General features: G+C 37.0%; 235 protein-coding genes, 1 other RNA gene, 4 pseudogenes and 6 riboswitches (2 of these 246 only partly in view). Of the genes and pseudogenes, 64 read left to right on the top strand and 176 right to left on the bottom strand.

The window, feature by feature from the left end:
• The 7 genes from BM012_RS06120 to BM012_RS06090 all read right to left on the bottom strand — a co-directional run.
• Window positions 1-1,183: the 5' portion of a type IA DNA topoisomerase gene (locus BM012_RS06120; RefSeq protein ID WP_061803686.1), read on the bottom strand. The gene continues 971 nt to the left of window position 1, outside the view; only the first 1,183 of its 2,154 coding nucleotides appear in the window; the start codon lies at window positions 1,181-1,183; its stop codon lies beyond the left edge, outside the window.
• Between the two features lie 397 nt (window positions 1,184-1,580).
• Window positions 1,581-2,552 carry an arabinan endo-1,5-alpha-L-arabinosidase AbnA gene (locus tag BM012_RS06115; protein WP_061803685.1) on the bottom strand — a complete coding sequence of 324 codons (972 nt, stop codon included), beginning with the start codon at window positions 2,550-2,552 and terminating at the stop codon, window positions 1,581-1,583.
• A gap of 162 nt (window positions 2,553-2,714) precedes the next feature.
• Window positions 2,715-3,962 (bottom strand): MFS transporter, encoded by a 1,248-nt coding sequence (locus BM012_RS06110; RefSeq protein ID WP_061803684.1) that lies wholly within the window; start codon window positions 3,960-3,962, stop codon window positions 2,715-2,717.
• A gap of 102 nt (window positions 3,963-4,064) precedes the next feature.
• A complete protein-coding gene (locus BM012_RS06105; RefSeq protein ID WP_139210308.1) occupies window positions 4,065-5,045 on the bottom strand; it encodes a glycoside hydrolase family 43 protein in 981 nt (326 codons plus the stop codon).
• Between the two features lie 524 nt (window positions 5,046-5,569).
• Entirely contained in the window at window positions 5,570-6,463 is an 894-nt protein-coding gene (locus BM012_RS06100; RefSeq protein WP_061803682.1) for an AEC family transporter, read from the bottom strand.
• Between the two features lie 131 nt (window positions 6,464-6,594).
• On the bottom strand, window positions 6,595-7,443 hold the full coding sequence (locus BM012_RS06095) for an MBL fold metallo-hydrolase (protein WP_061803681.1): 849 nt from the start codon (window positions 7,441-7,443) through the stop codon (window positions 6,595-6,597).
• 14 nt (window positions 7,444-7,457) lie between these two features.
• Window positions 7,458-8,312, bottom strand: a complete 855-nt coding sequence (locus tag BM012_RS06090) for a manganese catalase family protein (protein ID WP_061803680.1) — start codon at window positions 8,310-8,312, stop codon at window positions 7,458-7,460.
• Between the two features lie 199 nt (window positions 8,313-8,511).
• Between BM012_RS06090 and BM012_RS06085 the strand changes: the two genes are divergently transcribed.
• Together BM012_RS06085 and katA are read left to right on the top strand one after the other, a co-directional pair.
• Entirely contained in the window at window positions 8,512-9,645 is a 1,134-nt protein-coding gene (locus BM012_RS06085; RefSeq protein WP_061803679.1) for a zinc-dependent alcohol dehydrogenase, read from the top strand.
• A 238-nt stretch (window positions 9,646-9,883) separates the two neighbouring features.
• Window positions 9,884-11,344 carry a catalase KatA gene (katA, locus tag BM012_RS06080; RefSeq protein ID WP_061803678.1) on the top strand — a complete coding sequence of 487 codons (1,461 nt, stop codon included), beginning with the start codon at window positions 9,884-9,886 and terminating at the stop codon, window positions 11,342-11,344.
• A 34-nt stretch (window positions 11,345-11,378) separates the two neighbouring features.
• Here the strand turns inward: katA and egtD are convergent, their stop codons facing one another.
• Entirely contained in the window at window positions 11,379-12,320 is a 942-nt protein-coding gene (gene egtD, locus BM012_RS06075; protein ID WP_061803677.1) for an L-histidine N(alpha)-methyltransferase, read from the bottom strand.
• Window positions 12,321-13,586: an ergothioneine biosynthesis protein EgtB gene (gene egtB, locus BM012_RS06070; protein WP_061803676.1), complete on the bottom strand. Its 1,266-nt coding sequence runs from the start codon at window positions 13,584-13,586 to the stop codon at window positions 12,321-12,323. It lies immediately after the preceding gene.
• Between the two features lie 180 nt (window positions 13,587-13,766).
• Between egtB and pbp4b the strand changes: the two genes are divergently transcribed.
• Window positions 13,767-14,906, top strand: a complete 1,140-nt coding sequence (gene pbp4b / locus BM012_RS06065) for a penicillin binding protein PBP4B (RefSeq protein ID WP_082802540.1) — start codon at window positions 13,767-13,769, stop codon at window positions 14,904-14,906.
• Between the two features lie 17 nt (window positions 14,907-14,923).
• Here the strand turns inward: pbp4b and BM012_RS06060 are convergent, their stop codons facing one another.
• The gene (locus tag BM012_RS06060) at window positions 14,924-15,067 is read right to left on the bottom strand and encodes a DUF4025 domain-containing protein (RefSeq protein ID WP_082023622.1); all 144 of its coding nucleotides are present in this window, start codon (window positions 15,065-15,067) and stop codon (window positions 14,924-14,926) included.
• 352 nt (window positions 15,068-15,419) lie between these two features.
• Between BM012_RS06060 and BM012_RS06055 the strand changes: the two genes are divergently transcribed.
• The 3 genes from BM012_RS06055 to BM012_RS06045 all read left to right on the top strand — a co-directional run bounded on the left by BM012_RS06055 (window position 15,420) and on the right by BM012_RS06045 (window position 16,880).
• Window positions 15,420-15,629: a hypothetical protein gene (locus BM012_RS06055; protein ID WP_061803675.1), complete on the top strand. Its 210-nt coding sequence runs from the start codon at window positions 15,420-15,422 to the stop codon at window positions 15,627-15,629.
• Between the two features lie 123 nt (window positions 15,630-15,752).
• Window positions 15,753-16,526, top strand: a complete 774-nt coding sequence (locus BM012_RS06050; RefSeq protein ID WP_061803674.1) for an alpha/beta hydrolase — start codon at window positions 15,753-15,755, stop codon at window positions 16,524-16,526.
• Between the two features lie 81 nt (window positions 16,527-16,607).
• A complete protein-coding gene (locus BM012_RS06045) occupies window positions 16,608-16,880 on the top strand; it encodes a DUF2564 family protein (RefSeq protein ID WP_061803673.1) in 273 nt (90 codons plus the stop codon).
• Between the two features lie 38 nt (window positions 16,881-16,918).
• On the opposite strand, the gene BM012_RS06040 is transcribed toward BM012_RS06045, so the two are convergent.
• Both BM012_RS06040 and BM012_RS06035 read right to left on the bottom strand, forming a co-directional pair.
• Window positions 16,919-17,119: a zinc-finger domain-containing protein gene (locus BM012_RS06040; protein ID WP_019393143.1), complete on the bottom strand. Its 201-nt coding sequence runs from the start codon at window positions 17,117-17,119 to the stop codon at window positions 16,919-16,921.
• A gap of 17 nt (window positions 17,120-17,136) precedes the next feature.
• Entirely contained in the window at window positions 17,137-17,790 is a 654-nt protein-coding gene (locus BM012_RS06035; RefSeq protein WP_061803672.1) for a reverse transcriptase-like protein, read from the bottom strand.
• Window positions 17,791-18,017: 227 nt separating this feature from the next.
• On the opposite strand from BM012_RS06035, the gene BM012_RS06030 reads away from it, so the two are divergent.
• On the top strand, window positions 18,018-18,404 hold the full coding sequence (locus BM012_RS06030; RefSeq protein ID WP_061803671.1) for a reverse transcriptase-like protein: 387 nt from the start codon (window positions 18,018-18,020) through the stop codon (window positions 18,402-18,404).
• 31 nt (window positions 18,405-18,435) lie between these two features.
• On the opposite strand, the gene BM012_RS06025 is transcribed toward BM012_RS06030, so the two are convergent.
• From BM012_RS06025 to BM012_RS05985, 9 genes are all read right to left on the bottom strand, one after another.
• Entirely contained in the window at window positions 18,436-18,759 is a 324-nt protein-coding gene (locus BM012_RS06025; protein WP_061803670.1) for a hypothetical protein, read from the bottom strand.
• Window positions 18,760-18,867: 108 nt separating this feature from the next.
• Entirely contained in the window at window positions 18,868-19,128 is a 261-nt protein-coding gene (locus BM012_RS06020) for a YpbS family protein (RefSeq protein WP_061803669.1), read from the bottom strand.
• Window positions 19,129-19,158: 30 nt separating this feature from the next.
• Window positions 19,159-22,794 carry a dynamin family protein gene (locus tag BM012_RS06015; protein WP_061803668.1) on the bottom strand — a complete coding sequence of 1,212 codons (3,636 nt, stop codon included), beginning with the start codon at window positions 22,792-22,794 and terminating at the stop codon, window positions 19,159-19,161.
• Window positions 22,795-23,132: 338 nt separating this feature from the next.
• Window positions 23,133-23,693, bottom strand: coding sequence for an isoprenylcysteine carboxyl methyltransferase family protein (locus BM012_RS06010; RefSeq protein WP_061803667.1), 561 nt, complete (start codon window positions 23,691-23,693; stop codon window positions 23,133-23,135).
• A 3-nt stretch (window positions 23,694-23,696) separates the two neighbouring features.
• Window positions 23,697-24,785 carry a type III polyketide synthase gene (locus BM012_RS06005; protein ID WP_061803666.1) on the bottom strand — a complete coding sequence of 363 codons (1,089 nt, stop codon included), beginning with the start codon at window positions 24,783-24,785 and terminating at the stop codon, window positions 23,697-23,699.
• Window positions 24,786-24,910: 125 nt separating this feature from the next.
• Complete coding sequence (locus BM012_RS06000; RefSeq protein WP_061803665.1) at window positions 24,911-26,215, bottom strand: nucleobase:cation symporter-2 family protein; 1,305 nt, start codon at window positions 26,213-26,215, stop codon at window positions 24,911-24,913.
• Complete coding sequence (locus BM012_RS05995) at window positions 26,212-26,802, bottom strand: xanthine phosphoribosyltransferase (RefSeq protein WP_061803664.1); 591 nt, start codon at window positions 26,800-26,802, stop codon at window positions 26,212-26,214. Before BM012_RS05995 ends, BM012_RS06000 begins: the two co-directional genes overlap by 4 nt.
• 151 nt (window positions 26,803-26,953) lie before the next feature.
• A riboswitch (purine riboswitch) is annotated at window positions 26,954-27,056 on the bottom strand.
• A 138-nt stretch (window positions 27,057-27,194) separates the two neighbouring features.
• Complete coding sequence (locus BM012_RS05990; RefSeq protein ID WP_061803663.1) at window positions 27,195-28,703, bottom strand: carboxypeptidase M32; 1,509 nt, start codon at window positions 28,701-28,703, stop codon at window positions 27,195-27,197.
• A gap of 78 nt (window positions 28,704-28,781) precedes the next feature.
• Entirely contained in the window at window positions 28,782-28,973 is a 192-nt protein-coding gene (locus tag BM012_RS05985) for a DUF3921 family protein (RefSeq protein WP_061803662.1), read from the bottom strand.
• A gap of 132 nt (window positions 28,974-29,105) precedes the next feature.
• Between BM012_RS05985 and BM012_RS05980 the strand changes: the two genes are divergently transcribed.
• Window positions 29,106-30,089: a Gfo/Idh/MocA family protein gene (locus tag BM012_RS05980; protein WP_061803661.1), complete on the top strand. Its 984-nt coding sequence runs from the start codon at window positions 29,106-29,108 to the stop codon at window positions 30,087-30,089.
• 43 nt (window positions 30,090-30,132) lie between these two features.
• Here the strand turns inward: BM012_RS05980 and BM012_RS05975 are convergent, their stop codons facing one another.
• The 8 genes from BM012_RS05975 to BM012_RS05940 all read right to left on the bottom strand — a co-directional run bounded on the left by BM012_RS05975 (window position 30,133) and on the right by BM012_RS05940 (window position 37,398).
• Window positions 30,133-31,284 carry a THUMP domain-containing class I SAM-dependent RNA methyltransferase gene (locus BM012_RS05975; RefSeq protein WP_061803660.1) on the bottom strand — a complete coding sequence of 384 codons (1,152 nt, stop codon included), beginning with the start codon at window positions 31,282-31,284 and terminating at the stop codon, window positions 30,133-30,135.
• A 140-nt stretch (window positions 31,285-31,424) separates the two neighbouring features.
• Window positions 31,425-31,812: RNase P RNA component class B (gene rnpB, locus BM012_RS05970), an RNA gene on the bottom strand.
• 78 nt (window positions 31,813-31,890) lie between these two features.
• Window positions 31,891-32,220, bottom strand: coding sequence for a cell division regulator GpsB (gpsB, locus tag BM012_RS05965; RefSeq protein WP_061803659.1), 330 nt, complete (start codon window positions 32,218-32,220; stop codon window positions 31,891-31,893).
• A 168-nt stretch (window positions 32,221-32,388) separates the two neighbouring features.
• Window positions 32,389-32,934: an SLOG family protein gene (locus BM012_RS05960; protein ID WP_061803658.1), complete on the bottom strand. Its 546-nt coding sequence runs from the start codon at window positions 32,932-32,934 to the stop codon at window positions 32,389-32,391.
• A gap of 57 nt (window positions 32,935-32,991) precedes the next feature.
• Window positions 32,992-33,255, bottom strand: a complete 264-nt coding sequence (locus BM012_RS05955) for a spore coat protein (RefSeq protein ID WP_061803657.1) — start codon at window positions 33,253-33,255, stop codon at window positions 32,992-32,994.
• A gap of 311 nt (window positions 33,256-33,566) precedes the next feature.
• Window positions 33,567-34,790 (bottom strand): ribonuclease H-like domain-containing protein, encoded by a 1,224-nt coding sequence (locus BM012_RS05950; RefSeq protein ID WP_061803656.1) that lies wholly within the window; start codon window positions 34,788-34,790, stop codon window positions 33,567-33,569.
• A gap of 26 nt (window positions 34,791-34,816) precedes the next feature.
• Window positions 34,817-37,063, bottom strand: coding sequence for a DEAD/DEAH box helicase (locus BM012_RS05945; protein ID WP_061803655.1), 2,247 nt, complete (start codon window positions 37,061-37,063; stop codon window positions 34,817-34,819).
• Window positions 37,064-37,194: 131 nt separating this feature from the next.
• Entirely contained in the window at window positions 37,195-37,398 is a 204-nt protein-coding gene (locus BM012_RS05940) for a hypothetical protein (protein WP_061803654.1), read from the bottom strand.
• A 165-nt stretch (window positions 37,399-37,563) separates the two neighbouring features.
• Between BM012_RS05940 and BM012_RS05935 the strand changes: the two genes are divergently transcribed.
• Window positions 37,564-38,652, top strand: coding sequence for a GntR family transcriptional regulator (locus tag BM012_RS05935; protein WP_061803653.1), 1,089 nt, complete (start codon window positions 37,564-37,566; stop codon window positions 38,650-38,652).
• A 136-nt stretch (window positions 38,653-38,788) separates the two neighbouring features.
• Window positions 38,789-40,186: pseudogene (locus BM012_RS05930) on the top strand (sugar porter family MFS transporter).
• Between the two features lie 62 nt (window positions 40,187-40,248).
• Here BM012_RS05930 and BM012_RS05925 read toward each other — a convergent pair.
• From BM012_RS05925 to BM012_RS05905, 5 genes are all read right to left on the bottom strand, one after another.
• Complete coding sequence (locus BM012_RS05925; RefSeq protein WP_061803651.1) at window positions 40,249-41,076, bottom strand: sugar phosphate isomerase/epimerase family protein; 828 nt, start codon at window positions 41,074-41,076, stop codon at window positions 40,249-40,251.
• A 31-nt stretch (window positions 41,077-41,107) separates the two neighbouring features.
• Window positions 41,108-42,511 carry a sugar porter family MFS transporter gene (locus BM012_RS05920; RefSeq protein ID WP_074842786.1) on the bottom strand — a complete coding sequence of 468 codons (1,404 nt, stop codon included), beginning with the start codon at window positions 42,509-42,511 and terminating at the stop codon, window positions 41,108-41,110.
• A gap of 34 nt (window positions 42,512-42,545) precedes the next feature.
• Window positions 42,546-43,550 (bottom strand): LacI family DNA-binding transcriptional regulator, encoded by a 1,005-nt coding sequence (locus BM012_RS05915; protein ID WP_061803649.1) that lies wholly within the window; start codon window positions 43,548-43,550, stop codon window positions 42,546-42,548.
• Between the two features lie 77 nt (window positions 43,551-43,627).
• Window positions 43,628-44,653, bottom strand: coding sequence for a Gfo/Idh/MocA family oxidoreductase (locus BM012_RS05910; RefSeq protein WP_061803648.1), 1,026 nt, complete (start codon window positions 44,651-44,653; stop codon window positions 43,628-43,630).
• Between the two features lie 165 nt (window positions 44,654-44,818).
• On the bottom strand, window positions 44,819-45,277 hold the full coding sequence (locus tag BM012_RS05905; RefSeq protein WP_061803647.1) for a GNAT family N-acetyltransferase: 459 nt from the start codon (window positions 45,275-45,277) through the stop codon (window positions 44,819-44,821).
• A gap of 154 nt (window positions 45,278-45,431) precedes the next feature.
• On the opposite strand from BM012_RS05905, the gene BM012_RS05900 reads away from it, so the two are divergent.
• Together BM012_RS05900 and yyaC are read left to right on the top strand one after the other, a co-directional pair.
• Entirely contained in the window at window positions 45,432-45,677 is a 246-nt protein-coding gene (locus BM012_RS05900) for a hypothetical protein (RefSeq protein ID WP_019393115.1), read from the top strand.
• A gap of 123 nt (window positions 45,678-45,800) precedes the next feature.
• The gene (gene yyaC / locus BM012_RS05895) at window positions 45,801-46,334 is read left to right on the top strand and encodes a spore protease YyaC (protein ID WP_061803646.1); all 534 of its coding nucleotides are present in this window, start codon (window positions 45,801-45,803) and stop codon (window positions 46,332-46,334) included.
• Between the two features lie 44 nt (window positions 46,335-46,378).
• Here the strand turns inward: yyaC and BM012_RS05890 are convergent, their stop codons facing one another.
• Window positions 46,379-47,689: a CitMHS family transporter gene (locus BM012_RS05890; RefSeq protein ID WP_061803645.1), complete on the bottom strand. Its 1,311-nt coding sequence runs from the start codon at window positions 47,687-47,689 to the stop codon at window positions 46,379-46,381.
• 199 nt (window positions 47,690-47,888) lie between these two features.
• Window positions 47,889-48,749, bottom strand: coding sequence for a LysR family transcriptional regulator (locus BM012_RS05885; RefSeq protein WP_061803644.1), 861 nt, complete (start codon window positions 48,747-48,749; stop codon window positions 47,889-47,891).
• A 145-nt stretch (window positions 48,750-48,894) separates the two neighbouring features.
• Between BM012_RS05885 and BM012_RS05880 the strand changes: the two genes are divergently transcribed.
• On the top strand, window positions 48,895-50,022 hold the full coding sequence (locus tag BM012_RS05880) for a 2-methylaconitate cis-trans isomerase PrpF family protein (protein ID WP_061803643.1): 1,128 nt from the start codon (window positions 48,895-48,897) through the stop codon (window positions 50,020-50,022).
• Window positions 50,023-50,110: 88 nt separating this feature from the next.
• Here BM012_RS05880 and BM012_RS26300 read toward each other — a convergent pair whose 3' ends face one another.
• A complete protein-coding gene (locus BM012_RS26300; protein WP_161939293.1) occupies window positions 50,111-50,263 on the bottom strand; it encodes a hypothetical protein in 153 nt (50 codons plus the stop codon).
• A 113-nt stretch (window positions 50,264-50,376) separates the two neighbouring features.
• Between BM012_RS26300 and BM012_RS05875 the strand changes: the two genes are divergently transcribed.
• A complete protein-coding gene (locus tag BM012_RS05875) occupies window positions 50,377-51,576 on the top strand; it encodes an AGE family epimerase/isomerase (protein WP_061803642.1) in 1,200 nt (399 codons plus the stop codon).
• Window positions 51,577-51,701: 125 nt separating this feature from the next.
• On the opposite strand, the gene BM012_RS05870 is transcribed toward BM012_RS05875, so the two are convergent.
• Window positions 51,702-52,187, bottom strand: a complete 486-nt coding sequence (locus BM012_RS05870) for a spore coat protein (RefSeq protein ID WP_061803641.1) — start codon at window positions 52,185-52,187, stop codon at window positions 51,702-51,704.
• A gap of 178 nt (window positions 52,188-52,365) precedes the next feature.
• Between BM012_RS05870 and BM012_RS05865 the strand changes: the two genes are divergently transcribed.
• Window positions 52,366-53,127: an SDR family oxidoreductase gene (locus tag BM012_RS05865; protein WP_061803640.1), complete on the top strand. Its 762-nt coding sequence runs from the start codon at window positions 52,366-52,368 to the stop codon at window positions 53,125-53,127.
• 37 nt (window positions 53,128-53,164) lie between these two features.
• On the opposite strand, the gene BM012_RS05860 is transcribed toward BM012_RS05865, so the two are convergent.
• On the bottom strand, window positions 53,165-53,689 hold the full coding sequence (locus tag BM012_RS05860; protein ID WP_061803639.1) for an NAD(P)H-dependent oxidoreductase: 525 nt from the start codon (window positions 53,687-53,689) through the stop codon (window positions 53,165-53,167).
• Between the two features lie 155 nt (window positions 53,690-53,844).
• Between BM012_RS05860 and psiE the strand changes: the two genes are divergently transcribed.
• The 4 genes from psiE to BM012_RS05840 all read left to right on the top strand — a co-directional run bounded on the left by psiE (window position 53,845) and on the right by BM012_RS05840 (window position 56,787).
• Window positions 53,845-54,249: a phosphate-starvation-inducible protein PsiE gene (psiE, locus tag BM012_RS05855; protein ID WP_061803638.1), complete on the top strand. Its 405-nt coding sequence runs from the start codon at window positions 53,845-53,847 to the stop codon at window positions 54,247-54,249.
• A gap of 80 nt (window positions 54,250-54,329) precedes the next feature.
• On the top strand, window positions 54,330-54,977 hold the full coding sequence (locus BM012_RS05850) for a DUF421 domain-containing protein (protein WP_061803637.1): 648 nt from the start codon (window positions 54,330-54,332) through the stop codon (window positions 54,975-54,977).
• A gap of 133 nt (window positions 54,978-55,110) precedes the next feature.
• Entirely contained in the window at window positions 55,111-56,331 is a 1,221-nt protein-coding gene (locus tag BM012_RS05845; protein ID WP_061803636.1) for a DUF819 family protein, read from the top strand.
• Between the two features lie 63 nt (window positions 56,332-56,394).
• Window positions 56,395-56,787 carry a YxiJ family protein gene (locus BM012_RS05840; protein WP_061803635.1) on the top strand — a complete coding sequence of 131 codons (393 nt, stop codon included), beginning with the start codon at window positions 56,395-56,397 and terminating at the stop codon, window positions 56,785-56,787.
• Between the two features lie 64 nt (window positions 56,788-56,851).
• On the opposite strand, the gene BM012_RS05835 is transcribed toward BM012_RS05840, so the two are convergent.
• From BM012_RS05835 to BM012_RS05820, 4 genes and pseudogenes are all read right to left on the bottom strand, one after another.
• On the bottom strand, window positions 56,852-57,070 hold the full coding sequence (locus BM012_RS05835; protein WP_061803634.1) for a hypothetical protein: 219 nt from the start codon (window positions 57,068-57,070) through the stop codon (window positions 56,852-56,854).
• Between the two features lie 115 nt (window positions 57,071-57,185).
• Window positions 57,186-57,919: pseudogene (locus BM012_RS05830) on the bottom strand (alpha/beta fold hydrolase).
• A 57-nt stretch (window positions 57,920-57,976) separates the two neighbouring features.
• Complete coding sequence (locus tag BM012_RS05825; protein ID WP_061803633.1) at window positions 57,977-60,193, bottom strand: MMPL family transporter; 2,217 nt, start codon at window positions 60,191-60,193, stop codon at window positions 57,977-57,979.
• Between the two features lie 256 nt (window positions 60,194-60,449).
• Entirely contained in the window at window positions 60,450-61,046 is a 597-nt protein-coding gene (locus BM012_RS05820; protein ID WP_061803632.1) for a TetR/AcrR family transcriptional regulator, read from the bottom strand.
• Window positions 61,047-61,379: 333 nt separating this feature from the next.
• On the opposite strand from BM012_RS05820, the gene BM012_RS05815 reads away from it, so the two are divergent.
• Genes BM012_RS05815 through kduD form a run of 3 tightly spaced genes read left to right on the top strand, consistent with a single transcriptional unit; the run spans window position 61,380 to window position 63,687 of the window.
• Complete coding sequence (locus tag BM012_RS05815; protein WP_061803631.1) at window positions 61,380-62,033, top strand: bifunctional 4-hydroxy-2-oxoglutarate aldolase/2-dehydro-3-deoxy-phosphogluconate aldolase; 654 nt, start codon at window positions 61,380-61,382, stop codon at window positions 62,031-62,033.
• Between the two features lie 26 nt (window positions 62,034-62,059).
• The gene (kduI, locus tag BM012_RS05810) at window positions 62,060-62,890 is read left to right on the top strand and encodes a 5-dehydro-4-deoxy-D-glucuronate isomerase (protein WP_061803630.1); all 831 of its coding nucleotides are present in this window, start codon (window positions 62,060-62,062) and stop codon (window positions 62,888-62,890) included.
• 14 nt (window positions 62,891-62,904) lie between these two features.
• The gene (kduD, locus tag BM012_RS05805; RefSeq protein ID WP_061803629.1) at window positions 62,905-63,687 is read left to right on the top strand and encodes a 2-dehydro-3-deoxy-D-gluconate 5-dehydrogenase KduD; all 783 of its coding nucleotides are present in this window, start codon (window positions 62,905-62,907) and stop codon (window positions 63,685-63,687) included.
• Between the two features lie 124 nt (window positions 63,688-63,811).
• On the opposite strand, the gene BM012_RS05800 is transcribed toward kduD, so the two are convergent.
• The 14 genes from BM012_RS05800 to BM012_RS05735 all read right to left on the bottom strand — a co-directional run bounded on the left by BM012_RS05800 (window position 63,812) and on the right by BM012_RS05735 (window position 81,457).
• A complete protein-coding gene (locus BM012_RS05800) occupies window positions 63,812-64,939 on the bottom strand; it encodes a glycoside hydrolase family 88/105 protein (protein WP_082802538.1) in 1,128 nt (375 codons plus the stop codon).
• A 43-nt stretch (window positions 64,940-64,982) separates the two neighbouring features.
• Window positions 64,983-66,497 carry an MFS transporter gene (locus BM012_RS05795; protein ID WP_061803628.1) on the bottom strand — a complete coding sequence of 505 codons (1,515 nt, stop codon included), beginning with the start codon at window positions 66,495-66,497 and terminating at the stop codon, window positions 64,983-64,985.
• Between the two features lie 462 nt (window positions 66,498-66,959).
• The gene (locus BM012_RS05790) at window positions 66,960-68,258 is read right to left on the bottom strand and encodes a Gfo/Idh/MocA family protein (protein WP_074842785.1); all 1,299 of its coding nucleotides are present in this window, start codon (window positions 68,256-68,258) and stop codon (window positions 66,960-66,962) included.
• A gap of 18 nt (window positions 68,259-68,276) precedes the next feature.
• Entirely contained in the window at window positions 68,277-69,767 is a 1,491-nt protein-coding gene (locus BM012_RS05785; protein ID WP_061803627.1) for a UxaA family hydrolase, read from the bottom strand.
• Window positions 69,768-69,781: 14 nt separating this feature from the next.
• A complete protein-coding gene (locus BM012_RS05780) occupies window positions 69,782-71,242 on the bottom strand; it encodes a tagaturonate reductase (protein WP_061803626.1) in 1,461 nt (486 codons plus the stop codon).
• A gap of 67 nt (window positions 71,243-71,309) precedes the next feature.
• Window positions 71,310-72,308 carry a LacI family DNA-binding transcriptional regulator gene (locus BM012_RS05775; RefSeq protein ID WP_061803625.1) on the bottom strand — a complete coding sequence of 333 codons (999 nt, stop codon included), beginning with the start codon at window positions 72,306-72,308 and terminating at the stop codon, window positions 71,310-71,312.
• Window positions 72,309-72,409: 101 nt separating this feature from the next.
• Window positions 72,410-73,786, bottom strand: a complete 1,377-nt coding sequence (locus tag BM012_RS05770) for a glycoside-pentoside-hexuronide (GPH):cation symporter (protein ID WP_061803624.1) — start codon at window positions 73,784-73,786, stop codon at window positions 72,410-72,412.
• Window positions 73,787-73,823: 37 nt separating this feature from the next.
• The gene (uxaC, locus tag BM012_RS05765) at window positions 73,824-75,251 is read right to left on the bottom strand and encodes a glucuronate isomerase (RefSeq protein WP_061803623.1); all 1,428 of its coding nucleotides are present in this window, start codon (window positions 75,249-75,251) and stop codon (window positions 73,824-73,826) included.
• Between the two features lie 198 nt (window positions 75,252-75,449).
• On the bottom strand, window positions 75,450-76,064 hold the full coding sequence (locus tag BM012_RS05760) for a malonate decarboxylase holo-ACP synthase (protein ID WP_061803622.1): 615 nt from the start codon (window positions 76,062-76,064) through the stop codon (window positions 75,450-75,452).
• The gene (gene mdcD, locus BM012_RS05755) at window positions 76,055-77,740 is read right to left on the bottom strand and encodes a biotin-independent malonate decarboxylase subunit beta (RefSeq protein ID WP_061803621.1); all 1,686 of its coding nucleotides are present in this window, start codon (window positions 77,738-77,740) and stop codon (window positions 76,055-76,057) included. Before mdcD ends, BM012_RS05760 begins: the two co-directional genes overlap by 10 nt.
• On the bottom strand, window positions 77,733-78,029 hold the full coding sequence (locus tag BM012_RS05750; RefSeq protein ID WP_061803620.1) for a malonate decarboxylase subunit delta: 297 nt from the start codon (window positions 78,027-78,029) through the stop codon (window positions 77,733-77,735). The genes mdcD and BM012_RS05750 overlap by 8 nt, the downstream gene beginning before the upstream one ends.
• Window positions 78,004-78,867, bottom strand: coding sequence for a triphosphoribosyl-dephospho-CoA synthase (locus BM012_RS05745; RefSeq protein ID WP_061803619.1), 864 nt, complete (start codon window positions 78,865-78,867; stop codon window positions 78,004-78,006). Before BM012_RS05745 ends, BM012_RS05750 begins: the two co-directional genes overlap by 26 nt.
• A 4-nt stretch (window positions 78,868-78,871) precedes the next feature.
• Window positions 78,872-80,509 (bottom strand): malonate decarboxylase subunit alpha, encoded by a 1,638-nt coding sequence (gene mdcA / locus BM012_RS05740; RefSeq protein ID WP_372439909.1) that lies wholly within the window; start codon window positions 80,507-80,509, stop codon window positions 78,872-78,874.
• A 15-nt stretch (window positions 80,510-80,524) separates the two neighbouring features.
• On the bottom strand, window positions 80,525-81,457 hold the full coding sequence (locus BM012_RS05735; RefSeq protein WP_061803617.1) for an ACP S-malonyltransferase: 933 nt from the start codon (window positions 81,455-81,457) through the stop codon (window positions 80,525-80,527).
• Between the two features lie 185 nt (window positions 81,458-81,642).
• Between BM012_RS05735 and BM012_RS05730 the strand changes: the two genes are divergently transcribed.
• A complete protein-coding gene (locus tag BM012_RS05730) occupies window positions 81,643-82,539 on the top strand; it encodes a LysR family transcriptional regulator (RefSeq protein WP_061803616.1) in 897 nt (298 codons plus the stop codon).
• An 83-nt stretch (window positions 82,540-82,622) separates the two neighbouring features.
• On the opposite strand, the gene BM012_RS05725 is transcribed toward BM012_RS05730, so the two are convergent.
• From BM012_RS05725 to BM012_RS05690, 7 genes and pseudogenes are all read right to left on the bottom strand, one after another.
• On the bottom strand, window positions 82,623-83,090 hold the full coding sequence (locus BM012_RS05725; protein ID WP_061803615.1) for a FixH family protein: 468 nt from the start codon (window positions 83,088-83,090) through the stop codon (window positions 82,623-82,625).
• 35 nt (window positions 83,091-83,125) lie between these two features.
• A complete protein-coding gene (locus tag BM012_RS05720; RefSeq protein WP_061803614.1) occupies window positions 83,126-84,511 on the bottom strand; it encodes a PepSY-associated TM helix domain-containing protein in 1,386 nt (461 codons plus the stop codon).
• 171 nt (window positions 84,512-84,682) lie between these two features.
• Entirely contained in the window at window positions 84,683-85,870 is a 1,188-nt protein-coding gene (locus BM012_RS05715) for an MFS transporter (protein ID WP_061803613.1), read from the bottom strand.
• A gap of 254 nt (window positions 85,871-86,124) precedes the next feature.
• Window positions 86,125-86,475, bottom strand: a pseudogene (locus BM012_RS27210) (GGDEF domain-containing protein); the annotation flags it as partial.
• 41 nt (window positions 86,476-86,516) lie between these two features.
• Window positions 86,517-86,795, bottom strand: a complete 279-nt coding sequence (locus BM012_RS05705; RefSeq protein ID WP_061803612.1) for a GGDEF domain-containing protein — start codon at window positions 86,793-86,795, stop codon at window positions 86,517-86,519.
• Window positions 86,792-87,678 (bottom strand): annotated as a pseudogene (locus BM012_RS26730) (histidine kinase N-terminal 7TM domain-containing protein). The gene BM012_RS05705 and the pseudogene BM012_RS26730 overlap by 4 nt, the downstream one beginning before the upstream one ends.
• A gap of 106 nt (window positions 87,679-87,784) precedes the next feature.
• Entirely contained in the window at window positions 87,785-88,342 is a 558-nt protein-coding gene (locus tag BM012_RS05690) for a YdhK family protein (RefSeq protein ID WP_061803609.1), read from the bottom strand.
• A 254-nt stretch (window positions 88,343-88,596) separates the two neighbouring features.
• Window positions 88,597-88,740, top strand: a riboswitch (cyclic di-AMP (ydaO/yuaA leader).
• 116 nt (window positions 88,741-88,856) lie between these two features.
• Between BM012_RS05690 and BM012_RS05685 the strand changes: the two genes are divergently transcribed.
• The gene (locus BM012_RS05685) at window positions 88,857-90,686 is read left to right on the top strand and encodes an APC family permease (protein ID WP_061803608.1); all 1,830 of its coding nucleotides are present in this window, start codon (window positions 88,857-88,859) and stop codon (window positions 90,684-90,686) included.
• Between the two features lie 319 nt (window positions 90,687-91,005).
• Window positions 91,006-91,467 (top strand): hypothetical protein, encoded by a 462-nt coding sequence (locus tag BM012_RS05675; protein ID WP_061803606.1) that lies wholly within the window; start codon window positions 91,006-91,008, stop codon window positions 91,465-91,467.
• A gap of 14 nt (window positions 91,468-91,481) precedes the next feature.
• On the opposite strand, the gene BM012_RS05670 is transcribed toward BM012_RS05675, so the two are convergent.
• The 11 genes from BM012_RS05670 to BM012_RS05620 all read right to left on the bottom strand — a co-directional run bounded on the left by BM012_RS05670 (window position 91,482) and on the right by BM012_RS05620 (window position 100,404).
• Window positions 91,482-92,030, bottom strand: coding sequence for a hypothetical protein (locus BM012_RS05670; RefSeq protein WP_061803605.1), 549 nt, complete (start codon window positions 92,028-92,030; stop codon window positions 91,482-91,484).
• A 97-nt stretch (window positions 92,031-92,127) separates the two neighbouring features.
• Window positions 92,128-92,856: an exonuclease domain-containing protein gene (locus BM012_RS05665; RefSeq protein WP_061803604.1), complete on the bottom strand. Its 729-nt coding sequence runs from the start codon at window positions 92,854-92,856 to the stop codon at window positions 92,128-92,130.
• A gap of 3 nt (window positions 92,857-92,859) precedes the next feature.
• Entirely contained in the window at window positions 92,860-93,837 is a 978-nt protein-coding gene (locus BM012_RS05660) for a DUF294 nucleotidyltransferase-like domain-containing protein (protein WP_061803603.1), read from the bottom strand.
• A 116-nt stretch (window positions 93,838-93,953) separates the two neighbouring features.
• Entirely contained in the window at window positions 93,954-95,225 is a 1,272-nt protein-coding gene (locus BM012_RS05655) for an ammonium transporter (protein WP_061803602.1), read from the bottom strand.
• A 227-nt stretch (window positions 95,226-95,452) separates the two neighbouring features.
• Entirely contained in the window at window positions 95,453-96,199 is a 747-nt protein-coding gene (locus BM012_RS05650; protein WP_111923431.1) for an ABC transporter ATP-binding protein, read from the bottom strand.
• Window positions 96,172-97,323, bottom strand: coding sequence for an ABC transporter permease (locus BM012_RS05645; RefSeq protein ID WP_061803601.1), 1,152 nt, complete (start codon window positions 97,321-97,323; stop codon window positions 96,172-96,174). Before BM012_RS05645 ends, BM012_RS05650 begins: the two co-directional genes overlap by 28 nt.
• A gap of 1 nt (window position 97,324) precedes the next feature.
• Window positions 97,325-98,545 carry an ABC transporter permease gene (locus tag BM012_RS05640; protein WP_061803600.1) on the bottom strand — a complete coding sequence of 407 codons (1,221 nt, stop codon included), beginning with the start codon at window positions 98,543-98,545 and terminating at the stop codon, window positions 97,325-97,327.
• A 5-nt stretch (window positions 98,546-98,550) separates the two neighbouring features.
• A complete protein-coding gene (moaD, locus tag BM012_RS05635; protein ID WP_061803599.1) occupies window positions 98,551-98,781 on the bottom strand; it encodes a molybdopterin converting factor subunit 1 in 231 nt (76 codons plus the stop codon).
• Window positions 98,774-99,250 carry a molybdenum cofactor biosynthesis protein MoaE gene (locus BM012_RS05630; RefSeq protein WP_061803598.1) on the bottom strand — a complete coding sequence of 159 codons (477 nt, stop codon included), beginning with the start codon at window positions 99,248-99,250 and terminating at the stop codon, window positions 98,774-98,776. The genes moaD and BM012_RS05630 overlap by 8 nt, the downstream gene beginning before the upstream one ends.
• Window positions 99,231-99,746, bottom strand: coding sequence for a molybdopterin-guanine dinucleotide biosynthesis protein B (gene mobB / locus BM012_RS05625; RefSeq protein WP_061803597.1), 516 nt, complete (start codon window positions 99,744-99,746; stop codon window positions 99,231-99,233). Before mobB ends, BM012_RS05630 begins: the two co-directional genes overlap by 20 nt.
• 79 nt (window positions 99,747-99,825) lie before the next feature.
• Entirely contained in the window at window positions 99,826-100,404 is a 579-nt protein-coding gene (locus BM012_RS05620; RefSeq protein ID WP_061803596.1) for a molybdenum cofactor guanylyltransferase, read from the bottom strand.
• 198 nt (window positions 100,405-100,602) lie between these two features.
• Between BM012_RS05620 and BM012_RS05615 the strand changes: the two genes are divergently transcribed.
• On the top strand, window positions 100,603-100,683 hold the full coding sequence (locus BM012_RS05615; protein WP_074842781.1) for a YjcZ family sporulation protein: 81 nt from the start codon (window positions 100,603-100,605) through the stop codon (window positions 100,681-100,683).
• 46 nt (window positions 100,684-100,729) lie between these two features.
• Here the strand turns inward: BM012_RS05615 and BM012_RS05610 are convergent, their stop codons facing one another.
• The gene (locus BM012_RS05610; protein WP_019393062.1) at window positions 100,730-100,966 is read right to left on the bottom strand and encodes a hypothetical protein; all 237 of its coding nucleotides are present in this window, start codon (window positions 100,964-100,966) and stop codon (window positions 100,730-100,732) included.
• 577 nt (window positions 100,967-101,543) lie between these two features.
• Here BM012_RS05610 and BM012_RS05605 point away from each other — a divergent pair.
• Together BM012_RS05605 and BM012_RS05600 are read left to right on the top strand one after the other, a co-directional pair.
• Window positions 101,544-103,151, top strand: coding sequence for an APC family permease (locus tag BM012_RS05605; protein WP_061803595.1), 1,608 nt, complete (start codon window positions 101,544-101,546; stop codon window positions 103,149-103,151).
• 81 nt (window positions 103,152-103,232) lie between these two features.
• The gene (locus BM012_RS05600; protein ID WP_061803594.1) at window positions 103,233-103,493 is read left to right on the top strand and encodes a hypothetical protein; all 261 of its coding nucleotides are present in this window, start codon (window positions 103,233-103,235) and stop codon (window positions 103,491-103,493) included.
• A gap of 33 nt (window positions 103,494-103,526) precedes the next feature.
• Here the strand turns inward: BM012_RS05600 and BM012_RS05595 are convergent, their stop codons facing one another.
• The 5 genes from BM012_RS05595 to BM012_RS05575 form a co-directional block, all read right to left on the bottom strand.
• On the bottom strand, window positions 103,527-104,693 hold the full coding sequence (locus BM012_RS05595; RefSeq protein ID WP_061803593.1) for a trans-sulfuration enzyme family protein: 1,167 nt from the start codon (window positions 104,691-104,693) through the stop codon (window positions 103,527-103,529).
• Window positions 104,647-105,822 (bottom strand): trans-sulfuration enzyme family protein, encoded by a 1,176-nt coding sequence (locus BM012_RS05590; RefSeq protein WP_061803592.1) that lies wholly within the window; start codon window positions 105,820-105,822, stop codon window positions 104,647-104,649. Before BM012_RS05590 ends, BM012_RS05595 begins: the two co-directional genes overlap by 47 nt.
• Window positions 105,823-105,892: 70 nt before the next feature.
• A riboswitch (SAM riboswitch) is annotated at window positions 105,893-106,002 on the bottom strand.
• Between the two features lie 491 nt (window positions 106,003-106,493).
• Window positions 106,494-107,129, bottom strand: coding sequence for an RIO1 family regulatory kinase/ATPase domain-containing protein (locus BM012_RS05585; RefSeq protein WP_061803591.1), 636 nt, complete (start codon window positions 107,127-107,129; stop codon window positions 106,494-106,496).
• A gap of 118 nt (window positions 107,130-107,247) precedes the next feature.
• Window positions 107,248-107,541: a DUF3817 domain-containing protein gene (locus BM012_RS05580; protein WP_061803590.1), complete on the bottom strand. Its 294-nt coding sequence runs from the start codon at window positions 107,539-107,541 to the stop codon at window positions 107,248-107,250.
• Window positions 107,542-107,695: 154 nt separating this feature from the next.
• Window positions 107,696-108,067 carry a YppG family protein gene (locus BM012_RS05575; protein ID WP_061803589.1) on the bottom strand — a complete coding sequence of 124 codons (372 nt, stop codon included), beginning with the start codon at window positions 108,065-108,067 and terminating at the stop codon, window positions 107,696-107,698.
• Between the two features lie 173 nt (window positions 108,068-108,240).
• Between BM012_RS05575 and yppF the strand changes: the two genes are divergently transcribed.
• Window positions 108,241-108,423 (top strand): YppF family protein, encoded by a 183-nt coding sequence (yppF, locus tag BM012_RS05570; protein WP_061803588.1) that lies wholly within the window; start codon window positions 108,241-108,243, stop codon window positions 108,421-108,423.
• Between the two features lie 67 nt (window positions 108,424-108,490).
• Here the strand turns inward: yppF and BM012_RS05565 are convergent, their stop codons facing one another.
• Together BM012_RS05565 and BM012_RS05560 are read right to left on the bottom strand one after the other, a co-directional pair.
• Window positions 108,491-108,850, bottom strand: a complete 360-nt coding sequence (locus tag BM012_RS05565; protein ID WP_019393051.1) for a DUF1798 family protein — start codon at window positions 108,848-108,850, stop codon at window positions 108,491-108,493.
• 50 nt (window positions 108,851-108,900) lie between these two features.
• Window positions 108,901-109,146, bottom strand: a complete 246-nt coding sequence (locus tag BM012_RS05560) for a hypothetical protein (RefSeq protein WP_061803587.1) — start codon at window positions 109,144-109,146, stop codon at window positions 108,901-108,903.
• A 182-nt stretch (window positions 109,147-109,328) separates the two neighbouring features.
• Here BM012_RS05560 and BM012_RS26295 point away from each other — a divergent pair, with 182 nt between their 5' ends.
• Entirely contained in the window at window positions 109,329-109,487 is a 159-nt protein-coding gene (locus tag BM012_RS26295; RefSeq protein WP_161939292.1) for a hypothetical protein, read from the top strand.
• Window positions 109,488-109,529: 42 nt separating this feature from the next.
• Here BM012_RS26295 and BM012_RS05555 read toward each other — a convergent pair whose 3' ends face one another.
• Window positions 109,530-110,492 (bottom strand): DUF2515 family protein, encoded by a 963-nt coding sequence (locus BM012_RS05555; RefSeq protein ID WP_061803586.1) that lies wholly within the window; start codon window positions 110,490-110,492, stop codon window positions 109,530-109,532.
• Between the two features lie 125 nt (window positions 110,493-110,617).
• Here BM012_RS05555 and recU point away from each other — a divergent pair, with 125 nt between their 5' ends.
• Both recU and BM012_RS05545 read left to right on the top strand, forming a co-directional pair.
• Window positions 110,618-111,214, top strand: a complete 597-nt coding sequence (recU, locus tag BM012_RS05550; RefSeq protein ID WP_061803585.1) for a Holliday junction resolvase RecU — start codon at window positions 110,618-110,620, stop codon at window positions 111,212-111,214.
• 116 nt (window positions 111,215-111,330) lie between these two features.
• Window positions 111,331-114,123, top strand: a complete 2,793-nt coding sequence (locus tag BM012_RS05545) for a transglycosylase domain-containing protein (RefSeq protein WP_064504967.1) — start codon at window positions 111,331-111,333, stop codon at window positions 114,121-114,123.
• A gap of 28 nt (window positions 114,124-114,151) precedes the next feature.
• On the opposite strand, the gene BM012_RS05540 is transcribed toward BM012_RS05545, so the two are convergent.
• The 16 genes from BM012_RS05540 to BM012_RS05460 form a co-directional block, all read right to left on the bottom strand.
• Window positions 114,152-114,628, bottom strand: coding sequence for a YpoC family protein (locus BM012_RS05540; RefSeq protein WP_061803584.1), 477 nt, complete (start codon window positions 114,626-114,628; stop codon window positions 114,152-114,154).
• Window positions 114,625-115,278 carry an endonuclease III gene (gene nth / locus BM012_RS05535; RefSeq protein ID WP_061803583.1) on the bottom strand — a complete coding sequence of 218 codons (654 nt, stop codon included), beginning with the start codon at window positions 115,276-115,278 and terminating at the stop codon, window positions 114,625-114,627. The genes BM012_RS05540 and nth overlap by 4 nt, the downstream gene beginning before the upstream one ends.
• A gap of 66 nt (window positions 115,279-115,344) precedes the next feature.
• Window positions 115,345-116,049 (bottom strand): DnaD domain-containing protein, encoded by a 705-nt coding sequence (locus BM012_RS05530; protein WP_061803582.1) that lies wholly within the window; start codon window positions 116,047-116,049, stop codon window positions 115,345-115,347.
• Between the two features lie 135 nt (window positions 116,050-116,184).
• The gene (gene asnS / locus BM012_RS05525; protein ID WP_040058505.1) at window positions 116,185-117,477 is read right to left on the bottom strand and encodes an asparagine--tRNA ligase; all 1,293 of its coding nucleotides are present in this window, start codon (window positions 117,475-117,477) and stop codon (window positions 116,185-116,187) included.
• 152 nt (window positions 117,478-117,629) lie between these two features.
• The gene (locus tag BM012_RS05520) at window positions 117,630-118,814 is read right to left on the bottom strand and encodes a pyridoxal phosphate-dependent aminotransferase (protein WP_061803581.1); all 1,185 of its coding nucleotides are present in this window, start codon (window positions 118,812-118,814) and stop codon (window positions 117,630-117,632) included.
• Between the two features lie 33 nt (window positions 118,815-118,847).
• Entirely contained in the window at window positions 118,848-119,339 is a 492-nt protein-coding gene (locus BM012_RS05515) for a cell wall elongation regulator TseB-like domain-containing protein (protein WP_061803580.1), read from the bottom strand.
• A gap of 10 nt (window positions 119,340-119,349) precedes the next feature.
• Complete coding sequence (locus BM012_RS05510) at window positions 119,350-119,520, bottom strand: YpmA family protein (protein ID WP_019393039.1); 171 nt, start codon at window positions 119,518-119,520, stop codon at window positions 119,350-119,352.
• A gap of 187 nt (window positions 119,521-119,707) precedes the next feature.
• Window positions 119,708-122,488, bottom strand: coding sequence for an ATP-dependent DNA helicase DinG (dinG, locus tag BM012_RS05505; protein WP_061803579.1), 2,781 nt, complete (start codon window positions 122,486-122,488; stop codon window positions 119,708-119,710).
• A 346-nt stretch (window positions 122,489-122,834) separates the two neighbouring features.
• A complete protein-coding gene (panC, locus tag BM012_RS05495) occupies window positions 122,835-123,692 on the bottom strand; it encodes a pantoate--beta-alanine ligase (RefSeq protein WP_061803835.1) in 858 nt (285 codons plus the stop codon).
• 20 nt (window positions 123,693-123,712) lie between these two features.
• Window positions 123,713-124,546 (bottom strand): 3-methyl-2-oxobutanoate hydroxymethyltransferase, encoded by an 834-nt coding sequence (panB, locus tag BM012_RS05490; RefSeq protein ID WP_061803577.1) that lies wholly within the window; start codon window positions 124,544-124,546, stop codon window positions 123,713-123,715.
• 184 nt (window positions 124,547-124,730) lie between these two features.
• Window positions 124,731-125,720, bottom strand: a complete 990-nt coding sequence (locus BM012_RS05485) for a biotin--[acetyl-CoA-carboxylase] ligase (RefSeq protein WP_061803576.1) — start codon at window positions 125,718-125,720, stop codon at window positions 124,731-124,733.
• Entirely contained in the window at window positions 125,690-126,874 is a 1,185-nt protein-coding gene (locus tag BM012_RS05480; protein ID WP_061803575.1) for a CCA tRNA nucleotidyltransferase, read from the bottom strand. Before BM012_RS05480 ends, BM012_RS05485 begins: the two co-directional genes overlap by 31 nt.
• A 5-nt stretch (window positions 126,875-126,879) precedes the next feature.
• On the bottom strand, window positions 126,880-128,013 hold the full coding sequence (gene bshA, locus BM012_RS05475) for an N-acetyl-alpha-D-glucosaminyl L-malate synthase BshA (RefSeq protein ID WP_061803574.1): 1,134 nt from the start codon (window positions 128,011-128,013) through the stop codon (window positions 126,880-126,882).
• Window positions 128,013-128,429, bottom strand: coding sequence for a methylglyoxal synthase (gene mgsA, locus BM012_RS05470; RefSeq protein WP_061803573.1), 417 nt, complete (start codon window positions 128,427-128,429; stop codon window positions 128,013-128,015). The genes bshA and mgsA overlap by 1 nt, the downstream gene beginning before the upstream one ends.
• Window positions 128,430-128,444: 15 nt before the next feature.
• Complete coding sequence (dapB, locus tag BM012_RS05465; RefSeq protein WP_061803572.1) at window positions 128,445-129,245, bottom strand: 4-hydroxy-tetrahydrodipicolinate reductase; 801 nt, start codon at window positions 129,243-129,245, stop codon at window positions 128,445-128,447.
• 1 nt (window position 129,246) lies between these two features.
• Complete coding sequence (locus BM012_RS05460) at window positions 129,247-129,582, bottom strand: nucleotide pyrophosphohydrolase (RefSeq protein ID WP_019393030.1); 336 nt, start codon at window positions 129,580-129,582, stop codon at window positions 129,247-129,249.
• Window positions 129,583-129,756: 174 nt separating this feature from the next.
• Here BM012_RS05460 and BM012_RS05455 point away from each other — a divergent pair, with 174 nt between their 5' ends.
• On the top strand, window positions 129,757-130,629 hold the full coding sequence (locus tag BM012_RS05455; protein ID WP_061803571.1) for a YitT family protein: 873 nt from the start codon (window positions 129,757-129,759) through the stop codon (window positions 130,627-130,629).
• 28 nt (window positions 130,630-130,657) lie between these two features.
• Here the strand turns inward: BM012_RS05455 and BM012_RS05450 are convergent, their stop codons facing one another.
• The 4 genes from BM012_RS05450 to BM012_RS05435 all read right to left on the bottom strand — a co-directional run bounded on the left by BM012_RS05450 (window position 130,658) and on the right by BM012_RS05435 (window position 133,908).
• A complete protein-coding gene (locus BM012_RS05450) occupies window positions 130,658-131,338 on the bottom strand; it encodes a zinc metallopeptidase (RefSeq protein WP_061803570.1) in 681 nt (226 codons plus the stop codon).
• A gap of 80 nt (window positions 131,339-131,418) precedes the next feature.
• Entirely contained in the window at window positions 131,419-132,183 is a 765-nt protein-coding gene (locus tag BM012_RS05445) for a sporulation protein YpjB (protein ID WP_061803569.1), read from the bottom strand.
• A 56-nt stretch (window positions 132,184-132,239) separates the two neighbouring features.
• Window positions 132,240-133,268, bottom strand: a complete 1,029-nt coding sequence (locus BM012_RS05440; RefSeq protein ID WP_082802535.1) for a CAP domain-containing protein — start codon at window positions 133,266-133,268, stop codon at window positions 132,240-132,242.
• Window positions 133,269-133,485: 217 nt separating this feature from the next.
• Window positions 133,486-133,908, bottom strand: a complete 423-nt coding sequence (locus BM012_RS05435; RefSeq protein WP_061803568.1) for a CBS domain-containing protein — start codon at window positions 133,906-133,908, stop codon at window positions 133,486-133,488.
• A gap of 219 nt (window positions 133,909-134,127) precedes the next feature.
• Between BM012_RS05435 and BM012_RS05430 the strand changes: the two genes are divergently transcribed.
• Window positions 134,128-134,508 carry a YugN family protein gene (locus BM012_RS05430; protein WP_019393024.1) on the top strand — a complete coding sequence of 127 codons (381 nt, stop codon included), beginning with the start codon at window positions 134,128-134,130 and terminating at the stop codon, window positions 134,506-134,508.
• 20 nt (window positions 134,509-134,528) lie between these two features.
• Here the strand turns inward: BM012_RS05430 and BM012_RS05425 are convergent, their stop codons facing one another.
• The 7 genes from BM012_RS05425 to cyoE all read right to left on the bottom strand — a co-directional run bounded on the left by BM012_RS05425 (window position 134,529) and on the right by cyoE (window position 141,681).
• On the bottom strand, window positions 134,529-135,683 hold the full coding sequence (locus tag BM012_RS05425; protein ID WP_061803567.1) for a GNAT family N-acetyltransferase: 1,155 nt from the start codon (window positions 135,681-135,683) through the stop codon (window positions 134,529-134,531).
• Between the two features lie 64 nt (window positions 135,684-135,747).
• Window positions 135,748-136,662: a cytochrome c oxidase assembly factor CtaG gene (gene ctaG, locus BM012_RS05420; RefSeq protein WP_061803566.1), complete on the bottom strand. Its 915-nt coding sequence runs from the start codon at window positions 136,660-136,662 to the stop codon at window positions 135,748-135,750.
• Between the two features lie 67 nt (window positions 136,663-136,729).
• Window positions 136,730-137,056 (bottom strand): cytochrome c oxidase subunit IVB, encoded by a 327-nt coding sequence (gene ctaF, locus BM012_RS05415; RefSeq protein ID WP_061803565.1) that lies wholly within the window; start codon window positions 137,054-137,056, stop codon window positions 136,730-136,732.
• A gap of 3 nt (window positions 137,057-137,059) precedes the next feature.
• On the bottom strand, window positions 137,060-137,683 hold the full coding sequence (locus BM012_RS05410; protein WP_061803564.1) for a cytochrome (ubi)quinol oxidase subunit III: 624 nt from the start codon (window positions 137,681-137,683) through the stop codon (window positions 137,060-137,062).
• On the bottom strand, window positions 137,684-139,546 hold the full coding sequence (ctaD, locus tag BM012_RS05405; protein ID WP_061803563.1) for a cytochrome c oxidase subunit I: 1,863 nt from the start codon (window positions 139,544-139,546) through the stop codon (window positions 137,684-137,686).
• Window positions 139,547-139,578: 32 nt separating this feature from the next.
• Window positions 139,579-140,634: a cytochrome c oxidase subunit II gene (gene coxB, locus BM012_RS05400; protein ID WP_061803562.1), complete on the bottom strand. Its 1,056-nt coding sequence runs from the start codon at window positions 140,632-140,634 to the stop codon at window positions 139,579-139,581.
• A 126-nt stretch (window positions 140,635-140,760) separates the two neighbouring features.
• Window positions 140,761-141,681, bottom strand: coding sequence for a heme o synthase (gene cyoE, locus BM012_RS05395; RefSeq protein ID WP_061803561.1), 921 nt, complete (start codon window positions 141,679-141,681; stop codon window positions 140,761-140,763).
• A 516-nt stretch (window positions 141,682-142,197) separates the two neighbouring features.
• On the opposite strand from cyoE, the gene BM012_RS05390 reads away from it, so the two are divergent.
• A complete protein-coding gene (locus BM012_RS05390; RefSeq protein WP_061803560.1) occupies window positions 142,198-143,106 on the top strand; it encodes a COX15/CtaA family protein in 909 nt (302 codons plus the stop codon).
• Window positions 143,107-143,136: 30 nt separating this feature from the next.
• Here the strand turns inward: BM012_RS05390 and pyc are convergent, their stop codons facing one another.
• The 3 genes from pyc to BM012_RS05375 all read right to left on the bottom strand — a co-directional run bounded on the left by pyc (window position 143,137) and on the right by BM012_RS05375 (window position 148,557).
• The gene (gene pyc / locus BM012_RS05385) at window positions 143,137-146,586 is read right to left on the bottom strand and encodes a pyruvate carboxylase (RefSeq protein ID WP_061803559.1); all 3,450 of its coding nucleotides are present in this window, start codon (window positions 146,584-146,586) and stop codon (window positions 143,137-143,139) included.
• Window positions 146,587-146,769: 183 nt separating this feature from the next.
• Complete coding sequence (locus BM012_RS05380; protein WP_061803558.1) at window positions 146,770-147,960, bottom strand: FtsW/RodA/SpoVE family cell cycle protein; 1,191 nt, start codon at window positions 147,958-147,960, stop codon at window positions 146,770-146,772.
• A 315-nt stretch (window positions 147,961-148,275) separates the two neighbouring features.
• A complete protein-coding gene (locus BM012_RS05375) occupies window positions 148,276-148,557 on the bottom strand; it encodes an Fpa/YlaN family protein (protein WP_019393013.1) in 282 nt (93 codons plus the stop codon).
• A 270-nt stretch (window positions 148,558-148,827) separates the two neighbouring features.
• Between BM012_RS05375 and BM012_RS05370 the strand changes: the two genes are divergently transcribed.
• The gene (locus BM012_RS05370) at window positions 148,828-149,301 is read left to right on the top strand and encodes a hypothetical protein (protein ID WP_061803557.1); all 474 of its coding nucleotides are present in this window, start codon (window positions 148,828-148,830) and stop codon (window positions 149,299-149,301) included.
• A gap of 39 nt (window positions 149,302-149,340) precedes the next feature.
• Here the strand turns inward: BM012_RS05370 and BM012_RS05365 are convergent, their stop codons facing one another.
• Complete coding sequence (locus BM012_RS05365; RefSeq protein ID WP_061803556.1) at window positions 149,341-150,669, bottom strand: PhoH family protein; 1,329 nt, start codon at window positions 150,667-150,669, stop codon at window positions 149,341-149,343.
• Between the two features lie 238 nt (window positions 150,670-150,907).
• On the opposite strand from BM012_RS05365, the gene BM012_RS05360 reads away from it, so the two are divergent.
• Window positions 150,908-151,507, top strand: coding sequence for a YhcN/YlaJ family sporulation lipoprotein (locus BM012_RS05360; protein ID WP_061803555.1), 600 nt, complete (start codon window positions 150,908-150,910; stop codon window positions 151,505-151,507).
• A gap of 266 nt (window positions 151,508-151,773) precedes the next feature.
• Here BM012_RS05360 and BM012_RS05355 read toward each other — a convergent pair whose 3' ends face one another.
• The 3 genes from BM012_RS05355 to typA form a co-directional block, all read right to left on the bottom strand.
• Complete coding sequence (locus BM012_RS05355; protein ID WP_061803554.1) at window positions 151,774-151,974, bottom strand: YlaI family protein; 201 nt, start codon at window positions 151,972-151,974, stop codon at window positions 151,774-151,776.
• Between the two features lie 67 nt (window positions 151,975-152,041).
• Complete coding sequence (locus tag BM012_RS05350; protein WP_061803833.1) at window positions 152,042-152,350, bottom strand: YlaH-like family protein; 309 nt, start codon at window positions 152,348-152,350, stop codon at window positions 152,042-152,044.
• Between the two features lie 48 nt (window positions 152,351-152,398).
• Entirely contained in the window at window positions 152,399-154,234 is a 1,836-nt protein-coding gene (typA, locus tag BM012_RS05345) for a translational GTPase TypA (protein WP_061803553.1), read from the bottom strand.
• A 171-nt stretch (window positions 154,235-154,405) separates the two neighbouring features.
• On the opposite strand from typA, the gene BM012_RS05340 reads away from it, so the two are divergent.
• Window positions 154,406-154,591: a YlaF family protein gene (locus BM012_RS05340; RefSeq protein WP_019393006.1), complete on the top strand. Its 186-nt coding sequence runs from the start codon at window positions 154,406-154,408 to the stop codon at window positions 154,589-154,591.
• A gap of 31 nt (window positions 154,592-154,622) precedes the next feature.
• Here the strand turns inward: BM012_RS05340 and BM012_RS05335 are convergent, their stop codons facing one another.
• The 3 genes from BM012_RS05335 to BM012_RS05325 all read right to left on the bottom strand — a co-directional run bounded on the left by BM012_RS05335 (window position 154,623) and on the right by BM012_RS05325 (window position 156,258).
• Entirely contained in the window at window positions 154,623-155,081 is a 459-nt protein-coding gene (locus BM012_RS05335) for a GNAT family N-acetyltransferase (protein ID WP_064504966.1), read from the bottom strand.
• A gap of 2 nt (window positions 155,082-155,083) precedes the next feature.
• On the bottom strand, window positions 155,084-155,884 hold the full coding sequence (locus tag BM012_RS05330; protein ID WP_061803552.1) for an inositol monophosphatase family protein: 801 nt from the start codon (window positions 155,882-155,884) through the stop codon (window positions 155,084-155,086).
• A 176-nt stretch (window positions 155,885-156,060) separates the two neighbouring features.
• Window positions 156,061-156,258, bottom strand: coding sequence for a hypothetical protein (locus BM012_RS05325; RefSeq protein ID WP_061803551.1), 198 nt, complete (start codon window positions 156,256-156,258; stop codon window positions 156,061-156,063).
• A 232-nt stretch (window positions 156,259-156,490) separates the two neighbouring features.
• Between BM012_RS05325 and BM012_RS05320 the strand changes: the two genes are divergently transcribed.
• A complete protein-coding gene (locus tag BM012_RS05320) occupies window positions 156,491-157,120 on the top strand; it encodes a YktB family protein (protein WP_061803550.1) in 630 nt (209 codons plus the stop codon).
• Between the two features lie 29 nt (window positions 157,121-157,149).
• Here the strand turns inward: BM012_RS05320 and BM012_RS05315 are convergent, their stop codons facing one another.
• Window positions 157,150-157,422, bottom strand: a complete 273-nt coding sequence (locus tag BM012_RS05315; protein ID WP_019393001.1) for a UPF0223 family protein — start codon at window positions 157,420-157,422, stop codon at window positions 157,150-157,152.
• Window positions 157,423-157,626: 204 nt separating this feature from the next.
• On the opposite strand from BM012_RS05315, the gene BM012_RS05310 reads away from it, so the two are divergent.
• Window positions 157,627-159,102, top strand: a complete 1,476-nt coding sequence (locus BM012_RS05310) for an aminotransferase class I/II-fold pyridoxal phosphate-dependent enzyme (RefSeq protein ID WP_061803549.1) — start codon at window positions 157,627-157,629, stop codon at window positions 159,100-159,102.
• A 49-nt stretch (window positions 159,103-159,151) separates the two neighbouring features.
• Here BM012_RS05310 and BM012_RS05305 read toward each other — a convergent pair whose 3' ends face one another.
• The 5 genes from BM012_RS05305 to pdhA all read right to left on the bottom strand — a co-directional run bounded on the left by BM012_RS05305 (window position 159,152) and on the right by pdhA (window position 164,690).
• Window positions 159,152-159,262: a GapA-binding peptide SR1P gene (locus BM012_RS05305; protein WP_074842780.1), complete on the bottom strand. Its 111-nt coding sequence runs from the start codon at window positions 159,260-159,262 to the stop codon at window positions 159,152-159,154.
• Between the two features lie 506 nt (window positions 159,263-159,768).
• The gene (gene lpdA / locus BM012_RS05295; protein WP_061803547.1) at window positions 159,769-161,178 is read right to left on the bottom strand and encodes a dihydrolipoyl dehydrogenase; all 1,410 of its coding nucleotides are present in this window, start codon (window positions 161,176-161,178) and stop codon (window positions 159,769-159,771) included.
• Between the two features lie 4 nt (window positions 161,179-161,182).
• Complete coding sequence (locus BM012_RS05290; protein WP_061803831.1) at window positions 161,183-162,466, bottom strand: dihydrolipoamide acetyltransferase family protein; 1,284 nt, start codon at window positions 162,464-162,466, stop codon at window positions 161,183-161,185.
• A 127-nt stretch (window positions 162,467-162,593) separates the two neighbouring features.
• A complete protein-coding gene (locus BM012_RS05285) occupies window positions 162,594-163,571 on the bottom strand; it encodes an alpha-ketoacid dehydrogenase subunit beta (RefSeq protein ID WP_019392995.1) in 978 nt (325 codons plus the stop codon).
• Window positions 163,572-163,574: 3 nt separating this feature from the next.
• A complete protein-coding gene (gene pdhA / locus BM012_RS05280) occupies window positions 163,575-164,690 on the bottom strand; it encodes a pyruvate dehydrogenase (acetyl-transferring) E1 component subunit alpha (RefSeq protein ID WP_061803546.1) in 1,116 nt (371 codons plus the stop codon).
• Between the two features lie 720 nt (window positions 164,691-165,410).
• On the opposite strand from pdhA, the gene BM012_RS26675 reads away from it, so the two are divergent.
• Window positions 165,411-165,551 (top strand): YjcZ family sporulation protein, encoded by a 141-nt coding sequence (locus BM012_RS26675; protein ID WP_061803545.1) that lies wholly within the window; start codon window positions 165,411-165,413, stop codon window positions 165,549-165,551.
• 134 nt (window positions 165,552-165,685) lie between these two features.
• Entirely contained in the window at window positions 165,686-166,237 is a 552-nt protein-coding gene (gene def / locus BM012_RS05270) for a peptide deformylase (protein WP_061803544.1), read from the top strand.
• A gap of 33 nt (window positions 166,238-166,270) precedes the next feature.
• On the opposite strand, the gene BM012_RS05265 is transcribed toward def, so the two are convergent.
• Complete coding sequence (locus tag BM012_RS05265; protein WP_061803543.1) at window positions 166,271-167,044, bottom strand: Cof-type HAD-IIB family hydrolase; 774 nt, start codon at window positions 167,042-167,044, stop codon at window positions 166,271-166,273.
• A gap of 751 nt (window positions 167,045-167,795) precedes the next feature.
• Between BM012_RS05265 and BM012_RS05260 the strand changes: the two genes are divergently transcribed.
• Both BM012_RS05260 and rnjA read left to right on the top strand, forming a co-directional pair.
• Window positions 167,796-168,005 (top strand): DNA-dependent RNA polymerase subunit epsilon, encoded by a 210-nt coding sequence (locus BM012_RS05260; protein WP_061803542.1) that lies wholly within the window; start codon window positions 167,796-167,798, stop codon window positions 168,003-168,005.
• 5 nt (window positions 168,006-168,010) lie between these two features.
• Window positions 168,011-169,678 carry a ribonuclease J1 gene (gene rnjA / locus BM012_RS05255; RefSeq protein ID WP_061803541.1) on the top strand — a complete coding sequence of 556 codons (1,668 nt, stop codon included), beginning with the start codon at window positions 168,011-168,013 and terminating at the stop codon, window positions 169,676-169,678.
• Between the two features lie 32 nt (window positions 169,679-169,710).
• On the opposite strand, the gene BM012_RS05250 is transcribed toward rnjA, so the two are convergent.
• From BM012_RS05250 to BM012_RS05240, 3 genes are all read right to left on the bottom strand, one after another.
• Window positions 169,711-170,376 carry a potassium channel family protein gene (locus BM012_RS05250; protein WP_061803540.1) on the bottom strand — a complete coding sequence of 222 codons (666 nt, stop codon included), beginning with the start codon at window positions 170,374-170,376 and terminating at the stop codon, window positions 169,711-169,713.
• A gap of 134 nt (window positions 170,377-170,510) precedes the next feature.
• On the bottom strand, window positions 170,511-170,966 hold the full coding sequence (locus BM012_RS05245) for a TlpA family protein disulfide reductase (protein ID WP_061803539.1): 456 nt from the start codon (window positions 170,964-170,966) through the stop codon (window positions 170,511-170,513).
• A gap of 96 nt (window positions 170,967-171,062) precedes the next feature.
• Window positions 171,063-171,605: a peroxiredoxin gene (locus BM012_RS05240; RefSeq protein ID WP_061803538.1), complete on the bottom strand. Its 543-nt coding sequence runs from the start codon at window positions 171,603-171,605 to the stop codon at window positions 171,063-171,065.
• Between the two features lie 398 nt (window positions 171,606-172,003).
• On the opposite strand from BM012_RS05240, the gene BM012_RS05235 reads away from it, so the two are divergent.
• Entirely contained in the window at window positions 172,004-172,861 is an 858-nt protein-coding gene (locus BM012_RS05235) for a mechanosensitive ion channel family protein (protein WP_061803537.1), read from the top strand.
• A 44-nt stretch (window positions 172,862-172,905) separates the two neighbouring features.
• Here BM012_RS05235 and BM012_RS05230 read toward each other — a convergent pair whose 3' ends face one another.
• The 8 genes from BM012_RS05230 to BM012_RS05195 form a co-directional block, all read right to left on the bottom strand.
• Window positions 172,906-173,154 (bottom strand): YkuS family protein, encoded by a 249-nt coding sequence (locus BM012_RS05230; protein WP_061803536.1) that lies wholly within the window; start codon window positions 173,152-173,154, stop codon window positions 172,906-172,908.
• 61 nt (window positions 173,155-173,215) lie between these two features.
• Entirely contained in the window at window positions 173,216-174,343 is a 1,128-nt protein-coding gene (locus BM012_RS05225; protein WP_061803535.1) for an N-acetyldiaminopimelate deacetylase, read from the bottom strand.
• A gap of 110 nt (window positions 174,344-174,453) precedes the next feature.
• Window positions 174,454-175,173: a 2,3,4,5-tetrahydropyridine-2,6-dicarboxylate N-acetyltransferase gene (gene dapD, locus BM012_RS05220; RefSeq protein ID WP_019392982.1), complete on the bottom strand. Its 720-nt coding sequence runs from the start codon at window positions 175,171-175,173 to the stop codon at window positions 174,454-174,456.
• A gap of 123 nt (window positions 175,174-175,296) precedes the next feature.
• Window positions 175,297-176,190 (bottom strand): WD40/YVTN/BNR-like repeat-containing protein, encoded by an 894-nt coding sequence (locus BM012_RS05215; RefSeq protein WP_061803534.1) that lies wholly within the window; start codon window positions 176,188-176,190, stop codon window positions 175,297-175,299.
• A complete protein-coding gene (locus tag BM012_RS05210; RefSeq protein ID WP_061803533.1) occupies window positions 176,180-176,653 on the bottom strand; it encodes a flavodoxin in 474 nt (157 codons plus the stop codon). Before BM012_RS05210 ends, BM012_RS05215 begins: the two co-directional genes overlap by 11 nt.
• Before the next feature lie 128 nt (window positions 176,654-176,781).
• Window positions 176,782-177,654, bottom strand: a complete 873-nt coding sequence (locus tag BM012_RS05205; RefSeq protein ID WP_061803532.1) for a transcriptional regulator CcpC — start codon at window positions 177,652-177,654, stop codon at window positions 176,782-176,784.
• A 137-nt stretch (window positions 177,655-177,791) separates the two neighbouring features.
• Entirely contained in the window at window positions 177,792-177,980 is a 189-nt protein-coding gene (gene abbA / locus BM012_RS05200) for an antirepressor AbbA (protein WP_019392978.1), read from the bottom strand.
• A 222-nt stretch (window positions 177,981-178,202) separates the two neighbouring features.
• Entirely contained in the window at window positions 178,203-178,445 is a 243-nt protein-coding gene (locus BM012_RS05195) for a DUF1797 family protein (protein WP_019392977.1), read from the bottom strand.
• 145 nt (window positions 178,446-178,590) lie between these two features.
• Here BM012_RS05195 and BM012_RS05190 point away from each other — a divergent pair, with 145 nt between their 5' ends.
• Window positions 178,591-178,821, top strand: a complete 231-nt coding sequence (locus BM012_RS05190; RefSeq protein ID WP_061803531.1) for a glutaredoxin domain-containing protein — start codon at window positions 178,591-178,593, stop codon at window positions 178,819-178,821.
• A gap of 76 nt (window positions 178,822-178,897) precedes the next feature.
• On the opposite strand, the gene BM012_RS05185 is transcribed toward BM012_RS05190, so the two are convergent.
• A complete protein-coding gene (locus BM012_RS05185) occupies window positions 178,898-180,115 on the bottom strand; it encodes an EAL domain-containing protein (RefSeq protein ID WP_026009604.1) in 1,218 nt (405 codons plus the stop codon).
• 183 nt (window positions 180,116-180,298) lie between these two features.
• Between BM012_RS05185 and BM012_RS05180 the strand changes: the two genes are divergently transcribed.
• Together BM012_RS05180 and BM012_RS05175 are read left to right on the top strand one after the other, a co-directional pair.
• Window positions 180,299-181,162: a metallophosphoesterase gene (locus BM012_RS05180; RefSeq protein ID WP_061803530.1), complete on the top strand. Its 864-nt coding sequence runs from the start codon at window positions 180,299-180,301 to the stop codon at window positions 181,160-181,162.
• Window positions 181,163-181,233: 71 nt separating this feature from the next.
• A complete protein-coding gene (locus BM012_RS05175) occupies window positions 181,234-181,452 on the top strand; it encodes a hypothetical protein (protein ID WP_061803529.1) in 219 nt (72 codons plus the stop codon).
• Window positions 181,453-181,509: 57 nt separating this feature from the next.
• On the opposite strand, the gene BM012_RS05170 is transcribed toward BM012_RS05175, so the two are convergent.
• The 4 genes from BM012_RS05170 to BM012_RS05155 all read right to left on the bottom strand — a co-directional run bounded on the left by BM012_RS05170 (window position 181,510) and on the right by BM012_RS05155 (window position 187,259).
• Complete coding sequence (locus tag BM012_RS05170) at window positions 181,510-183,639, bottom strand: RNA degradosome polyphosphate kinase (protein ID WP_061803528.1); 2,130 nt, start codon at window positions 183,637-183,639, stop codon at window positions 181,510-181,512.
• A gap of 282 nt (window positions 183,640-183,921) precedes the next feature.
• Window positions 183,922-185,484: a Ppx/GppA family phosphatase gene (locus tag BM012_RS05165; RefSeq protein ID WP_061803527.1), complete on the bottom strand. Its 1,563-nt coding sequence runs from the start codon at window positions 185,482-185,484 to the stop codon at window positions 183,922-183,924.
• A gap of 116 nt (window positions 185,485-185,600) precedes the next feature.
• Complete coding sequence (locus tag BM012_RS05160; RefSeq protein WP_061803526.1) at window positions 185,601-186,386, bottom strand: glucose-1-dehydrogenase; 786 nt, start codon at window positions 186,384-186,386, stop codon at window positions 185,601-185,603.
• 15 nt (window positions 186,387-186,401) lie between these two features.
• Window positions 186,402-187,259, bottom strand: a complete 858-nt coding sequence (locus tag BM012_RS05155) for a GRP family sugar transporter (RefSeq protein WP_061803830.1) — start codon at window positions 187,257-187,259, stop codon at window positions 186,402-186,404.
• A 145-nt stretch (window positions 187,260-187,404) separates the two neighbouring features.
• On the opposite strand from BM012_RS05155, the gene BM012_RS05150 reads away from it, so the two are divergent.
• On the top strand, window positions 187,405-187,857 hold the full coding sequence (locus BM012_RS05150) for a YkyB family protein (protein WP_061803525.1): 453 nt from the start codon (window positions 187,405-187,407) through the stop codon (window positions 187,855-187,857).
• 32 nt (window positions 187,858-187,889) lie between these two features.
• On the opposite strand, the gene BM012_RS05145 is transcribed toward BM012_RS05150, so the two are convergent.
• Entirely contained in the window at window positions 187,890-188,294 is a 405-nt protein-coding gene (locus tag BM012_RS05145) for a chemotaxis protein CheW (protein WP_061803524.1), read from the bottom strand.
• A 183-nt stretch (window positions 188,295-188,477) separates the two neighbouring features.
• Between BM012_RS05145 and BM012_RS05140 the strand changes: the two genes are divergently transcribed.
• Complete coding sequence (locus BM012_RS05140) at window positions 188,478-188,672, top strand: hypothetical protein (RefSeq protein WP_061803523.1); 195 nt, start codon at window positions 188,478-188,480, stop codon at window positions 188,670-188,672.
• 38 nt (window positions 188,673-188,710) lie between these two features.
• Here the strand turns inward: BM012_RS05140 and corA are convergent, their stop codons facing one another.
• Complete coding sequence (corA, locus tag BM012_RS05135) at window positions 188,711-189,658, bottom strand: magnesium/cobalt transporter CorA (protein WP_061803522.1); 948 nt, start codon at window positions 189,656-189,658, stop codon at window positions 188,711-188,713.
• 139 nt (window positions 189,659-189,797) lie between these two features.
• On the opposite strand from corA, the gene BM012_RS05130 reads away from it, so the two are divergent.
• The gene (locus BM012_RS05130) at window positions 189,798-190,946 is read left to right on the top strand and encodes an aminotransferase A (RefSeq protein WP_061803521.1); all 1,149 of its coding nucleotides are present in this window, start codon (window positions 189,798-189,800) and stop codon (window positions 190,944-190,946) included.
• 34 nt (window positions 190,947-190,980) lie between these two features.
• Here the strand turns inward: BM012_RS05130 and BM012_RS05125 are convergent, their stop codons facing one another.
• On the bottom strand, window positions 190,981-191,163 hold the full coding sequence (locus BM012_RS05125) for a hypothetical protein (protein ID WP_061803520.1): 183 nt from the start codon (window positions 191,161-191,163) through the stop codon (window positions 190,981-190,983).
• Window positions 191,164-191,219: 56 nt separating this feature from the next.
• Window positions 191,220-192,086 (bottom strand): NAD(P)-dependent oxidoreductase, encoded by an 867-nt coding sequence (locus BM012_RS05120; protein WP_061803519.1) that lies wholly within the window; start codon window positions 192,084-192,086, stop codon window positions 191,220-191,222.
• A gap of 121 nt (window positions 192,087-192,207) precedes the next feature.
• On the opposite strand from BM012_RS05120, the gene BM012_RS05115 reads away from it, so the two are divergent.
• The gene (locus BM012_RS05115; RefSeq protein WP_061803518.1) at window positions 192,208-192,819 is read left to right on the top strand and encodes a nitroreductase family protein; all 612 of its coding nucleotides are present in this window, start codon (window positions 192,208-192,210) and stop codon (window positions 192,817-192,819) included.
• A gap of 32 nt (window positions 192,820-192,851) precedes the next feature.
• On the opposite strand, the gene BM012_RS05110 is transcribed toward BM012_RS05115, so the two are convergent.
• Window positions 192,852-193,637, bottom strand: coding sequence for an SDR family oxidoreductase (locus tag BM012_RS05110; protein ID WP_061803517.1), 786 nt, complete (start codon window positions 193,635-193,637; stop codon window positions 192,852-192,854).
• Between the two features lie 109 nt (window positions 193,638-193,746).
• Between BM012_RS05110 and BM012_RS05105 the strand changes: the two genes are divergently transcribed.
• Window positions 193,747-194,442 carry a GNAT family N-acetyltransferase gene (locus BM012_RS05105; RefSeq protein WP_061803516.1) on the top strand — a complete coding sequence of 232 codons (696 nt, stop codon included), beginning with the start codon at window positions 193,747-193,749 and terminating at the stop codon, window positions 194,440-194,442.
• On the opposite strand, the gene BM012_RS05100 is transcribed toward BM012_RS05105, so the two are convergent.
• Window positions 194,439-195,209, bottom strand: a complete 771-nt coding sequence (locus BM012_RS05100) for a hypothetical protein (protein WP_019392958.1) — start codon at window positions 195,207-195,209, stop codon at window positions 194,439-194,441. The two genes, BM012_RS05105 and BM012_RS05100, sit on opposite strands and share 4 nt — an antisense overlap.
• Window positions 195,210-195,502: 293 nt before the next feature.
• On the opposite strand from BM012_RS05100, the gene BM012_RS05095 reads away from it, so the two are divergent.
• The 3 genes from BM012_RS05095 to BM012_RS05085 all read left to right on the top strand — a co-directional run bounded on the left by BM012_RS05095 (window position 195,503) and on the right by BM012_RS05085 (window position 197,682).
• Complete coding sequence (locus tag BM012_RS05095; protein WP_061803515.1) at window positions 195,503-196,393, top strand: LysR family transcriptional regulator; 891 nt, start codon at window positions 195,503-195,505, stop codon at window positions 196,391-196,393.
• 240 nt (window positions 196,394-196,633) lie between these two features.
• A complete protein-coding gene (locus tag BM012_RS05090) occupies window positions 196,634-196,999 on the top strand; it encodes a CidA/LrgA family protein (protein ID WP_019392956.1) in 366 nt (121 codons plus the stop codon).
• Complete coding sequence (locus BM012_RS05085) at window positions 196,996-197,682, top strand: LrgB family protein (RefSeq protein ID WP_061803514.1); 687 nt, start codon at window positions 196,996-196,998, stop codon at window positions 197,680-197,682. The genes BM012_RS05090 and BM012_RS05085 overlap by 4 nt, the downstream gene beginning before the upstream one ends.
• A gap of 32 nt (window positions 197,683-197,714) precedes the next feature.
• Here the strand turns inward: BM012_RS05085 and ptsP are convergent, their stop codons facing one another.
• The 9 genes from ptsP to ribD all read right to left on the bottom strand — a co-directional run bounded on the left by ptsP (window position 197,715) and on the right by ribD (window position 207,348).
• The gene (gene ptsP / locus BM012_RS05080; RefSeq protein WP_061803513.1) at window positions 197,715-199,439 is read right to left on the bottom strand and encodes a phosphoenolpyruvate--protein phosphotransferase; all 1,725 of its coding nucleotides are present in this window, start codon (window positions 199,437-199,439) and stop codon (window positions 197,715-197,717) included.
• Entirely contained in the window at window positions 199,439-199,705 is a 267-nt protein-coding gene (locus tag BM012_RS05075; protein ID WP_019392953.1) for a phosphocarrier protein HPr, read from the bottom strand. The genes ptsP and BM012_RS05075 overlap by 1 nt, the downstream gene beginning before the upstream one ends.
• Before the next feature lie 24 nt (window positions 199,706-199,729).
• Window positions 199,730-201,790: a glucose-specific PTS transporter subunit IIBC gene (gene ptsG / locus BM012_RS05070; RefSeq protein ID WP_061803512.1), complete on the bottom strand. Its 2,061-nt coding sequence runs from the start codon at window positions 201,788-201,790 to the stop codon at window positions 199,730-199,732.
• A gap of 223 nt (window positions 201,791-202,013) precedes the next feature.
• On the bottom strand, window positions 202,014-202,856 hold the full coding sequence (glcT, locus tag BM012_RS05065) for a glucose PTS transporter transcription antiterminator GlcT (protein WP_061803511.1): 843 nt from the start codon (window positions 202,854-202,856) through the stop codon (window positions 202,014-202,016).
• 129 nt (window positions 202,857-202,985) lie between these two features.
• Complete coding sequence (locus tag BM012_RS05060) at window positions 202,986-203,816, bottom strand: hypothetical protein (RefSeq protein WP_061803510.1); 831 nt, start codon at window positions 203,814-203,816, stop codon at window positions 202,986-202,988.
• A gap of 107 nt (window positions 203,817-203,923) precedes the next feature.
• A complete protein-coding gene (gene ribH / locus BM012_RS05055; RefSeq protein WP_061803509.1) occupies window positions 203,924-204,391 on the bottom strand; it encodes a 6,7-dimethyl-8-ribityllumazine synthase in 468 nt (155 codons plus the stop codon).
• A 19-nt stretch (window positions 204,392-204,410) separates the two neighbouring features.
• Window positions 204,411-205,604 (bottom strand): bifunctional 3,4-dihydroxy-2-butanone-4-phosphate synthase/GTP cyclohydrolase II, encoded by a 1,194-nt coding sequence (locus BM012_RS05050; protein WP_061803508.1) that lies wholly within the window; start codon window positions 205,602-205,604, stop codon window positions 204,411-204,413.
• Window positions 205,605-205,619: 15 nt separating this feature from the next.
• Window positions 205,620-206,264 (bottom strand): riboflavin synthase, encoded by a 645-nt coding sequence (gene ribE / locus BM012_RS05045; protein ID WP_061803507.1) that lies wholly within the window; start codon window positions 206,262-206,264, stop codon window positions 205,620-205,622.
• 1 nt (window position 206,265) lies between these two features.
• Window positions 206,266-207,348: a bifunctional diaminohydroxyphosphoribosylaminopyrimidine deaminase/5-amino-6-(5-phosphoribosylamino)uracil reductase RibD gene (gene ribD / locus BM012_RS05040; RefSeq protein ID WP_061803506.1), complete on the bottom strand. Its 1,083-nt coding sequence runs from the start codon at window positions 207,346-207,348 to the stop codon at window positions 206,266-206,268.
• A gap of 180 nt (window positions 207,349-207,528) precedes the next feature.
• Window positions 207,529-207,676: riboswitch (FMN riboswitch) on the bottom strand.
• Window positions 207,677-207,986: 310 nt separating this feature from the next.
• A riboswitch (SAM riboswitch) is annotated at window positions 207,987-208,093 on the top strand.
• 78 nt (window positions 208,094-208,171) lie between these two features.
• On the opposite strand from ribD, the gene BM012_RS05035 reads away from it, so the two are divergent.
• The 3 genes from BM012_RS05035 (at window position 208,172) to BM012_RS05025 (ending at window position 214,369) form a co-directional block, all read left to right on the top strand.
• Entirely contained in the window at window positions 208,172-210,010 is a 1,839-nt protein-coding gene (locus BM012_RS05035; protein WP_061803505.1) for a bifunctional homocysteine S-methyltransferase/methylenetetrahydrofolate reductase, read from the top strand.
• The gene (gene metH, locus BM012_RS05030) at window positions 210,011-213,454 is read left to right on the top strand and encodes a methionine synthase (RefSeq protein ID WP_061803504.1); all 3,444 of its coding nucleotides are present in this window, start codon (window positions 210,011-210,013) and stop codon (window positions 213,452-213,454) included.
• Between the two features lie 111 nt (window positions 213,455-213,565).
• A complete protein-coding gene (locus tag BM012_RS05025; protein WP_061803503.1) occupies window positions 213,566-214,369 on the top strand; it encodes a Cof-type HAD-IIB family hydrolase in 804 nt (267 codons plus the stop codon).
• A 32-nt stretch (window positions 214,370-214,401) separates the two neighbouring features.
• Here BM012_RS05025 and BM012_RS05020 read toward each other — a convergent pair whose 3' ends face one another.
• The 4 genes from BM012_RS05020 to BM012_RS05005 all read right to left on the bottom strand — a co-directional run bounded on the left by BM012_RS05020 (window position 214,402) and on the right by BM012_RS05005 (window position 216,656).
• Window positions 214,402-214,662, bottom strand: a complete 261-nt coding sequence (locus BM012_RS05020) for a hypothetical protein (protein ID WP_019392942.1) — start codon at window positions 214,660-214,662, stop codon at window positions 214,402-214,404.
• Window positions 214,663-214,782: 120 nt separating this feature from the next.
• Window positions 214,783-216,102 (bottom strand): short-chain fatty acid transporter, encoded by a 1,320-nt coding sequence (locus tag BM012_RS05015; protein WP_061803502.1) that lies wholly within the window; start codon window positions 216,100-216,102, stop codon window positions 214,783-214,785.
• The gene (locus BM012_RS05010; RefSeq protein WP_061803501.1) at window positions 216,099-216,305 is read right to left on the bottom strand and encodes a hypothetical protein; all 207 of its coding nucleotides are present in this window, start codon (window positions 216,303-216,305) and stop codon (window positions 216,099-216,101) included. The genes BM012_RS05015 and BM012_RS05010 overlap by 4 nt, the downstream gene beginning before the upstream one ends.
• A gap of 135 nt (window positions 216,306-216,440) precedes the next feature.
• Window positions 216,441-216,656 (bottom strand): hypothetical protein, encoded by a 216-nt coding sequence (locus tag BM012_RS05005; RefSeq protein ID WP_372439910.1) that lies wholly within the window; start codon window positions 216,654-216,656, stop codon window positions 216,441-216,443.
• Window positions 216,657-216,908: 252 nt separating this feature from the next.
• On the opposite strand from BM012_RS05005, the gene BM012_RS05000 reads away from it, so the two are divergent.
• Window positions 216,909-217,685 carry a 3-hydroxybutyrate dehydrogenase gene (locus tag BM012_RS05000; protein WP_061803499.1) on the top strand — a complete coding sequence of 259 codons (777 nt, stop codon included), beginning with the start codon at window positions 216,909-216,911 and terminating at the stop codon, window positions 217,683-217,685.
• 32 nt (window positions 217,686-217,717) lie between these two features.
• Here the strand turns inward: BM012_RS05000 and BM012_RS04995 are convergent, their stop codons facing one another.
• Window positions 217,718-219,163, bottom strand: a complete 1,446-nt coding sequence (locus BM012_RS04995) for a bifunctional metallophosphatase/5'-nucleotidase (protein ID WP_061803498.1) — start codon at window positions 219,161-219,163, stop codon at window positions 217,718-217,720.
• A gap of 195 nt (window positions 219,164-219,358) precedes the next feature.
• Between BM012_RS04995 and BM012_RS04990 the strand changes: the two genes are divergently transcribed.
• Together BM012_RS04990 and BM012_RS04985 are read left to right on the top strand one after the other, a co-directional pair.
• Window positions 219,359-220,426, top strand: a complete 1,068-nt coding sequence (locus BM012_RS04990; RefSeq protein ID WP_061803497.1) for an iron-containing alcohol dehydrogenase family protein — start codon at window positions 219,359-219,361, stop codon at window positions 220,424-220,426.
• Window positions 220,427-220,482: 56 nt separating this feature from the next.
• Window positions 220,483-220,851, top strand: a complete 369-nt coding sequence (locus BM012_RS04985) for a YueI family protein (RefSeq protein WP_167360133.1) — start codon at window positions 220,483-220,485, stop codon at window positions 220,849-220,851.
• Between the two features lie 44 nt (window positions 220,852-220,895).
• On the opposite strand, the gene BM012_RS04980 is transcribed toward BM012_RS04985, so the two are convergent.
• From BM012_RS04980 to BM012_RS04965, 4 genes are all read right to left on the bottom strand, one after another.
• A complete protein-coding gene (locus tag BM012_RS04980) occupies window positions 220,896-221,753 on the bottom strand; it encodes a cell wall hydrolase (RefSeq protein WP_061803495.1) in 858 nt (285 codons plus the stop codon).
• 191 nt (window positions 221,754-221,944) lie between these two features.
• Entirely contained in the window at window positions 221,945-222,259 is a 315-nt protein-coding gene (locus BM012_RS04975; RefSeq protein WP_061803494.1) for a hypothetical protein, read from the bottom strand.
• Window positions 222,260-222,325: 66 nt separating this feature from the next.
• A complete protein-coding gene (locus tag BM012_RS04970; protein WP_061803493.1) occupies window positions 222,326-222,520 on the bottom strand; it encodes a hypothetical protein in 195 nt (64 codons plus the stop codon).
• Window positions 222,521-222,534: 14 nt separating this feature from the next.
• Window positions 222,535-223,350 carry an EcsC family protein gene (locus tag BM012_RS04965; RefSeq protein ID WP_061803492.1) on the bottom strand — a complete coding sequence of 272 codons (816 nt, stop codon included), beginning with the start codon at window positions 223,348-223,350 and terminating at the stop codon, window positions 222,535-222,537.
• Between the two features lie 285 nt (window positions 223,351-223,635).
• Between BM012_RS04965 and BM012_RS04960 the strand changes: the two genes are divergently transcribed.
• Window positions 223,636-223,821 carry a YkvS family protein gene (locus BM012_RS04960; RefSeq protein WP_019392930.1) on the top strand — a complete coding sequence of 62 codons (186 nt, stop codon included), beginning with the start codon at window positions 223,636-223,638 and terminating at the stop codon, window positions 223,819-223,821.
• Window positions 223,822-224,067: 246 nt separating this feature from the next.
• Here BM012_RS04960 and BM012_RS04955 read toward each other — a convergent pair whose 3' ends face one another.
• The 6 genes from BM012_RS04955 to BM012_RS26290 form a co-directional block, all read right to left on the bottom strand.
• The gene (locus tag BM012_RS04955) at window positions 224,068-224,766 is read right to left on the bottom strand and encodes an NAD-dependent epimerase/dehydratase family protein (RefSeq protein ID WP_061803491.1); all 699 of its coding nucleotides are present in this window, start codon (window positions 224,764-224,766) and stop codon (window positions 224,068-224,070) included.
• A gap of 73 nt (window positions 224,767-224,839) precedes the next feature.
• The gene (gene queF, locus BM012_RS04950; protein WP_019392927.1) at window positions 224,840-225,337 is read right to left on the bottom strand and encodes a preQ(1) synthase; all 498 of its coding nucleotides are present in this window, start codon (window positions 225,335-225,337) and stop codon (window positions 224,840-224,842) included.
• A gap of 96 nt (window positions 225,338-225,433) precedes the next feature.
• On the bottom strand, window positions 225,434-226,165 hold the full coding sequence (queE, locus tag BM012_RS04945; RefSeq protein WP_061803490.1) for a 7-carboxy-7-deazaguanine synthase QueE: 732 nt from the start codon (window positions 226,163-226,165) through the stop codon (window positions 225,434-225,436).
• On the bottom strand, window positions 226,155-226,598 hold the full coding sequence (gene queD / locus BM012_RS04940) for a 6-carboxytetrahydropterin synthase QueD (protein ID WP_061803489.1): 444 nt from the start codon (window positions 226,596-226,598) through the stop codon (window positions 226,155-226,157). Before queD ends, queE begins: the two co-directional genes overlap by 11 nt.
• Entirely contained in the window at window positions 226,564-227,259 is a 696-nt protein-coding gene (queC, locus tag BM012_RS04935) for a 7-cyano-7-deazaguanine synthase QueC (RefSeq protein ID WP_172460246.1), read from the bottom strand. The genes queD and queC overlap by 35 nt, the downstream gene beginning before the upstream one ends.
• Before the next feature lie 151 nt (window positions 227,260-227,410).
• Window positions 227,411-227,454: riboswitch (PreQ1 riboswitch) on the bottom strand.
• A 122-nt stretch (window positions 227,455-227,576) separates the two neighbouring features.
• Window positions 227,577-227,714 carry a DUF6254 family protein gene (locus BM012_RS26290; protein ID WP_167360132.1) on the bottom strand — a complete coding sequence of 46 codons (138 nt, stop codon included), beginning with the start codon at window positions 227,712-227,714 and terminating at the stop codon, window positions 227,577-227,579.
• A 190-nt stretch (window positions 227,715-227,904) separates the two neighbouring features.
• Between BM012_RS26290 and BM012_RS04930 the strand changes: the two genes are divergently transcribed.
• Window positions 227,905-228,327, top strand: a complete 423-nt coding sequence (locus tag BM012_RS04930; protein ID WP_061803487.1) for a YkvA family protein — start codon at window positions 227,905-227,907, stop codon at window positions 228,325-228,327.
• Window positions 228,328-228,350: 23 nt separating this feature from the next.
• Here the strand turns inward: BM012_RS04930 and BM012_RS04925 are convergent, their stop codons facing one another.
• Window positions 228,351-229,226: an alpha/beta hydrolase family protein gene (locus BM012_RS04925; RefSeq protein WP_061803486.1), complete on the bottom strand. Its 876-nt coding sequence runs from the start codon at window positions 229,224-229,226 to the stop codon at window positions 228,351-228,353.
• Window positions 229,227-229,378: 152 nt separating this feature from the next.
• Window positions 229,379-230,686, bottom strand: partial view of a Na+/H+ antiporter NhaC gene (gene nhaC / locus BM012_RS04920; RefSeq protein WP_061803485.1) — the 3' portion only. Its footprint extends 72 nt past the window's final position; 1,308 of the gene's 1,380 nt are visible here — the last part of the coding sequence; its start codon lies beyond the right edge, outside the window — the gene reads right to left on this strand; the stop codon is at window positions 229,379-229,381.

The following is a 230,686-nucleotide window of genomic DNA, read 5'->3' as shown; positions in this document are numbered from 1 at the left end:
CTTTTTCTTCATCACCTGTTAACTTTTTCGGCTTCATATATGTTGGAATGATTGCGCTATGACTTTCTACTTTTGCATTATTGAAAACGCGTTTTGATTTTACAAACTTCACTTCGTCTTTATACGGAAGATCTGCTGCTAGTGTTTCAAGCACTTTTGCTGTTTTCCCAACAAGACTTTCTTCAAGGGCGATACTTGATGTACGTGGATACGTAATAAACTTTTTTTCGTATAGAGACTGCGCAACTTTTAATACTTTATCAGATGTCCACCCTTTAAATTTACTTGTGATATAACCTTGTAAATTAGAAAGATTGAATAAAAACGGTGGATACTCTTTTTTCTTTTGGACGTCTTTTTTATGAACAAGTCCCTTTTTATTCTCAAGCTTTCTCTCGATTTCTTCTAATGCTTCTTTGCTTTTAAACTTCTCTTCTTTTCCTTCAAAATAGGTTCCATCATACTTATCGCCTTTTTCAGTTCCGAACGTTGCCTGAAGTTTATAGTAGTTTTCGGGAACAAAGTTTTCAATTTCTTTATCTCTATCGTAAATAATTTTCAAAGTTGGTAAAAGAACGCGTCCAATATTAAGCGCTTTTCCTTTTCCTTTTTGATATTTAAGTGTTGCAACAGACGTTAAATTAATTCCGATTGCCCAGTCTGCCCATTGTCTGCTTACCCCTGCGTCTTGAAGGGGCTTTAACTCTTCATTTCGCTTTACATTTGCTAGTCCATTTAAAACTTCAGCAGGTGTCCACTCATTTAAAAGAAGACGATAAACAGGCTTTGTTGGCTTTAAGTTATAAATGATACTATCTCCAATTACTTGGCCTTCACGATCATAATCACATGCTGAAATAATAGCTTCAACGTCTTGTCTTCTCATCAAACTTTTAATAATCTTCAGCTGTTTATTTGCCCCACTATCCGGCTTATCGCGGTTCTTTGGACTACTTTTCACTTTATACTTAAAAACGCTTGGAATGAACGGAAAGTTATCCATCTTCCATGTTGCCATTTTATCATCGTAGTCTTTTGCATCATAAAGTTGAAGCAAATGACCGAATGCCCATGTGACAATATAGCCATTTCCTTCAAAATATCCGTCCCCACGTCCTTTTATTTTAAGCGCGTCTGCAATGTTTTTAGAGACAGACGGCTTCTCTGCTAATATTAATTTCATTTGAATAATCACCTTACATTTTATTTTTCCTATTTCATTACTTGCTAATTGCAAATGATTAGGGAGATGCGTTGTAAACTTAGAAACTAATGAGTATTGTACTCTAGCATCATTTATAATCAATCATTTATTCTTTAAAACAATGATGTAAGTCACATAAGAATTTAATTTTATCACATTAACATGACAAGAAGCATTGGGTTTCTTCCTTATTAGAAGATATTTGTTTCCATGAGTTAGTTATTTGTTATATCTATATTTAAACTTAAATAGCAATAAAAATAGGCCTTTGTTCTATAAAGACAAAGACCTTGTAACATCTAATATTAAACTGTATCATTTATTTTCTTAAAACTAAGGCATACATGCTTATTATTCTTATATCTCGAAGTGATTTTTAATAAGTAGGCCACCCTTTTGAATCCCAATAAAGATCATTAATCAACATTGTAGGTGAACCATTTGCTAAGGAGTCATACGAATGCCGAACAATAAGATTATTATTTAAAATATCCGAATGTCCAGGTCCTTTCCATCGTTCATTTCCCGCATCAAAAATAGTGCCGCCACCCTTCATCATATCAACGCCATTTTTATCGTAATATGGACCAGTAATATTTTTAGATCTTCCGACAGCCATTTTATATGTGCTATTTACACCTTGACAACATCTATCGAAAGAGACAAACAAATAATAGTAGCCATTTCGATAAATAATATTAGGAGCTTCTATAGCTCCACCGTTCTCAGGTCTAGAAGCAATAGAATAAAGAGAACCTACAGGTTTCATTGTCGTTTTATCAAGACGAGTTAACTTAATTCCACTCCAGAAAGAACCAAATGATAGCCATGGGTTCCCATCTTTATCAATTATCAAATCACCATCTATAGCATTATAGTTATCAGCTGATGTAGATCGAATGACTAATCCATCATCACGCCATTGTCCAGATGTAATACTAGATGTAGAAAGTAAACCGATTAACGAAGTGTTAGAACCGAAAGAAGAAACAGAATAGTAAAGCCAATAACGTCCATTATAGTAACTAATATCAGGAGCCCATTGATTACTCTCGTAATTTGGCACATAGTTTTTCCACCAAGATGGACTTGTTGGAAAGACACTAGGGGCCTTATACCAATGTATACCATTATCAGAACGTAATACTCTTATCCCGTTCTCTCCTACTAGCCCAGTACCAAAAGTATACCAAGTATTTCCTTCTTTAATGATAGATGGGTCATGAATAAGTGTATCCCCTGTAAGGGACCAATTACTAGCTGAGGCCGGCATACATATTGAGAAAGTTAGCAACAACGATAGAGCTAAAATAAATAGTTTCTTCCCCGCTCTTGAGTAGTTTTTCATGAAAACACCCCTTAAAGTGGATTATTATCATTTAAAATACAGCACCCTAAAGAAAACGCATACATTTCCTTGCGCATTATACAGTCAATAATCCTATTATGTTTCACAAAAAACATCTATTTCCACCTTACTCTCTTTGAAAGAGAGTTCATGAGTATCCGGCTATTTTGTTGACGTGTAGAGAGGCTCTTGGACTTGGACTTGTATTCTCTTATCGTCTGTTAAAGTGAAATAAGAAATTGCCGTGATTATTAACACAATAGCACTTAAGAAAAAATACGTGTTTTGGAATCCCATAGACGAATACATATTTCCAGCGATAGAAGAGAAAATACCAACAGCACTTTGTTTAGCAAAATTAAAAGCTAGTAAATAGATGGTTGCTGAAAAACGAACATCAAATACTCCTGTAATATACTTAAAAATGGAAACTAACAATAGTGGCATTTCAAAAGCGGCAATTAGCCGACATACAGATAACAATATAGGCTCCGAAGCTACAGCACTTCCAAAAATCCGAACAAAAGTTAAGATTCCAAAGAGAATCAATCCTTTCTTAGCGCCTATCTTATTAACTATTACAGGAGCGAAAATCATTAGAATAGCTTCAAGGCCGACCTGAACGGATACTAGTTTACTAAAAATATCTGTACCTATCTCTTTAGAGGAGAAAAATTGAACGTAGTAGTTAGGAAATTGTTGATCGAATACATCGTATATAGCTGCAGTCCCAACAATAAGGAGCGAAAGGAACCAAAAGTTTTTTAATTTAAATATAGAAACGATAGCTCTCTTGTTTATTTCACTACTTTTAGGATTTGTCGGTTTTATTAAATCTTTCCCTTTGACTTTTGCAGTGAAAAGTAGGATGGCAAGAAAAACTGCTGCTCCTGACGCAAACCAGAAGATAGAATTAGGATTTCTTACAAACATAATACCGCCAATCAGTGAAGCTGTAGCTCCGGCAATTGACCCAAATAATCTTACACGACCATACTCAAACCCATTATTGCGGCTAACTCTCTCTATATAGGATTCTACAACCCCTACTCCTGCATAAAAGACAGCACTAAGGTAGGCACTTCCTATAATAGCTCCCACAAATATATTCATTTGCAGCAATGGTACATATAAAAAGCTAAAAAATGGACCCATAAACATCAAAAGGACAACAACAACCCAAAACAGGTTCTTTTTAAAACCTAATTTATCTGAAATAATACCAAAAAACGGTTGATAACATAAGGCTATTAATGACATAGATGAAAAAACAATACCTGTCTCACTTGTATTGAGTCCTGCTACATCTTCCAACCATAAAGGTAAGAACCCTAAAACAATGGCCCAAATAATAAAATAGAAAAAGAATAAACCCCCAAAGTTCCAAAAGCCTCGATTAGGAATATTCATCATAAAATCTCCTCTACATTCTATAGAAATACATACAGTTATTCAAAAAAGTTCGTAGCTATGAGAAATCTTTTAACACTTATAGAAAACTCACTATCTTGTTTAGCGTTCAGATTTCACTTCTTCTGCGTCTGGAACAGGTACTCCGAAATTAGGAAACCCTTCTTCTGTCCATTTAATAATCTGGGCACGTGTATGTCTGTTAGGATCATATAGTGGGTCACCTTTAATATCTGTATAATTCCGGCCATGATAAATCAGGACATCTTCTTTATTATCCTCAGAAACTGTAAAACTATTGTGACCAGGCCCATATTGTCCATTCTGTGGAGAACTCTTAAATACTGGATTTTGAGACTTAACCCATGACTTAGGGTCTAGCAAATTACTCTCTTCATCAGCTGTTAATAATCCCATACAATAGTTGTGGTCTGTAGCACTTCCTGAGTACGTCATAAAAATTTTCCCATTACGTTTAAGGATAGCCGGACCTTCATTTACCCAAAAACCTATTGTTTCCCATGGTAATTCAGGCTTTGAAAGCATCACTTGAGGACCTTTAATTGTCCATGGATTCTCCATTTCTGCAATGTATAGATTAGAATTCCCTTTAATATCCACATCTCTTTGAGCCCATACATAATACAGAACATCTCTATGAGTGAATGTTGTAGCATCTAGGGAAAATGACTCCCAATCTGTCTTAACTTGCCCTTTTTCCGTCCAATTTCCCTCCATTGGATTGGCGTTTTCATTCTCAATGACAAACATACGATGATTGAATGTACCATTTACAGGTTGGTCTGTATTTGCTGCTGCGAAGTAGATATACCATTTTCCTTTAATGTAATGAAGTTCTGGTGCCCAAATCAGTGCGCTCATTGGTCCCTCTGCGTGTTTCTTCCATACAGTCACTCCCTTAACTGCCCCTAATTCCTCGATAGACTTTGCACGTCTAATTTCAAGTCGATCATATTCAGGAACTGATGCAGTGAAATAATAATATCCATCCCAATGCTTATATACCCAAGGATCTGCTCGTTGCTCTACAATTGGATTTTTATAAGTTTTACATGTATTCATCATGCCATCTCCTCTATATTTAGATATCAAACAATAAAAAACATAATATTCAGACTAATAAGTTTTTAAGTTTCTCAATTCTTTAATAAATAAGTTTCGTACTATCTGTAATTTCTGTCCACTGTTAAAAATAAGAAGGTTATATACAACTAAAGGTAGCTTATTAACTCCTTTCTATAAAATGCAAACGCTTTCTTAAGAACAAATATATTATTTATACGTATAAATGTCAACGTAATTATTTTTATAAGTATGTATTTTTTATCTTTCATCATTTTTAAAATGGCTGTCTAGGAGGTATTTTATGACCCTTATAAATTCTTTTATACGCTCCCTAAGCATTGCTTTATTTGAGAAATTGGCCATAAAAAACAAAGGCATACGAAGAGGAAATCCTCATTAGTATGCCTTTGTTACTTACCTTTATAAATTAAGAAGTCACGATAAATCCAAAATAGATTCGTACCCCTATTCAGCTAATCCACTTTACTTAGCTCATATTCTACATAAGACATCTCTCTTTTCTAATGCAAAATACTCAGTAAAAACGTCAGCGTTCCGAAACTAAGCACTGTTGTAATCAACGTTCCGCTTGAAACAAACTGTGGCTTTGTATTAAATTGAATAGCATACATTGCGGTTGTTGCAGCTGATGGCATTGCAGCCATGATGACAATCACGTTTCGTAAAAGCGGTTCAATCGGGAACATGAGACAAATGAGATAAGCTAAAATGGGAGAAGCAATAAGACGAATGCCGCTTGCAATACTAATATTCCCCCATTCAAGCTTTTTAGCATTTACGTCTGCAAGCTGCATCCCTAAAATAATCATCACAACTGGAATACAGCAGTTGCCTACAAGCTCGATGCTTGCATAAAAGTTATCAGGAATTGAAATATGGAATTCTTGCAGCAAAACAGCTGGAAGAATAGCATAGTTTGTTGGCTGTTTTAGAACTGTTCTCACGGCAAGTTTTATTCCACCTTGACTTCTAGCTGCAAAATATACGCCAAAAACGCTCATCAAAATGGAGTGAAACACCATAAGTGGAACAGCATAGTTCATACCAGCCTGCCCAAAAGCAAAAAGAACAATCGGTGCTCCGTAGTTCCCGCTATTTGCAAAAGCAGATGTTAAAATAAGAGCACTTTCCTGTTCTGTATCTTGTTTACATAAGCGAGAGGTTACAATGCTTACAACAACTAATGCTGCAAAAATAAGCGTTGATGTAATCACAATATAAAATAAATTACTATCAAGCGGCGTTGTGTAAAAGGTTTGAAATACAAGCGCAGGCATTAAAATATAAATGGATATGGTTGAAATTGGTTTAATATCAACCTTAAAAATTTTTTGAATCATATAGCCACTAAAGAAAATGAGAATAACAGGTAAAATTACTTCAAAAAAAATCATTCTTCCACTCTTTTCTTAAAAATTATGTATACAAAGATTATATCATTGTATACGGTTGTTCATTAGGACTATAATGAAATTTCTCAAAAGAAAAAGCACAATCTTTTAACAAAAGATTGTGCTTACAATACTTACTCATCAACATATTTCCCATAGTCAGGGATAGCTATTCGATCGAAATCCCGTGCTAATACAGCTAAATGTTCAGCTAACCATTTGCCTTCTACAGGTTTGCCGTGACCTGTTATGGCTACTTCAGGATGAAGAGAAGCAAGATGTTCAACAGATTTTTTCGCCGCTTTCCAGTCTGTTGTTAAATATCTCGGTGGTCCGCTTATTTCTAGCTTTTGCGTAATCACGTCAAATAAGTTTTCTTGCTTTGTTGTAATAAACGCATCTCCTACAATAAGAGCTCTATCTCGTTTTCTGAAGAACGAAACATGCCCTTCTGTATGACCTGGCGTATGAATCCATTCCCACTCAGGCAGTTCTGGAATAGACCCGTCATCATGAAGAGGAGAAACGCGGGAACTTATGTTAATGCTCTCTGTTGGAAACAGCGGAGACATTTTAACAACCATTCCACCTTCAACTGTTTGATCTGGGCGTTCATAGTCTTTTTCTCCTTGAAGATATGGAAGCTCAGCTTTATGAGCATAAACAGGAACATCCCAATGGCGAAGCAGCTCAAGAAGTGCTCCAACATGATCAAAATGAGCATGTGTTAACAGAATAGCTTTTGGACGGGCATTGGAGCCAAAACGATTTTCTATTTCTGAAATAATACTTTGAGCTGACTTCGGCATTCCTGCGTCAACAAGGACAAATTCGTCTCCTCTTCCTCCGATAAAGCAAACGTTCACAATTTGTGTTGTGTAGCTGTAAAGGTCAGGGGTAACTTCAATTCCTTCTCCACTTTGAACAGATGTAACAGGAATAAACCGTTCTGTTGAAGAACTTCCGTGCAGTTCATTTTCCATTTCCGAAGATTTCCTTACGCATTCATATCGCCTAAACCAGGGCTATGCTCATTTGGCATCTCTGGAAGCATTGGTGCTGGGAATGCTTGTGGTGGATCTGTAACTGTCATTTCTCCACCGTTACGACTTGGCACTTGACCTTGTAAAATCTCACCGATTCTCGTTGGATCAAGGCGGAAGTTGAACTGTGTATTATGATAGCCCATCTCAACAAACTTACGACATTCTGGATACTTATTAATATCATAGTTCGGAATAGGAAAAACCTTTCCCCAATTTACGCCTAGCGTCTCAAGAGCTTTTGCAAATGCGTTTTGATGAGCGTTATCCCGCACAATTAAAAACCCAAGTGTTTCACGAAACGTTTGATTTGAGCTCATTTCATAAATACGAGTTTTTTGTAAAACCCCCGTTGATTCCAATACAACGTTATTAAGAAGATCAGATATTAAATTTCCGTGGCTGTATACCCAAGATCCGTTCCAAGGGTTTCCACCTGCATCAACAGGAAGAGAGCTTTGTGCTCCCATAATATAGTGATGAGGGTTAGCGTGTTTGACTGCTTCATCAAGAGGGGCACGATCCGCTCCTTGTGCTCCAACTCCTTCACCGCCCGATTCATCAAGAAGAGCATTGATTGTATTTTGTACAAGCTCAACGTGAGCAATCTCCTCTAAAAAAACACCGCGCATTAAATCTCTAAACTGTGTTTCTTTTCCCCGAAAATTTGAACTTTGAAAGAAATACTGCATCATTGTTCTCATTTCGCCATAATGACCACCAAGAATTTCTTGCAACACTTTTGCTGCTGCTGGATCTGGCTTATCCGGTTTAATTTCATTAATTAATCCTTCTTTGTAATAGTACAAACAAAGCACCCCTTTTTTATTTTTAAAAGCAGTTTAAAAATTCCCCTTTTCAATATGCCCGAACAATAAAAAGTTTATGTGAAGTCTTCATTTTTTCTTTCTTCCTAAAAGTAAAAAGTCCGATGTAAAAGTATGCTTATATTTTATGCAGGCCAAGAGAACGATAAATAAGACAATAAGAGAACTGTGGAGGTTATATATGAAAGCTGTCACATATCAAGGAAAAAAAGAAATTGCCGTAAAAGAAGTGGAAGCACCCAAAATTCAAGATGCACAAGATGTTATTGTTAAAATTACGTCAACAGCGATTTGCGGGTCTGATTTGCACCTTTATCAAGGAAATTTCCCGCTTCCAATTGGTTATATTATCGGGCATGAACCAATGGGGATTGTTGAGGACATTGGACCAGAGGTGACGAAAGTAAAAAAAGGGGACAGAGTTGTCATTCCTTTTACAGTTGCGTGTGGAAGCTGTCCATACTGTGATAATCACCTTGAAAGTCAGTGTGATAATTCAAATCCTCACTATGATTCTGGAGGCCTTTTTGGCTACTCCGAAAAGTTTGGCAACTATCCTGGCGGGCAAGCAGAATATTTGCGCGTTCCTTTCGGAAATTATACGCCTTTTGTGATTCCAGAAAGCTGTGAGCTTGAAGATGAAAAACTTCTATTTCTATCAGACGTTTTACCAACCGCCTATTGGAGTGTGGAAAATGCAGGCGTAAAAAAAGGGGATACTGTGATTGTGCTAGGATGCGGTCCTGTAGGTCTTATGGCTCAGAAATTCGCATGGCAAAAAGGAGCGGAGCGCGTGATTGCCATTGATTACTTTGATTACCGCCTCAATCATTCTAAAAAAATGAACAAAACAGAAACGTTTGATTTTACTCAGTATGATGATATGGGCGAAACACTAAAAGAGCTTACAAAGGGTGGCGCAGATGTTGTCATTGACTGCGTTGGAATGGATGGTAAAAAATCTCCTCTTGAATATGTAGAACAAAAACTAAAGCTACAAGGTGGAACAATGGGTCCTATTCAAATTGCCACAAAAGCAGTAAGAAAATGCGGAACTGTTCAACTAACAGGCGTATATGGTGGCTTGTACAATATGTTCCCACTAGGCCCCTTCTTTTCAAGAAATGTTACCTTAAAAATGGGACAAGCACATGCAAGAAGCTATATGCCGAAAATGTATGAACAAATTATTAAAGAAGAAATCGATCCAACCCAAATTATTACGCATACTCTTCCATTAGAAAAAGCTTCACACGGCTACGATATTTTTAATAATAAACAAGATAATTGCATTAAAGTTGTATTAAAGCCATAATTATTATAAAAGAGAACTTAAAATTTCTAAATTGATAAGAAATGAATTAGAATAAATAAAAAGGGCTTATTTTGTTGTAAGCTCTTTTTATTTTACCCCCCTCTATTTCCAATATTACCCTTTTATAATTTATACAAAATATTTATTTATAATAATTATAATTAAGTATTGATTTTTTATTGATAGATGTTATTATGATATTAAGCTATTTATATTATAAATATGAGGTGAATCTAGTATGGGGAATAACAATAATAATCTTACAACTAGTTGGGGAGCTCCTGTTGGAGACAATCAGAATTCAATTACAGCAGGCTCAAGAGGTCCAACGCTTATCCAAGATGTTCATTTGCTAGAAAAACTAGCACATTTTAATAGAGAGCGTGTACCAGAGCGTGTTGTTCATGCTAAAGGTGCAGGAGCACACGGCTACTTTGAAGTAACAAATGATGTAACGAAATATACAAAAGCAGACTTTTTATCAGAAGTTGGCAAACGTACGCCACTATTTATTCGTTTTTCAACTGTTGCAGGTGAAAATGGATCTGCTGACACAGTACGAGACCCACGCGGATTCGCTGTTAAATTTTATACAGAAGAAGGAAACTACGATATTGTTGGAAACAATACGCCTATTTTCTTTATCCGTGATGCTATTAAGTTCCCTGATTTTATTCATACACAAAAGCGTCATCCACAAACACATTTAAAAAACCCAACAGCTGTATGGGATTTCTGGTCTCTATCACCAGAATCGCTTCATCAAGTCACATATTTAATGGGTGACAGAGGAATTCCAGCAACGTTCCGTCATATGCACGGTTTTGGAAGCCATACATTCAAATGGACAAATAAAGATGGTGACGGTGTTTGGATTAAGTATCATTTCAAAACAGAACAAGGTGTTAAAAACCTTCATCCAGATGTAGCAACAAAAATTGCGGGTGAAAATCCTGATTACCATACAGAAGATTTATTTAACGCAATTGAAAATAAAGATTTCCCAGCATGGAAACTTTACGTTCAAATTATGCCGCTTGAAGATGCTAACACATATCGCTTTGATCCATTTGATGTTACAAAAACATGGTCTCAAAAAGACTATCCACTAATTGAAGTAGGCCGTATGGTACTTGATCGTAACCCAGAGAATTATTTCGCAGAAGTAGAGCAAGCAACATTCTCTCCTGGCACACTTGTTCCTGGTGTTGACGTATCACCAGACAAAATGCTTCAAGGACGTTTATTTGCTTATCATGATGCACATCGCTATCGCGTTGGCGCAAACCACCAAGCACTTCCAATCAACCGTCCACGTGCAGATGTGAAAAACTATCAGCGCGATGGTCAAATGCGCTTTGATGACAATGGAAAAGGTTCTGTTTACTATGAGCCAAACAGCTATAATGGTCCAACAGAATCTCCTGAAAACAAACAGGCTTCATTCCCTGTTTCAGGTGTTGCTGAAAGCGTAGCATATGATCATAACGATCATTATACACAAGCAGGTGATCTTTACCGTTTAATGAGTAAAGAAGAGCAAGATCGCATTGTCCAAACAATCGTGAATGAAATGACACCTGTTGAAAAAGAAGAAATTAAAGTTCGTCAAATCGGACATTTCTATAAAGCAGATCCTGACTTTGGAACGCGCATTGCAAAAGGCCTTGGCCTAGAAGTGCCTCAAGAAGTAAAATAAGAAGAAAAAAAGACAGCCACGTGGCTGTCTTTTTTTATGCCTTCACTTCGAGGTAATGAACGCTAAATAAATTCTCTTCATCTGTCCATACTTTTTTCGGGATAAAGTTCGCTTCCTTCGCAAGATTTTGAAACTCTTGCACTGAAAACTTATAAGAGCTTTCTGTATGAATTGTCTCTCCCTTTTGAAAGGAAACTTCTTCTTCACCAATTGTAACAAGCTGATTTTTCAAGCTCTCAATATGCATCTCAACTCGACCTTCTTCGTGATTGTAAAAAGCTTTATGCTCAAAATTCTCCACAATAAAATTAGCAAGAAGTTCGCGGTTCATCCGCTGAAGTAAATTTAAGTTAAAAGCGCGTGTTACTTGTTTGGCATCGTTATAGGCGGAATGAAGTAATTTTTCATCCTTTTTCAAATCTACTCCAATGATAAAGCCATCTCCTTTTGTTAACAGAGTAGACATTTGATTTAAAAAAGTCTTCCTTTCTTGTTTATCAAAGTTTCCAATTGTTGAACCTGGAAAGAATAAAACTTTCTTTTTCGCTTTTAAAGAAGGAAGAGAGAAAGGAACTGTATAGTCGGCACAAACAGTATGCACATAAAGATGTTGATGTTCTTTCTTCAACTTCTCTACAGACTGCAGCAAAAAGCTTTCTGATATATCAATAGCCACATACTCTTTAATGCCTTTCAAATGATGCAATAAAAATTTAATTTTTTCACTGCTGCCACTTCCAAATTCAATTAATGCTGCATCATCCCCAATATAGTGAGAAATACTATTAAGCTCTTTTTTTAAAATTCTCATTTCTGTACGTGTTGGATAATATTCAGGAGTCTTTGTAATTTCTTCAAAAAGCTCTGAACCTCGATAATCATATAAATATTTAGGTTCTAATCTCTTAGGAACTGAGCGTAATCCAGTCAAAACATCTTTATAAAATGATTTTTCCATCTCTTTTACATTTGTCATTTATACGTCCTCCGCTAAGCGGAAACCCGTGAATTGCCAGCGTTTTTCTGGCTGAAAGAAGTTTCTATATGTTGGACGAATATGACTGTGAGGAGTTGCACAAGAACCGCCTTTTAGCACCATTTGATTGCACATAAATTTCGCATTGTATTCTCCAAGTGCCCCTTCTAAAGGTTTGCTTTTTGGATATGGTACATATGGACTTCGCGTCCATTCCCACACGTCTCCATATCCTTTATAAAGTGGACCGTTTCCTTTATACTGTGAATTTGGATGATAAAGGTTGTTTTCAACAAAGTTGCCTTCACATTCTATTCTACTAAACGCATGTTCCCATTCCTGTTCTGTTGGCAATCGTTTCCCTTTCCAGCGCGCAAATGCATCTCCTTCATAGAAACTCACATGACAAACAGGTTCATCTAAATTTAAAGCACTTTGTCCGTGCAGAGTGAAGATACTCCATTCCTCACCATCTTTTTTCCAGTATAAAGGATGTGTCCATCCTTCTTTTTTGATATGAGCCCATCCGTCTGAAAGCCATAATTCTGGTCGTTCATACCCTCCATCTTCGATAAATTCTATATATTCTCGATTAGTAACAGGCGCATCAGCAATTCGGTAAGACTCTAACCATACTTTATGGCGAGGGCGCTCATTATCAAATGAGAATGAAGAATTATCATGTCCAACTTCAATAAGTCCTCCTTCTATTTCAATAAATGACGTCTCCTTCCTTTTTCCATTTTCTTCTGTAGTTTGACTAATATATGCAGGAAGAAGAGGGTTGGTGAAAAAGTTATATTTAATATCTGTTAAAAGAAGTTCTTGGTGCTGCTGCTCATGCTGAAGTCCAATTTCAACGATAGAAAGAACTTTATCTCTATTTTCCTCTGTTAGTTCTTCAAAAAGTTCTTTCATATGTGCATCAATGTAATATCGATATTGCTTTACTTCCTCAATGCTCGGTCTAGCAAGAACTCCTCTTTGCGCTCGAGGGTGAAATTCTCCAACTGTTTCATAGTATGAATTAAAAAGATAGTCAAATTGATCGTTGAGTGCTTCGTATGTAGTCTTATATTCTTTTAAAACAAATCGTTCAAAAAACCATGTTGTATGGGCAAGGTGCCACTTTGGAGGGCTTGCATCAGGTCCTGCTTGAATAATATAATCCTCTGTTTGAAGTGGAGCTACAATTTTTTCTGTGCATGCTCGCACCTCTTTATATTTTTCTGCAATATTTTCTTTTACTGCTGTTTCATTTTTCATTTTATTCCTCCCTATCCAAAGATGTTTTACGACTTTTGAACAAACTTCTAACTATTAATCTTAATAACCTTTTTTTTCAAAATTAAAACACTTTATAACGCATAATCATAATCTATGAAAAGTTAACTTTTTTTAGTACTATGCTAGACTAGAAAAAAGAATTAAAAAGGATGTGTGAAAATGGAAAACTTGATTAAAGAAGATGTAGAGAAAGGATTTCCAGGTGGTTCTTTGCTTGTAAAGAAAAAAGGAAAAGAAATTTACCGTGAAACGTACGGATATCAACAGAAATATGAGAAAAAGCAGCTTCTTTCACATCCGTCAAAGCTCAAGAATAAGACATTATTTGATCTTGCTTCAAACACGAAAATGTATGCTACAAACTTCGCATTACAAAAACTCGTTACAGAAGGAGAACTAAACCTGCTTTCTCCTCTCTCTTTCTACTTTCCTTCTTTCAAAGAAAACGTACGTATTATCGATCTTTTACAACATACCGCAGGATTTCCAGCTGATTTTCCATACTATCATCGTGAAAAAGCTGGAGATCTATATTCACGAGATCGTTTAACAACGATTGAGCATATTCTTAAAACGCCTCTTTCTTATGAACCACATACTCAACATCTCTACAGTGATTTAGATTATATGATGCTTGGTGCCCTTGTTGAAAAATTAACTTGTCAAAAGCTTGATCTATTTGTAGAAAAAGAGATATTTCAAAAGCTAGGATTAACTCGAACATTATTTAATCCTCTAAGAAAGGGCTATGCTCGCTCTGACTGTGCAGCAACAGAACGAATGGGTAATACACGAGATGGGTTTATTCATTTTCCAAATGTTCGAACACATACGCTTCAAGGTGAAGTTCATGATGAAAAAGCATTTTACTCTATGGATGGTGTTTCAGGGCATGCGGGTCTTTTTTCAACCGTTGATGAGCTTTCCGCTTTGGTAGAAATTATGCATCACAATGGTTCGTATGGAACAAAACAGTTATTTAGTGAAAGCACTGCAAAAACGTTTGTTACGCCTTCACAGCAAAATCCTTCTTATGGTCTTGGATGGCGTTTAAACAACGGAGATATGAAGTATATGTTTGGAGAGCACGCAAGTTCCTCTGCATTTGGTCATACAGGTTGGACCGGCACGCTAACAATAATTGATCCAGCCCATAAACTGACAGTTGTCCTTCTTACAAATAAGAAGCATTCTCCTTTGAAAGATCCTTTAAAATCTTTAAATCTTTTTGAAGGTGATGAGTTTAAAACAGGACAATATGGACCTCTTGTAACAGAACTATATAAAAATCTCCTCTAAAAAAAGCCTAGAATACTCTAGGCTTTTCGGTCGTTTCTTTCATCACTATTAAACGTATCTTCGCTTACAGCGCCTTCCATATACGAATCGCTTACTTGTTCATGTGTTACATCAAGCTCAGATGTTAATTTCTCATTATTTTGTTTCTGCTTTTCTTTCATTACTTTCCCTCCTTTTTTTACTTCTGCTTTCTATTTTCTCTTATTTTGAAGAAATTATGTAAGAAAGTGGTTAATATAACCTCTAAAAAACCAATTTTCAAAATGGTCTCTCTTTAGAGCACGTCAGATTATTAATGTAACCATGTCTATATTCATTGCGACAATTGCGGTCTTGATTATGTCTTGTTACAGTGTAACTTCGCATATTTCACTTTTTTATATATGGTTCTTTTTATTTTTAGCTTTTCTTACTTTCGTATCTCTTACACAGCTTTTCATTGTTTTATTTGGACCAAGCGGAGTGATTTTCAATATTATTTTATTGTCTCTCTAACTTGTTAGTGCAGGCATTATGGTACCTCGCGAAATGCTTCCATTATTTTATGAGAAAATAAGTGCAGTTCTCCCTGCCACATATGTTGCTGAAGGTCTTTTCACTATTGCCTTTGGCGGAAGCAACATTTTTTCTGACATATCGGCGCTTATGATTATTCTTTTTCTGTTCTACTTCTTGCCGTTTTTCGCCTCAGCTTTTCTCGTATTAAAAAAGCTGATACTGTAGAGAAACCGAAAGCAGCTCTTTCGTAACTCTAAACAACAATACTCCTTTGTATAAGGCGGGAGAACTTGCTCAAACTAATGATATTCATTAAAAAGTGAAATCATTTCAATAGAGGAGTTTACAATGCCTTATTATCATGTGAAAGATACAAAATTATTCATTGATGATGAAGGAAAAGGCGTCCCTATTATTTTTCTTCATCCTGCTGGTATGGGGCGCAAAGTGTTTTATTACCAAAAGGAGCTTGCAAAGCAGTTCCGCGTTATTATGCCTGACTTATCAGGATGCGGAGACAGCGAAAATCCGAGCTATATAAAATACGGATTGTTAAGTACGTATGCTGAAGAGTTAGTTGAACTGTTAAATGTACTAGGCATTGAAAAAGTAATCCTTTGTAGCTACTCATGTGGTGGAACAGTTGCTCAGCAATTTTGCCTTCTTTACCCTGAACGCGTAAAAGGACTGATTCTAACAGGAGGCTTCCCAATTGTAAATACAAAACCTCTTCAATGGGAACATCTCTTAGGTCTTCACTTTATAAAAAAGTCTCCTTCTTTTGTTAGCAACGTGATTTCACTTGCACACACTAGAGATAGAGCATTTCAAAATGAGCTTCTGCAGCATATGAAAAAAGCAAATCCTTCTGTTTGGCACCAATTTTATGTTGAATCATATCGCTTCAATATTGTTCATGATCTCCATCAATTCTCATGGCCTATTCTTGCTATGTATGGAGCACGCTATGACATTACGAGTCATTATCACCACTATTACGATGAGCTCACTTCAGACGTGTTTTTTATTCATGATGCTTTTCATGAACTTCCAACACTAAACTGGCGTCAAGTTAATCTTCTAATAACGGGCTTCATTTATAAACACGGGCTCCAAGAATAAAAGAGCTTCTGCATATTTTTAGTCTGAACGAATCAATCTATAAGGTGAACAACTAAAAATATAAAAGTGGAGGCGGTTATAGTGGAACACTTTTCAAATGATAACGTAACAACAGGGTATAATGATCTTGGAGCAACAAATGCAGCTGTAGAGGCAACAAAAAACATTGTTGGCGCAGCAACGAGAAATATGGACCCTGAACGTTTAAGAGAAGCAACAGAAGCTCTGTCATCTGCCAAAGCACAGCTTGAAAGTGCCAGAAACAGCGCAACAGGGGTTGATGAAGCTTTTCTACAACGCTGTGAAGAAACCCTTCAAAAGTGCGAACAACAGCTAAATGCAGCCAAAATATAATCAAAAAAGCTGACAGAACAATGATGTCTGTCAGCTTTTTATTGTTTATTTCGAGCAGGCTCTGTCATGAGTAACTCACCATACTTCTGAAGCTTCTCTCCTACTGTACATTGCTTAATACAAAATGTTTGAGCGTGCTTTTTCCCTTTTTCTTTATTTAGCGTTTTTTTGATTAAACATCCTTCACAATAATAATCTGAAAGATGAGTAAGCTCTTCCAATATCTCCTTACGATTCAATTTCTTTCATCTCCTGTTTACTCGATTTCATACGTACTTGATATCTCTTTTCCATGTAACGCTTGAGCAGCAAGGGTATCAGCTTCTTCATTTTCTTTCCGAGCAATATGTGTATACGTTGGTTTAATATGCAATCCTTCTAACTCTTCTTCAATTCTGTCGAGCCATCGATTAAAACTTTCTTCATAGCATGGCCATTCTCCAGCAAGCTGCTTTAATACAACTTTTGAGTCTCCTAAAAACGTAACCGGAAGATGGTGTACACCAAGCTCCTCTAGCTGTTTTACCACATAATGAAAAGCTGCATATTCAGCTTCATTATTTGACTCAAGTTCATCAAAAGAAGCGCTTGAACGCAAACGATAGTTTTTTCCATTTTGTCTATAATAGATAACAGCTCCAACGCCAGCCTTTTTAGTTGAAAGGTCAAATCCGCCATCAAAATAAGCTTTCACATAGTGAGGCTGTTCTTTCACTTCTTGTAAAAGCTTCTTCATCTCTTTTAATGTCCATGATTGATTCATTTCATCTACAAATGTGATCTCTTTTAATCGCCCTGTTTTCAGAAGATCTTCCGCTATGAGGAGAGCCTCTTTACCATTTGTAAATGCAGATTGAAAATCAAGACTTCTTCCATGACTTTTATACGTCCATCGTAATTGAAAGTCCATCTTCTCTCCTCCTACTAACTTCTTTTTTGACAGTTCGTTAAAGTACAACGACTATCGTACCACTTGTTTTTTGTTTAATCAATTCAAACCTACTTTCTGATTTATTCATAATTTTTGCAACCACTTCTCTTCTTATTCTTAAGAAAAATATATTTTCCTGCCTTCTTCCTTATACGTTCCGTAAAGTTATATGCTATAATTTTTGTGAACAAAAGGAGGGATACTTTATGATTGAAGTATTTATTGATGGCGCAAGCGCAGGTAATCCAGGACCGTCTGGTGCAGGCGTTTTTATTAAAACACAAAGTGATGTTCATCGTTTTTCTTTCCCTCTTCCTCATATGACAAACCATGAAGCTGAGTATCATGCTCTTATTAAAGCACTTGAAGTTTGTATTGATAAAGGATTTAAGACAGTCTCCTGTAAAACAGATTCACTGCTTGTTGAAAAAGCGGTGGATACAAGATATGTGAAGAATAAGCTCTATGCCCCTCTATTAGAAGAAGCTGTTCAGTTAATTGATCAGCTTGATCTTTTTTTCATTAAATGGATTCCTGAAAAACAAAACAAAACGGCCGATGTGCTTGCTCGGCAGGCGATTGTTCGTTCATAATAAAAGCACCGCATTTTTGCGGTGCTTTTTGTTATTTATCCTTTTGAATGCCTTCGTTCATTTTCTCAGCTTCCACTTCTGCGTAAGAAGCAAATCGATGTTTCTTACTTCCACCTTTTGGCGTTTTTTCAGTTGAGAATTCTTCGGCATATTTTTGCGCTTTGTCTTTATCAAGACGCGCTTTATACTCAGGACTTGGGTTATATTGAGAAGCGAATTCTTCCGCATAGCGGCTGTTCATACTGCTCTTGCTCTTTTGTTGCATACTCGGCATTTCAGAAGCAAACTCTTCCTTCTGTGCCTTTTTGTTGTTGTTAATTTGAGCATTTCGGTTAGCATTTTTCGTACGACCCATTGCTATCTCCCCCTTATCGTTGTGCAAATGTTATGCACATCTTTATTATGGAGAATTACTCGCTTTTTTATAGATAGCAAATGGTGAAAAAACAGCCAAGTTTTCGCTTTACTTTTCTAGACGTTCAACATATTCCTTTACCATTTCTTTCGTCACTAGCTTACGCGTTGGCACAATTCCTTTCTTCGCAAGCTCGTTAATCCTTTTAGTTACTGCGTTAATAGCATCAACCGAAAATGTTTCACCATTTCTGCATTTGCCTACGGCTTGATCAATTTCAAATTCTCTCATGCTTTCTAATTCAGCAAATTTTTTAACCTTTTCATGCTGTGACTGTGAGTGTTTTGTAATGGCTTTGTGTACGCTCAATCTTAATTCCTCCTACATGCTTCTAGCTGTTTACTGTTTGTCTTCTTTATTATAGCGACTTTGAGTTAAAATCGCACTTAGTTCTTTTTCAGACTTTTCAATTTCTCTTATATCAACAGGTGTTGTTAAGCTTTTTTGAAGTCTGTAAATATGCTGTTCAATGTTTGTATTCATCTCGTGCTGGTAATGATACAGCGTATCTTTAATCCACTGTGCATAGTAGATATTAAAGCGATCTGTCTGCTTTATCCCTGCTTCATCCATTTCCTCTAAGAGCGGCTTTTTCAATTCATCAACCATTTTTTTCTTTTCGTCTCCTTCAAAAAACGCGCGCGCATTTCGATAAAGAGATAATGCTTTTTCATAGCTGTCATGTTGCTGCTCGAAAGGTTTATAAATCGTAACTTCCTTTGCCTTCGGAATAGGGATTGGAGCAGGCGCAAATGAATCATGAATTTCCTTCATTCGCTGAAGTACAACTTCATGCGCTCCATAAATAAGCTTACTTGAAAAAGCTTCAAGTCTTAGTGTTGTTGCTTGAATCTCTTGTACAAAGTCAAATTGAAGAAATTCAAGAAGCTCGTTTAAACAGCCTCGAAGCTTCTCTTGTTCTTGCTTTTTTGTCCCTTTTAAAACAGAAGGATTAAACGACTCTTTAAAAAAGTCATAGTATCTCATCATCACTCTCTGTTTCACATAGTGAACAAGCTCTTCTGTTTCTTGACGAATTCGTTTTTGCTCGCTTTCAAACTTAAGTTGTTGAACTGTTAAATGAAGAGCTTGCTTTACTTTTTCAATGTGAGCAAGTCGCTCTCTTTTTTCTTCCTTAGATTTCCGACTAAGCTCTTTTAAATCAAGAAGCGCTTTGTACGCTCTCTCTACAATTTCATAAGCTGATTCTGTTACCATTGTCGTTAAGTCTTCTTTAATAAAGTGAGAGAAAGAAGTCCAAAACTGATTAAACTGCTTATCTTCTACTCCGCTTTCTAATGCACGATGACTTGAAAGTGGGTAAAGGCGCGGCTTCCGAATTCCATACTGAAGCAATTGTTCATAAACATAGCGCTTTACATCAAGCAGTTCATTCTCGTCGTGAGCTAAATCTGCCGCATTAATAACAAAGAACATTTTATCAAGCGTAAAAATGTCTTTAACACGACCAAGCTGAATAAGAAATTCCCGATCAGCTCGAGAAAATGCGTGATTATAGTAAGTAACGAAAAGAAGTGCATCAGCATCTTTTACATATTGGAAAGCAACGCCCGTGTGGCGGGCATTAATAGAATCTGCTCCAGGTGTATCAACAATCGTTATCCCCATATCTGTTAAAGCACATGAATAATAAAGCTCAATTTCATCCACAAAACAAGATTTTTGTTCATTTGCGACATAGCTTGGAAATTCTTCAATTGAAACAGTTAAAACGGTATCAAAATGGTTTTTCATTTCTTCATAGCCGCGACCAACCGCCTGTAAAAACGAATAATGAAGACGTTCTTTTCCTTCTAGCTTCTCCGTTATTTTTAACTCTTTAATCTTATCTAATGCTTCATCTAAAGAAGACGGGTTGATTCCAAACATATGAAGGGAAGCGGAAATATCGCTAAACATCTCTTTTTCACCTTTCACATGGACTCTTACTGTCTCATGTTTGTGTTCTTTTGTTGGCGGCAAAATTTTATTAATTGTCGCTGTTGTTGGATTTGGTGACACAGGTAGCAGTTTTTGACCAATTAAAGCATTTGCAAAAGATGATTTACCTGCACTAAATGCTCCAAAAAGTGCAATTGTAAACGAATGTTGACCAAGCGCTTCCATCTTCTTTTTTAACGGAAGAATAAATTTCTCAAGCGGCGGAAACGGCTCTAATGCTTCTACTGTCTTATCAAGATGAACAATCGTTTGCTCCATAGAATAACTTTCTTGGCTCTCTGTTATCTCCTCTTCCACAGGCATCATTTCTTTCGTAATTTGAAAAGCTTGCAGCCCTTCTTTGATAACGGGATGTTCCTCATATTGAATTAACAGGCTCCAGTCAAGTTCTTCTTGAAAACGTTCGCCTCGTTGAATAAGCCTTGCTTCGATAATATCTTCTTGTTTACGATCTAGAAAATGCCCAACGCTCTCTTTAAGCTTTGCAGCCTTCTCATATTGTAAAAGTTTTTCTTCTTGTCCATTTCGCCATTCCTTATACTGTTCTTCTTTCATTTGCTTTAGATGAGTCAAAATTGGATACGCTTTTTGTTTAGCCTTTGTTTTAATAAATGTTGAGACATCGTTGCTATACGTTAAGATATACTCATTTGTTATGCCAACGTCGCTTTTTACAATACTTTCTATATCATCTTCTGTAATCACGAGGTCGTAGCCTTCAATTTTTGCTACAAGCTCCTCTGAAAAAAGCTCTTCTTCTCGCATGCGCTTATGGAGAAGTGGAGTAATGTGCCAAACAAGCTCTGCTATTGTTTTCTCTCGAAGAGCTTCTACAAAATTATGAAGCCGCTGCTTTTGAACTTCCTTTGTTTTTTGTTTCGAGAAAAGAAAACCTACTTTAAACTGAGGTTGAATACTTTCTAAATATTCTCGCCCCTTCTCTCTTACTTCGTATGGAATAAGCTGCGCATTTTCAGCTAGCGTACTTATTTCTTTACGAATCGTTTCCTCAAATGCTGCAAGCTCTTGCTCTTTTTCGAGCAACGTTTTGTTCATTTCTTGAATCATATTACGAAACGGAAGTGCTTCACTTGTTCCCATCTCTTCTAATGCGAGAGAGAGTTCTTCTTTTGCCTCTTCTTTCTCATCACTTACTTCTTTTATATATTCTTCTATTAAAGCTTGTAGCGTATTTTGCACAGAGTTCTTTAAAAGATCTTCATAATCTTGAAACATGGTTTGGAGCGTGCGCTTTACAAGAACAAACTCATTTCTTTCATGCTCTTCTTTTTTTAAGGATGTGAAAAACATCCCGTTTGGCTCTGCCTGCCAGTTTTGAAAAGATGTTTTAACAGAATGAGTAAACTGCTCAAATGTAAGCTCTTCTTCCCGATGTTTATCAATCTGATTAACGATTAAATAAACCGTTTTTCCTTGTTCACGCAACTTTTTAACAAAATCAAAGTTTACTTCAGATTGCACGTGATTATAATCAGTTACGTAAAAAATCACGTCAACAAGGTGAAGAGCAGATTCTGTTGCAACACGGTGGGCATCATCTGCTGAATCAATCCCAGGCGTATCCATAAGTTCAACGTGATCTGGAAGCGTACTTTTCTCTGTTGAAAGATGAATCTCTTTAATCGCATCTCCATCTCTACAAAATTGTTTAATTGCTTCAAAGTCATATGGAGCCGTATAGCGAACAGGAGCATCGTGTTTATAGTACACTGTTGCATGTTCTGCACCTTTCACTACTTTCACTAAGTTAGCACTTGTTGGAATCGGGCTTGAAGGCAAAAGCTCTTGGTTCATTAACTTATTAATCATTGTTGATTTACCTGCAGAAAAATGACCACAAAATGCAACGGTAAACGTTTTTTCTTCTAACTTTCTTCCTAAATCTTTTATTTTCTCAATTCTTCTTTTGTCTTCTCGTCCTTGAAAAAATGCGTATGCTGTCATTAACTTTTTTTGTAAAGATCTTTCAATCTGCTGTTTTTCCATAACCATCACAATACCCCTTTTGTAAAATCAAACTGTCGTTATGTAGGCTAGTTGCCCCTTTATTTCTCTTTCCTTCTTTCATTTTAAATGATTCTTCAGAAAATTTATACGAAAAATAGACAGTTTTTGGACAAACAAAAAAAGACGAGCATCTGCTTCGCCTTTTTTCTTATTGGATCTGTTTCTGTGCTTTCTTTACACCTTTTAACATATAAGTTGCTACAGCACCGTACGCTACAACAACACCCGCAATGATCATGCTTAACATTGTTAACACCTCACATTGATAGTGATAATCTTTATCAGTAGTGTATCATTAAAGATAATCATTTTCAATTACTTTTTTAATCAATATTCACTCTTTTTCGAAAAAAGAAGAAGCGACCCTTATTTTCCATAGCACTTTCATAATCTGTCCACTTCTCTAATGCTTCTTCTTCAGCGCTGATTCGAACAGATAAGATACAAAGGTTCAATAACGAAAATGCAACAAGAGTTGCATAAGCATGAAGAATAAGCGGCACTAGCAAGAATTCACATGTAACAACAAAGTAATTCGGATGCTTAATGTACTTATAAGGCCCTTTTAATACAACGTTTGCATCTTTTAAAATCAAAATTTTTGTATTCCAAAAGCGTCCAAGCGAAACTAAAGCCCACACCCTGATAACTTGAACAACTACAAATAAAATAAAAAGGAGACCAATTACCTCACCTTGAAATTCCCTCCATAAAAAAGCTTCCCCACCAAGTGAAACAAAAAATAGGAGATGAATAACGACCATAAGCGGATAGTGTTCTTGGCCATGCTCAATGGCTCCCTTTTCCTTCATCCATCGCTCGTTTCGCTTTGCTACAAAGAGCTCAGCAAGACGCTGTACAATAAGAAAAAGAAATAAAAACATTGTTTATCCCTCCCATTTCAAGAGAAGCAGCTCAGAGCTGAACCCAGGTCCTAATGCTGTTACAATTCCATAGTCTTGTTCAGTTATTTCTTGTTGTAAGAATTCTTTTAATACATAAAGAACAGTTGCTGATGACATGTTTCCGAAACTTTGAAGCACATGAGAAGATGTTTCTGTCATCTCTTCACTAAAGTTCAGCGTTTCTCGGTATGCTTTTAATACTTTTTTCCCGCCTGGATGAGCGACAAAATGTTTAATATGCTGCTCAGTAAGACTATACTTCTTTAAAAACTCTTTTACTTGATCACCAAGCCACGAGCGAACGATAGAAGGAATATCTCTTGAAAAAACGACATATAACCCGTTATTACGGATATCCCAGCCCATCACATCTTCGGAGTTTGGCATAAGTGTTGACTCTACTCCCTTAATAGAAGGAAGTCTTTTTTTCTTACTATGTATTCCTGTTGCTTCATCTCCTGCAAGAAGCACACATGCTACACCATCTGAAAAAAGCGACGTCCCTACAAGATTACTTTTTGATTGATCATCACGCTGAAATGTTAAGCTGCAGAGCTCAACAGATAAAAGAAGCACCTTTGCTTTTGGATATGCAAGACAATACTCATATGCGCGTGATAATCCGGAGGCTCCTCCAGCACAGCCTAGTCCCCAAACAGGAATGCGCTTTGTATGTAATGAAAAAGGAAGCTTGTTCATAATACGTGCTTCAATGCTCGGCGTTGAAAGCCCTGTTGTTGAAATAAAAAAAATCGCATCAATTTCTTCTACTGGAACTGTTTTTTCCAAAAACTCATTTTCTCTTATACAATCTTTAATAGCATTTATTCCAAACTTTATGGCATTATGAATAAAAGCTTCATTTTTCTCTTCAAAGGTATGATTTTCTTTATACCAATCGAGCGGCTGTGCGAAGTAACGGGTTTTAATATCGCCATTTTGAAATACTTTAAGAAGACGCTCAATATCTGAGAAAGAAGAAGAAAACATTTCTCGTGCAAATTGGAGTGTCTCTTCTTGTAAAAGTTTATGAGGTGGTGTACCGACCCCCACTGAGATGACTTTTGGCAAATGAACCCGCCTCCTTCATAGAATACTTTTATCTTTCTTCTAGAAGGATGTTTTTATACAAAAAATTCCTTTTAAACTAAAAAAAGCCCTAACTTCTATCTAGAGAAGCTAGGGCTTTTTCTCAGTTAAACAACTCTCTCTTCATGCAAACTTTTTACATTTTGAGCTTTGCGAACTTTAATGATATTAAAGAAAATATTCAATACAATCGCTGTAAGGCTTCCCGCAACGATTCCATTGCTTGTTAGAATTTGCAAACTTTGTGGTAAGTTTGCAAAAAGATCTGGAACCACCGTTACACCAAGTCCCATACCTACCGAACACGCGATAACAAGCAAGTTTTCTTGAGCTGAGAAATCAACAGTACTTAACATTTTAATTCCGTATGCAATGACTGTTCCGAACATGGCAATCATCGCCCCACCTAAAACAGGGTTTGGGATTACGGTTGTAAAGGCTGCGATTTTTGGAGCAAAACCAAGGACAATTAGAATACCGCTTGCTGTGAAAATAACTTTACGTGACTTAATACCTGAAAGTTGGATAATTCCCACGTTCTGAGAATAAGTTGTGTACGGAAAAGCATTGAAAAGTCCTCCTAAAAGGATCGCAAGACCTTCTGCACGATATCCGTTTGCAAGATCTTTCTCAGAAATTTCTTTTTTACAAATGTCGCCAAGTGCAAAATAAACCCCTGATGATTCAACAAGACTTACCACTGCAACAAGAACCATTGTAATGATAGCTGTTATATTAAATTCAGGAGCTCCAAAGTAAAAGAAGTGAGGCATATGGAACCAAGATGCTTCTGTTACAGCTGATAAATCCACTTTTCCCATGAAATAAGCGACAACAGTTCCTCCGACAAGGCCAAGCAAAATAGCAACAGATCGAAGGAACCCTTTTGCAAAACGATAAATACAAAGAATGAAAAGTAAAACTCCAAATCCTAATACAATATTTGAAAGAGCACCAAAATCTTTGCTTCCATCTCCACCGCCAAGGTTTTGCATGGCTGTTGGAATAAGTGTAATCCCGATAATCGTAACAACAGATCCTGTTACAACAGGAGGGAAAAAGCGCACAAGCTTACCGAAAAATTGGGCGATCACAATGACAACAAGACCTGCGACAAGAATTGAACCATAAATAGACTGAATACCGTATGAAGTGCCAATAGCAATCATTGGACCAACAGCTGTAAATGTACACCCAAGTACAACCGGTAACCCAATTCCAACATATCCTGTTCGTAAAACTTGAAGAAGCGTCGCAACCCCACACATTAATAAATCAATAGCTACAAGATACGTAAGCTGAGCGCTTGTTAATCCAAGTGCTCCCCCTACAATAAGCGGTACAACAACGGCTCCACCATACATCGCTAAAACATGCTGAAAGCCTAGTGAGAACACTTTCCAGTTACTCATCGAACAAGCTCCTCCTCTTTAGCAAATGAAACAGCGCCATTTTCAAGTGAACGAATTGGTGCAAGTGATTCAATTCGAATCCCTTTTTCACGCAGCATTTGCCCGCCGTTTTGAAATACTTTTTCAATTACAATGCCAAGGCCGACAAACTCTGCCCCTGCCTCTCTTACAATATCAATTAAACCAAGTGCTGCTTGCCCATTTGCTAAAAAGTCATCAATAACAAGTACACGGTCATCTTTATGAAGAAACTCTCCTGATACGGTAATCTCATTTTCTTCTTGCTTCGTAAAAGAATAAACTTTCGCTGTTAGTACACCTTCATTTAATGTTAATGATTTCTTTTTACGAGCAAAAACAAGTGGAACATTCAGTTCAAGTGCTGTCATCAATGATGGAGCGATACCTGAAGATTCTAGCGTTAAAATTTTAGTAATACCATCTTTCTGAAATCGCTTTGCAAACTCCTTACCGATTTCTTGCATAAGAAACGGATCAATTTGATGATTTAAAAATGAGTTTACTTTAAGTACTGTTTCAGATAAAATAACGCCTTCTTTTTCAATCTTTTCTTGTAAAGCTTTCATGAGTTACCCTCCATAGTGTGTTAATAAAAAAGAGCCCAGAACTTCCGATAAACGCTTCTCTTTTTCGCGAGTAGCGCACCGGATGTCCTGAGCTCATAATGACTCTCTAGACGTTACACAAAGAAACCTAAAAAAACCTTTGTGTAAACTAAAAGACGTGCTGCCTACTCATAGTCGAATTATTTACGGTAATCCGGTAGAAACTTAGCGAGCCATATTCTCGCAATTATATGAGTTACAATACATATGAATCTTATTTTATTAAGATGATATGTTGAATTATAACAGCTATTCTTCCCTATGAAAAGAGGGTATTTTAAAAAAGTCGAACTTTCACTAAGGTTTTAAGCTTGAATATTCGTCATTATTTTAATTTTCTTTTTATTGCTCTTTTATAGATTATAAAGCTTGCTATATTTTTCTGTTAAATGTTCAACTAAATAGCGAGCTTCTAATCCCTCTCCTGTTGCTGCTTTTAATAGTTCTAACGGATCTTTTAATTTTCCATATTGATGAATATGTTTTGTCAACCATGCTCTTATCTCAGTCACTTTTCCTTGTTGAATTCGTTCTTCAAAGTCTGGGATATCTTTTACAAGTGTATTTTTTAGCTGTGCTGCATAAATATAGCCAAGAGCATAAGAAGGAAAATAACCAAAGCTTCCATCAGACCAGTGTACGTCTTGAAGCACTCCTTCTCCATCGTGTGCTGGACGAACTCCTAGGTATTCTTCATATTTGTCATTCCAAATCGCTGGCAAGTCTTTTACTTCGATTTCTCCGTTTATTAGTGCTTTCTCAATTTCATAACGGATAATAATATGAAGAACATACGTTAATTCATCTGCTTCAATACGAATAAGTGAAGGTTTCACTTCATTTACCGCTCGATAAAACTCATCAAGATCGACGTTTTGAAATTGGGAACCTCCATGTTCTTTCAACGCTTCATAATGACGCTCCCAAAATGCTTTTGTTCGCCCAATCATAAGCTCATAAAAAAGAGACTGTGATTCATGAATTCCCATTGACGTTCCTGTGCAAAGATTTGTTCCAACAAGCTCTTTTGAAATGTTTTGTTCATATACAGCGTGTCCGCACTCATGAATTGTTCCAAAAATGGCAACGCGAAAATCGCTTTCATCATATTTGGTTGTAATCCTAACATCTCCTGGATTAAGTCCAATTGCAAACGGATGAACTGTTTCATCAAGGCGGCCTGCTTCAAAATCATAATCAAGTTCTTTTAATATTTCTATGCTAAATGCTTCTTGTTTTTCCTTTGGAAATTTTTCATATAAAAAATCTGTTTTAGGAGACTCAGCTTTTTGGACTTTTTGTAAAAGAGACAAAAGCGTTTCTTTTAAATCTCCAAAAACACGGTCAAGCGTTTCTACTGTAACGCCTGGTTCGTATGTATCGAGAAGAGCGTTATATTTGTGCCCCTCATATCCCCAGTACTCTGCAAACTTTTGATTAAATGCTACAATCCGTTCCAAGTACGGTTCGAAAAGAGAAAAGTCACCTTTCTCTTTTGCTTCTTCCCAGATGCTTCCTGCTTCAGAAGTTAGCATTACATATTCACGATATTCTTGCTCTGGAATTTTTTGATTTTGCTCATAGTCTTTTTTACATTCTTCAACCATTTTTAGCGTAATAGCGTCAAGCTCTTTTTTAACCGCTTCGTCTCCTAAATCCTTTATATACCCGGCCATTTCATCTGAAATAGACATCGAGAAAATATCGCTTGAGAGCATAGCCAAAACGTTAGAACGCTGCTTTACTCCTTTTTTCGGAGCTCCTGTTCGCATATCCCAATACATTACGTTTACAGCTTCCTCATATCCTCCCATTTTCTCAACATATGCGTGAAATTCCTCTTTTCGTTTATTTATATCCATCCACTGCACACTCCTTTTGGTTACTTATTCCTATCGTATCATAAAACAAAAAAAGGATGCTGATTTTAGCATCCCTACTTACTTATGTGAGATATAATAGGAATATCGTTTTCCAACAAGCATTTCATAGTTTTGAGCAGCAAGTAAATCTTCTCTCGCATTTGCAAACTCAGTTGCTGTGGTCTCAGACATTTCGCCTGTCCCGTTTAACTCATTGTAACTTCTCTCCAACGCTTGCTGGATAAGAGAAAAGTTGATACGTTCTTTCATTCAAGCATTCCTCCTTATATTTTTCATGAATACCTCTACTATATTCAAGGATTCTGGTTCTATGCCTTCTTTTATTGTCGTCTTTTTCATAAAAGGATATACTTACTATAGAAAGTTGAAGGAGGAACAAAAATGATACGATTTGGCGTTATTGGGACCAACTGGATAACAGAGCGTTTTATTGATGCAGCTAAAGAACTCGATGATTTCTCTCTTACGTCTGTCTATTCAAGAACAGAAGAGAAAGCGCGCGAATTTGCTCATAAAACAGGTGCTTCTTTTACCTTTACTTCTATTGAAGAAATGGCAAAAAGCAACGAAATTGATGCAGTTTACATTGCAAGTCCAAACTCTTTGCATCATGACCAAGCTATTCTTTGTATGAAGCATGGTATTCATGTTTTATGTGAGAAACCGCTCGCTTCAAATGCAGCTGAAGTAGAAAATATGATTAAAACAGCTCAAGAACAAAAAGTAGTATTTATGGAAGCTATGAAAGCAACGCTTCTACCAACCTTCCTAAACATAAAAGAAAATGTCCATAAACTAGGGACTGTCCGCCGCTATGTTGGGAACTATTGTCAGTACTCATCGCGCTATGATGCATTTAAAGAAGGGACTGTCTTAAACGCATTTAATCCACAATTTTCAAACGGCGCACTTATGGATCTTGGTGTATACTGCCTTTATCCTCTCATTGTCCTCTTTGGTCAACCAAAAAGCGTAAAAGCAGAAGCAACAATGCTTTCTTCAGGAGTTGATGGACAAGGAAGCATCATTCTTACATACGAAGATATGGAAGCCGTTATTACGTATTCTAAAATCACTAATTCTTCTCTTCCTTCTGAAATTCAAGGTGAAGAAGGAAACATGGTAATTGATGAAATTCACACGCCGAAAAAAGCACACATTTATTACCGTAATGGTGAACAAGAAGACATTAGCGTAGAGCAAAATGAAAAAGCAATGTATGCTGAAACAAAAGAATTCTTAACGCTCATTAAGGAAGGACGTTTAGAATCAAAAGTAAATTCACATGAAAATTCACTTATAACAGCAAAAGTTTTAACAGACATCAGAAAACAAATCGGTCTTGTTTTTCCCGCTGATCAATAAAAAAAATAAGGGTTGAAAAAGCACTGCTTTTTCAACCCTTATTTTATGATTGAGGCTTTCGCGGTGGACGTGGTCCCCAATATTGATAATAATTTGTTTCAATAAAGCCATTAAACAATTTACGTTTCTTTGTTGCTTGTTTTCCGTAAAACTGTTCGAATCCTTTATGTGACGTAATAATATAAGCGCTCCAAGTATCAAGCTTGTTAAACGATATGCCGATTTCTTCGTACAAGCGTTCAACTTGCTTGCGCTCTTGCATACGTTCACCATAAGGAGGATTCGCCACAATAACTCCATATTCTTTGTTTGACGTAAGGTCACTTGCCTGCATTTGCTTGAATTCAACCAAATCTCCAAGACCTGCTTCAATGGCATTATTTTTTGCAATATCAATCATTTTGTGGTTAATATCATATCCTGCAATATCAAGCGGTTGATCATAGTTTGCAAGATCTTCAGCTTCTTCGCGCGCTTTATCCCATACTTCCTGTGACATCCATGGCCACTGTTCTGAGTCAAACTCACGGTTAAAACCTGGAGCAATATTTTGACCGATAAGAGCTGCTTCAATCGGAATTGTTCCAGACCCACAGAACGGATCAAGGAACGGACGATTTGGATGCCATGTTGTAAGTTTAATAAGAGCTGCTGCGAGCGTCTCTTTTAACGGCGCTTCCCCTTGTCCTGTTCTGTAGCCGCGCTTATGTAATCCAGCACCTGACGTATCAATTGTAATTGTTGCAATATCTTTTAAAAGCGAAACTTCAATTTTAAAAAGCGGTCCTGTTTCTTCAAGCCATCCACTTCTTACTCCATAATGGCTCTTCACTTTATCTACAATGGCTTTTTTCACAATACCTTGACAGTCTGAAACGCTAAAAAGCTTTGATTTTACTGATTTTCCACTTACCGGAAAGTTTGCATCAGCAGGTAAAAAGCGTCCCCAATCAAGTGCTTTTGTTCCTTCAAAGAGCTCATCAAATGTTGTTGCTTTAAACTCACCAACTTTAATTTTCACACGATCCGCTGTTCGAAGCCAAAGGTTTGAACGCGCAATAGCTAGCTCGTCTCCTTTAAAAACAACTTGACCGTTTTTTACATTTGCTTCATATCCTAATTCTTGTACTTCTTTGCCAACGATTGCTTCAATACCCATTGCAGCCGTTGCAATTAGCGTATATTGCTTTTTCATTGTTCACATCCTCATTATGTTCAGTCATTCATATCATATCAAAATATTTCCCACAAAAAAACTCTCCTAGTAATCCACGCTAGGAGAGCTGATGTTGGAATGAAATTATTTAAGCTACAGTGTAGCCGTTCATAATAGCGTTTCGTAAGCCATGTTCTGTTCCGTTGTACTGCAAGCGGCTATATAGCCTCGTACTCAGGTGGTAATCATTTATCTACGAAAGCACGTAGCTTTCGTCCTTCCCTCCGTTTGGTTCCTTTAGGAAGATGCCCCTACCATTATTTGGGTTTCTCGCTCGAGGGGTTTACCGCGTTCCACTCTCACTATTTCTAGTGAGACTACGTCACTGTGGCACTTTCAGAGTATTCCAACCATATCGAATGACTTAGGTTGTTTCCCCGCCGTTAGCCCTTATAAGGCTACCCTAGCTTATGAATTGGCTAGGCACGAACACTACAAGCATCTCAGCTTGTGCGAGCATGGACTTTCCTCTACATTATCAAAGTAATGCAGCGATTACCTAAAACGCCACCATGAATAGCGACAAAGATTAGTATAATAAAAATAACCGCACTTTGCAACTTCTTTTTTTTGTTAAAGTTACCATCAGTCGTATAACTTGCTGCCAAACACGTGCTTTTCTAAGTTTGAAAGACGTTTTAAAATATCGAAATTTGTTGTACCTGCTTGTGGCTGTGTTGCCGCCTGTGGCTGGCTAGGCTGCTGTGCTGAACGTTTTGGCATCTCTGTTAGCTGACGTTTCAAACGATTGTTTTCTTGGCGCAAAGCCTCTAGCTCCTGCTGAAAGTTCTCATAGTCTTTAATAATAGTGTCTAAAAACTGATCAACTTCCTCTTGGTTATAACCACGCATACTTGTTTTAAAATCTTGTTCTAAAATTTCCTTTGCCGTTAACTGAATTTTATCTGAAATCATTTTTTCACCTCATACATAACCCTTTTCATGATAACTGCTTTCTGTACCGAATCGCTATGTAGTGCCTCTCGCGAACGTTTTTCTTTAAATTAGTAAAGAACTCTTGCCTCTATTTTTTCAAAAAATGAGGCACTTGTCAATTTTCTTTTACAAAAATGTTACAAAAAGCTAATAACTGTCTTCATTAACAATTTCCTGCAAATCATCCATTGTAATCACATCAACCGGATAATTTCCTGTTTCTGCTTTCTTTTGAGCGAGTTTATACATATACTGTGGTGTTCCCTCATTATTCTCATCATAAACAATAATCATACTGTCGCTTTTCGCCATAAAAATTTGATTCTTTGCTCTAAACTGAGCTGGGTTTTCATATTTCTTTTTTGAAATGCTGTCAAAAAAGTCAGCGCTTCCGCAAATAAACTCATAAAACTCTTTATTTTCTTCATTCCAATTTTCTTCTTGATGGAGAAAAGGAGTTAAAATCGCTAGTTTTAAGTCGGGATATTCAAGCTGCAGATCAAGCACAACTTCAGCGCTCCAGAGCTCAACACCAAGCTGACCACTTATTAAGACCCATTCGCCTCCTTGTTCAATAAATGACAAAAGGCGTCTCTTTATTCCTTTTTTTATATAGTCAATACCAGGATGTGAAGAAGAAAACACGCCAAGCTCAAATGGCTTATATCCTGTTATTGTTACAACACGACTCAATGCTTGTCCTCCTATCTATATAAAAGAAGGAACTAGATCTAGTTCCTTCTCCCTTTTCTAGTAGACGCCTCCAAATGGAGGGCGTTGTCCGTACGGAGGGCGTTGTCCGTAGTTGAATTGCTGGTTCGTTACCACATTTTCAGTAGACTGAGTATGCGGGAAGTAATGCTGATGTTTGAAATTTGTGTGATGAACATGTGTCGTGTGCGATGGATGAATGTGTGGTACGATCACTTCTTCATAGCTGTTTGTTGTACAACATTTTGTTGGATGAACAATCGGTGGCAATACTTTCGGACGATGACAATGATTTTTAAACATTTTTCATTTCCCCTTTCCTTTCTGTTGGTACAATACTAACTTATGATGAAAGGGGACTACATGTACTAATATAAACACCTAATTTCGGTAGTTTTTCACATAAACAGCATGTTTATATTTTTTAAACTACTGAATATAACAACTGTTAAACCGACAAGTGCAAAAAAAGACACTAGTAAAATCTGTCTCATTTAAACCTCTCCATCTTTCTCTATTTTCTTTTGATATGGCAATATTTTAGCAAGTCTAAATCACATGAGCAAGCAACATTTTATTACATTTTCACAATGCGATGATTCCTTTTAAAAGCGCTACAGAGCAACCTTTTTCCGCAATCTTTTCAACCTTTTTTCAAGCTCTTGTTTTAGACGTTCATTTGTTGTTTCGTCTATATAACTATACGCTTTTTCGGCATGAAAAGTTGCATCTTTTATGTCTTTAAATTGATGTTCATAAAGCTTAGCAAGTTCAATTTGAGCTTGCATAATGAGGTTTCTTGTTCGTTTAATTCTCCCAAAATACCCTCGACTTTTTTCCCACTCTTTCTCACGTTTGGCCTGGATTCCTAAGGCAAACAGCGCCTTTTCTGCTTCCTCGTCCTCTCCATCGATTACTTCTTCATATTGACGTACTGCTCTTTCCTTTTCACCGAGCGCTTCGTACCATCTTGCTACTTCATACGATTCTGTAGACGTTCTATCAACATTTTGCAACAAATGTTTTGATAGATGAATGTATAACGTAATAAGCGACAAAATATCGTATTCATTATGCTGCATCACTTTCATAAGACCTTCAGTTTTTTTTGTTTCCACATAGTCAAAGTAAATCATTGGTGCTAAAAAACCCGGGATGTCATCATAACGCTCAATATTTAAAATTTCTTTCTCAACGTTAACAAGCTTGACAGATTCTAACTTACGCTTCCATAACCGTCTTGCAGCATGCAGTAAATCAAAGTGACCGAATGAAGGAAGCTTTGGCAGATGTTCACGAAGCAGAGTATGACGCGTTTTTACCATAGGCCAATCAAAGGATTTTCCATTGTACGTGACAAGGGCTTCATAGTTCACTTCCTGTAAAAAACTCTCATAAAAAGCAATTTCTCCACTTTGATCAGGTAAAACATGCTGACGAAAAACAACTCCATCTCGTTCCACCCGCGCATATCCGAGCAAAAAGATCGTTGTGCCCGCTCCAGTGCTCAATCCTGTTGTTTCCGTGTCAAAGAAAAAGAGTTCATTTGTACTATATCCTTTTGAGGATAACGGATGATGATAATCCGTTGCATTCCATCCTTCAATGACATGAGCAAGCTCCTTGAATGTGTATAAGCCATGTTTATAATCAAGCGGGTATTTTACTTCTCGAATTAAGCAAAATCCTTCTGTTCCCTTGTAAACAGTCGTATTAAAGTTTTCCCACTCGTCCAGATGTGGAATACTTTTTACAGGAGGACGCGATTTTGGTTTTTCTTTTCCTTCTTTAACATTCAAATGTGATTTCATTCGCGCCAGTTTATTTTTAAGTGACATTTTTTTCACTCCGATTAAGTAACCTTCTATAATAAATCAAGCAGCTTTAAGCTTCTTTCTTTAGCGTTTTGGGCATCAATTTCTGTTCCAATACAAGACGGACAGCCGTCTTCACATGGACATCTTACAATAAGATCCTTTGCTGCTTCTTTAATTTCAGCAAATCGCTTAAACACATTTTCACTAAGACCAATTCCACCTGGGTATCGATCATACAAAAAGACTGTTGGAAGCCCTGTATATGTTGCTTTAATTTGGGGAACAACATATATATCATTGCGATCACACATAACATGAATAGGTACAACGTGACGCAGGACATTTGAAATACCTGCTAAAATTTGCTCTAGTGCTTTTTCTTCAAATTCTCCTACATCTTTTAGCTCAAACCATGCTGAACTTGTATGAAGCTCTTCTTCCGGCAAGTGAATTGGCCCGGATCCAATATTTTCAAACGTCCTTAAGCGGATTTTCTTAAAAATCGTTGGCATTGCATTAACCGCTACTTCTCCATAGTGAACATTTGAATGCTTATTTTCCATGCTTTCGTCAATTTCAAGCACCTTTAAATTGACCGCTAAGTTTGCATCTGTAAAATACTCAACGTCAACTTCTCTCACGTATGCTTTCTTTTCTTCCCAATCAAGTTCTTCGACTTGATACTGAATACCTTGATGAAGATAAATAGCTTCTTTATGAAGAAGGGTCATAGCGCTAAAACGATCCATTTCCCCAATAATTTGCCGATTTCCTGTTTCAGAAATGTCCACAATCACAACATTTTCTTGTGATGCTGAACGAAGACTAATATTTGTAGCAGGGAAGGACTCATTAGCCCAGTACCATTTTTCTCCTGACTCGTAAAGTACTCTTTCCTCCACTAAAAACTCTAAAACGTCTTCAACCTCAACTCCACCAAAAACTTCTCCTTTTCTAAAGGGAAGTTCGTATGCTGCACATTTCAAATGATCAACTAAAATAACTAAGTTATCTGGATTAATGCGCGCAAATTCAGGTGAACGTTCAAAAAAATAGTCTGGATGCTGAATGACGTACTGATCCATTGGAGCAGAGCTTCCAACCATCACAATGAGCGCTTCCTCGTGCTTTCTCCCCGCTCTTCCTGCCTGCTGCCATGTACTTGCAACAGTTCCAGGATACCCTGTCATAACACAAACTTGAAGCTGACCGATATCTACACCAAGCTCAAGGGCATTTGTACTCACAACTCCCATAATGTCTCCTGTTCTTAAGCCTCTTTCAATTTCTCGGCGCTGTTTCGGTAAATAGCCTCCTCGATATCCTCTGATCGACTTTGGTCCAAGCTCACGTTTCACAAGCTCCTTTAAGTGACTTAAAATAATCTCAACTCGCACTCGACTTCTTGCAAACACAATTGTTTGAACATTATTTTTCAAGAAATCTTTGGCAAGTTCATTCACTTCAACTGTTGCACTTTTTCTTATATTAAGCGGCTTGTTCACAATGGGAGGATTGTAGAAAACAAAATGTTTTCTTCCTCTTGGCGCTCCGTTATTATCAATTAACGTCATCTTCTCTCCCGTGAGCCCTTCTCCGAGCTCAAGCGGGTTGGCAATTGTTGCAGATGTACATATAAAGAGCGGATAACTTCCATAAAAGTTGCAAATTCTTTTTAATCTTCGGATAACATTTGTAACATGACTGCCAAAAATACCTCGATATGTGTGAAGTTCATCAATTACTATATATTTTAGGTTCTCAAAAAGAGAGACCCATTTTGTATGATGAGGTAAAATAGCCGAATGAAGCATATCAGGATTTGTAATCACAATATGCCCTGCTTTTCGAACCGTTTGCCGTATTTGAGGAGATGTGTCACCGTCATACGTGTAACTTTTAATATCAATTCCCATCTCATCAATGATTTCATTAAGCTCACTTTTTTGATCTTGAGCAAGCGCCTTTGTCGGAAAAAGGTAGAGGGCTCGGTTTTCTTCGTTCTCAGCAATGGACTGCAAAACAGGTAAATTATAACACATCGTTTTCCCTGAAGCTGTTGGTGTGACAGCTACAATACTTTTCCCATCTTGAATTTCCTTATATGCTGTTGCTTGATGTGTATAAAGCTCTTCAACACCTCGTTTTTTCAGTGCTCTCTTAATGCGCTCATCAATACTTTCAGGGATTTTCACTGTTTTAGCTTCTTTTGGCTCAATTTCATGCCAATAGGCAATATTTTTATTCTCTCTTAATCTATCAATTAACTCTTTTAAAGATTTTTTATGCTTCATTTTTGTCACCTCTATTCTTTTTATTCTATCGAATGTTTGTTTCGGTTTCTATAAGAAATATTTCCTTTCACTTTAAATATAAAAGCATAAAATTCCGCTTTTCTTCATATTTAAATATACTTTCTTCTCATTTATGTTTTTTCACAAAATAAAGCGATGAACAAAATCTTTCTTTGTTCATCGCTCCTACTTCTATCTATATATTTTTCCTCTTCCTCATCTAAAATTTGCATAAGCTTTGGCATTACCCATTCAAACGCGATTTTCCCTTTATAGCGAGCTAATAAAGTTCCAAAATCAACTCCAATTGAATACTTCTCCTCATTTTCTCCCACCCTTTCAATATAAGAGATTTCTATGAATAAACTATAATATTTATACGTGCAAATATAGAAATTGTTATTTTTATGAGGATTTATTTTTATAAATCGGTTTTCTGTTTTCTTGTATGAACCATATAAAATGGTTATGATGTTAGTAAGATTGATGGAGGGATTACAATGCAACCAAAATATAAAACTGTAAAAGACGAAATTAAATCGTGGCTTATGAGTGATAAGTTTTCCCCGCATGATAAATTACCAACTGAAACACAGCTTATGGAAAAATTTCATGTAAGTCGACATACCATCCGCAGAGCGATTGGAGATTTAGAAGTAGAAAATTATCTATATCGCATTCAAGGTGGCGGAATGTATGTTTCAAATTGGCGAGAAAAACAGGAAACTCAAACGCTCACAAAAACAATCGCTGTGCTAACGACTCATATTGCTGACTATATTTTCCCAAGCATTATTGTTGGCATTGAAAAAGTTCTGTCAGAACATTCTTTTTCACTTTTACTTTCTAGTACACATCATGACATTTCATTAGAACGGAAAAGCTTAGAAAATTTACTCTCACATCCTATTGAGGGCATTATTGTAGAGCCAACTAAAAGCTCCTATCCTAGTCAAAACATTGGGTTTTATAAAAACTTAGAAAAAAGCAACATGCCTTGTGTTATGATTCACTCTACATATCAAGACACAAATTTCCCTTCTCTTACGATGGATGATACAAAAGGCGGGTATATGGCAACTGAGCATTTGCTATCACTTGGACATCGTAAAATCCTTGGAATTTTCAAAACGGATGATCACCAAGGGTTAAAACGGATGAATGGCTTTATTTCTGCTTATCAACAAAATCCTTCTCTATCCGTTCCAGGAGATTTTATTACATATGGAACAAACGAGGAAAAGAAAGAGTTACCCCAGCGTATTAAAGCAAGTTTAACAAATTCAAATCGCCCAACTGGTATTGTATGCTACAACGATCAAGTTGCTTTGACTGTGATGAGCATCGCTAAAGAACTAGGCCTGAGTATTCCAGAAGATTTATCAGTTGTTGGATATGACGACTCGCAGGTCGCAAATATTGTAGACGTTAAATTGACAACGATAAAGCATCCAAAAGAACAGATGGGAATTGACGCAGCAAATATGATTTTGAAACTTATTGAATCACCTCTTACAAAAAAAGTAGAATCAATTGTATACGAACCAGAGCTTGTCATAAGAGAATCAACAAAAGAAATAAGAGATTAAACATCTATTTTTTAATAGGTGTTTTTTTGTATGCATACTTTTTATCTATTGACATTTATACGTATAAATTATAGAATCAACTCCAAAGAAAGCGCTTTCTCTTTATTATTGTTAAGTATACAAAGGGGGAAGAACAATGGGAAATCAGCAAAGTGTAATGAAACATTCAGTCTGGTATATTGCTGTCATTTCAATGGCTGCCGGAATGGCTGGGCTTCTATATGGATATGACACAGCTGTTATTTCAGGAGCTATCGGTTTCTTGCAAGAGCTGTATGGTTTATCACCATTTATGGAAGGGTTCGTAATTTCAAGTATTATGGTTGGAGGTATTATTGGAGTTGGTATTTCTGGATATTTAGGCGATATTTTCGGACGTCGAAAAATCTTAATGGCAGCTGCCATAATCTTTTCTATCTCCTCGGTATTATCTGCCCTTGTTAATTCAGTCGAAATGCTTATTGCGGCCCGTATCTTTGGAGGTCTAGGAATTGGCTTAGCTTCTTCACTAGCTGTGACGTATATTACCGAATGTGCTCCTCCTGCTATCCGGGGGCGATTGTCATCCATGTATCAACTATTTACAGTACTCGGTATTTCTTCTACCTACTTTGTCAACTTAGCTGTAGCAAATGCTGGCACGCACAGTTGGGGCGTTGAAGCAGGATGGCGGTGGATGTTAGGATATGGAATGATTCCGTCTCTTCTCTTTTTCATTACTCTCCTTTTTGTTCCGGAAAGTCCTCGTTTCCTTATTAAAAAAGGAAAAGATCAAGAAGCTCTTTCTATTTTGCGTCGGATTAATGATAAGCAAACAGCAGACTTAGAAATGAAAGCGATTAAATCATCCATTACTACAGAAACAAATTCTTCTATGCTAAGATTATTTCAACCAGGATTAAGAAAAGCACTTGGAGTAGGTATCTTTTTAGCGCTCTTCAACCAAGTAATTGGCATGAATGCAATTACTTATTACGGTCCTGAAATTTTTAAATCTGTTGGATTTGAAAACAACACAGAGTTTGTAGCAACAAGCCTTGTTGGCGTTGTGCAGCTCATCTCCACAATTGCCGCTGTCTTTTTAATTGACCGGGCAGGTCGAAAAAAATTGATGGCGATCGGTTCAAGTTTAATGGCCTTTTTCATGCTTTTAATTGGAGGCGTTTTCTTCTTTAACATTGCAGGTCCATGGCTTATTATCTTTATCATTGGATTTACAGCTGCATTTTGTATTTCAATGGGACCTATTCCTTGGATTATGATTCCTGAAATTTTCCCAAACCATTTAAGAGCAAGAGCTGTTGGATTAACGACGATGTTCTTGTGGGGAGCAAACTAGGCAATCGGGCAGTTTACCCCAATGCTCCTAAGCGGATTGGGAGGAGCAGATACTTTTTGGACGTTTGCTGTTATTAACGTTATATGCTTTATCTTTGTTATAATAATTGTACCGGAAACAAAAAATAAATCTCTTGAAGAAATTGAACAGTTTTGGACACCAAACAATAAGGATACTCGAAAACTATCAGTTTAAACGAATAGTGACTCTCTTTTTATAATAAAAAGGCCAAATGCTATATTAGCATTTGGCTTCTTTCATACTTGTATTTTATTTTGCTCCCATTCTTTTACAATGGAAAGAGAGTCTTTATAGTAATTTTTCACAACCTCAATATATCCTTCTTCCTTTACGGGTGTGAATGGATTTGGTCCAGGAGCGGTCATTTCCATAATCATTGGGCCCCTGTAGTTAATCTCGTGCAGCACTTCAATTTGTTCTTGAATATTAGCGTGTCCTTGGCCAATACTTTGGCGGTTTGAATCCCCAATATGATACACACCTAAATGTTGTCCAACCTCTTTTAGCGCTTGAGCCGGGTTTTCCTCTTCAATGTTCATATGATATGAATCAAGGAGAACTTTCAAATTAGGGCTTTTCACATCTTCAATCAGTTTTAACGCTTCTTGCCCTGTTCGCACTTGATGATTTTCATATCTGTTTAATACTTCAAATACGACTTCAATATGAAGGTTCTCTGCTTTTTGCAATATCTCTTTAGAGCTTTCAACAAGCCGTGCCCAATCTTTTTGTTCGTCTCCGCATCCAACAATTTTTCCAACATCTCCATGCAAACAAATTCGCTTTGCTCCAAGCTCATCTGCCCATAAAAGGAGGTCTAAAAAATACTCAACCGCTTTTTTGCGAACGCTTTCATTATCACTTGAGATATCTACATTGTTTGGCGTAATAGACAGGATTTTCAAATCATATTTAGAAAGGGTTGTTAATATTTCTCTAGGGTCTTGACTAATGTCTCCTTCCACTTCTACCCCATTTACTCCAACTTCACTTGCTAGACGACACTTTTCTTCAAAAGGAACATTTCCAAATGTCCATAAACATATTCCATAGTCTCTTTTCATAGTGGCCTCCTATATGTGAGAATTTTTCATTTTACTTTCGAATAGATACCGCGACTTCTCTAGAACGAATCGTTTTCTTTGATGAGATTTCAGCTTCAATTTCTTCAAGCGTTTTTCCTTTTGTTTCAGGAACAAATTTATAGACGAACAGAAAGGCAAAGATACCGATCGCGCCGTACGTAAGGAAAAGCGAACCTGAGCCAAAAGCATTTAATAAAACAGGGAATGAAAGGGATACAGCAATGTTTGCTAACCAAAGCGTCGTACTTGCTAATCCGATTGCGGTACCCCGTATTCTCAGTGGGAAAATCTCTGCAAGTACAACCCAGACAACCATTCCCCAACTTGCTGAATACGCTACCATAAATAAGCATAAGCATGTTAATAAAAGCCAGCCAGGTGCTGTAAAGAACAGCGTGCTAATCCCAAGCACAACAAGAGCAATTGACATTCCTACATTCCCGATTAACATGAGCATTCTTCTACCAATCTTATCAATTAGCACTAAACCAATAATCGTAAATAGTAAGTTTACAATGCCGATTCCAATTGTCCCAGCAATAGCGCTTGAAGCTCCAAAACCTGCATTTTCTAAAATAGTTGGGGTGTAATAGATAATAGTGTTCGTACCAATTACTTGTTGAAAGATTGCGACCCCAATTCCAATGAACAAAATCGGTCTGACAGATGGAGCAAACAGAGCAGAGAAAGGCACTTTTTCCGCTGTTTTTACTTCTTGAATACTTTTAATTTCTTCTTCAACAAGCTTTGCATCACGCGTTAAAAGCAAAACTTTTCGCGCGTCTCCTTCTCGGTCTTGTTTTAATAACCAGCGTGGACTCTCCGGCATAAAAAACATCCCGACCATCAGTAAAACAGAAGGTACGACAGCTAAAAGCAGCATCCAATCCCATCTTCCCCCAGTAGCAAAAGCAAAATTGACGATATAAGCCATAAGAATACCTAATGCATTCATTAGCGTGTTTAGTGAGGCAACTCTTCCGCGTATTGCTGCAGGTGCCATTTCTGAAAGATAAAGCGGTACAAGAGCAGAAGCTCCTCCAACAGGAACACCAAGGAAAATCCGAAATAAAACAAGGACTTCAACATTTGGTGCTAATCCTGTTCCAATTGCTCCAATTGTAAATAGAACACCTAACAATATGATTGTTTTCTTTCGGCCAATCTTGTCAGCTATAGGTCCACAAAGAGCGGCACCAATTAAAGCACCAATTAAAACACCGCTCACAACTAGTCCTTCCATAAAAGGAGTTAATCCTAAATCTTCTCTAATAAATAATAGCGCTCCAGATATAACGCCTGTATCGTATCCAAAAAGCAACCCACCTAAAGCTCCAAAAAAATAAATGACGCTAATATATGCCTTTTTAGATTTCATAACGCCCTCCAACACAACTGTAGTTTTTATATCCATCTTTGCGAAAGGCTTGCTTTTATACTGCGCTCTTTTATTTCCTACATTGTGAAGTTGACTCTCTTATAACGAGCTTTGGTGATAGCGTTACTCGTTGTTTCACATCGCTTTTTTGCTCAATCTCACTTATAAGAAGTTCAATGACTTTTTCGCCCATCTCTTTCTTTGGCTGTTCAATTGTTGTAAGCTGTGGATCGCTAATTTTAGCAAGTATGCTATTATCAAAACCAATAACAGAAAGTTCATGCGGAACGGAAATATTTAAAGAACGAGCAGCTTGCAAAACTCCGAGAGCAAGAATCTCGGTTGAAACGAAAATAGCAGTTGGTCTTTCTGAAACATCTTTCAGCAGTTTTAAGCTTGCTTTTTTACTTTCATGGAGATTATGCGGACAGTAGACAATATCTTTATCATTAAAGGTAAGATTTGAAAGTCGAAGACCTTCTTTAAATCCTTCTGCCCGCTGTTTAATAGAAGGAACATCAACATCCTCGGCAATCATGGCCATCCTTTTATGTCCAAGGTCTGCAAGATGAATAGCTGCTTCATATCCACCTTGAAAGTCATCAACCACAACCGTATGAAGCGGAAGATAAGGAACATCACGAGAAAGCATGGCAACAGGCATATTGCTATCAACAAGCTCTTTTATCGCTTTGCTGTTTTTTAATCCTGTTGCAATAATAAGCCCATCAACGTATTTTTGACGAAGCATGGAAATATATTGATCTTCTCTCGTTGAATCATTATCTGTACTGCAAATAATAACGTTAAATCCCCTTTTCCTTCCGCTGTCCTCCACGGCTCTTGCTACCTCAGCCATAAAGGGGTTTGCTACATCTGGGATTAATAATCCAATTGTTTTAATTGCTTTTTTTACAGATGAAACGACACTTGGCTGATACTGAAGTTCTTCGATTATGTTACGAATTCTTTTTTTTGTTTTCTCACTAATATTTCCTGTTCCATTTAATACTTTTGAAACAGTTGAAATCGAAACGTTCGCTTTTTTGGCTACATCGTATATTGTCGCTTTCATGGAAAACCACCTCTACTGTTGTTTACCATAAGTATAAGCGAACTTCGATTTCCTAAAAAGCTCTTCTATGTTTTTTCTTATACAAGATTTGAAACAGTGTGCTCGATTTGAATTGGTTTCTTATGCACAACAGATTCAATGCAAGCTCGTGCAATAAGAAGAGCCATTCTTGCTTCTTCTCCTCCAACTTCTGTTTTTTCATTATTTTGAACAGCATTTACAAAAGAGGCTAATTCTTCTACATAAGCATCATATAATAGATGCTGATCATAGCGAAGTGTATTATAACTTACTCCATCTTTGTTATAACGCGTCATATTAGATTCTCGAATACTTCCAATTGTCATCATCCCTTTTGAACCGAACGCTTCTGCTCTTACATCATATCCGTATACAGCTTGGAAATTGGCTTCTGCGGTAGCGATTGCTCCATTATCATATTTAATTGTCACAACAGCTGTATCTAGGAAACCTCTTTCCTTAAAGTCCGGTCTAACTAAAGCATCTGCTACAGCATATACTTCTACAGGAAGAGCTCCTGGATTTAGATAGTTTAAAACATCAAAGTCATGAATAAGCGTTTCTAAGAATATTGTCCACTCTGGAACAGGAGCTGGATCCGCTAATACTGGGTCTCTTGTTAAAGAACGTAAAAGCTGCGGCGTCCCAAGATCTCCTTGTAAAATCTCATGATGTGCACTCCTAAAATCTTTTGAAAATCTGCGATTAAATCCTACTTGCAGAGGAACGTTGTACTCATTAACTGTTTGAATAACCCGATCCGCCTCTTCAATCGTGACAGCCATTGGCTTTTCGCAAAACACAGCTTTTCCATTTTGCGCTGCTCTAATAATATTTTCAGCATGCGTTCTGGCTGGCGAAGCAATCACAACTCCATCAATATCGGGATCTTTAAACATATCTGATGGATTATCATACTCTTTAGCTGACGAACCTAGTGTATGAATTAATTTTTCAGCAGCACCACTCACAGGGTCTGCTACAGCATATAATTCTGCTCCAAAAAGTCGCTTCTCTATTGTTTCTGCATGAAAAGCTCCCATTCTTCCTGCACCAACTAGACCAATTCTAAGTTTCTTCATCTTCAACACCCCTATGTTTGTTCTATTCTAATTAACTATCCTTTTTAGGAAAGTTCTTTCCCTATGAACCAATTGTAAGCATTTTCATAAGTGAGGTCAACATCTTTTTTTATTATTCAGAAAAATAAACAAAGGACAAAGCAGAGAAAAGCTTCAGTCCTTTGTTTATGATAAAGAAGGGTTCACATAAATTCTCAGTTTTTCCCCTTCAATAGAATAGCCATCTTTCATATAGGTCCATCCATATTTTTCATAATAGTCTTCAAGCTCTGTTGACAAGTAGAGGTCATAAAATCCTTTCTCTTTTGCTTTTTGACTTCCATGTGTTAAAAGGCGCTGACCTAAGCCATTTCCTCTCCATTCTTTTTTCACATAAAGACAAGAGAACCAAGGCATTAAATCTTGCCGACTGATGAAATCTGTTCGTAGTAAAGCATAAGAAGCAATAATTTCATTTCCGTTCACCATAATGTAAAAACGGGGTAACTCTTCATTTGTATAACAAGAATGAAACATACAATCTTTATAAAAATGCTGATTAGCTTCTGTACCCCAAGCATTCCAAAAGAATTCTACTGCATGATTGAAAAGCTCCATTTTCTCTTTCAATTCATAAATCCTCATCTTTCCCGCTCCTTTTCTGCTTATCTTTCTTCTCATTATAAACAACAGACTTCTGTATGAGTCGAGAGTAAAATGCATTCCTGACAGAAATATTTACGAAAACGCATGAACGTAAAGAACATGGAGATATTAGAGAAAGAGGAGGTGCTAATATATGACAAATCCATATCTTTGCCCAAGCTGCAAAACAAATCGCACTCGTTTTAACCTTATTTCTCAAGTTGCTCAATCTGTAAAAATGGATCCGCAGTCTGGAGAAATTACAAATGAATATGATGATAGCAATCGAGATGCATTCCATTTAGCTTATAAAGGACCAGAACGAAAAGTTCAGTGTGGGACTTGTGGGCTTGTGGAAGAAGAACAAACATTTATTAATCATGCCAAATTGAATCGCTAAAAGACTCAAGAACATCTTGAGTCTTTTTATTTACCTTTCTTATTTAATGCACTTCTTTTCTTTTACTCGTATAATAACAAGAAAATGCATTATTTTTATAAAGCAAAGGAGGGCTTTTTTCTCATGAATTCTGCTGAACAAAGCTTCATAAAGTTAACATCAGATCTCGCTCATATTATGCAGACTAAAGAGTATGAACATCGTGACATTATCTTTTTATGTATAGGATCAGATCGATCCATTGGTGACTCTTTAGGTCCTTTAGTTGGAACAATGCTCAAAGAAAAAAAAGTTCCCTTTGAAGTTTATGGTACATTAGAGACCCCTATTCATGCGTTTAATTTAGAAGATACGTTAAAAATAATCACCAAAAGATTCAAGAAATCTCTAATCATCAGTATTGATGCTTCTTTAGGAGATGAGGATCATGTTGGGGCTGCTTTTCTAAAAAAAGGGCCTGTTGTTCCTGGAAAAGCCTTAAAGAAACTTCTTCCCAAAACAGGTGATTTTCATATCACAGGCGTTGTGAACTATGTTGATCCCCTCCCTTCTACTCAATTCCTCAACGATACACGTCTTTATATAGTAAGAAATCTTGCTCTAGCTATTTCAGAAGCCGTATATCAAGCTTCATTAGAAAATGTTCAGCATTTATGAAAAAAAGCGGTTGTATAACCTCTACTAGTTATACAACCGCTTTTTTATATAATAGCTCCTGTAATAATTGAAATTACGATCATTACTAGTGAACAAATAAGAGCCCATCCAAAAGCAAACTTTTGAATCTCACCAAGATCTTTTTTTACCATTCCGACGAGCAAGAGTGTTGAAGCAACAAGAGGGCTTAAAAAGTGAATAGGCTGACCTAACACAGAGGCTCGTGCAATTTCAACAGCTGTCGCTCCATAACTTGTTCCTGCTTCAGCTAAAATAGGCAAAACCCCAAAATAGTAAGCATCGTTAGATAAAATAAAGGTAAAAGGCATACTTGTTAAAGCCACAACAATGGGAAAAAACGATCCTAGTGATTCAGGGATAATAGCGACTAGAGAATTAGCTATAGCATCTACCATTTTTGTACCAGAAAAAATCCCTGTAAAGATACCAGCAGCGAATACAAGCGTAACAACCGTAATTGCATTTCCTGCATGAGCAATAATCCTCTCTCTCTGTTGCTCTATATTTGGATAATTAATAACAGATGCTACGACAAAACCAATTAGAAACAATACTGGGATTGGAATTAAGCCCATGATTAGAATAACCATAACAGTGATAGTTAAAATCAAATTCAGCCATCTTAAATTTGGTCGCTTCAAGTTATCTTGTGCAATAGAAGTGACGGCAGCTTCACTAATAGCGCTTTTCATCTCTGAAGCTTCCTTTATTGTGATAACTCCAAGGCGCTTTCGCTCTTTTCTTCCAAGCATATAAGCCGTAAAAATAATACACATCATTCCTGCTAACATTGTGGGAATAATACCGATAAAAAACTCATTTGCATCCAAATTAAGAGAAGCAATTGCCCTTGTAGCAGGTCCTCCCCACGGTGTCATTCCGCTCATAATACTAACGGAAAGTAATGAAACGGTAGCCAAGATTAAAGGATTTATTCCAAGTCTTAAATATAGCGGTAGCATAGCAGAAATGGTAATCATATGAGTTGTCGTACCATCTCCATCCAATGCAACCGTCATAGCTATCACTGCACTTCCAACCGCAATTTTTACAGGATCACCCTTCACAATTTTGAGCATTGTTCGAATAAGTGGATCAAAAAGACCCGCATCTATCAAAATACCAAAAAAGAGAATTGCAAATAATAAAAGAGCTGCTGAAGGAGCTACGACTTTTAAACCGTCAAGCATCATCTCTCCAATTTGGGACCCAAATCCCCCTATCAAAGCAAAAACAATAGGGATGATGGTAAGCGCTGCTACTGGTGATAGACGTTTAGACATCATTAAGTACGTAAAAACAATAACCATTGATATTCCTAAAAATGTTAAAATGTTAATTCCCTCCCCTTATAAAAAAGAAATCGCTTACAAAATCTTAAGAGACAATGAAGCGAAGCATATAAAATTCCCCTTGTGATTATTTACAGATTAGTCTAAATATTTCAATGTGTAAAATATATTTTTTTGATAAAAATATTTTAAAAAAACTTATAATCCGAATTTAAAAGAAAAAAGCACGCAATGCGTACTTTTATAGTTTCATCTTATTTATGAAATCAATAAACTGTTTTACAGCGGCAAGTTTTAATGAATCTTGATGGTACATAAGCCATGTATTACGAAGAACAGGTTCACCGTTTTTATAAGAAAGACCATATGTATAAAGATTATCAGAAGGCTGCATGCAAATCTCCGGAAGAATAGAAACACCTAAATCATTTTTCACCATCTCTTTGCATGTTTCTTGCCGGTCCGTTTCCATTGTGACACGAGGAGGCGTTGAGAATCGATCATTCCACCATCCTGTAATAAGATTTTTTAAAGAGCTATCTGTTTTATAGTTAATGAACGGGATCGTTGGTAATTCGTTTAAGTTTACTTCTCTTTTTGAAATTAAGCAAAGGCGCTCTCTGTGAAGAAGCGTCTTCATTCCATGCCAGCGATAATTTCCTCGTAAAATGCCAAGTTGCACAACCGAGGAATTTAAAAGATTCATAATCTCTGTGCTCCACCCTGTGTTTACGTTAAACTGAACAAGTGGAAACTGATTTGAGTACTGTTTTAAAATTTCCGGCAGTTTATATTGAGCAAAATTACTCGACGCTCCCAACCTTAGAGTGCCTCTAACCTCGTTTTTCATATTCAACATATAATCTTTTGTAAGCTGCAACTTTTTGATCATTTCCTCTGCGTAGCTAGCCAAGTGAATACCTTCTGAAGTAAATTCAATCCCCCCTTTAACTTTTAAAAATATAGAAGTGCCAAACTCATTTTCCAAGTTTTTAAGCCTGTACGTTAAAGCAGGCTGTGATACGTACAGGCGCTCTGCCGCTCTGCTTATATTTTTCTCTTCATACAGCGTTTTAATGGCTACCCAGTCCTTTTCATCCATTGTAATTCCTCCCTCATCTAGATTATAAAATTCTTTTATACTATTACTTTAAAAATATGTATTTTACTTATAATTAAACATATCATACTATATTTCTAAAGGAAGCGGTACCAAAGAAAATCCTATCATAAAGGTGGTTATCCTAATGAAAGTACCTGTAGCTCTAATGCGCGGTGGAACAAGCAAGGCCGTATTTTTCAACTATGATCATATGCCTTCAGATCATTCTCAATGGAAAGCTTTTCTGCTTGATATAATGGGAAGTCCTGATCAACGTCAAATTGATGGTCTTGGGGGTGGGAACTCTTTAACAAGTAAAGCTGCTATTATTCGTAAATCCACTTCTCCTCATATTGATGTTGAATATACATTTGGACAAGTGAGTTTAACAAATCAGACCGTTGATTTTAAAGGTAACTGCGGAAACATATCATCAGCAGTGGGCCCATATGCTATTGAGCAAGGACTCGTCCAAGCGATAGAACCAATTACAACAGTAAGAATTTTCAACACAAATACGAAAAAGCTTATTACGGCAGATGTTGAAGTTAAAAATGGACATGTAAAAACAGACGGAAGTTTTTCAATTCCAGGCGTACCTGGTACAGGTTCTCCTATCTATCTTTCTTTCACCAAAAGTGAAGGAGCTGTGACAGGAAAACTTTTTCCGACTGGAAATCCTAAAGACACAATAAAAGTGAAAGATAAAATCTTGCAGATCTCAATTGTAGATGTTGCAAATCCACTTGTATTTGTACGGGCTATGGACATCGGCTTAACTGGAACTGAATTACCTCATGAATACACATCTGAACAATTGGATCTATTTGAAAATATTCGTTCCATTGCTGCTGAACTGTGCGGTTTTTCGCCTAAAGAAAAGGCAACCGTAAAAACCCCAGCTGTTCCAAAGCTAACTCTCATTGCTCCACCTATGAACTATACGGATGTAACAGGTGTAAATAGAGAAGCAAAAAATATGAATCTTGTCATTCGAATGATGTCTATGCAAAAACCTCATCAAGCATTAGCGATTACAGGAGCTATTTGTTCTACAGCATCAGCTTTCTTAGAAGATACCATTGTTTCTGACATAGTAAAAGTGAATAATGCTATATTTCGTTTAGGTCACCCAGCAGGTATTATGGAAACAAAAGTTGATATTGAAGCAGGTCATATTCAAAGCATTAAAGTAGCTCGTACAGCTCGGAAGATTTTCGAAGGTTATGTTTATACAAAACAAAACTATGAGATATCTTACAATCTCGCCTAACTTTCTACATTTAAACTTCTAGTAATATTCTGTTGCTAAAAAGCCTTAACAACAATTAAGGCTTTTCTTTGCATATATCCCTCCTTTTTTACTTTTTTCGTATCTCCGCTAGCTTTTCTAACTCTATATTTCCTCTTCTTGATAAACTAATAACTTGATTTTTTTCTTCTTTGTTTAAGATCCTTTTAGCTAGGGCTTCTCCGATTCCACTTGATGTTCCTGTGATTATATAATATTTCATATTCTTCCTCTCTCTAAATCCATATATATCCATAACTTCATATTGAAAGTTTATCACAAAAAAGAAAGGGTAACGTTCTTTTATATACTAATTTTTACAGGACGGTGAATGAAATGAACGCAGAACAAACATTAATTTTTAAAGATAAAGAGTATTTAAGAGAGCAGATTTTTAATATTTTATCTTTTTATTATCCAAAATGTATCGATAAAAAGAACGGTGGGTATATTAACGGCTTTTTAAGAGATGGAACCATTATGGATGAGGAAACGAAACATCTTGTTGGTACTTCTCGTTTCATTTATATCTTTAGCCTTGGAGCCCTTTTGGACGGCCCTGCATGGTGCAAGAAAGCAGCTCATCATGGGCTCCAGTTTCTTGAGGATTATCATCGTGATAAAGAAAATAATGGTTATTTTTTCGAATTAGAAAACCAAGAAGTTGTAGATTCTTCAAAACAAGCCTACGGCCACGCCTTTGCATTGCTCGCCTCTTCTATTGCTCTTCAAGCGGGAATTCCTGGAGCCGGAGATGTTGTAAACAATCTTTTCTCTATTACAGAACAATATTTTTATGATTCGAAGTATGGGTATTATATGGAGGAATGGAATGAAGATTGGACAAAGTCTTCTTCATATAGAGGACAAAATGCCAACATGCATATGTGTGAAGCACTGTTAACAGCGTTTGAAGCAACAGGAGACGAAAAGTATATAAATAGAGCCTATCATCTTGCTAGACGTGTTACAGGAGAACTTGCTGAACAAACAGGCGGGATGATATGGGAACATTTCAAAGAAGATTGGACACCAGATTGGGAGTACAACAAGATGGATACAAAAGATGAATTTCGCCCATATGGGTTTGTACCAGGGCATCAAATAGAATGGAGCAAGCTGCTTCTTTGGCTAGATCGTCACAAATCAGAACCATGGATGCTTTCTCGTTCAAAAGAACTTTTTCTAACAGCTTGGAAAAGAGCTTGGGACCAAAGCTTTGGTGGAATGTATTATTCACTCTCCCCAGAAGGAACGGTTATTGATCATGACAAAAATTACTGGGTAATGGCAGAAATTATTGCAGCTTCTTCTCTCCTAGCAACCAAAACAGGAGAAGATTCATTTTGGGACTACTATAATGAAACATTCTCCTACTGTAATGAGCATTTTATTGATCATACTTATGGAGCTTGGTATCCACTGCTTAGCGAGCAAAACAAACCTTATAGTGAAGAAAAGAGTTCAGCACCTAAAACAGACTATCATCCAGCATCTGCTTGTTATCAAGTAATGCGCGCACTTTCATTTTTATAAAATTTCAAAGTGAAATAGAGAGGTTAGCTCAAGCTAATCTCTCTTTCGCATAGGAATAATTTTATAATCTATACAAGTAGAACACAAAAGACCGATAAACTCATCGGTCTCCCAATTCAGGGTGTTCACTTCATTTGAAGCGCTTTATTTGCTATTTTTAAATCATTGCTTAAAAGAGCATTTAAATCATACGAAGGATAGTATCCTTTTTTATACATATAGTTAAAGATTTGTTCATGCCCTTTAATAGCTTTTAAAAGATGATTTGTAAGTACGTTGCGTAAAGAAGGAGTAGCTGTTTCCGTAATAGCAATTGAATAGTTACGAACAGAAGTTTTTAACAGCCCTAATAAATCTCCTGCATAAAAACCAAGGTCATTTCGCAAATCTTCTTCTCGACCTGCTGGAGCCAAGGAATAAAACGGAATAAGCTCTTTAATATTGCCTTCAATATCAAGGATAGATTTTCGGTAAATTTCTCTTAGCTCTGGATCATTCACTTCTTTTATCATTTTCTTCAGCTTTATTAACCCATTGGATTGAAAAGCAACAAGCTCATGAATTTCAAGCGTCTCGTGCCATGCTAGTGTTCTGCGTTCTTCCGTCGACATGATGATGCCTCCTTTAATCTCGTTGTTCGTCAACCCATCTTATTCTGAAACGAAAAAATGGTTAATTGTCCTGATTAAATTCTTCATTCATAGAAAGCATGTTTATAAAATGTTTGGTGAATCTAAAAGGGTGAAAACCAATAAAAGAAAAGCTTTTTAAAAAAGGGAGGAATTCAAAATGAAAATGGCTGGAAATACTGTCCTCATTACAGGGGGAGGCTCAGGAATTGGGTTAGCCTTTGTCGAGCGCTTTTTAAAAAAAGGAAATAACGTTATTATTGTAGGACGTCGTGAAGAAAAACTTCAGGAAGCAAAAAGGAAATTTCCCGAACTGCATATAAAAGCATGTGATCTTTCTAAACAAGAAGAACGAATTTCTTTATTTGAATGGGTTACGTCCCACTTTCCAGATGTTAACGTATTAGTAAACAATGCCGGTATTCAGCAAAGAGTAAACCTGTTAAAAGCAACGGAGCATTGGGACTATTACAGTAAGGAAATCCACATTAATGTAGAAGGACTAATCCACCTTTCCCTGTTATTCATTCCTTACTTTTTAACTCGAACAGATGCATCAATCATTAACATTTCATCAGGATTAGCAATAAGACCTGGTGCATGGGTGCCTATTTATAGTGCTACAAAAGCAGCTGTTCACTCTTTTACAACTTCTCTCCGCCTTCAGCTCGAGAATACTCATATATCCGTTGTAGAAGTGTTCCCACCAGCTGTGAATACAGATTTAGGAGGGGTTGGGCTTCATACGTTTGGCGCTCCATTAAATTCTTTTGCTGACTCGATTTTTGAGCGCTTTGAAAAAGGAGACCTAGAAATTGGCTACGAAGATTCAGAAAAAAGGCTTCATGCGTCACGAGAGGAAAATGCAGAAGGAATGAAAAAATCATGGGAAGGATTTTTAAAAGGAAATCCTGACTTTTAACTTCCCCCCTCGCTTCGTATAAAGCGAGGGGGAAGTTCTATGATACAGGTGTTACAATATACTCCGCGTACTCTCTAGCACTTTTCTGAATTTCTTCTTTTGTTGCTCCGTACGTACCGTAAAAAAGATACGAAGGTAAAAAAGTGGTGCCAATTAAATTACTTGTTGCTTGAAACGGCTTCAACAGCTCGCTCATTGAATAATGATTAAGCCCTCCTGCTCTATACTTCTCTGCGCCACTTCCTGTTGTAACCGCTAAAATGAGCTCTTTTCCATGCAGAGCATTCCCATTTGATCCAAATGCCCATCCGTATGTAAGCACTTTATCTTGCCACTCTTTTAAAAGTGGAGGAGAGCTATACCAATAGAACGGAAATTGCCACACAATGCGGTCATGCGCTTCGCAAAGTTCTTGCTCTCTTTTTACATCGATCTCTTCTTTATATTCTTGATAAAGTTCATGAACCGTTATGTTATCATGCTTTTTCAGCTCTTCCATCCATGCTTTATTAACTGTTGATTGTTCAATTGCAGGATGAGCGATAATCACTAAAACCTTCATATAAAATCCCCCTTTTATTTTCTTGCTTCTATTTTAACAGCCTAGTTCATTTCAGCCTAATGATTACACTTTTGATTATGGACATGTTTTCGCCTTAGGTGAATATATTTAAAGAATAATCGATGTGCTATCCATCTTTGAAGGAGTGACAAACTGTGAAAGGAAATCACGATAACTATGCTTCTATTTTCTTTCAGCGCATTTTAAATACAATGATTTTCTTTTTGGGCATTATTCTTTCTTTGTTTCTTGTTAAAAAAACCATTTTTCTGATTCAAAGTCTTGCACTACACGACGACAAAACGTCTTACTACTATCTTGTTGAGGGCATTCTCGTTTACTTCCTTTACTTTGAATTTTTAAGTCTTGTTGTGAAATACTTTCAAAACAACAATCACTTTCCCCTCCGCTATTTTATTTACATTGCGGTCACAGCCATTGTTCGATTGATTATCGTTAATCATGAAGAACCAATGACAACTTTCGTCTATACGCTAGCCATTTTAACTCTTATTATTTCTCTTCTTCTTGCTAATCTGCGTTTTGTTCGTGATGACTAAAAAATCCTCGCATAAAAAACCATCATTTGACAAACCTACTTATAAAACATCCTTTTAGATTATGTGAAGGAGCGAAAATGATGGACGAATATCTTCATCTGCTTTTACGCACACCGTTTATGTTTGTCGTCATCCTAATCTTTTTTCGCTTAACAGGAAAAAAAGACCTAGGAGACGTTAGTGTTTTAGATGTTGGCATTACCCTTATGATTGCAGACTTAGCTGTATTAACCATCGAAAATCCTGAAAGCTCCATTTTCAAAGGGCTTCTTCCTATTATTTTACTAATTATTATTCAGTTTATCCTTTCTAAAATCACGCTTAAAAGTCAAAAAGCTCGAGCCATAATGGATGGGCGTCCTTCACTTGTTATTGAACACGGAAAATGTAATCAAAAGGTGATGCGTGACCTCGGCTATACGTTAGATGATTTATATCTTCAACTTCGTAGCAAAGATATTGCAGACATCTCAAAAGTAAGCTTTGCTCTTTTAGAACCAACGGGACATTTATCGGTTTTTCAGCACAAAGATGATTTCTCACTTCCGCTTATTCTAGACGGAAATATTCAAAGACAACATCTTCACCTGATCAATAAAGATGAAAAATGGTTAAAAGAAGAGTTAACAAAACTAGGAAACGAGAAAATTCAAGATATTTTTATTTGCAGTTATACAAATGAAGAATTTTATATTGAAATGCTTGATAATAAAGCAGCAATAGAGTAACAAAAGCTTTCTTTCCTTTCATAGAAGAGAAAGCTTTTTCTATATGCTACAATACATCTAATTATATTTCTTTAACGGTTTTTTTTACATCATGAATCAACCTCTGTTTAAGGAAAAGGAGGATTATGATTATATGATAAATACAATTGTTCAGTCTGACGATACGTGGATGCTTTGGGGAATATTGGCTGTTTGGGCCTCGATTAGTATTTTTCTTGAACAAAAATATAAGTGGGCCTCAGTCCTGTCAGGAGCCGTGATTGCCCTACTTGGCGCTCTCATTCTTTCCAACCTTAACATCATTCCAACAGCGTCTCCTGTTTATGATGCTGTATGGATATACCTTGTTCCACTCGCAATCCCCCTTCTACTTTTTAATATTAATATGAGAGAACTTTTTCAAGAAAGTAAAAAGCTTATTTTAACTTTCTTGATTTGTGCTACTGGTACTGTTATCGGAAGCTCGATTGGTTTCTTTCTTTTGAAAGATCATATTCCAGAGCTTGCCAAACTCTCTGCTGCTATTGCTGCTTCTTATGTTGGAGGTGGTGTTAACTTTGCTGCTGTAACAGCCCGATTCGAACCTTCTAGTGAAATGGTATCAGCAACCGTTGTAGCAGATAATATGGTGATGGCTGCTATGTTTGCTCTTTTTATGCTCATTCCATCTCTTTTGTTTTTAAAAAAACGATTCAACACTCCTCATATTGATGAGCTTGAACTTGGAAGAGTAAATAAAGGAGAAACGCTTGCATCAGAGTATTGGCGTAGAAAGGAAATTTCCTTAAAAGATGTTGCCGCCTCTGTTGGGACTTCTTTTTTCTTAGTTGTTCTTTCATTTAAACTAGCCGAATTTTTCGATCGCGTGATTCCTAGTGATGAAAATACTTCAGGGATTGTAGTTTTTCTGAATGGTATGTTAGGAGAAAAATATTTACTGCTTTCAACACTTACATTTCTTTTTATCTACCTTTTTCCGAACTACTTTAACAAAATAAAAGGCGGACAGGAACTTGGCACATACCTAATCTATATTTTCTTTGTTGTTATTGGCGCGCCTGCCTCTATTCCTTTAATTATTGAAAAAGCCCCACTTTTAATTTTATTCGTTTCAATTGTTGGTTTATTTAATTTAGGAACAGGACTTCTATTTGGAAAACTATTCAAACTTGATCTTGAACATATTGTTTTAGCAAGCAATGCAACAGTAGGAGGTCCAACAACAGCAAGTGCAATGGCGATTGCAAAAGGGTGGAGAAATTTAGTAGGACCTATTTTAGTTGTAGGGACGTTAGGGTATATTATTGGAAACTATATTGGATTTCTACTTGGTCACTGGTTTTTAACATTTTAAATGCGCCAAACTATCCAAATAGTGGTATTATATTCAATAGTTTAGTATATTTTGTAAAAGGCGGTGCCTCCGATCGAAAACGCAGTGATTTATGAAAGGTTGAAAGAAATAAATAAGGAACTATACGATCCTTTCCCGTATGAAGAAACAAAGAATATTAAGAAAGATTTTAAAGAACGTTTAACGTCTGAAGCTTGTTTTAATGCTGATCTTAATACATACATGATGAACATTGTAGGAAGCGTTAATTATGTTTTACGCGGAAAAGGAACAAAAATTCCTGAGCGACAGATGAATGCTCTTAGTCTCACTTTCTTTGAAGCTTTTCCTCAATATTCTTTTTTAGAAAACAAGATGAACCAATACCCGCTTTTTTATCGAGAGTATACTAGAAATGAAGAAGCACGAAGACTTATTTTACGCTATGTAGAGAATGAAGGGGTTTTAAGTAAATAACCCCTTTTTTTATTCTTTTCATCCTTTCTACAAAAACGAGTGAAAATATCTCCTACTTTACATTTTACTTCTGTTTTAAAAAATGAACATATCCTCCAGTTCCTTCCTTATCTACATTCCATCCTCTCTCACTGAAAATGCTGAGATTTCCTTCGTATTTAAGCAAGCTCTTTTCTTTTATTGTTTCGTATTGATGATACACATATATTGAAAAGGCTAGAAAGCCGAGTAAGAAGCCTAAAATAATTACTGCTTTTATGCGAGCTTTGTTTTTCTCTCTCATCTTGTCACTCCTTTCAAGTCTCCTTGCAAGGATACAAGATGAATGTTAAAAATTGGTTAAATCATAGTTAACACATGTTTAATTTATCTCCCTACCACCCGATAGGATATGTTTCTCATATACTCACCTTTTGAAGCCATTCTTTTGTAACACGAACCATTTCATCTTGCTGTTGTTTAGGCGTGATTGTCGCTTTGTTATCTCCTTTTTGTTTTCCATATAGTCCAAACTGAGCATGATTTCCACCTTTAATTTCATGCACAACTGCATCTTTAGATAAGAGATGATTAGTTTGTGCAATTTTCTTTTTAGTTGATAAACCATCAAGCTCCCCGTAGAGAGACAGCATTGGAAGTTCTTTTTCCGAAAAATCATCATTTTCAGTTGGATAAGATCCTAGGAAAATAACGCCATTTATCTCTTTTGGATGTTTATAGGCATAAGAAGCGGCACTAACACCTCCAAGAGAATGTCCCCCAATATACCACCCTTTGATGTCGTCGTATTTTTCAATAATATCTTTTGCCCTGTTTTGATCAAAAATAGAAAAATTCAATAAAACATGTGGAATAGCCACAAAATAGCCATCTTCAGCTAATTTTTTCCATAGTAGCTGTATGCTTCTGGCTCTACTTTTGCTCCAGGATAAAGAATAATTCCTTTTCCATTGCTTTTTTTAGGTTGAAGAATAACAGCATCGTCTTCGTGTTGTATATTTTCAATATTAACAAGTGTTGTAAGCTCTTTTGATGGTTCATATGTAAGTTGTGACCAAACAAAAAAGCCCCCTACTCCAATAAGAAGCAAAACAAAAACCGCAATAAGGCTGTATTTGATTCCTTTTTTCATCTTTTCTTTCTCCTTTTTAAAGAAATCCTTTGAACAACATTCAAAGGATTTCTTCGCTTAATTCTCTTCTCTTGCTTTGACCTTCCCAAGCTTTGAAGGCCAGAATGCCCATTTTCCTAAGAGACTTGTAATCGCTGGAACGAGCAGTGGACGAACAATGAACGTATCAAGCAAAACTCCAATTGCTGTAATTAAGCCAAACTGAACAAGTACTTGAATCGGAAGTGTTGTAAGTACAGCGAACGTTCCTGCCAAAATAATTCCTGCAGATGTAATAACACCCCCACTCTGTCCAACTCCTTCTTTTATCGCTTCCTTAAGCGGTAACTCTTTTTTCTTTTCCCATATGTTTGAAATCATAAAGATGTTGTAATCTTCTCCAAGCGCCACAATAAAGACGAATGCATAAATAGGGATAAGCCCTGAAATAGCTCCCACATCAAATCCATAGTGAAGAATAACCCAGCCAAGCCCAAGTGCACTTGTAAATGAAATTAATACTGTTGCAATTAAGTACCCCATTGCCACAATAGAACGTAGATAAAGTAAAAGAAGCAGTGCTACTACAACGATGACAAAGCTAATAATCTTCGTCTCATCGTGAGCAATAACAGTTCTTTGATCAAGCTGCTCTGCTGTTTGACCACTAACCCAAACATTTTCAAATCCTTTGTCATCTGAAAGCTCTTTAAGATCTTTACGCAATTGCTCTACATCATCCATCGCTTCATTACTATACGGATTTTGTTCAAGTTCAACTTTATAAGAAACAAAATTTTGATCACTTTGACTCGTTTCTGGATTTTCAACACGACTTATTCCGTCTAAACGAGCAAGATCATTTTTAATATTCTCGTTTTCATCATTTTGTTCAAAGACAACTGTTAAAGGAGCGAGATCTCCTGCTCCAAATCCATCGCTAATAAGGTCGAACCCTTCACGAGATGGCGTATCTTTCGGAAATGCTGAAAGCGTATCATATGAATATTTAATTCCTGTTACAAATGTGGAACTCACAATAAGAAACAGAAGTGTAATGATAACGGTACGAACAGGCTTGTTAGCTGAATAAGCTCCAACTTTATACCAAAAGCGAGATTGCTTGTGAAGCTTAACTTTTTTATTTTCTTTCTGTGCTCTTTCTTTTTCCATATCTTCTGTTCTTGGCACAAATGGGAAAAACGCGCTTCTGCCAAGAATACTTAAAAGTGCTGGCACAAGGGTTAATGATGAAATCATCATAATAAAAATGGATAAGCTAAACGGAATGGCAAAGTTGTGAATTGTAGCATATTGAGAAACAAGTAAAGCTAAAAGGGCTGAAACAACAGTTAAACCACTTACTCCAATTGCTCCTGACGTATCTAGAAATGCTCGTTTTAAAGCTTTAAGACAACTTTCTTCTTCATAGAGGAAAAGACGAAAGCGCGAAATTAAAAATAAACAATAATCTGTTCCAGCTCCGAAAAGAAGAACCGTCATAATGGAAATGCCTTGAGAATCATAACTTATATAGCCAGCCTTTGCGAGCGCACCCAGAATTGGTGTTGCAACAGCATAAGCAGCTCCAACTGCAATAAGAGGAACAAAAGGCAAAATTGGCGAACGATAAATAAGCAAAAGAAATACCAGTACAAGTAAAACTGTTCCGATTAATAAAGAAACGTCAGCATTTTTAAATAATCCTGTTGCATCAACGCTAATTCCCGCAGGCCCGGTAACACGAGCAACAAGACTATTTGACGTAATTTTTTCATTAAGAGGATTTCCTTCAAACTCACGATCTACACGCGTCTCTAATTCTGTAAGACCTTCTTTTAATTCATCAGAAGAAGCTCCTTTTTCAAATAAAACCGTTTGAATAAAAGTTGTGCCATCTTCAGAAACAAGCTCTTTTAAAGCAGGCATTGGTATTTTATCATACGGCACTGCCATCTCTTGATGAGAGAGCTTATTTTCATTCAACTCTTTTGATAGAGAGGCAATAGCAGTAAGCTCTTTTTCACTAATGCCGTCCTTGTTATACCATGTAAGCAAGGCCGGTACCCCGGCCGGTACCCCGTCGCTGTTTGGAAACTTCTCTTCTACAATATTAGCAGCTTTCATAGAAGGTTCACTGCTTGGAAGTGGCTCAACGCTGTCATCTGTATAGGTACTTGAAGACGGAAGCACCATCTGTAAAACTCCAATAAGTAAAACCCATACAATAAGCGTAATCCAGCGACCTTTTTTACCAACAATTCCACTTATGAGTTTTTTCATAAAATGATTCATATTATCCCTTCCTTCTATTTATCATTTGATAAGTTCACCTTAAAAAAATTTCTCATCATGCGCTACATCGCTGCTTCTCTCCTTTATTAATCAATTGATAAGTTTTAAACATAACTTCCTCACTCACGTTATATCATAAAACTATTTAACTTATCAACTGATAAAATTATGTTAACAGTGCGATATCATAGGGGGATTCCTACTCACGCCCCCATTTATATCACAGTGCTCTTTTTTTTGACAATCTTTCGATGTGTTAGCTTTCCGTTTTCTTTGTTCCATGTAAAATAAGATCAACAAGCGTTTTGAACTGTCCTGCTAGAGATTTTGGTTTTCCTTCCCATGTTGACATTGTTTGTCCTAAAGTAAGCAAACAAAAGCGTGCAGCCTCTTCCGGAGAGATTTGTTCTCTTAATATTCCTTCGTTTTTCATCTCTTCAAAAACAGCAACAAACGAATCTAAATATGCTTCCTTCCAAAGCTTAAAAATAAAGCGTCTGTTTTCTTCCTTAAATTCAACGAGCGTATCGTGAAGCATCATCATCATGCTTGAAGGATGTTCTTCAGAGAGAACTTCAAGCATTGTTTCTAATCGCTCTGCTACTGTTGGTTTAGATACAGACTTTAAACGTTTGCCAATCTTAGCAACGAATCCTTGAAGCATTGCTACATACAATGACTCTTTATCAGAAAAGTGATAATATAATGCTGGCTGTGTAATGCCACATTCAGAGGCAATTTCTCGTGTCGATACTGCCCGGTAGCCTTTTTCCATAAATAAATTTTGTGCCGTTTTTAAAATGCGCTCCCTTGTCCATGCTAGTTCCTCCGCTCTTGTTCGTTTTTTCTCCATAAGGGTATGCTCCTTTCCTAGCCGCTGAATTCAACCTTATCTCTTATTTTACATGATTTAAGAAAAGATAGCACAAATGAGTATGGAAGGAGCTTTGCAACTTCCCCCCACTTTCTAAATATTTTTAGAAACAGGGGATAATAAGTTAAAAAAAACGAAACCTTGTACTCGCTTACATATTTATATTCCCAAGCTTTTTAAGATTATTTGGACACATTTATTCATTGAAGTTTTTACCCTCTTCTTATATAATAAGATTATAATTTTCTGAATAATATCAATTATCTTTTATTTATAATAACTTTAGTTTAATTCCCTTTTTTGGAGGATGCGATGAAAAAACTACAGGTGTTGTCAAAGATCTCAGAGTGCGGTATTGTTGCCGTTGTAAGAGGTGATTCAAAGGAAGAAGCGCTCAAAACTTCAGAAGCTTGTATTGCAGGCGGTATTACAGGAATTGAAGTAACCTTTACAATTCAAGGTGCTGAGGAAGTTATTAAAGAACTCTCTTTTAGCTACGATAAAAATGTTAACGTGTGCATTGGAGCTGGTACAGTTCTTGACTCTGTTACAGCCCGCACCGCTATCCTTGCTGGGGCACAGTTTATTGTAAGCCCTTGCTTTGACGTTGAAACAGCAAAACTTTGCAATTTATATGGTGTTCCGTATATGCCTGGTTGTATGACGGTCACTGAGATGAAGGAAGCACTTTGTTACGGAGTTGACGTTATAAAACTCTTCCCAGGAAGCGCATTTGGTCCTGACTACGTTAAAGCTGTGAAAGCTCCTCTTCCCCAAGTAAACATTATGCCAACAGGCGGCGTTGATCTTGATAATGTGGAAGATTGGATTAGAAGTGGGTGCATTGCTGTTGGAGTTGGAGGAAAGCTAATGGCTCCCGCCAAAACAGGCAATTTCTCTCAAATCTCTCTTCTTGCCCGCCAATATGTTGAAAAAGTTCAAAATGTAAGAATGGCTCTTCAATAAACTAATGACGAAAAGGAGAATGAAAAATGGAAACTCGTTATGCACATCATCCTGAAGATGTAAAAAAGCAAACAACAGAGGAATTACGCAATAACTTTTTAGTTGAAACTCTTTTTGAAGTAGATCATGTTCATCTAACATATACACATAACGACCGCATGATCTTCGGTGGAGTCACTCCTAGTCAAGAAGAATTAACAATTAAATTAGATAAAGAGCTTGGTGTGAATTATTTCCTGGAGCGTCGTGAACTTGGCATTATTAACATTGGAGCGGACGGAACTGTTATCCTTGATGGAGTCGAGTATGAAATGAAAGGTCGAGATGGACTATATGTTGGACGCGGAACGAAAGACGTTAAGTTCCGTTCAAATAATGCAAACAACCCCGCGAAATTTTATATTAACTCAACACCAGCGCACCATACATATCCAACGGTAAAGATTGATATTAAGAAAATTGATCCCCTTCATAAAGGTGAGCAAGGAACACTAAACGAGCGCAACATCTATCAATATATTCATCCTAACGTTTGTGAAAGCTGCCAACTTCAAATGGGCTTAACAATGCTTTCTCTTGGAAGCGTTTGGAACACAATGCCTTGTCATACACATGAACGCCGTATGGAAGTATATTTATATTTTGATATGGAGCCTGATACACGTGTTTTTCACTTTATGGGAAAACCCGATGAGACAAGACACCTTGTAATGAAAAATGAACAAGCGGCAATCTCTCCAAGCTGGTCTATTCATACTGGAACAGCAACAAGTAACTATACGTTCATTTGGGGAATGTGTGGAGAAAACATTACGTACGATGATATGGATCATGTCAAAATGGAAGACTTACGCTAAGGAGGAACCGGTAAATGACAAAAGATGTAAGCTCATTTTCAATGGACTTCTTCCGCCTTGACGGGAAAGTAGCAATTGTGACAGGAGGAAACAAAGGACTAGGTCAAGGCTGTGCGGTTGCCCTTGCTAAAGCTGGTGCGGATTTGTTTATTGTGACACATGGAAAAGAGTGGGATGAAACCCGAGCTCTTGTGGAAGAAGCAGGAGGAAATGTTCATTTCCATCAAGCAGATTTATCTGATCGCTCCGCTATCAAACAGGTAGTTTCAGAATGTCTTAACATTTATAAGAAGATTGATATTTTAATTAATAACGCTGGAACTATCCGACGGGCTCCTATCCTTCAATATAAAGAAGAAGACTGGGATGATGTAATGGCGATTAACCAAGATGCTGTTTATTTTTTAAGTCAAGAAGCAGCAAAGGTAATGGCTGAACAAAAGAGCGGTAAGATTATTAATATTGCTTCAATGCTATCCTTCCAAGGTGGAAAATTTGTTCCTTCCTATACAGCAAGCAAACATGCTGTAACAGGGCTTACAAAATCCTTTGCAAACGAACTTGCTGAATACAATATCCAAGTGAACGCTATTGCTCCTGGATATGTAGAAACAGCAAATACTGCCCCTATTCGAGCTGACGAGCAGCGCAACAAAGAAATTTTAAGTCGAATTCCTGCTGCTCGTTGGGCAACTCCAGTAGATTTAATGGGTACAGCTGTCTTTTTATCAAGCAGAGCTTCAGATTATATGAACGGGCATATTTTAGCCGTTGATGGCGGTTGGTTGGCTCGGTAGACGATTAAGCCGCATCAACATGATGCGGGATGGAAGCAACTCGAAGACACGATTTAGAAGCACACATGCCAAAGGCGTCTGCAGATAAAAAAAAGAGTTCTAGCATTTGCTAGAACTCTTTTTTTTATTTTCGCTCCTCATACAGCATTTCCATTTCAGCACTTGCAAGAATGAATGGTCCAACCCCTTTGTGGTCATTAGTCACAATTGGTTCACTAATATAGTAAGCAAATGAGCCATCTCTTTTGTCTTTTCCACCGAGTCCTGCCACTTGGCATATTTTATTAACATTCACTAATCCATCTTTTGTTGTTAAGATAAACTCATCAATAATCCCTTTATAGATATGTTCAGCTTTTTCAAACCAGTCTTGTGATAAATAATTTTTTCTCACGCCTTTTGCAATCGCATATAGCATCATAGCTGATCCAGATGACTCTAAATAGTTTCCTTTCCGCTCCTGCTGATTCACAATTTGATACCATACTCCTGTTTCTTTATCTTGATAGTTCATCATCGCTTCTACCGTTTCTTCTAACATATTAAGAAGAACGTCTCTTCCTTCATAACTTTCCGGAATGTAGTCGAGTACATCAACAATCGCCATCACGTACCAGCCGATTGAGCGTGCCCAATAATGTTTTGAAAGTCCTGTTTCTTTATCACACCAAGGCTGCTCTCTTTTTTCATCCCATGCATGATGAAGAAGACCTGTTTCTTCATCTCTTGTATGCTTATAAGAAAGGGTAAACTGTTTCATCACATCTTCAAACTCTGCTTCTTCACCAAATTCTTTAATATAGCGGGCATAAAAGACAGATCCCATATAAAGACCGTCCAACCAAATTTGGTATGGATAAATCTCCTTATGCCAAAATGCTCCTTCACTTGTTCGTGGATGGTTTGTTAACTGACTTCTTAAAAGATCTGCTGCCTTTTTATAACGCTCATCTTCTGTATGCTCATAAAGAGCAAGAAGCACCTTTCCATTGTTAATGTGATCGATGTTGAATTCGTTTGATGAATACTTTGGAATATTGCCGTTCTCATCGACGAATAAATCCATGCTTTTCATCATATATTCTAAATATTTTTTATCACCTGTTTTGTTGAAGACAAGCTCCATCCCTTGAAGAACAACTCCATCTTCATATTCCCATTTTGTATTAATTTCTGGTCTTCTTTTCATAACAGAATCTGATGTTTTAGCAGCCCAATCATTATACAGTTTCTTATCATTCATTTGTAACATTGTTCCACCTCATTTTTAGATTTTTTATTATATGAGAAAAAGCTTATGCTTTTAAACTTGAGTCAATGTCTGGCTTCTGCTGATAGCCAACGTTATTGTTTCCAAAACATTTTTCATATGGAAATCCTGTTAGCGCTTCCACTACAGTGCGCGTTTTGTTGTCAACTTCTTTCATTGAACCACCGTCATTAATACGGTCAATTTCTTTGATTAGAATGCCGTGTGATTCGCGATCTAGTTTTAGTTTATAAGCTGAGATTACGCCTCCAATTGCAAGGCTGATAACGCCGATAGCAAATACTCCTACAACGGCTTGAACGGCTGCTTCCGGCTGCGTTGACTGACCTGAGACAAAACCGAAGTTTCCTAATACCCAGCCAAGAATATATACCACAACAGCTCTTGTAAGTTTTCCCGCAAACGTCATTACACCAGCGTAAAGACCTTCACGTCTTCTGCCTGTTACCGCTTCATCAACATCAGCTAAGAATGTATATACGTTCCATGGAATATAGAACACTCCTCCTGTTCCTAAACCAAAGAACATCGTGATTGCAAATAGAAGAATTACAAGGTTTTCTGAACCTGTAAAGTAGAGAGCTGTATAGCCAATAACACTTAATATAACAACATTCAGAGCAATTCGAAATGGACGTGCAAATCCCATTTTCACGCAAAGCCAAATAAAGAAAGCAGTTGAGATAAGCTGCATGATTGAGCTGAAGCTTAATAAGTTAGAAACAAGTTCAGAACTCTGACCAAGACCAAAAACAATGAAATACGTAAATGCAGAAGCAAACAGCCATTCTGCTCCAAATCCAAACAAGTACATTCCTAGATGGTGACGAAACGTCCGAACTCTAAACGTTGATATCATATCAATAAAGAGCTTTTTCAATGATTCCCACAAGGATCCTGTACGTTCATCTCTAATCTCGTCTGCTGAACGCTCCCATGAAAACATATAGAGACTGATGAGTGCGATAACCATAATCCCTCCGTAGAGAAGTCCCGTGTAAAAGAAAGGTAATGGTGAATCTTGCCCATATTCAGCAATAAAACGTCCTGGAATAAAAGCAGCGAGAAAGTTTGCAATCTTCCCAAAGATGGCTTTGAAACCTGTTAATTTTGAACGAAGGCTAAAATCTGTTGTCATTTCAGCTGCAATTGTTTCGTACGGTACCATAACGGATGTGTAGATTAATTCAAACAAAATATAGGTTAATAGATAATACCAAAATCCAAATCCGTCTACCCATAGCATTGGATAAACAAGCATAAGCGGTATTCCTAAAAGAATAAAAAACTTTCTTCTTCCAAATCGTTTCCCTAACCTTGTTTTATGAAAATTATCTGTAATAAAACCCATGATTGGATTACTTACAGCATCTACAACGCTTGCGATAGAAAAGATAGCTGCGGCTTGAACAATTGATAATCCACAGAAGGTGGTATAAAAATACATGAGCCATGCTCCACTGATGGCTAATGCACCACTTCCAAGTAGATTCGCACTTCCATAAGCAAGCTGGTGGCTTAACCCTATTTTTCTCTGCACGAAAATCTCCCCTTCTTTACAGCACCGATAAAGAAACATGAGTTTTTGTTTGTCATAGATCGCAATTTATGTTTCAATAATGGTATGTCTATGAATTTATTAAAAATGACAGGCTATGTTCGCAAGAGAAATTATCCACTAATTTCTCTTGCTTTTTTTATTACGCGACTTTTTTCTTAAAACTGTTATCTATCTCTACTCTCCTAAAATGTTAACGTTAACATTTTAGGGATTGCTAACTTGCAAAGCTAAGAAGTTTTCTTCTCTTTTTTTATAATTTTCAATCTTCTCAGCTTAAAATTCACGCTCACGTGTATGCCAAAGTCTTTCCTACCCTGTCCTCCTTTCTGCTTTTTCTTCGTTAGCATAAAAATTGCTCTAATGTTAACGTTAAGCTTTTATGTTTTCATTATAATGTTTTCTCTGGAAGAATACAACACATTTCTGAAAGCGGATTCATATTTATTTTCTGCTTTTTTCTTTGAATTTCAGCAGACTTTCAATTGAAATTGGACGCTTTTCTTGGACTGAACGCCATACCCCTTCTCCTACTGCAATGGAATAGGCCCCAGCTTCTGCTCCTGCTAAAATATCGTAATTTCGCAACGGATCTCTTCCTAAAAAAAGCTCTTCTAAAAGAAGTGGATCTCCACCTCCGTGTCCTCCTTCGGTTTCTACAACTTCAATGCTTTCTTTTGCACCAAACAGCGGAAAATAATCGATTTTCTGCTTTGGAAATTGAAATGAAATTCGACTTGGCTCATGATATTCCGTTGTCTCAATTCTTCCTTTTGTTCCATTAATAGCAAGGCGATATCCTTCATATGGAAGCGAAAAGTTAATAGAATAGCTTAATAGAGCTCCCTTTTTATATTTAATCGCAGCAGCATACGTATCTTCAATTTCAATGTCATCATCAAAAATGCAAGCATCAGGACGATAGTTCGTATACATAGCTTGATTGCCGTTCATCATATCCTGTTGCAGATGATCATCTTGAACTGTTCTACTTTCACTTCTATTGTTCCATCTCTGATAATAATGACATCGATTTTTCACATGACAAGTACCACAAAAACGACCGCTCTCTTTTAATGGATTCCATTCTCCTTCTTCTCCATAGTAATGCAGACTTCCATATGCAAAAACTTCCTCGGGCACATCGTTAAGCCACCAGTTAACAAGATCAAAGTGATGTGTTGACTTGTGAATAGAAAGCCCTCCTGAACGATCGCGATATCTATTCCAACGTTTGAAATAACTTGCGCCATGATACGTATCAATATACCAATTTAAATCAACAGAAGTGATTCTTCCTAGTCTTCCATCTAAAATCATTTCTTTGATTTTACGATGGTAAGGGTTATATCGATAGTTAAACGTCACCTTTACAGAACCTTCGCTTTTTTTCTCCGCTTCCATTACTTTTCTTGCATCTTCTGCTGTTGTAACCATTGGTTTTTCTGTAATCACATCAAGATTATTTTCTAAAGCTTTCATAATATAATCAACATGGGTATCGTCTCTCCCTGCTACAATCACTGCATCAGGTTTCTCTCGTTCTACCATTTTCTGAAACTCCTCTGGAAAATAAACGGGAGTCATAGCAAGGGTTGGGAATCTTTTTTTACAGGCTTCAAATCTTGCTTCATCATGGTCTAATAAACTAACAATCTTATGTTCTGAAAAGGTTGTTAACATCGGTTTAATAAACATTCCTAATGCTCTGTTACTTACTCCACAAATGGCATACTTTTTCACTTTTCATTCCCCTTTCTTCTAAAGCGTAACACCTGACTTAAAAATGGCTATTTCTCGGAAGCTGTTCTTTTCATTGTTCACAAGTTCTCCGTTTGCAACAGAAGTAATATACGCAATAAAACGGTCTAAAGAAGCTTCCTCATTTTCCGCTTCAACAAGTGTTCCTGCATTAAAATCAATCCAGTGCTTCTTCTTTTCATAAATCGGTGTGTTTGTTGATATTTTCATTGTTGGAACAAAGGTACCAAAAGGAGTGCCTCTTCCTGTTGTAAAAAGTACGATTTGACACCCTGATGCGGCAAGAGCTGTTGAAGCAACAAGGTCATTTCCAGGAGCACTCAAAAGATTCAAGCCTTTAGCTTGCAAAGACTCTCCATATTTAAGTACATCTACAACAGGCGAAATTCCCGCTTTTTGTGTACATCCAAGCGATTTATCTTCAAGGGTGGTAATTCCACCTTCTTTATTTCCAGGAGAAGGATTTTCATAAATCGGCTGATTATGGGCGAGAAAATATGACTTAAAATCATTAATCAAATCAACAATTTTATGAAATACTTCTTCATTTTTAGCTCGCTCCATCAATAATGTTTCGGCCCCGAACATTTCTGGAACTTCTGTAAGGACACTTGTTCCTCCCTGTGCGATAAGCCAGTCAGAAAAGCGACCAAGAAGCGGGTTAGCCGTAATACCAGACAAACCATCAGATCCTCCACACTTTAGCCCAACTTTAAGCTCGCTTAACGGTACCTCTTCTCGTTTATCATCGCTAGCAGCTGCACTAATTTCCTTTAGCAGCTTTACTCCTTCTTCGATTTCATCTTCTACATCCTGCGAACGTAAAAATTTGATCCGATTTTCATCGAAAGAACCAAGCGCTTCCTTAAAATCTTCTAAGCCATTATTCTCGCATCCAAGGCCCAAAACAAGAACTCCTGCTGCATTCGGATGCTTAACCATTTTAGTTAAGATAGTACGTGTATTTACATGATCGTCTCCAAGCTGTGAGCAGCCATAGTTATGTTTTAGAACCATCATATTATCAAACGGGTTATTAGAACCTACTTCAAGCTCAAATTCTTTAATCATTCGTTCCCCAATTCCATTTACACATCCAACTGTGGGAACAATCCATAGCTCATTACGGATACCTACATTTCCATCTTTACGCCGATATCCTTTAAAAGTTCTATGCTCTTTCACTCCTGTATTGTGTACTATATTTTGTTGAAATGTATATTCTATTTTGGCGCTTAAATTTGTTTTCGTGTTATGAGTGTGTACCCATTCTCCTTTTGCAATACTCTTGGTTGCATGCCCAATAGGAGCTCCATATTTGATAATATTTTCTCCTTGGGCAATATCTGTTAACGCAATTTTATGCCCACTTTTTACTCCGTCTTTAACTTCCACTTCATTTTCTGCAACCGTAATTTTTTCTTTGTTGCGAAAACTTCTTAACGCAACAGCTACATTATCAGCTTCATGAATTTTAATCATGTTTTTCATTTTTCCGACTCCTTTTATGTTGTTGATAAATGAAAAAGTTTTTTTAAGGCGTTCTCCATACCAGCTTCTTCAATTTGCAATATAGCACTCTCTACAGCATTTGCTAATCCAGGGATTTTGCTTAAATCTTCACCCCAATGTTCTTCTAGCGAAAGAGCGGTGCTCACAAGATGATGAATTCCCTTCTCACTATTGCTTTTTTCCCAAAGAGATTGAAATAGCTCGATAAGCTCTTCCTGATCTGAAAGTGGAATATTCTCTTCTCCTCTTTTACCTTTATAAAAAACAAAAAACGCACCAAGAGAAAAAGAAAGAAGTTTTGGAACTTTCCGATACTTTTTCACATACTCTCTCAGTGTTGGAAGATTCCTAGCTTTAAACTTTGTAAGACTATTAAGAGAAATGCTTAATAAGTCATGACGAATAAACGGATTTTGGAATCGTTCAAGCACTGCCTCTGCAAATGCCGATGCTTCTTCTTTGGAAACAGAAAGAATAGGAATAATCTCATCATAAGCAAGGGCTCGAATAAAAATACCAATGTGAGGACTGCAAATCGCTTCTCTTACTGTATTGCATCCTGCAAGATATGCAATAGGCATCATTGCTGTATGAAGGCCGTTTAATATTCTTACTTTCTGAAGTGCATATGGGGTAATATCGTCTACAAATTTCACATTCAACATTGCCTTTTCAGCTGGGAATTCCTCACGTACAAACGAAGGAGCTTCTATAACCCACTGATAAAAAGGCTCTGCAACAACAAGCAAACGGTCCTTGTATCCTTCTTCTTCTTGTATTCTCCCTGCTTCTTCTTCCGAATAGCCAGGAACAATACGATCGACAAGCGTTGAACAAAAGGTGTTGGCACACTGAATCCATGTGCTAAATTCTTTCTCAAGATCCCACTTTTCAGCATAACGCAGCAGGAGTGCTTTCAATTTTTCTCCGTTTTGATCAAGCAGCTCACAAGGTAAGAAAATAAGACCTTTTGTTTCATCTCCTTCAAAAAATTGGTATCTATGATACAAGAAAGCTGCTACTTTGCCTGGGAAACTTTCCTGTGGTTGATCTTCAAGTTTATCTTCTTCTCGAAACGCAATACCTGCTTCTGTTGTATTGGAAATAACAAAACGCAGATTTTCATTTTCTGCTATTTTTATATATTCATCATACTGTTTATACGGATGAACCCCTCTTTGCACACAGCTTACAACAGAGGAGGTTTTAACTATTTCGCCATGTTGTAGTCCTTGTAAAGAAACCGTAAACAACCCATCTTGCTCATTTAATTTTGGCGCATTTCCCGTTCTGCGAGGATTCACGGCTACAACACTCCCGTTAAAATAGCCTTTCTCATTCATTTTCTGAATTTGCCAATCAACAAAGCCACGGAGAAAAACACCTTCTCCAAATTGAAGCACATTCTCTGTTTGAACAGAATGAAATTCTGCATTTCCACGGCTTAATTTCATATTTATTCCCCCTTATTTGCACACGTTAACAATCAGAAGCCGGCTATTCCTATAACCGGCTCTATATTCATAAGCTTTTCACGGATTTGCGGCGAATTAATTCCGTATTAATAAACGTCTTCTTTTGAAGATTTTCTTTCCCATTAATGAGCGATAAAATGGCCTCAACGCCTGCCATGCTAATTTTTTCAATGGGTCTTTTTACCGTTGTTAAAGATGGATTTGTATACTTTGCAGATTCAATATCATCAAAGCCAATCACAGAAATGTCATGAGGTACGCTTAAGTTTCGCTCAAAAACAGCATTAAGTGCTCCAATCGCCATATCATCATTTGAGCAAAAAACAGCTGTTGGCCGGTTTGGTAAATCAAGTAGCTTACACATCGCTTCATATCCACTTTGCATATCATAATTTCCTTGCACAATATATTCCTGGCGAATTGTGATTCCATTGTCGATTAACGATTGTAAGAAGCCGTCCCTTCTCTGCTGCGTTGATTTGAATCCTTGAATTCCCTCAATAATAGCTAGATCTTTATGACCTGAAGAAACGAAGTATTCTCCAGCTTCATAAGCACCTTCTTTATCATTAGACAAGATATTCATAACAGCATCATCGTCCACTTGTCTATTGAGTACAACAAGCGGAATTTGCTTTTCGATAATATTGTAAATAAACATATTATCACGATCACTTTGACTCATTAGAATAATCCCGTCAAAGCGCTTATTGTTTATATAAGAAAAATCGTCATAGTCATCAATTCCTCGCACAAACAAGTTGTACTGAACATCAATAATTCTGTTCACTCCTCGAATTGTATCAACGAGAAAGCTTGGTGATGTTCCTGTTCCCATACTTGTAAAAAACAAACCAATTGTATGGGATTTTTGCATCACTAAATTTTTGGCGTGATAATCTGGAATATAGTTAAGCTGATTTGCGATATCTAAAATTTTCTTTTTTGTTTTTTCTTTTATAAGCGGGCTATTGTTCAAAGCCCTTGAAACTGTCGTATGTGATACATTAGCTAGCTTTGCAATATCCTTAATTGTAACACTCATTTCATTTACCTACCTTTAGTGAGTTACCCTGTATTTTCAGTATAAGAATATCACAAAAACTCTCGAATAATAAGCAGATATTGGCTAAAGATGAGGATTTTCTAAGTTCGAGCTTGAAGATCTTTTACCATCTCTTCGTGCTTTTCATCCGTCAATTTATAAAGCAAGCCAATTACAAGCATTGCAATCCCCAAAGCAACAGCAGGATAGAGAAGCAACAGACTTTTTATCCCTAAAAGCGTGTTTGATGCTTGTGTAACATTTGGAATGTATCCAATAATACCAAGTCCAACTCCTGAGAGAAAGCCTGACAGAGATTGAGCGAGCTTTCTCGAAAAGTTAAAGAGAGCGTATGTTGTTCCTTCTTTCCTTTCTCCTGTTTTCCATTCTCCATAATCAATAATGTCTGAAACAAGCGCCCATGTAATCCCGTTTGGAATGCTAATACCGATAAAGGCAATGCTAGCTAAAACAGTGAACAACACAACATTTGACGGCATAAAAAAGTTTGCTGTATCTGCTATGATACTTATGCCGAGTCCAATCATCGCCGTTTTTTTCTTACCAAAGCGCCTTACAAGCTTCGGAAGCATGATAACTCCTAGAAAAGAGGAACCAATAATAATAAAATTCATATAAGCCATAAGCTGAACATTTCCAAGATTATATTGAGCAAAATAGATAAGCATTGCTGATTTAATGTTGTAGGCAGATATCGTAAAAACCGTCATAAGCACAAGTGTTAAAAGTGGTTTATTTGAAGCAAAGGTTCTGATGATAGACATGAACGAAAGTTTTTCCTTTGGACCTTCTTTTACAACAATGCGTTCTTGGCAGTTACGATAGCATATATAGAACCCTAACACGCCAACAAGAGACATTATCCCCATTACAACGGGGTAGCCAATCCTTTCGCTCGGAAACAATAGAATAAGAGGAACAACAGCAATGCTTGTCATAAAAAGTGCTCCAAGAGAACCTGTTTGTCTAAAAGCAGCAAGAGACGTTCGATCAGCAGCGTTTTGTGTCATTGCCGCCCCAAGCGAACCATAAGGGATATTAACAAAGGAATAGCCAATTCCCCAAATCATATAGGAAGCATAGGCATAAACGAGCTTTCCTGTTGAGGAAAGATTCGGTGAAATAAAGGTCAAGACAGTTAAAATGGCTAAAATAATGCTTCCAAATAGAAGATATGGTCGAAACTTCCCTTTTTCACCAATATTTCTTCGATAATCAATAGAAGAGCCTACAATTGGATCACAAATAGCGGCAAAAAGTTTGCTAACAAGAAAAATCCCTCCAGCAGCAGCGGCTGGGATTCCTGCTACATCTGTAAAAAACTTGAGTAAGTATAGCTGTCCTAAGTCAAACATAAACCCATTTCCAAAGTCTCCCATACCATAGGAGACTTTTTCTTTTATGCTAAGTCCTTCTACTTTGACCTCTACTTTTCCTTCTGTTTTTACAACGCTCAATCGCGAACTCCCCTTCTTTTACAATCTCCTCTCTTAGCTAAGATTGTTGAACTGTATAAGCTGGAAAATTAAAATAGCCTTTAGCATTGTTATAGCAAATCCCTTTTATAATGCGTTCTAACAGTTCTTCATCAAATGGTACTTCCCCTTGCTCAACCCATGTACCAACAAGGTCACAAACAAGTCTTCTAAAATATTCATGCCTTGTATAAGATAAAAAGCTTCTTGAATCTGTAAGCATGCCGATAAACTGACTGAAAAGCCCCATATTTGATAGCGTTTTCATTTGATCTAACATACCTTCTCTCTGGTCGTTAAACCACCATGCTGTTCCGAACTGCATTTTCCCTGGTACTCCTCCTCCTTGAAAGCTTCCTATTACTGTTGCGATAACAGGATTGTCTTTTGGATTTAGAGAATATACAACGGTTTTTGGCAAACTTCCTTCTCTCTCTAGCTGATTGAAAAGACTAACAAGCGGCTTTGCTATTTCTCCGTCGTCCATTGCATCGTATCCAGTATCAGGTCCAAGACTTTCAAAACCTTTTGTGCTGTTATTTCGAAGAGCATGGATATGAAATTGCATAACCCAATCAAGTTCTTTATATAATTCCCCTAAGAAAATAAGCGTATATGTCTTGTATTTTCGCTCTTCTTCCTCTGTAATACTTTGTCCTTGCAGCATTACTTTCTCAAAAATGCGTCCTGCTTCTTCTTTTGTTACCACTTCATATACAACGCGGTCAAGAGCGTGGTCAGAGACTCTTCCTCCAACAGAATGGAAAAAGCGCACGCGGCTTTCAAGTGCTTCTAGAAAACGATCATAGTTGTCAATTGATATATTAGCAGCTTCTTCGAGGGATTTAACCCAATTACTAAACCCCTGCCGATTGATTTCAAGTCCTTTATCAGGTCTGAAACTCGGTAGTACAGCTGTGTCAAAGTTTTTAAGTTCTTTTATTTTAAGGTGATACTCCAATGAATCTACAGGATCATCCGTTGTACAAACAACTTCAACTTTTGAAGCCGTAATAAAGTCCCTTGCTCTTAGTGACCCACCTGCTAACTTTTCGTTTGTTTTCTCCCAAATATGATCTGCTGTGCGTTCATTCAGAAGTTCATCAATATTAAAGAAGCGCTGCAATTCAAGATGTGTCCAATGAAAAAGTGGATTTCCAATTGTCATTGGGACTGTTTTAGCCCAGGCGATAAATTTTTCATAGTCGCTTTTGTTTCCTGTAATATAATCCTCCTCAATTCCGTTTGCTCTCATCAATCTCCACTTATAATGATCACCATCTAACCAAATGTCTGTTATATTACGAAACTGCTTATTTTCATAAATCTCTTTTGGACTTAAATGGCAATGGTAGTCAATAATCGGCATATCTTTTGCGTATTCATGATATAGCTTTACTGCTGTGCTGTTTGTAAGTAAGAAATCTTCACTCATAAATCCCTTCATCTTTTAGATATCCTCCTTTTTTGTTAACGTTAACATTTTGTGATAAACAATATTTATTTCATCAACAAATTATTAGATTAACATTTTATCAATATCTATCTCTTAAAATGTTATCGTTAACATTTTATTTTATTGTAGTCTGAATTCTACACATTTGCAACATATTTCCTTAAATTCTCTTTAAGTTCAAAAGCCCTTCTAAGGAGAGAAAGGCTTTTGAATCAATTTTGGACCTTCTATCGTTTTTAACAAGAAACTTTCTTTACTGCAATATTCCATCAGCGAGAAACTTCCAAACTTTGTTTCTACAGAAATATCAACTCGGCTTTGTAGATCACCCAAATCAGCTAACAACTTTCTCGCTTTTTTTGTATCTATCGCATCTTCTTTATATAAAATAACGTCAACATCACTTGTCTCTTTTACAGTTTCTACTCCTGTAGCTAACTCAAAACCAACGCTTCCTCCAAGTCCCCATCGTTCTTCAGTTTGTAAAATCTCCCTCACTCGCTTTAGCGTCTGAAAGGCTTTTAAATGTCGTCTTTCCTTTGATGGAAAACTCTCTTGTAACTGAATGGGTGAAATTACCTCACTAATATCACGCTTACTTATATAAAAGCCAAATCGTTCACTTCGTTTTTTTTCCCGGACACCAACAGGGATATATTCTCCCCTAAAAGGCGCTCTTCGTACAACAACATAAGGAGAAGCTTGAAGAGAATTCTGTGCCCACTGTGGTAACTCGTGCTCTTCTGTTAAAAATCCATTCCTTAATGAAGAAAGTTTAATTAAATCATGAGGTTTTAATTCCACTGTTTTTTCATTCTTTCTCTTACCTCAATAGAGGCTTTTCGTCCGCCTAAAAGAGCTTCCTTTGTTTCCAAGCGAATGGAAAGGGAACGATCATTTCGGTTTTGAACATCGTGAATACTAGTTATAAGCGCGTCTTTAACAATATGAATATCTTCTTCTGAAGGATCCTCTCCATTGATATTTGTTATAAGCTGTGAAAGAGCACCAAGCGTTTTGTAAGAATGAATATCATAAGCCATAGCGGGAACCTTCTTTGTTGCTTCTTCAAGCTCTCTAATCGTTCTTTTCGTAATACGTGCTGCTGACTTTTTCGACATCGCTTGTACATTAATTTTATCATCATCTAATGAAAGTAACGCATTAGCTTGAAGACCTAGCGCTAAAAAAGCACCTGAAATAGCGTTTCCTGGAATAAATCCAATCACTGGATGACCGTAAAGTCGTGCTTTTGCTAACATATTTACAGAAGCAGCAAGAGCTACATTAATACCAAGCACTTCTTCTTTATAACCATAAGCTTGTGATGGAACATCAATAACAGCGATAATGGCTCGCTTTTTCTCATTCTTCTCATCTCTTTTAATAAACTCTTGCACCGTTTGCGCAATTTTCCATCCTTCATATAAACCTACTTCACCGTGACGAGCTCGCTTGAATCGGCTACAAGAATCAGGAACTACCGCTATATAGTTTTCATTTTCATCACTATGTGAAAGAACGGTAGAAGCCCATCCAGAAGGACTTTGAACACTTGTTAGTGCTTCAAACCACTTTCTTCCTCGACTTTGATCTTCTTTTTGATTACTCCCTTTCACTCTCTCTTTAGGAAGTTCCTCTACCTCTTGTTCCTTTAAATGATGATATAGTTTCTCATAATCTTTCGGGGTAAAGGTATCTTGTGAAAATGCTTTATTAATTAATGTTAAATAGAAGTTAATTTCCTCTGTCCGATTTTTAACAGGATGTTCTTTCATCGCTTTTTTGATGATTGAAAGAATTTCATCAATATCGTCTTCAACAAGTGCATCTACAAGACCTGTTTTGACTCTTTGTGTTCCGCCGATCATTTCCCAAATCATTTTTTTATCGCTTGAATCAAGTTCTCTTACCCCTGCTTCTTGTTCAATAACTTCAGGTCCATTCAAACCATAGCGTCCACTCGGTGTCATCATAACGTGAGAAAAAAGAGCTGCTGTAATAGACATCCCGCCGAATCCCCCGACTTTTCCTGGGATGATTCCAATTGTTGGAACATATTCATTTAAAGCAACAATGGCTCCTTGAATTTCTGCAATTGACAGAAGTCCATAGTTTGCTTCCTGCAGCCGAACACCTCCTGTATCAAATACAACGACAGGTACGATTTTCTTTCCTTCCCTGTTGTCTTTTAAAGCAAGCTCAAGTGCACCAGCAATTTTAGCTCCCGAGACTTCCCCAATACCGCCTCCTTGAAACGATCCTTCTATTGAAATAACAACGACTCTTTTTCCATCAATTTCACCTTTTATAACGATAACTCCATCATCATTTTGAGGAACGATTCCTTGTGGCTCAAGATGCGGAGACTTCATCCCTTCAAAAGGATCTAAAAGTTCTATCCCTGTCCCACTGTCTAAAATAGCTTTTGCCCGTTCACGTCCGTTTAATTCGATGAAGCTTTCTTTAAATTTACTCATGTTCACTCACCTCTAATACCTGAGCTAAACGCAGTCCTACAACACCAGGAGTTGCTCCAAAGTCGTTTATTGTGAATATTCCTGTTACCTCATTTTTTATAAAAAAGCGCTCAAGCACAGCTTCCCACACTTCTTTAAACCCTTCACTTCCAGTTTTAATTGTCACGATTGCTTTTGTCTCTTCCGTTGGCTCAACAAGTATTTCTAGATCACCTGATGCAACAACCCCAATATGCGCACGTTTGGTTATTTTTCGCTTTCCTTCATAAACGTAACGAAGTGTTTCCATCCGAATTCCCTCCAATTCCTCTCTTCTCTAATTCATATAAAAAGAGACCTGCCGCTAGTAAATCTGCACTTCCACCAGGAGACACAAAAAGCGCTTCAACAAGGCTATTTAATTTTAGAAGACTTTGAAACCCTTCTCTTGTTCCAACTCCGCCATTTCGAAGAACGGCACGTGCTCCTTCTTTTACTTTTTCTGAAGCAAGAGTTCCTCCCCTATGAAGAATGCACGTATCATCTAAATGTGCCATCACAGCCATTAAGGCATTTAAACGACTATGATTTATATTTTTTGTTTCTCTAAGCATTGGTAAAACAAACTTTATAATATGAGGGAAACCAGCTTTAGCTTCTCCTACAGCTCCATTTACTCCGTACTTTTTCTTTGCTCTTATTCCATTTGTTAACCTTTTCATCATAAAAGTATCCTCAAAACGAGCAATTTCACCTGCTCTTTTCGCAATTTCCTCTGACGTGCTGTTTCCTTGTGAAGAAACACTTCCAATCAATAAACCAAGAGACCAAATTGCTCCTTTATGAGTGTTTATTCCATTTGTTACAGCAAACATTTTTTCTTCTGCTTTTCTTCCTATTTCCCCTAATGTCTCTCGCAACGATTGGGAGGGTTGTTTATCTTTAGCAGCTTGTGCCATTTCCACAAAAAAAGGATATAGGGAACGAGCAGAAGCTTTCATCATAGAGAGTGTCAAATCATGATGAGAGCCGTTGTTTTCTTCATCAACTAGTCCTGGCTTAGGTGTTAAACAAACTTCATCCACTAGCGCATTTACAGCTAACGTACTTAAATATTCACTCGTATTAAAAACGGCTATTTTCTCCATATCATCACCAGTTCTTAAATTTTTCAGGTGGATCGTAAAGCCCGTCTGACCACTGAACCAATTCACGTACATTTTTAGCTGCAAGCAGGGAACGCTTAGCTTCTGTTCGTTTCACTTTTAAATCTTCCGGTAATGCGACAAGTCCTTTATCTCGCAGCTTTCTCATTTCTTTTGGACTTTGTTCGCGTCCAAGCTTTGTTACTCCAGCAATTGCCGAAAGAGCCTGTCTTCTTTCCTCAAGTCCTTCAGCTTTATAAAGATACGCAACTCCTTCTTCTGTTACAACATGTGTAACATCATCTCCGTAGATCATCACAGGAGTTGTTGCTAGATCTGCTTCATCACGTACTTTAATAGCATCTAATGATTCCACAAAAACAGGGGAGTTTCCTTGTCCATATGTTTCAAACATTTGCACAACAAGCTTTTTCCCTCTTTCCATACTTGAGTTTGTTGTAATCATATCTAACCAAGCTGGAGTTGAATGCCTGCGCCCATGTGGATTATGCCCCATGTTTGGTGCACCTCCGAATCCTGATAAGCGTCCTGAAGTGACTGTAGAAGAGTTTCCGTAATAATCCATTTGCAGTGTAGAACCAACAAACATATCTACTGCATATTGCCCTGCAACTTGGCAAAGAGCTCGGTTCGAACGCATTTTTCCATCTTTCCCCGTAAAGAAAACGTCAGGACGTGCTGCTGTATACCTCTCCATTCCAACTTCTCCGCCGAAGCTATGAATGCTTTCAACCCAGCCGCTCTCAATAGCGGGAATGAGTGTTGGATGCGGATTGAGCGTCCAATGTTTCGCAATTTTTCCTTTTAACCCCAAAGACTCTCCATACGTTGGTAAAAGAAGCTCAATTGCTGCTGTATTAAATCCAATCCCATGATTTAAGCTTTGTACATTATGCTTTTCGTAAATACCGCGAATGGCCATCATCCCCATTAAAATCTGTAGTTCAGTTATACCAGAAGGATCTCGTGTAAATAAGGCCTCGAGCTGATATGGTTCTGGAGACTGAACAACAAAATCTACCCAATCAGAAGGAATATCAACGCGTGGAAGCTCTTCTACAATTTCATTTACTTGAACAATAACAATTCCATCTTTAAAAGCAGCTGCTTCAATAATTGTTGGCGTTTCTTCTGTATTGCTTCCTGTATACAAATTCCCTTTTTCATCTGCTTTCTCAGCTGCTACAAGAGCAACTTTTGGAATTAAATCAACAAACAAACGTCCGTAAAGTTCTAAGTATGTGTGAATTTCCCCCATTTTCAACACGCCATCTTCAATCATTTGCGCAACGCGTAAACTCTGTGGGCCAGCATAGGAAAAATCAATTTTACTGCCAATTCCTTTTTCAAAAAGAGTTAAATGATCAGGCCTTGAAATACTTGACATAATCATGTGAAGATCATGAATTTTTTTAGGATCCACACTATTTAAAGCTTCTGAAAGAAAAGATGCTTGCTTTTGATTATCACCTTCAAGCACTACTCTATCACCACTTGAAATAAGACACTCAAGGGCTTCTTTCATATTTTTAGTGTCAATAATTTTACCTTTTACAAGATGTTGTACAGACTCTAGCTTTTTTCTTTTCTCATCTCGTTTTGTCGTCCATGAACGATTCTTCATCATACTCACCTCTTGTTATTTACTTTTGTATTTCTTTACTAAAAACAGGACATCATCTAATGAAAAGGATGAAAGAGGAAAAAAATGGCCTTCTGGGTATTTACGTTTGATAAGATCTACTAGAACATGACCAGGAGCCATTTCAACAAATAGTTTTACACCAAGTTCCTTCATTATGGTGGAACAGTTATGCCATAAAACAGGATGAGAAACGTTAAAAGCTAAGTCTTCCTTGACAGCTGAGCCTGTTTGAAGTGGACGAGCCCTTTTATTTCCGATGAAAGGAACAGCAGGATCTGAAATTGTACATTTTTCAAGTTCCCCAAAAAGTGTTTTCCCCACGTCGTTCATAAGAGGACAGTGTGAAGGAACTGTCATGTTTAAAAACTTTGCCTTGGAGGCTCCTTGCTTTCTTGCTTTTTCTAACACAACTTCTATACCTATCCGCTTTCCTGAAACAGTATACTGATCTTCTGCATTTTCATTAGCTATATAAACAGGTGTTGTTTCACTATGAACAGATGCTACAATGTGAACTAACTTTTCCTTGTTCACCCCAACAATAACGCCCATTCCATAGTCTTCTCCACCAACATTATCCATTAATTCAGCACGTTTTTTCACAATGTGAAGTCCATCTTCAAAAGATAGGACTTTTGCTGCTACAGCTGCAGCGAAACTTCCTATTGAATGCCCTGCAACAACGTGTGGATAAATTTTTTCCTCCTCAAGGTGAGCTTCTAAAACAACGCCTTTTATAAACAAGCTAAGCTGAGTACCAACAGATGTGTTAATATGCTCTTTATCATCAAGCAAAAGAGGATCATGACCCAACCGATTTTGAGCTCTCTCCAAAAGTGAGGAAGTAAGAGTTGTTTGAGGGAGATCATCAAGCATCCCTTCATACTGTGTTCCTTGTCCAGGAAAAAGAAAAGCTATTTTGTTCACTGTTCCCCTCACCTCCTTAATGTGATTTTCTAAAGAAAAGAACGCTCAAATTGTATGCAATCCATTCTATTTATTATGTAATATCTTATTTTTAGTGTATTCTTCTCTTTTCTTTATGTAAAATATGGATTCGTTTATAATAGATATAACCCTGTGGTTATAAGTAAGAAAGGAGAAACCTTTTCATGGATTTATTACAGCTTCGCTATTTTCAAACAGTAGCTAAATATGAACATATGACAAAAGCAGCAAAATCTTTATATATTTCACAGCCTTCCTTAAGCAAAACGATTCGCACGCTCGAAAAAGAACTTGGTGTTGATCTGTTTTTGCGCAAAGGAAAAAGCATTAAGTTAAGTACAGCTGGAAAAGTGTACTTAGAACATGTGGAAAAAGCCCTTTATTCTTTAGAACAGGGGAAGAAAGCGCTACAAGGGTTACAGCCACATGTCTTTGGAACATTACATTTCTCTATGCTTGTTGGTTCTCCTATTCTTCCTGAACTTCTTCAAAAGTTTAGCGAAATTCATCCTAAAGTGGAATTTCATATTAGCCAAAATATTGATGGTAGGGAAGTGCCGAACTCATTTGATATTTGTCTCTCTTCTTCTCTTATTAATCTAAAAAATGTAGAAAGTACTCGTCTGTTTACAGAACGAATTATGTTAGGCGTACCCAAAAGTCATCACCTTGCTCAAAAAGAGACGGTTTCACTAAAGGAAATAAAAAATGAGCGCTTTATTTTACTAAACGAAAATAAAAATTTACGCAAAACAGCTCAGTCCATTTGTGAACTTGCTGGCTTCTCGCCTACCATCTCTTACGAAAGCGACAATCCGTCAACAGTAAGAGATCTTATTAACGCAGGACTTGGCGTCTCGTTTATTCCGTCTATTACATGGCATAAAGTATTGAATTCAAGCGTCGTGTTATTACCAATAGAAGAGGCTTTTTCAGAACGAAATATTTACCTTTCGCTTCCAAAGGAAAAGCAGCATTCTAACGTTTCTTTATCCTTCCAAACTTTCTTAATTGATTTTTTTTCCAAATTTACATCTTCAAAAGACTTTAAAGATACATAGAAACTATATCTCTATTGTGGCAATAAGTTATCAATCGTAAAAAAAGCTCTTCCTCTAAAAGGAAAAGCTTTTTTGTCTATTTGTTAATGATGTGAATGGTGATTATCTTCTTTCTCTTTTTCTGGTTCTAATGATTTTGCTTCCTCTTCTGAAAGCTCTCCAACAATCATCTGTTTTGTTGGCATAATATGAAGGTCCTTTGTTCGAACATCTGCTTTGACGTAGTAGATTCCATCTTCACTAAATGTGTTTACTACTTCATACGTTCCTTTCGCTGTTCTTTTTCCTTCTATCACTTTTTTATTCTCTTCATTTCCTTTCTTCCATATTTCAATGTTCATGCTCTCTAACTTTTCTACTTTCTTATCTTCCTTTGTTACTTCTACTTTCAAGTCTACTTCCTCATTCGGATTTACAGTTTTAGGAATCACAATAACTGCCTTCATCTTTTCTGACTGTCGATACAATTTAGCCGCATCAGAATCAACACTACAAGCTGAGAGCAAAAGTATAATAACAAAGCTCGAAAAGAGATAAAAAATTTTTTTCATCATTTACACCTCTGAATTTCTTATCTTTTGTCTACCTAAGCGTTTAGAAATCTTTTTAATTGTGGTACTCTCTTGACCACGAAGAAATCAAATAGAAGTACAACAATAATAGAAACGCCCACAAGCGGAAACAAAATTCCCATTATAATAATGATGAAAGATAAAGTTTTCATTTGTTTTGGATTTTCAGCTACTTTTGGAGCCCCGAGCTTGCTTTTTGGCTTACGTTTCAACCACAGATAAAAGCCGCTTAATACAACGCCTGCAATCCCTAAACAAACAAGAAGTCCTATAAGCTGGTTCATAAGACCAAACTGTGTTCCTTTATGAATTGTGATACCAAAAGCAATCATTTTGCCTAACGGTTTATAGCTATCATATCGATAATCAGCAAGTACTGCTCCTGTGTATTGATCAATATGCATTGTCACCTCATCCTGTGCTTTAGGTGGAAATAGTGAAAGCGTATATACACCATCATCTGTTTGCGGAAATATGATGTTGTATCCTTTTGTAACATTTTGCTCATCAGCTACTTTTACTACATCATCAATTGAAAGAGGCAAAAGGTCTTTGGATGTTGAAAGAGGAACCTTCATTGTCTCAGCTGCCCAAGGCACATCTACAATTTCTTTTGTTTGCACATCAGATTTCGGTGCGTCACCAACCCAAACAGAAGGCGGATATCCAAGTCCTGCATTTGTTGTAATCTGCTGAAACGTATTCCCCCACAAACCAGACCATGGAAGACCTGTAAAAATAAGAAACAGGAAGCCTGCTGAAATCCAAAAGGCAGGTACTGCATGCAAATCTCTCGTAAGAACTTTTTTCCCTTTCAAAAAACGCGGCAGTACAACACCCCAAAACTTTGTTTTTCTACGTGGCCACCATAAATAAATACCTGTTACAACGAGAACAATGCCCCAGCATGCAGCAAGTTCAACAATGCGATCTCCTATCGTTCCTACCATAAGCTCTCCATGGAATTTTTCGATATTATCCATAAGGCGGTCTTTATCGTTTAATTGGCCAATAATTTCTCCATTATGTGGATTCACAAAAATAGTATACGTTCCATCTCCTATATGAACGCCTACTTCTGATGAACGATTAGGTGAATCACTTGGGCGATATTTATATACATGAGCATCTACGTATTTCGATGTTACAGCTTCAATTTGTTTTGAAGGTGAAATGCTCCCCCCTTCATCTTCTACTTCATATAAATCTTGATACAAAACATTTTCAATCTGAGGTTTAAATAAATAAATTCCTCCTGTTATTGCTAATATAAGAAGAAAAGGAGTAAAAATTAATCCCGCATAAAAGTGCCATCTCCAAATTGTCTTGTAAAGGGAGGAAGATGAAGTTTTTACTGAGGGACGTTTATCTCGGTTTGAAGCTTTATCTTCTGATGTCATTTTGTATTCACCTTCTTATTAAAAAAATAGGTATTATTGTATAAAAGAACTAAATTTTTCGACCAATGTTTCCTTATTAAGATTAGGTGACTACTAACTATTAAACAAGAGGGTGAATGAAGAAAGATGTGAAAAAACATTGAACAAAAAAACAGCTAAACCGTTAATGGTTTAGCTGTTTTGAGGAGCAAAAAGAGATTTGTCTTCGACTTTGTGGGTCACAAAAGTCAAAATCAAACCAAATAAAATCATTCCTGAGGCAATTAACGTAATAAGTGTAAAACTTGCTCCGACATTTAAAAAGACTGTGCTTAGAGTTGCACCAATTGAATTAGCTAAATTAAAAATAGAAGCGGCAATCGTCCCTGAAAGTGATGGAGCTTCCTTTCCAGCTAAAATAATCTTAGCATTTAAAATTGGTGTTGTACCAAAGGTTCCAGCACCAAATAAAAAGCACATGATAAAGGCTATAAATTTAAATGGAATAAGGAAAGTAAATAAAGCAAGAACGGCTGCTAACCCAATAAGAACCACCATTAGTCTTTCTGTTAAAAGATGTGGGGGAATTTTTCCAGATGCAAAAGTGCCAATAACAGCACCAACCCCAAAAACAAAAAGACCAATTGTAATATTTGTTACATTAAAACCTGCGATTTGCGTAAGCATTGGTTCTGTAAATGTATATGCTGTAAAAACACCTGAAAAGCCGAAAACAATAATAGCAAGCACAAGTAATACATTCCGATTTTTAAATATTTTTAGCTCTGAACGCAAGTTTGGGGTAACACCAACCTTTTGATTTGGAACAACAAGGATAAGACCAATAAGCGAAACAAAGCCTAACAAAGCTACAAACCAGAACACATAGCGCCAGTCAAAAATCCCGCCAAGATAAGATCCAAATGGAACGCCCAACATAATAGCAATTGTTAGTCCACCTTGTACAGCAGCAATTGCACGCGTACCTTTCTCAGGGGTTGAAAGCGTAAAAGCAATGCTCATACATAACCCAAAGAAAGGAGCATGCATCACAGCAGACAACAAACGCGATAAGACAAGCACCTGAAAGTTTGGTGCCGTAGCTGCGATAATATTACTTATAATAAACAAGCCCATTAAACCAAGAAGAAGAGGCTTTGATGGCAATCTGATTGTTGCAATTCGCAAGAGAGGACCGAATATTGCAACGCTTATTGCATAAACACTTAAAAGAAGTCCAGTTGTGGAAACATTCACATGTAAATCCTCAGCAAATTGAGTTAAAAGACCTGTTACAACATATTCAGTCATTCCAATAGCGAATGTTGAAATCATAAATACAGTTAAAATAATATTTCGAGAAGCAGAGAATCTGCTCATATTCTTCTCTCTCCTTTCAATCTATATTTTCATACAAGTGACTAGGATATAAGATTTTCGCTTAAAAGTCTATAGAAATGCGCTCATTATAAAAAAATCTTTACAAACCTTCTCCACATTTTTACGTACCCTTGTGAATTGTAGAAAAAACAGTTTATAAATGACCGGAGGATGATTTCTAACTATACTACATAAAGAAGCTCGAAATTTAACGTCACAAATACAATAAAAAAAGACGCTGCTTTTGCGCCTTTTTACGTTAATTTTCTATACGAACTAGAATGCGTTGCAAGATGAACACGATTTCGTCCATTTCTTTTTGCCACAAACAAAGCCTCATCTGCTTCTCGAATCATATCTTTCAAGGTTGAATATGAGAAATGATACGTGTCATCAAAGCAGGAAACGCCAAAGCTTGATGTAACATTGATTTTTGTTCCTTGGACAATAACCGTTTTTCGCTCTATTTTTTGGCGAACTTGATCCCCCCATTCATACGCTTCAACAAAGGAAACATCAGGAATATAAATAATAAATTCTTCCCCTCCGTATCTTCCTATAAACCCCCTATTTATTAAAGCATCTTTTGCAATTTTAGAAATACACGTTAATACAGCATCACCTGCTTCATGACCAAATGTGTCATTTACACTCTTAAACCGGTCACATCAAACATGATAATACAGGTTCGCCCACCATGTTGCTGAAATTTTAGAAACTGCGCTTGTGCTTTCTGCATAAAAAACGTACGATTTAAAACTCTTGTTAACCCATCAATGCTTGCAAGATGTTGAAGTTTCTTTTGTAGAACCACTCGTTCCGTGATGTTACTGAACGTTACAATAAATCCAACTTGAAATCCTTGCTGATTTTGAATAGTAGAAAATTGAACGTGAAAATATTCTTCTTTATTTTCTTGTATCACTTTATAGTCACAGTCTTTTCTTTCATGATGCACAAAAGGTCTACGTTATCTCTCACAATTTGCCGGACACTCGTTCCAACAGAGCATTTGCTAAGAGCGGGTATAATAGACGTCATCTTTTGGTTATAATCTACAATATGAGTTTGTTGATTTAACACAATAACTCCTTCTTCCAAACTCTCAAAAACCCGATCTCTCGCAATTGGCGCAACATTAAACATTTGAAACATAAAAAGAGCTATACCGTGAAAAAGAAACGAAATACTCATTGAGATTGGTCCAAGATCAATCCCATAGGAGCTAATTCTGTTCAAGTAACAATAATTTGCTACCATGGGAACAAGCAAGCCAAAAGCCATAAGAAGAAGCTGTATTTTAAAACGAAGTTGTGCTTTTTTTATTTCTATCAGCAGCACAATTGCTCCTGTTACAATACACGCAAACATAAAAAATGAATGAAGATAAAAAAGGGTCCGTGTTCTAGGTTTGCCACTGGAAACGGCGCATCCGCACTTAAAGAAACAGTCGTATAGTAAAGATGATGAAGGTCATTCGTGCTGTGCATAAAGATTGTCACAAGTGGAATAGTGAATAAAACATAACGAAGCCATACGCTAATCTTCTTTCCTATGTATTCAAAACACATGAGTAAAATAAAGGGAGGAATAAAAGGCAACGCTAAATATTCCATCCCTACCCAAAACTTTATTTGAACCAATGAAGTGCTTTTAAGCTCAAAAACGTAAGAAAAAGTGAAAAAGGTGGACAAAAGTATCACAAGTGTATAGGAGGTAGCACCAGGTGCATCTTTTATCTTAAAATAAGAGTAACAACAAAGAAAAAAGCTTAACAAACCTGCAGCTGCTACAATAGTAATATACATCCATAATTCTTCCACGATCCGTTCCCTTTCAATAGTTAAAAAGAACTGTTTTTTGTTTCATCATATAGCAAATCTATACTTATTGACTAGTTTTTAATTTATTGTCTTATTTTATTTCTTCTAGCTCATCTTCTGTTACCCATTTGTGATTTTTCAGTTCTTCCCCTGATGTTTTTGACGTATAGCTTACCATATAAACTGTCGTTTCCTTAGCTGACACAATTGTTGCCTCTGCCCCCTTCATTCCTTTCATGTGGTTCGCTTTAAGAATAACTTTATCTCCTTTTTCCGTCGTTTCGTTTTCTGCATTTTTTATCTCCTCTTGAATTACCCATTTATGATTTTTGACCGTCTTTCCTCCTGTTGTTGGCTTATATGAGACAACATAAGCTACTGTGTTATAGGCTCCTTCAACTGTTGCTTGTGCTCCTTTCATTCCTTCCATATGATCTGATATAATAATAGCTTCACTTCCAACTTTAAAATGAGGATGTTTTGCCTTTTGTAAATCTGCAGGAACTTTCTCGGTTCCGCTGTGCTCTTCTTTATGCTGATGTTCATCCTGCATTGTTGTTTCTTCTCTAGCCTTTGAATCACTTTTCTCACTACACCCGACAAGACTTATACTAGCTGCTAAACCTATCAAACCAAGCTTTTTATACATCGTCACCACTCCTTTCTATATTCCCTTTCACAATATACCCTACATAGGTATAAAACAAGCTATAATATGCCCATTTTCTTTTAAAATGGAGCCGATTGTAAAAATTTCCAACTCATCATTTTAAAAAATAAGAGACGAAATTTAGAGAGGCGAATGTCCTTTTTCTTTCAAAAAAAAGCTGAAAATTTTTCTCTTTACAAATTCAATTTTTAGCAGTATATTACCTATGAAAACATTATATTGAAATTCCATTTCACCTTATATCGCTTAATCTGTAAGGAGTGGGGGACCCAATTTTTTGTGCTTTGTCACTAGGGGTGAATCCTTTTAAAAAGGTAGGGCTACTCTAAAGGCCCGAATCCGACAGCTAACCTCATCAGCGTTTATAGAGAAGGTTTGCTTTATGCTGCTTAATATGAGCGCTAAGGAAAACCTTAGGGCTCTTTTTTGCGCTCTTTTTTAAGCCTAGTAAACACTTCCTTCATGAAATGGCAAAATCTTAGGAGGAAAAATGATGAACTATTCAGCTCTTAAAAAGTGGTTAATTGGAAAGCCCTTAAAATCAAATGAGCTTGGAGAGCAAAAGTTGAGTAAACTAAAAGCACTTGCTATTCTCTCGTCTGATGCACTATCTTCTGTTGCATACGGTCCTGAACAAATTTTAATTGTCCTTGCAACAGTTGGGGTTGTCGCATATTGGTATTCTATTCCGATTGCTATTGGAGTCCTTGTTTTACTAATGGCGCTTATTCTCTCTTACCGTCAAATTATTTATTCTTATCCTGAAGGCGGCGGAGCTTACGTTGTATCAAAAAAGAACTTAGGAGAAAAGTCTGGACTTATTGCAGGTGGTTCACTTTTAGTTGATTATATTTTAACCGTTTCAGTAAGTATTGCAGCTGGAACAGACGCCCTTACATCGGCTTTTCCTGCCATTCACGATTATAAAGTACTTATCGCTTGTATACTCGTTATTGTTATTACCCTTTTAAATTTACGAGGTGTGACAGAATCAGCGTCTGTGCTTGCTTATCCTGTGTACCTCTTTGTAATTGCTCTTTTAATCTTAATTGCAGTTGGTCTTTGGAAAGTTGCAACAGGGCAAATCCCCCCTGTTACACATACAGCAATGGGTACAGCTGTTCCTGGAATTAGCTTATTTCTTCTATTACGAGCTTTTTCATCAGGATGCTCAGCTCTTACAGGAGTTGAAGCTATCTCAAATGCGGTAACAAACTTTAAAAATCCTGCTGCTCAAAACGCAGTCAGAACGCTTAGCACAATGGGAGTCATTTTGGCGATCCTTTTTTCAGGAATTATTTTTTTAGGATATTGGTATAGCATTTCTCCAAAAGGAAATGAAACAGTTGTCTCCCAAATCGCTGCTGAAGTTTTAGGAAGAAACGGATTATACTATTTCGTTCAGGGAACGACAGCCTTGATTCTAATTCTTGCAGCAAATACAGGATTCTCAGCCTTTCCTCTTCTAGCTGTTAATCTTGCAACAGACAAATATATCCCACGAATGTTCACTATTCGTGGAGACCGATTAGGATATTCAAATGGAATTGTGACTCTTGGTGCTGCTTCTATTTTGCTTATTGTCATTTTCAATGGCCAAACAGAAAAACTTATTCCGCTCTATGCTGTTGGTGTATTTATCCCTTTTACACTTTCACAAACAGGGATGATTGCAAAGTGGCTGAAAGAAAAGCCTAAAGGATGGCAAGGAAAAATGATTATTAACCTAGTCGGCGCTCTTATTACATTTATCGTACTCATTATTTTCTTTACAACAAAGTTCACTCAAGTGTGGGCAGTACTCATTTTCTTACCAGTTATGGTTCTGGCTTTTCATCGTATTAAACGTCATTATGAAGCAGTTGGCGAACAGCTTCGCATTTCAGATGACGATCAAACCACATTTGCTTTGTCAGGAAATGTAGTGATCATTCCTGTAGCAGGAATGACAAAAGCTGTAGAACGTTCATTAAGTTATGCAAATCTTATCGGAGATACCATTATTGCTGTTCACGTTGCTTTTGACCGTGAAAGTGAAAAAGCACTTGAAGAAAAATGGAAGAGAGTACATCCAGACATTCGACTTGTTACGTTTTATTCTCAATATAGAAGCCTTGTACGTCCGCTTCTGCGGTTCATCGACATTGTGCAAGAAAAATCAAAAGATAGCAATATGGCAGTAACAGTCCTCATTCCACAGTTTATTACAAGCAAAAGCTGGCACAATATGCTTCACAATCAGTCCAGTTTATTATTGAAAGCACATTTGCTTTATCGAAAAAACGTTATTGTAACAACTCTTCCATTCAAATTTAAGAAATAACTAAAAAAGGAAAGCGTATTTTTCATCATAAATACGCTTTCCTTTTTGCTTACTTCTGATATTATGACTTTCGCCGCATAAATTTCCAGTAATTGAAAAAGATAAAAAGAAGCTTATTATATAAAAGGAGGGTATTTATGAAGTTTCTCTACCCCGTTTTTATCCTTCTCTTTTCTTTATTAAATAGAAGAAATCTTTTTTGGTATGAAGGTACTATTTTTCCTTTTTTCCCGTTTAAGCAGGTTAATCCCGAGAATCTCAGCTCCTATAAACCGCTCTCTTTTTCTAAACAAAACAGATTATCAGAAAGAGCTTGAAAATGGAGAGAATTTTTTGGAGTATTGCTTTCCCAGGGTTTGGTCAATTTTTAAACGGAAAATATATAAAAGGAATTACATTTATCATTTTAGAACTAGTCATTAATGTAAGAGCAAATTTTAATGAAGCAATTTACTATAGCTTTCTAGGAAAAATTGAGAAAGCTTCTGAAACAGCTGAGATAGGATGGCTCATGTTTTATCCTTGTATCTATTTTTTTGCAATGTGGGATGCCTTTAAAGATAACGGCGGTGGGAAACATCCGTTAACGTTCCTTCCCTTTGCCTTCTGCGCTTACTCTGTAACAGTTGGCCTTATGTATTATTCAAAAATTGAAATTGCCCACCATAATTTAGGACCTGTGTTTCTCCCTATGCTCTTTGTTATTCCAGGAATTTTAATAGGTCTGTTACTCAAAATACTGCTGTCTTTTTTGCTAAACGTAAAAAAAGAGCAGAACTAATTCTGCTCTTTTTGTTACATTTGAGTTGGTCTGCTAGTTCCCGTTTCAACAGGTTTAAGCTCTGGAGAAGCTTGTTTTTCTGGAGGGTTGTCCACATTTCCGCTCATTGTTTTGTTCTCGGACGCTTGAGGATATGCTTCAGCAGCTTGTGAACCTGCTTTTGCTACTTTTGAACCTACCTCTTTAATATCTTCTTTAGAATCTTTGACTGTTGAAACTGCATCTGAAGAAATGTCTTTCACTTCTTCTACTTTGCTAAATACGTCTTCATTAAATTTAGCATATAAGTCTTGTGCATCACTAATAGCATCTTTTAGAGTTGTTGAAGCCGTCTTAAAACGGTCAATCATTTGATTTTTTGTTTCTTGAGGATTTTCTTTTACATTCACTAACATTTCTTTTGAAGAAGCAGTCATTCCTGACGCTGCTTTTTTCACTTTGCTTCGCGTTGTGGAATCAAAAAGAGTAAGAGCTCCGCCAACAATTCCCCCGATAATGATTCCTTTTAAAAGCTTACTATTTGCTTCTTGATCCGTATATTCTTTATACATTTGTTTGTTCATCCTTTTTCTCCTCCTCTTTTTATCGCTTAACTTACTATACCTCTTCCCCCTTCTTACTAAGAGTAAACCAAAAAAGCATTTCATCACGAAATGCTCTCTATTTAGCTGCGATCCGCTCGTATATATCTCTTAGCGTTTCACACCCAGATTTCTGAACTTTTTCAACATATGTGCACCACAGCTTTGCCGTAAGCTTTGCGTCTCCAAGTGCATGATGGCGATTTTCTACAGCAATATTATTATCAAGGCACCACTCTTCAAGCGGCTTATTATCATCTTTTTCATCAGCAATTCGATACAAAAAAGAAGTATCGATAATTCGGTGTTTTAACGGTGCACGAAATAGCTTCCAGCTTGCATGTTGCAAAAAATTCTTTTCATGATTTGCATGATGAGCAACAATTGGCATATCTCCTGCAAAAGAAAAGAAGTCAATGAGCACATGTGATAAAGAAGGAGCATTTTTGACCATTTCTTCATTAATTCCCGTTATCTCTTTGACCTCTTTTTTTAAGGTTCCTTCATATTGAACAAGCGAATAAAATGATTTCGCTTCTATCATTTCTCCCTTTTCTACTTTCACAGCTCCAATAGAAAGAATCTCATCCCCTTTGTCAGGAAAAAAACCGGTTGTCTCTAAATCCAACACAACAACGTCAAGTTCGCAAAGAGGCACATTCAACGATCTTTCTACATCAAGTTCTCGTTGAAGCTGACGCAAATAAGCTATTTGCTGAGAACTCATCCCTTGAGCTCCGCCAAAAATACTTGCGTTTAGCTTACCATGCATCTCCCTCATAAAATGAATAAACGGCTCAAACCCCATTATCTAACATCCTTTTTTGATAATCTTTTGTACATATTCATGCAGTTTTCTCCCATTCTTCAAAATGTGCTTTACTTCTTTTTTTTCATCTTTACTCAACTTTTTAATATTTAAGTAATGTACTTCATCATACGTCGTAGATGCTTTAAAAAGCGAGACTCTATAGCTTAACAGTCGTTCAAAATTCTCATAGTACGGTTTCAGCTCTTTATAGCCAGGAAGCAAGCAAAGTTCAGAGAGCCTTCCTAGAGTTGACGTTGCATGAATTCCCTCCTTAATTGATAAAAGACGAACGCTGTTTACATATGGCATAAAAGCAGCGTTTTTAATATGAATAGAGTCTTTGTGTGCACCGTTGTCCTCAACAAATATTTGCCCAAATGGACCAACTGCCTTTTTCACATGCATCATATTATCTAAAAAACGCCTCAATAATGTGTGATGTTCCTTTTTAAAATCATGCACTTTGTTTTTTAATGTTGTGATGTACTTCTCTTCTCCAACAAGGGAGCGAGCATCATAGAAAATTTGCAAATAGCGCATACTCTCCCAACTTTGCGAATCCATCCATTCTAGAAGCTGTTCCTCCCACTCCTCTAACGACTTTCTCCATACTTTATTTGAGCTCATTACATTCCCTTCGCAATAAGGATATCCAACTTCGTTTAACCCAAATGAAAGTTCTTCTCCAAGAGATTTAAAATATGTTTCATACTCTTTGCTTTTCGTCTCATATACAAGTCCATGATCTTGATCACTCGCAACACCTTGTTCACGCCTTCCAGCACTTCCGACTACAAACCATGCAAAAGAACATGGTGGTTCACCACTTTGATTTTTTATCGTTTGAAAAGCTTTGTTAAATACCTTTCTCATCAGCTCATCGTGAAATTGATTCAACTTCTTGTTATCTGTCAAATAAGCTTGAATGTGTTGAGACCGCCATTCTTTTAGTTCTGTGTACTGAGCTTCATTTTGCACTGTGCCACTTCCTTTTCTTATACTAAAAGGGAACACTTTCTATTGAAATGAAATAAAATCCTCCAATTTCTTTTATGGAGGATTTTATTTCATTTATTGCAAAGTTTTCTCTTTCTTTATGAACTAAGCTTATTGCTTTCTTTTTGAGTTGTAAAGGCTTCAGGATATCCATAGCTCCCATGCTCGCTCATATCTAATCCCAGAATTTCTTCCTCTTCTGTTACGCGAAGTCCTCCCATTACTTTTTTAACAATAGCTAAAATAATGAAAGAAACAACAAAAGCATAAAGAGCAGAAACCGCTACACCTGTGAATTGAACGCCAAGTTGGTCAAATCCACCGCCGTAGAACAAACCTGGTTTTCCAACTGTAGCAAGTTCAGGCGTTGCGAAAAATCCCGTTGATAATGTTCCCCACACCCCTGCTACACCGTGAACAGATAAAGCAAAAATCGGATCATCAATACGTCTTCTTTCAAAGAAGCGTGCACTATAAAATACAATAAGTCCACCAATGAAACCAATCACAACAGCTGCCCACGTATCAACAAATGCACAAGAAGCCGTAATTGCAACAAGTCCTGCCAATGCTCCGTTTAAAATGGTTGGAACATCTGATTTTCCAAGCACAAGCCATGAGATAAGAAATGCAGCAACAGCTCCAGCTGCAGCAGCAAGGTTTGTATTAAGAGCAACAAATCCGAAAAAGCCATCTGCTACAGAAACTGTACTTCCAGCATTAAAACCGAACCAACCTACCCATAAAATGAGCACGCCTAGAGCCGTAAACACTTGGTTATGACCATAAATGTTGTTCGCTGAACCGTCTTTATTATATTTGCCAATACGAGGTTTTAAAAGAATCGTTGCTGCTAGCGCAGCCATAGCCCCTGTTAAATGCACAACCGTTGAGCCAGCAAAGTCTTGCTTACCGTGCTCAGCTAACCAACCTCCGCCCCAAATCCAATGTGCAACAACCGGATAGATAAGTGCCGCAAATAAAATAGAGAAGATAAAATAAACTGACATTTTTGCTCGCTCCGCAAACCCACCTAGCGCGATAGTTAACGAGATGCCGGCAAAAGCTAATTGAAAGACAAAAAATACAGCCGTTGAAAGTCCTTGCCCTTCAATTTCATAACCAGAATAGAAAAAATGAGATAAACCAACAAGAAAGTTTGCATTATCTCCAAAGATAAAAGCAAATCCAACTGCCCAAAAGACAAGGGAAGAAATGCCGAATGTAAAAATTGTTTTTCCAGCAATATGGCCAGCGTTTTTCATTCGCGTTGATCCTGCTTCAAGAAGAATGAATCCACCTATCATAAAAATAACTAAAATTGCTCCAAGCATAACCCAAACGCTGTTCATCAAAAATTCCATATCCATATGATTGCCCCCTTTTTTCATCATAAATCTCTTTATTTACATTAGGTGTTACTTTTCCTTACATTTAATGATTTAATTTTATTTTATAGCATTAGAAAGAAAAGTCAACACCATTTTTTAAATTTTCAGATTTATAATGTCAGAACTTCTTACATAGTTTCAATTCATTTGAAAATGTATACATTGTTTACATACAAAAAAGCAAGGATTAAACATTCAATCCTTGCTTACTTTAATACGTGATAAATTAATTCTTCCTGGTTCTTTATGTTCCAACCTTCATTTTCTGCTTTTTGCTTAGCTTCCTCAATTGTTCCGATAAAATCCATTTGTCCTTCCTTTAAAACTCCCATCCGGTGACAAATGGTTGTAATCTCACTCATATCATGTGTTGTATAAATAATTGTTGTTCCTTCAGTAGCTAGCTCTTTCACGTAACGATTAATTTCAAACTTAGATTGAATATCTATTCCAACCGTTGGCTCGTCCATAATTAAAATAGATGGTTCATGAATGAGGGCAATACAAATATTAAGCTTTCGCTTCATTCCACCTGATAGATTTTCAACTCTATCATTCCACCTGTCACCAAGACCTACTTTCTCACATAGTTTATAAAGCTCTTCTTTAGATTTTTTGCGTTTTGATAGTTTACTCCAAAACTTTAAGTTGTCTTTTACTGTAAACTCTTCCCAAAGAGCTAAGTCTTGAGGAACATAGCCAATCTGTTCACGTACTTTTTTCTTATGTTTTCGAAGATCGAGTCCTTGAACAGTGATCACTCCTTTAGACGGAGGGACGATTGTTGCTAGCAATGATAACAACGTAGACTTTCCTGCTCCGTTTGGACCAAGAAGTCCAAAGATTTCCCCTTTGCGGATGGACAGTGAAACCCCTTTTAATGCCATTCTTCCTTTATATTTTTTATATACGTCTTTTATAACAATTATCTTTTCTGTTTCTGTATTTTCCATACTGTTCCTCCCCATAAAATCACGCTTATTCCGATTATAAAAGCACTAAAACTGTAATAATACTCATGAGCAAAAGATGCTTTTACAAAAAGCGATTGAGGCATCCAAGCTGATATATGTGCTAAAGAGGGTGAGAAATCACTGAGCGGAAAGAAACTTCCACCAAAAGCGCTTATCATCATTACAACTAAAAAAGATAGCAAATAATAATTTCCACTAGAACGTATAAAGCTTGCCATAAACATACTTAACATACTAGAAAACAAACTAAATATGATCATACTTACTAGTACTTTTATATTCATTGGAGTATGGTGAAAGTATGACAGCACACCAAAAGATAAGGCGGCGCTTCCAAACAAGAAAAGAAGCTGTGATCCTAATTTTCCGTAAAGATAGGCCGCGAGTCCTTTATATGTTGTTCTCATTCTCGAAAACAAAAGCCGCTCTTTTAAAATCCATTCATTCATAACAAAACAAAGAAGCAATACTGAGAAGCTCCATAGTCCTAAATAAGAATTAAAACTCCCTTTAGTTTCTCTATTGCCGAACTTCTCTCCCTCTTGTTTATACTCGATTGTCATAAGTGGTTCTGGTTCCCACTGGCCGTCTGAATAGCGATATGCATCTTTCCAAACTTCTTCCTTATCTATATCCATTTTTCTCTTGTCATAAATGGCAATAACCCGGTTAGCAGCTTTTGCATTGCTTGTCAGACGAGTCACTTCGCTTGCGACAAGTTCACGAACGATGTGATAAGTAAGAGATGAAGGTGTAGAAACTAGCTTAATAACACCCTCTCTTTCTTCATGTTTTATTTTTTCTTCAAAACCCTCTTCAATGATAAAAACGCTATCTACTTTATTCTGTCCTAAACGACGAAAAGCTTCCTTTTGCGTTGCTGTTGAAACCTCTAAAAGATCTTGCTTTTTCAGCCGATTCACAACAAATTTTGACGAGGTACTGTTATCTTTATCAACAAAAACGACCGGAATTCCAATCTCGCTTCCCTGCTTTTCAATCAGCCCTCCAGCTCCTACTGTAAGTAGAACAGGGAAAAGAAAAAGCAGCCACGTTGTCCATTTTTTTAGCATTTGTTTAATATTTAATCCTATTAATCTCATATTACTTCTCCCCTCTTCCTAACTTGAATTTCATCAACGTTAGAGCTAGAAAAGCACATGAAAGGAAAAGAAGAGATAGAGAGGATCTTAGAAAATGGTTATAATCTTCTCCACTAAATAAGGCAAGAAACGATTTTAAAATAATAGAGTTCGGATAATACGCTTCAAGCCACAAAAGCCCTTCTGGAAAATAGACAGGTGGGATAAGATGTCCACCTAAAAGAGCACTGAAAATCATAAAAAAGAGTCCACATAGTTGATAAAATTGAATACGTTTTGTTAATGCTTCGATCAGGATAAATAAACTTATAAAGAAAAAGGCTGAAAGTATGGTTAAACCTCCAAAAATCCAGCTATTTTCCACGGCTTTTAATCCAAGACTTTCAAAGATAGGCACTCCAATCAGAAGCGAACATAGACTAATTAGAAGAAGCAAAGCAAAACCTTTTCCGATACTGATAGAGAAGAGTGAGATATGCCGTGAAACAAAACGATAATTTAATGCTTTTGTTTGCTTTGTTCGCAGCAAAAATAGCCCTCCATAACTCCAAAACATAATAAGCAACACATAAAAGGAGACCGCATAGTACTGAATGACATTTTGACTGAACAATCCCTTTACAATATCATGAGAAAAAGCTTCGTTCCTTTCTAAAACGTGAAAAGAAAACGAAAGCAGAGAGGATCTGAATTCTTTTTCAAGCTCACTTTCCGAAAAACCAGCATCTTCTGAAAATTTATATACAGTATTTATTCCACTTTGTGATGCTGAAACAAAGTCAGCCGCGCTCTTCATAAGATAGGCAACAAGCTCAGATTGAAGAGGTCTTCTGCTGTTTCCTATTACTTCAACGGGAATATTTTCTCCATTTTTTAATCCTTCACTAAATCCTTCGGGCACAATAATAATGGCCGCTATTGTATTTCTCTTTAAGAGGCTATTTGCTTCATTTATATCTGTTTCAATTGGCGTAATTAATTTATGTAATTCTTCATTTTCTGTAAACTGCTGAAGAATAAATTGCGTTTCAAACGTATTGTCTTCATCAACGATGCTAACTGAAAATGACTTAACTTGCTCTTCCTTGTGAAATAGCGCACTAAACGTAACGCCGAGAGTTGCCACAAGGGCTAGCGGCATTAGCAAAAGCAAAATTGTCATGCGCCAGTTTTTTAAAAGTATTTTAAAAGAGAGTGAAAAAAACGTGCCTGTCCGCTTCATCTTGTTCACCCGCCGCTAACTGGTGGTATGAAAGCAACAACGTCGTTTTCAGATAGCTTTTCCTCATCAAAAGCGTACTCTTCGTTAACAGCTACCATTACATTATCCAATAGGAAATCATATTTCTGTTGAAGCATTCCTTTAAGTTCTCCAACAGTTTGACCACTATATTGCACATGAAGCTCTGACTTTCCTACTTGTTCTTGCAAGCGTGCAAAAAGTAAAATTTTAATCATTCTTTTCTCCTTCCTTTTGAGGCTTTCCATCTGGATATGGAATTGTTTCAAGCTGATCTCCAATCCACTGTTCCCCATCTTCCCAAAATTCTTTTTTCCAGATTGGGACAATTTGCTTAATTCGTTCAATTGCATACTCGTTCGCCTCGTATGCATCACGTCGATGAGGAGTTGAAACAGCGATAACAACGGCAATATCTAAAATATCTAGCATCCCGATTCTGTGCGTAATCGCTACTTTTACATCTCCCCACTTTTCTTCTATTTCTTTGCCAATTTTCTCAAGCATTTTAACAGCCATTTTGTCATATGCATCATATTCTAGCTTCAGCGTACGCTTCCCTTTTGTAAATTCCCTTACTGTACCAATAAAAGTTGTAACGGCTCCTGCTTCACGTCTCATCACTTTCTCCATTACTTTGTTTGGCTCGATCGGTTCGCGCACAATTTCAAATAGTTGATTCATCATTCATCACTTCCTTAAAATAATTACCTAACCATTCCGTAAACTCATTGTTATGAATAGAATATACGGGATAAGGTCCTTTAGGGATTGGCCCCCATGTTAAAACAAGTAACACGTTCGATAGATGCTTGAGCATATGTACATCTTCTTCATTTTTCACTAAACAGATTTTAGGATATGCCTCTTCTTTATACCCTTCTACAATAATCATTTCAATAGAAAAAAGACGATAAAGTTCGATAAGCTCATCAAGCGTCCATTTTTCTTTTTTGATGGAAAGTGAAAAAAGACCGCCTCCTTCTACTCCCGAGACATCAGCACCAGCAAGGCGATGTCTTACACTATCCTTTCCTTCTACATTATAGGGTTCTCCTCCGTGACCATGATGTTTAATAGTGGCAACACGCACGTGCTTCTTTTTTAAATAAGAGACGATTTTTTCTACTAATGTTGTTTTGCCACTATTTTTATAGCCTACAACCTGCAAAATACGGGCCATAAAATCACTTCCTCTTATGTATAATCCTTCTTCTAGTTTACCATGAAAATGATCTGAATAACGTTGTATTCCATTCCCTTTAAAAAGAACGACACTTTTGGTAAGTATCTTGATCATTAATATTAAGAAAAGCAGAAGAAGGACTTTTAAGATTGTTAGCAAAAAGAACAGAAATCGAGTCTAGAAGACTGCTCATTCTCAAGTTCCCTTCCTCAAGATTCTCTATAATAAAAGGGAGCGTTCTTTTATGATAAAGAGCGATTAGCGGCTGCTTTTTTCCTTCTATCACAGGAACAATTGCATCAAAACGTTCGTCTCTGAGCTCTTTTAATTCAGCAAGCACATCCCTTGTTATATTTGGTGTATCACAAGGGAGAATAGCATACCAGTTTGCTTTTATCTTTTTCATACCCGTATACAAGCCTGCAAGAGGTCCTTTTCCACGATATTTCAAATCATCTAGATACACTTGGTCATACATCATTTTTAAATTTTCTTCAATAGATGGATGACTAATAATTACTGTATTTTGCGTTTCTTCATTAAGGGCTTCAAATGACCATTGATAAAACTCTTTGTCTTTCCAATGAGCAAAAGCTTTTTGTCTTCCAAAACGTCTAGACTCTCCTCCTACTAGTAACACCCCTGCTATGTCCATAGAATTCCCCTTCCTTTTTTAGTTGATTATGTCACAGTTTTTTCAGTACCTCAATGCACTCACCTAAGGTTACTTCGTAAAAACGGGCAACTTGTCTAATTCATTAACCTATACGTTTTATGTTCTTCTGCATAAGCTAAAAGTACAGAAAGAAAGAGGGAAGTTAGATTTACTTTAGAAATAAAGGAGGGCAATAAAATGGGCTTTAATTCTGGCTTTGCATTAGTTGTCGTTTTGTTCATCTTGCTTATCATCATCGGTACTTCTTACACTTACTAAGAAGGAAAAGAGCCTATGAGCGCTTGTAAGCTCATAGGCTCTTTTTTTATTTTTTAGGACCAAAAAATTTATTTTTAGTCTTCTTAACCATTTTCCCCGTTGTATCTGCAGATTTCCCAATCATCTCGTTCGCCTTGCTTGATGTTCCTTTCAAAATGTTTGAGGATGTATCTGTTACCTTTCCAACTAATCCGCCTTTTCCAGATACGCCTTTAACAATATTGTTTGCTGTGTCAACTGTTTTATGAAAAAGCTCATTTACTTCATTTGACGTATTTTTCACAAACCCTCTTTTTTGCCCATCTCGTTGGTTCTCCTCGCGTTGTGAAATAATAGTCTCCTCCTTTATATTCTGCTTATTTTTATACATATGAACCTATCGGTTGTCCTAGAATATTTCTTTCGTTTTATAGATAAAAACCTATATACATTTCTCTTTACAGCAAAACAAAACATCAAAAAAGATAAATGTCAGAATAGTTTTATTTTAATTAATTAAAGATAGCGCTTACATTATATACAGCAAGCGGTGCAACAAGAGTTCAGTTTTCACAATAATAGGTTTAGAACCTTGAATAATGGGTAATATTTTGTTAGGTTTAGAAACCATAAGCGATTTATTCATATTTTTGTTTTTGTGTCAATATGACGTAAGAAGAAAAATGTGAAAAAAATTACAGAGTTGTGGAGATATTGAACTACCGTACTCTTCTCAATATCTCGAGAGAGGAGGAACTGAAAACTTTCCATTTTATTTCATGCGTAATGAGCTCATCATTGCGAGAAAATAAGTAAAAAGATTTTATGTTCTTATAAACCACATTAGTCGTAAGTTTTTTAATGTTTTAAGGAGGAAGTTGATGTCTGGAAATTTTAAAAAGTCCATATCATTATTTGATCTTATTCTTATTGGATTGGGAGCAATCTTCGGTTCAGCTTGGCTTTTTGCTGTAAGTAGTGTTGCTTCAAAAGCAGGTCCAGTAGGAAGTTTTGCTTGGTTAATCGGGGGGGCCATTATTCTTTTAATTGGTCTGGTTTATGCTGAGCTCGGGGCAGCATTACCTCGTACAGGTGGAATTCTTCGTTACCCAGTATATTCACACGGTCCGTTAGTTGGGTATCTCATTTCTTTTGTAACGATTATCGCCTACACAAGCTTAGTTTCGATTGAAGTAACGGCAGTTCGTCAATATTTAGCTTTCTGGTTCCCAGGGTTAACAAAAGCTAATTCAGAGTCACCAACTGTTATTGGATGGCTGCTGCAGTTTGCTTTACTCGCTCTATTTTTCTTACTCAACTACTGGAGTGTTAAAGCATTTACAAAAGCAAACGCTATTATTTCAGTTTTCAAATATTTAGTTCCTGTAACAATTATCGTTATTCTTGCTTTCCATTTTAAATCAGCTAACTTCTCAGTAGCTGGGTTTGCACCATTTGGTGGACAAGGAGTTCAAACAGCCATTGCAACAGGCGGCGTAATGTTTGCTTATCTTGGATTACATCCAATTGTTTCAATCGCAAGTGAGGTTAAAAACCCACAGCGTAACATTCCGATTGCGTTAGTTGTTTGTATTATTCTTTCAGCTCTGATTTATACAACAATGCAAGTTCTTTTCCTCGGAAGTATTCCAACAGATATGATCGGTAACGATTGGGCGCAAATTGCTGATAAATTTTCACTTCCGTTTAAAGATATTGCCATTGCATTAGGTTTAGGTTGGTTAGCTGTAATTGTTGTGTTAGACGCTGTTGTTTCTCCAGGAGCAAGTGGAAACATCTTTATGAATACAGCATCTCGTCTCGTTTATGCATGGTCACGTACTGGAACACTTTTCAAAACGTTCTCAAAAGTAGACAAAGGAACAGGAATTCCTCGTTCTTCTCTATGGCTTTCATTCGGACTATCTGTATTCTGGACATTACCGTTCCCATCATGGGACGCGCTTGTTAACGTTTGTTCGGTTGCCCTTATTCTTTCATATGTAGTAGCTCCAATTTCGTCTGCTGCGTTTAGAGTAAATGCAAAAGATCTAAAAAAACCGTTTAAGCTTAAAGGTATGAGTATTATTGCACCCCTTTCATTTATCTTTGCAAGCTTTATCGTATATTGGTCAGGATGGAAAACAAACTCTTGGTTATTAGGTTCTCAGCTTGTTATGTTTGTTCTATACCTTATCTTCTCTAAATATGTACCAACAAAAGAAGTAAGCTTAGCACAACAATTAAAATCCGCTTGGTGGTTAATTGCTTATTACATTATCATGCTTGTTATTTCTTACCTTGGTTCATTTGGTGGAGGAACAGAAACATTAAAAAATCCTGTAGACTTAATTCTTGTCACTGTAGTAGCACTAGCTATTTACTACTGGGCTAAATATAGTGGATTACCAAAAGCAATTATTGATAATGATGAGCCTATACCTGAAGAGAAAGCGGAAGCGGAAGTTAAAGCAGAACCTGCTAAATAAACCTTGTTTCGCAAACTGAATAAAGTTAAAATAAAAGCTGCCTTCTGGCAGCTTTTATTTTTCACAAAGGAGCTTATTAAAATGAACTATGAATGCTTATTAAAAGCTTATTTATCACTTTGGAACAACCGCCATCTTTCTTCCTATAAAGAAGCTGAAGAAAAACTTAAAGAACTTATAAAAGAAGATTTAAATTCAGCATGGTCGCACCCTCGTATTCGTAAATCAAAAGAAGTTCAGCTTACAACCGCCCTTACTCGAATTGAACAGTCCTCTTTAGAAAATAAGACGAAGCAAGCATTAAAAGCTTTGTATGAACAAATTTATGATGAGATAGAATAAACGTCAAGAAATTCATTCCTTGACGTTTATTTTTTATTTATATGAAAAAGCCTTTTCAGCTTTCTCAAATGCTTGTTTTAGATCTTCTTTTAAATCCTCAACATCTTCAAGCCCAACTGAAATTCGAAGAAGATGGCCTGTAATTCCTCTTTCTTCTTTATCTTCTAGAGGCATGCTTGCATGAGTCATTGTGGCCGGATGCGTTAAAATACTCTCTACTGCTCCAAGACTTACCCCAACTGAAGAGAGAACAACATGATTAAGCGTCTCTTTTGCTACTTCTTCGCCTTTTAATTTAAACGAAATGATAGCCCCGTAACCACTTGCTTGTTCACTTGCTAATTTGTGCTGTGGATGAGATGGAAGTCCTGGATAATACACCTCAGCTACTTGTGAGTTATCACTTAACCACTGCGCAAGCTCTAAAGCTGACTTTTGTTGCTGATCTAGACGTACTTTTAGTGTTTTAATACCTCTTAATAGAAGCCAGCTATCATTAGGGCTTAAAATTGCTCCAAAAGCGTTTTGTACAAACCCAATTTTCCCAGCAAACTCCTCGCTATTTGTAATGGCAACTCCAGCTACCACATCACTGTGACCCCCTAGATATTTCGTTGCGCTATGAACGACAATATCTACGCCTTTATCAAGCGGTTGTTGTAAGTATGGCGTCATAAACGTATTATCCATAATCGTAAATAAATCATGTTCTTTTGCAACGCGCACGATTTCTTTAATATCTGTTACGTGTAAGAACGGATTTGATGGAGTCTCAAATAAAATCGCTTTTGTTTTTTCCGTAATACATTTTTCTACTTCTTTAATATCTGTTGTATTAGCAAATACAGCTTTAATATTAAAATTAGTGAAGAGCTGTGTGACCGCTCTGAATGTTCCCCCATATACATCGTGTGAAACGATAATTTCGTCTCCACTTTTTAACAAGCATAAAACGGAAGAAATAGCAGCCATCCCTGATGAAAAAGCAAATCCATACGTTCCATTTTCCAAAGATGCAACAGTATGTTCTAGAGCTTCTCTTGTAGGGTTACCTGATCGAGAGTAATCGTAGCGGTTATTTTTTTGCTGATTAAACGTAGTTACTTGATAAATAGGCACATTGACAGAACCAAATGGCTCTTCAACATGAGTTTTAGCGTGTATAAGCTTTGTGCTGAACTTCTGATCTTTTGTACTCATCAAATCTCTCCTTAAAGTCTTGAATTAAATCTTCTCCATGTTCAATACCAACTGATAAGCGAAGCAAGCAATTCGTTACTCCAATTTCATTTCGCACATCCTCTGGGATATCGGCATGTGTTTGTCGGGCAGGGAACGTAATTAATGTTTCAACGCCTCCTAGGCTCTCAGCAAACGTAACTACTTGAAGATGTTCTAATAAGAAAGGCACTAGTGCTTCTTCTTTTACAGAGAAGGAAAGCATTCCACCAAAGCCTTTTGCTTGTTTCTTTATTACATTATAGCCTGGATGACTTTCTAATCCTGGATAGAATACTTTATCAATTAAATCTTGTTCTTCAAGCCACTGAGCAATCTTCAAAGCATTTTCCTCGTGACGATCCATTCTTAGTGCCAATGTTTTTAAGCCTCGAAGAAGGAGAAAACATTCTTGCGGTCCAAGAATGGCACCAATAGCATTTTGATAAAAGCGAATTTTTTCACCAAGCTCACGACATCGACTAACAACAAGTCCACCAATAACATCATTGTGTCCACCGATATACTTACTTGCACTATGCACAACAAGATCTGCACCAAGTACAAGTGGCTGCTGTAGATATGGAGACATAAATGTGTTATCAACAATTGTTAGAAGATCATGTTCTTTTGCAATAGCAATTGCTTCATGCAAATCTGTCACGTGCATAAGTGGATTTGTTGGTGTTTCAATAAATAAAGCTCTTGTATTTTCTTTTACATTTCTTTTTATCTCTTCTGTATTTTCAGTGTTAACATATGTAACCTCTACGTCATTTTTCTTCACAATATCTTCAAGAATACGATATGTTCCACCATATAAGTCTTTTGAGATAATAAGATGATCTCCTTTTTCAAGAAGAAGGAAAATGGCTGAGATAGCGGCCATACCTGATGAAAAAGCAACTCCTACTTCTCCTTTTTCAAGCACCGCAATTGCTTCTTCAAGCGATGTTCTAGTAGGATTGGCTGTCCTAGAATAATCGTAACCTGTACTTTCTCCTAAACGAGGGTGTTCAAACGTAGATGCTTGATAAATTGGCGTTGTAAGTGAACCTGTTGCAGCATCTCTTTTCATTCCTGACCTTACTAACTCTGTTTCAATACGCATAATATTCTCCCTTTCTTCCTCAATATAAAAAAGCCACTCTTTACAAATGAAAGAGCGGCTAATCCGAAATCTCTCATCTGTAAGAACAATTTGTTCTACAGGAATTGGCACCGTTCAAGTATATTACTTGATGGTTGCCGGGCTTCATCGGGCCAGTCCCTCCGCCACTCTGGATAAGAGTAAATTTATAATTCATTGATTTTTTTAAGTAATTAATCTTACTTTAGTAAAAATAGGAGTGTTTGTCAACGAAGTTTTCTAAAAAGGTTAAATATACACACTATTTAGAAGTGTTTTCTACTTTTTTTTGTTTTAAGGGTTTATTAAAAAAACAGCAGAAACGAATGTCTCTGCTGTTTACTCATATAAAAAAGCGGTGATGGAGTACACAGTACAGTCCCACCTTCTTAATCTTTCACTCACTAGTTCATTGTATTCTGCTACGCTTTTGGTTGCCTCATATAAAGGAAAGTCCATTGCCTTATTCCTCCTCTATCTTATTTTTATCATTATAGACAAACGTAGGAACATCTAATCTTGTGAGTTTGTTCCTTTCTATCTCTTTTTACGCTTTTGAAGCTCTTTTTTCACAATTGGAACACCTTTTTTAATAGCTCTTTGGACTTTAGGATTCTTCAGTAATCTTATAATTTTGCTCAATCTTCCCATGATCATTTCAGCTCCTTATTATTTCGATACTGACTAAGACGTTTGCAGTATTTATATAAATAAGCAATTGCTTCTAAAAACCATTTTGGAAACTTTTTTGGGAAATAAGATTTTTGATAAAAATAGCGATAAGCTCGTGCTAAATCGCGCCACTGATAACATGTTTTCTTCTGGGTATAGCGTACAACATCAATAATACGAACTTCTTTCTCCTGCGTTAGAATAAGATTGTGTAAATGAATATCTGAAGGATTTAATCCTTTCGAGCGTGCAAAAGCAAGTCCTTTTTCAACCTCTTCAATTGCTTTTGTAGGAATTCTCACACCTGTTGTTAAACATTGATAAAACGTTTTCCCTTTAATATATTCCATTACAATATAGTTTGGCCCAACTTCATATATTTCAGGGAAAGTGACAGAATGTGATAATTTTTCATACACTTCTCCCTCTTTTTGCGCTAAGTGATCAAAAGAAGGAAAAAATAGTTTAATCACTTTATTTTCATTTTTCACTTTAAAAGCCCAGGCACTTCTCCCTGTTCCTATTACTTTTAATTCTCTTGGCAGGTGAATAAGAGAATATGAAGAGCCTTTTTTTTGGAACTTAACTTCCTCTACGAGTTCTGAAGCTTTCCTCACATTTTTTCCCCCTTCACTCTTTTTTCAAACATACTACAAATTTCACACTTTCCATAATAATATGCTTCTAAAAAAAAGAGCTCTTACCTTTGGTAAAAGCTCTTTTGAGATGACTTTTTTAAGCTGAGAACTTGCGTAGCTTTGTATCTAAAATAAAATTACCAAATGGAATAACAGATGCTAACAAAGCACTTACTATCCATTTATATGACCAACGTACTTTCATCGTGACATAACCAACCATTAAAATATATAAAACAAACAATCCCCCATGAATAGAACCAACAACTGTTACAACTTCAGGGATGTTTGCCATATACTTAAGCGGCATTGCAATTCCTAAAAGAGCTAAGAGAGAAAGCCCTTCAATAAGTCCTACAAACCTCATTCCACCGAGTGGAGAGTTCTTCATATTATCGTCTCCTTTGTATTGTTTTTATTTATGTATGTCCAAATTCATTTTTTATGTGCTTACGTTTTTAGTATACCAAAGTTACAAATCTTTTATCACCTTGTTCCTGTGACAGTTTCATGACATTAAGAAGCCGGGAACTCCCGGCTTCTTCCTATACTTTAAAAATTGACGTAACACCTTTAAAAACCGTTGATAGCTGGTTAACAGCGTTCATCATTTGACCTGCTGTATTCATCATTTTATCCATATTATACGTGCCATCGCTGTTCTTAAACTGTGCTAAAATTTGGGGTGGCTGACCTTTGGTTTGCATCCACTGCTTAGGATAATAGTGAGGCTGACCTTGTTCATACATATTTTGCTGTGGCATGTATCCACTGGTTGTTATATGTTGATTGTACATGTTAGGAGCATAAGGAATATCTACAAATTGAGCGTTACTTACATATGGATGACTCTGATACAAATAGGGATTTCCGTAATTTTGAATAGGTGCATATCTGTACTGATGAACTCTTCTCATCCGTTCTTCCCCCTCTCTTTTTCATTCTTATACTATGTAAATAGCCTAGGAAGACGTGAATACAGAATTTATCGTTTTTTGTCATTTTTTGTCGGAATTCTAAATTTTTTGAACAAAAGGAACTTGCCGATTATTGTGTTAAACTATAAAAAAGGGGTAAGGGGGAGTTTAAAATGACAGTTGAAACACTTCGTAACCGTTTTGTTGACGTAAAACAATGTGAACCAGAAAATCACGATCAGCTACTCGATTTTGCTAGACGCAAGTATTTAAAAGGGGAATTGAGTCTTAGCGAGTACAAGAAAGTGATGTATGCACTTGAACAAGATGGAGCAACTAATTTAACTTTTCCTTAATACTAAGAGAGCGCTTAATAAAGTAAGCGCTCTCTTTTTTTATATTCCCTACAAAAAGGAGCTTTTATCAAGCTCCTTTTTCTTTTTCTGCTAAAATAGATTCTAGAAAATACTTATTTGATATATACATTTTGCTAAATTGTTTAGCTCTTGTATCTTTATGAAACGATTGCAAAATAACATTGTGTAAATTCTCAGTTGCTGCATCAACTTGAGTAAAATGAACATATTTTGGTTTCGTCTCTAGAATCCATTTTCTTACGGCTTTTTCCCATTCGTCAAGCAATGAAAAAAACGTTTCAGCATATGGCTTTACTTCCTCATAAAAATCTGCTGATTGTTCTTTCGCTTTTACAACCTTTAATCTATTAGAAGCTTCTTCGTTATAAGATAGAAGCTTTTCAGTAAGCTTATAAACGTTGGACATCAAATCACCTCTAAGAGGTTATTGTAACATGGAAATAAAAAGTTGTAACATTAAATTGGTTCTGCGATAGCAATGCGATATTCAGACTTTTTTACATATTTTAGTTCATCAACTGCTTTTTCGATTTCTAAAAGAGAGGCTTTGATTGAAGACAGCATTTCTTCTGACGCAGTGGGCTGTTCTTTCGCTTTTTCGCTTACTCGTCTTCCTAGCTCTTTTTCAGTTTCGTCTAAACCTACAATCGCCTGATCCAAAAGACCTAAAAGCTCGCTTTTACGAACCCATTTTTTATTCATTTGTCTTCCTCCTCTACGCTATGTTCTTCTATGTATTCTTTCTTTTTTCTTTCCTCCCTTTCTCGCTGACAAAACTAGTTTTGATTCGCTAAATAAATCTTCTTTTTAACTGTTATTCGACATTTTCTAAAATGTATGATTTTCAGATAATCGACCATACTAACGATTGGAGGTGGATATCAATGAAAGAACGTTTCGAAAACAACACAAATGACAGCACTGAACAAACACTTCAAAAACAACATAACGCTGCTCAAAACCTTGCAGATCAACAAATGGATGCAGGAAATTCAACAGAGATGAGCAAAAAACAAGATGGACCAAATCGTCCTTCAACTTAATATCATAAAAAAAGGACACCAACATAATGTTGGCGTCCTTTTTTATTTCCACTTTATTATCTCCTTCATTTTTCCTTCTACTAACATATAGAAGTGAAGCGTCCTTTGTTTCTTTTTATACCATCTTGTAATGTTCACAATTTCAACAAGAGGCGTATCTACTAGCCATCTTTCAAGCTTTTCTTTGCTTTCAACCCATTTATCTCTCTGCGTCTCATGATGAGCAACAGGCCTAAATGTGGAACGAAGATGCGGAGTGGCTATTTTTCCTCTTTCTCTAAAGTATTGTTCATAATCATAACGAGATCCTGTATGAGGAGTTGAAGAAGCAAAATCATCAAATAAAGTAAAAAGCTCTCTGTGAAAAAGAAGTTCTGAAAGCTTTACCCCTAGTTCAATGCGCTCTTCAACTTTTAAAAAATTATATACAGAAAGACCATAAAGCTCTCCTTGTATTGTTGGAAATAGAACAGAGCTAAAATGCAACATTTCTTGAAGTTTGAAAAAAGGACGAGAAAACACTCTTTTCTGATAAACAGGATGAGAAATAACAGGTTGTTGGATAATATGCTGTTCATTCACAACGAGCGCATGAACGAGCCTTTTTTTCTTTCCTTCCTCCCAAAAACGAGTCCACTCTTCTTCCATAAAAGAATGAACATCGAACTTAGAAAGCAATGAAAAAAGCGATTTCTTCTTCTTTTTTGATAATTCATAAAGTAAAAGCTGTGGATATGCATCTTTGAAAATGAGCCAATTGGCACGCTCATATGTTAAAAAAAGACGTTTTCTTAGATTTTTCTTCAAAGCAAAAGAAAAATACGCTCCTTCTAAATCACACATATTCCATCCTGCATTGCGGGACACCATACTTGCAAGGAAAGCCCATTCTATTTCTTTATGTCGTTTAAAATATGCATAGTACGCCTCTGTTCTTGAGATGTTGTCTATGTTTGCTTTTTCCGTTTCTTTTATAATATAATCAACAATCTCCTGCTCGTTCATCCCTATTCTCTCCTTTCTAACAAACGACCTTTTTCATATTTTTGTAACTATGGACTTATGATTTTTGTTATGATATATAATATATTTTTTTGTGGGGCGTTAAATTTAAAGGGGGGAAATCATTCATGATTCGATATCCAAACGGTCGCGCGTATCAGAAGGCAGAGATAAACCATACTAAGCAAAAAGGAAATCATATTTACAGCAATCGTGGGATGACGCTTGAAGATGATTTAAATGAAACAAACAGCTATTATTTAGACCGTAGCATTGCTGTTGTTCACAAAAAGCCAACGCCCATCCAAATTGTAAACGTAAACTATCCGAAAAGAAGTGCTGCAGTTATTAAAGAAGCTTACTTTAAACAAGCTTCAACAACGGACTACAACGGCGTTTACAAAGGAAAATATTTAGATTTTGAAGCCAAAGAAACAAAAAACAAAACGTCTTTCCCACTTCAAAACTTTCATGATCACCAAATTGAACATATGAGCAATGTTGTGAAACAAAATGGCATTTGTTTCGTTATTTTAATGTTCTCTTCTTTGGAAGAAGTATACTTGTATGAAGCATATCATCTTCTAAAATGGTGGGACGACATGAAAAAAGGCGGGAGAAAGTCCATTCCGAAAAAAAGTATTGAACAAGATGGACACCTAATTGAACTTGGATTTCAGCCTAGAATCCCCTATTTAAAGGTTGTTGACGAGCTTTATTTTTAAATTTAGCTTCTTAATATTCCCCTTTTATGTTAAGTTAATTATTGACTTTCTTTTATCAATAGGTATGATTATAGTGGTTGATTCTCTTTTCAATTCGTTGAAAGGTAGGAATGAAAATGTCTGATCAATATACTTCTCGCGAACAGCGAAGAAAACAAAAGGAAAATTCAAAGCGAGGAAGAGGAAAACAAAAAGGCGATAAAGGAAAAAAGAGCCTTTTTAAACGCGTACTAGCTATTATTCTTCTACTTGGCGTTATTTGTTTCGTGATTGGGGTAGGAACGTTTGCTTATATCGCAAGCACCGCTCCAGAGCTTGACGATGCAAAATTAACTGATCCTGTTTCCTCAGTTATTCTAGACAAGAACGGCAAAGAAATAACGGAACTCGGCGGTGAGAAGCGAGAGCTTGTTACATATGACGAGATTCCAGATAAGGTTAAGAATGCTTTTATTGCAACAGAAGATGTGCGCTTTTATAAACATAGCGGTATTGACTTTTACCGAATCGGTGGAGCGGCTGTTGCGAACGTAACAAGTGGATTTGGAGCTGAAGGAGCAAGTACAATTACCCAACAGGTTATTAAAATGTCTGTTCTTACTCCTGAAAAAACCGTCACTCGAAAAGTACAGGAAATGTGGCTAGCTCTTCAACTTGAACGTAAATATTCAAAAGAAGAAATCTTAGCTATGTACTTAAATAAAATTGACTATGCGCGCTCTCAAGTGTTCGGAGTCAAGAAAGCCGCTGAGTTCTTCTTTGGAAAAGACTTAGACGAGCTTACGCTTGAGGAAGCTGCCCTTCTTGCTGGTCTTCCACAAGCTCCAGGAGCGTATGATCCTTATACACATCCTGATCGTGCTGAAAAGCGTCGAAACACAGTATTAAACTTAATGGCTAAACACGGCTTTGCTTCAAAAGAAGAAGTAGAAAAAGCTAAACAAGTGCCTGTTACAAAAAGTTTAATTCCGATTGACGAACAGGAAGAGACAGATGGAGAATATACGACTTTTATTGATGAAGTCGTAAAAGAAGTAAAACAAAAAACAGATGTAGACGTCTATTCTGCTGGTCTTAAAATTCATACAACGCTTGACACAGATGCACAAGATTACGTTGATGAACTTTTATCAACAGACAACATGGTCAACTGGCCTGATGACAAGTTTCAAGCAGGATTTACTGTTGTAGATACTAAAACGGGAGCGATACGTGCCGTTGGTGCGGGACGTAATCGGGTTGCGCGTGGCTTAAGTTTTGCAACAGGAGTCAATCGCCAACCAGGATCAACCATTAAACCAATTTTAGATTATGGACCTGCTGTTGAAAATTTAAAATGGTCCACATACCATCAGCTAAAAGACGAACCGTATGAGTATTCAGATGGCACGCATATCGGAAACTATGGCGGCAACTATCATGGTAACGTGTCAATTCGAAAAGCGCTTGAACAATCATACAACATTCCAGCGCTCAAAACATTCCAAGCTGTCGGAGCAGATAAAGCTCGTGAGTTTGGAACAGATCTTGGTTTAAATCTACCAGATCCTATTACCGAAGCTTACTCAATCGGTGGCTTTAGTGGCGGAGTAACTCCAACACAAATGGCTGGAGCATATAGCGCATTTGGTAATAACGGTGTGTACAATACACCACATACGGTAACAAAAGTTGAATTCCCTGACGGAAACGTTATGAATTTATCTCCTGAATCTGACTCTGTTATGCATGATTACACCGCATATATGGTGACAGATATGTTAAAAGACGTTGTGAAAAAAGGGACGGGTAAAGCTGTTTCTGTTCCAAATGCAACGGTTGCAGGAAAAACGGGTACAACAAACTTTAGTAAAGAAGACCGTGAAAAGTACAATATTCCATCAAGTGCCTCACCTGACGCATGGTTTGTTGGATATAGTCCAAACTATACGATTGCCGTCTGGACAGGATATGAGTCCATTGAAAAAGGAAAGTACTACATGGATACAAGCCAAGAGCTTGGCATGGCAAAGCAAATCTTCAGTAAAGTAATGACTCACGTTTCTGAAGATGTAAAAGATGAGGACTTTAAGAAACCAAGCTCAGTATCTGAAGTAACGGTTGAAAAAGGCTCAGCAAACCCAGGTCGCCTGGCAAGCAAATATACGCCTGACAGTGCAAAGGTAACAGAGCTTTTCGTAAAAGGTACAGAGCCTTCTAAAGTATCAAAAACATATGAGAAAAAAGCAGAAGAAAAGGAAAAAGAAGAAGAAGAAAAAGAAGAGAAAAAAGAAGACAGTAACGTTAAGAAACCATCAGGTCTTAGCGCTTCGTACAACAAAGCTTCCAATCAAATTGTGTTGAATTGGAATTATAGTGGAAATACAGACGGTGTTTCCTTTAGAGTCTCTTCAACGGTAGATGGTCAAGCAGGTTCATCTACAACAACAAACGGCACTTCAGCTACGTTTGAAGCCTCCTCTCCTAACGGTAACTATACCTTCACCGTTGTAGCGGTCAATAGTTCAGGTGATGAGAGCGACGGTGCTTCAACATCCCTTCGTATAGGAACTGGAGATGGTTCAGCAGGAACTGACGAAGAAACGGATGATAATAATCAGGATGATCAGCAAGGTACGCGTCCTGAAGATGAACAACCTTCCGAAGATGATAGCGGAAGTGATGATGAGAACAACAATGATAATACAAATGATGAACAAAATAACGAGCAGCCAACACCAACTCAGCCAACGACTCCACCTAGTGGAAACAATGGGAATGATGATGGAACTGATGATGGAACCGGTGGCACTACTGAAACACCAACAACTCCAGACACTGATGAGGGTCAAGGTACGACACCCCCGACACAGCCTGATGAGGGAACTGAAACACCAACAACACCAACTCAGCCTGAAACTGCTCAATAAAAATAGCCGATCCTTTTAAAAGGATCGGCTATTTTCTTTTTATAATGGCATTTACTTTTGCTTGTTTATTAGCTTCTGTAAAGAGCTCATCAAGCTGCATATAAGATACATACTGATTTGGCTTTTGCATAATAAAGAAAAGGCGCTCTGTAACATTGAACGGTTTGATTTTTAAAGAAGCTACATGATCTGAGAAGTTTTGAAAACCGGGAATTGGTGAATGATTCATCCAGAAAAGAAACGTAATAAATTGACCAATCGAACTTTTCATAAGTTCTTTAACGTCTTCTTTTTTTCGCTGCCGAAACAGGTCTCTCATCTCTTCCTTTTCATTTTGAAACACTTTAAAAGGAGTCTCGCTCCCCCTTTCCCACGGACGTTCTTCTCTTTCATTCAAAAGAGCCATCATATCATAATAAAACAAGTCACTTTTGGAGGAAACAACATCCCCCTCTTGATAAAAAAGCGGATGAATAAAGCTTTGTGGCACCATTATGCTTTTCATGCTTTTTTACTCTTCATTCTTTTCTTTCCTTCTCGACAAAGCTCAAGAAGTGGACAAACCTCGCATTTTGGGGCTTGTGCTTTACAATGATAGCGCCCGAAAAAAATTAAGCGATGATGTGTAACAGACCATTCATCTTTAGGTACTTTTCTCATTAGTGTTTTTTCCACTTCTAAAACAGAGTCTTTCCACCGACAGATAGCAAGTCTCTTTGAAACTCTTTCAACATGTGTATCAACAGCTAGAGCAGGCACACCAAAAGCCACTGATAGAACGACATTAGCTGTTTTACGTCCTACTCCAGGAAGCTTTTCAAGCTCCTCTCTCGTTTTTGGAATTTCTCCGTTATGTTCCTTTATTAATAATTCACAAAGTTTTCGGATGTTTTTAGCCTTATTACGGTAAAGACCAATAGAACGAATATCTTGCTGTAATTCTTCTTCTGTTACGTTCACATAATCTTGTGGTTCATGATATTTCTCAAACAAATGGGTTGTTACTTTATTAACTAGGGCATCTGTACATTGTGCAGAAAGCACTACAGCAATCGTTAAATCAAATGGATTACGATGATTGAGCTCACAGTGAGCATCAGGAAACATCTCAGCCATTTGATCCAAACAGTAGCGAATTTCTTTTAGAGTTAACATTCTTTTTGTTCTCCTTTATTCTTTCTTATCAAAAAAAAGAAAACGAGAGAACCCTCCCGTTTTCTTCTACTGCTCTAACCAATTAAAAAAGGGAATCGTCGTTTTGCGCGTTCCTTCATTAGAACTTACTCCTTGCTTTGGCTGCTGATGTTGTCTAAACTTTCGGCTTTGATTTCTAGCCTGTTCAATTGTTTTTACACCGTTCTTCTTCCATTCAAAAAGAATGCGGTCAATATAACGAAAGTTTAGTTTCCCGCTCATAACAGCTTCACGGAGAGCGGCCTTAATAATAACTGGCTCATGGTCGTCTTGGTCAATCCACATCGATAATGTTTCACATTCAAAAGGTGATAGCGGACGACCAAATTCTTTTTCAAACATTGTGTAAAGGTCTGTCTCCGACTGTTCTCTCTGTTGTTGTTCTTCTTCGTGAACTGTTTCAAACATAAGGGAAGCAAGCTTTTGCCATAGAGGTCGTAAAGAGTACTTTTCACAGATCATCATAGAAACGTCTTGCTGCTCAATTGCCAAGAAGCCTCTCTTCATTAAACTTCGTAAAACTTCTGAGCAAGCTGTTCCGTCAATACTCATGCGGTTGGAAATTTCAATTGGGGTTGGGAAGGGATTGCCGCTTCCAATCGATTCATGGATGTGTAGCAGCGTCAAAAATTCAATTTCATTAAGTCCAATGTCCGCATAGTGCTTGAGCAAAACTTTTGGAATAGAAACGCTTCCCCCTTCTAACCACTCTACTACCCTCTCTCTATCCATTGCGAACACCTCTTTTTATTAGTATATCATGTTGTAAAGAGTAAATAGAACTTCAATTATTACCTAAGCTAGAAAAGCTAGAGAAAGGTGTTTAAAAAGCTTAATGGCTTTTTAAACACCTTTTTCTCTTTCTTATTAAGGATATAAACGATTTAATAAACGTGGGAATGGAATGCTCTCACGAACGTGTTCTGTACCGCTCAACCAAGCTACAGTACGTTCAAGACCTAATCCAAATCCAGAGTGAGGTACAGAACCATATTTACGAAGCTCTAAGTACCATTTGTATGCTTCTGGCTCAAGACCGTGTTCTTCTACACGCTGATCTAATAAGTCAACATCATGAATACGTTCTGAACCACCGATAATTTCGCCATAACCTTCTGGAGCAATCAAATCTGCACAAAGAACAACTTCCTCACGCTCTGGATCTGGCTGCATGTAGAATGGTTTTAATGATGTTGGATAGTGTGTAATGAAAACAGGCTTATCATAGCTATTAGCAATAGCTGTTTCATGTGGTGATCCGAAATCATCTCCCCATTCAATATCATCAAATCCTTGCTCTTTTAAGAATGTAATGGCATCATCATACGTAATGCGTGGGAATGGAGCTTTAATGTTTTCCAGTTTTGATACATCTCTATCAAGCGTTTTAAGTTCAAGCTTGCAGTTTGCTAGCACTGCTTGCGCAATATGTTCAACATATTGTTCCTGAACCTTTAAGCTGTCCTCAAATTGATAAAATGCCATTTCAGGCTCAATCATCCAAAACTCAATTAGATGACGGCGTGTTTTAGACTTCTCTGCACGGAATGTTGGTCCAAACGAAAATACTTTACCAAATGCCATTGCAGCAGCTTCCATGTAAAGCTGTCCACTTTGAGAAAGGTATGCATCTTCTTCGAAATATTTTGTATGGAAAAGCTCTGATGTTCCTTCAGGAGCACTTCCTGTTAAGATTGGTGGATCAATTTTTGTGAAATCATTTTTGTTAAAAAATTCATATGTGGCACGGATAATTTCATTACGAATTTTTAGCACCGCATGTTGCTTACGAGAGCGAATCCAAAGATGACGATGATCCATTAGAAACTCTGTTCCATGCTCTTTTGGTGTAATTGGATAGTCTACTGCTTCATGAATTACTTCTAACCCTGTAACAGAAAGCTCATATCCAAATGGAGAACGCTCATCTTTCTTTACAATTCCTGTCACATAAAGAGAAGATTCCTGTGTTGTTGATTTTGCTACTTTAAAAACATCTTCTCCAACTTCTGCTTTCACAACAACGCCTTGCATAAATCCTGTCCCATCGCGAAGTTGTAAGAAAGCGATTTTTCCGCTTGAACGTTTATTTGCAAGCCACGCTCCAATTGTGACTTCTTGATCAATATAGTTACTTACTTGTGAGATTGTTACCTTCACCATTTTAGCCTCCAAGTCATTCAATATGTATCTTTTTTTAAACACGTTTAAAGCGCCCGTTTCATGCGCGCACGCTTTCTATTATAACGTCCACTTTCAACAAGTACAAGAGCCGTAAAAGTATCCCTTTTTTTACAGCTCTTTTTTCATCGCTAGGCGTTCATCCGATTCTTCATAAAATTCCTTATCCGTTCCACCGCCCGACCAAGTTCATCAAGTGATGTTGCATAGGAAAGTCTTGCGTTATGAGGCGCTCCAAATCCAGAGCCTGGAACAAGCGCTACTTTTGCTTCGTCTAAAAGTCCTTCCACCCATTTATCAACTGTATCATATCCTGCAAGATTTGCTGCTTTTGATACATTTGGAAACAGATAAAAAGCACCATGCGGTTTCAGACATGTAATTCCTGGAGTTTTTATTAACTCTTCGTAGATAATGTTTAAACGTTTTTGAAACGCCACTCTCATTTCTTCTACGACACTTTGATCTCCATTGTATGCCTCAATAGCTGCATATTGCGCAATTGAAGTTGGATTTGAAGTACTATGGCTAGCTAAGCTTGTCATTGCTTTGATAATCTGTTTATCTCCCGCAGCATAGCCAATTCTCCAGCCTGTCATTGCATGTGACTTTGATACTCCATTAATGATGATGGTCTGTTTCTTTATATCTTCTGACAGCTCTGCAATTGAAACATGACGATATTTATCATATACAAGCTTTTCATAAATCTCATCTGAAATGATAAGAATGTTATGTTGCACACAGAACTTCCCAATCATTTCAAGTTCTTCTCTTGTATAAATCATTCCTGTTGGATTGCTCGGTGAATTTAACACAATAGCTTTTGTATTGCTTGTAACAGCTGCTTGAAGAGAAGAAATAGTAATTTTAAACTCATTTTCTTCGTATGTTTTGATAAAGACAGGTGCTCCACCAGCAAGCTTCACTTGCTCGGGATAACTTACCCAGTACGGAGTGGGGATAAGCACTTCATCTCCTTCATTTAACACTGCTTGAAAAAGCGTATAAAGAGCATGCTTTGCCCCCGTACATATAATAATTTCAGAAGCATCGTAATGAAGGTTTTGATCTCGTTCAAACTTTGCAGAGACGGCCTTTTTCAAAGAAAGTAATCCACCTGATGGTGTGTATTTAGTATAGCCTTGCTCCATTGCTTTTTTAGCTTGTTCTAAAATATTATGAGGGGTATTAAAGTCAGGTTCCCCAGCTCCAAGACCGATTACATCATATCCTTCTTCTCTAAGCTCTCTTGCCTTTGCCGTAATTGCAAGCGTTGCGGACGGCGTTAAAGATGAAACGCGATTAGCTAACATACCGCTCCCCCTTATGTAGTAACCATAAGCACCTTAGCTGCTCGTTAAGCTATAGCGACGATAAAAGTCTCCGCTTCCTGTCGTGACATAATAATAGGTTAGGCGATTTTCATCGTCTGTATACGTTACTTCCCAAAGCGGCGTTTTTCCATTAGGGCTTACAGCTAAGCGAATGGATTTAATTTCTTGTGGATTTCGATCTTGCTTTACAATACTTTCTACTTGTTCCTTAGAGATAATATCCTCTTTTTTTCGAACTATAACGTCACCTTTTTTTGCTTTTTCAGGAACCCATGCAATTACGTTTTCACCTTTTTCATTTTCTCCACTTGCAATGTAATATGTTTTCTTTCCATAGTAGGTCGAAATTGGCTCAACGTTTTTTAATTTATACTGTTTCGTTAAAATAGAAATGTCGCCTTTGTCCACTTTCTCTGCGCTAATTGAACTGTGATAAATATCTGCACAAAGCCATACAAAAAGAGCAACAATAATACTACCACCGATAATAAACCATTTTCTCATTTCAAATCACTCAAGTCCTATAAATTGTAAATACAGCTTTTTCTTTGTCTTCTTCATCTAAAGCTAGTCCAAACATTAAATCTTGACGCTTTAACGTTCGATTCAACGTATCCACCACTTTATAAAGGTCTGAAGAATTCTCTACAGTTACTGTTGATAATACTTCAATTTTCGTTTCCATATTCATTTCGCTCCTATCAAAAAAATTGCCAGCATATTTTGTACGATTGGCGCACATATTATAGCCATAAAGATCATGACTTTAAGCAATATTATAACAGTTCAACCTAGATTTTACGACAACATCACAACAAAACTCCTGCCACACACAGGGAAGAAAAGCAGCTATGATAAAGTAGCTGCTTTTTTTATTCTGAAGGATCCCACCATTCCTCAAGTCCTTCTATCATTTCATCAAATGGCTTGTATACAACATCCACTTCTGGGATAGATTTAATAAACTGTTTTCCATACGGTGATTCTATAATCCGTCGATCAAAAATCACGATTGCTCCTTTATCTCTCTTCGTGCGGATAAGACGACCAAATCCTTGTTTAAATCGGATAATCGCATCTGGAAGGGCTTGCTCTGTAAAAGCATTTCGCCCTAGCTTCTTTATTCGATCCATTTTAGCCGCGACAACTGGGTCGTGTGGAGGTGCAAAAGGAAGACGTACGATAGCAAGACATGAGAGAGCTTCTCCTGGAATATCCACACCTTCCCAAAAGCTGCTTGTTCCAAAGAGAATAGATTGATCAAACTGTACAAAGTCTTTGACAAGTCTCGTTCGATTTCTTGTTGAAATTCCTTGTCCAAAAACCATAAAACGTTCTTCAAAATCTAAGTCTTTTGTATAGTGAAATGTTTTTTTCAACATTTCATATGACGTAAATAAAACAAGCATTTTCCCATTTGTCACCCGCGCAACTTGCAAGATGGAATGAGCAAGAGAAAGACAATAATCATCAAGATCCGTTTCATTAACGGCAGGAAGATCATCTGGAATAAAAAGTCGAGCCTGCTCTTTATAATGAAAAGGAGATTCTACCTTCAACTGCAAAGGTTGAAAATCATATAAACCAAGTCTCTCAATTGTATAATCAAAGGCTTCTTTAATTGTTAATGTGGCAGATGTTAATACAACGCTCTTTTTATGCGTGAAAAATAGATCAGCAAGCGCTTCACTTACATCTGCTGGTTGATTGTATAAAAAAGCAGCATTTGCCGCTCCTTTTGCTTCAATTTCAACCCAACACACTTCCCCTTCTTTTTCTGATAGAAGAAGAGTATGTAATTTATCTCGAATAAGCAAAAGCGCTTCACAGCATGCAATCAAATTATGCCATTTTTCATACTGTTTACTTACGGGATCCCACTGCTGTTTTTCTCCTTCTTGTTTAAAGATAAGATAAATTCTCTCAAAATCCTCCAACAAGAAAAGCGTCCTTAAACAAGATTCTTTAATCGCGGATGGAGCTTTTTCTACTTCATATCGTTTACGAACTCTCGTTGTCGCTTGTTCATGCTGCATGCTTCTTCTTACATAGCGATGAATAAGACGAAATAAATCGTCCATTTCAGCTCGCACTTGTCTAACATTCCCGTCAAGTTTAATAAACCGCGACTTTCTTCCTGTCATATACTCACCAACATCTTTTAAATACCCTTCCGTATCATTTGTGCCGATCTTTAAAAGAAGATGATGAATTTGAAAATAGTCAAGCTGTGTGCCAAGCTGCTCACTCGCAATTTCTTCTAAATGATGAGCTTCGTCGATAATTACACTATCATATTGAGGAAGAAATTTTTGCTTTCTCATCACATCCAAAAGCAATAAACGATGATTTGTTACGATAATGTCGGAATCTTTTGCTCTGTTTTGAGCTCGTTCATAAAATGAGAACCTCTGCCATGGTTCTTGAAAATCTATAGGGAGCGGCTGTTCATCATTAATTTGTTCCCAAAAAAGCTTTCCGCCAGAAGGCAAATTCAGCTCATCAATGTCCCCTGTAGTTGTCATAGTCAACCACACTACAATAGCTGACTTAGCAAGCACAATATCATAGTTACTTTCTTTTTTAGGTAAAAAGCTAAGAAACTTTCTAACATTCAAGTAATGATGGCGCCCTTTCAAAAGAGTAACAGAAACAGGAAATGAAACAAGTTCTTCAAGAAGCGGAGCATTTTGGTCGATAAGCTGTTGCTGTAAATTCACTGTATGTGTTGAAACAACAACAGGCTGCTTTTTTTCTTTAGCCACAAAAATAGCTGGAATAAGATAAGCTAACGTCTTACCTGTTCCTGTTCCTGCTTCAATTATGGCATGCTGGCTCGTTGTGAGCGCTTCGTATACGGTTTCCATCATCGACCATTGAGCACTACGTGATTCATACTTCTTCAGCACTCCTTTAAAAAGCTCTTCTCGCTTCTTATAAAAAGTTTCATATGATAGATCCGTATCGTTATCGACATTTTTTACAACTGCTTTTTTAATTGGCAAATCTTGAATAATTTCAAGTTCTTCTCGCTCTTGTGCACGCACAGCTTCTTTCAATCCCTGATTGAAAAGCTCACCAATAGCGCTTTTATAGGAAGGGGCAAAACGAGAAAGCCATGTTAGCGTTTCTTTAGGAAGCTCCTTAATTTTATCGAGGAGCAACAAAAGCAAGTCACCTGTTGCTTCTGCATCACTATCTGCTTGATGTGGATTATCGTGTTCCATATTAAAGTGAGTTGAAAGCTGCTGAAGCTTGTATCCTTCATTTGTTGGAAGTAAAATACGTGAAAGTTCCACTGTATCAATTAGCTTATTTGTTAATGGCCTAAAACCAATTCTTTGTAATTCTTGATTCAAGAAAGAAAAATCAAAGTGAACGTTGTGCGCTACAAAATAAGCATCCCCAATAAACTCAACAAGCGAGGAAGCAATCTCTTCAAACGTTGGTGCATGTTGCACCATTTCGTTATTAATATGCGTAAGCTGCTCAATGAACGTCGGAATTTCAGCTTTTGGGTTTACAAAAGTTGAAAACCGAGCAAGCACTTCTCCATCCGCCATGAGCAGAGCCGCAACTTGGATAATGCGATCTCCGTTTTTAGGGTTATGTCCTGTTGTCTCTAAATCAAGCACAACGTACTGATTACTCATTGTAAAGTCCACCTCTATTGTTCCATAACTAACATTTCTCTATGTAAATATAAAAAGAGTGTCACCATCTTTTAGACACCCTCTTCTCTATGTTGCTTTAAGTTTATCTTTGTTAAAACAACGTTATTAAATATGAACTATTGCCGATTGGCTAAGTTATAGAGAAAAGCAATGGCGACTACTGTCTCTAAAATTTTAACAGTTGGCTCCTGTTTAAGCAATTGTTTGATGTCCATTGCTCTTGTGAAAAAGAGAGGAAGAAAAACAAAATTGTTTTTTCTTCCTCTCTTTTTAGACTTCTATTTACTAGCATTACCAACTTCAGTTATTTCAAGCCTGTTTCCTTTTACATCACTTTTTTAATATCTAGAATCACGTTATCAATTAAGCGTGCTTGGGAAAACTTCACTGCGATGGCAATAATTATTTTCTCTTCAAGAACTGTTATCTCTTCTAATGATGGGTAGCGATAAAGTTCTACATAATCAACTTCTCCATCTGTATGCTCATTAATGTGAGTCAGAATGCTTTCTCTAATCTTTTGTTTATCTCGTTCCCCTTGTTCGACAAGCGTACTTGCTTTTCGCAAACTTTCATATAAATGAGGAGCTTGTTCTCTTTCTTTTTCCGTTAAATAAACATTTCTTGAACTTTTAGCTAAACCGTCTTCTTCGCGCACTGTCTCAACACCAATAATTTCAATTGGAAAGAAATAATCCTCTATAAACCCCTTTGTTACGGCTACTTGCTGAGCATCTTTCAAACCAAAATAAGCTCTATCTGGCATTGTTATATGAAATAGCTTTGAAAGGACAGTTACAACTCCATCAAAATGTCCTGGTCTACTTTTTCCACAAAGAACGTTAGTACGATCTATAGCTGTAAGTTTCGTTGTCGGGAATGTTGGATACATTTCATCAACAGAAGGAAGAAAAACAATATCAACTCCTTCTTTTGCTGCAAGAGTAAGGTCACGCTGTTCATCTCTTGGATATTTTTCAAAATCTTCATTAGGACCAAACTGAGTCGGATTAACAAAAATACTTAAAATTACAGTATCATTTTGTTTTTTAGCTTTCTTAATAAGCGTCAAGTGTCCTTCATGTAAAAAACCCATTGTTGGCACAAATCCAATTGTCCGATCACTTTTACGCTCTTCTCTTACAAATTCCTTCATTTCTTCTACAGTTTTTATAACTTTCATACCTATGGCTGTCTTCATGCTTACTTCCCTCCATAAAGAGAAAAAAGCGCTTCTTCTTTCATCGTAAAAGAATGCTCTTCACTTGGGAATATTTTTGCTTTTACATCACTGACATACTCACGTAAGCTTTTTTCAATATATTCATTTGCATTTCCGTACGTTTTCACAAACTTAGGCAATCGTTCAACTCCATAAGAAATGACGTCATGATAAACAAGAACTTGCCCATCTGTATATGAACCAGCACCAATTCCAATGACAGGGATCTCTAGTTCCTCTGTAATTCGTTTTGAAAGCTGATATGGGACACATTCAAGCACAACTGCAATAGCTCCTGAGGCTTCAGCACATTTCGCATCTTCAATAAGCTTTAATGCTGACTGAGCATCTTTTCCTTGTACTTTATAGCCTCCAAGTACGCCTACTGTTTGTGGAGTAAGCCCTAAATGACTTACAACAGGAATGCCTCCTTCTGTTAAAGCTCTAATAACACTAAGCGTTTCACCTGCTCCCTCAAGCTTCAAAGCATGTGCACCACTTTCGCGCATTATTTCGGCTCCTGCTCTTAGTGCATCTTCTCTTGAAGTGTGATATGACATAAACGGCATATCTGTCACAATAAACGTCTTGCCTGCTCCTCTTTTTACGGCCTTTGTATGATGTATCATATCCTCTACCGTAACAGGAATTGTTGACTCATATCCAAGTACAACCATCCCGAGAGAATCTCCAACAAGAATCATCTCAACGCCCGCTTGTTCTGCTAAACGAGCAGATGGATAATCGTAAGCTGTTAGCATTACAATTGGCTCTTTTTCCTTTTTCATTTTCATAAAGCTGTCTCTTGTTCTCATGTTCGCTTCCTCCTTTAAGTGGAGAGAAATGAACAACCATCTGGTTTGTCATTCCTCTGTCCTAGTCCATGCCCGGATCAAGGCAGAATAGTATTTCTTTTCAATAAAAAAGAGTGAAAGATGTAGTTCATGTAGATACTACTCTTTCACTCGTCATTATAAGAGAAAAATCCCTTTTTTACCACTACTTATCGTTACTAAGCTCAATATCAGCAGAATAAATATAGTGCATTTTCCCTTCAAGATCTTCAAGCATTAACGTTCCTTCAGGAGTAATACCTTTTGCTAACCCTTCAATTGAGCCTTTTAACGTTCGTGCAATAATGTTTCGGCCAATTGTAATAGCATATGCTTCCCACAGAATTTTAATCGGCGCAAATCCTGCTTTTAAATATTGATAATAAAGTTCTTCTAACCTCTTTAAAATAGCTTGTACAAGTGTTGCACGAGAGATTTTTTCACCTTTTTCAATAGAAAGCGATGTGGCAATAGAAGAAAGCTCATCATTAAAATCTGCTTCTTGTTGATTCACATTAATTCCCATACCGATAATAACAGAATGAATCTGGTCAGCATCCGCCTGCATTTCAGTTAGAATACCAACGAGCTTCTTTCCGTTTATTAAGATATCATTGGGCCATTTAATATCTACTTTTATATCTGTAATTTCCTCAATTGCTTGCACAATAGCCACAGCTGAAAGCAGTGTAAGCTGTGGTGCTTCATGAGGAGGAATTTGTGGACGCAAGACCAGACTCATCCAAATGCCTGTTGTTTTTGGAGAATGCCATGCTCTATTTAACCGCCCACGTCCACCAACCTGTTCTTCTGCAATAACAAGTGTTCCTTCTTCACATCCTTCTTGTGCAAGGCGATGTGCAACCTTTTGAGTTGAATCAACTGTTTCTCTATAACAAATATTTTGGCCAAGCTTCTTTGTATCTAATCCAAGCCGTAGAGCATCTGGCGTAACAAGCTCTGGCTTTTTAATAAGCTTGTACCCTTTTCTTCTAACAGCTTCAAGATCATATCCATCTTTTCGTAAATCCTCGATATGTTTCCAAACTGCCGTACGTGAACAGCCAAGTTCGTCACTTATTTTCTGACCTGACACATACTCTTCTTCTCCAGTGGTAAACATTTCTAACAACTTTCGTCGAATTTCAGACTCCACTTGCTTACCCACTCCTTAATCACGTTCCGATCATTTTCTATTTTGCCACAAACAATGTTTTCGCTTAGTTCTTGGATGCATTGTGCAATCCACGGACCTTGAGCACGATTGCCCCATGAAACAAGATCTTTTCCATTTGCTTCGATATCTTTAGGAGAATAGATAGGAAGGGATTCATAAATCAATCGAATTTTCTCTTCTTCACTCTGTACGCCTTGTAAAATCCTTTTTAGATGATTTACTCTTAACGCAACTTCTAATCCACTTTGATAAATAGCAAAAGGAGTCCATTCTTTTATAGAACGGTAAAAAACGACCGTCTTTTCCGTTTCTTTTATTCTTTTGTTCGAAAGCTTCCACTTTCTTAAAAATAGAGCGGTATCCTCTACTTCTAGAATCAGACAAAGGAGCGACCATGCTGAGGTCTCTTCACTGATGGTCGTCCAGTCATATTCTATAAGCTCCTTCTTTTCATGAAGAGGCAAAACCTCAAGCAATCCTGTGTCTACAATTGTTCGAAAAGCCTCTGTAGCTTTATTTCCTAGCATGAGTTTTTGAAACTCAACTGAAATGCGCTCCATTGCGATATTTTGTAAAAGATGGCGGTTTCTTCTTATTGCTTCTTTTACATCAGGAGTAATTGTAAATGAAAGCTGACTCATAAAACGCACAGCTCTCATCATACGCAATGCATCCTCACTAAAACGCTCGTCTGCGTTTCCCACCGTTTCAATGATACCCCTTTTGATAGCATCCCTTCCACCGAAAGGGTCAATTAAGGTTTCATTCTCGTCCATTGCAATAGCGTTCATTGTAAAGTCACGTCGTTCTAGGTCTCCTTCAAGCGAACTAATAAACGTAACTTCCTCAGGACGTCTAAAATCTTTATAATCACTTTCAGTCCGAAATGTTGTGACCTCATATGGTTCATTTTCAAGGACAACCACAACTGTTCCATGCTCAATGCCAACTTCAATAACTTTCGGGAACAAACGAACAACATCCTCTGGTCTTGCTGAAGTAGCAATATCAATATCTCCAATAGGACGGCCAATGATAAAATCGCGAACAGACCCTCCAACAAAGTATGCTAAATAACCGTTTTGCTGAAGCTTATGTAAGATTGCTAAAGGTTTTATAAAAGGGTCTCTCATGGTGTTCACCTCACTCTGTTTAACGCTTTTTCATAAAGCTCCTCATACTGCGCGACGATATCTTTTGAAGAAAATTTACTCCATACGGAACGAAGAGCAGAAGCCGACATTTCTTCATACAAACTATCGTTTTGTAAGAGAAATAGAGCTTTTTCGGCAGCTTCTTCGTAATTACCAACTTCACAGATATAGCCTGTTTTCCCATCTTCGATAACTTCTGGAATTCCGCCAATATTTGTCCCAATGCACGGAACGCCGTTAGCCATTGCTTCTAATAAAACAAGACCAAAGCTTTCTTTTTCAGAAAGAAGAAGCTTAAGATCGCTAATGGCATAAAGATCATCCACATTTTCCTGTTTTCCGAGAAAAAGAACTTTATCTACAATATCAAGATCTTTAACAAGATAGCAAACAGCCGTCATCTCTGGGCCATCTCCAACAAGTAAAAGCTTCGCATCAACTCTTTGTTGAACATGATAAAAAGCCCGCACAACATCTGTTACCCGCTTCACTTGTCTAAAGTTTGAAACGTGAATAAAGACTTTCTCTCCTTCTTTAATTCCATATTCTTTTTTAAGCAGTGAAACATCTTCACCCGTTTCTTCTTTCTGTTCAATAAAGTTATGAATCGTATGAATCTCTTTTTGAGGAGCGATAAGGTCATACGTTTGTTTAACAAGTGAAGAGGACACAGCTGTTACTTCATCGGAATTTTCAATCGCGAACTTAATAATACTCTTCAAGGAGAGATCATAGCCGAGTACAGTAATATCCGTTCCATGCAAGGTTGTGACAACTTTCAAATGCTCCCCAACCATCTGCTTTGCTAAGAAAGCACAAACAGCGTGAGGAATGGCGTAATGAGCGTGAAGAAGATCCAACTTCTCACGCTTTGCCACTTCTGCAATCTTACTTGAAAGAGCTAAATCATATGGTGGGTATTTAAAAACAGAATACTGATTCACTTCTACTTCATGAAAGTAGATATTTGAATACACTTTATTTAAACGAAATGGCATGCTTGAAGAAATAAAATGGATCTCATGTCCTTTTTCAGCAAGTAATTTGCCGAGTTCTGTTGCTACAATTCCAGATCCACCAACGGAAGGGTAGCAAACAATACCGATTTTCAATTTCATTAAAGATTTCCTTTCTGCTCTTCATGAACAATTGTGCGCCACTTCAAATCTCCACGATGAAGCCCATGAATAAGTACTTCAGCTGTGCCCATATTTGTTGCAAGGGGAATCGCGTATACATCACAAAGACGAATAAGCGCCGTTACATCTGGTTCATGAGGCTGAGCTGTTAAAGGATCACGGAAAAAAAGGACCATATCCATCTTATTGTTAGCAACCATTGCCCCAATTTCTTGGTCTCCTCCAAGAGGACCAGATTGAAAGCGATGAACATCAAGGCCTGTTGCTTCTTGAATTCTAAGACCTGTTGTACCTGTTGCAAAAAGTTCGTGATCTTTTAAAACTTCTTGATATGCCGTCACAAATTGGACCATATCATTTTTTTTCTTATCATGAGCAATTAGCGCAATTTTCATCTCTTCTCCCGCCTTCTATTCGATAATATTTTCAAGTCCATAAACAAGTGTATCAATATTCATTACCGTGTTTACACAAAGCTCAACACCTGACATGAAGGACGCTCTATTATAAGAGTCATGACGAATCTTTAATGACTCTCCGTCACGTCCGAATAACACTTCTTGATGTGCAATAAGACCTGGTAGACGAACGCTATGAAGATGTATTCCATCAAATTCTGCTCCACGTGCTCCTTCTATAATTTCTTTTTCTTCAGGATGCCCTTGCTTCTTTGGTTCACGTACTTGAGAAATAAGCTCTGCTGTTTTAATCCCTGTTCCAGACGGAGCATCAAGTTTGCGGTCATGGTGAAGCTCGATGATTTCTACGTCTGAAAAATAACGAGCTGCCATTTGTGAAAACTTCATCATTAAGATCGCACCAATTGCAAAGTTAGGAGCAATAATACAGCCTACCCCTTTTTCTTCTGCCATTTCTTTAAGCTCTGTTAAATCTTCTTCAGAAAAACCAGTTGTACCTACAACAGCGCGCACTCCAAAGCTAAGGGCAGTTTTCGTATGTAATCGTCCAATTTCAGGTGTTGTCAAATCAACTAAAACATCTGGCTTTGTGTCTGTTAAGCATGTATGAATATCTGTATAAATAGGAGCATCAATTGCCGGTAATCCTTCTACATCACTAATTTTCTTTCCTTCATTAATACGATCAATAGCTCCTACAAGCTCAAAATTTTCCGTATTTTTCATTAAGTGAAGGGCTTCTATCCCCATCCGTCCTCGTGGTCCTGCTACTACAACTTTAACTTTATTCATCTTACTTATCCTCCTCAATTTTCGTCCAACGATTCGCATCACGCGTATTAAATTTATTCATCACAAGATTATGCGATTCTTCTAAGCTAATGTTCAACGAGTTGGCTAAACAAATAAGCACAAAAAGAACGTCTCCGATTTCTTCTTCCATTGCTTTTTCTTTTTCTGTATCTTTTTTCGGTTTTTCTCCATAATAATGATTGACTTCTCTAGCAAGTTCACCAAGCTCTTCTGTCAGACGAGCCATCATCGCAAGAGGACTAAAATAGCCTTCTTTAAATTGACCAATATATTCGTCTACCTCTTGCTGCATTCTTTTCATTGATTTGTTTTCCATTGTTTCACCTCGTTCATACTAAGAGAGTTGTAAAAACGCTTCCTCTGTTCATATGTTAGCGAATGAGAACGTTCTTGACAATTATTCTAGCTTTAAAAACAGCAATTGTCACTATCAACTCTCTTTTCTATGGTAGGATAGGTGTTGAATACTACGTTAAAAAGGAGGGGCTTTATGCTTAAAGGAGTGCGCATAACTAACATTGTATTTATTTTGTTTGGAACCGCTATCTTTGGCTTTGGTCTTGTTAATTTCAACATGCAAAACAATTTAGCTGAAGGAGGATTTACAGGTATTACCCTGCTATTATTTTTCCTTTTTAAGATTGATCCTTCTTATTCTAACCTTGTCTTAAATATTCCACTCTTCTTCATTGGATGGAAATTGCTTGGACGCGTAGCCTTTATCTATACAATTCTTGGAACGGTAGGGCTTTCACTATTTCTCTGGATATTCCAGCGTTTTCCTATCAATTTTCATCTCGAAAACGATATGACCCTTGTTGCTCTATTTGCAGGTGTTTTCATTGGAGTTGGGCTCGGAATTATCTTTAGATTTGGAGGTACAACAGGCGGTGTCGATATTATCGCTCGCCTTGTAAATAAATATGTAGGATGGAATATGGGGCGAACGATGTTTATGTTTGATTTTGGTGTTATTGCTCTTTCACTTATTACATATTTAGATTTTAGAGAAGCAATGTACACGCTTGTTGCTGTGTTTGTTGCTGCACGCGTTATTGACGTGATGCAAGAAGGTGCTTATACAGCAAGAGGTGCCACAATTATTTCAAAGGAAAACGATAAAATTGCAGAACGTATTTTGAAGGAGATGGACAGAGGGGTCACAATTTTAAAAGGCCAAGGTTCATTTTCTAAACAAGATACGAACGTCCTCTATTGTGTTGTCGGGAAAAACGAAGTATTTAGGTTAAAGCAAGCTGTCACATCTATTGATCCACATGCCTTCGTTGCTTTCACAACCGTTCATGACGTGCTTGGAGAAGGTTTCACACTTGATGAAAATAAGATGCCATTACAACGTTAAAAGAGCCGTCCAGCTGGACGGCTCTTTCTTATTCTTCGCTATTTGACATTCCTGTATAAATTAAAACAAGTCGGACGAGCTCAAGCACTGCGACAGCTGCTGCTGCTACATATGTTAAAGCTGCTGCATTTAACACTTTACGCGTGCGGCGTTCCTCATCATTTCGAATTACCCCTGAAGAAACAAGCTGAGCCATTGCCCGATTTGACGCATCAAACTCAACAGGGAGTGTAACAATTTGGAATACTACAGCGGCTAGCATAAATACAATTCCCAATAACAGAAGATTTGACATTCCTGCTATAATCCCGATAAAAATCAAAATCCAAGAAAAATTCGAACCGATATTAGCAACTGGAACAAGTGAATGACGAAGTCTTAAAAACGCATAGCTTTCATGGTCTTGAATCGCATGCCCTACTTCATGGGCTGCAACAGCTGCTCCTGCTACTGATGTGCCATAGTAATTATCCTCTGATAAGCGAATAACCTTTGCACGTGGATCATAGTGGTCTGAAAGAGTTCCGCCAACTGGTTCAACTGTAACATCATAAATTCCATTGTCGTTCAAAATACGACGAGCAACGTCTGCTCCTGTCATATTTGAAGAACTATGAACTTTAGAGTATTTCTTGTAAGCACTTCTTACTTTCCAACTCGCTAAAATTGGAACTAAGATGATGATTATAAAATAAATGAGCATTCCCATTTATACGCCTCCACATAGTTAAATTTACTTATCCTCATTCTATTAAAGGAAGCGCTTCATGTCAAAAAATTTGCCTTCCTCTAATAAGAACTATGAATCGTCTGGCTTCCAATATATTTGCGCCAGCCAACGTAAAGAAGAGTCGTCACAATAATACTTCCTATTGTCATCATTACCCAAAATGGAGAAACATCAGATTGAAAGGGAGCTTTTTCAAAAAGCGTTTGAAGATCTTTTTCAATTTGTTTGAAATAAGCTTCTTTCTCTCCATCACTCATCGCCTCAAGGCTTTGATTGTTCAGGAAAGCAACGTGATCATTCATTTTCTCAATATCTTGCTGATTGCGATCAACTTGTGCACTTGGAAGAATAAGATCATATTGCTGCAAAAACACGGCTAAATCTTCTTGAAATGCAACCTGATCGCCAGTTTCAGCATTTTCCTTTAACTTCCCAAAAGTACTTAACATCTCTTCTTCCATTTCTGTCCAAAGTGGTTGATGATTCGTTTGAAGCGCGTCGACCAAAAGTCGGAACTGCATCACTTTTGAACTTGGTTCTTCTTCGCTGTTTCCTTGTTCTAACGCTTGTAACGCAAGACTGTGACTATATTGTAAAATTCGAAACTGCTCTGTTGAAATATGCAAACTTTCTCTATTTACTGGAGTCAGCTCGTCATTAAAACGGTCCATAAATGTGATGGCTTCCTTATAATGCTCCTGCTGCGCTAAGGACAAAGCCTGGTCGGCAAGTTCATTCAACGTACTCCAACTGCTTTCTGCTTGCACAGTCACTCCTTTTTGCAACAAAAGAATCATGCAGAATAACGTTATCCATCGCTTCATGTTCGTCCCTCCTCACTACTAAACTTTATGTAAGAAAGGACGAGTTTAGACCATGTCTAATTTCTTTCAGCAATGAAATTTTGTGTGTAATATTGTTCATTAACACCGACTCCAAGCTTATCAAAATCTGGATTTAACATAGCTTTCCTGTGCCCTTCGCTATTAAGCCAACCTTCAACAGCTGCAATGCCATCCTGATACTCGGCAGCAATATTTTCTCCTGCTGTATCATAGGATACGCCTCCTTTTTCTAGGCGATCAGCTAATTTTCCAAACGTTGGAGAAACGTGATCAAAGTAATTATTCTCTTTCATATCTGTACTGTGTCCATATGCTACTTTAGCAGCTCCTTCACTCCATCCTAACTCATTTAGGCCATGCCTAACCCGAATCACGTTTGTAATATCAAAAATTTGTTGTTCATTTCCATGCTGAATCTCTTCTTGAATCTCTTTAGAAGGTTTTTCTGCACTTATAAGCTCTCCTCGATATGTGAGCTCATAAGGACGCTGTTCGATCAAGGTCTTAGCATCCATTGCTCTTATACTTGATATTTTGTTTGTATATTGATCAAAATAAAGCTGTACAAATACGTCCTCGTATTGAATAAGAGGTTTCATCTGCATATCTGCTTCAGACATTTCAAATTGATACATATTTCCCTTATAGTTGAATTGAACTTGTGGAGAAACAGGTGTATCTTTCATCACTTCCTGTCTCGTTTCATTAATGGAATAAGGCTCTACATCGACGTTATCACCAATTGTATATACCATAACAACTTTATCTTTTTCCACACCAATTTGCATATATGAAGAAGGCGAAGAACGATAGATCCACCATTTATAACCATATTGTGATTCATCGATTCGGTCTGGTTTACCAAAGCGTTCCGAAACATCATCTTTATTTTTACCAATTAAAGATAAAATAGACTCTTTACTTATTGATGCTTCTTCTTTTTGGTCACTAAATGTTGCTTCTTCCTTCTGCTGATTTTTTTCCTCATCGTTGAATTTAAAAGGTATGCTGCTTATCGCATAAAAAATAGCGATAACCGCAATTACAAACAATATCTTTCTCAACTTTCCACCTTCTCTCTGTCTACACTAATATATCATGTATGTTCAACAGCTTATTATTTTCGCTCTTATTATGTATCATACATTCTTTTTATGTTTTTTGCTTTTATTCTCCCTTTTAAAACAGTGAATATTTCTTATTATAACCTTCTTAGCTTTTTGAAAACGGGTTACAAAATAAGAGCGACAGATATTCTCTGTCGCTCACTAGTTCGGCTTCTTAAAAGTTTAGTTCTTTCGAAATTTCCACAAGCGCTAAACCTGCTTTTTCGTTTGAGTACTGATTTAATGCTATGTCTCCTAATGAAACAATTCCTGCAAGCTTGTTGTTATCGACAACAGGTAGACGACGAACTTGATGCTCTGCCATCAAAGAAACTGCTTTTTCTAATGAATCGTTTGGTGTTACTGTTACTAAATTAGGACTCATGACATCTGTAACTTGAGAAGAATTTGGTCTTTTTTCAGCTATCGCACGAATTGCTAAGTCACGGTCTGTAATTAACCCTACAAGATTATTTCCGTCAAGAATAGGGATAGCTCCAACATTTAGTTCTTTCATCTTTACAGCTACCTCATAGATATTATCCTGAGTTGTACAGCAGTCCGTATGATGACTCATAATATCGCGTACAGTTTCCATTCGTTTTCTCCTCGCTTCTCGTTGTTTTTTAGGAAAATTCCAAGCTTTCCAAAACTATGAGGAACCTCTTCCCGTAGTTAGTATGAGTTAAATCTTTCACCTTATGTACGCTGTTTTTTTGAAAAAAATATCTATAAAGAGAACGTTTTCATTGAAAGTTTTTTCCATACATACTATGATTAAGAAAAGAATATGTTTGATAAAAAGGAGTGAAGTCTTTTGCGTTTTGAACAAGTTGATTTCGATGGTCTAACCGCTCCACTTGATCGCCTTGATTACATCATGGAAAAGCACGGTCTTATTCGAGCAGAGGGCTGGGATTATGAACGTGTTACATACGATCGAAAATTTGAGATTCAATCTGATACGTACTACTTGCGCGTCCAAGCTTTTGTGATTGAAGGCGATGTAGGGGCACATAAAGCAACTTTACAACTTTTAACTCCTCTTCTTGGTAAACATTATTATCCACACGGAGTGGAATACGGTGAAGGCGAAACATTTCCTGCTCATCTTGTCGAACAATGCGAATCACTGCTTCTTGATATTGAAGGCGAACTTGGAAGTTTACAACAAAGTAAAAAAGACGAAAGAGTTTAAACTCTTTCGTCTTTTTTATTTTAGAAGAAGTCCGGAAAATAAGTTGGTTTCACGTTTTTTACTGCTTCTTGTAGCGCTTCCACATCTGAAATATCACCGTGAATCTGTCCTCCATAATAAAGGTCTATTGGTGTTACATACCCTAGCAAAATTGCAGTCAAAGGACCAACAGAAAGCTTTAATCCTCCTTGCCCTCCATCTTTCAATTTCTCCACTTTTCCGTCAGAAATAGCATAAGTACCCTCATTCCATGGAGCCGAACTATCTTGAACGTTCAGAAGGAGTTCTCTTTTCGTGCTGAGCTTGTAAAGAGATAGAAACTTTTCAACATCTATAATTCGTGCCATAAAATACGGCCATATTTTTTGTTCAATACGAGGATTATCCAAAAGGTGGGCAAGGATATCACTCTTTGCTGCTTTGATTGTGACTTTATCAACCATTGAATCGTGTTGACAAATAAAATTCCATATAGACTTTTTGGCATCTATGGTGATGCTTACATACTCATGTACAATCATAGTACGGTTGTTGATTTCATAGCGGAGATACCCTTCCTCTTGATTATCCTTATTTTTGCATACTATGTAGTAATCTCCTTCTTTATAAATCCGCTCTCTCCACCACTTCTCTGTTCTGTTTAATGTTCCGCTATAGTGATTCTGTACTTTTTCATATAAAAACTGAAGCGCTGGCAAACTTTCTTCAAAAGAAAGTCGTACGATATGTCCTTCTCCTTCTTGAAATCGTTTAAGATCCACATTTTCGATTGTATACTGTTTTTCGTCTGCAAAAATTTCGTATCCATATTTGCGATAAAAACTTACTTTAAATGGATGAAGATAAGAAATAACTTGGCCCATTTTCCTCATCTCCACAAATGAAGCTTCCAAAAGCTTTGTAACAAGTCCTCCCCGGCGATGTTCTGGATAAGACCCAACGCTTGCAATGCCTCCCATCGAATAATATTCCCCATTTATGCATACTTCTGATGAAAGGACTTGGAGATTTGCTGCAAGTTCTTCTTCTTTTTTGATGCCGAGCACCAAGTTTTCCTGCATTCTCTGAAGACGAAGTTCTTTTTCTTCCTCTGTAAACCCCCGCTGAAAAGCATAATCAGATAGCTCAATTGATTTTTTAAAATCTCTCTCATCTATTAGTTTTTCTACATTCATCTTTTCTTCCCCCTTTGCTTTTCCTTTATATTGTAAAGCGAGGTAGAATGACTTTCAAACGTTTCTATTTGTTCCCAATATGCTCAGAAGGGGAAAAATCGTCGGGAAGCGGTGAGATAGCATCTTTTGCTCGCTCTCTTCGTGCCCATCCAAAAAAGACGTACGCTAAAATAGAACCATATACAATTTCTTGAATAATTTTCATCAAAACCCCACCAAGCTGCTGATCTTCTAACGGCGGAAGCGTGTTAAACATTTCTGGACCTGATATATTTAATGAACCTAACATATCCACTGGCACACAAAGCGACATTGCCTGTAACCATGCCTCAGGAGAGGTATATGTCTCGTAAAGCGGAGTATCTGCAAAAATAATAAGCGCGCATGCAGGCGTCAGTAAAACCCCATTAGCAAAAATATAACCTATTTTCTTAATCCCTGACATGTCATTTTCATTTACTTTGTTCATAAGAGGCCACCACATGCAAAAAGAAGCAACAAAAAGAAAACTTGTTACACTGCCATGTATAAAAGCATTTGTTTTCACAAAATCGAAGATAAGAGGAAGATGATAAAACGAAAAAGCACCATTGAATAATATAAGAGAAATAAGCGGTTTTATAGCAAATGAAAAGAGCGGTTTAACCCACTTATTAAATAGCACTGCTTCAAATCCCCATGATGGAATACCAAGAATAAAAAGAGGCGGCACAACTAAATATAAAAGAGCCATTTGCGTCATATGAGCACTAAAAATAAGGTGACTAAGAAGGTCAACAGGACTTCCTTTAATAATATATAGAGTGACTATTGCTAGTACAAAAAACATTTTCGTTTGCCATGAAGTTTTTTTCCCTTTCCCAAATCGACTGTAGCCCTTATTGACTATGAGAAAATAAAGAAGAGTAATAAAAACAAGAAACAGAAAGAAATAAGGACTAAAAAGCGCGCGAAAGCCAAATATATCAAGATTAGACATGTTCTTTCTCCTTTCTCTGCATAAATGTTAGAAAAGGATCAGCATACTGCTGATCCTTTTTGTAGTTTCAAATCCAAACAATCGTTAAAAATGTCAGTACTGTTAAGAAAGCAACCAAAACACCTGAGTACAAAAAGAATGCTGCTGTTCCATGACCTCTATGACTCATATGCATAAAATAGTAAAGTTGAAAGACCACTTGCACAACTCCAAGCAATAAAATAAACGGTACGATAAACCAAGCGGAGTATTTATCGTAGGAGACTGCAAAAAAAGCGACTAATGTTAAAAAAAGCATAAGGGCAAAAGAGACAACTTGCATTCTCATCTCATCCCTATTTTTCTTAAGGCGGTATTCCCAATCGCCTCTTAAATTTTTTTCTTCTGTCGTCATGTTTTATCCCACCATTCCCATTAAATATACGACTGTGAAAATAAAGACCCAGACAACATCGATAAAATGCCAATAAAGACTTGCAACATAGAATTTAGGCGCATTGTATAAGCTTAGCCCTCTTCTTCCATTGCGGATTAAAAGAGTAATAAACCAGCCTAACCCAACCGCAACGTGCCCTCCATGAAAGCCAACAAGCGTATAAAAAGCAGATCCAAATGCGCTGCTTTTAAATGTAAACTCAAACTCGTGTACATAGTGATTGAATTCATAGATTTCAAGTGCTAAAAATCCTGCACCAAGTAAAATTGTAATAATAAACCAAATCTGCATTTTACGATATTGGAAGTTTTTCATATGATAAATCGCGTATACACTTGTTAAACTGCTTGTTAATAACAACATGGTGGCAATAAATACAATTGGAAGCTCAAATAAATCTTGAGACGTTGCTCCTCCAGCATTGGAGTCCTTTAGAGCCAAGTATGTCGCAAATAAAGAAGCAAACAGAACGGTCTCGCCACCAAGAAAGAGCCAAAATCCTAAAAACTTGTTCTTTCCTTCTAGCGTTGCTTTTTCAGGAGATTCAGGGAAATTTTCTCTTGTTAACTTTTCCTCTGCGCTCAATTATTTAACCTCCTTTTCCTCTTCATCTATAAGCTCTTCTTTATGAATATGATAGCCATGATCATCAATCCAAGATCTTAGAAACATAGAAGCGAATGTAATAAATAACCCTCCTGCTCCAATTGGATCTCCCCAAGCATAGTCATTTCGATAAAGAAATCCAATTGCCGCAATAAACAGTCCAAGGGACATTAAAAGCGGTAAAATAGAGCCATTTGGCATATGAATGTCTCCTACTGGCTCAGCTGGAACAATTTCCTTTCTGCCTTCCATCTTCTCAATCCACAATGGATCAAGACCACGAACAAGAGGTGTTTGCTTAAAATTGTATTCAGGCGGTGGAGATGGAATAGCCCATTCAAGTGTTCGCCCATCTCCCCATGCATCGCCATCTGCTTGTTGTTTGCTCATGCTCGTTTTAATAATATTAATCACTAAAACAAGCACAGCAACAGCCATAAACACAGCACCAATTGAGCTGATTAAGTTTGCTGTATTCCATCCTTGCCCATCTAAGAATGTCCATACGCGGCGCGGCATTCCCATTAATCCAACAAAATGCTGAATAAAGAATGTAAGGTGAAAACCGATTAAAAATAGCCAGAATGTAATTTTCCCAAGTTTCTCGTCAAGCATTTTTCCAAACATCTTCGGCCACCAGTAGGTAACACCAGCTAGAAGACCGAGCACAACACCACCAACAATCACGTAATGGAAGTGAGCAACAACGAAGTATGTATCGTGATATTGGTAGTCAGCTGGAGCAGCTGCAAGCATAATCCCTGTTACGCCTCCTAAAACGAAAGAAGGAATAAAGGAAACAGCATAAAGCATTGGTGTTGTGAATGAAATACTTCCGCCCCACATCGTTAAAAGCCAGTTGAAGATTTTAATTCCGGTTGGTACAGCAATCGCCATTGTTGCAACAGCAAATATTGCGTTTGCAATTGGACCAAGTCCTGTTGTGAACATATGGTGAACCCATACCATAAATCCTAAAAATCCAATAAGCACAATGGCAAATACCATTGATGTATATCCAAAAAGGCGTTTTCTTGAAAATGTTGCAAATACTTCTGAAAAAACACCGAATGCAGGAAGTATAAGAATATATACTTCAGGATGACCAAATATCCAGAAAAGGTGTTCCCAAATAATTGTATTTCCACCAAGAGTCGGATCAAAGAAATTAGCACCAAAAAGGCGATCAAAAATCATAAGGAAAATGCCAACAGTTAGCGGTGGAAAAGCAAATAAAATGAGGGCCGAAGCAACAAAAACGGTCCATGTAAAAAGAGGCATCCTCATATATGTCATGCCAGGAGCACGCATGTTAATAATTGTTACTAAGAAATTAATCCCACCAATGAGCGTTCCTGCCCCAGAAATCTGTAAACCAAGCGTATAAAAATCAATACCATGGCCAGGGGAGTACAAGGATAAAGATGCATAAGACGTCCATCCTGCATCAGGAGCTCCACCTAAAAACCAGCCAAGATTAAGAAAGATTCCACCCATTAAAAACAGCCAAAATCCAAGCGCATTTAAAAATGGAAAAGCAACATCTCTCGCTCCAATTTGCAAAGGAACAACGGCATTCATAAGGGCAAATATAAGTGGCATGGCAGCTAAAAAAATCATCGTGGTTCCGTGCATTGTCATCAGCTCATTGTACGTATCAGCTCCAACAAACGTATTCTCAGGAACAGCAAGCTGAATACGAATAAGCATTGCTTCAATGCCACCAACAATAAAGAAAAAACCGCCTGCAACTAAATAAAGAATGGCAATTTTTTTATGGTCAACTGTTGTTAAGTAATCCCATAAAACAGACTTAGGTTTTGTATTCGCTAATGTACTCACGCGTGAACATCCTCCTTTACTTTAGAATTGTGCTATTCTTTAAGCTTCAATGTTTGTAAGTATTGTGTTAATTCATCAACCTGTTCTGGAGTTAATTCTTTATATGTTCCTGTCATTTTATTTCCTGGCTTGACTGATTCCGGATTTTCAATCCATTTTTTCAGATTTTCTTCATTGTGTTCTAAAACACCAGCAATTTTTTCACGATCTGCAAAGCCCGCCAGGTTTGGAGCTGTTCTTGCTTCAGCAGGTCGTTTATCTCCTGCATCAACCGCGTGACAGCTTAGACAGTTTTGCTTAAATACTTCTTCTCCAGCGCTCGCTTCTGCTGTTGTTACTTCAGGTTTAGTATTTGCTAGATCTTTAGCCCATTGATCAAAACTTTCTCTATCAACCGCTTTTACTTTAAAATCCATCAATGCATGTGAAGGCCCACAAAGTTCAGCACATTTCCCATAAAATACGTTTCCTGCTTCTTTAGATCTCTTACTGTCAAACTCTAAATAAAACTTGTTTGTTCCATCTGTATTTGTATCAAGCTTGCCTCCTACAGCTGGAATCCAAAAAGAGTGCTTTACATCTGAAGCTTGCAAATTAAAATAAACTTTTTCATCTGTTGGCACAACAAGGTCTTGAGAAGTAACAATCTTCTGGTTCTTATACTCAAATTCCCACCAGTATAAATTAGCTCTTACGTTTACAACCACCGCATCTTCTGGATCTTTCGCGTTCTTCATTTCCCTTGTGTCCGCTAATTTGAACGTGTAAGAAACAGTTGGTACAGCAAGAACAACAAGCAATAAAATCGGAATAACGGTCCACAAAATTTCTAGCTTATGATTTCCTTCTACCTGTCTTGGAAGATAGCTTTCTCTTCCTTTTCGTCGGAAACGAATAATAACGTAGATAAAAATAACTGTCACAACTACAACGACTAGAACCATAATGGCGGTGCTTAAAAGCATAAGTTCATACTGCGCGTCTGCTACTTCACCAGCTGGGGTAAGCGTTGATATAAAAGGCTCCCCACAGCCAGAAAGAAACAGGACAACAAAACTGAGCAAAGATAATAGGCGCCATTTTCCCATGTTCTATCCCCCTATTCTTTTATTTTCAAATCAACTTTCGAGATAAAAGCGTTTTCTTAAAAAGAATCTTAAACCTTTACAAAAACGCTTCCTATTCTTCTATATAAAAAGTAAAGAAGAAACAAATTAAGTAAAGAAGCTAGCTAAAATCATACTTACAAAAAGAAACGTGACATAGTTAACAGAATAAACAAACATGATTCTAGCCCATTTTTCAGTTTTTAATTTCCAATATAAACTTACTCCTATTAAGAGCCAACCTATTGTTAAAATAGATGCAATAACAACGAATGTTATGCCTAACTCATAAAGATAAAAAGGTAGCGGAATTAAACAAGTTATCCATACAATCATTTGTCGCTTTGTTAGTCTATTACCATAAACAACAGGTAACATTGGAACTTTAGCAGCTCTATACTCTTCAGCTCGCAAAATGGCAAGTGCGAAAAAATGGGGAGGCTGCCAAATGAATAAAATCAAAAAGAGAATCCAGGCTTCAAGACTTAATGTAGGATCAACAGCTCCCCACCCTATTAACGGAGGAACAGCCCCTGAAATACTCCCAATGACTGTATTTGTTGTATAGCGACGTTTCGACCACATGGTGTAGAAAAAAATGTATGTAAGAATGCCGACTACTCCAATAAGAGCGGCTATAACATGAGCAGCTAACAGCATAAAAAGTCCTGTTGCTGTCAATCCAAGCCCAATAAGTAATACAGTTAAAGGATGAAATCGACCTGTAACAGTTGGTCTTTTTTGTTTACTTTTCATAAGAGGATCAATATCTCGATCAATGTAATTATTTAAGCTACAAGATCCCGCGATAATAAACGCTGAACCTACTAGGGTGAAGAAAGCAAGGTCTATATGCTCAGTAAAAGGTTTTTCATTAAACTTGAGGGAAAGCCAAAAACCTGTAAATGTAGTGAGCATACTTGAATTTACAATGCCAATTTTAATAACAGTTAAAAACTCTTGCCAAACTGTTGTTTTAATTTCTGGATTCTGTGGTGGCAATGATACGGATTCTGTGGAATAATCCATTTCCTCTCCCCCCTTTTGACTTACATAAAGCTACTTCAGGCTATACAGAGGTGTATCTTGCTCTTTGCAAGGTTATAAACATATGAGCTTAATTTAGTATTTTTAACATAGGAAGTTGATTAGCGCAGTTCTGTCGATAATTGTGAAAGAAATATGAAAAAAATATGGACTTTTTATGTCAAACAAACAAATCTCTTATTCTATTGTTGATTGTTTTCTATAAAAACCTCTAAAATGGATATGGAATATGTGAAAGGACTAATCTCGAGCGTAATCTTGGAGAGTTTTTAATGCTTTTCTCTTAGCATACCACAAAATGTAGCGCTTTCATGTTAAAAGTTAGCTATTTTCTATAAGTTTACATTTCTGTGGTAAACGTTTTTTTTCCTGCACCTCTTCCTTTTTTCTTGTCTTTTTCATAAAAGAATTTATGATAGGATAAAGAAGCGCCTTTATAACATTTCACAACAACATACTTAACAAAAGATGCTATTGACAATGAGGATGGTGAATAATTTGCAACGCGGTTTAAAAGTATTATCTGTTATTACAACACTTGCGATGTTGTTTATTTTATTAGGTGGGGCCCTCGTAACAAAGACCGGGTCTGGCATGGGCTGTGGACGTTCTTGGCCACTTTGCCACGGAGAGCTTATTCCGAGTAATATTACTCCTGAGCTTATCATTGAGCTTGCTCACCGTGTAGTAACAGGAGTCGGCGGTTTTATCGTCCTGGCTTTATGTATTTGGTCATGGATTGTAATTGGACATATCCGTGAAACAAAGTTCTTAGCAATCATGTCTCTTGTGTTCCTTATCCTACAAGCACTTCTTGGAGCAGGCGCAGTAGTTTGGGGACAATCAGATATCATTATGGCTTTACACTTTGGTGTTTCTCTTGTTTCATTTGCTTCTGTTCTTCTTCTTACCCTATTAATTTTTGAAGTGGATAAAAAACTTGATGCTGATAACGTATCTATCGGCAAACCAATGAGAGGATTTATTTATGGAACATTAGCCTATAGTTTTATTGTCGTATATTCAGGAGCGTTCGTTCGTCATACAGAATCAAGTCTTGCTTGTCCTGATGTACCGTTCTGCTATGGAACGAATATGCCAACACAATTTAACGAATGGGTTCAAATGGCCCATAGAATGGCCGCTGGTCTTATTTTTGTTCTTATTTTGATCGCTTTCATTCATGCAGCAAAACATTATAGAGATCAAAAGAACATTTATTATGGATGGTTAGCATCACTTGTACTTGTTTGCTTGCAAGCATTGTCAGGAGTGCTTGTTGTCTACACAAAACTAAGCCTTTTCTTCTCCCTCTCACATTCATTATTTATTAGCTGTCTATTCGGAGTTCTAAGTTATTTAGTAATGGTAGCAAGTCGAGATAAAAAGAAAAAACGTATACAATAAAAAAAGCGACGAGAGAACTCGTCGCTTTTTTTATTTTTGAATTTCCGCCAATAAATCACCAGTACTAATTCCTTCACCGTTTTTAGCATAAATCTCTGTAATGACACCATCAAACGGAGCTTGTACTGTTGTTTCCATCTTCATTGATTCTGTAATCATTAAATGATCACCTTTTAAGACTTTCTCTCCTTTTTCAACAAGGACTTTCACAACCGTACCTGGCATTGAAGCACCAATATGGCTCTGATTTTGTCTATCTGCCTTAACCTTAGTAGCAACAGTTGATTTAATATTCTCATCTTTTATCACAACTTCACGAGACTGACCATTAAGCTCAAAATAAACGACTCTCGTTCCGTCTGCTGCAGGCTCTCCAATTGATACAAGCTTAACAATAAGCGTTTTACCACGCTCAATTTCCACTTCAATTTCTTCTCCTAAACGCATGCCGTAAAGGAATGTTGGTGTATCTAATACAGACATATCACCAAACTGTTCAAGCGTTTTTTGATAATCTAGAAATACTTTTGGATATAGAGCAGATGCAATAACATCAAAGCTTGTTACAGGTCTGTTAAGCTTATGGAATAAGGTATCACGAATCTCTTTGAAATCAGCTGGTTTTAACAGCTCGCCAGGACGTACTGTGATTGGCTCACGTCCTTTAAGAATGATGCGCTGAAGTTCTTTTGGAAAACCACCATGAGGCTGACCAAGATAACCTTCAAAAAACTCAACAACAGAATCAGGAAAATCAAGCGTTTCTCCTCTGTCATATACATCATCTTCTGTTAAGTTGTTTTGCACCATATAAAGTGCCATATCTCCAACAATTTTTGAAGAAGGCGTTACTTTCACAATATCTCCAAACATCTCGTTTACACGAGCATACATAGCTTTCACTTCATCCCAGCGCTCACCAAGACCAACGCCTTTTGCTTGCTGCTGCAGATTGCTATATTGTCCACCAGGCATTTCATGAACGTACACTTCTGTATGCGGAGCATTCATTCCACTTTCAAATGCACTGTAATACTTGCGAACATCTTCCCAATAGTGTCCAAGCTTTTCAAGGTTCTCAACAGCTACCCCAGGCTTTCTGTCCGTTCCTTCAAGCGCATAGTAAAGCGTGCTTGCACTAGGCTGTGAAGTTAAACCAGACATTGAACTTACTGCTACATCGACAATATCGACTCCTGCTTCAATAGCTTTTGCATATGTGAAGATTCCGTTTCCGCTTGTATCATGCGTGTGTAAGTGAATTGGAATATCAATTTTATCTTTTAAAGCTGATACAAGTTCATATGCTGCTTGAGGCTTCAATAATCCAGCCATGTCTTTAATGCCTAGGATATGGGCTCCTGACTCCTGTAGCTCTTTTGCTAAGTCTGTATAGTAGTTTAGGTTATATTTACGGCGAGTTGGGTCTGAAATGTCCCCTGTATAGCATATTGCCGCTTCTGCAATCTTACCTGTATCACGAACAGAATCGATTGCAAGACGCATACCATCAACCCAGTTCAAGCTATCAAAAATACGGAAAACATCAATCCCTGCTTGTGCTGACTTTTCCACAAACTCTTTAATAACATTATCAGGGTAGTTTTTGTAACCAACCGCATTTGATGCGCGTAGAAGCATTTGAAACAGTACGTTTGGTGCTTGCTTACGAAGTTCAATTAAGCGATCCCATGGATCTTCCTTAAGGAAGCGGTAAGCAACATCAAATGTGGCGCCTCCCCACATTTCCATTGAAAATAGTTCAGGAAGCAAACGCGATGTTGGTTCTGCAATTTTTTTCAAATCGTGTGTACGCACGCGCGTTGCTAGCAATGATTGATGGCCATCTCTGAACGTTGTATCTGTAAGAAGAACTTCTTTTCGTTGTTTTACCCACTCTACAAGCCCTTCTGCGCCTTCTTTATCTAAAATTTGTTTAGTTCCGTTTACAAACGGCTCACTGCTTGAAATTTTTGGAACACGTGGCTTCTCAAAAACCGGTTTCTTTTTCGTTCCAATTCCAGGAAATCCATTAATTGTAACATTTCCGATATAAGAAAGCATTTTCGTTCCACGGTCTTTTCGTTTAGGAAACACAAAAAGCTCTGGAGAAGCATCAATAAATGATGTATCATAATCTCCTTTTAAAAACTTTTCATGCTTTACAACATTTTCTAAAAAGGCAATGTTTGTTTTAATTCCACGGATTCGGAATTCTTTTAAATTTCGAACCATTTTAGCTGCAGCTTGTTCAAAAGTTAAAGCCCATGTTGTTACTTTTACAAGAAGTGAATCATAGTACGGTGTGATAATGGCTCCTTGAAAGCTGTTTCCTGTATCTAAACGAACTCCAAAACCACCGCTTGAACGATAGGCCATAATTTTACCTGTATCAGGCATAAAATTGTTTTGTGGATCTTCTGTTGTTACACGAGATTGGATCGCATAGCCGTTTGTTTTAATATCTTCTTGTAATGGTATTCCGATCGCATTTTCGTGTAAAGAATAACCATCAGCAATTAGAATTTGAGATTGTACAATATCGACCCCTGTAATCATCTCTGTAATTGTATGCTCTACTTGTACACGTGGGTTTACTTCAATGAAGTAGAATTCGTCTCCAGCTACGAGAAACTCAACGGTTCCAGCGTTTATGTACTGGATGTTTTTTGCCAGCTTAACTGCTGCGTCACAAATTCTTTGGCGAAGATCTTCACCAAGCGATAAACTTGGCGCAACTTCCACTACTTTCTGATGGCGACGCTGAATAGAGCAATCACGCTCATACAAGTGAACGATGTTTCCATCATGATCTCCAAGAATTTGCACTTCAATATGCTTTGGATTTTCAATACATTTCTCAACATATACTTCATCATTTCCAAATGCTGCTTTTGCTTCAGATTTTGCTCGATCATAAGCTTCCTTTAGTCCTGAATGACTGCGGACAATTCTCATTCCACGACCACCGCCGCCTAGAGATGCTTTAATCATCAATGGATAGCCGTATTTTTCACCAAACTCTTCAACTTCGCTTAGGGAAGAAACAGGACCATCTGTTCCTGGAATAACAGGAATCCCAGCGCTTACTGCTTGGTGACGAGCTTTTACTTTATCTCCAAACATATCTAAATGTTTACTTTTTGGTCCAATAAAAGTTAGTCCTTCTTCTTCACAGCGTCTTGCAAAGTGGATATTTTCTGATAAGAAACCGTATCCTGGGTGAATCGCATCGACGTTATGTTCTTTAGCAATTTCAATAATATTTTCGATATCAAGATAAGCATCAATTGGTTTTTTCCCCTCACCAACCAAGTATGCTTCATCTGCTTTATATCTGTGGAAGGATCCTGTATCCTCTTTCGAATAAATAGCAACCGTTCGAATGTTCAGCTCTGTACAAGCCCGAAAAATCCGAATTGCTATTTCTCCTCTGTTTGCAACTAAAACTTTCCCAATATTTTTTGTTACTGTGCTCATTTTACCCTCTCCCCTTTACATCAAAAACTGTACATCAAAAAAATTGCTATATGAAGATATATTACTTGAACTTTTTAATGCTCACAAGGGTTATGTGTAAATTTTCTGAATAACATGTCAAAAAACCACGAAAATGTACGCTTACATTTCGTGGTTTTTCGACAAAAAAATTCACCTATTTTTTTAAAAAGAACGCTCTGTCTTTGAATCTACAGCTCGCAAAGGTGATTCCTCTCCTTCTGCTTTCTTACTTCGATAATTTGTAAACATAGATATATTAACAACAATTCCCATTGAGGCTAGTAGAAGTAAAATTGATGTTCCTCCGTAGCTCACAAAAGGAAGTGGAACACCTGTAAGGGGAATAACACCTGTAATTCCACCTAAATTGAAAAAAGCTTGAATTCCAATTGTTGTGGCAATTCCAATACAAATTAAACTTCCATAAACATCTTGACATTTTTTCGCGAGAAGCAGTGTTTTAATAATAATAAATGCAAGGAGAAATAAGACCGTAGCTACACCAACAAATCCTAATTCCTCTGCAATAATGGCGATAATAGCATCTGTATGTGATTCTGGGAGATATCCGTACTTTTGCACACTCTGGCCAAGACCAGCTCCAAAAAATCCTCCAGAGCCCATCGCTATATATGCATTAACAAGCTGAAAACCATCACCTGATGCATCTTTGAATGGATCTAACATTGTTGTTACACGGGCAATTCTTGTTGCTGAAATATAGCCTGACATCCAAGCAATTGGTAGAATAACGAGCACGCTTCCAACACCAAGAGCCAAAAATTTTCTAAACGTATACTTATCAATGCCAGAACAAAGAAGAACAGCAGCAGCAATCCCTACTACAATCATGGCTGTCCCAAAGTCTGGTTGAACAGCGATTAATCCAGTTAAAAATATAACGATTAAAACCGGTCCTGTAAATGCCCTTTTAAAATCATTAAGATATGGCTGTCGTTTTTCAAGCACCATTGCCAAATATAAGACAATGGCAAGTTTTACAAATTCAGAAGGCTGAATACTCAAGCCGCCAAAACGTAGCCAACTTGCGGCATTGTTCGAAACGTGTCCAAATATACTCACGAGAAAGAGCCCAACAACGACGAGTGCTAATATTCCTTTAATAAAGCGAGCATAAAGCTGATATGGAATAATCATCGTCACAAAAAACACCAACGCTCCGATAATCAACGAGAGTTTCTGCCTTTGATAGAAGTGATCAGGTGCAAAATCATACCTTGAAACAGCCGTAATCACGCTTGCACTGTAAACCATTACAAGACCAATTGAGCACAGAAGAACAAGCGCAATAATAATTGAATAGTCATAGTTTCGAAACATCTTTTTAAACATAGTCTCTTCCCTCGTCCCTTCAACATCGTTGAGATGAAAAAGTTGTCTGTGTTATAAGTAAGGTGCAGCATGTGTGTAGGGTATATCCCTTTCTAAGTAAGTCTAAAACCTGTCCTTTTTGAAAGTTGAGCACTATAGACAAAAAGTTCTTATTTTTATCTTTTCTTCCTTTTAGGCACAAATTCCTTTATGTATGAAATAAGAAATCTCCTACTTTTGAATGAGAGAGAACGAAACTAGGGATTATTGCCCTCTTATAACGTAAAATGATAAAAACTCAAACCGACTGAGCCTAAGTTTGAGTTTTTATACTTCTTATTTTTTTGTAAAGGCTTCGTGTAAGGCTGATAGCTCGCGTTCTAGGCGATCTAATAGTTGTTTCCCCTTATCTTCCTCGATAAGATGCAGTCTTACCGCAAAGTCAATCTCACGTGATAAGCCAAACATTTGTGTATCTAAAACCTCTTCATAAAGAGGACATTGCGGCATTGTTAAGTTATCCATTTGAACTTGAATAAGCTTCAAAATCTTCTCCGCATCCGCCTTTAGCAGTGCGTATGCTCTTTCACGATGATCTACTGCAACCTCAGGCGTCAAATTAATCCCTCCGTTCCCGAGCGATTTCCTATTCTATCTATAAATCATACAGTTAAACGAACTAAATTGCAAGAAAAAACAAGTAGTTCATTCTAAATTAAGAAGAACAGTTTTGAAAAATAAAAGTCTTTTTACATTCATAAAATAGGCTTCTAACGAAGATCGTTGATTTATTAAGAACATTCATAATTTGCAGATGACAGCTTTGTTCTTGTTCTTTATACTAAAAGAGCGGAGATTAATTATTGTAAACAAAGGGAGTTTTTCATAGTGAATGATATTATCATCTTAAAAGGAAAAGTATCTTATCCAATTACATTAGATCCGAGCGTCTGGATTTTTGATGATCGCAAAGTTGAAAGACAAACGCTTAAAAATCAAAATGATGAAAGCGATTCAAAAGAATTAACAGCAAGACAGTGGTCTCGTGAAATTAGTGAAGGAAACGTTTCTCCTCCTACTTTGAAATCTGAACGTAAATACGAACGTGAACGTATTTTAACAGGATCATTTGCTATTCATCTTTCTCATTTTTTAAAAAATGCTGAGCCGCTCAGCGAGGCTTGTGAGCTTGCCGTTATAACTCAAAAGGGCGAAGTCATTGTACCCCTTACAGAAGCCTATAGCTATTTGTTAGCCTTTTCAAAAGATGGCAAACCCCTTAAAGATGATGGCCCTGTTCATCTTCTAAAAAGCGATGGCACAACAGAAGCAACACATGTTACAGAATTTCAAGTTCGTTAATTAAGCTCCGTTTCCTCTACATGAGGAAACGGTTTTATTTTACAAAAGATCAGCAGCTAGCTGCGCGAGTTCAGAACGCTCCCCTTTCACAAGCTGTACGTGACCTGCTACTTTTTGTTCTTTAAATCTTTCTAGTACATATGTTAACCCATTGTTGTATTCATCTAAATATGGATGATCAATTTGGGCAGGATCTCCCATAAGAACAATTTTACTTCCTTCTCCAACACGAGTTAAAATCGTTTTCACTTCATGTTTAGATAAGTTTTGGGCTTCATCAATAATGATGAACTGATCTGGAATACTTCTTCCTCTTATATATGTTAAAGCTTCTACTTCGATAGAACCCATTCCTGCTAAAATAGCGTCAAGCTCTCCAGGTTTTTTCGTATTGAATAGATATTCTAAGTTATCATAAATAGGCTGCATCCATGGTCTGAGCTTTTCCTGTTTTTCTCCTGGTAGAAACCCTAAATCTTTCCCTACTGGAACAATTGGTCTAGCAACAAGCAATTTCTTATAATACCCCAAATCTTCTGTTTGCATAAGGCCTGATGCCAATGCTAAAAGTGTTTTACCTGTTCCTGCTTTGCCGATAAGAGTAATAAGTGGTATATCATCTCGTAGCAAAAGTTCAAGTGCCATTGTCTGCTGAACGTTTCTCGGTTTCACTCCCCAAATATGCTCATAATCAAACAATAACTTTTTCACTTTCTCTCCTGTTGAATCAACAATCCCAACAGCAGAACCAGAGCCTCCAAATGCGTCTTTCATCACAACAAATTGATGTGGATAGAACGGATGATTTGCCCACTGTGATAAGCTAAGCTCACCTTGTTCATAAAAACGATTAAGCTCGTCTTTTGGAATGTAAAGATCAAGAAAACCCGAGTAAAGGTGGTTTACTTCGACAACTCGGTCGCTTAAAAAGTCCTCTGCTAAAAGACCAATCGCATCTGCTTTGACACGTACAAGCGTATCTTTACTAACAAGGATAACCTGTCTTCCTTCTTCTTTTGTTTCTTCCTCAAGAGAAAGATTTTTTGCAACTGCAAGAATGCGATTATCGTTTGTTTTCTCTACAAATACTTCTTGAAGTTGATGAAATGACCGATGATTAAGCTCAATCCGCAGTGAACCCCCATTTTCTAGCGGGATTTTCTCATGAAGTCGGCCATGCTGACGAAAACCATCGATAAGTTTAGATACTTGTCTGGCATTTCTCCCTACTTCATCCATATATCTCTTTTTAGAATCGACTTCTTCCAGTACAACAGCTGGAATAACGACTTCATTATCTTTAAAAGAGAAAATAGAGTGTGGATCTTGTAATAGTACGTTCGTATCTAACACATAAATCTTTTTCAAAGGTTTTTGCCCCCTCCATTTGTCTTCTTTGAAGAATAAGCACCCGATACTCTCACCTTTCTATGTAATGTGACAATAATCCTCTACTTCTTTTACTATATGTAGCCATGCATAAAGATAGAAGAATGAACAGACAATAATTTAGAAAAGCCATTGTTCCTATGCTAGCTATATGTTCAAAGAAGTTTTAAAAAGGTCTCATCGCCATATTACGCACTATAAAAGGAGAGATTGCTGTATGCAAAAATACTTTATGTGGCTTGTACTACTTGTAGTATTTCTAACAGGCTGTCAAAATAACAGTGCAGCAAACGATGAAAGAAACAATGATAATTTAGTACGAGTAAAAAATACAACTCCCCAACCTGAAGAACAACAATCAAATAACGCTATCTCCCAACGGCTGATAAACCTTGCAACAGACGTCCCAAAAGTTGAACGTGCAACAGCCGTTGTTGTTGGAAAATACGCTATTGTTGGCATCGATGTTGGAGGTGATCTTGATCGTTCAGAAGTAAGCTCTATCAAGTATGCTGTTGCTGAAAGCCTTAAACATGACCCAAATGGTGCGAACGCTGTTGTTATTGCTGATCCTGATACGTTCTCTCGTTTACAAGGGATGGCACAAGAAATTAGAAACGGACGTCCTGTAACAGGCGTTCTCGACGAGCTCGCAGCAATTGTAGATCGCTTTGTACCTGAAATGGCTAATGAAATACGACAAAAACATCCAAATGAAACAAATACAAATAATGATCGTTTAAATGAACAAAATCAGCAAGAACTACAAAAAGAACAGAACGATCAGTCTAATAATGAACTTCAAGATAAAGAATAATAAAAACGCTTAGTCTTTTTCCATGCAAAGACTAAGCGTTTTTATCTACTTTTATAAATTTCATCGTAAATGTACATGCTACGTTTCTGTTTGACATTTCTAGCACCTCTTCCATTGACAGGATTGATAGTTGCCTTACAACCTCTTTACAACAATCAGTAAAGATTATGTTTATCATAACGTGTTTTAGAAGAAATGAAAATAGAATTCAGAAAATTCCCTTACTTATTCACCCTTTTTTTACACTACATTTACATCTGAAACTTTTACCATTCATCTTCGTCCTTTTTCGATTCATAAAGCTTAAAGTTCCCCGTTGCTTTTCGCTCTTCTGTACGCTTTGTAATACGGTCATGACACGTTTGACACATATATGTATGAATAGGACGATTTCTAATTTTTTTGGCTAACGGTAATTCGTTATCAATTGTTTCAATTACATCACAAATTACGCATTGAACTCTCATTTCTCCACCTCAACAACGTTTTTGCTTATAAAAACAGGATAACGTCCAACAACGCTATCCCGCTTTTTTACATTTGTTCGTTTTTCTTTGCTTGATGCAAGCGCACTTTGTAGGCCCCAAGCACAAGAACCGCAATGAGCAAGCCCTCTGCTACAGGTAAAAAGGCTCCGAAAAACGTAAGAATTGTGCAGCCAAAAGCTAATAATGCATAAATGATTACGTTCTTGATGATAGGCAGCTTTCGCGCAAAACCTAAATTGTATACAACAACGGCTAGCAAAAGAATGGTAAAGTACAATAACCACATGCCCGCTTCGGGGTTTTCGTCCACTTTAAAAAGCTTCGCAAAAAACTGAAGGCGTTCACTTACACCCATCATCAATCACGCTCCTTTAGATATTAACTTTTAAGGCCACAATTATCATTATTTATTTGCAAGCTTTTTCTTTTTAGCTGCTTTTTCGCGCTCATTTTTATCTAGAATTTTCTTACGTAGACGAATAGATTCTGGTGTAATTTCACAATATTCGTCTTCGTTTAGATATTCTAATGATTCTTCAAGAGACATAATACGAGGTTTTTTCATTGTTACTGTTTGGTCTTTTGTTGCAGAACGAACGTTTGTTGCATGCTTCGTTTTTGAAATATTAACAACAAGATCGTTTTCACGAGAATGTTCTCCAACAATCATACCTTCATAAACTTCTGTATTTGGCTCAACAAAAATTACGCCACGTTCTTCAACTTGCATAATTCCGTATGAAGAAGCCTTACCTGTTTCCATTGATACTAACACACCTTGGCGACGTCCACCAACTTGGCCAGCTTGCATTGGTTGATAGCTATCAAAGCTATGGTTAATGATGCCGTATCCGCGAGTTAGTGATAAAAATTCCGTTGTGTAACCGATAAGACCACGAGAAGGTACCATAAAGATTAGACGAACTTGGCCATTGCCGTTGTTTGTCATATCTAACATTTCACCTTTACGAGCTCCCATTGATTCCATGATTGAACCTGTGTACTCTTCTGGTACATCGATTTGTACGCGCTCAACCGGCTCAGAACGAACACCATCAATATCTTTGATGATAACTTCTGGTTTTGACACCTGAAGCTCGTAACCTTGACGACGCATGTTTTCAATTAAGATTGAAAGATGAAGCTCTCCGCGTCCCGAAATCACCCAAGCGTCAGGAGAATCAGTAGGATCAACGCGTAAACTTACGTCTGTTTCAAGCTCTGACATCAAGCGCTCTTCAATTTTACGCGCTGTTACGAATTTACCTTCTCTTCCAGCAAAAGGACTGTTGTTCACAAGGAACGTCATTTGTAGAGTTGGCTCATCAATACGAAGAACAGGAAGTGCTTCCTGATGATCTACAGGACAAACTGTTTCCCCAACGTTGATGTCTTCCATTCCAGATACAGCGATTAAATCTCCTGCTTTTGCTTCTTCAATCTCAACGCGTTTTAATCCGATAAAACCAAACATTTTTGTTACACGGAACTGTTTAACAGAACCGTCAACTTTCATAAGTGCAACTTGTTGACCAACTTTCATTGTTCCGCGGAAAACGCGTCCAACTCCAATACGGCCTACATAGTCGTTGTAGTCAAGCATCGCAATTTGGAATTGTAGCGGTTCTTCACTGTTATCAACAGGTGCTGGAATGTGCTCAATGATAGCATCAAATAAGCTTTCCATGTTCTCATCCTGCTTTTCAGGATTACGGCTTGCTGTTCCGTTAATTGCTGATGCATAAACAACAGGAAACTCAAGCTGTTCTTCAGTTGCATCAAGCTCGATTAAAAGATCGATTACTTCGTCCACAACTTCTGCTGGACGAGCAAAGTCACGGTCAATTTTGTTTACAACAACAATTGGCGTTAAATTTTGCTCTAGCGCTTTTTTAAGTACAAAACGCGTTTGAGGCATACACCCTTCATAAGCATCGACAACCAGAAGAACGCCATCTACCATTTTCATGATACGTTCTACTTCTCCACCGAAGTCAGCATGTCCTGGTGTATCTAAAATATTAATACGTTTATCTTTATAATGAATGCCCGTATTTTTTGCTAGGATTGTAATTCCTCGCTCACGTTCTAGATCATTTGAATCCATTGCACGTTCGTGAACTTGCTCGTTAGCACGAAACGTTCCAGATTGATGTAACAGCTGATCTACAAGTGTTGTTTTCCCATGGTCTACGTGGGCAATAATTGCAATATTTCGTAAGTCTTGACGAATGTTCAAGCCCTTCAACTCCCATACTTTTGTGTAAATACTTCACTAGCTTATCCAAATTTCACACATATCAAGCTAATGCCTAGGATATTATAACATAAAGAAACTAGAAATGCTTTCGGTTTTTCGGTACACTTAAGATATTCTTCACAATATGAAAGACATTTGGGAGGGTTTATGGTGAAGTCAATTAAATGGGGTTTACTTTTATATGCGATCTTGGGAACGCTATCAATTATGTTAATTGGGGTTTTTCTCGGAGAAGGTAGCATTGTTGGAGTAATTGGTTGTATTGTTGCACTTATTGTTATTATTGGACTTGGTTTTACAACAAAAAAGAAGCTTCGTGAAGCTGGAAAGCTATAAAAAGGACATTTTGTCCTTTTTATAGCTTTTTTTAAAGAGGATAAACTAAAATAACGTATTCTTTTTCTTCCTCATTTTTTTCTACTTTAAATTGCTCAAAGCCACACGAAGCCAGAAATTGTAGCCAGCCTGTTTTTTCAACAGGACAAGCACAAAAAAAAGCTTTATGATTTCCCTGAAAATGCTCGGCAATTTGTGTAATAATTTCCTTTCCAATTCCTTGTCCTCTTCGTGATTTTTTGACAAGTAGTGTGCCAAGCCAAGGTTTTTCATTTGATGGAGCCCAAGGCAAACTATAAGAGAGCCCTACCTTTTCTCCAGCTTGTTCATATATCGTCCAATGGCCTTGAAGCATTTCATATTTTTTTAAGTAAGCAGGAAGATTCTCTGCAGAGCATTCTTCACTTTCCCATTCTTTGCTTGCCAAAACTAACTGCTGAAAAAATGGGAAGTCTTCATCTGTGTATGAACGAAACGACAGTTTTTCCATAGTTATCTCTTTTTATTAATGTACGTTTGAAGGACTTCTTTATGAAATGCTTTTTCACCAGCAAAAACACTATTTTTTTCTAAAATATTAAGTTCTTCTCCGTAAACATTAGTAACTACTCCTCCTACTTCTTCGATCAATACAAGACCACCGGCAAAATCCCACGGAGCAAGTCTCATCGTTATATAACCATCAAGACGTCCAGCGGCAATGTAAGCAAGTTCTAGAGCAGCAGAACCATATGATCTCGTTCCTCTAACATCTTTTACAAGAGGAGAAAGAACTGCTGGATCAATGCGGTGATTATCTGTTACCCATGTAGCGTTTAGGGAAAGGATAGCTTCTTTTACAGGTGATTCAGTAAGCATCGGAAGCTTGATATCATTCATATATGCCCCGTTTCCACGAATTGTATGATAAAGCTCATCATGCATAACATCATAAATCAATCCAATTTTTCCTACGCCATTTTCAAATATACCAATGGAAATAGCAAAATTACGCTGCTGATGGACGAAATTCATTGTACCGTCGATAGGATCAATAACCCATAAGACCCCTTCTGCCGATGTAACATCTGTTCCATGTCCCTCTTCTCCTACAATACGGTGCGTTGGAAACGTTTCTTGAATTTTTTCGTATAAAAAAGTTTCAACATCTTTGTCCATATTTGTAACAAGGTCATTTGGATTTGATTTTGTTTCAATAAGAAGCTCTTTACTAAAAGAATCTTTGATCATTTCTCCCGCTTCTTTTACCCATGATGTAGCATATGTATAAATATTTTCCCAAAAATCTTCCATTTCGCAAACCCCCTTAAAAGTCAAACTAAAATTAAGTTATAAAAGTAGCTTATGAAAATCAGCGCCACAAATCAAGTTTCATCCTTTTTTATAGTTGTTATTCTAAAACCTTCATAACAAGAGACTATACAGACCTGTATAGTCTAAACAAGTTTTATTTTTTTATAACGCTCATACTATTGTTTTTTTTCGCTGTACTTCAATAGCTCTTGGCGAAGTTTTTCTAATTTTTGTTTACTTTTTAGTTTTTGTTCCTCATTTTCTTCGATCATTGCTTCGTACAAAGTGGCAAGCTCATAATCAAGTTCCATCCTCAACACTGCTAAACGGTTGGTATATTCAGTTCTTTTGTGAATATTTACTACTTGCTTCATTGTTGAAGCCCCCTCTCTTAACATAACAAGCTTGGCGAAAAGTTTTAATATTCAGAATATATTATTTTTATATCGTATGTAGAACATTTATATCTTGTAACTACATTTGTAAGAAAGTTTTAAAAATAGGCTTTAGAGGTTTTAACCTCTATTGTTCTATCTAAGTTGTGATATGATTACTTATTAGTTACCCTTACCTATTCTAAAAAAAACATTCATCTGGAGGTGCACCATGAAATTCGAGAGATTTACAAAAGAAGACTTTAATGTTTTTACAGTGGATGGTCTTGATGAGCGTATGGGCGAATTAAAAAAACAAGTACGTCCAAAGCTAGAAAGCTTAGGCGAAATATATGCTCCATTTCTATCTTCTCTATGTCAGGAAGAAATGTTTGCACACGTTGCAAAACACGCCAGACGCTCTGTCCATCCACCGAAAGATACGTGGGTTGCTTTTGCAGCAAATAAGCGCGGGTATAAAAGACATCCACATTTCCAAATCGGACTTTTTGAGTCTCACGTCTTTATTTGGTTTGCTGTTATTTATGAAGCAGATATTAAAACAGAGTATGGAAAAGTTCTAAAAACACATATTGAGGAAATCGAAAATAGCATCCCATCTTATTTTGTTTGGTCAAAAGACCATACAAAGCCTGATACTATTTCAATGGAGGATTTATCAAGAGAAGACTTAACAGCTCTCTTTGACCGCTTAGAAAAGGTAAAAAAAGCAGAAATCCTCTGTGGTTTACGTATTCCGCAAAAAGAGGCTATAGAGATGTCAAAAGATGAATGGGACCAAACGTTTAAAGATGCCTTTACAACGCTACTTCCTCTATATAAATTAGGAGCTACAATCTAAAAAAAGAAGAGCAAGTTGCTCTTCTTTTTTTATCTCATACGAATAAAAGTTTCTTCTGGTGCGTCTTTTGCTTTTTTGACCGTTCGATACGGTGAGTAATGACTTTGTTCTTCGAATTCATTGCAAATTTGCTTTTCCTCTGATTTGCTTGGGACAATTTCTTTAAAGCGTCTATATGTGCTCATAAGCTGTTCGCGTGAAATTCCTTTTTCATATGCTTTTTCAATTGCTTCAAAAAAGCGAACAACATCAACAATTTCATCTGTACTCCAATCAATTGAAATTGGATATTGATATTCCATACCTTTCATCTCCTATCATTTACTTCTCTTTTAACATTGTGCCTCACAATATAGAATAAACGCAACTTCTTTTCATTTTTTAGAACTTCTTTTTATTTTTCCTTTCAAAACGGAAAAGCTATGAAAAAGAGCTTTGCAAACCATTCTATAAGTGCTATAATTCATTTGTTTTTTAAGTTTGATAATTAAGGTGGGATTAGTATATTGTCTTCGCAGTTTGAAACACCCCTTTTTACAGGTCTTATCGAGCACGCTAAAAAAGACCCGATTCAATTTCATATTCCAGGTCATAAAAAAGGCCGTGGAATGGATGAAGAATTTCGCTCGTTTATTGGGGAAAATGCCCTTTCTATAGATTTGATTAATATTGCACCGCTTGATGATCTCCATCAGCCAGGCGGAATGATTCGAGAAGCTCAAGCACTTGCTGCTCGCGCTTTTGGAGCTGATCATACATTTTTCTCTGTGCAAGGTACAAGCGGAGCCATTATAGCGATGGTAATGTCTGTTTGTGGACCTGGAGACAAAATTTTAGTTCCACGTAACGTTCATAAATCTGTTATGAGTGCTATCATATTTTCAGGAGCTACCCCTATTTTTATTCATCCTGAAATTGATCCTGATTTAGGAATTTCACATGGCATTACAACAGATGCAGTAGAAAAAGCACTTTATCAACATCCAGATGCAAAAGCTGTTCTTGTTATTAATCCAACATATTTTGGAATTGCAGCAGATCTAAAGCGAATTGTTGAACTTGCTCATTCATTCTCAATTCCTGTTCTTGTTGATGAAGCTCATGGAGTTCACATTCATTTTCATGATGATCTTCCACTATCAGCTATGCAAGCAGGAGCAGATATGGCTGCTACAAGTGTGCACAAGTTAGGTGGATCTTTGACAGGAAGCTCTATTCTTAATATGAAAGAAGGACTTGTTTCACCAAAGCGTGTTCAGTCCATCTTAAGCATGTTAACAACAACATCAACATCTTATATTTTGCTTGCTTCACTAGATGTTGCTCGTAAAAGACTTGCAACAGAAGGAAAAGAGCTTGCAGAGTATGCTATTGACCTTGCTGAGACAGCACGTAAAAGAATTAATGAAATTGGATATATCCGTTGTATTGGACGTGAAATTCTTGGCACGAAAGCAACGTATGATATGGATCCGACAAAGCTTATCATTTCAATTAAAGAGCTTGGCATTTCAGGCTATGATGCAGAAAAATGGTTGCGTGAGCGCTTCAATATTGAAGTAGAACTTTCTGATCTTTACAACTTGCTTTGTATTATTACACCAGGAGATACAATAGAAAATATTAACACGCTTATAGAAGCACTAACAGAACTTGTTAAAGAGTGTAAGGACAACGTCCAAAGCTCTGAGGATATCTCTGTGCTCTTACCAGACATCCCTGTACTCTCTCTAACACCTCGAGATGCTTTTTATGCAGAAACAGAGGTTGTTCCTTTTGAAGAATCAGCAGGACGTATTACAGCTGAATTTATCATGATTTATCCACCAGGGATTCCTGTCTTTATTCCTGGAGAAATTATTATGGAAGAAAACCTCCAATATATTAAGAAAAATCTTGAAGAAGGTCTTCCTGTTCAAGGACCTGAAGATCACACATTAAAGACACTTCGAGTCATTAAAGAACATAAAGCCATAAAATAAAAAAAAGCTCTGCAAATGCAGAGCTTTTTTATTTTATTATTCTATTATTCTATTTATCTTTTTCCTCACAATATGGGCACGTTCCGTAAAGCGTTGATACTTTCTCATCATCAAAATACTCGATTGTGTCACTGCATGTTTGACAAATAATTGTTCCCATCTTATAGCGCTCCTTTTTGCCTTTTGAGGTTATTTTTGAAAACGTTTTATCTTCTTGTTTTCTATAATATTATGTCACATTTAAAATGTCAACGCTTATTTGTATAACACATTAATAAATTTTATAAACCTTTTTCTTTTCATAACATCAGCCTAGAAAAAAGAAAACACTAAAGTTTGCACACTAAAAAAAGTGATCATAGAAACTGCAGTGAGAAAGAAAGCGTTTTTTTTATGTTTTAAATATATTTCAGCAATGAGGTATCCTAAATATACAAAAACAATGAAGAGTAGCGCTTTGGCTCCAAGATGGTCTCGGTGAGAAAGATGCTCAACAAATGTAAATGTACACCATATAAAAAATTGTAAGATGTAAATATGATACAGCACCCTAACCTTCTCCTCCTCTCTCACCAACAAACCCTTGTCCTATATATATGCAAGCTTTCTTATTGTATACAAAAAAATCCCTTAGTCATTCGACTAAGGGATTTTTCTTCATCTATCTTATAGCATATGAATTGGAGTACCAAGAGCAACTTCAGCTGCTTCCATTGTAATCTCTCCAAGAGTTGGGTGAGCGTGAATTGTTAAAGCAACATCTTCAGCTGTCATACCAGACTCAATTGCAAGGCTAAGTTCTGAGATAATATCAGAAGCGCCACTACCTGCGATTTGAGCACCGATAATTACACCGTCTTCTTTACGAGTGATTAGTTTTAAAAAGCCGTCTGTGCTGTTAAGAGAAAGAGCACGTCCATTTGCTGCGAATGGGAATTTCGCTGCTTTGATTTCGATGCCGTCTTCTTTTGCTTTTGCTTCTGTGTAACCAACAGATGCAAGTTCTGGATCTGTGAAGCATACAGCTGGAATTCCAAGATAATCAATCTCAGAAGGTTCACCGCTAATTGCTTCAGCAGCAATTTTTGCTTCATAAGAAGCTTTGTGTGCTAATGGTGGTCCTTCAACAATATCACCAATTGCGTACACGTTGCTTACGTTTGTACGACATTGTTTGTCAATTTTGATAAGACCGCGATCAGTCATTTCAATACCAAGTTGCTCAAGACCAAGCTCGTCAGTATTTGGACGACGACCAACTGTTACAAGAACATAGTCTGCTTCAACAGTTTCTGCTTTTCCGCCTACTTCAAACGTTACTTTTACGCCGTCTTTAGTTTCTTCAACGCCTTTAGCCATAGCTTTTGTATGAACTGTAACGTTTCCTTTTTTCTTAAGTTCACGTTTAACGATTGAAGTCATTTGTTTTTCGAAACCAGCTAAAATATCGTCAGCAGCTTCAACAATTGTTACTTCTGTGCCAAAGTTAGCGTAAGCAGTTCCAAGCTCAGTACCGATGTAACCTCCACCGATTACAACAAGCTTTTTAGGAATTTCTTTAAGAGCAAGAGCTCCTGTTGAGTTAATTACGCGCTCAGAGAATTTGAATCCTGGAATTTCAACTGGGCGAGAACCTGTTGCAATGATTACATTTTTGAATGTATATGTTTGCGCAGAGTTTTCGTCCATAACTCGAAGTGTGTTTTGATCTACGAAATAAGCTTCACCTTTTACGATATCCACTTTATTTCCTTTAAGAAGACCTTCAACACCGCCAGTTAGTTTGTTAACAACGCCAGCTTTCCACTCTTGAACTTTTGTGAAGTCAACTTTTACGTTGTCAACTGTGATTCCCATATCTTCAGAATGCTTCGCATGCTCGATACGGTGACCTGCTGTGATAAGAGCTTTTGAAGGAATACAACCAACGTTTAAGCATACTCCACCAAGATTAGCTTTTTCGATAATTGTTACTTTTTGTCCTAATTGTGCTGCACGGATTGCTGCAACGTATCCACCAGGACCTGCTCCAACTACAATAGTATCTGTTTCAATCGGGAAATCTCCTACTACCATGATATTACGCCTCCATTAATAATAGTTCTGGATCGTTAAGTAAACGCTTGATGTTGTTTAATGCATTTTGTGCTGTAGCACCATCAATCATACGGTGGTCAAAGCTTAGAGAAAGAGCTAATACTGGAGCGATAACAATCTCACCGTCCACTACGACTGGTTTCTCAGCAATACGACCAATACCTAAAATAGCTACTTCAGGATGGTTGATAACTGGAGTGAACCATTGTCCACCAGCTGAACCGATGTTTGTGATTGTGCAAGAAGCACCTTTCATTTCTGCACCAGAAAGTTTACCTTCACGCGCTTTAGTTGCTAGGCTGTTGATCTCATCTGAGATAGAGAAAACAGATTTGCGGTCAGCGTGTTTTACAACTGGAACAACAAGACCTTTTTCAGTGTCAGCTGCGATTCCGATGTTGTAGTAATGTTTTTGAACTACTTCATCTGTTGCATCATCAATAGATGTGTTAAGAGCTGGGAACTTCTTAAGAGCAGATGTTAAAGCTTTAACAACGTAAGGTAAGAACGTTAATTTTGTTCCTTGCTCAGCTGCAACTGCTTTGAACTTCTTACGGTGAGCCACAAGTTTTGTTACATCTACTTCGTCCATAAGTGTAACGTGTGGAGCCGTATGCTTAGAGTTCACCATTGCTTTTGCGATTGCACGACGCATGCCGCTCATTTTCTCGCGAGTTTCTGGGAAGTCACCTTCTGGAGCTGCTACTGGTGCACTTGGTGCTGCAGAAGCTGCTTCAGGAGCTTTTTCTTCTGTTTGTGCAGCAGGTTGTGCTCCACCAGATACAAAGCTATCAATATCTTCTTTTAGAATACGACCATTTTTACCGCTACCAGCTACTTGACGGATGTCAATGCCTTTTTCACGAGCATATTTACGTACAGATGGCATTGCGATAACGTTACGATCAGTATCTATTGCTTCAGTACTAGCTGCTGGTGCATCTTGTACTTCTTCTTTTTTCTCTTCTTTTGGTTCTTCTTTGGAAGAGCTTTCACTATCGCTACCTTTAAATTGTAAGTCTTCGTAGCCAGGTGCGTCAAATGTTACGATAACTTGACCAACTGTCGCAACTTCACCTTCACTAACTTTTAACTCTTCAACTGTTCCGTCTACTGGAGATGGGATTTCAACAACAGCTTTGTCGTTTTGTACTTCTGCAAGTACATCATCCTCACTAATTTTGTCTCCTGGCTTTACGAACCACTTAACGATTTCACCTTCATGGATACCTTCACCGATATCTGGAAGTTTAAATTCAAATGACACGAGCATTCACCTTCCTGTAATAAATTATGTTTTATGATTTAAAGTACATAGATAAGCACAACAGCTACCTTGGCTGCGCGAAGCAGTCAAGGAAAGCCATTTTGTGCTTTGTTTACTTTATTAGCAATTAAAATTCAAGAACTTCTTTTGCTTTTTCTACGATGTCGTTGTTGTTTGGTAACCAAACACCTTCAGCTTCTGAGAATGGGAATACCGTATCAGGAGCTGCAACACGTAGTACAGGCGCTTCAAGGCTAAGGATAGCGCGGTCATTGATTTCAGCAACAACGTTAGCACCAATACCTGCTTGTTTTTGAGCTTCTTGAACAACAAGTGCACGACCTGTTTTCTCAACAGAAGCGATAATTGTGTCAATATCTAATGGACTTACTGTACGAAGGTCAACAACCTCTACAGAGTAGCCTTCTTTTTCAAGTTCTTCAGCTGCTTTTAATGAAGAGTGAACCATTGCACCGTAAGTGATGATAGAAAGGTCTGTTCCTTCACGTTTAACATCAGCTTTTCCGATTTCAATTGTATATTCTTCTTCAGGTACTTCCGCACGGAAAGAACGATACAATTTCATGTGCTCAAGGAAAATAACAGGATCGTTATCGCGGATCGCTGCGATTAAAAGTCCCTTTGCATCATATGGAGTTGCTGGAATAACAACTTTAAGACCAGGTTGTTGAGCAACTAATCCTTCTAAGTTATCAGCATGAAGTTCAGGCGTATGTACTCCACCACCAAATGGAGAACGGATTGTAACTGGAGAAGTCCAACGACCACCAGAACGGTAGCGCATACGAGCCATTTGACCAGAAATTGAATCCATTACTTCAAATACGAAACCGAAGAATTGAATTTCTGGAACTGGACGGAATCCTTCTAGACCAAGGCCAAGCGCAAGACCGCCGATACCAGATTCAGCAAGCGGTGTATCAAATACACGATCTTCGCCGAATTCTTTTTGAAGACCTTCAGTCGCACGGAAAACCCCACCGTTTACACCAACGTCTTCACCGAATACTAAGACGTTTTCATCGTTTTTCATCTCTGTGCGTAATGCATCAGTGATTGCTTGAATCATTGTCATTTGCGCCATGTCTTACTTCGACTCCTTCTCTTGATAAATTTCATATTGTTCCTCTAAATTGTAAGGCATTTTATCATACATGATAGACATTAAGTCTGTTACTTTTTGTTTTGGTTCAGCATCAGCTTTTTTAATTGCTTCTTTAATGTCTTCTTTAGCTTGATCAATTACTTCGTTTTCTTTTTCTTCATTCCATAAGCCTTTAGCTTCTAGGAACGCACGGAAACGAACTAGTGGATCTTTTTGCTCCCACTCAGAATCAAGCTCAGCTGTACGGTAGCGAGTTGGATCGTCACCAGCCATTGTATGTGGACCATAACGGTAGCAAAGTGTTTCAATTAATGTTGGACCTTCACCACGAACAGCGCGCTCACGAGCTTCGCGAACAGCTGCATATACTGCTAAAGCATCCATTCCGTCTACTTGAATTCCAGGAATACCTGCTGCTACTGCTTTTTGAGCTACAGTGCTTGCTGCAGATTGCTTTTCAACAGGAGTTGAAATTGCGAAACGGTTATTTTGAACAACGAAGATTGCTGGAGCTTTGAACGCACCTGCAAAGTTAATACCTTCATAGAAATCCCCTTGTGAAGCTCCGCCATCACCAGTGTAAGTGATTGCAACTGCTTCTTTACCGCGCTTTTTAAGTCCAAGAGCAACACCTGCTGTTTGGATGTATTGAGCACCGATAATGATTTGTGGAGAAAGAGCATTAAGATCCTCAGGCATTTGGTTACCTTTAAAGTGACCGCGAGAGAATAAGAACGCTTGATATAATGGAAGACCGTGCCAGATTAATTGTGGAACATCACGATATCCAGGTAAAATCCAGTCTTGTTTTTCTAATGCAAATTCAGATGCAAGTTGAGAAGCTTCTTGTCCAGCAGTTGGAGCATAGAAACCTAAACGTCCTTGACGGTTTAAAGAAATTGAACGTTGATCTAAAATACGTGTATAAACCATACGACGCATTAATTCTACTAATTGTTCATCTGTTAAATTAGGCATTGCTGCTTCATTCACAACTTCGCCCTTCTCATTTAGAATTTGAAGCGTTTCAAATTGCTTTGAAATTGCCTCACGCTGCTTATCAAAATTTAAAACTGATTTCTTAGTTTTGGCAGCCATTCTCGTCACCTCTTCCTTTCGTTTTAAACGTTTGCAAATTTAGTGTAAAAAACTAGTGTTAAAATAGTTCCTATCTTAGAGTAACCAAAAAAGGCAAGCTGAACTCATTTTGTTTTCTAGCTTCTCATTCTTTATGTATTCTTCCCCTATTCTTTTGACAAAAACAGCGTCAGAATGAAAACAAACATTTTTTTGTAACGTTTAACTGTATTAATTCCTACTGAAGAAATAGTAATACAATTTTTTCTTTCCGAGGACTAGTTTACAACAACTATAAAGAATTCGTCAATCTATTTACATCAACATTTTCTCCCCTTTTTATTTCCAACTTCCTCTTTAAAAAAACACTCCCTTCTGTACTAATACAACATTGTTCACTGTACTATTATAGTGGTCCATTCAACAGACAATGCTCATTATACAGCGGAACGTAATCTCGGCAAAATTCAGGTTATAGCGACAAAATGTGCTCTTGTGTATTGTTCACGTAGTTGTTTTTTCCTTTTTTTCCTTCGTGTTATATAAAAGGAAAATCCCTATTTATAAGATGTCTTTTCTTTTTAAAATTTTTTAATACTTATATTTTTTAAAAATGCAAGCTTATTTTTTCTCCATAGGCAGCAACCTACACACCATAGAGCATTTGTCATAATGTATAGTAATCCGGTTTTAAACCCAATTTTTTAAAGTCGGTAAAGGGAATTAAAAGGAGGAAACAAAATGTACGGTTACGGGGGACACGACTGCTGTGGTTATGAAGGATATAGTTATGGTGGAGAATGTGGAACAAACGGTGGATTTGTTCTAATCGTTGTTCTATTCATTCTATTAATCATTGTTGGAGCTTCTGTATTCTGTTAATTAAATTACAAAGGAGGATGTCTAAAAGGCATTCTCCATTTTTATATGCTTTGAATGTATGCTTTAAAAGGAAGTTGTTACATAATTAAATTGTCAATGTTATAATAGTGTCTTGAGTAAAGGAGTGTGGAAAGATGATTACAATGAATGATATCGTTCGAGACGGACATCCAACGTTAAGACAAGTTGCTGAAGAAGTTCAGCTTCCAGCTTCAGAAGAAGATAAGCAAACGTTACAAAGTCTGTTGCAGTACGTTATTAATAGTCAAAACCAGGACACTGCTGAAAAATACGGGCTTCGTCCTGGTATTGGACTAGCAGCGCCACAAATTAACGTTCCAAAGCGAATGATCGCTGTTCATGTGACAGATGAAAAAGATAAGCTTTACAGCTACGCATTGTTTAATCCAAAGATTGTAAGCCATTCTATTGAGCAAACCTATCTTTCAGGTGGAGAGGGTTGCCTTTCTGTTGATGAAGAGATTCCTGGATATGTTCCTCGCTACAAGCGTGTGACTGTAACAGGAACAAATATTAATGGAGAAACAATCAAGCTTCGACTTAAAGGGCTTCCTGCCGTCGTATTTCAGCATGAAATCGACCATTTAAATGGTGTCATGTTTTATGACCATATTAATAAGGAAGAGCCCTTCACTGCCCCTGATGGATCAACACCTATTGAATAAAAAAACAGCGCTGCGTTTCAGCGCTGTTTCTCATTAAAGAAGTCCAAGCATCTTCAGGCCGTGTAAAATTCCATCCTCACTTACATCTTTTGTTTGATATCGCGCTGCTTCTTTTGTCTCTGGCTCCGCATTTCCCATTGCTACTCCGTGCTCTACGTATCCAAGCATTTCAATATCATTTAATCCATCACCAAATGCGTAAACATCTTCTTTGGAAATTTTAAGCGCTTCAATTACTCGCTCAATCCCTTTCGCTTTTGAAGCGCCGCTTGGTAAAATATCTGTTGAAACAGGATGCCAGCGTACAAATTTAAAAGCATCAAACTCTTCTTCATACTGTTTTTCTTCTCCAACTTCACAAAATAAAAGAGCTTGGTAAATCTCACGCGTTAAAAAATAGTCTGGGTCATGCTGTGGATGAGAGAATTTTAATGTGCTTATACTATCCTCAATATATTGGTGATGAGGAGTATTTGCTTTCATATCGTCATGATCCATATATACGACAGGGTGTTCTAAACTAAGAGCTTTGTCTGTCAGTTGACCTAGCGCTTCACGCTGAAGAGGATTCTTATAGAAAACTTCACCATTTAATACAATGTATTGGCCATTGAAGCTTATATAAGAATCAATCTCTAACTCTTCTCTTAATTCTTTATACATAAATGGCGCTCTTCCTGTTGCAATAGCAACTATGTATCCTTTATCTTTCAGACTTTGCACAGCACTTTTAGTTGTCTGTGGCAGATTTTTCTCATGATCAAGTAAAGTTCCGTCAATATCAAAGAAAATAATTTTCTTGCTCATTCATGCATCACCTTGCTCCCTTAGTATAATATATGATTTACCTTATGCTTCTTTTAGCTTCCACATTAGATATGTCTCTTTCAGTATAACAAAACGCCCTTTCTCAAACAAAAGAGATTGAGTTCTCCAATGTTGCTAAAATAATAAATTCCCAATATCAACCATGCGAGAAACAGGACAACCTTGCATATAATAGAAATAAACATTTTTGTCATAAGGAGTTGAATCATCTTGCTAAAGCGACTGAAAAAACGCCTTGTACGCCAATGGAACGACATGTGGCGTCAGAAAACCATTGCCTAATCTTTTTATTTTACAGTTGCGACTTCTTCGAAGAAGTCGCATTTTTACTATAATTATTAAAACGCTTTACACGATAGATTGACTTCACGTCAAAAGACAACTAAAATATAGACACAGAGAAACTTTATGTAAGTAAGGGTATACGTTCCCTTCAGTACGGATCAATACATTCACAGAAGCTTTGAGTATTGCTTTTTCTAGAACGCCCTAGCGATACATCAAGCTTTTCATAACAGAAAATGAGCTATAATAGCCTTTTGAGTTCCCTGCGATAGGGGTATACATAATTATAAAGTTCTTTGATAGATACTATAGCTATACCTAATAAAGATGCTTCCCATTCTGCTATAATGTATTTTCAGTTAGAAAAAACATTAGATATTAGCGGATTTTATAATATTATAATAAAAAAATGATTTGAATTACGGAATTAAGGAGAGATGAAACAATGATTTTTAAAGTGTATCACCAGCAAGATCGTTATGAAGTACCTGTACGTGAGAAAACACAAACTGTTTATGTAGAAGGTGATTCTGAGCGCGACGTACGCTATAAGCTCAAAGATCACAATATAAACATCGAATTTATCCAACGTATTGAAGGTGCACATCTAGAATATGAACAACAGAACGAAGATTTTAAAGTATTGGAGTTATGATAGAAATGAAATTTGTAAAAAACAATCAAACAGCAGTGTTCGCTTTAGGCGGACTAGGTGAAATCGGGAAAAACACCTATTGCATTCAATTCCAAGACGAAATTATCGTTGTTGATGCTGGAATTAAATTCCCAGAAGATGAACTACTAGGAATTGATTATGTTATTCCTGACTATACCTACTTAATTAAAAACGCAGATAAAATCCGTGGAGTTTTCATCACTCATGGTCATGAAGACCATATTGGAGGAATTCCATACTTATTAAGAGAGCTTAATGTTCCAATCTACGGCGGAAAACTTGCTCTAGGTCTTATTCGCAATAAACTTGAAGAACATGGTTTACTTCGCCGTGCGAAACTTCATGAAATTCATGAAGATGACGTTATTAAGTTCCGTAAAACGTCTGTAACGTTCTTCCGTACAACACACAGTATTCCAGATTCTTATGGAATTGTTATTAAAACACCGAACGGTCAAATTGTTCACACAGGTGATTTTAAATTTGATTTTACTCCTGTAGGTGAACCAGCAAACTTAACTAAGATGGCTGAAATCGGAAAAGACGGAGTTCTTTGCCTACTTTCTGACAGTACGAATAGTGAAGTTCCTAACTTCACAATGTCTGAACGTCGAGTAGGAGAGAGCATTCACGATATCTTCCGCAAAGTTGACGGACGTATTATATTTGCTACATTTGCTTCGAATATTCATCGTCTTCAGCAAGTAACGGAAGCTGCTGTACAACACAACCGAAAAATTGCAGTATTCGGCCGAAGCATGGAAGCAGCAATTCAAATTGGTCAAGATCTAGGCTATATTAGCTGCCCTAAAGATACGTTTATTGAACCAAATCAAATTAATCGCTTACCTGCAAACAAAGTAACAATTCTTTGTACAGGAAGCCAAGGAGAACCAATGGCAGCTCTTTCTAGAATTGCTAGCGGTACTCACCGTCAAATTCAAATTATCCCTGGAGATACTGTTGTTTTCTCTTCTTCACCAATCCCAGGAAATGCGATTAGCGTAAGTCGTATTATCGACAAGCTTTTCAGAGCAGGTGCTGAAGTTATTCATGGTCCATTCAGCGATATTCATACATCTGGACACGGTGGACAAGAAGAACAAAAACTTATGCTTCGCTTAATTAAACCAAAGTTCTTTATGCCAATTCACGGGGAGTTTAGAATGCAACGCATGCACAACAAACTTGCTCAAGACTGCGGTGTAGAACCTGAAAACTGCTTTATCATGGACAATGGTGAAGTACTTGCGCTAAGTGAAAACGAAGCATCTGTTGCAGGAAAAGTACCATCTGGCTCTGTATATATTGACGGAAATGGTGTTGGCGACATTGGAAATATCGTTTTACGTGACCGCCGTATCCTATCTGAGGAAGGCCTTGTTATTGTCGTTGTAAGCATTAATATGAAAGAATTCAAAATTGCAGCAGGCCCTGATATTATTTCAAGAGGATTTGTATATATGCGTGAATCTGGGGATCTCATCAATGATGCTCAATCCCTTATTACAAAACACCTTAGCAAAGTAATGGAGCGCCGTACAACACAATGGTCTGAAATTAAAAATGAAATTACGGACACTCTTTCTCCTTTCTTATATGAAAAAACAAAACGTCGCCCAATGATTTTACCAATCATTATGGAAGTGTAATAAAAAAAGACCCTGGATGTCCAGGGTCTTTTTTATGAATCACTAACAAGACGATTTTCAAAACGATTAATATCCACATCAGCTCCAATAACAATTAAAATGTCACCTTGACGAATTGTTTCAGATGCTTGAGGAGATACAATGATGTCATGGTTGCGCTTGATAGCGACAATGTTAATACCGTACTTGGCACGGATGTCTAAATCAATTAAAGAGTTTCCATCTATCTTCTGTCCTGCTACAAGTTCTACAATACTATGTTCTTCTGATAGCTCTAAGTAATCAAGAACAGTGTTTGACATAAGGCTATTGGCAATTCTTCTTCCCATGTCTCGCTCAGGATGCACAATTCGATCTGCGCCAATTTTAGAAAGCACTTTTTCATGATATTCGTTTTGTGCTTTTACCGTAATATGCTCTACACCAAGCTCCTTTAAAATGAGTGTTGTTAAAATACTTGCTTGAATGTTATCTCCAATTGCCACAATGACATTTCCAAAATTACGAATTCCTAAACTTTTTAAGACATTCTCATCTAGAGAATCTCCAATAACAGCATGTGCAGCAATGTTGGCATATTCGTTTACTTTGTCTTCATCAATGTCAATTGCTAGAACTTCCATTCCTTGGTCACTTAATGTTTTACAAATGCTTCCTCCAAAGCGCCCAAGTCCAATAACGGCAAATTCTTTTTTCATTTTGACACCCTCCATTATGTACCGATGTTTCTCATATAAATTTAGCCTATGCTTATTTACTATAAGGGAAAATAGATTAGAAAGCAAAGAAGGAATCTTCAAAAAAAAAGCGTCCAATATGGACACTTTTTTTATTATTCACTTTTTTCTGTTTCACCAAGCACACGGTTTACGCGTTTTTCAAGCATCTTCATGCCGCTTCCACCTGCTTGGAAATGACGAAGCTGACCTGTTTTATCGAAAACATAGTATGCTGGCACATATTGATTTTCAAACGAATCTGTTAGCTTATGCTCGCTGTCTACGAAAATAGGCTGCGTAATTTCATGTTCTTTGGCTACTTTTTCAATTTGTTCAAGGTTAAGATCATCTTCAGAACGAGGCATATGTACAGCAACAACGTTAAGCTGATCTTTATATTCATCGCGAAACTCGTTTACTTTTGGCATTGCTTCTTTGCACAGATGGCAGCTGATGGACCAGAAGTGAATAAGTGTTGGTTTTTCACCAACTAAATCTTCTTTGGAAACTTGTCCATTTACCCAAGCTGTTGCACCTTCAAGTTCAGGCATTGGGGCACGTAATTTCATCGTCTACTTCCTCCCTATTAACAAGCAGTTCACTTGCAAATTAAGTTTAGAAAGAGGTCTAACGCTCTGTTAGACCTCCATGTCATCATGTATAAATTAAAGAGTTTTTTGACCTGGTTTCCAGTTTGCTGGGCAAAGACCACCAGTTTGAAGGGCTTGAAGAACACGAAGTGTTTCATCAACGTCACGACCAATGTTGTTGTGGTTAACAACCGCATATTGTAATTCCCCTTCAGGGTTGATAATGAATAGACCGCGAAGTGCTACACCTTCTTCTTCAATTAACACACCATAGTCACGAGAAACTTGGTGATTTGTATCGGCAGCTAATGGATAGTTAAGATCTCCAAGACCGTTGTCTTTGCGATCTGTGTTAATCCATGCTAAGTGTGTATGGATTGTATCTGTAGAAACCCCTACCACTTCCGCATCAAGGTCTTCAAACTCATCGTAGCGATCAGATAAAGCCGTAATTTCTGTTGGACAAACGAAAGTAAAGTCCATTGGGTAGAAGAACAATACTGTCCATTTGTCATTTTTCATGTTTTCTTCAAGACTTACTTTACCAAATTCTTTATTAGCTAGTACTGCTTCCATTTCGAAACGTGGTGCTTGTTTACCTACCATGCGTTCTGCCATTAATAATCCCTCCAACAATATAGTTAAATGAGAATACATAGAAGTTATTCTCATTTATATCTCTTTTCAACAAGTTCAATTATAGAATAGACAGGGTCACCAGTCAACAGTTAATAGTTAATAGTTAATAGTTAATAGTTAATACTATTTTAAAATAAATTTAAATAACTGACGATTTTAATGAGCTTATCCTTATGAAACAAGCTTAACTTTTCTCTCTCTATTTTAATACAACCCTAACCTAACTTTCCAATAATATGATTGATTCTTTTCGTACTTATTATGCATGAAACTTTCGTTGACAATTCTACTTTGTAGTTTATCATGGACAAATGAGGGAAAAGGTTAAGAAGTAAATGCTGTGTTCCTTACTGTTTGGACGAGAAAGGATGATTTTATTGTTTGATGTAAATCAGTTTGATTGGGAAGGACTTTTAGTTGATGCAGGACTCATTGCACTTAAGGTTATTGGGCTATTTATTACCTTTTATATCGTAAGAGCTATCGGTAGTCGCGTTATGAACAAAGCTTTTCAAGAAGTTGCAAAGCGTAGAAATATTTCAGAAGGCAGATCCTTAACTTTACATAAGCTAGCCGAAAATATTTTTTCCTATGTTTTAATATTTATGCTTGTTGCCACACTATTTGGTATTTTTGGTTTACCAATTGCAAGCTTAATCGCTGGAGCAGGTGTTGTGGGACTTGCCATTGGATTTGGAGCCCAGGGACTTGTCAGTGACGTTGTAACTGGTTTCTTTTTACTGTTAGAAAAACAAATTGATGTAAATGATTATGTAACAGTTGGAAGCTTTGATGGAATTGTTGAATCTGTTGGACTTCGTACAACACAAATTAGAAGCTTTGACGGTACGCTAAACTATGTGCCAAACCGTGAAATTACAAGCGTTAGCAATCATTCTCGAGGAAATATGCGTGCGCTGGTTGATATCGGAATTTCTTATGATGATAACATTGATCATGCGATGGAAATTATGCAAGCTGTATGTGACCGTGTAGCCACTTCTAACCCCCTTGTTGTTGAAGGTCCTAATGTTATAGGAGTTCAAGGTTTAGGAGCTTCTGATGTAGTGCTACGCGTTATCGCTAAAACAGAAAATATGGAACAATGGGGGGTTGAACGTCAGCTTCGTAAAGAAATTAAAGAGGCGTTTGACGAAAATAATATTGAAATTCCTTTTCCACACCAAGTTTACATTCACAAAAATCAAGAAGGAACAGAAACATCTTCCTCTTAATTAACAAAAAAGACGTCTTCAAGACGTCTTTTTTTGTTTGATGATTATTGTTGATTAATATGGTGGCTTACTTGCTGACAAAGCTCTTCAGCTGTATATCCTGCTGCCGTAAGGATTGGATTTTTCGTTGTTGTATCCATAATTCCCATCACGTTTGATTCGCTTCCTGTGACAACACAGCAGTCACAGCTGTTTGCATCATTTTCATTATGAAGCTCTACAACTTCATGTCCTTGCTGTCTTAGGGCTTCTGCCACATCTGTTAAGCCATTTTCAACACCAATTCTTGCCATCACTTTCCACCTCCTACATACACGTACTATTTCCTTAAGAGGGGAAAGTTATTCCAATATTTTAGTTTTTTCTCTTTCCTTTATAAGTTACGTAGCGGGATAGAAGGGAAATGGCTTTCTCAATTGCCTCCTCATTTGGCAGAAGCTTTGAATGATGAAGGCCGTTTTCTGAGTCAACACCAAGCCAAAACATAACTCCAGGAATTTCTTTTAACATGTAACCAAAATCTTCTCCTGTCATTGCTTCCTTGCAGTGAACAAGGGACATTTCTTCATCTTTTTGAACGAAATCCATAAATTCTTTTGCAAGGTTTTCATCATTATATACTTGATGATACATCGCTCCGTAATCGATTGTTGCTTTGCACTCATAACCGGTTTCTATACCTTTTACAATAGCTTCAATTCGGTGTTTTACCTTTTGCATTGCTTCTGGTGAAAGGGTACGAATTGTTCCTTCAATACGCGCATTTTCTGCAATTACGTTTTGAACTGTGCCACCTGCAATTTTACCAATGGTAATAACTGCACTATCTAGTGGGTCTACATTACGCGCGACAATGCTCTGCAACTGTGTTACTAAAGAACAAGAAGCGACAACCATATCATTTGTAAGATGTGGATATGCAGCATGTCCACCGCGTCCCTTTAAATCAATAAAAAGCTCTGACGTGTTAGCAAACAAAAGGCCTGGTTTAGTTGCAACCGTTCCAACAGGATATTCAGGAGCAATATGAAGAGCAAGAATAATATCTGGTTTCCATTCTAGCATTTCTTCGCTCTTTAGCATTGGCTCTGCTCCACCTGGTCCTTCCTCTGCTGGTTGAAAAATAAATACCATATTATCCTCAATTGGATTTTCAACAACATACGTAAGAAGCCCCAAACCAATGCTCATATGAAAGTCATGTCCGCACGCATGCATATTTCCTTCATGTTCTGAAGAAAATGGTAGATTGGTTTCTTCTGTAATCGGTAAACCATCAATATCTGCTCTGTATCCAATCGTTTTTGACGGATCTGATCCTTTAACACGTACGAAAAGCCCTGTTTTCCAAGGTTTGATTTCGACCCTTTCTCCTGGAAGAGTTTGTAAATACGATAGTAAGTAGCGCTGTGTTTTAAATTCTTGAAAGCCAAGCTCAGGGATTTTATGTAGATCACGACGAATTTTTATAAACTGATTCATGTCTCAACATCCTTTAATATAAAATGGCGATGAAAATAAACAGAAAGGAAAGCGTGGCAAATAAGCATACCACGCTTTCCTTCTTAAAATGAGCTTCTTCTAACTCTTATTTAGTTTTCTTCGTTAAGTTGGCGAAGCTCTTGCTTGATCTCAGTTTTTGATTTTGTTTTTTCATCAATTTTCTTAATTACGCGTGCTGGAGTTCCAGCTACAACAGAAAATGGAGGAACATCTTCAACAACAACAGCTCCTGCTGCAACAACAGAACCTTCACCAACTGTTACACCTTCAAGAACAACTGCATTTGCTCCGATTACAACGTCGTCTTCAACAATAACAGGTTTTGCTGAAGGAGGCTCAATAACGCCAGCTAAAACAGCGCCAGCTCCAATGTGACAGTTCTTACCTGTCGTAGCACGACCACCCATTACAACGTTCATGTCAATCATTGTACCTTCGCCGATTACACAACCGATGTTAATAGAAGCCCCCATCATAATAACGGCATTATCACCGATTTCAACTTGGTCACGAATAATTGCGCCTGGCTCAATACGTGCTTTCACACCTTTAAGATCTAATAAAGGAATAGCAGAGTTGCGGCGATCGTTTTCTAATACGTAGTCTTCGATTTTTCCTTCATTGCTTTCAAGAACTGTTTTAATATCTTTCCACTCACCGAATACAACGCCAGTATTGCCTGTAATGAAAGCTTTTGAAGCACCAAAGTCAATTGACTCTAGCTCACCTTTCACATAAACTTTCACAGGTGTTGATTTTGTGCTGTTTTGAATAAATGAAATAATTTCATTTGCATCCATCATTTTCATCCTTAGTTCCTCCTTAAAATGCTTATGTATTTGTTTAATGTAACAAATCCGACCTAAGTTGACAAGCTTTATTCACTTCTCTTAGACCTAGAATGTGTTAAGGTTAACATTCTTTCCCTTTGCTTAATGAAGAACAAACATATCTTTTTTGCATCCAACATATTTGCTTTCATACAACCCTGCAACCATGAAATCTTGTTCACTATTTGCCACACGGAATCCGTGTCCTTTAACAGTTTCACACTGATGAAGAGCACTGTTATAAACATCAACAGAATAAATGTTAGAGAATCCTTGTCTATTTTGAGTAGATGATGCATAAATTTCGCCATTATGTTCTGATAAATCTAAATAGCAAGACTCTCTTCCAGGGCTCTTACATTCTTTAAAAACCCATCTCTCCATTGTAAGGATTGGCGTATATTCAATTTTTCCCCGTCTTCCTTTACTTGATCCTTTTGCAGCTACTAAATAGCTATCATTTAAAGTAAGAAGAGACGAAATCATCGCTTTTTCCTCTTTGTTAATATGTGTGAGACTTCCTGTTTTTAAACTATACATCCATATTCCACCGTACAGGCTATGAATCTGAGTTCCAATAAATAGAAAATGACTTGTAATACAGAGTGAACGAATCGTTGGCTTGTTCTTCAGATTCTCAAAAGGCTTAATCGTTCGCCAAGAAGCACCTGCATTCTCTGAAAGGTAGATCGTATGCTGACCATGAGTAGCGACGATGTTCTCGTCGCTACCTGTAATAGACCATACTCTTGCCTTTGTTGGTAAGTGCGCAAGGTTCCACCTTTCTCCACTATCCGTTCCTTTAATCATTGTGCCATCGTCGCCAACTCCAAAGAGATTACCACCGACTTTTTTTAAACTTAAAATACGATTTCCGATTGTTAGCACTTTTTTAAACTGACCGTTATAAAAACGATAAATCCCTTCTCCTTTTACAGCTAAGTAATAACTCCCTTCTCCATCGTATACAACAGAGGTAGCTCCTTTATGAAACATGGGAATCCACTTTTCCTTTCTCTACCCATTTCAAAAAGTTTCTAGCAAATGTTTGGCATTCTAAAATCTGCTCATCTGTTTCTGGATAAAGCTCGATTTTCAGCTTTTCAGAGAAGACGTCGCCCCCTGCTTCTAAAGCCCGCTCTGCAAATAAATTTACAGCTTCACAATACTGAGGATAGTCTCGATCACCAGAGCCAAAGCAGCCAATTTTCTGACCTTGTAGCGTACCCTTCTCAAGCTCATCGTAGAAATCTTCTGCCTCATATGGTAAATCTCCATCTCCCCATGTATAAGAACCAATTAAAATATTGTCATAGTTTTCTATATCTTCAATAGATATCTCATCCATAAATGTGTAAGAAACGTTTTGTCCTTCACTTTCCAATGTTTCTTTTAATATCGTTGCGATATCTTCTGTATTTCCCGACATACTTACAAATGTAATAAGCGTACGGCTCATTTCCATCACCTCTTGTAATTGATAATGATTATCATATGTTCATATTATTGAAAATGATTATCATTGTCAACATTATTTCTTTATTCTTTCTTCTTATAAAAAAAAGCTTGCCTATTATTCAGGCAAGCTTATACACCTCTATATTCTGATATTACTTCTAAAAAAGCTTGTACTTGCTTTAACTTAAAGGAAGAGTCATAGCCAAGAAGCCACGTATCTCTCGCGATAGGCTTTCCTTTTTCATCTAACAGTGGAAGCTTATAAATAGAGTCATCTTCTTCCTTTAGAGATACAGAAGGTAATATTGCATACCCAATTCCATGTAAAGCCATTTGTTTACACGTTTCAATCTGGTCTACCACAATTGTTCTCTTTGGACTCGTTTGAAATTGAGTATGCCACCAATCTTGAATTTCTTGATAATACGTTGAGTCACTTTTAAACTGGATAAAAGGTTTCTCTGTTTTTAAAACATCTTGGAATTCTTGAATTTCTGTATCAACAAGATAGAGCTGATCTGTAAGAAGGTACTCTTTAACTCCCTTCCAATCAGGGTTCCCTCTAATGATACCAAGGTGCACGCTATCATCATACACATATTGCAACATTTCACTACTCCAGCCTGTTACAAGCGAGATTGTCACGTGCGGATATTTTCTTACAAACTCTTTTAGTACATTTGGAAGCCAGTGCTGACCGATAATGGATGCAACAGCAAGCTTCAATGTTCCATGGACTTCTGTTTGCAAAGAGCCGAGCTCTTCTTTTACTTTTTCTTCTTTCTCGACCATCTCAGTTGCAAACTCAATAATTTTTTCTCCTGCTGGTGTAAGAGCAAGTCCTTTTTGTGAGCGTATAAAAATTTGAGTTTCCCAAGCCTTTTCAATTGTTTGTAAACGCTGTGAGAGCGCCGGCTGTGAAACGAAAAGCCGCTGAGATGCTCTGCGCATATTAAGCTCTTGTGCTAACACAACGAGCATTTTACATTCAACAAGCTGCATAATTTCCCTCAATTTCTTTTGTTTTTATTTATTATAGTCTTTCAAATAATGTTTGAACATATAAAAGCAAAAAGGCAAGCGAATACGTCTTATTCGCTTGCCTTTCTTCACTCTATCATTCTGTATTATATGTATTGCTATGATAATTCTCGTAAACGGCTATATAAAGAAGCAATTTCTTGATATTGCTTTGTTTCTACTGTTTTTAATCCATGTTCAATATCCACAAGATGACTGCTTACAACTTCTAGCGCATATCCTTGTTCAAATAATATATGAAGTAAAAGCTGCTCTTCTTCCTTTGCAAGCGAAGCTGTCGCCTTCATTCCTCTCCCCCCCTCTCTTATCCTATATATAAAAGTCTAAAAGGTCTATATCGCTCTGTCAATATAACAACTTGGCAATTCATTCCTCTTTTCCTGAGCTCTTTCTACATTTTTCGACGCATACAAAAAAGAGCCAAAACAAATGTTTTCGCTCTTTTTAAACTTTATGAAAAAATATAACATATAACCTTTTTTTCACAAAAAGCTTTTTTAAAATATTTCTTATACAAGTTGAAGTAAATCAAAGATTTCAATTGTGATAATATCAATATTATCGAACTCATACGTTTTAGGCTTTTCACCTTTGTTGAATACTTTTAATTCAAAAAGGTCCCCTTTTGCTTCATATGTAACGCTACAGATGCGCTCTCCGTTTATTTCAAAAAAGCGCTGTGGCTTTTCAAGCGTTTCTGTTTGGTTTTTCAAGCTTTCTAATCGGCTAATAATCGCTTTTAATTGTGACATTTTTAAACTCCCTTATGTTTATTTATTGTTATTCATTATCATTTGGCAGAATACGAACAGTCATTCTTCTTTTCATTCCACCTATAACGGTGCTAAGCTATGATAACATGTACCACATTAAAAATCACCTTAAGGAGGAACAAAAATGAAAAAAGTAGAATTATACACTCAACAAGATTGTCCACCATGTCACATTGTAAAACAGTTTTTAACACATCACAACATTTCATTTATAGAATTTGATATAAAACGTGATGCGAAAGCGCGAAAACACATGATAAATACGTTAGGCTCTTTTTCTACTCCAACCGTTGTTGTAGAAGATGAAGTTGTGACTGGCTTTAATATTGAAAAACTTGAACAGCTTCTATTATAAACAGTATTACCCTTATTATGAAACAGAAGACTATAAAATATAAAATCCCCTTACCTAAAAAGGAAAGGGGGGACATTTATAAGAGCGCATCTTTTTCATATAAGTAATCATACGACAAGTCTATAAACAAATACTGTGCTTGACCAAGCGGGAACGAAAACGTACGGACGGTTTCACCTACTTCAATATCGCTGTACAAGTCCGAAAGAATTCCGCGCTGATTCAAGCTCATTTTCATTACATTTTCTAAAAAGTAAGGACGCCAGCTCCAGTTTTTATGAAGATATTCAGGCTGAAAAATCCATTCTCCTTCTCTTTTTAATCTGTTCCCTGAAAGCTGAAAACCATTTTCATCGCAAACGTACATCCGAAAGCACATTTTATCAAGCTCCTCACACATAAAAGCTAAAAGCTCGTCATATGTTTCGTAATGCTTATGCTTAGATAACACATCTTCGACTTTTCGATGAATTTTATTTGTTAATTCATGAAGAAAACGCAACTTCTTTTTTTCATGATTAATAAACATTTCAAATTGGTTTTTTAATTTTTCTTTTAAAATCCCTTGCTCAACTCGTTTTCTTTCTGGTTTATGTAAGTAAAACCCTTGAAAATACCTTCCTCCATTTCGCCATGCATATTGGAGCTGGAAAGAAGACTCAATATCTTCATAAAGAAGGGTTGCTCCTATCTTATGAGCAAGCATTGAAAGAGAATATAAAACATCGCGGTACGACTGTGGAACAGAGGTTTTTAGAAGCATATGTAGATCAACTTTTAAAATATCTGGCTGAAGTAAACCAATACGGTCTAAGTTACTTCCTTCTTTTCCAATATTATCTACAGCAAGTTTGATACCATATGTACGATAGTATAAAAGTAAATGCTGAAGATGATCAATCTCTCCTTCAAAATTATGTTCCGTAATTTCCATCACAATACGAGAAAGAGAGAGTCCTTTTTCTTCATACGTTCTTAAAATTGAAAGAAGCTCTTCTCCATGATCAAGCATTAGCAAGTTCGGGTTTTGGTTAAAAAACAAAAGATAAGGCTCTTCACTTTCTACGGCATCTTCCAGCGCTTGCACAATAATTGATTTTTGTACTTCATTTCGATATTCTTCTGGAATTGTTTGGTCATAAAAAAAAGACCCTAAGCTTACAACCTCACCATTGTTATCAAAGCGTGCTAATGCTTCATAACCAACAACTCGGTGTTCATCCGCACTAAATATAGCTTGGTAATAAGGGAAAACTTTGTCCATGTTTGTTAGGATGTCAAGTGGATCCATTATGAACACCTCCTTTAGTTTTAATGTTAACAAATAGTATAATATGAGTTTTATATTTGCGCTAGTATATTATCTCACCATTTTTCATTTTTTAAGAAAAAAATGAAAAATAAAAATAAACAATTATCTTCTCTATCCTTATTTAAATATCCTACATCTAAATAAAAAACAAGGTGTGTTAGTAAAATGAAAAAGATAACGAGAAGAACATTTTTAAAAGGAAGCGGTGCTCTTATACCATTTTTAGTAAGTGGTTTTGGATATATGTACATTCGCTATATTGAACCTTTTTACGTGCACACGGTTTTTAAGACCCTAAGCTCAACAACAATCCCTAAGGAACTTAGTGGAAAAAGAATTGTTCAATTTAGCGACATTCACCTTAGTTCAACATATACACTAAAAAAACTTCGTAGACTTGTTGAACAAATAAATTCCCTCTCTCCTGATCTTGTCTTTTTTACAGGTGATTTAATCGATGCTCCGCAGCAATACAAAGAATCTGGAGAAATCCCCCCTATTCTAAAACAAATTAGAGCCCCTCTCGGTAAGTTTGCTGTTTATGGTAATCATGATCACGGAGGGTTTGGAACTAATTTATACGAAGAAATTATGAGGAAAAGCCATTTTCAGCTTTTAAAAAACAGTTCTGTACGAATTGAAGGGAGTGATGAAAAAGCACTAGTAATCTACGGGCTTGACGATGTGATGCTCGGTAAGCCAAACCTTGTTCAAACGCTCCAGAATGCTTCTCAAGACTTTTTCTCTATTGTCCTTGTTCATGAACCAGATATCGCTCCAGAAGTAGCACGCTATCCAATTAACCTCCAATTATCGGGTCATACCCATGGTGGACAAATACAACTGCCTTTTATAGGTCCTATTGTTACTCCTCCATATGGCACTAATTATGTAGAAGGTCTTTATACAGTTCAACATACAGCAATGAAACTTTATGTAAATCGAGGCTTGGGAACAACTCGCCTTCCTTTTCGTCTACTTGCTCCACCAGAACTCACCATCTTTACACTAAATCATATACGTCCATAAAGAACAGGCTCATTATTGTTCATCTTGTCATACACTGCTAAGGACTAGAGTTTATGAGGAGGAATTTCACTATGCAATATTATCCACCACACTACTACCGTAATCAGACAGATGAACGCTTTTTCGGTGCTCCGTTTCTAGGCGGTCTTGCTGGAGGATTGTTAGGTGGATTGACTATTGGCGCAATTGGCGGAGCATATCGACCACCTTTCTATGGACCAGGACCTTTCTATGGACCACCTGCTCCGTATTATGGAGGCTTTTACGGAGGTTATCCTTACTATCGTTAACTAACTTGTTGTTTTAAGATAAAAAGCCCCCAAACTTCTGTTTGGCGGCTTTTTTAGCTATTCCTCGTCTTCTCCTACACTATAGGCAAGCTGAAATAAGGTTTGCTGGCTATCTACAATTGGTTCATCTTCAGCTCTTTTTACATAATGGTACGTTCCATCTGATGATTGTTCACGCGCTTTTACATTATCACTCATCATAATTTGCATCCATTGGGTGATACGCTGTTTCAAATATCCACTGAAAATTGGAAACATAATTTCAACACGTTTTTCCATATTTCTCGTCATTAAATCCGCAGAAGATAAGAAAAACTTTTTCTCTCCGTTATGGTGAAAATAATAAATGCGTGTATGCTCCAAGAAACGCCCCACAATACTTCTCACTGTAATGTTTTCGCTTACGCCTTTAATACCAGGGCGGAGGCAACAAGTCCCTCGTACAATTAAATCTACTTTTACACCTGCATTTGAAGCTTCATAAAACTTCATAATAAGCACTTTATCTGTTAAAGAGTTCATTTTAGCAATAATATGCCCATTTTTGAACTGATGGTGATAACGAATTTCTTCTTCAATTAAATGAATAAAATCTTTACGAATGTCAAATGGAGCAACGGAAAGATGATTATAATTCGGTTTTTCAGTATAACCGCTTAGATAGTTAAAAAAGTTAGTCGCATCAATCCCAATGCGATGGTTCGATGTAATAAGACCTGCATCTGTATACATTTTAGCTGTAGCATCATTATAATTGCCTGTACCAAGGTGGACAAACCGTTCAATGCGATGATTTTTTTTACGTACAACAAGCGTAATTTTACTATGTGTTTTAAGATATGTCATACCGTAAATTACATGACAGCCTGCCTTTTCGAGTTCCTTTGCCCATTGCACATTATTTTCTTCATCAAATCGAGCTTTGAGCTCTACAAGTACTGTAACCTGTTTGCCTTTTTCAGCTGCTCTCTTCAACGCTTTAATAATTGGCGAGCCGCCGCTGACACGATACAGTGTTTGCTTAATTGCCAATACATCGTCATCATCTGCTGCATCGTTCACAAAATCGACTACAGGTTCAAATGATTCGTATGGATGATGAAGTAAAATATCACGTTCTAATGCTTTTTCAAAAATATTTTCATTATAATACAAATCACGAGGAGGTTGAGGAATGAGTGCTTCATAAATTAAATGATCATGCGTCATTGATAAAGTTTTATAAAAGGAGAATAAAAATGTTAAATCAAGCGGTGCATTAATGCTATAAACATCTTTATTGTGGACTTCAAGTTCTTTTTTTAAGTAATTTAAAACATGGTGATCATACTGTTCCCCTTTAACTTCTAATCGAACAGCAGCTCCCCACTTTCGTTTCCGCAGCTCTTTTTCAATTTCCCGTAGAAGATCTCTTGCTCCCTCTTCATGGATAGTCATATCGGCATTACGGGTAATTCGAAATTGTGTAACACTCTTAACTGTAAAACCTGTAAAAAGCTTGTGAATATAAAAAGATATAACATCTTCTAAAAAAATAAATAATCGCTTATGTTCAGATTGTGTAGGAAGTTCAATAAAACGATCTAGCACACTCGGAACTTGAACTAATGCAAGTTTTCCTGTTGGAAGAACCATTTCTTCATCCTCTGCTTCTCCTTGCTCTAATACAATAGCTAGATTTAGCGTTTTATTTAGAAGCATTGGAAAAGGTCTATAAGCATCAACAGCCATAGGAGTTAAAACAGGAAAAATTTGCTCATCAAAATGATTTTCTAAAAAAGCTCTCTGTTCTTTTGTTGCTTGATCCATTGAAATAAAGCTTATTCCTTCTTCTTCTAGTAATGGAATGAGCGTATTATATGTTTCAGACTGGATACTTACTAGTGAATGATTCTTCTCAGCAATTTTTGAAAGCTGCTTTTTAGGCGTGAGTCCTGCTTTATTTTCTGGTTTGTTGAAACCTGCTTTCACTTGATCTTTCAATCCTGCTACTCGAACCATAAAAAACTCATCAAGGTTAGAGCTAAAGATAGCAAGAAATTTCAAAGATTCTAAAAGAGGATTATATGTATCCATCGCTTCTTCTAATACCCGTTCGTTAAAAGCGAGCCAACTTAACTCACGGTTGTTGTAATACTCAGGATTCCCTAATCCTTCTACCTTGTTATTTGCGCTTAATAGTTCCACAGTTTTTTACCACCCTTACTATTTCTCTATCTCTTTGTATAAGGAGCGTAGAAAGAATTATCATCTTATTTCAAATTACCACTTAATTGTTAAGTTAATGTAAATTTTCTGTTAACATTCTTTAAAATTCAAAGGATAATTCCTTTTTTGTCACATAATGTTAACTGAACGTATTTCTTTTAGCGCATATAACAATAAATTTCAATAAGGGCTTTAGGCCTGCAATCTCCTTTTACAATTGCCAAAAAAGCCCCTTTATCCAAAGAGGCTTTTTTAACATATTTAAACTTCTATTTTGTTTACAAACTCAAGCTTTAAATTTTTTTTAATTACTTTCTCTAAATGCTTTTTTTGTTTTTCTGCCTGATATTCTTCCGCTCGATAATCATCCCTACAGCTTATATGAAGCTCAACTGTATTGTTGTTGTCTTCTTTTACTTTTATCTCTTCAACAATATTTCGTTTTGTTGCATTTAAGCTATAAGAGAATTTAAGAAGAGCTCCTAAAAAGCGAAGTTTTCTTTGCTCGTCCTTTGTAAACCAGCGTCCATAAGGCTCCATATATTGTCTAAAAACACCCTTGCCTTTATACGATGAAACAAAAGCAAGTTTCAACCGATCTCGGTGACGTATCCCCTCGATCGTTCTATTAGCTATAATGTTAAATGTATGCTGGCTGCTTGATTCAGAATCAATATATTGACCAAAGTGGAATAAGTAAGCGCCACGCTTAAGCAGCAGCCAATCTTCTTCTTCCCATGATAGTTGAAGCACTTCTTTTAAAGAGTCTAACATGCTCATTGCAATCGTGAGCACCTGCTTAGCATGATCTGTATCAATTTCAAAGTCATAAATAAGGGCTTGGAAACTTTCACGGGCAACATGCGGAAACGATTCAATATTAAGAGGTCTCATAATTTCATCAAAAAATACCCCTTCACGCAGCCCTTTTCTACTCAACATAAATAAAGGAGCGTCTGAATATTCACAAATTTGTCTAAATACCTCAATTGCTGGAAGAATAGTATCTGCTCGATCTTTTGAAAGACCGTCCATTCCTTGTAACTGTTCATAGGAAAGTGGACAAATCTTTTGGCTAACATACGTAATATCCTCAGGCTTCATTTCATACTGGTGAAGTCCTCCTAATGGATAACTTATAAAGCTTTGATGAAGCTGTGCAGCATTTCTTGCACTTCCCCCAATAGCTATTATCGGAAGTCCTCGAGAACGGAGCCATGGAATTTCTTCAAGCTGACTATAGAGATAATTTTTCATCTCTTCGTACTCAGCAACAGTTGGAACATCTCCTTGAACAAAATTTAACTTTAAGGAAAGAGCTCCAAACGGAAAACTATGAAACTCAACGAGCTTTCGATTTTGGAAATACGTAACTTCTGTACTTCCTCCTCCAATATCAATTGTAATACCTTCTGTAATTTCAGTTGAATTAATAACAGCTAAAAATCCATAGTATGCTTCCTCAAATTCCGTAATTACATTCATATGAAAGTCCGTTTCAAGCGCAACTCTCTTTTTTATTTCTTCAACATTCTTTGCTTGGCGAACAGTTGCTGTTGCTACACATTTTACATGGTTTAACTCATGATGTTTTGTAATTGATTCAAAGCTCTGCAATGTATTTAACAAAACAGAAATGCCCTCTTCTGTTAACACGTTTTCTTTATTGAGATAATTTCGTAACCGAGCTACTATTTTTATATTTTCAATTTCTTTAAATCTTAAGCCTTGATTGTGCTCATAAATGACTAATCTCATTGTGTTTGATCCAATATCAATCATTCCATATTTTGTTTTCAACGTTTCTTCTACACCCTTTACCATTTGTTTTCTTTATCTTCCCTCGCTAAATCGTTCAATTGAAAAGAAACTTCCAAATATGGAAGTTTCTTTTTTATTTATGTCCATTTTAGCTGAAGTTTTCAGAGGAGACAACTATATTATCCTTTACCAGCTTGGAAACCTGGATAAAGTGTCATGCCTCCATCTACGTGCACAGTTACTCCTGTTACATACTTCGCTTCTTCTGAAGCAAGAAAAGCGGCAATTGAGGCTACTTCTTCTGATTCTGCTACATATCCCATTGGAATAAGCTCAAGTACTCCTTTTTTCGCTTCTGGATCTGAGAATTTCTCAGCATTGATTGGCGTATTAATAGCTCCTGGACCAATAGCATTTACACGAATTCCTTTTGGTGCATATTCAAGTGCCAGCGTTTCCGTCATCATACGAATTCCGCCTTTGCTTGATGCATAATGCACAAAATGTGGCCAAGGAATTGTATCATGAACGCTTGACATATTAATAACAGTTCCTTTTTTATCGTTTTTAACCATATAATCAATAGCATTGCGAGAGCACATAAATGTTCCAGTTAAGTTTACTGAAATAACTTTGTTCCAATCTTCAAGCGACATCTCATGTGATGCAATTTCTTTTTGCACCCCAGCATTGTTCATCATAACGTCGAGTGTTCCAAATTCAGATATTGCCGTATCGATCAGCTTTTTCACATCTTCTTCTTTAGAAATATCTGCTACAACACCTGTTGCTTCTCCGCCTGCTTTTTTGACTTCTTCTACAACTTCTGCTAAAACCTTTTCATCATTTGGTCCATTTACAACCACTTTCATTCCTTCTTGTCCAAAACGAATAGCAATAGCTCGTCCAAGACCTGAACTACTTCCTGTTACAACGGCTACTTTTCCTTTTAAGTCATTGTACATCATGATGTCCTCCTTCTATTTCGTAAATCCTAGCATAACTCCGCCAACGATAATTAAAATGGAACCAATAATAACAAATACCATTTGCGTTTTAGTTTTTTTCTCACCAAGGAAGAATATTCCTCCTAAGGTAGAAATAATAATTCCTGTTTGCGATAAAGAGAAACTTGTTGCTACACCAACAAGTGGAATAGACAATAGTAATGCAAGGTTTCCCGTACTCCACCATATTCCTGTGAAAATATTTCGCAATGTGTACTTATTATAGGGTTTATGTTTAAGAGACATAATGAAAGCTCCTACAACCATTCCTATTGACTGAGGTAGGATAGCTGTCCACCCGTCAATTTCAAACCACCGGATAATAACAACATATGCGACATATCCCACTGTTGAAAGAAGGAGAATAAGCAGGCCTTTTGTGAAATTAGACTTCCCGTTTCCTTCACCACCATTTTCTGATTTATCATAGGAATTACAAATGGCTCCAATGATAATCGCAACGAGGGCAATGATCCCTATTGTTAACTTTTTCCCTGTATCCCATTCCCCAAAAACAAGTACACCAAACAATGATGTTCCAACAAGCTGCATTCCTGTTGAAAGTGGAACTGTTTTAGATACACCGAGATATTCAATTGAACGGAACTGATTCATCTGTCCAATCGACCAAAAAACTCCTGAAATAAAGCCAATAATAAAAATAAGCGATGTAAATTCTGGAGTAGTGAAAAAATAAACGACAATAGAAAATAAAAGGGCGCCTATTGTTGTCCCGAGGACCTGACTATAAGGTCCTCCTCCTAACTTTTCACTTAGGAAAACAAGGCTTCCCCACGTAATAGCAGGTATAAGAGCAACAAGAATATCCAACATAAGTTCACCTTCTTTTCTTAAGGTTTTAAAAATCAAGATGAAATTATTATGTGAAGTGTGCTAACCTTTTATGTACAATGTTGCAAAATTAACAAGAACGGCTATAATAGAGGAAAATGTTTAAAGGACAAGGAGTGAAAATATGTCTGCTCATGAACAAAAGACATTTTCAACATTGCAGCTTGCACAGGCTCTCTTTACTGTAAATCGCCATGCGAAAACAGCTACAGATCCTAAATATCTTTACATGCTAAAAAAACTTGGCTTGAAGAAGCTAATCTCTGAAAAGAAAGCCAAAAAAGAAGGCCTTCATTTTTCTCCCAACCCTAAAAATAGTCAACAGCGTTCAGATTTACTTGTTTCAGTTGCTGACTATTACTTTCATCTTCCTCCTCAGAAAGAAGACTTTGCTACCCTGCCACATCTAGGCTTACTAGATCAACAGTATCGAAATCCACCTACTAAAATGTCGCTATCTCATGCTAAAAAAATTCTTGTAGCCTATACAGGATATGAAGAAGAAAAAAAACAGGACGAGCGCTCTCCTTACAAGAAAAAATATCAAAAGCCCATATTCAAACCGCTCGGGAAATAAAACAAATGAAAGCTTGTTCAAAAAACAAGCTTTCATTTGTTTTTATCTATTGTTAAATTTGCTGAAAGATTGGTGAGGCGCTGAAGATCGAGAAATTGTACAATCCTATCTTCTACTATGCCTATGCTTTTTGTTAGCGTATCTTCTCTTTTTCCGAATGACGGCATCTCCACAATATCTTCCTGTCTTATCTCCAATAAACCAACTACTTCATCTACTGTAAAGATAAGAGAATGCTGCTCTTGTTGAGTAAATAAAACAGGGTTTGCCCCTTCTCGTTTTTCAACAAGTCCAAGTAACTCTTTTCCACTATAAAATTTTAGCTCTTTTTCTCGTTCTGCTATAAGCTCTTTCTTATCTTTAATTTTACAAATAGACGACAAAGGAACTGCCATATGAAAATTTTCTATTTTAAATTCCAACCAGTTATGTGTCATTAATTCTCCTCTTTTCCTTCTTCTCACTATCTCACGTATCGGCGCTTTAAAAGCTTTATGAATAGAAAAAGAAAAAACCTCTTAATTCACAGAAAACTTTGGATATAGTTCAAACGGTAGACGAATAAGCAAAAATTTCTTATACTAACTAAAGCTTATTACGAAAGTAAGGTGTTGATTTCAATGAAAGGCTCAATCGTTGTTTTTAATAAACAGAACGAGATGAGAGTTATTGAAGATATAGAAGAAACTTTGTTGGAGGACATTTGTCGTCAAAAAAAACAAGAGCATTGTCTTGTTCAATTAGCTAATGGAAAAGTTGATTTAGGATATATTTCAAATGCCTTTTTCCGTGAAGGAGAAATTCATACAGATTAATAAAAAGAGCTGTAGTCCATTGACTACAGCTCTTTCTTCTAGCGAAACCATCCTTTACGACGGAACCAGGTTGTTAATACAATAGCGATAACCGCCATAACTCCCAGTAAAATGAAATAGTTGTATTTCCCCTTGAGTTCAGGCATAAAAGTAAAGTTCATTCCATACAGTCCTGCCAAAAAGCTAAGAGGCATGAAGATAGTTGTAATGACGGTCAACGTCATCATAATGCTGTTCATTCGGTCTGAATTCATAGAAATATAGTTATCTCGTATATCGGAGGTGAAATCTCGGTTCACTTCAACAAGCTCCGTTAATTTGAGAAGGTGATCTGCAATATCTTGGAAATAAAGATGTTGTTCTTCTACATCCTTTATATGCTGAGTGCTAACAATCTTATATATTAACTCACGCATAGGAAAAATAGTTCGACGAATTTTCGTTAGCTGTCTTCTTAGTTCAAATACTTCATCAAGGATAGAGCTGCGGCTCTCTTCATCATCACTTCCCTCAATTTCATTGAGACGGTCTTCAATACGATAAAGAGGCGGGAAGTAATCATCTACAATTTGGTCAATAATATCATGTACAATTTCTGTTGCTCCTCTTTGCAGCCTTTCATTTTTTCTTAATTTTGCCCACGTATTATTTATAGCTCGCACGCTTTTCTTATGGAATGTAACAACATAATTTTTGCCAAGAAAAAAGTTAATTTCCTCTGCCTGTAAACTTTTTTGCTGAAGATAATGAACTGTGAGGAACGTGTAATTGTCATAGGAGTCCATTTTTGGGCGCTGTACATGCTCTACGCAGTCCTCAATTGATAAAGGATGGAACCGAAACTTTTTGGAAAGAAGCTTAATTTCCTCATCTGATGGTTGATCAAAGTCAACCCAGTACCATGAGATACTCGCTCTTCCTGTATCGCGAAGTGGGAGATTTTCTTTAAGCTCCCCTTCTTTCGTTATTCCATATACTCTTATCATAAAATGTCACGTCTTTCTTTTTTATGTATTCTAGTTTACATACCCAGTTAGGACTTTTTTAAAACTCTTTTCTCTTTCTATCGTTTTTATATGGTACTCTATGTATAATATTATTTCTATAAAAATGGAGGACATCGAAGTGGAGCATCTTATCAATACTAGTGTACAAAATATAAAAATTTCAGGCATTCGCCAGTTTTTCAACATGGTTGCTCACTATGAGGACGTTATCTCATTTACAATTGGGCAACCTGATTTCCCAACACCGTTACATGTTAAAGAAGCAGCTAAAAAAGCCATTGATGACAATGTAACATCCTATACACATAATGCAGGGTTTATAGAACTTCGAGAAGCGGCTTCGAGCTTTGTTCGTTCACGCTACAATCTACAGTACAGAGCAGAAGATGAAGTGCTTGTAACAGTTGGAGCAAGTCAAGCTATTGACATTGCTTTCCGTACCATTTTAAGTGCTGGAGATGAAGTCATTTTGCCTGCTCCTGTTTATCCAGGATATGAACCTGTTATCTCCCTTTGTGGTGCTCATCCTGTTCATGTTAATACAACAGAAACAGACTTTAAGCTCACTGCAGAGCTACTTAAAAAGCATATTACACCAAACACAAAAGCTATTATTTTACCTTATCCATCAAATCCTACAGGTGTGACTCTTTCGCTTGAAGAATTACAAGACATTGCAACTCTTTTAGAAAAGCACGATATCTTTGTGATTTCAGATGAAATTTACAGCGAACTTACTTTTTATGGCGATCATGTTTCAATCGCTTCTATTCCTTCAATGAGAGAAAAAACGATTGTTATAAATGGAGTTTCTAAATCACATTCAATGACAGGATGGCGCATTGGCTTTTTATTTGCTCCTGCTCAGATTACAAAACATATGATCAAAGTGCTACAATACAGCGTTTCATGCGCTTCTTCTGTTTCTCAAAAGGGTGCACTTGCTGCCTTAACAGAGGGAAAAGATGATGCACTGCCAATGAAGAAGGAGTACAAAAAACGGATGGAATACGCTTATGAAAGACTTGTTAAGATGGGCTTTACCGTTACAAAACCAAGCGGAGCATTTTATATTTTTCCATCTATTAAGCCTTTTCATCATGATTCACACGAGTTCGCTTTAAATCTTGTCAAAGAGGCTGGTGTTGCGCTCACACCAGGTACGGCCTTTTCAGATTATGGACAAGGATATGTACGCCTTTCTTATGCTTGTTCAATGGAACAGTTAAAAGAAGGACTAGATAGGATGGAACGTTACTTAAAATAAAAAGAAATCCTCCCTCAACCGGGAGGATTTCTTTTTATAATCCGCCTTTATATACTCCTGCATTTTTTGAAGCATTTTGCTTTTTCATATCTTCTTTATGCTTATGATTTGCTTTGGCACTTCCCATTTCACGGCTAAACTCAGTATCCGTTTTTGATGAGTCAAAACCTTTTTTATTTTTTTGATCTGCATCATGTTTCTTTGTGCGTTTTGCCATTGTCCTCAACTCCTTCACCACTTATTGTGGAGGAAAGCTGAGCTCTTTATCCTTGTTTATTCATACCATTTATAAAGGACTTGAGTACCTTTATTTTCAAATCCTTGCTGTGCTAACTTTTCATACATTTCTTTCGCCATCTCAACTCCAGGCATTTTAAAATTCATCTTTTCCGCTTCATCAAGCGCGATTTTCAGATCTTTAATAAAATGTTTCACAAAAAAACCTGGCTCAAAGTCACCATTTATAATGCGAGGAGCTAAGTTACTTAATGACCAGCTTCCAGCTGCTCCTGCTGAAATCGATTTTAATACATTTTCCTGATCTAATCCTGCTTTTTTAGCGTATGCAACTGCCTCACAGATACCGAGCATATTAGAAGCAATAGCAATTTGATTGCACATTTTAGTATGCTGTCCTGCACCTGCTTGTCCTTGTAAAAGAACATTTTCCCCTAGCGCTTTCAGCATTGGAGAACATGTGTCAAAAACATCCTCATCTCCACCAACCATAATTGTTAATGTAGCATTTCGAGCACCGACGTCTCCTCCTGATACAGGTGCATCAAGCGTATAAAGCCCTTTTTCTTTTGCACTTCTATAAATTTTTTGTGCTAAAGAAGGCGTTGAAGTTGTAAAATCAATGAGATATGTTCCAGCTTTAGCATTGTTTAATAAGCCTTGCTCACTAAAATATACTTCTTCTACATCACTTGGATAGCCAACCATTGTCATTACAACATCGCACGTTTCTGCTATTTCTTTTATAGAGCACCATACGGCTCCTTCATCAATTAATGACTGCGCCTTTTCCTTCGTTCTTGTATACACAAAAAGTCCATGACCTTGATGTTGAAGATGGGAAGCCATGCTTTTTCCCATTACTCCTGTTCCAATAAATCCAACCTTATATACTTTACTCATTTTCCTCACCTCAAGTATTTTTTCTTTATCGAACACATACTAAAAACAAACTGTTTGACTTTTTGCTTGCTCCCCTTTACAATCTTTAACTTAGTTAACATTATAATTTGGAGGTTTCTTAATGGAACAAAACTTTTTTGAAGTTGTTGAAGCTCGTACATCAATTAGACATTACGATGCTTCACATAAAATATCAGAACAAGAACTAAAGGACATTTTAACCGCAACAGCAAAATCTCCATCTGCATGGAATCTTCAACATTGGCATTTCATGGTATTCACAAGTGATGAAGCAAAACAGCGCCTTTTACCAATTGCTTATAATCAGAACCAAGTAACAGAGGCTTCAGCCGTTGTTGCTGTTTTAGGTGATTTAGAAGCAAACAAAAATGTAGATGATGTATATAATCCGCTTGTAAATAGAGAAGCAATGACAGCGGAAGTAAAAGACATTTTAGCAGGTCAAATTAACCGTGCTTATGAAAACGATGTTTTCGCTCGCGATGCAGCATTTACAAATGCTTCTTTAGCCGCTATGACTCTTATGCATGCCTCAAAAGCAAAAGGATATGATACATGTGCAATGGGCGGCTTCAATGCAAAAAACTTCGTGGAAGAATTTAAAGTGAGCGATAGATACCTACCTGTTATGCTCATTTCAATCGGAAAAGCAGCAAAAGAAGCTCATCAAAGCGAACGCTTTGACCTTGACCGTTTAACAACGTGGTTATAATGAAAAACAGTTGGACATTAGTCCAACTGTTTTTAAATGGACTTCACTGACCCACCATCGACTAAAAATGAACTTCCCGTCATATATGTATTGGCATCAGAGCTTAAAAACAAAACAACATTTGCAAATTCTCTAGGTTCTCCATAGCGGCCAAGCGGGATGCCAGCCTTTGCTTCCTGCGCTACTTGTTCGATACTTTTCCCTTGTTTTTCAGCTCTTACTTCATCAAGATGCTCAACGCGAGCTGTTGCGATTCTACCTGGTGCTACCGTGTTTACTAAAATGTTGTACGGAGCAAATTCTCCTGCAATTGTTTTAGTTAATCCTACAACCCCCGTGCGGAAGATGTTTGATAGAAGAAGCCCCTCAATCGGTTCCTTAATAGAAGAAGAAGCGATGTTAATGATCTTTCCTCCATTTTCTTTTAGAAGCGGGAAGAAAGCTCTAATTGACCTCACATAACTAAGAAGATTGAGTTCAAAGGCATTGTAAAAATCTTCATCAGTTAGTTCATTAAGCGTACCAGCTTTCGGTCCTCCGCTGCTATTAATTAAAATGTCTAGTGAACCAAACTCCGCTTTCACTCGTTCTAAAAGAGCTTCAATATCTTCAGGTTTCGTAATATCTGTTTTCTGATATAAAACACGTGACTCCCCTTTTTTTGTTAGCTCCTTACACATTTGCGCTAGCTTGTCTTCTGAACGACTTGCAATAATAACATTTGTTCCCTCTTTCACAAATCCTTCAACAATAGCTTCTCCAAGCCCTTGGCTTCCTGCAAGAACAACTGCATTTTTCCCCTTAAGTTGTAAATCCACTTTTCAACTTCCTTTCTCTTTACACATTGTCTACTTCAAATTACCATAGAAGAAAGAAATGAGCAAAATATTTTTATTATTCAATCTTTTTTAAAAGGAGAATGAGAGAATGGAATATAAAAAACAGTTGCTTATGTTTCATAATAATAAGTTTGTAGAAGCAAAAATTCGCAGCTATAATGCAGATGATATCAATGCGTTAATAGCTGTCCAAAAATGTGCCTTTCCTTCACCTTTTCCACCTGATCTTCTTTGGTCTAAACAACAGCTTACAGAACATATTAAGCATTTTAAAACAGGATGTTTATGTGTCGAAGTTGACGGGGAAATTGTCGGCTCCATCACGTCACTTATTATCAAATATGATGAACATCAAAAAGAACACACGTGGGACAAAGTGACTGACCAAGGCTATATCCGTAATCACAATGAGCATGGCGATACTCTTTATGTTGTAGACATATGTGTTGCTCCTTCGTTTAGGAAGCTACAGCTTGGCAAATGGCTCGTTCATTCACTTTATGAAGTTGCTGTACATTATAATTTAAAAAGATTGCTTGGTGGAGCTCGCATGCCTCACTATTCAAAATATAAACACCTTTATTCACCTGAAATATACATTGAGAAAATCATGAAAGGAGAAATAATCGATCCTGTTGTAACCTTTTTATTAAAAAGTGGACGTACTCCCCTCACCGTTGTTCCCAACTACTTAGAAGACGAACAGTCTTGTCATTACGCTCTTTTAATGGAATGGAAAAACCCACTATACAAAAAAGACGCTCCATCTGAAGCGTCATCTTAGTAGATTAAATCCCACATATCATCTTTTCGAGAATAAATAAGCTTCGCTTTATAACTGCTTTCTTGCTTATAAAAAGATAAATCTTGCAAAAGTTCATCTATACTGAAAAAAGAACCTACAGTATAAAGCGGGATTTGCAAATCCTTGCGTGACCTTGTCATACTTTTAAAGTCGATTAACAGGCCGTCATGTGTTAAGGTTAGAATCGTATGTGCCAAGACGGGCGGCAGCGGTGGATAATCTAAATGTTTACGAAAAAGCGGAAGGCGTTTTTTTATTAGCATTGATGTCTTTAGTGGTACAATATGACTAATCATATGCTGAATATGGGCTACCTGCTTACAGTAAACTTTATTTAACCAGCCGTCCTCTTCTGTTAAATAAACATATTCATTATTAAGCTTACGGAAAAACGGAGAAGATAATGGTTTCTTATAATGTCCTAAATAGAGCAATGCTGCCTTTTCTTCTGGTTCTAGGGAATCAAGCAAGCTTGTATCATCAATATCAATCCAGCAAAATTCACTGTATGTCCTGATCGGTTCTTTAACAAGCTCTGTGATCTGTTCCTTTTCAACATAATTCATAAACGTTCCCATATGGAAATCGCTATCTTCGTAATTATGTTTCAACAGAAGAAGATTTGACAGCTCTGTTGGAAGGGATGCAAGGAATTCCCTAAATTCAATGCCGTGCGTTAAGAAACACTTATCGTTTACGTTTCCGTTGATATAAACAAGCTCTTTTATATCATCTGGATGCGCCAATAGTAGATACCTGCCTTTTACATATATTAATTACTGAAGAGGAAAAGTGGTTATTGAACTTTCCTTATTATGGTACACCGTTACTACTTTAGTTTATTTTATATAAACGACATCGATAAACGATTCATTATACTGTAAATTATTATATCGTTTCTTTCTTAATAAAGAAATGATAAATTAAAATTCTTAACCTATAAGTTAACGCATTCATCCCAATATAAGCCTACATACAAAGTCTCATGTTTATACAATAAATACAGTCTACAGAAGACATTGTAAAGGAAGGAGTAAAAATGGATTTTAGACATTTACATTATTTTACAACAGTTGCTAAGCAACAAAGTTTTACAAAGGCTGCTCACAAACTCCATGTGTCTCAGCCATCTTTAAGTAAAATGGTTAAAGCTCTTGAAGATGAACTTGGAGTAACGTTAATCGACCGCTCTGGCAAACAAATTCAACTTACAGATGCGGGAATGATTGTATACAAAGAAGCAACAACCATTTTGCATTCATTATATGATTTATCTAATTCTCTTTATGATCTCATGAATTTAAAAAAAGGAAAAATAAAAATAGGGATTCCTCCTATTGTGGGAACGCTCTTCTTTCCAACTATTATTAAGTCATTTCGAGATGCTTATCCTGATATCGTAATTGAAATGATTGAATTTGGTGGAGCTAAAGTAACGAAAATGGTTGAAGTTGGGGAAGTTGACGTTGGAGTTATAGTGCTTCCGATTGAAGAAAACATCTTTGATATTACAAAACTAGGTGGAGAGCCTATGAAAGTCGTTATACATGAAGAGCATCCGCTTTCAGATCAGGAATCGCTCAGCTTGCTTGATTTAAAAGATGATTCATTTATTATTTTTCATGAAGACTTTGCTATGCATGACATTATTTATAAAGAATGTATCAAACATGGCTTTGCACCTAATGTGGCCTATAAAAGTTCACAGTGGGATTTTATTGCTGAAATGGTTGCTGCAAATTTAGGGGTCGCTCTTTTTCCAACTTCCATTTGCCGAAAACTTTATCAACCCTCTCTAAAAATTAAAGAACTAAAAAATTATATTCCTTGGCAACTTGCTGTTATTACGAGAAAAAATCGTTATATTTCCTTTGCTACTAAGACATTTATTAAACATACCGTTGAGGCATTTCAAACGGGTCATAACTAAAACGAATACAAACTATAACATTTATATATTTTACGGATAAGCAAAATCGGGCTAAACTTAAGTTGTAACATTCCTCACACTCCGTAAATAATACGGCAATTTGCGTTAACCCTGTTACGTAAAACATGAAAAGTTTTCTCTTCTCCCAATTGGAGTCGTCTTCCTCATAGGCGGCTCTCTTATTTATTTTGGAAGATTTTTGTAACTTATGTAATTTTTGAAACCTGGAGGTGCTTAAAGATGAAATGGATAATTATGATTTTACAAATTGGTTTATTAACAGGCATCTATATGATTGGAACCTTTATATCTGATTTCTTCCACCTCCCAGTACCAGGTAGTATTGTTGGTTTAGTTCTACTTTTTATTTTATTACAGCTCAAAGTTGTTAAATTAAGCTGGGTAGAACTTGGTGGGAGCTTCTTGCTTGCAGAATTGCTGCTTTTTTTCGTTCCCGCTGTTGTTGGACTTGTTGACTATGGAGAGATGATGAAAACTTACGGCCTGAAAATTATTATTGTGGTTTCTATTAGCACATTGATTGTGATGTTTATCACAGGAGTTGTAGCGGAATATATTTCAAAAAGAAAGGAGCGCTCAATATGAGTGGATTAATTATTGCTTCAGCCATTGTTGGAACGCTTGCTGCTTATATGCTTTCCAAGGTTCTCTACAAGCGCTTTAAGACAATCATTTTTTCACCGATTGTTCTAGCTCCAGTTATTTTAATCGGAACGCTAGTTATCGGTGATATCCCGTATACTTCATATAAAGAAGGTGCAGATTCTATTAGCTATTTACTTGGTCCAGCAACCGTTGCTTTCGCTGTACCAATTTACAAAAATCTTCATTTACTAAAAAAACACGGTGTCGAAATTATTTTAAGTGTTGCAAGCGGAACGATGATTGCGATGTTCTCTTCCCTTTTGTTAGCCTTTTTGTTCCACTTTGATCACTTATTAACAAATAGTCTTGTCCCTCGTTCAATTACAATTCCGATTGCTGTTAATGTTTCACAAACCCTTGGGGGAGACCCAAGCTTAACTATCCTTTTTGTCATTATTACAGGTATTGTTGGTGCCTATGCAGGACCTAAACTTATTAAGCTGTTAACTCTCCGTTCTTCTGTAGCAAGAGGACTTTTACTTGGCGTATCAGCCCATGGAACAGGAACAGCTCGTGCATTTGAGTTTGGAACTCTTGAAGGAACGTTTTCTAGTCTTGCTATGATTATGACAGCCCTTCTAACTCTCCTTATTTCAACTGCACTTCTTCCATTCCTTTTATAAAAAAAGAACCGATCGAATCGATCGGTTCTTTTTTATTTCTCAATATGGAAGTTTTCTGTTACATATGAGATAACTTCTTCAGTTGTGCTCATTTGTAGAATTGTTTCCATGTGACCTTCTAATTCTTGTTTAGAAAGTTTTGAGATTTGTGAACGTGCTTTTAAGATAGAAGTGGCGCTCATTGAGAATTCATCAAGACCTAATCCTAAAAGGATTGGAATTGCAATTTCATCTCCTGCCATTTCACCGCACATTCCTACCCATTTACCTTCTTTATGTGCTGCTAGGATTACCATATGCACAAGACGAAGGATTGCTGGGTTGTATGGCTGGTAAAGATATGACACGCGCTCATTCATACGGTCAGCTGCTAGTGTATACTGAATTAAGTCATTTGTACCAACTGAGAAGAAATCAACTTCTTTAGCAAATACATCTGCCATAACAGCTGAAGATGGAATTTCAACCATCATCCCAATTTCGATACCTTCAGCAATTTCTACTCCTTTAGCCTGAAGCGCTTCTTTCTCTTCAAGAAGAATAGCTTTAGCTTGACGGAATTCATCTACTGTTGCAATCATCGGGAACATAATCTTTAAGTTTCCGTAAATGCTTGCGCGAAGCAGTGCACGAAGTTGAGTACGGAAAATATCTTGCTCTTCTAAGCAAAGACGGATAGCTCTGAATCCTAAGAATGGATTCATTTCTTTTGGTAAGCTTAAGTATGGAAGTTCTTTATCTCCACCGATATCAAGCGTACGAACAACAACAGATTTACCTTTCATACGCTCAAGAACTTTCTTGTACGCATCAAACTGTTCTTCCTCTGTTGGAAGCTGGTCACGTCCCATATATAGGAACTCTGTACGATAAAGCCCAACAGCTTCTCCACCGTTTTCAAGAACGCCTGTTACATCATCAGGTGTTCCAATGTTTGCTGCAAGCTCAACGTGATGACCATCTTTTGAAACAGTTGGCTCATTTACAAGCTTTGCCCACTCAGCTTTTTTCTTTTCGAAATCAGCTTTCTTTGCTTCGTATTCAGCAATTACTTCTTGTGATGGATCTACAATTACTTTTCCATCTAAGCCATCTACGATTACAACGACATCATTTTCGATATCTGCTGTTACTGTTTTAGCTCCAACAACAGCTGGAATCTCCATTGAACGAGCCATGATAGCTGAATGAGAAGTACGACCACCAATATCTGTTGTAAACCCTAGTACATATTGACGGTTTAGCTGTGCTGTATCTGAAGGTGTTAAATCTTCTCCAATGATGATAACTTCTTCTGAAATCATACTAGGATTTGTAATTGTTACTCCTAAAAGATGAGCAAGCACACGCTTTGTTACGTCACGGATGTCTGCTGCACGTTCTTTCATATATTCGTTGTCCATAGACTCAAACATACTAACGAACATATTAGCCGTTTCCGTAAGCGCAAACTCAGCATTAACGCTTTCATTTTTCACTTTATCTTTAATTGGATTAATAAGTTCTGGATCACTAAGAACTAAAAGATGAGCTGCAAAGATATCTGCTTTATCTTCTCCAAGCTCTTTTCTAGCATGTTCTTTAATTCCTTCAAGTTCTTCTTTAGAAATTTGTAGCGCTTTCTCAAAACGCGCAGTTTCTTCTTCTACATTTGAAATCTTCTTCTGTTCAACATTCAACTCTGGTTCTTCGAGACGAAAAGCTTTGGCAATGGCAATGCCGCTTGACGCGGCAATGCCTGTAATTTCTTTAGCCATTATTCTGCTAAACCTTCTTTTTTCATTGTTTCTTCTAAAGCAGAAAGAGCTTCAGCTTCGTCAGAACCGTTTGTTACGATTTTGATTTCTGCTCCTTGTCCAATTCCAAGAGACATAACGCCCATGATTGACTTAAGGTTTACGCTTTTTCCGTTGTACTCTAAGTTAATGTCTGCCTCGAATTTGCTTGCTGTTTGAACTAGAGTTGTTGCTGGACGTGCATGAATTCCTGAATCACTCGTTACTGTAAATGTTTTTTCTGCCATTTTAATCATTCTCCTTTTTTCCTATTACTTAGTAATGGTAATAATGTTCTGTTCACCGCTATCTACATGACCTTCTTTGTTGATCATTACTTTTTCGCCTTCTTGTAAATTTGTAAAAATGATTGGTGTAATAATGCTTGGCGCATTTTCTTTTACAAAATCCAAGTCAACTTTTAGAAGCGGATCACCTTTTTTGACGTCGTCACCTTGTGAAACAAGAGCTTCAAATCCTTCACCCTTAAGATTCACTGTGTCGATTCCTACATGAATAAGGACTTCTCTTCCACCTACTGATTCAATTCCTAACGCATGTTTCGTCGGAAATAAGTTTACAACTTTTCCGTCTACTGGTGCAACTATTGTCCCTTTTTCGGGAATAATGGCGAATCCATCGCCCATTAATTTCTGCGAGAAAACTTGATCAGGAACTTCTGAAAGCGGGACAACCTCTCCAGTAATTGGAGAAACAATCTCTTCTGCTGAGTCAGCTACAGTTGGTTCACTAGCTGGCTTCTCATCGCTTTCCTTAGAAGGAACAGGTGTTTTTCCAGACATAATGTCTTGCATCTGTCCTTTCAATGTATCAGACTTCGGTCCAAAGATAGCTTGAATATTGTTACCAACTTCTAGTACACCAGAAGCGCCAAGTTTTTTCAAGCGTTCTTTATCAACATTCCCAATATCGTTAACCGAAACGCGTAAACGTGTGATACAAGCATCAAGATGAGCAATATTTTCGCGTCCTCCCATTGCTTGTAAAACATTGTAAGGAAGTTCTTCTGCTGGTGTCGCAATTTCAGATCCTACATCTTCCTTCTCGCGTCCAGGCGTTGCCAAGTTGAATTTGCGAATCGCAAAGCGGAAACCGAAGTAGTAGATAACAGCTAAAATAAGACCAACGATAATAACATACCACCAAGCAGTTTTATTCGGCAAGACTCCAAATAAAATAAAATCAATAAATCCTCCAGAGAACGTCATTCCAATCTTAACATCAAGCCATGCCATAAGCATAAATGAAAGGCCTGCAAACACAGCATGTATTGCGAAAAGAATTGGTGCAACGAATAAGAATGAGAACTCAAGCGGTTCTGTAATCCCTGTTAAGAATGACGTTAAAGCTGCCGAACCCATAATACCAGCTACGAATTTTTTACGTTCTGGACGTGCTTCATGGTAAATAGCAAGCGCTGCTGCTGGTAAACCAAACATCATGAATACGTACTTACCAACCATGTATGTTCCTGCTGTAAATTGATCAACATTATCCTTTAACTGTGCCATAAAGATTCGCTGATCTCCACGCACTAAATTCCCTGCTTTATCAATATATTCTCCAAATTCATACCAAAACGGTGAATAGAAAATATGATGAAGACCAAACGGAATTAATGAACGTTCAATTACCCCGAAAATAAAGGCCGAAAGCATTGGATTTGCATTTAACATCGTTTGTGAAAATGTATTTAAACCACTTTGAATTGGTGGCCATACAACCATCATAATTAATCCTAGGATTAAAGAAGAGATAGCTGTAGCAATTGGTACAAATCGTTTTCCTGCAAAGAACCCTAAATATTGAGGAAGCGAAATTTGGTAAAAACGATTATACATTGAAGCAGCTAATACCCCAACGATGATACCACCAAATACCCCTGTTTGCATCGTAGGAATACCTAAGACGTTTGCAAATGCTGGATCTTTTTCTATTGTTGACCCAACATTAAACATTGCAGGATCAAGTTGTCCTGTTCCAGTTAAAATTGTTCCCATTGTTACGTTTAGAATGAGATATCCGATAATTGCAGCTAATCCTGCAACACCGTCTCCTCCTGCTAAACCAACTGCAACCCCCACAGCAAACAATAATGGCAAGTTAGAAAAAACAATATCTCCTGCTTGCGCCATTACTGTTGCTACTAACTGAAACCAATCAGCTCCAAGTGCCGGAATATACTTTAATGTTTGCTCGTTTTGGAATGCTGTACCAAATGCGAGCAGAAGACCTGCAGCAGGTAGAATTGCTACAGGAAGCATCAAAGCTTTCCCGATTTTTTGAAGAACCCCAAAAAGCTTCTTAAACATGAAGTAGCCCCCTTTTTTTCTGTCCTTTTATAGTGTGCAACAACGTTTTCAATCCATGCATAAACCATCTTTTGTTAAAACGCTTTCTTAGAAAATATAAAAAGGCATGAGTGGTCGGAAACGGTCTCATAAAAGGGTATACTTGTCCCTTAATTAGAGTCGTTTCATCTCGCCACTCATGCCTGATCGTATCAGTAACACGTATTGAAATGAATGCTGTTCTTTATATTTTTGTCATTAAACGCTGTAAATGCATTGTTAAGTAAACTGCCTCTGCCTCATCAACAGGGCGTGAAAGCGCTTGTTGCATCACTTTTACTACTTTCCAAGAAAGATTGTAGCATAAGGGATACTCTTTTTTCAATAGCTCTGCTAATTTTTTTGGTTCTTCTACTTCTTCTCCTTTATTTGCACGTTCAATTGCGAAGTGAAGATGGCGGATAAGGCGCATATAATTTAAAGATTCTTTATCTAATGTTATAGAAAAACCGTTCTCAATCATGCTAATAATTGTTTGAATAAGTGCTGAATGACGATTAATCTCAGACAAGTCACGAGCCGTAATTGCTGTGTGAATATGAAGCGCAACAAACCCTATTTCTCCTTCTGGCAGGGAAATACCCGTTTGTTCCTTAATCATCTCCAAAACGTGCCTTGCAAGCTCGTATTCGGTAGGATACAGTACCTTTGTTTCAAGCAAGAAAGGATTGTTAATATCCATCCCTTGCTTCACACGTTTAATAGCAAAAGAAATATGATCCGTTAAGCTAATATGAATATGCTCATTTAAAGGCGTTTTCACATGATGTTGAATATAAGAAATAATATCATTCATAATGACGACAATTTTCTCATCCACTTGAGTGAGCAACATTTTATATTGTTCTTGTTCCCGTTCATTGTGTAAAACAAATAACTTTTCAGCTGAAGTTTCTGTAATTTCCTCTCCGCCTTTTTTCCCAAAACCTATACCCTTGCCAATCATGACGGTCTCTTTATATTCATCATGAGTGGCAATTAATACATTATTGTTTAGTACCTTTTTCACTAAAAAGGTGCTTTTCACTCATTCCCCACTCCTTATAGCTTCTCTGTCATCTTTCCATATTACGAAACCATTTTCACAACGTCAACATATCGTTTTATGAAATCAATGGAAACACTGTATTGTCTTTCTTCTAGGTCCACGTTCATTCTATAAGAAGAGAAGACGATTATGGATTGATTTAATAATAATTAAAACAATTACATTATACAAGCATATAGAAAGCAGTTTATATACAGCAGCTATCTCTAGAATATTAAGCATAATCAAACTGTAACTGACAGCACAGATAATACAAAGCAAACCGTACGTATATAGCGAATTTGTGCTATATACAACAGACATGCTATAAAGGAAGTTTACGATACCTATATAAATGGTGGCTAGGATAATTTGCTCCCTTTCTCCATCACTGAAAAAGTCTGTGTTTAACGTATTTAAAGAGGTGAAGACCGTAATTAACGAAATGCCTATTCCACTGATCACAAAGACTACGAAATAAAGAGTGAGAAAATTTCTCCATTTCGACTCATCTCCTTTATTCATCCCCTCGTACCATTTCTTCGCAATAAGAAAACCGATAAACATAAAAATACCTGTATAAAATGTCTTCCACCAGAAATGTTCATATACGTCGAGTGATAAAAAGAGCGTTTCAATTCCCATAAACAAAAAAGACAAAAGAAAAACCCTAAAAATAGACCAATTATAAGCTACAACAATTAAAGCTGCTGTTGGATAAACAAACGTTTGGGAGACAAGAGAGCCCAGCATATTATCATAATAGCGGTTCTGAACAAAATGAGGCTTATATACGTAGCTATTTAAAATAAACATAATAAAAAAATCTAATAAGTGCGCTAATCCGCCAATAAATAAGAATAAGAATAAAAGCCTCTTGTTCGATTTTCTCCACAATATAAAAACAGTCAAAAGTAAACTTAAAACAAGAAGAATAAAAAAAGGCAGTGACTGCGACAAACTACCTCCTCCTTTCCGACACTTTTTAGCATGTATCAACGCCTAAAAGATATACGAAAAAGAGCGCTAAAGAAGATCTTTAGCGCTCTCTTTGGAGAAGCAATGAATTATTCAATACCTTTTAGGAGATTTGCCATTTCAATAGCCGAAATTGCTGCGTCCCATCCTTTGTTTCCTGCTTTTGTTCCTGCGCGCTCAACGGCTTGTTCAATTGTTTCCGTTGTTAAAACTCCAAATATAACTGGAACGCCTGTTTCAAGACTTTGAGCAGATACTCCTTTAGCTACTTCATTGCATACATAATCAAAGTGTGGTGTTGAGCCACGGATTACAGTACCAAGAGTAATAACCGCATCATATTTCTTAGATGCTGCTAATTTTTTTGCCACAAGCGGAATTTCAAATGCGCCTGGTACCCAAGCGATATCAATATTATCAGGGTCCACTCCATGACGTTTCAATCCGTCTTCTGCTCCACCTAGAAGTTTGCCTGTAATAAACTCATTAAAACGACCTACAACGATTCCTACTTTTAATCCTGTTCCTACTAAATGTCCTTCAAATGTTTTTGCCATTTTTTTCTCCTCTTTCCTTTTAAAAGTGTAGTAAATGTCCTAATTTCTCAACTTTTGTATGAAGATAGTGCTCATTGTCTTTTAAGACAGGCATTTCAAGCGGGACACGCTCGACAACGTCTAAACCATATCCTTTTAACCCAGCAATTTTTCTTGGGTTATTTGTTAAAAGTTGCATTTTTTCAATTCCTAAATCACGGAGAATTTGAGCTCCTAATCCATATTCACGCAAGTCCGCTCCAAAACCTAGTTTTTCATTTGCTTCAACTGTGTCATATCCCTCTTCTTGAAGCTTGTACGCTTTTAGTTTATTTAAGAGTCCAATGCCACGACCTTCTTGACGCATATAAAGAAGAACACCTTTGCCAGATTTCTCAATTTGAGAAAGAGCTGCATGAAGCTGTGGCCCACAATCGCAGCGATGTGAACCAAACACATCTCCTGTCAAACATTCAGAGTGAACGCGAACAAGCGGGACATCTCCTTTATTTATATCTCCTTTTACAAGAGCGATATGTTCACGATCGTCCACAGAATTAGAATATCCAAATACTTTAAAGTGACCAAATGACGTTGGAAGTTCAATTTGCACTTCTCGTTTCACAAGCTTATCGTGCTTACGACGGTATGCAATCAGTTCCTTGATTGTAATAAGCTTTACATCTAGCTTTTTCGCAAGCTCTATTAAGTCAGGGACACGCGCCATTGTGCCATCTTCCTTCATTACTTCACAAATTACAGCTACTTCTTGAGATCCACAAAGCTTTGCCAAATCAACAGCAGCTTCAGTATGACCTGCTCTGCGAAGAACGCCTCCCTCTTTAGCAATTAAAGGGAAAACATGACCAGGCCGACGAAAATCAGCTGGTTTAGCCTCTTTATCTAAGAGAGCTTGAATTGTTTCAGAGCGTTCAAAAGCACTAATACCTGTTGTTGTTGTTTTATGATCAATGCTGACTGTAAATGCTGTTCCATGGGCATCTGTATTTTGAGAAACCATTGGTGAAAGCTCAAGCTCTTCAGCGCGCTTTTCTGACAGCGGCGTACAAATAAGTCCTCGCCCATGCACAGCCATTAGATTAACATTTTCAGGTGTAGCATGCTCTCCTAGAACAATAAAGTCTCCTTCATTTTCGCGGTCCTCGTCATCACATACAATAACAACTTTTCCTTTTTTTAAATCTTCTAATGCTTCTTCAATTGTGTTAAACATTTTGACACCTCTTTTTTAAAATCCATGATTTCTCAAAAATTCATAGCTTAGCTTATCCTCTGGTTTTGCTTCTTCTTTATGAACAAACTTATGAAGATATTTTCCAATCATATCGCATTCAATATTGACGGTGTCCCCACGTTTTTTAGCCCCTAAAATCGTATAATCCGTTGTATGCGGAATAAGTGAAACAACTAGTTCATCCCGCTCAAGCCCAAAAATAGTTAAGCTTGTTCCATCAAGAGCAACAGAGCCTTTTAATAACAGGAAACGAGTTAAATTCTCTGAAAGGTGAATACGGTAATAAATTGCATTGCCTTTTGGCGTTACTTCAACAATTTCTCCCGTACCATCAATATGACCTGAAACAAAATGACCTCCAAATCGCCCATTCGCTGCCATTGCTCTTTCTAAATTCACTTTTACTCCTTGCTTGAAGTCCTTTAAGTTGGTTGCTTTAATCGTTTCTGGCATAACGTCAACAGTGAATCGATCTTTCGTAAAGCTTGTAACAGTTAAACAAACTCCATTTACTGAAATACTGTCACCAAGATTTACATCTTTTAAAATTTCATTTGCTCGAATTGAAAAAACAATTGCATCTGTCTTTTTTTCAACTCGTTCGATTTCTCCTATTTCTTCTATAATCCCTGTGAACATATTATTTCCCTTTCTTTCTAGAGACAATTTTAAGGTCTTCACCTAATACACTTGTTTCTATAATCTCAAGATGCTGCGTTTCAGCCATTCTAGAAAAACCAGCTCCACCAAATGCACTTGGAGCATCTTTCCCACCTATTAAAATAGGAGCAACGTAGGAAACTACTTCATCAAAAAGTCTGCTCTGTAAAAAAGCTCCATGAACAGTTGCTCCTCCCTCAACTAACAGGGACTGAACTCCTTTTGCTGCTAAAAGTTCTAAAATATGCTCTATATTTTGAGGCTGCTCAAGTGAAAAAATAGAAACATGCTCTTTAGCAAAAGGAGCTTTCTTCTCTTCTCCAACATTTCCTGTAATAATCCACGTTTCAGCAGAATCATCTTGAAAAATCTTAGCCTCAGGTGAAACTTTAAGGGTTGTGTCTAGCACAATACGGATTGGGTGACGCGCATGCCCCATAATTCTTGTTGTCAACAATGGATTATCAGCTATCACTGTATTTGCTCCAACTAGAATTCCATCATGAGAATGTCGAAGCCGATGACCATCAAGCCTTGCTTGTTCACCTGTAATCCACTTGCTTTCTCCAGTTTTTGTCGCAATTTTACCATCCAAACTCATGGCAGCCTTTAATGTCACAAAAGGACGCTTTTCTCTCATAAAATGGAGAAAGAAAGGGTTAAGTGCTTTGGCCTCTCTTTCAAGAACGCCGACTTCCACTTCGATACCCGCCTTTTTCATCATTTCCATCCCTCTTCCGCTTACAAGCGGATTTGAATCAAGAGATGCCACAACAGCTCGCTTAATTCCTTTTTGGATAATAAGCTCTGCACATGGAGGTGTTTTCCCATAATGGCTACAAGGTTCAAGAGTGACATAAATTGTTGCCCCATAAGCTTTGTCTCCTGCCATATTTAAAGCATGAACTTCAGCATGTGGTTCACCTGCTTTTAAATGTGCACCCATTCCAACGATTGCTCCATCTTTTACAACAACAGCTCCAACTGCTGGATTCGGTTTAGTTTGTCCTATTGTCGCACTTGCCATTTGTATAGCCAGTTTCATATATGCTTGATCGTTCACTTTTCCCCCTCCATTACGAACCCCTTTATACGTAAAAACCCCTTTAGGATTGGGTCCTAAAGGGGTAGAGATGCTGAATCAGTATATTGACAAAATGAAAATAAGCGAAAACAAACTATCATGTGTATGTTTAAAAAACGTTATGCACGCTTAAAAAAACACAAACTGATAGTGTCGCACCTGATCCTTCTCCCATCCAGACTTTAACTGTCGGCTCAAGATTCAAACTTGATCAACCGCATATCAGTAAAGACATGCGGGTCGCGGGCTTAGAATATAATTATTCACCACCGCCGGTTAGGATTTTCACCTGACCCCGAAGGATAACTATGAAATTTGATTTTATTATAGCAGAGGTTCTCACAAAAGTCATAACTTTTTGCTTCTTTTCTCGTACTTTCTATTTTTTTCTCTTTTAAATCCGAACATTCTTCCTAAAATAAAGTTTAATATCCAAATTTTCCTTTTTAGCTTTTTTAGAGTATGTTTACCCTTAAGAAAGAGAATTTTAAAAAAAGGGTTTAAAATGTTCAGAAATTATTGTATAATTTCAAAAATCAGATACACTTTCCAAGGAAAAGTAAAATTTATTAATTAGTATGTTTAAAAACTATCCAAATTAATACGTATATAACGATTTCTTATCACGAGAAGTGGAGGGACTGGCCCTATGAAACTTCAGCAACCAGTTACGTTTGTAACAAGGTGCTAAATCCAGTAAGCATATTTGCTTAGAAGATAAGAAGACAACTACAAGTCTTCTTTTCATAAAGAAGGCTTTTTTTATTAGGAAAGTGATGTTCACGAACAGGGGGAGATGAAAATGGGTTTACTTGAGGATTTGCAGTCAAAAGTTTTAATTGGGGATGGAGCAATGGGAACACTGCTTCACGCTCACGGAATTGATAACTGTTTTGAAGAATTAAACATTACAAAACCAGAAGATATTTTTAACATTCACAAAGCATATCAAAAAGCAGGTGCTTCTGTTATTCAAACAAATACATATGGAGCAAATTTCCCAAAGCTTAAAAGATATGGAGCGGAAGAAAAAGTAAAGGACATCAACATTGAAGGAGTTCGTCTCGCTAAAAAAGCAGTTGGAGATTCTGGCTACGTTCTAGGTACAATTGGCGGAATTCGATCGTTCCAAAAAAGTATTATTTCTCTTGAAGAAATTAAAAGAAGCTTTAGAGAACAACTTTTTTGGCTTTTGTCTGAGGATGTTGACGGACTTCTTTTTGAAACATTTTATGACTTGGAAGAGCTGAAGACCGTTTTGGAAATCGCACGCCGTGAAACAGATAAACCTATTGTGACAAACGTCTCTCTCCATGAAAAAGGAGTACTTCAAGACGGAACTCCTATTGTGAAAGCTTTAAAAATATTAGAAGAACTTGGAGCAGATGTTGTAGGTACAAACTGTCGTCAAGGCCCTTATCATATGCTTGAAATTTTAGAGGAAGTTCCTCTTTTAGATAAAAGTTTTCTATCAGCATATCCAAATGCTAGTTTACCTCAATATGTTGATGGTCGCCTTATTTACGAAACAGATCCAGACTATTTCTACAAAACAGCGCTTGCGTTTAAAGACCAAGGAGTTCGATTACTTGGAGGATGCTGCGGAACAACACCTTCACATATTGAAGCAATGGCAAAAGCGCTCACAAATGCTGTACCAATTACAGGAAAAACCGTAAAGGAAGCTCCACCAATTGAGGTTCTTAGTCAAGAGATTCAGACACAACCCCATCTTCATGAAATTGTACAAGAAAATCACTCCATTATTGTTGAGCTTGATCCACCTAAAAAGCTTGGAGTTGATAAGTTTCTAAAGGGAGCTCACGCTCTTCAAGCAGCTGGGATTGATGCATTAACACTTGCAGATAACTCTCTAGCAAGTCCACGTATTAGTAACCTAGCGATGGCTTCACTTTTAAAAGATCAGTTAAAAACAAGACCTCTTATCCATTTAACGTGCCGAGACCGAAATTTAATTGGTCTTCAGTCACACTTAATGGGCATGCACACATTAGGGTTTAATCAGATTCTTGCTTTAACAGGTGATCCATCAAAAATTGGAGACTTCCCTGGTGCTACGTCTGTTTACGATCTTTCTTCGTTTGACTTAATTCGTCTTATTAAACAGTTTAATGAAGGAGTTTCATTTTCAGGTAAACCCCTTGGCCAAAAAACAAACTTTTCAATTGCAGGAGCTTTCAACCCTAATGTCCGTCACCTTGATAGAGCAGTGCAGCGCCTTGAGAAAAAAGTTGATTGTGGAGCAGATTACTTTATCTCTCAGCCTATTTATTCAATTGAGCAGCTTGAAGATGTATATAAAGCAACTAAAAGTTTAAAAGCTCCTATTTATATCGGTATTATGCCGCTTACAGGTGCTAAAAATGCTCGGTTCTTACATCATGAAGTGCCTGGCATCAAACTATCGGAAAATATTCTAACCCGTATGGAGAGAATTGAACACGATAAAGAACAAAGTGCTAAAGAAGGAATTCTACTCGCAAAAGAGCTCATTGATAGAGCATATGAGCTTTTCAACGGCTTGTATTTAATTACTCCGTTTATGCGCTATGAGCTGACAGTTGAGCTCGCTAACTATATTAAAGCAAAAGAACTTGTTTCAATAGAAAGGAAGATTTAAATGACTTTCACGAACATCACAGAACAATTACAGAAACGCATTCTAATTGTTGATGGCGCAATGGGAACAATGATTCAGAATGCCAACTTAACAGCAGAAGATTTTGGTGGCGAAGAATATGAAGGATGTAATGAGTATTTATCTAAAACAAAACCAGAACTCATTCAATCTATTCATGAGCAATATTTAGAAGCTGGAGCAGACATCATTGAAACAAATACGTTTGGGGGAACAGCCCTTGTTCTAGATGAATATGATCTTGGCTCTCTTGCTTTTGAGCTTAATGTTGCTTCAGCCAAACTTGCACGCGCTGCTTGTGATAAATATTCCTCCCCTGACTGGCCCCGTTATGTTGCAGGTGCAATGGGGCCTACAACAAAAACTCTTTCTGTAACAGGCGGAACAACGTTTGATGCTCTTGTTGAAGATTATTTTGAACAAGCGAAAGGTCTTATAACAGGTGGCGTTGATCTACTTTTACTTGAAACATGTCAAGATATGCTGAATGTAAAAGCAGGGTTTCTCGGCATCCAGAAAGCTTTTGAACATTTTAATAAAGAAATTCCGCTTATGGTATCAGGTACGATTGAACCAATGGGCACAACGCTTGCTGGGCAAGATATTGAATCTTTTTACCTTTCTCTTGAGCATATGAAACCTATTTCTGTTGGGTTAAACTGTGCAACAGGTCCTGAGTTTATGACAGATCATATTCGCTCTCTATCAGGGCTTGCTACAACTGCAGTAAGCTGTTATCCAAATGCAGGACTTCCTGATGAAGAAGGACAATACCATGAATCTCCTGAACTTTTAGCTAAAAAAATTGGTGGTTTTGCTGAAAAAGGTTGGTTAAACCTTGTTGGAGGATGCTGTGGAACAACTCCTGCTCATATTAAGGCTCTTCGGGAAACTGTTGAACAGATTCCTCCTCGTTCTCTCCCTGAAAAAGACCACGCTCATGCTGTGTCAGGAATTGAATCTTTTGTGTACGAAGACACGATGAGACCTCTTTTTGTCGGGGAACGAACAAACGTAATTGGCTCTCGCAAATTCAAACGCCTTATTGCTGAAGGAAAATTTGAAGAAGCTTCTGAAGTTGCTCGCGCTCAAGTGAAAAATGGCGCTCATGTTATTGACATTTGTTTGGCAGACCCTGATCGTGATGAAATGGAAGACATGGAAACTTTTATTCAAGAAGTTGTGAAAAAAGTAAAAGTCCCTCTTGTGATTGACTCAACAGATGAAGCAGTCATTGAACGTGCGTTAAAGTATTCTCAAGGTAAAGCAATTATTAACTCCATCAATTTAGAGGATGGTGAAGAACGCTTTGAAGCAATCACTCCCCTTCTTCATAAATATGGAGGAGCAATTGTTGTCGGGACAATTGATGAAGTTGGAATGGGCGTAACAGCACAACGCAAGCTTGAAATTGCTAAACGATCTTACGAGTTACTCACAACAAAGTATGGCATTAAACCTGATGATATTATTTTTGATCCACTGGTCTTCCCTGTTGGAACAGGTGATGAACAATATATTGGTTCAGCAGAAGCGACAGTAGAAGGAATTCGACTTATTAAGCAGCATTTTCCACGCTGTCTTACAATGCTTGGTGTTAGTAACATTTCGTTTGGTTTACCTCCTGTTGGACGTGAGATTCTAAATGCTGTCTTTCTCTATCACTGCACACAGGCAGGACTTGACTATGCAATTGTAAATACAGAAAAACTAGAGCGCTTCGCCTCTATCCCAGAAGAGGAGATTAAGCTAGCTGATGATCTTCTTTTCAAAACAAATGACGAAACACTTCAAACGTTTACTGAATTTTACCGAGGCAAGAAAAAAGAGAAAAAAGTTGATGCTAGTACATTAACGCTTGAAGAACGCCTTGCCAGTTACGTTATTGAAGGAACAAAAGAAGGACTAATTCCAGACCTTGATCAAGCTTTACAAAAGTTTGATGATCCGCTCGATATTATTAACGGACCGCTTATGGACGGCATGAGCGAAGTTGGACGTCTTTTCAATTTAAATCAGCTTATTGTAGCAGAAGTTTTGCAAAGTGCGGAAGTTATGAAAGCTTCTGTTGCTCATCTTGAGCCATATATGGAAAAGAAAGAAGATGATACAGGAAAAGGAAAAGTCATCTTAGCTACTGTAAAAGGTGATGTGCACGATATTGGAAAAAACTTAGTGGACATCATTTTAAGCAATAACGGTTTTCGGGTAGTAGACCTCGGTATTAAAGTCACTCCGCAAGATTTAATTAAGGCCATCAACGATGAAAAGCCGGATATCGTCGGATTATCAGGACTTCTTGTAAAATCGGCTCAACAAATGGTGATCACAGCTCAAGACTTAACCCAAGCTAAAATTTCTGTTCCGATTTTAGTTGGAGGAGCTGCCCTTTCTCGTCGATTTACTGATCAAAAGATTTCTGCGGAATATAACGGGCTTGTGTTATATGCAAAGGATGCAATGGAAGGATTGTCTCTTGCAAATTCACTGCGCGATGAAGAAAAAATGGGTGAAATGATTGAAGAACGTAGACAAAAAGAGAGTGCTGTTGCTGTTTTAGAAAAACCGGCTACAGCTGTTAAGACAGAAATCGTTGTTCCAAAACGTTCAAATATCTCAACAGATGCTCCTGTTTATATACCAAATGATTTAAAAAAGCATGTTATCAAAAACTACAGCCTTGCAATGGTCGAGCCGTATATTAACTTGCAAATGCTCCTTGGCCATCATCTTGGAGTAAAGGGGAAAATTTCTCGCCTTCTTGCTGAAAAAGATGAAAAAGTGGTTGGAATGAAAGAAATGATTGATGATTTAATGACTCTTTCTAAACAAGAAAATCTCATTAAACCATCTGCAACATATCAGTTCTTTCCTGCTCAAGCTGATGGAGATGATGTTGTTATTTATAATTCTGATGAAAAAACAGAGATTGAGCGTTTTACGTTTCCTCGTCAGCAAAAAGAACCATTCCTTTGTTTAGCAGATTACTTAAAACCAAAAGAATCTGGCATTATGGATTATGTATGCATGTTTGCTGTAACGGCTGGGAAAGGTGTAAGAGAGCTTTCGAAAAATTTCAAAGATAATGGGGATTTCTTAAAAAGCCATGCGCTTCAAGCTCTTGCTCTTGAAACAGCTGAGGGCCTTGCAGAACGTATGCACCAACAAATTCGTGATCAATGGGGCTTCCCAGATTCTCCTGACTTTACAATGCAGGAACGTTTCACAGCTAAATACCAAGGTCAACGCTTTTCATTTGGCTATCCTGCATGTCCAAATCTAGAAGATCAAGAAAAGCTTTTTAAATTGTTACAACCAGAAGAGATTGGAATCCAATTAACAGACGGATTTATGATGGAGCCTGAAGCATCTGTAACAGCGCTCGTTTTCTCCCATCCACAAGCACGTTACTTTAACGTATTATAATAAAAAGAGCTAAGCATAGTTGCTTAGCTCTTTTTATGTGCATCCTAAAATAAACATTGCTACAATATAGACAACAAAACCTATTGGTTGGAAAAGGAGAGACACAATAGATTGATTAAGCTACTTGTAAGTGATTTAGATGGAACACTATTAAGCGCCGAGAAAAAAGTCACGCCTGCTGATTTAAAGGCAATTAAGGACTTAAAAGAAAGCGGAGTTGATATTTGCCTTGCTTCTGGTCGAATGGATAATGAAATGGCTAAGGTGGCCCTTATGCTTCAAGGAGATTTTCATCAAATAAGTCAAAATGGAGCCTATGTTATCACACGCGAGCGTGAAACACTGTATGAAAAAGTATTTTCCGAAGAAATTGCGAGGAGCGTTTATAATACGGTTAAAAGTCCTGAAACAATTACGCTCGTTTGCTCAAATCATACAAATTTTGTTGAACAAGATCATGAAGCGCTAGCGGAGATTCAAAAATATCTCTTCTTCCCTATTGAGAAAGAACCGAACATGAGCGGTGAGTTTGGTCAATCACTTTTTCCTTCTAAAATTTCCGTCATTAGCTTTCCTGACGAGATTTTCGCAATTGAAAAAGCCATCCTTGAGCAGTTTTCCAATGAAGTTGATTGTTACGTCTCAGCGCCAGGATGTTTAGATATTATGCCTAAAAACATTAGCAAAGGACATTCATTACGCATTCTTCTCTCTCACTTAAATTTAAAAGAAGACGAAATTGCCTGTGTTGGTGACTCTTTTAATGATATTCCGATGTTTAACATCACTCCGCATAGTTTTGCGATGAAAGGTGGAGAACCTGAGGTTCAGAAACTTACCACTCATGTCGTTTCTTCTGTAAAAGATGTTGCGGAATACATCTTAGACTATAATGCAAAGATAAGTGTAAAATAAGAAAAAAAGACGTGTTTTGAACACGTCTTTTTTCACTGTACTTTTACATCCCTTTGCTTTACCATCATTGTATTATAAGCCATTCTTGTTTTCGAAACAGTTGCTTTTAAAGATGTTGGCGGATCTGCATCTTCCCTTAACTGCGTGTTCGTCAAATCAACAACAACTCTTGCAAGAAGTTCTACTACCTCCTGCAAATCTTGCTGACGATAAGCAGTTTGATCTTGTAAACGGCAGTGTAAAATCTCGTATGCAAGCTCTCGTATACGAATTAATTTTACTCTTTCTTCCACAGTGCTTCACTCCTTCCAACTTTGAACTGCTCTCCTATTGTTCATATTCCACAGTATTGATTGATATCCTTTTACTATTTTATATTATTCCTATTTTTCTTAAAACATACCAATTAATACCTATAGGAAGAAAAGCCCCAACGAAATGACTGCTCCACTTACAAGGAGAATAAATACGCAAAATCCCATAATATCTCTTGCCTTCAAACCAGCGATAGCTAAGGCAGGAAGAGCCCAAAATGGTTGGATCATATTTGTCCACGCATCTCCCCAAGCAACAGACATCGCTGTCTTCGGAAGTGAGACGCCCAAGTTTTCAGCTGCTTCTAGCATAATTGGGGCTTGTATAGCCCATTGCCCTCCACCAGATGGAATAAACAAATTCACAAGTCCTGCACTCCAAAATGTTAAAACAAAAAAAGTAGATTCAGTTGAAATTGACACAAATGCTTCAGAAACAGCTGTCGCTAACCCAGATGACTGCATAACTCCCATTAATCCTGCATAAAAAGGAAATTGAACAATAATTCCGCCTGTTCCTTTCACAGCCTCTGTAACCGCATTCAAAAACTTTTTTGGTGTTCCATGAAAAAGGATACCAAGAAAGAGAAAGAGAAAATTCACAATATCTAAATTAAGTTCAAGGCCATTTTCACCTACATATATTCCTAAAAAAACAAGCCCTGTCCCACCTATTATTAAAGAGATGAATCGGCTATTTTCAAGCTTAGTTGCTGGTGTCTGTTCTTCGATTGAAGCTGCTTCGAAAGAAGCTCGTTCTTCTAAAAGTTTTGGATCAATTGTGATAGTGTCTTTCCGAGAAGGCATTAAGAAGCGATTTGTAGCAGGAATGATAATAAATAAAGCAAGGACGATAGCTAAATTATACGTAGAAAAAATGGTATCACTTGTTGAAACGATCCCTATTAGTTCTTCTGAAAAATGACCTGGGGTTGAAATTGTTAAAGGAATGGATCCAGATAACCCTCCATGCCAAATCACAAATCCACTATAGGCACTTGCAATAAGAAGACGGTAATCAACATTTTCTATCTTTTTAGCAACTTCTTTGGCAAACAGAGCGCCAATAACAAGCCCAAATCCCCAGTTAATAAAACTTGCAAGCATTGATATAAACGTAACTAAAATGATAGCTTTACCAGGAGTCTTTGGAATACTTGCAAGAGCTCCTAACCAAACTTTAAAAAGGTGACTGCTTGCTAGTACATGTCCTGTCAATAAAACAAGGACCATTTGCATTGTAAACGACAAAAGTCCCCAAAACTCTTCACCCCAGTAATTAAAAAGTTGCGTAGCTGTTGTTGGAGTGAAAATAATAGCACATCCAAAGACAAGAAAAGTAAGTAGAAAAACAAAAATTAAAGGATCTGGTAAGTATCTTTGCATAAGCCTGTTTGATAAGGAAACAAGCACCCTCATTTTTCTCCCTCCCTATAAACAGTATTTTCATTTTCTGACCCGAGATAAAGAAAACTTGTTGTACAAAGCAAAACGGCTCCAAAAGAAAGTAAACTGAAAGGAATGGCATATTCAATGATTTGAAGATTAAAAGTCAAAAAAGTAGACCATACTGCGCCACAAGCTAACATTATGCTATAGATAAAAATTAGATACTTTTTCACTTCTAAGCCCCTCCCCTTTCTAAATTCCGACCTTTTCAAAACTTACGATATGTATCTTTTTTCCACATTCTTTTATAAATACCTTTTATAAATGTATTAAAAATAAAAAGCAGCTTTCAACAGCTGCTTTTTATTTTAGTAATATGGATAATATGGATAAGGATATGGCGGGTAGCCATAGTAGTATGGGCGGCCTATAAGTGCACTTCCTAAAACTCCCCCCAGTACTCCTCCAATAAAAGGTCCTCCAAATCCATAGCCAAACCCATAACCAAAAGGACGGCCAAATGGTCGGCGGCCAAATCCGAATGGACGACGAACATCATGTGATGAAATTTGATGATACATCATTATTTCCTCCCTAAAAAAAACTGATTACACTTCAACATATGACAAATGTACATATTTGCGTAGGCATTTACCCTAAGAGAAGGGATTTTTCTTTAGAAGTTATTGAACAAAAGCAGAGAGCATACGCTTTTATTTTAAGAATTTTCTGGTAAAATAAAACTATAATGGGTTTAAAGAAATGGTTTTAAATGCTTTGCACTAGGCGCAGAAACACAAAATGATAGCGCTATCAAAAATATAGGGGGCATACTAATGGTTGAAAATAAAGTTGTTTATATTACAGGAGCAGCACAGGGAATTGGATTTCAGATGGCTGAACATTTCGCAAAAAACGGAAGTAAAGTAGCATTAACAGATATTAACGAAGACGGAGTCAAAAATGCCGCTGCTTCCTTACAAGAAAAAGGATTAGAAGCAATCGGGTTAAAGTGTGATGTTACAAAAGAAATAGATATTCAAAACACACTATATGAAACAGTTAGACATTTTGGATCCCTTGACGTGCTTATTAATAATGCAGGTATGCAATATGTTTCTCCTCTTGAAGACTTTCCAACAGAGCGGTTTGAACTTCTTATTAAAATTATGCTAACAGCACCATTTATAGCTATTAAACATGCGTTGCCTATTATGAAAAAGCAAAAAAACGGCCGTATCATTAATATGGCTTCTATTAATGGCGTTATCGGATTTTCTGGGAAATCTGCTTACAATAGTGCAAAACATGGGGTTATTGGTCTTACAAAAGTAGCTGCCCTTGAAGGAGCTGAACATGGGGTGACGGTAAATGCTCTCTGCCCTGGATATGTTGATACTCCACTCGTTCGTAATCAGCTTAAAGATCTCGCCTCAACGCGTAATGTTGCACTTGAAAAAGTGCTTGAACAAGTTATTTACCCACTTGTTCCACAGAAACGATTGCTCTCTGTAGAAGAAATTGCAGATTATGCTCTCTTTTTAGCAAGTGAAAAAGCAAAAGGAGTAACTGGGCAAGCCGTTCTTCTTGATGGCGGATATACGGCTCAATAAAAAAAACACAGTGAGACGTCTCACTGTGTTTTTTATTTATTTCTACTTCTTACTTGACTTGATAAGTAATGGATAATCTCCTCTTGGAGAGCGCCTTTATCCTGAATTTTTTTCGTCCCTGTAAAAACACCATCTCCTCCGTTGGCAAGGAATGAGGTTGTGGAAATAAGATAGCTTTCTTTTTCTTGAAGTGGAATACCTCCAACTTTCACATTCCTCACTCTTTTTCCTTTTGGATACTCTGGCTTAAAAGCGAAGGATAATCCTGATGCATGAAGAAAACCACCATACTCTTTAGGATAGCGTGATACACTGTTCTCAAGGGCCTTCTTTATATCAGCCCCTTCTGCTTGAAACGTAACCATTCTATCTTCAAATGGGATAACGTTATAAATATCTCCTCGTGTCAACACACCTTGAGGCCATCCATCTCTAATCGCTCCCCCATTAATGAAACCGATATCTGCACCTGTGCTCTGCTTTAAAATATCAGCCAAATAATAACCAAGTGGCGTTTCTTTTGTACGCAACGTTTTTCGTTCTCCTTTAAAAGCTGAAGAAGAGTACCCCACTTTCTTATTAAAATGCTTTTCTACTTTCTTGTTGTACATCGATATAAGGGTATTTATATCTTCATCTTTTTCGACCCAATGTTTCTTTTTTAACAGTTCTCCGTGTATAGACGAAAGGATTTTCCCATTAAAAATTAACTCAACTTTACCTAACGCTTTTCCATGTTCACATGCTTGCGCAATTGCAGCATACTTTCTTTTTTCAAGATCTTCAAGGCAAGTATGACTATGTCCTCCAATAATAAGATCAATACCTTTCACATAATCCCCTATCTCTCGATCCTTTGTAATACCACTATGAGAAAGGAGGACAACAGCATCTGCCTTTTTTCTCACATCATTTACTATATGTTGTACCGTTTTTCTCTCATCTTTAAAAGCTAATCCTTTTGTATTATGAAAACTTGTAGCTGTCTTTGTTTCAGTTGATGTCACACCAATAAAAGCAATCTTTTTGTTTTTTACAGACTTAATCATATATGGTTTAAAAATAGGTTCTCCTTTTTTTGTGATATTAGCACTTAAGATAGGGAAGTTCATCATGGTTTCTAACTTGCTCAGATGCATACCATAATTAAAATCATGATTTCCAGGCGTCACTGCATCATATTTTAGCTTGTTCATGATCATAACAGCAGATTCACCTTTAAAGAAAGAAACAAAGTTTGTCCCATGCAAAACGTCTCCTGTATCAACTAGTAAAAGAGATGGATAAGAATCACGCATTGTTTTAATTAGATAAGCCATCTTCGCATAACCGAGCTCACCGTTTTCTCCTTCTACTATATGTCCATGCATATCATTCGTATGTAAAATAACAATGCTATCTTTTTCAGTTCCATAAGTGTCTTTACATCCTAAAAAAAATGTAAATAAAATTAGTGAAAAAAGACATTTTTTTAGCATAACTTCTTTCTCCCTCTCATAATGTTTGAGTACTATCTTGTTGTAAGAATGTGAGAACATTTTAAAATATCAAAAATCATTATTGACATTGAATAAGGTAAGCTTTATCATCATTTAAAATGTTCTATTCTACATGGTGCTATTCTTATCAACGAAGAGGAAACAATTTTTTGGCTTTGAGAAGGAGGATTATATATGCAAAAAAATCTGGAAGTTCGCAGTGGTCCTAATTACTATGAGTGTCAAAAGGATGTGCTGTCTTCACTTGAGGAAAGGCTTATTACATTAAATTATAAAAAAGCCTTGTGGATTCATGGCAAGAAAAGCCTTGAAGCTGCACAGCCCTTCTTGCCTCAATTTCATTATATTCAATCGCTTTTTGTACCTTATGAAGAGAAATGCAGCCTAAAAGAACGAGATCGCCTTGCTAGTAAAGCAAAAGAGTTTAGGGCAGACGTTATTATTTCACTTGGAGGCGGCAGCGTATTGGATCTTGGAAAGGCTGTTGCGAATATGGTTGATTGTGAAGTAATTCTCATACCAACGCTTGCTTCTACATGCTCGGCTTGGACGCCAAAAAGTCTTATGTACAAAGACGGGCAGTTTCATAGCGCTCTTTCTCATCCAAAACAAGCGCTGATGGTTTTGATTGAACCAAGAATTATTCTTCACTCTCCTGTAGCCTATTTGCGCTCTGGTATTAGCAATACGCTTGCAAAGTGGTATGAATTAGACGCTCTAATGGCTAAAGAAGAAAACAAAACGTTTGCAATGGAGCTCGCTCATCAAATCGCTCATAATAGCCATACATTACTTCTTGCACACGGTAAACAGGCACTTATTGATCTAGCCACTGTAAAACTCAGCGCGTCCCTGCTTAAAACAATCGAAATTATTATCATGGGCGGGGGAATAGCTTCAAGTTTTAATTCCCAACACGAAACAGCGACACTTTTTCAAAATAGTATTTCCCTCAATTCTTCTTCCCCCTTGTTACTTGGTGAAAAAGCAGCTTATGGGATTTTCATTCAGCTGGCTCTTGAAGAAAATTGGGACGAAATAGATCGCATTCTTCCTTTTTATCGTCAAATTAAACTTCCGTATGGAGAAAATATAGAAACGGTAGAAAAGCTCGCTTCTTTCATTGCCCAGGATAAAAGAGTGCATGTTCTTTTTCCATCCCTTACTCAGCAGGAAGTAGCAGACAGTATTCAAGCCCTACTTCATCATATTCAGCAAAATGAGCGTGTACCTGTTTTATAATTGAATAAAATTCGGTTACACTAATAAGTAAGTTGATGAAATGGGAGATGAAAGGTTTGGCTAAAGAACATATTGAAGAGTATTTAGATCGTGGAATGTACGGAGTAAAAGAAACAAAGCCTGAAGAACGACGCTATTATTTAACAGCACTAAGAGAAAGAATTGAAGTTGCCTTGAAAAAAGGACAGGTTATGAGAACATCTCCTTATGAACAAGTTGTGGCAAACATTAAAAATGTGCGAAATGGACATCTTTATTTAAATGGAGAAATTAGCTATCCTCACCTGTCTAAATATATTAAAATAGCCAATCAAGAGAATGTACCTTTTACAATTGTCCAAAATCATCATAGTGAAACAGATATTGGCCTTGTTTTGACAGGTAGCAACGGAAGTGAAGATAAGGATATCTTTATCCAAAATTAAAAAGCAGGCTTTTGCCTGCTTTTTTATCTCTAGAATACTTATCATTATTTCATAAATACATGCTCACCAATACGCGCTACAACAGGACGAGATTTTATCCAATCACTTGTTGCAATGTCTGGATTGTAGAAAAACAGCGTTTCTTTTTGAGCACGATTTGTAATAGCTTCATTTACGGCTTTCTTTGATTCTTCTGAAGCTGGATTGTTAATTGAACCGTTTTGAACAGGTGTGAAGGCATAGCTTCCCCCCGGAATCTTTTGATTAATAACTTCTGTAATTGTATCCGGAAACTCGCTTGAAGCAACTCGGTTTAATACAACGTTTGCTACTGCTACTTTTCCTTCATAAGGCTCTCCTTTTGCTTCAGCCTCAACAACGCGCTCTAAAAGATCACGCTCTTCTGGCGAAACAGCTTGTCCTTGATTTTCTGGTGATGCACTTGCTTGTTCAGCTGTACTTGGCTGTGTAGCTACGTTTGTTTCTGCTGCTTTAACTTCTTTTCTTTGAGCAGGCTGTTCCGTTTCTTTATTTGGAATTGTAAGCATTGCTTGCGCATAAATAAGGTTTCCTGTTAGGTTGTTTGCTTGCTGCAACTCTTCAATGGAAACGCCATAGTTCTTTGCAATACTAGATAATGTATCGCCTTTTTTAATTTTATATAAGTCATCATCGTTTGTTGGAATAAATAGTGACTCACCAATATAAATAATGTCATTTCGACGATCATTTGCTTTTTTAATATCATCAATTGAAATATGGTAATCTTCTCCAAGCTTCCAAAGGGTATCCCCTTTTTGAACTTGATGGTTTGTTGCAGCAGAAGCTGTTCCTTTTCCAACGAATAAGAATGCGATCGCTGCTGATACAACAGCCCATTTTTTCATATTTTTTTTCTTCATGATGCCCCTCCTGTAGAAAAACTATGTTCCTAAATCTATCACAGCTTTTTCTACAATGCATTGAAAAAATAGATTAAGTTTATTGCATAATCTTTAAAAACTATTACAAAAGAAACCGAGAAAGCTTTAAGCACAATAAAAAGTCCCAGTTTCATTTGTAATAAAACTGGGACTTTATACAATATATTTTTTTAATCTTGAAGACAAATGTCTACAACATCATAGAAATCAATGACAATTTTAGATCCGTTTATATCCATAAATGTAAATATATCTTCTTCTTTTGAAAGATGAATAACATATCCATCAAGCGCTTGCTCTCTGTTATCGTAAACTGTCTTAATAGCTACTTTTTTATGATGAATAAAAGCATCTTGCAAGATTTCATGCAGACGCTTAAGACCTTTATCTTCAGGACGCTTCGTTAATAGCATGCCATACGTAATGTGACCTTTTTCGTTTCTCCATACGTAGTCTGCAAAATAAAATGGAGTTTTATTTTTCATACTCTTCCCTCCGTTCATATCTTAAGAAGTCTAGCATAAGAAAAGGCACTGAAAAGTTTTTCAGTGCTAGCTGCGTGGAGCTTCTAAATAGTGATAAACAATTTTACCACCGTGCTTTGCAATTCCTCTAAAATGTTTAAAGTCTTCCCTTTGAACAAGCAGAGGTTGAAATAAGAGAAAATGTTCTTTTTCAACTACAAGTTCATCTATCTCTCCCTTTTTCAATGCATCAAGCTGCTCATTTGCTTCTTCTCTATCCACTAAAAACACCTCTTTTATACTTCTAGCTCATCTTTCTTATTCATACGCTCTAAAATACGGCGCTTCTGATATAGCATTATACCAGCTTCTGCAACGTCCTGCATCATTGACTTATTAATAAATGCTCCAAAAAAAACACCCGCAATAGGGACAAGTTGGAAAAGTTTCTTCCATCCAAAATTATCTCTATACGTGTAGACTACTTCGCGCCATCCTTGCAGCTGTGAAGCCATCGCAGCATATTCATATTCTCCGTTACGATAAAGAGCTAAATCCTCTAGAATAGCTTTTTTTCCAACAACGTCAGCAGAAGAAAATTGCAGGCATTTTACGATAAAAGCCCGCTCTTTTTTATCATTTGGATCATAACCATAGCAGACGGCTATATCTTGAAGTGTTTTAAGTGACAGCCCAAGCAAGGCAGGAATATCAACAGCAAGGGTAAATACTCCCCCAAAACCTGTTGTTGCTCCTTGAACTGTTGCCATATTTCCTCTGTTTTTTTGAATGCTTTCACTTACAGCATTCATTACAGCTACAGGAACTTTGTCTATGTCTTCTATTGTTTCTGGATTAATTCCATTATTTTGCTCACGCAAACGTTTTAGTACGCCTTTTTCACTTGTTAAATACTTTCCTCCACTTTGAACAAAGCTTCCTAGCTCATCTAGTAAAGAACCGATTTTCTTTTGAATAAAAGCAGGCGTTAATTTATCTATAATTTTAAAAGGAATACGGCTGAAACGTTCCCAAAACCATAAGCCCTTTTGATCTTTTTCCCATTTTTCAATTTCTTTTAACATCTCTTGAAGTGTTTCTCTATTTTCCATCCGCTCTCTCCTTACTTTCTAAAACTTTAGCTTTCATCATAATACGTTTAAAACAGAGATAAAGTTTCAACCTAAATAGGGCTTCTTTCCCTTTTTTATCTTAACCAAAACTATACCCCAAATTGCTTACAATGTCAGTTCAAATGTGCTATTTTTCTAGAAAGGTCTTTACGGAATTTGTTTTTTAAGGCAAAATATTTAAAAAAGTAATTTTCAAAAAAATGAAACTTTTTTAAACCAGTAATCGTTAATGTTATTAAAACGCTTTTGTAAAGGGGAGAGAGCATGAAGATTGCGGAGATTGGAAACGTTATTCAGTTTAAGGATGGATTGAAAGGAATTGTAGAAAAAGTAAACGAAAACTCTGTTATCGTTGATCTTACGTACATGAGCAACTTTCGGGAATTAGATTTAGAACATAAAACCGTTGTAAACCATAAAAACTATCAAATTATTGAAGAAACCCTATAGATGAAAAAAACGCGGTAGAGTCTCTACCGCGTTTTTTTACTGTTTTTATCTATAACCTGTTTCTTTTGATCTTTTGTTAAAATGCCGATTTTATAAAATAAATAAGCGTATTTCTGAACTTTGTTCACCGTATTTCGCTCCTTTTTACTCTATTATATGGCAATGGCAAAAAAAGTTTCCTTAACGCAATAATAAACCAAGCCCTTTTCAAAAAGCAAGAAAAAAAGCTAGAGCTTTTGCTCTAGCTTACATATGTTGTACAGATTGTTGGTTCACTACTTCATTACAATTACCATTAAAAATTTCATCACTTTCGTGAACATGAACCCCATTTTGTTCAACTAATGCTGCTGCAACCATTGCTTTGGCGACATTTTCACATTTAATTGGTTTGTATTTACGATATTTTCCTACAAAAGCAAACGAGAACAGTCTCATTAAACTAAAGATCGCTTTCTCATATAATCCTATCCGCTCTCTTTTTCCGATCAGCACTGATGGACGGAAAAAATGGGTAGATCGAATATAAAGCTGACAAATATCTTCCTCTGCCTGCCCTTTTACTTTAATGTAGAAAAAAGGTGAGCGCAGATTAGCACCTATTGAGGTTACCGCTAAAAAGCTTCGGGCCTTTTGACTTTCTGCACATTTTGCTGCAGCAAGAGGGTACTCATAATCCGCTTTTAAGAACTGTGCTTTTGTTCCTGATTGTTTCATCGTTGATCCAATACAGCAAAAAACATGGTCAACTTCAAATTCCTTCTCATACTGTTTTAAATCATCAAAACTCGTGCGGATTTGACGAAGTTTTTTATGTTGAATAGGTAATGTTTTTTGTACAAATACCGTTACTTTTTCATACAGCTTGTTGTCTAATAAAAGGTACAAAAGCTCTTTTCCAATAAGACCCTCAGCGCCAAGCAACACTGCTGAACGTTGTTCCACTGCTCTCACCTTCTTATACCATTTTTCCTTAGAGAATACTTAAGTGACACTTATGAAAAGTGTCACTTATACGTTAACGGTTATCAATTTTCTCTGGATAAAGATCATGATTCATTAGACGATGTTCGGCAATACGTTCGTATTTTGTCCCCGGTTTTCCGTAGTTTACATATGGGTCAATTGAAATACCACCACGTGGTGTAAATTTCCCCCATACTTCAATGTAACGTGGATCCATGAGCTCGATTAAATCGTTCATAATGATATTCATGCAGTCTTCATGAAAATCCCCATGATTTCTGAAACTAAATAAATACAGTTTTAATGATTTACTTTCAACCATCTTTTGATCTGGAATATAGCTAATATAAATTGTAGCAAAATCTGGTTGGTTTGTTTTAGGACAAAGACTTGTAAACTCAGGACAGTTAAACTTTACAAAATAATCGCGATTTGGATGTTTGTTATCAAACGATTCCAGCACTTCTGGAGAATAGTGAAAAGTATATTCTGTTCCCTGATTTCCTAGTAATGTTACACCTTCGAGTTCTTCATTTTTACGACCAGTCAATTGTCGTTCCCCACTTTCTACGCTAGTCATTCTAACAGCGTTTTTCATTTTTGTGAATAGTTCTGTGCATATTTTTTATTAAATTTTTTTTTGCTTTTATACCCCGCGCTTGTTTCCCCATACAAGAGTGTGAAGCTGAGGCAAAACACGGGCATGATTCATTGTTTTAGATTGCACGGCTTTATCAATAAGCCACTCATACTTTATTAAGAGATTTTTTAATAAGTCCTCATCATTTGCTGTTGTCACATCATCGTTTCCAACCTGCAAATAAAAAGAAACGTCAGGATAGCGACTGTGAATAGCTTCTGCAAATTCAAAGTCTTCATCATTAAAAACAACCACTTTCAAACTTACATGGTTGAGACGTTCTCCTTGTTTAAGTCGCTCCATCACTTCATCAAGAACTTCCAAGTTTGGTTTCATCTTAGAACTTGGAGGTTTTGGAGAGATTGTTAGGTCATTGATTTTTAAAAACCAGTCTTGATAACGACTTCCTTGTGTTTCAAGACCTGTTTCAATTCCCTTTTGTGAAAGAAGATCAATAAGCTCATCTAAATGTTTTAAGAGCGCTGGATTTCCTCCAGAGATTGTTACATGATTGAAGTGCTCTCCACCTATGTCAAACAACTTCTGTAAAATTTCTGAAGCCTCCATCATTTTAATATCTTCTTTTGCAGAACCGTCCCATGTAAAAGAGGAATCGCACCAAGCACAGGAGTAATCACAACCTGCTGTACGAACAAACATAGTCTTACGCCCAATGACCATTCCTTCCCCTTGAATGGTTGGACCGAATATTTCTAATACGGGAATTTTATGACTCACTTTTCTTCCCTCTTTTCGGACGATACACAACATAACTTGTTGGCGTTTCTCGCAAGAAGACTTGCAAACAAACTGGTTTGTTTTTTAATGTATCTAAATGCTTTTGAATGCGCTCATAAATTGTACGTGCAACAACCTCTGTTGTCGGAAAAAAGTTAGGATCACGATCATCAAATACTTCATGGTCATTTAACAACGTATGATCAAATTCTTTTGCCACGAGTTTTTTTAAACTTTGAAAATTCACTAAAAATCCCGTTTCATCAAGCTCGTCACCTGCAATAGTCACGTTAGCAAAGTACGTGTGACCGTGCATATTTTGACATGCTCCTGCACTTTCATGAGGAACAAAGTGAGCTGATGCAAAATGCATATCTTTGTTTAGTTCATAGCTAAAATCATGAGCGACGCTCGGATAAATTTGCTGTAGCATTTTTCTCCTCCTCTTTCTCAGCTAAATATTGATCAAGCCCATTTTTTCTTAGTTTACATGCTGGACATTCTCCACAGCCATCAGCTTTGATGCCGTTGTAACATGTAAGCGTGTTATAGCGAATATAATCAAGAGCACCAAGCTCATCAGCTAATCTCCATGTATCTTTTTTATCAATCCACATTAGTGGAGTATGAATAACAAAGTTATGATCCATTGATAAGTTAAGCGTAACATTCAATGATTTAACAAAAATATCTCGGCAATCTGGGTAGCCCGAGAAGTCTGTTTCACAAACTCCTGTTACAAGATGGCGCGCGCCCTTTTGCTTTGCCATAATCGAAGCAAACGATAAGAAGAGCAAGTTTCGGCCATCCACAAACGTTGTTGGAAGCTCTCCTTCCTTCTCCTCTATTTCAATATTAGATCGCGTAAGAGCATTTGGAGCAAGCTGATTTAATAAAGACATATCAAGCACTGTATTTTCTACGCCAAGATCTTTTGCAATTTCTTCTGCAACTTCTATTTCTTTATTGTGTCTTTGCCCATAATGAAACGTCACAGTCTCAACTTCTGCAAAGTTTTCAAGTGCCCAAAACAGGCACGTTGTGCTATCTTGTCCACCGCTAAATACAACAACCGCTTTCTCATTTTTCAACACGAACAACTCCTTAACAAACTTAATTTATGCAAAAAAAAAGCGAACTTTTAAAAAGTTCGCTTCACTTCTCATTGTAAAATAATACCTAAATATAACTAGAGCAACCGAAAAAAGACCATAGCTTTCCCCTGTTCAAAAAGCGGAGCTATCGTGTTGCTTAGTTTTTTATCGAGGGAGTTTGCGAACCTCTCCCATGCAAGTGCATGGATTTTCAATATATTTTTCTATCCTACTATAGCATATCTTTTTTACTGAGGACAGGTTTTTATTTATATCTCATCAAAAAAGCTAACAAATGTGTTAGCTTTTTTACAATACTATTGTTTTTCCTTTTTGTTTGGATAAGGACTTGTTTCTGAAGCAAGCTCTTCGAACGTTTTCACTTTTCCATGTGGTTGTTGAGTTTGCTTTCGGACATTCCATTGACGCTCTTTTTCATGCTTTGACTTTGTCAAATTCCTCATTCCTTTCTCTATACATTCCTTTATTAGACTACACTTTTCCTCGTATTTTATCCGCTTCCTTTTTATATAATAAGGAAGATTTCCTGCAAAAAAGGTTTGAAGGAAGCTCATAGTGTAAAATAGTAAAGAAAAGGATTTTTATCCACAAATGCAAATTACTTACGGTAGAGAAGGTGAAATTATGGGAATCGGCAAAAGAATGTTAACACGCTATATGTCAAAAGCTATTCCATTTGTTAAAAATAAAAAGCGCAGCGCGTCTCTTTTAACAGGCGTTGTTCGCAAAGTTAAAAAACGTTCTTTCAAACAAAGCAAAGAAGAGCTTACATGGCTTATCAATATGTTTAGAGACTGGATTAAAGGAGACTATCCTAATATCCCTAAACGCACATTGCTCACTGTAGCAGGCACTCTTCTTTATGTTCTATCTCCTATTGACCTTGTTCCAGATTTTTTATTCCTAATTGGTGTCTTAGATGATTTTGCTGTCATCAGTTTTGCAATGAAACAAATTGAAAAAGATATTAATCAGTACAAAGGCTGGTTTCAAAGTCAAAAGCGACCTCTTGAGCTACCGGAAGATACCCTTTCTTCTACAAAATAAAAATAAGCTACTGTAAAAGTAGCTTATTTTTTTAGGTGAGCTTGAAACCAGTTTTGAATCTCTGCATCTGTTTCTTTTTCATATTGACTTAATGGATGATCTCCATTTGGGTAAATAACAAGCTTTACTTCCTTGCTATTGTCTTGTAACTTCTTCACAAGCTTCTCTGCTTGTGTATAGTGAACAAGCTTGTCATTTGTTCCGTGTAAAAGCAACAGTGGAGAATTCACTTTGTCAGGCCAATATACAACAGAGCGGGATTTATAAGCGTCTTTGCTTTCTTGTGGCGGTCCAACAATTTGATCTAATACTTCTTTCATTTTAGGACCACGCTGATCATAAAACTGAAACATATCTGTAATGCCTGATTTAACAACGACTGCATCAAACTTTATATTGTTTTTCATTAAAAGATATGTCATCATACCGCCTCTTGAATATCCAAGCGCAACTTTGTGATTTTCATCCGTATATGGAAGACCTTCAGCATAATTTAAAAGATTTATAACATCATGAATATCTTGTCCTCCATACGTTTCGGTTCCTTCACTCCCACCGTTGCCACGATATTGACTTGCAATTACAACATATCCTCTATTTGCCCATGAGGCGAGGTAAGCTAACCTTTCCTCATTAATTTGGCTATAATGGCCATGACCGCCTCGATTATAAACAAGAATAGGCCAATTTCCTTCCGTTCCTTTTGGCTTTAGCAAATATCCTTTTATTTTTAGCTCATCGCTAGGATATGTTAGTTCATACGTATCAACGCTATTTTGATATGAAGAGGAAACGTGAATTTTACGTTGAATATCATTGCTTCCCTCTCCTCTTGTTCCAACAAAAAGCAAAAAGCTACAGATGACAACTCCTACAAGTAGTAGGATTGCTTTTTTCATGTTCTTCTCTCCTATGCTCAAAATGGTGTTTATAGTATGTGCTTAACAATGATGATTTTATAGTTGGTAATAAAGTGAAACATTTTACAAAGATTGGTTCTTATGAATCTTTTCAGTAAAAAAAAGGGTTTAATATAGTTCTAATTTCTTTCTTATGAAGATTTTTTAGCTACTCCAATCCCTGTATAAGCAAATATAATTGAAAATAATGGACAGAACAATAGGAAAAAAGCCCACGGAACATAAGTTTGCACAGAGACACCTAGTACCTGTGAAATGAATGCACCGCTTACTCCCCACGGAATAAGTGGATTTACAAGCGTTCCTGCGTCTTCTAATGTACGAGCTAAGTTTTTATTTTCTAATCCGTACTTATTATATAAAGGTTTGAAAGTTTGACCTGGAAGTAAGACTGATAAGTATTGTTCTCCTGTAATAAGGTTAACACCAATACTAGCTAGAGCTGTTGAAAAAATAACGTCTCCACTTCGTTTTATTAATGAAATAATTCCTTCAAGGAAGGCTGTAATAACGCCAACAGTCTTCATCAATCCCCCAAGTGATAAAGCAATCATAACAAGAGACACAGAGCTCATCATTGATTGAAGACCGCCTCTATTTACAATACCGTCTACAATTTTATTACCTGAATCAATGCTTACACCATCTTGCAATGCTAGCAATACTTCTCCAACTGCAAACTGAGGTTGAACAAGAATAGTTGTAATAAAAGCTGTTAAAATACCAATAATGAGAGTTGGAACAACATCTTTTCTTCTAATAGATAAGAAAAGAACAATAAGGGGAGAAATTAATGTCAACAAGCTTAACGTAAATTCATTTGATAAAACCTCTTTAACAACTGCAATTTGCTCGTAATCGAGATTGTCTGCAGTATTTCCTTGAAGCCCTAGGACTAAAAATAGCACGGAGCTTAATAATAAACTTGGCACCGTCGTCCACATCATATGACGAATATGTGTGAACATATCGACTTCTACAATTCCTGCTGCAAAATTGGTTGTGTCTGAAAGAGGAGACATTTTATCGCCAAATGCAGCTCCTGAAATAATAGCTCCAGCAGCAAGGGCAGGATCGATGCCCATTACAGAGGAAACACCCATAAGTGCTACTCCAACAGTACTAACTGTTGTAAACGTACTTCCTGTAAAAGTAGAAATTAAAACCGTAATAAATAAACTACTCACTAAGAAATAGTGTGGAGACAAAAAGTCAAATCCAAAATAAAGAATCGTTGGAATTGTACCACTCATCATCCATACAGAGATTAATACACCAACTAATGAAAGGATTAGAATAGGTTTAATACCTAATGAAATCCCCTCTATAATTCCTTTTTCAAGCTCTTTCCATTTGATACCCTTTATAAAGCCAAAAAAGCCTAAAAGGATAACGCTACCTAGAATGGGAATATGAGGAGGAACCTTAAAAATAAATAA

Source organism: Priestia endophytica DSM 13796, from assembly GCF_900115845.1.
Classification (GTDB): Bacteria; Bacillota; Bacilli; order Bacillales; family Bacillaceae_H; genus Bacillus_I; species Bacillus_I endophytica.
This window is presented reverse-complemented; position numbering and strand designations above follow the sequence as displayed.

What these genes read in the sequence shown, in the direction of transcription:
- BM012_RS05825 (WP_061803633.1), bottom strand. Translation starts at nt 60,193, where the DNA reads ATGAATCATTTTATGAAAAAACTCATAAGTGGAATTGTTGGTAAAAAA.
- BM012_RS05145 (WP_061803524.1), bottom strand. Translation starts at nt 188,294, where the DNA reads ATGACACATAACTGGTTGGAATTTAAAATAGAAAATTTTCATATGGCA.
- BM012_RS05205 (WP_061803532.1), bottom strand. Translation starts at nt 177,654, where the DNA reads ATGCAGCTTGTTGAATGTAAAATGCTCGTTGTGTTAGCACAAGAGCTT.
- BM012_RS06115 (WP_061803685.1), bottom strand. Translation starts at nt 2,552, where the DNA reads ATGAAAAACTACTCAAGAGCGGGGAAGAAACTATTTATTTTAGCTCTA.
- BM012_RS05320 (WP_061803550.1), top strand. Translation starts at nt 156,491, where the DNA reads ATGAAATTCGAGAGATTTACAAAAGAAGACTTTAATGTTTTTACAGTG.
- BM012_RS05620 (WP_061803596.1), bottom strand. Translation starts at nt 100,404, where the DNA reads ATGGACATAGCAGGGGTGTTACTAGTAGGAGGAGAGTCTAGACGTTTT.
- recU (WP_061803585.1), top strand. Translation starts at nt 110,618, where the DNA reads ATGATTCGATATCCAAACGGTCGCGCGTATCAGAAGGCAGAGATAAAC.
- BM012_RS05315 (WP_019393001.1), bottom strand. Translation starts at nt 157,422, where the DNA reads ATGGAATATCAATATCCAATTTCAATTGATTGGAGTACAGATGAAATT.
- BM012_RS05075 (WP_019392953.1), bottom strand. Translation starts at nt 199,705, where the DNA reads ATGGCAGAAAAAACATTTACAGTAACGAGTGATTCAGGAATTCATGCA.
- BM012_RS05435 (WP_061803568.1), bottom strand. Translation starts at nt 133,908, where the DNA reads ATGGAAACTGTACGCGATATTATGAGTCATCATACGGACTGCTGTACA.
- BM012_RS05015 (WP_061803502.1), bottom strand. Translation starts at nt 216,102, where the DNA reads ATGAGGGTGCTTGTTTCCTTATCAAACAGGCTTATGCAAAGATACTTA.
- pyc (WP_061803559.1), bottom strand. Translation starts at nt 146,586, where the DNA reads ATGAGCACAGTAACAAAAAATATTGGGAAAGTTTTAGTTGCAAACAGA.
- BM012_RS05510 (WP_019393039.1), bottom strand. Translation starts at nt 119,520, where the DNA reads ATGGAAACGAAAATTGAAGTATTATCAACAGTAACTGTAGAGAATTCT.
- BM012_RS06060 (WP_082023622.1), bottom strand. Translation starts at nt 15,067, where the DNA reads ATGAAAGAAAAGCAGAAACAAAATAATGAGAAATTAACATCTGAGCTT.
- BM012_RS05565 (WP_019393051.1), bottom strand. Translation starts at nt 108,850, where the DNA reads ATGTCCAACGTTTATAAGCTTACTGAAAAGCTTCTATCTTATAACGAA.
- BM012_RS05670 (WP_061803605.1), bottom strand. Translation starts at nt 92,030, where the DNA reads ATGAACAAACAAATGTATAAAGAATATACGGATCAAGAAGCAAATAGT.
- BM012_RS05645 (WP_061803601.1), bottom strand. Translation starts at nt 97,323, where the DNA reads ATGAGATTAATAGGATTAAATATTAAACAAATGCTAAAAAAATGGACA.
- BM012_RS05665 (WP_061803604.1), bottom strand. Translation starts at nt 92,856, where the DNA reads ATGGGGTTTGAGCCGTTTATTCATTTTATGAGGGAGATGCATGGTAAG.
- BM012_RS05600 (WP_061803594.1), top strand. Translation starts at nt 103,233, where the DNA reads ATGAACTATGAATGCTTATTAAAAGCTTATTTATCACTTTGGAACAAC.
- BM012_RS05355 (WP_061803554.1), bottom strand. Translation starts at nt 151,974, where the DNA reads ATGAGAGTTCAATGCGTAATTTGTGATGTAATTGAAACAATTGATAAC.
- BM012_RS05590 (WP_061803592.1), bottom strand. Translation starts at nt 105,822, where the DNA reads ATGCGTATTGAAACAGAGTTAGTAAGGTCAGGAATGAAAAGAGATGCT.
- BM012_RS05215 (WP_061803534.1), bottom strand. Translation starts at nt 176,190, where the DNA reads ATGTTTCATAAAGGAGCTACCTCTGTTGTATACGATGGAGAAGGGAGT.
- ptsP (WP_061803513.1), bottom strand. Translation starts at nt 199,439, where the DNA reads ATGGCTAAAGAAATTACAGGCATTGCCGCGTCAAGCGGCATTGCCATT.
- bshA (WP_061803574.1), bottom strand. Translation starts at nt 128,013, where the DNA reads ATGAAATTGAAAATCGGTATTGTTTGCTACCCTTCCGTTGGTGGATCT.
- egtD (WP_061803677.1), bottom strand. Translation starts at nt 12,320, where the DNA reads ATGACAAATGTAAAAGAGATGGAAAAATCATTTTATAAAGATGTTTTG.
- BM012_RS06025 (WP_061803670.1), bottom strand. Translation starts at nt 18,759, where the DNA reads ATGGGTCGTACGAAAAATGCTAACCGAAATGCTCAAATTAACAACAAC.
- BM012_RS05445 (WP_061803569.1), bottom strand. Translation starts at nt 132,183, where the DNA reads ATGAAGCGATGGATAACGTTATTCTGCATGATTCTTTTGTTGCAAAAA.
- ptsG (WP_061803512.1), bottom strand. Translation starts at nt 201,790, where the DNA reads ATGTTTAAGAAGCTTTTTGGGGTTCTTCAAAAAATCGGGAAAGCTTTG.
- ctaF (WP_061803565.1), bottom strand. Translation starts at nt 137,056, where the DNA reads ATGACGACAGAAGAAAAAAATTTAAGAGGCGATTGGGAATACCGCCTT.
- BM012_RS05785 (WP_061803627.1), bottom strand. Translation starts at nt 69,767, where the DNA reads ATGAAAAACATGATTAAAATTCATGAAGCTGATAATGTAGCTGTTGCG.
- BM012_RS04980 (WP_061803495.1), bottom strand. Translation starts at nt 221,753, where the DNA reads ATGAAGAAAAAAAATATGAAAAAATGGGCTGTTGTATCAGCAGCGATC.
- BM012_RS05260 (WP_061803542.1), top strand. Translation starts at nt 167,796, where the DNA reads ATGATTTTTAAAGTGTATCACCAGCAAGATCGTTATGAAGTACCTGTA.
- queD (WP_061803489.1), bottom strand. Translation starts at nt 226,598, where the DNA reads ATGCTACAGCAAATTTATCCGAGCGTCGCTCATGATTTTAGCTATGAA.
- yyaC (WP_061803646.1), top strand. Translation starts at nt 45,801, where the DNA reads ATGAATTCTGCTGAACAAAGCTTCATAAAGTTAACATCAGATCTCGCT.
- BM012_RS05000 (WP_061803499.1), top strand. Translation starts at nt 216,909, where the DNA reads ATGGTTGAAAATAAAGTTGTTTATATTACAGGAGCAGCACAGGGAATT.
- BM012_RS05480 (WP_061803575.1), bottom strand. Translation starts at nt 126,874, where the DNA reads ATGAGAGACCCTTTTATAAAACCTTTAGCAATCTTACATAAGCTTCAG.
- gpsB (WP_061803659.1), bottom strand. Translation starts at nt 32,220, where the DNA reads ATGATTTCAGATAAAATTCAGTTAACGGCAAAGGAAATTTTAGAACAA.
- BM012_RS05175 (WP_061803529.1), top strand. Translation starts at nt 181,234, where the DNA reads ATGCAATATTATCCACCACACTACTACCGTAATCAGACAGATGAACGC.
- BM012_RS05780 (WP_061803626.1), bottom strand. Translation starts at nt 71,242, where the DNA reads ATGAAATTAAGCCGTGGAAATGCAGAATTTCATTCTGTTCAAACAGAG.
- mobB (WP_061803597.1), bottom strand. Translation starts at nt 99,746, where the DNA reads ATGGCCCGTATTTTGCAGGTTGTAGGCTATAAAAATAGTGGCAAAACA.
- BM012_RS05605 (WP_061803595.1), top strand. Translation starts at nt 101,544, where the DNA reads ATGTCTGGAAATTTTAAAAAGTCCATATCATTATTTGATCTTATTCTT.
- BM012_RS05950 (WP_061803656.1), bottom strand. Translation starts at nt 34,790, where the DNA reads ATGTCACTTAAAAATAAACTGGCGCGAATGAAATCACATTTGAATGTT.
- BM012_RS05650 (WP_111923431.1), bottom strand. Translation starts at nt 96,199, where the DNA reads ATGGAAAATACAGAAACAGAAAAGATAATTGTTATAAAAGACGTATAT.
- BM012_RS05330 (WP_061803552.1), bottom strand. Translation starts at nt 155,884, where the DNA reads ATGGAAGATTTTTGGGAAAATATTTATACATATGCTACATCATGGGTA.
- dapB (WP_061803572.1), bottom strand. Translation starts at nt 129,245, where the DNA reads ATGAATAAAGTTAAAGTTGTAGTAGCAGGACCACGAGGACGGATGGGG.
- BM012_RS05150 (WP_061803525.1), top strand. Translation starts at nt 187,405, where the DNA reads ATGTCTGCTCATGAACAAAAGACATTTTCAACATTGCAGCTTGCACAG.
- panC (WP_061803835.1), bottom strand. Translation starts at nt 123,692, where the DNA reads ATGAAAGTTATAAAAACTGTAGAAGAAATGAAGGAATTTGTAAGAGAA.
- mdcA (WP_372439909.1), bottom strand. Translation starts at nt 80,509, where the DNA reads ATGAAGAATCGTTCATGGACGACAAAACGAGATGAGAAAAGAAAAAAG.
- BM012_RS06030 (WP_061803671.1), top strand. Translation starts at nt 18,018, where the DNA reads ATGATTGAAGTATTTATTGATGGCGCAAGCGCAGGTAATCCAGGACCG.
- egtB (WP_061803676.1), bottom strand. Translation starts at nt 13,586, where the DNA reads ATGAAAAATGAAACAGCAGTAAAAGAAAATATTGCAGAAAAATATAAA.
- BM012_RS06100 (WP_061803682.1), bottom strand. Translation starts at nt 6,463, where the DNA reads ATGATTTTTTTTGAAGTAATTTTACCTGTTATTCTCATTTTCTTTAGT.
- BM012_RS04990 (WP_061803497.1), top strand. Translation starts at nt 219,359, where the DNA reads ATGCAAAAAAATCTGGAAGTTCGCAGTGGTCCTAATTACTATGAGTGT.
- lpdA (WP_061803547.1), bottom strand. Translation starts at nt 161,178, where the DNA reads ATGGTAGTAGGAGATTTCCCGATTGAAACAGATACTATTGTAGTTGGA.
- BM012_RS05580 (WP_061803590.1), bottom strand. Translation starts at nt 107,541, where the DNA reads ATGAAGAACTCTCCACTCGGTGGAATGAGGTTTGTAGGACTTATTGAA.
- BM012_RS05460 (WP_019393030.1), bottom strand. Translation starts at nt 129,582, where the DNA reads ATGGAAAACAAATCAATGAAAAGAATGCAGCAAGAGGTAGACGAATAT.
- BM012_RS05685 (WP_061803608.1), top strand. Translation starts at nt 88,857, where the DNA reads ATGAACTATTCAGCTCTTAAAAAGTGGTTAATTGGAAAGCCCTTAAAA.
- BM012_RS05575 (WP_061803589.1), bottom strand. Translation starts at nt 108,067, where the DNA reads ATGAGAAGAGTTCATCAGTACAGATATGCACCTATTCAAAATTACGGA.
- BM012_RS05105 (WP_061803516.1), top strand. Translation starts at nt 193,747, where the DNA reads ATGGAATATAAAAAACAGTTGCTTATGTTTCATAATAATAAGTTTGTA.
- yppF (WP_061803588.1), top strand. Translation starts at nt 108,241, where the DNA reads ATGACAGTTGAAACACTTCGTAACCGTTTTGTTGACGTAAAACAATGT.
- BM012_RS05730 (WP_061803616.1), top strand. Translation starts at nt 81,643, where the DNA reads ATGGATTTATTACAGCTTCGCTATTTTCAAACAGTAGCTAAATATGAA.
- BM012_RS05880 (WP_061803643.1), top strand. Translation starts at nt 48,895, where the DNA reads ATGAAAGTACCTGTAGCTCTAATGCGCGGTGGAACAAGCAAGGCCGTA.
- BM012_RS06010 (WP_061803667.1), bottom strand. Translation starts at nt 23,693, where the DNA reads ATGTTTTTATTTCTTTTTCTTATTGTACAGCGTCTTGCTGAGCTCTTT.
- BM012_RS05865 (WP_061803640.1), top strand. Translation starts at nt 52,366, where the DNA reads ATGAAAATGGCTGGAAATACTGTCCTCATTACAGGGGGAGGCTCAGGA.
- BM012_RS05515 (WP_061803580.1), bottom strand. Translation starts at nt 119,339, where the DNA reads ATGAGAAAATGGTTTATTATCGGTGGTAGTATTATTGTTGCTCTTTTT.
- BM012_RS05240 (WP_061803538.1), bottom strand. Translation starts at nt 171,605, where the DNA reads ATGGCAGAACGCATGGTAGGTAAACAAGCACCACGTTTCGAAATGGAA.
- BM012_RS05250 (WP_061803540.1), bottom strand. Translation starts at nt 170,376, where the DNA reads ATGAAAAAAGAATTTGCCGTTATTGGACTTGGGCGCTTTGGAGGAAGC.
- BM012_RS05750 (WP_061803620.1), bottom strand. Translation starts at nt 78,029, where the DNA reads ATGGAAACACTTCGTTACGTTTATGAAGGAAAGCGAAAAATAACCAAA.
- BM012_RS05800 (WP_082802538.1), bottom strand. Translation starts at nt 64,939, where the DNA reads ATGTTACAAATGAATGATAAGAAACTGTATAATGATTGGGCTGCTAAA.
- BM012_RS05165 (WP_061803527.1), bottom strand. Translation starts at nt 185,484, where the DNA reads ATGGTAAAGGGTGTAGAAGAAACGTTGAAAACAAAATATGGAATGATT.
- dinG (WP_061803579.1), bottom strand. Translation starts at nt 122,488, where the DNA reads ATGAGTAATCAGTACGTTGTGCTTGATTTAGAGACAACAGGACATAAC.
- BM012_RS05725 (WP_061803615.1), bottom strand. Translation starts at nt 83,090, where the DNA reads ATGAAAAAAATTTTTTATCTCTTTTCGAGCTTTGTTATTATACTTTTG.
- BM012_RS05225 (WP_061803535.1), bottom strand. Translation starts at nt 174,343, where the DNA reads ATGAATCAGTTTATAAAAATTCGTCGTGATCTACATAAAATCCCTGAG.
- BM012_RS05675 (WP_061803606.1), top strand. Translation starts at nt 91,006, where the DNA reads ATGGAGAGAATTTTTTGGAGTATTGCTTTCCCAGGGTTTGGTCAATTT.
- BM012_RS04995 (WP_061803498.1), bottom strand. Translation starts at nt 219,163, where the DNA reads ATGCTAAAAAAATGTCTTTTTTCACTAATTTTATTTACATTTTTTTTA.
- kduD (WP_061803629.1), top strand. Translation starts at nt 62,905, where the DNA reads ATGACAAAAGATGTAAGCTCATTTTCAATGGACTTCTTCCGCCTTGAC.
- BM012_RS06035 (WP_061803672.1), bottom strand. Translation starts at nt 17,790, where the DNA reads ATGGACTTTCAATTACGATGGACGTATAAAAGTCATGGAAGAAGTCTT.
- BM012_RS26295 (WP_161939292.1), top strand. Translation starts at nt 109,329, where the DNA reads ATGAAAGAACGTTTCGAAAACAACACAAATGACAGCACTGAACAAACA.
- BM012_RS05360 (WP_061803555.1), top strand. Translation starts at nt 150,908, where the DNA reads ATGCAAAAATACTTTATGTGGCTTGTACTACTTGTAGTATTTCTAACA.
- BM012_RS05180 (WP_061803530.1), top strand. Translation starts at nt 180,299, where the DNA reads ATGAAAAAGATAACGAGAAGAACATTTTTAAAAGGAAGCGGTGCTCTT.
- BM012_RS05335 (WP_064504966.1), bottom strand. Translation starts at nt 155,081, where the DNA reads ATGGAAAAACTGTCGTTTCGTTCATACACAGATGAAGACTTCCCATTT.
- BM012_RS06050 (WP_061803674.1), top strand. Translation starts at nt 15,753, where the DNA reads ATGCCTTATTATCATGTGAAAGATACAAAATTATTCATTGATGATGAA.
- BM012_RS05845 (WP_061803636.1), top strand. Translation starts at nt 55,111, where the DNA reads ATGATAAATACAATTGTTCAGTCTGACGATACGTGGATGCTTTGGGGA.
- mdcD (WP_061803621.1), bottom strand. Translation starts at nt 77,740, where the DNA reads ATGAGTAAATTTAAAGAAAGCTTCATCGAATTAAACGGACGTGAACGG.
- BM012_RS05595 (WP_061803593.1), bottom strand. Translation starts at nt 104,693, where the DNA reads ATGAGTACAAAAGATCAGAAGTTCAGCACAAAGCTTATACACGCTAAA.
- BM012_RS05995 (WP_061803664.1), bottom strand. Translation starts at nt 26,802, where the DNA reads ATGAAAGCTTTACAAGAAAAGATTGAAAAAGAAGGCGTTATTTTATCT.
- BM012_RS05980 (WP_061803661.1), top strand. Translation starts at nt 29,106, where the DNA reads ATGATACGATTTGGCGTTATTGGGACCAACTGGATAACAGAGCGTTTT.
- BM012_RS04960 (WP_019392930.1), top strand. Translation starts at nt 223,636, where the DNA reads ATGAAGATTGCGGAGATTGGAAACGTTATTCAGTTTAAGGATGGATTG.
- BM012_RS05945 (WP_061803655.1), bottom strand. Translation starts at nt 37,063, where the DNA reads ATGAAGCATAAAAAATCTTTAAAAGAGTTAATTGATAGATTAAGAGAG.
- BM012_RS05195 (WP_019392977.1), bottom strand. Translation starts at nt 178,445, where the DNA reads ATGTCACAATTAAAAGCGATTATTAGCCGATTAGAAAGCTTGAAAAAC.
- BM012_RS06095 (WP_061803681.1), bottom strand. Translation starts at nt 7,443, where the DNA reads ATGGAAAATGAACTGCACGGAAGTTCTTCAACAGAACGGTTTATTCCT.
- BM012_RS05975 (WP_061803660.1), bottom strand. Translation starts at nt 31,284, where the DNA reads ATGAAAAAGCAATATACGCTAATTGCAACGGCTGCAATGGGTATTGAA.
- BM012_RS04975 (WP_061803494.1), bottom strand. Translation starts at nt 222,259, where the DNA reads ATGAAAAATAAAACTCCATTTTATTTTGCAGACTACGTATGGAGAAAC.
- abbA (WP_019392978.1), bottom strand. Translation starts at nt 177,980, where the DNA reads ATGAAGGCGACAGCTTCGCTTGCAAAGGAAGAAGAGCAGCTTTTACTT.
- BM012_RS05285 (WP_019392995.1), bottom strand. Translation starts at nt 163,571, where the DNA reads ATGGCGCAAATGACAATGATTCAAGCAATCACTGATGCATTACGCACA.
- BM012_RS05820 (WP_061803632.1), bottom strand. Translation starts at nt 61,046, where the DNA reads ATGGAGAAAAAACGAACAAGAGCGGAGGAACTAGCATGGACAAGGGAG.
- BM012_RS05640 (WP_061803600.1), bottom strand. Translation starts at nt 98,545, where the DNA reads ATGAAGCGGACAGGCACGTTTTTTTCACTCTCTTTTAAAATACTTTTA.
- BM012_RS05920 (WP_074842786.1), bottom strand. Translation starts at nt 42,511, where the DNA reads ATGGATATAAAAACTACAGTTGTGTTGGAGGGCGTTATGAAATCTAAA.
- BM012_RS04925 (WP_061803486.1), bottom strand. Translation starts at nt 229,226, where the DNA reads ATGAAAAAAGCAATCCTACTACTTGTAGGAGTTGTCATCTGTAGCTTT.
- rnjA (WP_061803541.1), top strand. Translation starts at nt 168,011, where the DNA reads ATGAAATTTGTAAAAAACAATCAAACAGCAGTGTTCGCTTTAGGCGGA.
- BM012_RS05305 (WP_074842780.1), bottom strand. Translation starts at nt 159,262, where the DNA reads ATGGGAACAATTATTTGTCAAACATGCAGTGACACAATCGAGTATTTT.
- BM012_RS04965 (WP_061803492.1), bottom strand. Translation starts at nt 223,350, where the DNA reads ATGGAAAATAGAGAAACACTTCAAGAGATGTTAAAAGAAATTGAAAAA.
- BM012_RS05870 (WP_061803641.1), bottom strand. Translation starts at nt 52,187, where the DNA reads ATGTCGACGGAAGAACGCAGAACACTAGCATGGCACGAGACGCTTGAA.
- BM012_RS06110 (WP_061803684.1), bottom strand. Translation starts at nt 3,962, where the DNA reads ATGAATATTCCTAATCGAGGCTTTTGGAACTTTGGGGGTTTATTCTTT.
- BM012_RS05115 (WP_061803518.1), top strand. Translation starts at nt 192,208, where the DNA reads ATGGAACAAAACTTTTTTGAAGTTGTTGAAGCTCGTACATCAATTAGA.
- BM012_RS05120 (WP_061803519.1), bottom strand. Translation starts at nt 192,086, where the DNA reads ATGAGTAAAGTATATAAGGTTGGATTTATTGGAACAGGAGTAATGGGA.
- BM012_RS05450 (WP_061803570.1), bottom strand. Translation starts at nt 131,338, where the DNA reads ATGGGAATGCTCATTTATTTTATAATCATCATCTTAGTTCCAATTTTA.
- BM012_RS05850 (WP_061803637.1), top strand. Translation starts at nt 54,330, where the DNA reads ATGGACGAATATCTTCATCTGCTTTTACGCACACCGTTTATGTTTGTC.
- BM012_RS05985 (WP_061803662.1), bottom strand. Translation starts at nt 28,973, where the DNA reads ATGAAAGAACGTATCAACTTTTCTCTTATCCAGCAAGCGTTGGAGAGA.
- BM012_RS05915 (WP_061803649.1), bottom strand. Translation starts at nt 43,550, where the DNA reads ATGAAAGCGACAATATACGATGTAGCCAAAAAAGCGAACGTTTCGATT.
- BM012_RS05210 (WP_061803533.1), bottom strand. Translation starts at nt 176,653, where the DNA reads ATGAGCCGTACGCTTATTACATTTGTAAGTATGTCGGGAAATACAGAA.
- BM012_RS05615 (WP_074842781.1), top strand. Translation starts at nt 100,603, where the DNA reads ATGGGCTTTAATTCTGGCTTTGCATTAGTTGTCGTTTTGTTCATCTTG.
- BM012_RS26300 (WP_161939293.1), bottom strand. Translation starts at nt 50,263, where the DNA reads ATGAAATATTATATAATCACAGGAACATCAAGTGGAATCGGAGAAGCC.
- BM012_RS05905 (WP_061803647.1), bottom strand. Translation starts at nt 45,277, where the DNA reads ATGAGGATTTATGAATTGAAAGAGAAAATGGAGCTTTTCAATCATGCA.
- BM012_RS05715 (WP_061803613.1), bottom strand. Translation starts at nt 85,870, where the DNA reads ATGAGCAGATTCTCTGCTTCTCGAAATATTATTTTAACTGTATTTATG.
- BM012_RS05555 (WP_061803586.1), bottom strand. Translation starts at nt 110,492, where the DNA reads ATGAACGAGCAGGAGATTGTTGATTATATTATAAAAGAAACGGAAAAA.
- moaD (WP_061803599.1), bottom strand. Translation starts at nt 98,781, where the DNA reads ATGATTAAAATTTTACTTTTTGCACGCTTGCAAGAACAAGTAGGAAAG.
- BM012_RS05350 (WP_061803833.1), bottom strand. Translation starts at nt 152,350, where the DNA reads ATGGGTGTAAGTGAACGCCTTCAGTTTTTTGCGAAGCTTTTTAAAGTG.
- BM012_RS05425 (WP_061803567.1), bottom strand. Translation starts at nt 135,683, where the DNA reads ATGAATGTAGAAAAACTAATAGATGAGAGAGATTTTAAAAAATCAATT.
- BM012_RS05380 (WP_061803558.1), bottom strand. Translation starts at nt 147,960, where the DNA reads ATGTTTAAAAAGATGTTTCGAAACTATGACTATTCAATTATTATTGCG.
- dapD (WP_019392982.1), bottom strand. Translation starts at nt 175,173, where the DNA reads ATGAAAATGATGGATGCAAATGAAATTATTTCATTTATTCAAAACAGC.
- BM012_RS05935 (WP_061803653.1), top strand. Translation starts at nt 37,564, where the DNA reads ATGCAACCAAAATATAAAACTGTAAAAGACGAAATTAAATCGTGGCTT.
- BM012_RS05690 (WP_061803609.1), bottom strand. Translation starts at nt 88,342, where the DNA reads ATGTATAAAAAGCTTGGTTTGATAGGTTTAGCAGCTAGTATAAGTCTT.
- BM012_RS05125 (WP_061803520.1), bottom strand. Translation starts at nt 191,163, where the DNA reads ATGGCAAAACGCACAAAGAAACATGATGCAGATCAAAAAAATAAAAAA.
- BM012_RS05545 (WP_064504967.1), top strand. Translation starts at nt 111,331, where the DNA reads ATGTCTGATCAATATACTTCTCGCGAACAGCGAAGAAAACAAAAGGAA.
- corA (WP_061803522.1), bottom strand. Translation starts at nt 189,658, where the DNA reads ATGATAAGAGTATATGGAATAACGAAAGAAGGGGAGCTTAAAGAAAAT.
- BM012_RS05990 (WP_061803663.1), bottom strand. Translation starts at nt 28,703, where the DNA reads ATGGATATAAATAAACGAAAAGAGGAATTTCACGCATATGTTGAGAAA.
- BM012_RS05090 (WP_019392956.1), top strand. Translation starts at nt 196,634, where the DNA reads ATGAAATGGATAATTATGATTTTACAAATTGGTTTATTAACAGGCATC.
- cyoE (WP_061803561.1), bottom strand. Translation starts at nt 141,681, where the DNA reads ATGGATTATTCCACAGAATCCGTATCATTGCCACCACAGAATCCAGAA.
- BM012_RS05230 (WP_061803536.1), bottom strand. Translation starts at nt 173,154, where the DNA reads ATGGCAAGAATTGGTGTTGAAAATGGCTTAACAGATGTGGCAGAAGCC.
- def (WP_061803544.1), top strand. Translation starts at nt 165,686, where the DNA reads ATGATTACAATGAATGATATCGTTCGAGACGGACATCCAACGTTAAGA.
- BM012_RS05835 (WP_061803634.1), bottom strand. Translation starts at nt 57,070, where the DNA reads ATGAGAGAGAAAAACAAAGCTCGCATAAAAGCAGTAATTATTTTAGGC.
- BM012_RS05560 (WP_061803587.1), bottom strand. Translation starts at nt 109,146, where the DNA reads ATGAATAAAAAATGGGTTCGTAAAAGCGAGCTTTTAGGTCTTTTGGAT.
- pdhA (WP_061803546.1), bottom strand. Translation starts at nt 164,690, where the DNA reads ATGGCTGCCAAAACTAAGAAATCAGTTTTAAATTTTGATAAGCAGCGT.
- BM012_RS05875 (WP_061803642.1), top strand. Translation starts at nt 50,377, where the DNA reads ATGAACGCAGAACAAACATTAATTTTTAAAGATAAAGAGTATTTAAGA.
- BM012_RS05955 (WP_061803657.1), bottom strand. Translation starts at nt 33,255, where the DNA reads ATGTTTAAAAATCATTGTCATCGTCCGAAAGTATTGCCACCGATTGTT.
- kduI (WP_061803630.1), top strand. Translation starts at nt 62,060, where the DNA reads ATGGAAACTCGTTATGCACATCATCCTGAAGATGTAAAAAAGCAAACA.
- ribH (WP_061803509.1), bottom strand. Translation starts at nt 204,391, where the DNA reads ATGGCAAAAACATTTGAAGGACATTTAGTAGGAACAGGATTAAAAGTA.
- BM012_RS05530 (WP_061803582.1), bottom strand. Translation starts at nt 116,049, where the DNA reads ATGGATAGAGAGAGGGTAGTAGAGTGGTTAGAAGGGGGAAGCGTTTCT.
- BM012_RS05815 (WP_061803631.1), top strand. Translation starts at nt 61,380, where the DNA reads ATGAAAAAACTACAGGTGTTGTCAAAGATCTCAGAGTGCGGTATTGTT.
- BM012_RS04930 (WP_061803487.1), top strand. Translation starts at nt 227,905, where the DNA reads ATGGGAATCGGCAAAAGAATGTTAACACGCTATATGTCAAAAGCTATT.
- BM012_RS26675 (WP_061803545.1), top strand. Translation starts at nt 165,411, where the DNA reads ATGTACGGTTACGGGGGACACGACTGCTGTGGTTATGAAGGATATAGT.
- uxaC (WP_061803623.1), bottom strand. Translation starts at nt 75,251, where the DNA reads ATGAAGGGATTTATGAGTGAAGATTTCTTACTTACAAACAGCACAGCA.
- BM012_RS05885 (WP_061803644.1), bottom strand. Translation starts at nt 48,749, where the DNA reads ATGGATGAAAAGGACTGGGTAGCCATTAAAACGCTGTATGAAGAGAAA.
- BM012_RS05140 (WP_061803523.1), top strand. Translation starts at nt 188,478, where the DNA reads ATGAAAGGCTCAATCGTTGTTTTTAATAAACAGAACGAGATGAGAGTT.
- BM012_RS05160 (WP_061803526.1), bottom strand. Translation starts at nt 186,386, where the DNA reads ATGTACAATGACTTAAAAGGAAAAGTAGCCGTTGTAACAGGAAGTAGT.
- BM012_RS05860 (WP_061803639.1), bottom strand. Translation starts at nt 53,689, where the DNA reads ATGAAGGTTTTAGTGATTATCGCTCATCCTGCAATTGAACAATCAACA.
- BM012_RS05095 (WP_061803515.1), top strand. Translation starts at nt 195,503, where the DNA reads ATGGATTTTAGACATTTACATTATTTTACAACAGTTGCTAAGCAACAA.
- ribE (WP_061803507.1), bottom strand. Translation starts at nt 206,264, where the DNA reads ATGTTCACAGGGATTATAGAAGAAATAGGAGAAATCGAACGAGTTGAA.
- coxB (WP_061803562.1), bottom strand. Translation starts at nt 140,634, where the DNA reads ATGGGAAAATGGCGCCTATTATCTTTGCTCAGTTTTGTTGTCCTGTTT.
- mgsA (WP_061803573.1), bottom strand. Translation starts at nt 128,429, where the DNA reads ATGAAAATTGCGCTAATTGCTCATGATAAGAAAAAAAATGATATGGTC.
- BM012_RS05035 (WP_061803505.1), top strand. Translation starts at nt 208,172, where the DNA reads ATGGGTTTACTTGAGGATTTGCAGTCAAAAGTTTTAATTGGGGATGGA.
- BM012_RS05775 (WP_061803625.1), bottom strand. Translation starts at nt 72,308, where the DNA reads ATGAGTGTTACAATTAAGGATATTGCAAAGCTAGCTAATGTATCACAT.
- katA (WP_061803678.1), top strand. Translation starts at nt 9,884, where the DNA reads ATGGGGAATAACAATAATAATCTTACAACTAGTTGGGGAGCTCCTGTT.
- BM012_RS06105 (WP_139210308.1), bottom strand. Translation starts at nt 5,045, where the DNA reads ATGAATACATGTAAAACTTATAAAAATCCAATTGTAGAGCAACGAGCA.
- BM012_RS06015 (WP_061803668.1), bottom strand. Translation starts at nt 22,794, where the DNA reads ATGGTTATGGAAAAACAGCAGATTGAAAGATCTTTACAAAAAAAGTTA.
- BM012_RS06055 (WP_061803675.1), top strand. Translation starts at nt 15,420, where the DNA reads ATGGTACCTCGCGAAATGCTTCCATTATTTTATGAGAAAATAAGTGCA.
- BM012_RS05325 (WP_061803551.1), bottom strand. Translation starts at nt 156,258, where the DNA reads ATGAAGCAAGTAGTAAATATTCACAAAAGAACTGAATATACCAACCGT.
- BM012_RS05630 (WP_061803598.1), bottom strand. Translation starts at nt 99,250, where the DNA reads ATGATGAATCAACTATTTGAAATTGTGCGCGAACCGATCGAGCCAAAC.
- panB (WP_061803577.1), bottom strand. Translation starts at nt 124,546, where the DNA reads ATGAGAACAAGAGACAGCTTTATGAAAATGAAAAAGGAAAAAGAGCCA.
- BM012_RS05655 (WP_061803602.1), bottom strand. Translation starts at nt 95,225, where the DNA reads ATGGATATGGAATTTTTGATGAACAGCGTTTGGGTTATGCTTGGAGCA.
- BM012_RS05245 (WP_061803539.1), bottom strand. Translation starts at nt 170,966, where the DNA reads ATGAAATTACGTGCCCCAATGCCTGAACTTGAAGGTGCAACAGCTTGG.
- metH (WP_061803504.1), top strand. Translation starts at nt 210,011, where the DNA reads ATGACTTTCACGAACATCACAGAACAATTACAGAAACGCATTCTAATT.
- BM012_RS05720 (WP_061803614.1), bottom strand. Translation starts at nt 84,511, where the DNA reads ATGACATCAGAAGATAAAGCTTCAAACCGAGATAAACGTCCCTCAGTA.
- BM012_RS05455 (WP_061803571.1), top strand. Translation starts at nt 129,757, where the DNA reads ATGCTTAAAGGAGTGCGCATAACTAACATTGTATTTATTTTGTTTGGA.
- nth (WP_061803583.1), bottom strand. Translation starts at nt 115,278, where the DNA reads ATGTTAACTCTAAAAGAAATTCGCTACTGTTTGGATCAAATGGCTGAG.
- BM012_RS05005 (WP_372439910.1), bottom strand. Translation starts at nt 216,656, where the DNA reads ATGATGTATCATCAAATTTCATCACATGATGTTCGTCGTCCATTCGGA.
- pbp4b (WP_082802540.1), top strand. Translation starts at nt 13,767, where the DNA reads ATGGAAAACTTGATTAAAGAAGATGTAGAGAAAGGATTTCCAGGTGGT.
- BM012_RS05520 (WP_061803581.1), bottom strand. Translation starts at nt 118,814, where the DNA reads ATGTTAGCTAATCGCGTTTCATCTTTAACGCCGTCCGCAACGCTTGCA.
- BM012_RS05910 (WP_061803648.1), bottom strand. Translation starts at nt 44,653, where the DNA reads ATGAAGAAACTTAGAATTGGTCTAGTTGGTGCAGGAAGAATGGGAGCT.
- BM012_RS06000 (WP_061803665.1), bottom strand. Translation starts at nt 26,215, where the DNA reads ATGAGTAACTGGAAAGTGTTCTCACTAGGCTTTCAGCATGTTTTAGCG.
- BM012_RS05265 (WP_061803543.1), bottom strand. Translation starts at nt 167,044, where the DNA reads ATGAGCAAGAAAATTATTTTCTTTGATATTGACGGAACTTTACTTGAT.
- BM012_RS05745 (WP_061803619.1), bottom strand. Translation starts at nt 78,867, where the DNA reads ATGGAGAAAATAGCCGTTTTTAATACGAGTGAATATTTAAGTACGTTA.
- BM012_RS05540 (WP_061803584.1), bottom strand. Translation starts at nt 114,628, where the DNA reads ATGAAAAGCATAATGGTGCCACAAAGCTTTATTCATCCGCTTTTTTAT.
- ctaG (WP_061803566.1), bottom strand. Translation starts at nt 136,662, where the DNA reads ATGTCTAATCTTGATATATTTGGCTTTCGCGCGCTTTTTAGTCCTTAT.
- BM012_RS05190 (WP_061803531.1), top strand. Translation starts at nt 178,591, where the DNA reads ATGAAAAAAGTAGAATTATACACTCAACAAGATTGTCCACCATGTCAC.
- BM012_RS05085 (WP_061803514.1), top strand. Translation starts at nt 196,996, where the DNA reads ATGAGTGGATTAATTATTGCTTCAGCCATTGTTGGAACGCTTGCTGCT.
- BM012_RS05050 (WP_061803508.1), bottom strand. Translation starts at nt 205,604, where the DNA reads ATGTTTAACACAATTGAAGAAGCATTAGAAGATTTAAAAAAAGGAAAA.
- BM012_RS05900 (WP_019393115.1), top strand. Translation starts at nt 45,432, where the DNA reads ATGACAAATCCATATCTTTGCCCAAGCTGCAAAACAAATCGCACTCGT.
- BM012_RS06085 (WP_061803679.1), top strand. Translation starts at nt 8,512, where the DNA reads ATGAAAGCTGTCACATATCAAGGAAAAAAAGAAATTGCCGTAAAAGAA.
- BM012_RS05925 (WP_061803651.1), bottom strand. Translation starts at nt 41,076, where the DNA reads ATGAAAAGAGACTATGGAATATGTTTATGGACATTTGGAAATGTTCCT.